General features: G+C 56.0%; 226 protein-coding genes, 4 tRNA genes and 1 riboswitch (2 of these 231 cut by a window edge). Of the genes, 98 read left to right on the top strand and 132 right to left on the bottom strand.

Going from position 1 to position 227,998, the window contains the following annotated elements; translation table 11 throughout:
• The 10 genes from MWU61_RS03145 to MWU61_RS03100 all read right to left on the bottom strand — a co-directional run.
• A protein-coding gene (locus tag MWU61_RS03145; RefSeq protein WP_247126749.1) for an ABC transporter permease crosses the window boundary here: on the bottom strand, positions 1–492 show its 5' portion. 375 nt of this gene lie to the left of the window's left edge; 492 of the gene's 867 nt are visible here — the first part of the coding sequence; it begins with the start codon at positions 490–492; its stop codon lies off the left edge, out of view.
• Between the two features lie 3 nt (positions 493–495).
• The gene (locus MWU61_RS03140; RefSeq protein WP_247126747.1) at positions 496–1,590 is read right to left on the bottom strand and encodes an ABC transporter ATP-binding protein; all 1,095 of its coding nucleotides are present in this window, start codon (positions 1,588–1,590) and stop codon (positions 496–498) included.
• A gap of 64 nt (positions 1,591–1,654) precedes the next feature.
• Entirely contained in the window at positions 1,655–2,716 is a 1,062-nt protein-coding gene (locus tag MWU61_RS03135; RefSeq protein WP_247126745.1) for an extracellular solute-binding protein, read from the bottom strand.
• 79 nt (positions 2,717–2,795) lie between these two features.
• Positions 2,796–3,941 carry an iron-containing alcohol dehydrogenase gene (locus MWU61_RS03130; protein WP_247126743.1) on the bottom strand — a complete coding sequence of 382 codons (1,146 nt, stop codon included), beginning with the start codon at positions 3,939–3,941 and terminating at the stop codon, positions 2,796–2,798.
• A 3-nt stretch (positions 3,942–3,944) separates the two neighbouring features.
• Positions 3,945–5,312 (bottom strand): aldehyde dehydrogenase family protein, encoded by a 1,368-nt coding sequence (locus MWU61_RS03125; RefSeq protein ID WP_247126741.1) that lies wholly within the window; start codon positions 5,310–5,312, stop codon positions 3,945–3,947.
• Position 5,313: 1 nt separating this feature from the next.
• Complete coding sequence (locus tag MWU61_RS03120) at positions 5,314–6,678, bottom strand: glutamine synthetase family protein (protein WP_247126739.1); 1,365 nt, start codon at positions 6,676–6,678, stop codon at positions 5,314–5,316.
• Positions 6,679–6,749: 71 nt separating this feature from the next.
• Positions 6,750–7,787, bottom strand: coding sequence for a TRAP transporter substrate-binding protein (locus tag MWU61_RS03115; protein WP_247126737.1), 1,038 nt, complete (start codon positions 7,785–7,787; stop codon positions 6,750–6,752).
• Positions 7,788–7,833: 46 nt separating this feature from the next.
• The gene (locus tag MWU61_RS03110) at positions 7,834–9,159 is read right to left on the bottom strand and encodes a TRAP transporter large permease subunit (protein WP_247126735.1); all 1,326 of its coding nucleotides are present in this window, start codon (positions 9,157–9,159) and stop codon (positions 7,834–7,836) included.
• A complete protein-coding gene (locus tag MWU61_RS03105) occupies positions 9,159–9,728 on the bottom strand; it encodes a TRAP transporter small permease subunit (protein WP_247126733.1) in 570 nt (189 codons plus the stop codon). Before MWU61_RS03105 ends, MWU61_RS03110 begins: the two co-directional genes overlap by 1 nt.
• Positions 9,716–10,471 (bottom strand): N-formylglutamate amidohydrolase, encoded by a 756-nt coding sequence (locus tag MWU61_RS03100; protein ID WP_247126731.1) that lies wholly within the window; start codon positions 10,469–10,471, stop codon positions 9,716–9,718. The genes MWU61_RS03105 and MWU61_RS03100 overlap by 13 nt, the downstream gene beginning before the upstream one ends.
• Before the next feature lie 114 nt (positions 10,472–10,585).
• On the opposite strand from MWU61_RS03100, the gene MWU61_RS03095 reads away from it, so the two are divergent.
• Complete coding sequence (locus MWU61_RS03095) at positions 10,586–11,458, top strand: MurR/RpiR family transcriptional regulator (protein ID WP_247126729.1); 873 nt, start codon at positions 10,586–10,588, stop codon at positions 11,456–11,458.
• A gap of 61 nt (positions 11,459–11,519) precedes the next feature.
• On the opposite strand, the gene gcvP is transcribed toward MWU61_RS03095, so the two are convergent.
• The 5 genes from gcvP to MWU61_RS03070 all read right to left on the bottom strand — a co-directional run bounded on the left by gcvP (position 11,520) and on the right by MWU61_RS03070 (position 18,311).
• The gene (gene gcvP / locus MWU61_RS03090) at positions 11,520–14,363 is read right to left on the bottom strand and encodes an aminomethyl-transferring glycine dehydrogenase (RefSeq protein WP_247126727.1); all 2,844 of its coding nucleotides are present in this window, start codon (positions 14,361–14,363) and stop codon (positions 11,520–11,522) included.
• Between the two features lie 15 nt (positions 14,364–14,378).
• Complete coding sequence (gene gcvH, locus MWU61_RS03085) at positions 14,379–14,738, bottom strand: glycine cleavage system protein GcvH (RefSeq protein ID WP_247126725.1); 360 nt, start codon at positions 14,736–14,738, stop codon at positions 14,379–14,381.
• Between the two features lie 18 nt (positions 14,739–14,756).
• Positions 14,757–15,878: a glycine cleavage system aminomethyltransferase GcvT gene (gene gcvT / locus MWU61_RS03080; RefSeq protein WP_247126723.1), complete on the bottom strand. Its 1,122-nt coding sequence runs from the start codon at positions 15,876–15,878 to the stop codon at positions 14,757–14,759.
• A gap of 161 nt (positions 15,879–16,039) precedes the next feature.
• A riboswitch (glycine riboswitch) is annotated at positions 16,040–16,125 on the bottom strand.
• 412 nt (positions 16,126–16,537) lie between these two features.
• A tRNA-Thr gene (locus tag MWU61_RS03075) sits at positions 16,538–16,613 on the bottom strand.
• 27 nt (positions 16,614–16,640) lie between these two features.
• On the bottom strand, positions 16,641–18,311 hold the full coding sequence (locus MWU61_RS03070; RefSeq protein WP_247126721.1) for an iron ABC transporter permease: 1,671 nt from the start codon (positions 18,309–18,311) through the stop codon (positions 16,641–16,643).
• A gap of 82 nt (positions 18,312–18,393) precedes the next feature.
• Between MWU61_RS03070 and MWU61_RS03065 the strand changes: the two genes are divergently transcribed.
• Complete coding sequence (locus tag MWU61_RS03065) at positions 18,394–19,269, top strand: hypothetical protein (protein ID WP_247126719.1); 876 nt, start codon at positions 18,394–18,396, stop codon at positions 19,267–19,269.
• Between the two features lie 11 nt (positions 19,270–19,280).
• On the opposite strand, the gene MWU61_RS03060 is transcribed toward MWU61_RS03065, so the two are convergent.
• Positions 19,281–19,538 carry a DUF2312 domain-containing protein gene (locus MWU61_RS03060; RefSeq protein WP_183529531.1) on the bottom strand — a complete coding sequence of 86 codons (258 nt, stop codon included), beginning with the start codon at positions 19,536–19,538 and terminating at the stop codon, positions 19,281–19,283.
• A 129-nt stretch (positions 19,539–19,667) separates the two neighbouring features.
• On the opposite strand from MWU61_RS03060, the gene MWU61_RS03055 reads away from it, so the two are divergent.
• Together MWU61_RS03055 and MWU61_RS03050 are read left to right on the top strand one after the other, a co-directional pair.
• Positions 19,668–19,883 carry a hypothetical protein gene (locus tag MWU61_RS03055; RefSeq protein ID WP_247126717.1) on the top strand — a complete coding sequence of 72 codons (216 nt, stop codon included), beginning with the start codon at positions 19,668–19,670 and terminating at the stop codon, positions 19,881–19,883.
• Between the two features lie 59 nt (positions 19,884–19,942).
• Positions 19,943–20,374, top strand: coding sequence for a TIGR01244 family sulfur transferase (locus MWU61_RS03050; RefSeq protein ID WP_247126715.1), 432 nt, complete (start codon positions 19,943–19,945; stop codon positions 20,372–20,374).
• A gap of 1 nt (position 20,375) precedes the next feature.
• Here MWU61_RS03050 and MWU61_RS03045 read toward each other — a convergent pair whose 3' ends face one another.
• The 5 genes from MWU61_RS03045 to MWU61_RS03025 all read right to left on the bottom strand — a co-directional run bounded on the left by MWU61_RS03045 (position 20,376) and on the right by MWU61_RS03025 (position 26,576).
• Complete coding sequence (locus MWU61_RS03045; protein WP_247126713.1) at positions 20,376–21,557, bottom strand: FliM/FliN family flagellar motor C-terminal domain-containing protein; 1,182 nt, start codon at positions 21,555–21,557, stop codon at positions 20,376–20,378.
• Between the two features lie 81 nt (positions 21,558–21,638).
• The gene (locus tag MWU61_RS03040; RefSeq protein WP_247126711.1) at positions 21,639–24,341 is read right to left on the bottom strand and encodes a sensor histidine kinase; all 2,703 of its coding nucleotides are present in this window, start codon (positions 24,339–24,341) and stop codon (positions 21,639–21,641) included.
• Between the two features lie 14 nt (positions 24,342–24,355).
• Complete coding sequence (locus MWU61_RS03035) at positions 24,356–24,658, bottom strand: hypothetical protein (protein WP_247126709.1); 303 nt, start codon at positions 24,656–24,658, stop codon at positions 24,356–24,358.
• Complete coding sequence (locus MWU61_RS03030; RefSeq protein ID WP_247126707.1) at positions 24,659–25,033, bottom strand: response regulator; 375 nt, start codon at positions 25,031–25,033, stop codon at positions 24,659–24,661. It lies immediately after the preceding gene.
• Between the two features lie 214 nt (positions 25,034–25,247).
• A complete protein-coding gene (locus tag MWU61_RS03025; RefSeq protein WP_247126705.1) occupies positions 25,248–26,576 on the bottom strand; it encodes an XRE family transcriptional regulator in 1,329 nt (442 codons plus the stop codon).
• A 201-nt stretch (positions 26,577–26,777) separates the two neighbouring features.
• Here MWU61_RS03025 and MWU61_RS03020 point away from each other — a divergent pair, with 201 nt between their 5' ends.
• The 9 genes from MWU61_RS03020 (at position 26,778) to aat (ending at position 35,059) form a co-directional block, all read left to right on the top strand.
• Positions 26,778–28,127 (top strand): substrate-binding protein, encoded by a 1,350-nt coding sequence (locus tag MWU61_RS03020; protein WP_247126704.1) that lies wholly within the window; start codon positions 26,778–26,780, stop codon positions 28,125–28,127.
• A gap of 122 nt (positions 28,128–28,249) precedes the next feature.
• Positions 28,250–29,281, top strand: a complete 1,032-nt coding sequence (locus tag MWU61_RS03015) for a branched-chain amino acid ABC transporter permease (RefSeq protein ID WP_247126702.1) — start codon at positions 28,250–28,252, stop codon at positions 29,279–29,281.
• Between the two features lie 2 nt (positions 29,282–29,283).
• A complete protein-coding gene (locus tag MWU61_RS03010) occupies positions 29,284–30,489 on the top strand; it encodes a branched-chain amino acid ABC transporter permease (protein WP_247126700.1) in 1,206 nt (401 codons plus the stop codon).
• 11 nt (positions 30,490–30,500) lie between these two features.
• Positions 30,501–31,259: an ABC transporter ATP-binding protein gene (locus MWU61_RS03005; protein ID WP_247127206.1), complete on the top strand. Its 759-nt coding sequence runs from the start codon at positions 30,501–30,503 to the stop codon at positions 31,257–31,259.
• 11 nt (positions 31,260–31,270) lie between these two features.
• On the top strand, positions 31,271–32,020 hold the full coding sequence (locus MWU61_RS03000; RefSeq protein ID WP_247126698.1) for an ABC transporter ATP-binding protein: 750 nt from the start codon (positions 31,271–31,273) through the stop codon (positions 32,018–32,020).
• A gap of 100 nt (positions 32,021–32,120) precedes the next feature.
• Positions 32,121–32,405: a hypothetical protein gene (locus MWU61_RS02995; protein ID WP_247126696.1), complete on the top strand. Its 285-nt coding sequence runs from the start codon at positions 32,121–32,123 to the stop codon at positions 32,403–32,405.
• Positions 32,406–32,540: 135 nt separating this feature from the next.
• The gene (gene accB, locus MWU61_RS02990) at positions 32,541–33,044 is read left to right on the top strand and encodes an acetyl-CoA carboxylase biotin carboxyl carrier protein (RefSeq protein ID WP_247126694.1); all 504 of its coding nucleotides are present in this window, start codon (positions 32,541–32,543) and stop codon (positions 33,042–33,044) included.
• Positions 33,045–33,054: 10 nt separating this feature from the next.
• Entirely contained in the window at positions 33,055–34,401 is a 1,347-nt protein-coding gene (gene accC, locus MWU61_RS02985; protein ID WP_247126692.1) for an acetyl-CoA carboxylase biotin carboxylase subunit, read from the top strand.
• Between the two features lie 4 nt (positions 34,402–34,405).
• A complete protein-coding gene (gene aat, locus MWU61_RS02980) occupies positions 34,406–35,059 on the top strand; it encodes a leucyl/phenylalanyl-tRNA--protein transferase (protein WP_281501908.1) in 654 nt (217 codons plus the stop codon).
• Here the strand turns inward: aat and MWU61_RS02975 are convergent.
• The 6 genes from MWU61_RS02975 to MWU61_RS02950 form a co-directional block, all read right to left on the bottom strand.
• On the bottom strand, positions 35,023–35,382 hold the full coding sequence (locus MWU61_RS02975; RefSeq protein ID WP_247126690.1) for a DUF2155 domain-containing protein: 360 nt from the start codon (positions 35,380–35,382) through the stop codon (positions 35,023–35,025). The two genes, aat and MWU61_RS02975, sit on opposite strands and share 37 nt — an antisense overlap.
• Positions 35,379–35,831 carry an outer membrane lipid asymmetry maintenance protein MlaD gene (mlaD, locus tag MWU61_RS02970; RefSeq protein WP_247126688.1) on the bottom strand — a complete coding sequence of 151 codons (453 nt, stop codon included), beginning with the start codon at positions 35,829–35,831 and terminating at the stop codon, positions 35,379–35,381. Before mlaD ends, MWU61_RS02975 begins: the two co-directional genes overlap by 4 nt.
• A 23-nt stretch (positions 35,832–35,854) precedes the next feature.
• Positions 35,855–36,238: an NADH:ubiquinone oxidoreductase subunit NDUFA12 gene (locus MWU61_RS02965; protein WP_247126686.1), complete on the bottom strand. Its 384-nt coding sequence runs from the start codon at positions 36,236–36,238 to the stop codon at positions 35,855–35,857.
• A 105-nt stretch (positions 36,239–36,343) separates the two neighbouring features.
• Positions 36,344–36,715 (bottom strand): RidA family protein, encoded by a 372-nt coding sequence (locus MWU61_RS02960; protein WP_247126684.1) that lies wholly within the window; start codon positions 36,713–36,715, stop codon positions 36,344–36,346.
• A gap of 3 nt (positions 36,716–36,718) precedes the next feature.
• On the bottom strand, positions 36,719–37,990 hold the full coding sequence (clpX, locus tag MWU61_RS02955) for an ATP-dependent Clp protease ATP-binding subunit ClpX (protein ID WP_247126682.1): 1,272 nt from the start codon (positions 37,988–37,990) through the stop codon (positions 36,719–36,721).
• 146 nt (positions 37,991–38,136) lie between these two features.
• Positions 38,137–38,766: an ATP-dependent Clp protease proteolytic subunit gene (locus tag MWU61_RS02950; RefSeq protein ID WP_247126680.1), complete on the bottom strand. Its 630-nt coding sequence runs from the start codon at positions 38,764–38,766 to the stop codon at positions 38,137–38,139.
• 152 nt (positions 38,767–38,918) lie between these two features.
• On the opposite strand from MWU61_RS02950, the gene MWU61_RS02945 reads away from it, so the two are divergent.
• From MWU61_RS02945 to MWU61_RS02910, 8 genes are all read left to right on the top strand, one after another.
• Positions 38,919–39,239, top strand: a complete 321-nt coding sequence (locus MWU61_RS02945) for a metalloregulator ArsR/SmtB family transcription factor (RefSeq protein ID WP_247126678.1) — start codon at positions 38,919–38,921, stop codon at positions 39,237–39,239.
• Positions 39,236–39,682, top strand: coding sequence for an SRPBCC domain-containing protein (locus tag MWU61_RS02940; RefSeq protein WP_247126676.1), 447 nt, complete (start codon positions 39,236–39,238; stop codon positions 39,680–39,682). The genes MWU61_RS02945 and MWU61_RS02940 overlap by 4 nt, the downstream gene beginning before the upstream one ends.
• A gap of 30 nt (positions 39,683–39,712) precedes the next feature.
• Positions 39,713–40,891 carry an FAD-binding domain-containing protein gene (locus MWU61_RS02935; RefSeq protein WP_247126674.1) on the top strand — a complete coding sequence of 393 codons (1,179 nt, stop codon included), beginning with the start codon at positions 39,713–39,715 and terminating at the stop codon, positions 40,889–40,891.
• A gap of 72 nt (positions 40,892–40,963) precedes the next feature.
• On the top strand, positions 40,964–41,428 hold the full coding sequence (locus MWU61_RS02930) for a (2Fe-2S)-binding protein (protein WP_247126672.1): 465 nt from the start codon (positions 40,964–40,966) through the stop codon (positions 41,426–41,428).
• 3 nt (positions 41,429–41,431) lie between these two features.
• Positions 41,432–43,666, top strand: coding sequence for a molybdopterin cofactor-binding domain-containing protein (locus tag MWU61_RS02925; RefSeq protein WP_247126670.1), 2,235 nt, complete (start codon positions 41,432–41,434; stop codon positions 43,664–43,666).
• 541 nt (positions 43,667–44,207) lie between these two features.
• The gene (locus tag MWU61_RS02920; protein ID WP_247126668.1) at positions 44,208–50,696 is read left to right on the top strand and encodes a Hint domain-containing protein; all 6,489 of its coding nucleotides are present in this window, start codon (positions 44,208–44,210) and stop codon (positions 50,694–50,696) included.
• Positions 50,697–50,941: 245 nt separating this feature from the next.
• Positions 50,942–51,517 carry a hypothetical protein gene (locus MWU61_RS02915; protein ID WP_247126666.1) on the top strand — a complete coding sequence of 192 codons (576 nt, stop codon included), beginning with the start codon at positions 50,942–50,944 and terminating at the stop codon, positions 51,515–51,517.
• A gap of 107 nt (positions 51,518–51,624) precedes the next feature.
• Positions 51,625–52,710 carry a LysM peptidoglycan-binding domain-containing protein gene (locus MWU61_RS02910; RefSeq protein WP_247126664.1) on the top strand — a complete coding sequence of 362 codons (1,086 nt, stop codon included), beginning with the start codon at positions 51,625–51,627 and terminating at the stop codon, positions 52,708–52,710.
• An 87-nt stretch (positions 52,711–52,797) separates the two neighbouring features.
• Here MWU61_RS02910 and MWU61_RS02905 read toward each other — a convergent pair whose 3' ends face one another.
• Both MWU61_RS02905 and MWU61_RS02900 read right to left on the bottom strand, forming a co-directional pair.
• A complete protein-coding gene (locus tag MWU61_RS02905) occupies positions 52,798–53,484 on the bottom strand; it encodes a D-lyxose/D-mannose family sugar isomerase (protein ID WP_247126663.1) in 687 nt (228 codons plus the stop codon).
• Between the two features lie 298 nt (positions 53,485–53,782).
• On the bottom strand, positions 53,783–54,559 hold the full coding sequence (locus MWU61_RS02900; protein ID WP_247126661.1) for a gamma-glutamyl-gamma-aminobutyrate hydrolase family protein: 777 nt from the start codon (positions 54,557–54,559) through the stop codon (positions 53,783–53,785).
• A gap of 118 nt (positions 54,560–54,677) precedes the next feature.
• Here MWU61_RS02900 and MWU61_RS02895 point away from each other — a divergent pair, with 118 nt between their 5' ends.
• Positions 54,678–55,883: a cytochrome P450 gene (locus MWU61_RS02895; RefSeq protein ID WP_247126659.1), complete on the top strand. Its 1,206-nt coding sequence runs from the start codon at positions 54,678–54,680 to the stop codon at positions 55,881–55,883.
• On the opposite strand, the gene MWU61_RS02890 is transcribed toward MWU61_RS02895, so the two are convergent.
• The 3 genes from MWU61_RS02890 to MWU61_RS02880 form a co-directional block, all read right to left on the bottom strand.
• Positions 55,880–56,308 carry a heme-binding protein gene (locus tag MWU61_RS02890; RefSeq protein WP_247126657.1) on the bottom strand — a complete coding sequence of 143 codons (429 nt, stop codon included), beginning with the start codon at positions 56,306–56,308 and terminating at the stop codon, positions 55,880–55,882. The two genes, MWU61_RS02895 and MWU61_RS02890, sit on opposite strands and share 4 nt — an antisense overlap.
• 25 nt (positions 56,309–56,333) lie before the next feature.
• The gene (locus tag MWU61_RS02885) at positions 56,334–58,466 is read right to left on the bottom strand and encodes a malate synthase G (RefSeq protein ID WP_247126655.1); all 2,133 of its coding nucleotides are present in this window, start codon (positions 58,464–58,466) and stop codon (positions 56,334–56,336) included.
• A 108-nt stretch (positions 58,467–58,574) separates the two neighbouring features.
• Complete coding sequence (locus MWU61_RS02880) at positions 58,575–58,715, bottom strand: DUF2256 domain-containing protein (RefSeq protein WP_247126653.1); 141 nt, start codon at positions 58,713–58,715, stop codon at positions 58,575–58,577.
• 77 nt (positions 58,716–58,792) lie between these two features.
• Between MWU61_RS02880 and pepN the strand changes: the two genes are divergently transcribed.
• The gene (gene pepN, locus MWU61_RS02875) at positions 58,793–61,348 is read left to right on the top strand and encodes an aminopeptidase N (protein WP_247126651.1); all 2,556 of its coding nucleotides are present in this window, start codon (positions 58,793–58,795) and stop codon (positions 61,346–61,348) included.
• 59 nt (positions 61,349–61,407) lie between these two features.
• On the top strand, positions 61,408–62,271 hold the full coding sequence (locus MWU61_RS02870; protein WP_247126650.1) for a lysophospholipid acyltransferase family protein: 864 nt from the start codon (positions 61,408–61,410) through the stop codon (positions 62,269–62,271).
• 68 nt (positions 62,272–62,339) lie between these two features.
• On the opposite strand, the gene MWU61_RS02865 is transcribed toward MWU61_RS02870, so the two are convergent.
• Both MWU61_RS02865 and MWU61_RS02860 read right to left on the bottom strand, forming a co-directional pair.
• Positions 62,340–63,107, bottom strand: coding sequence for a transglycosylase SLT domain-containing protein (locus MWU61_RS02865; RefSeq protein ID WP_247126648.1), 768 nt, complete (start codon positions 63,105–63,107; stop codon positions 62,340–62,342).
• Positions 63,108–63,333: 226 nt separating this feature from the next.
• Positions 63,334–63,882: a hypothetical protein gene (locus MWU61_RS02860; RefSeq protein WP_247126647.1), complete on the bottom strand. Its 549-nt coding sequence runs from the start codon at positions 63,880–63,882 to the stop codon at positions 63,334–63,336.
• A gap of 250 nt (positions 63,883–64,132) precedes the next feature.
• Here MWU61_RS02860 and gatB point away from each other — a divergent pair, with 250 nt between their 5' ends.
• The 4 genes from gatB (at position 64,133) to MWU61_RS02840 (ending at position 68,054) form a co-directional block, all read left to right on the top strand.
• On the top strand, positions 64,133–65,644 hold the full coding sequence (gene gatB / locus MWU61_RS02855) for an Asp-tRNA(Asn)/Glu-tRNA(Gln) amidotransferase subunit GatB (protein WP_247126645.1): 1,512 nt from the start codon (positions 64,133–64,135) through the stop codon (positions 65,642–65,644).
• A gap of 69 nt (positions 65,645–65,713) precedes the next feature.
• A complete protein-coding gene (locus MWU61_RS02850; protein WP_247126643.1) occupies positions 65,714–66,523 on the top strand; it encodes a hypothetical protein in 810 nt (269 codons plus the stop codon).
• A complete protein-coding gene (locus MWU61_RS02845) occupies positions 66,520–67,566 on the top strand; it encodes a hypothetical protein (RefSeq protein WP_247126641.1) in 1,047 nt (348 codons plus the stop codon). The genes MWU61_RS02850 and MWU61_RS02845 overlap by 4 nt, the downstream gene beginning before the upstream one ends.
• 62 nt (positions 67,567–67,628) lie before the next feature.
• A complete protein-coding gene (locus tag MWU61_RS02840) occupies positions 67,629–68,054 on the top strand; it encodes a DUF4177 domain-containing protein (RefSeq protein ID WP_247126639.1) in 426 nt (141 codons plus the stop codon).
• Here MWU61_RS02840 and MWU61_RS02835 read toward each other — a convergent pair whose 3' ends face one another.
• Entirely contained in the window at positions 68,055–68,309 is a 255-nt protein-coding gene (locus MWU61_RS02835; RefSeq protein WP_247126637.1) for a BolA family protein, read from the bottom strand.
• A 78-nt stretch (positions 68,310–68,387) separates the two neighbouring features.
• Between MWU61_RS02835 and MWU61_RS02830 the strand changes: the two genes are divergently transcribed.
• Positions 68,388–69,029, top strand: coding sequence for a J domain-containing protein (locus tag MWU61_RS02830; RefSeq protein WP_247126635.1), 642 nt, complete (start codon positions 68,388–68,390; stop codon positions 69,027–69,029).
• Positions 69,030–69,083: 54 nt separating this feature from the next.
• Here the strand turns inward: MWU61_RS02830 and MWU61_RS02825 are convergent, their stop codons facing one another.
• On the bottom strand, positions 69,084–69,572 hold the full coding sequence (locus MWU61_RS02825) for a hypothetical protein (RefSeq protein ID WP_247126634.1): 489 nt from the start codon (positions 69,570–69,572) through the stop codon (positions 69,084–69,086).
• A 209-nt stretch (positions 69,573–69,781) separates the two neighbouring features.
• On the opposite strand from MWU61_RS02825, the gene cobS reads away from it, so the two are divergent.
• The 6 genes from cobS to MWU61_RS02795 all read left to right on the top strand — a co-directional run bounded on the left by cobS (position 69,782) and on the right by MWU61_RS02795 (position 76,037).
• Positions 69,782–70,768, top strand: a complete 987-nt coding sequence (gene cobS / locus MWU61_RS02820) for a cobaltochelatase subunit CobS (RefSeq protein WP_247126632.1) — start codon at positions 69,782–69,784, stop codon at positions 70,766–70,768.
• 156 nt (positions 70,769–70,924) lie between these two features.
• Complete coding sequence (locus tag MWU61_RS02815; RefSeq protein ID WP_247126631.1) at positions 70,925–71,287, top strand: hypothetical protein; 363 nt, start codon at positions 70,925–70,927, stop codon at positions 71,285–71,287.
• A gap of 140 nt (positions 71,288–71,427) precedes the next feature.
• Positions 71,428–71,790: a hypothetical protein gene (locus MWU61_RS02810; protein ID WP_247126629.1), complete on the top strand. Its 363-nt coding sequence runs from the start codon at positions 71,428–71,430 to the stop codon at positions 71,788–71,790.
• An 84-nt stretch (positions 71,791–71,874) separates the two neighbouring features.
• Complete coding sequence (cobT, locus tag MWU61_RS02805; RefSeq protein WP_247126627.1) at positions 71,875–73,755, top strand: cobaltochelatase subunit CobT; 1,881 nt, start codon at positions 71,875–71,877, stop codon at positions 73,753–73,755.
• Positions 73,756–73,835: 80 nt separating this feature from the next.
• A complete protein-coding gene (locus tag MWU61_RS02800; protein WP_247126625.1) occupies positions 73,836–75,638 on the top strand; it encodes an aminopeptidase P family protein in 1,803 nt (600 codons plus the stop codon).
• A gap of 57 nt (positions 75,639–75,695) precedes the next feature.
• A complete protein-coding gene (locus tag MWU61_RS02795) occupies positions 75,696–76,037 on the top strand; it encodes a DUF427 domain-containing protein (RefSeq protein ID WP_247126623.1) in 342 nt (113 codons plus the stop codon).
• Between the two features lie 99 nt (positions 76,038–76,136).
• Here the strand turns inward: MWU61_RS02795 and MWU61_RS02790 are convergent, their stop codons facing one another.
• The 16 genes from MWU61_RS02790 to ftsW all read right to left on the bottom strand — a co-directional run bounded on the left by MWU61_RS02790 (position 76,137) and on the right by ftsW (position 93,884).
• Positions 76,137–77,771 carry a chloride channel protein gene (locus MWU61_RS02790; RefSeq protein WP_247127204.1) on the bottom strand — a complete coding sequence of 545 codons (1,635 nt, stop codon included), beginning with the start codon at positions 77,769–77,771 and terminating at the stop codon, positions 76,137–76,139.
• Positions 77,772–77,902: 131 nt separating this feature from the next.
• Positions 77,903–79,564 carry a DNA repair protein RecN gene (gene recN / locus MWU61_RS02785; protein WP_247126622.1) on the bottom strand — a complete coding sequence of 554 codons (1,662 nt, stop codon included), beginning with the start codon at positions 79,562–79,564 and terminating at the stop codon, positions 77,903–77,905.
• Positions 79,565–79,588: 24 nt separating this feature from the next.
• Positions 79,589–80,443, bottom strand: coding sequence for an outer membrane protein assembly factor BamD (locus MWU61_RS02780; RefSeq protein WP_247126620.1), 855 nt, complete (start codon positions 80,441–80,443; stop codon positions 79,589–79,591).
• 193 nt (positions 80,444–80,636) lie between these two features.
• Positions 80,637–81,557 (bottom strand): UDP-3-O-acyl-N-acetylglucosamine deacetylase, encoded by a 921-nt coding sequence (gene lpxC, locus MWU61_RS02775; RefSeq protein ID WP_247126618.1) that lies wholly within the window; start codon positions 81,555–81,557, stop codon positions 80,637–80,639.
• A gap of 232 nt (positions 81,558–81,789) precedes the next feature.
• Positions 81,790–83,385 carry a cell division protein FtsZ gene (gene ftsZ / locus MWU61_RS02770; protein WP_247126617.1) on the bottom strand — a complete coding sequence of 532 codons (1,596 nt, stop codon included), beginning with the start codon at positions 83,383–83,385 and terminating at the stop codon, positions 81,790–81,792.
• 352 nt (positions 83,386–83,737) lie between these two features.
• The gene (gene ftsA, locus MWU61_RS02765; protein WP_247126615.1) at positions 83,738–85,069 is read right to left on the bottom strand and encodes a cell division protein FtsA; all 1,332 of its coding nucleotides are present in this window, start codon (positions 85,067–85,069) and stop codon (positions 83,738–83,740) included.
• A gap of 6 nt (positions 85,070–85,075) precedes the next feature.
• A complete protein-coding gene (locus tag MWU61_RS02760) occupies positions 85,076–85,984 on the bottom strand; it encodes a cell division protein FtsQ/DivIB (protein WP_247126613.1) in 909 nt (302 codons plus the stop codon).
• Positions 85,972–86,898, bottom strand: a complete 927-nt coding sequence (locus MWU61_RS02755; RefSeq protein WP_247126612.1) for a D-alanine--D-alanine ligase — start codon at positions 86,896–86,898, stop codon at positions 85,972–85,974. Before MWU61_RS02755 ends, MWU61_RS02760 begins: the two co-directional genes overlap by 13 nt.
• A 69-nt stretch (positions 86,899–86,967) precedes the next feature.
• A complete protein-coding gene (murB, locus tag MWU61_RS02750) occupies positions 86,968–87,897 on the bottom strand; it encodes a UDP-N-acetylmuramate dehydrogenase (RefSeq protein ID WP_247126610.1) in 930 nt (309 codons plus the stop codon).
• 2 nt (positions 87,898–87,899) lie between these two features.
• Positions 87,900–88,196, bottom strand: a complete 297-nt coding sequence (locus tag MWU61_RS02745; protein WP_247126609.1) for a UDP-N-acetylmuramate--alanine ligase — start codon at positions 88,194–88,196, stop codon at positions 87,900–87,902.
• Between the two features lie 6 nt (positions 88,197–88,202).
• Complete coding sequence (locus MWU61_RS02740; protein ID WP_247126607.1) at positions 88,203–88,454, bottom strand: DUF2484 family protein; 252 nt, start codon at positions 88,452–88,454, stop codon at positions 88,203–88,205.
• Positions 88,451–88,705, bottom strand: coding sequence for a DUF2484 family protein (locus MWU61_RS02735; protein ID WP_247126605.1), 255 nt, complete (start codon positions 88,703–88,705; stop codon positions 88,451–88,453). The genes MWU61_RS02740 and MWU61_RS02735 overlap by 4 nt, the downstream gene beginning before the upstream one ends.
• Positions 88,702–90,192 carry a hypothetical protein gene (locus tag MWU61_RS02730; RefSeq protein ID WP_247126603.1) on the bottom strand — a complete coding sequence of 497 codons (1,491 nt, stop codon included), beginning with the start codon at positions 90,190–90,192 and terminating at the stop codon, positions 88,702–88,704. Before MWU61_RS02730 ends, MWU61_RS02735 begins: the two co-directional genes overlap by 4 nt.
• Before the next feature lie 7 nt (positions 90,193–90,199).
• Complete coding sequence (gene murC / locus MWU61_RS02725) at positions 90,200–91,597, bottom strand: UDP-N-acetylmuramate--L-alanine ligase (RefSeq protein ID WP_247127203.1); 1,398 nt, start codon at positions 91,595–91,597, stop codon at positions 90,200–90,202.
• Between the two features lie 23 nt (positions 91,598–91,620).
• The gene (locus MWU61_RS02720) at positions 91,621–92,718 is read right to left on the bottom strand and encodes a UDP-N-acetylglucosamine--N-acetylmuramyl-(pentapeptide) pyrophosphoryl-undecaprenol N-acetylglucosamine transferase (RefSeq protein ID WP_247126601.1); all 1,098 of its coding nucleotides are present in this window, start codon (positions 92,716–92,718) and stop codon (positions 91,621–91,623) included.
• The gene (gene ftsW, locus MWU61_RS02715) at positions 92,718–93,884 is read right to left on the bottom strand and encodes a putative lipid II flippase FtsW (RefSeq protein WP_247126600.1); all 1,167 of its coding nucleotides are present in this window, start codon (positions 93,882–93,884) and stop codon (positions 92,718–92,720) included. The genes MWU61_RS02720 and ftsW overlap by 1 nt, the downstream gene beginning before the upstream one ends.
• Before the next feature lie 192 nt (positions 93,885–94,076).
• On the opposite strand from ftsW, the gene MWU61_RS02710 reads away from it, so the two are divergent.
• Together MWU61_RS02710 and MWU61_RS02705 are read left to right on the top strand one after the other, a co-directional pair.
• The gene (locus MWU61_RS02710; RefSeq protein ID WP_247126598.1) at positions 94,077–95,261 is read left to right on the top strand and encodes an NAD(P)/FAD-dependent oxidoreductase; all 1,185 of its coding nucleotides are present in this window, start codon (positions 94,077–94,079) and stop codon (positions 95,259–95,261) included.
• Positions 95,258–95,920, top strand: a complete 663-nt coding sequence (locus tag MWU61_RS02705) for a hypothetical protein (RefSeq protein ID WP_247126596.1) — start codon at positions 95,258–95,260, stop codon at positions 95,918–95,920. The genes MWU61_RS02710 and MWU61_RS02705 overlap by 4 nt, the downstream gene beginning before the upstream one ends.
• On the opposite strand, the gene murD is transcribed toward MWU61_RS02705, so the two are convergent.
• From murD to MWU61_RS02660, 9 genes are all read right to left on the bottom strand, one after another.
• Entirely contained in the window at positions 95,917–97,317 is a 1,401-nt protein-coding gene (gene murD, locus MWU61_RS02700) for a UDP-N-acetylmuramoyl-L-alanine--D-glutamate ligase (protein ID WP_247127202.1), read from the bottom strand. The genes MWU61_RS02705 and murD overlap by 4 nt on opposite strands.
• A 95-nt stretch (positions 97,318–97,412) precedes the next feature.
• Positions 97,413–98,495: a phospho-N-acetylmuramoyl-pentapeptide-transferase gene (gene mraY / locus MWU61_RS02695; RefSeq protein WP_247126594.1), complete on the bottom strand. Its 1,083-nt coding sequence runs from the start codon at positions 98,493–98,495 to the stop codon at positions 97,413–97,415.
• A complete protein-coding gene (murF, locus tag MWU61_RS02690; RefSeq protein ID WP_247126592.1) occupies positions 98,496–99,947 on the bottom strand; it encodes a UDP-N-acetylmuramoyl-tripeptide--D-alanyl-D-alanine ligase in 1,452 nt (483 codons plus the stop codon).
• Entirely contained in the window at positions 99,944–101,452 is a 1,509-nt protein-coding gene (locus tag MWU61_RS02685) for a UDP-N-acetylmuramoyl-L-alanyl-D-glutamate--2,6-diaminopimelate ligase (protein WP_247126590.1), read from the bottom strand. Before MWU61_RS02685 ends, murF begins: the two co-directional genes overlap by 4 nt.
• A gap of 15 nt (positions 101,453–101,467) precedes the next feature.
• Complete coding sequence (locus tag MWU61_RS02680; RefSeq protein WP_247126588.1) at positions 101,468–103,252, bottom strand: penicillin-binding protein 2; 1,785 nt, start codon at positions 103,250–103,252, stop codon at positions 101,468–101,470.
• The gene (locus tag MWU61_RS02675; RefSeq protein ID WP_247126586.1) at positions 103,249–103,611 is read right to left on the bottom strand and encodes a cell division protein FtsL; all 363 of its coding nucleotides are present in this window, start codon (positions 103,609–103,611) and stop codon (positions 103,249–103,251) included. The genes MWU61_RS02680 and MWU61_RS02675 overlap by 4 nt, the downstream gene beginning before the upstream one ends.
• Entirely contained in the window at positions 103,611–104,594 is a 984-nt protein-coding gene (rsmH, locus tag MWU61_RS02670) for a 16S rRNA (cytosine(1402)-N(4))-methyltransferase RsmH (RefSeq protein ID WP_247126585.1), read from the bottom strand. The genes MWU61_RS02675 and rsmH overlap by 1 nt, the downstream gene beginning before the upstream one ends.
• A 5-nt stretch (positions 104,595–104,599) precedes the next feature.
• Positions 104,600–105,094 (bottom strand): cell division/cell wall cluster transcriptional repressor MraZ, encoded by a 495-nt coding sequence (locus tag MWU61_RS02665; RefSeq protein WP_247126583.1) that lies wholly within the window; start codon positions 105,092–105,094, stop codon positions 104,600–104,602.
• Positions 105,095–105,751: 657 nt separating this feature from the next.
• Positions 105,752–106,837, bottom strand: coding sequence for an Mrp/NBP35 family ATP-binding protein (locus MWU61_RS02660; protein WP_247126581.1), 1,086 nt, complete (start codon positions 106,835–106,837; stop codon positions 105,752–105,754).
• A 252-nt stretch (positions 106,838–107,089) separates the two neighbouring features.
• On the opposite strand from MWU61_RS02660, the gene MWU61_RS02655 reads away from it, so the two are divergent.
• Positions 107,090–107,302, top strand: coding sequence for a DUF1127 domain-containing protein (locus MWU61_RS02655; RefSeq protein WP_247126579.1), 213 nt, complete (start codon positions 107,090–107,092; stop codon positions 107,300–107,302).
• A 329-nt stretch (positions 107,303–107,631) separates the two neighbouring features.
• On the opposite strand, the gene MWU61_RS02650 is transcribed toward MWU61_RS02655, so the two are convergent.
• Positions 107,632–108,984, bottom strand: coding sequence for a PAS domain-containing methyl-accepting chemotaxis protein (locus MWU61_RS02650; protein WP_247126577.1), 1,353 nt, complete (start codon positions 108,982–108,984; stop codon positions 107,632–107,634).
• A 125-nt stretch (positions 108,985–109,109) separates the two neighbouring features.
• On the opposite strand from MWU61_RS02650, the gene MWU61_RS02645 reads away from it, so the two are divergent.
• Positions 109,110–109,709 carry a LysE family translocator gene (locus tag MWU61_RS02645; protein ID WP_247126575.1) on the top strand — a complete coding sequence of 200 codons (600 nt, stop codon included), beginning with the start codon at positions 109,110–109,112 and terminating at the stop codon, positions 109,707–109,709.
• Here the strand turns inward: MWU61_RS02645 and MWU61_RS02640 are convergent.
• The gene (locus MWU61_RS02640; protein ID WP_247126573.1) at positions 109,706–112,099 is read right to left on the bottom strand and encodes a UvrD-helicase domain-containing protein; all 2,394 of its coding nucleotides are present in this window, start codon (positions 112,097–112,099) and stop codon (positions 109,706–109,708) included. The two genes, MWU61_RS02645 and MWU61_RS02640, sit on opposite strands and share 4 nt — an antisense overlap.
• Before the next feature lie 154 nt (positions 112,100–112,253).
• Between MWU61_RS02640 and MWU61_RS02635 the strand changes: the two genes are divergently transcribed.
• Positions 112,254–113,381: an alpha-hydroxy acid oxidase gene (locus MWU61_RS02635; RefSeq protein WP_247126572.1), complete on the top strand. Its 1,128-nt coding sequence runs from the start codon at positions 112,254–112,256 to the stop codon at positions 113,379–113,381.
• Between the two features lie 3 nt (positions 113,382–113,384).
• Here the strand turns inward: MWU61_RS02635 and MWU61_RS02630 are convergent, their stop codons facing one another.
• Positions 113,385–114,278, bottom strand: a complete 894-nt coding sequence (locus MWU61_RS02630) for an NAD(P)-dependent oxidoreductase (RefSeq protein WP_247126570.1) — start codon at positions 114,276–114,278, stop codon at positions 113,385–113,387.
• Positions 114,279–114,377: 99 nt separating this feature from the next.
• On the opposite strand from MWU61_RS02630, the gene MWU61_RS02625 reads away from it, so the two are divergent.
• Positions 114,378–115,127, top strand: a complete 750-nt coding sequence (locus MWU61_RS02625) for an SDR family oxidoreductase (protein ID WP_247126567.1) — start codon at positions 114,378–114,380, stop codon at positions 115,125–115,127.
• A gap of 43 nt (positions 115,128–115,170) precedes the next feature.
• Here MWU61_RS02625 and MWU61_RS02620 read toward each other — a convergent pair whose 3' ends face one another.
• Positions 115,171–116,226 carry a hypothetical protein gene (locus MWU61_RS02620; protein ID WP_247126566.1) on the bottom strand — a complete coding sequence of 352 codons (1,056 nt, stop codon included), beginning with the start codon at positions 116,224–116,226 and terminating at the stop codon, positions 115,171–115,173.
• 112 nt (positions 116,227–116,338) lie between these two features.
• Between MWU61_RS02620 and MWU61_RS02615 the strand changes: the two genes are divergently transcribed.
• The 5 genes from MWU61_RS02615 (at position 116,339) to MWU61_RS02595 (ending at position 122,191) form a co-directional block, all read left to right on the top strand.
• A complete protein-coding gene (locus MWU61_RS02615) occupies positions 116,339–117,355 on the top strand; it encodes an AraC family transcriptional regulator (protein WP_247126564.1) in 1,017 nt (338 codons plus the stop codon).
• 77 nt (positions 117,356–117,432) lie between these two features.
• Complete coding sequence (locus MWU61_RS02610) at positions 117,433–120,876, top strand: pyruvate carboxylase (RefSeq protein WP_247126562.1); 3,444 nt, start codon at positions 117,433–117,435, stop codon at positions 120,874–120,876.
• Between the two features lie 158 nt (positions 120,877–121,034).
• Positions 121,035–121,421: an MAPEG family protein gene (locus MWU61_RS02605; RefSeq protein ID WP_247126560.1), complete on the top strand. Its 387-nt coding sequence runs from the start codon at positions 121,035–121,037 to the stop codon at positions 121,419–121,421.
• Entirely contained in the window at positions 121,418–121,813 is a 396-nt protein-coding gene (locus MWU61_RS02600) for a VOC family protein (protein ID WP_247126558.1), read from the top strand. Before MWU61_RS02605 ends, MWU61_RS02600 begins: the two co-directional genes overlap by 4 nt.
• Positions 121,814–122,116: 303 nt before the next feature.
• A tRNA-Gly gene (locus MWU61_RS02595) sits at positions 122,117–122,191 on the top strand.
• Positions 122,192–122,271: 80 nt separating this feature from the next.
• Here the strand turns inward: MWU61_RS02595 and MWU61_RS02590 are convergent.
• Positions 122,272–122,973: an alpha/beta hydrolase gene (locus MWU61_RS02590; RefSeq protein ID WP_247126556.1), complete on the bottom strand. Its 702-nt coding sequence runs from the start codon at positions 122,971–122,973 to the stop codon at positions 122,272–122,274.
• Positions 122,974–123,141: 168 nt separating this feature from the next.
• On the opposite strand from MWU61_RS02590, the gene hisB reads away from it, so the two are divergent.
• The 3 genes from hisB (at position 123,142) to MWU61_RS02575 (ending at position 124,978) form a co-directional block, all read left to right on the top strand.
• Entirely contained in the window at positions 123,142–123,729 is a 588-nt protein-coding gene (gene hisB / locus MWU61_RS02585) for an imidazoleglycerol-phosphate dehydratase HisB (protein ID WP_247126555.1), read from the top strand.
• The gene (hisH, locus tag MWU61_RS02580) at positions 123,726–124,364 is read left to right on the top strand and encodes an imidazole glycerol phosphate synthase subunit HisH (RefSeq protein WP_247126553.1); all 639 of its coding nucleotides are present in this window, start codon (positions 123,726–123,728) and stop codon (positions 124,362–124,364) included. Before hisB ends, hisH begins: the two co-directional genes overlap by 4 nt.
• 89 nt (positions 124,365–124,453) lie before the next feature.
• Positions 124,454–124,978, top strand: a complete 525-nt coding sequence (locus tag MWU61_RS02575; RefSeq protein WP_247126551.1) for a transglycosylase SLT domain-containing protein — start codon at positions 124,454–124,456, stop codon at positions 124,976–124,978.
• A gap of 3 nt (positions 124,979–124,981) precedes the next feature.
• Here the strand turns inward: MWU61_RS02575 and MWU61_RS02570 are convergent, their stop codons facing one another.
• Complete coding sequence (locus MWU61_RS02570) at positions 124,982–125,377, bottom strand: DUF2147 domain-containing protein (RefSeq protein ID WP_247126549.1); 396 nt, start codon at positions 125,375–125,377, stop codon at positions 124,982–124,984.
• Positions 125,378–125,512: 135 nt separating this feature from the next.
• Between MWU61_RS02570 and hisA the strand changes: the two genes are divergently transcribed.
• A complete protein-coding gene (gene hisA, locus MWU61_RS02565) occupies positions 125,513–126,232 on the top strand; it encodes a 1-(5-phosphoribosyl)-5-[(5-phosphoribosylamino)methylideneamino]imidazole-4-carboxamide isomerase (protein WP_247126547.1) in 720 nt (239 codons plus the stop codon).
• Between the two features lie 63 nt (positions 126,233–126,295).
• Here the strand turns inward: hisA and MWU61_RS02560 are convergent, their stop codons facing one another.
• Entirely contained in the window at positions 126,296–126,742 is a 447-nt protein-coding gene (locus MWU61_RS02560) for a DUF302 domain-containing protein (protein ID WP_247126545.1), read from the bottom strand.
• 78 nt (positions 126,743–126,820) lie between these two features.
• Between MWU61_RS02560 and hisF the strand changes: the two genes are divergently transcribed.
• Both hisF and MWU61_RS02550 read left to right on the top strand, forming a co-directional pair.
• Positions 126,821–127,582 (top strand): imidazole glycerol phosphate synthase subunit HisF, encoded by a 762-nt coding sequence (hisF, locus tag MWU61_RS02555; protein ID WP_247126543.1) that lies wholly within the window; start codon positions 126,821–126,823, stop codon positions 127,580–127,582.
• The gene (locus MWU61_RS02550; protein WP_247126541.1) at positions 127,579–127,884 is read left to right on the top strand and encodes a phosphoribosyl-ATP diphosphatase; all 306 of its coding nucleotides are present in this window, start codon (positions 127,579–127,581) and stop codon (positions 127,882–127,884) included. The genes hisF and MWU61_RS02550 overlap by 4 nt, the downstream gene beginning before the upstream one ends.
• Before the next feature lie 48 nt (positions 127,885–127,932).
• Here the strand turns inward: MWU61_RS02550 and MWU61_RS02545 are convergent, their stop codons facing one another.
• From MWU61_RS02545 to rlmB, 3 genes are all read right to left on the bottom strand, one after another.
• Positions 127,933–128,400 carry a CoA-binding protein gene (locus MWU61_RS02545; RefSeq protein WP_247126539.1) on the bottom strand — a complete coding sequence of 156 codons (468 nt, stop codon included), beginning with the start codon at positions 128,398–128,400 and terminating at the stop codon, positions 127,933–127,935.
• 188 nt (positions 128,401–128,588) lie between these two features.
• Positions 128,589–128,900, bottom strand: coding sequence for a hypothetical protein (locus MWU61_RS02540; RefSeq protein WP_247126537.1), 312 nt, complete (start codon positions 128,898–128,900; stop codon positions 128,589–128,591).
• 17 nt (positions 128,901–128,917) lie between these two features.
• Positions 128,918–129,700, bottom strand: a complete 783-nt coding sequence (gene rlmB, locus MWU61_RS02535; RefSeq protein WP_247126536.1) for a 23S rRNA (guanosine(2251)-2'-O)-methyltransferase RlmB — start codon at positions 129,698–129,700, stop codon at positions 128,918–128,920.
• A gap of 123 nt (positions 129,701–129,823) precedes the next feature.
• On the opposite strand from rlmB, the gene MWU61_RS02530 reads away from it, so the two are divergent.
• The 3 genes from MWU61_RS02530 (at position 129,824) to MWU61_RS02520 (ending at position 131,954) form a co-directional block, all read left to right on the top strand.
• Positions 129,824–129,907, top strand: a tRNA-Tyr gene (locus tag MWU61_RS02530).
• A 188-nt stretch (positions 129,908–130,095) separates the two neighbouring features.
• Entirely contained in the window at positions 130,096–131,013 is a 918-nt protein-coding gene (locus tag MWU61_RS02525; RefSeq protein ID WP_247126534.1) for an MBL fold metallo-hydrolase, read from the top strand.
• Positions 131,010–131,954: an MBL fold metallo-hydrolase gene (locus tag MWU61_RS02520; RefSeq protein WP_247126532.1), complete on the top strand. Its 945-nt coding sequence runs from the start codon at positions 131,010–131,012 to the stop codon at positions 131,952–131,954. The genes MWU61_RS02525 and MWU61_RS02520 overlap by 4 nt, the downstream gene beginning before the upstream one ends.
• Positions 131,955–131,961: 7 nt before the next feature.
• Here MWU61_RS02520 and MWU61_RS02515 read toward each other — a convergent pair whose 3' ends face one another.
• The 14 genes from MWU61_RS02515 to MWU61_RS02450 all read right to left on the bottom strand — a co-directional run bounded on the left by MWU61_RS02515 (position 131,962) and on the right by MWU61_RS02450 (position 144,648).
• A complete protein-coding gene (locus tag MWU61_RS02515; protein WP_247126530.1) occupies positions 131,962–133,023 on the bottom strand; it encodes a YeeE/YedE family protein in 1,062 nt (353 codons plus the stop codon).
• A 49-nt stretch (positions 133,024–133,072) separates the two neighbouring features.
• Positions 133,073–134,293, bottom strand: a complete 1,221-nt coding sequence (gene hemA, locus MWU61_RS02510; protein ID WP_247126528.1) for a 5-aminolevulinate synthase — start codon at positions 134,291–134,293, stop codon at positions 133,073–133,075.
• Between the two features lie 7 nt (positions 134,294–134,300).
• Complete coding sequence (locus MWU61_RS02505; RefSeq protein WP_247126526.1) at positions 134,301–134,732, bottom strand: DUF302 domain-containing protein; 432 nt, start codon at positions 134,730–134,732, stop codon at positions 134,301–134,303.
• 78 nt (positions 134,733–134,810) lie between these two features.
• Positions 134,811–136,073, bottom strand: coding sequence for an NAD(P)/FAD-dependent oxidoreductase (locus MWU61_RS02500; protein WP_247126524.1), 1,263 nt, complete (start codon positions 136,071–136,073; stop codon positions 134,811–134,813).
• A 28-nt stretch (positions 136,074–136,101) separates the two neighbouring features.
• Positions 136,102–136,797, bottom strand: coding sequence for a c-type cytochrome (locus tag MWU61_RS02495; protein WP_247126523.1), 696 nt, complete (start codon positions 136,795–136,797; stop codon positions 136,102–136,104).
• Entirely contained in the window at positions 136,794–138,014 is a 1,221-nt protein-coding gene (locus MWU61_RS02490; RefSeq protein ID WP_247126521.1) for a c-type cytochrome, read from the bottom strand. The genes MWU61_RS02495 and MWU61_RS02490 overlap by 4 nt, the downstream gene beginning before the upstream one ends.
• Positions 137,998–139,269 (bottom strand): sulfite dehydrogenase, encoded by a 1,272-nt coding sequence (gene soxC / locus MWU61_RS02485; protein WP_247126519.1) that lies wholly within the window; start codon positions 139,267–139,269, stop codon positions 137,998–138,000. The genes MWU61_RS02490 and soxC overlap by 17 nt, the downstream gene beginning before the upstream one ends.
• Positions 139,270–139,285: 16 nt before the next feature.
• On the bottom strand, positions 139,286–140,989 hold the full coding sequence (gene soxB / locus MWU61_RS02480; protein ID WP_247126517.1) for a thiosulfohydrolase SoxB: 1,704 nt from the start codon (positions 140,987–140,989) through the stop codon (positions 139,286–139,288).
• Positions 140,990–141,090: 101 nt separating this feature from the next.
• Positions 141,091–141,930 carry a sulfur oxidation c-type cytochrome SoxA gene (gene soxA, locus MWU61_RS02475; RefSeq protein ID WP_247126515.1) on the bottom strand — a complete coding sequence of 280 codons (840 nt, stop codon included), beginning with the start codon at positions 141,928–141,930 and terminating at the stop codon, positions 141,091–141,093.
• Between the two features lie 31 nt (positions 141,931–141,961).
• The gene (gene soxZ, locus MWU61_RS02470; protein WP_247126514.1) at positions 141,962–142,291 is read right to left on the bottom strand and encodes a thiosulfate oxidation carrier complex protein SoxZ; all 330 of its coding nucleotides are present in this window, start codon (positions 142,289–142,291) and stop codon (positions 141,962–141,964) included.
• A gap of 15 nt (positions 142,292–142,306) precedes the next feature.
• Positions 142,307–142,723, bottom strand: a complete 417-nt coding sequence (gene soxY, locus MWU61_RS02465; RefSeq protein WP_247126512.1) for a thiosulfate oxidation carrier protein SoxY — start codon at positions 142,721–142,723, stop codon at positions 142,307–142,309.
• Positions 142,724–142,750: 27 nt separating this feature from the next.
• A complete protein-coding gene (soxX, locus tag MWU61_RS02460) occupies positions 142,751–143,224 on the bottom strand; it encodes a sulfur oxidation c-type cytochrome SoxX (protein ID WP_247126510.1) in 474 nt (157 codons plus the stop codon).
• A gap of 107 nt (positions 143,225–143,331) precedes the next feature.
• A complete protein-coding gene (locus tag MWU61_RS02455) occupies positions 143,332–143,901 on the bottom strand; it encodes a thioredoxin family protein (protein ID WP_247126508.1) in 570 nt (189 codons plus the stop codon).
• Between the two features lie 9 nt (positions 143,902–143,910).
• On the bottom strand, positions 143,911–144,648 hold the full coding sequence (locus tag MWU61_RS02450; protein WP_247126506.1) for a cytochrome c biogenesis protein CcdA: 738 nt from the start codon (positions 144,646–144,648) through the stop codon (positions 143,911–143,913).
• A 44-nt stretch (positions 144,649–144,692) separates the two neighbouring features.
• Between MWU61_RS02450 and MWU61_RS02445 the strand changes: the two genes are divergently transcribed.
• The 3 genes from MWU61_RS02445 to MWU61_RS02435 all read left to right on the top strand — a co-directional run bounded on the left by MWU61_RS02445 (position 144,693) and on the right by MWU61_RS02435 (position 146,644).
• Positions 144,693–145,082: a hypothetical protein gene (locus MWU61_RS02445; protein WP_247126505.1), complete on the top strand. Its 390-nt coding sequence runs from the start codon at positions 144,693–144,695 to the stop codon at positions 145,080–145,082.
• A gap of 119 nt (positions 145,083–145,201) precedes the next feature.
• Positions 145,202–145,537, top strand: coding sequence for a metalloregulator ArsR/SmtB family transcription factor (locus MWU61_RS02440; protein WP_247126503.1), 336 nt, complete (start codon positions 145,202–145,204; stop codon positions 145,535–145,537).
• A 54-nt stretch (positions 145,538–145,591) separates the two neighbouring features.
• Positions 145,592–146,644, top strand: coding sequence for a YeeE/YedE family protein (locus MWU61_RS02435; protein ID WP_247126501.1), 1,053 nt, complete (start codon positions 145,592–145,594; stop codon positions 146,642–146,644).
• 54 nt (positions 146,645–146,698) lie between these two features.
• Here MWU61_RS02435 and MWU61_RS02430 read toward each other — a convergent pair.
• A tRNA-His gene (locus MWU61_RS02430) sits at positions 146,699–146,775 on the bottom strand.
• A gap of 105 nt (positions 146,776–146,880) precedes the next feature.
• Between MWU61_RS02430 and MWU61_RS02425 the strand changes: the two genes are divergently transcribed.
• Positions 146,881–147,072: a DUF6324 family protein gene (locus MWU61_RS02425; protein ID WP_247126499.1), complete on the top strand. Its 192-nt coding sequence runs from the start codon at positions 146,881–146,883 to the stop codon at positions 147,070–147,072.
• 4 nt (positions 147,073–147,076) lie between these two features.
• Here MWU61_RS02425 and MWU61_RS02420 read toward each other — a convergent pair whose 3' ends face one another.
• Entirely contained in the window at positions 147,077–147,547 is a 471-nt protein-coding gene (locus MWU61_RS02420) for an MmcB family DNA repair protein (RefSeq protein WP_247126497.1), read from the bottom strand.
• Positions 147,548–147,674: 127 nt separating this feature from the next.
• Here MWU61_RS02420 and MWU61_RS02415 point away from each other — a divergent pair, with 127 nt between their 5' ends.
• The 4 genes from MWU61_RS02415 (at position 147,675) to MWU61_RS02400 (ending at position 150,470) form a co-directional block, all read left to right on the top strand.
• On the top strand, positions 147,675–148,625 hold the full coding sequence (locus MWU61_RS02415; protein ID WP_247126495.1) for a LysR family transcriptional regulator: 951 nt from the start codon (positions 147,675–147,677) through the stop codon (positions 148,623–148,625).
• A gap of 132 nt (positions 148,626–148,757) precedes the next feature.
• A complete protein-coding gene (locus MWU61_RS02410; RefSeq protein ID WP_247126493.1) occupies positions 148,758–149,594 on the top strand; it encodes a DUF481 domain-containing protein in 837 nt (278 codons plus the stop codon).
• 157 nt (positions 149,595–149,751) lie between these two features.
• Positions 149,752–150,063 (top strand): metalloregulator ArsR/SmtB family transcription factor, encoded by a 312-nt coding sequence (locus MWU61_RS02405; RefSeq protein ID WP_247126491.1) that lies wholly within the window; start codon positions 149,752–149,754, stop codon positions 150,061–150,063.
• Positions 150,060–150,470: an SRPBCC domain-containing protein gene (locus MWU61_RS02400; protein ID WP_247126490.1), complete on the top strand. Its 411-nt coding sequence runs from the start codon at positions 150,060–150,062 to the stop codon at positions 150,468–150,470. Before MWU61_RS02405 ends, MWU61_RS02400 begins: the two co-directional genes overlap by 4 nt.
• Before the next feature lie 277 nt (positions 150,471–150,747).
• On the opposite strand, the gene MWU61_RS02395 is transcribed toward MWU61_RS02400, so the two are convergent.
• Positions 150,748–151,071 carry a hypothetical protein gene (locus MWU61_RS02395; RefSeq protein ID WP_247126488.1) on the bottom strand — a complete coding sequence of 108 codons (324 nt, stop codon included), beginning with the start codon at positions 151,069–151,071 and terminating at the stop codon, positions 150,748–150,750.
• A 140-nt stretch (positions 151,072–151,211) separates the two neighbouring features.
• On the opposite strand from MWU61_RS02395, the gene MWU61_RS02390 reads away from it, so the two are divergent.
• Positions 151,212–151,718 carry an aggregation factor core gene (locus MWU61_RS02390; protein WP_247126485.1) on the top strand — a complete coding sequence of 169 codons (507 nt, stop codon included), beginning with the start codon at positions 151,212–151,214 and terminating at the stop codon, positions 151,716–151,718.
• A gap of 2 nt (positions 151,719–151,720) precedes the next feature.
• Here MWU61_RS02390 and nusB read toward each other — a convergent pair whose 3' ends face one another.
• From nusB to xseA, 4 genes are all read right to left on the bottom strand, one after another.
• Positions 151,721–152,188, bottom strand: coding sequence for a transcription antitermination factor NusB (gene nusB, locus MWU61_RS02385; protein ID WP_247126483.1), 468 nt, complete (start codon positions 152,186–152,188; stop codon positions 151,721–151,723).
• Positions 152,185–152,718: a 6,7-dimethyl-8-ribityllumazine synthase gene (locus tag MWU61_RS02380; RefSeq protein WP_247126481.1), complete on the bottom strand. Its 534-nt coding sequence runs from the start codon at positions 152,716–152,718 to the stop codon at positions 152,185–152,187. The genes nusB and MWU61_RS02380 overlap by 4 nt, the downstream gene beginning before the upstream one ends.
• Positions 152,718–153,848, bottom strand: coding sequence for a 3,4-dihydroxy-2-butanone-4-phosphate synthase (gene ribB / locus MWU61_RS02375; RefSeq protein WP_247126479.1), 1,131 nt, complete (start codon positions 153,846–153,848; stop codon positions 152,718–152,720). Before ribB ends, MWU61_RS02380 begins: the two co-directional genes overlap by 1 nt.
• Before the next feature lie 77 nt (positions 153,849–153,925).
• Entirely contained in the window at positions 153,926–155,446 is a 1,521-nt protein-coding gene (gene xseA, locus MWU61_RS02370; RefSeq protein ID WP_247126477.1) for an exodeoxyribonuclease VII large subunit, read from the bottom strand.
• A gap of 71 nt (positions 155,447–155,517) precedes the next feature.
• Here xseA and purD point away from each other — a divergent pair, with 71 nt between their 5' ends.
• A complete protein-coding gene (gene purD / locus MWU61_RS02365; protein ID WP_247126475.1) occupies positions 155,518–156,771 on the top strand; it encodes a phosphoribosylamine--glycine ligase in 1,254 nt (417 codons plus the stop codon).
• Between the two features lie 149 nt (positions 156,772–156,920).
• Here the strand turns inward: purD and MWU61_RS02360 are convergent, their stop codons facing one another.
• From MWU61_RS02360 to MWU61_RS02340, 5 genes are all read right to left on the bottom strand, one after another.
• Complete coding sequence (locus MWU61_RS02360; RefSeq protein ID WP_247126473.1) at positions 156,921–157,427, bottom strand: CarD family transcriptional regulator; 507 nt, start codon at positions 157,425–157,427, stop codon at positions 156,921–156,923.
• Between the two features lie 188 nt (positions 157,428–157,615).
• Positions 157,616–157,951, bottom strand: coding sequence for a ferredoxin FdxA (gene fdxA, locus MWU61_RS02355; RefSeq protein ID WP_216036352.1), 336 nt, complete (start codon positions 157,949–157,951; stop codon positions 157,616–157,618).
• Between the two features lie 49 nt (positions 157,952–158,000).
• Positions 158,001–158,396: an RNA-binding S4 domain-containing protein gene (locus MWU61_RS02350; RefSeq protein WP_247126472.1), complete on the bottom strand. Its 396-nt coding sequence runs from the start codon at positions 158,394–158,396 to the stop codon at positions 158,001–158,003.
• A complete protein-coding gene (locus MWU61_RS02345; protein ID WP_247126471.1) occupies positions 158,393–161,107 on the bottom strand; it encodes a helicase-related protein in 2,715 nt (904 codons plus the stop codon). Before MWU61_RS02345 ends, MWU61_RS02350 begins: the two co-directional genes overlap by 4 nt.
• Positions 161,108–161,134: 27 nt before the next feature.
• The gene (locus tag MWU61_RS02340) at positions 161,135–161,695 is read right to left on the bottom strand and encodes a tetratricopeptide repeat protein (protein WP_247126469.1); all 561 of its coding nucleotides are present in this window, start codon (positions 161,693–161,695) and stop codon (positions 161,135–161,137) included.
• A 66-nt stretch (positions 161,696–161,761) separates the two neighbouring features.
• Here MWU61_RS02340 and MWU61_RS02335 point away from each other — a divergent pair, with 66 nt between their 5' ends.
• The 5 genes from MWU61_RS02335 to MWU61_RS02315 all read left to right on the top strand — a co-directional run bounded on the left by MWU61_RS02335 (position 161,762) and on the right by MWU61_RS02315 (position 167,527).
• On the top strand, positions 161,762–162,049 hold the full coding sequence (locus tag MWU61_RS02335) for an SCP2 sterol-binding domain-containing protein (RefSeq protein ID WP_247126467.1): 288 nt from the start codon (positions 161,762–161,764) through the stop codon (positions 162,047–162,049).
• Positions 162,050–162,052: 3 nt separating this feature from the next.
• On the top strand, positions 162,053–162,988 hold the full coding sequence (locus tag MWU61_RS02330) for an alpha/beta hydrolase (protein ID WP_247126465.1): 936 nt from the start codon (positions 162,053–162,055) through the stop codon (positions 162,986–162,988).
• A gap of 31 nt (positions 162,989–163,019) precedes the next feature.
• Positions 163,020–164,027 (top strand): ligase-associated DNA damage response exonuclease, encoded by a 1,008-nt coding sequence (locus MWU61_RS02325; protein WP_247126463.1) that lies wholly within the window; start codon positions 163,020–163,022, stop codon positions 164,025–164,027.
• Positions 164,024–165,613, top strand: coding sequence for an ATP-dependent DNA ligase (locus tag MWU61_RS02320; RefSeq protein ID WP_247126461.1), 1,590 nt, complete (start codon positions 164,024–164,026; stop codon positions 165,611–165,613). The genes MWU61_RS02325 and MWU61_RS02320 overlap by 4 nt, the downstream gene beginning before the upstream one ends.
• A gap of 93 nt (positions 165,614–165,706) precedes the next feature.
• Positions 165,707–167,527, top strand: a complete 1,821-nt coding sequence (locus MWU61_RS02315) for a M3 family oligoendopeptidase (RefSeq protein ID WP_247126458.1) — start codon at positions 165,707–165,709, stop codon at positions 167,525–167,527.
• Positions 167,528–167,581: 54 nt separating this feature from the next.
• Here the strand turns inward: MWU61_RS02315 and MWU61_RS02310 are convergent, their stop codons facing one another.
• The 3 genes from MWU61_RS02310 to MWU61_RS02300 form a co-directional block, all read right to left on the bottom strand.
• Positions 167,582–168,547, bottom strand: coding sequence for a Gfo/Idh/MocA family oxidoreductase (locus MWU61_RS02310; protein WP_247126457.1), 966 nt, complete (start codon positions 168,545–168,547; stop codon positions 167,582–167,584).
• A gap of 99 nt (positions 168,548–168,646) precedes the next feature.
• Complete coding sequence (gene rpoH / locus MWU61_RS02305) at positions 168,647–169,543, bottom strand: RNA polymerase sigma factor RpoH (protein ID WP_247126455.1); 897 nt, start codon at positions 169,541–169,543, stop codon at positions 168,647–168,649.
• Positions 169,544–169,722: 179 nt separating this feature from the next.
• Positions 169,723–170,754 carry an RluA family pseudouridine synthase gene (locus tag MWU61_RS02300; RefSeq protein ID WP_247126452.1) on the bottom strand — a complete coding sequence of 344 codons (1,032 nt, stop codon included), beginning with the start codon at positions 170,752–170,754 and terminating at the stop codon, positions 169,723–169,725.
• On the opposite strand from MWU61_RS02300, the gene MWU61_RS02295 reads away from it, so the two are divergent.
• Complete coding sequence (locus tag MWU61_RS02295) at positions 170,753–171,049, top strand: DUF6476 family protein (RefSeq protein ID WP_247126450.1); 297 nt, start codon at positions 170,753–170,755, stop codon at positions 171,047–171,049. The two genes, MWU61_RS02300 and MWU61_RS02295, sit on opposite strands and share 2 nt — an antisense overlap.
• Positions 171,050–171,093: 44 nt before the next feature.
• Here MWU61_RS02295 and MWU61_RS02290 read toward each other — a convergent pair whose 3' ends face one another.
• The 3 genes from MWU61_RS02290 to MWU61_RS02280 are packed head-to-tail and all read right to left on the bottom strand — an operon-like array spanning position 171,094 to position 174,124.
• On the bottom strand, positions 171,094–172,107 hold the full coding sequence (locus MWU61_RS02290; RefSeq protein ID WP_247126449.1) for an ABC transporter substrate-binding protein: 1,014 nt from the start codon (positions 172,105–172,107) through the stop codon (positions 171,094–171,096).
• Positions 172,077–173,462: a sensor histidine kinase gene (locus tag MWU61_RS02285; RefSeq protein ID WP_247126446.1), complete on the bottom strand. Its 1,386-nt coding sequence runs from the start codon at positions 173,460–173,462 to the stop codon at positions 172,077–172,079. The genes MWU61_RS02290 and MWU61_RS02285 overlap by 31 nt, the downstream gene beginning before the upstream one ends.
• On the bottom strand, positions 173,459–174,124 hold the full coding sequence (locus tag MWU61_RS02280) for a response regulator transcription factor (protein ID WP_247126444.1): 666 nt from the start codon (positions 174,122–174,124) through the stop codon (positions 173,459–173,461). Before MWU61_RS02280 ends, MWU61_RS02285 begins: the two co-directional genes overlap by 4 nt.
• 155 nt (positions 174,125–174,279) lie before the next feature.
• On the opposite strand from MWU61_RS02280, the gene MWU61_RS02275 reads away from it, so the two are divergent.
• From MWU61_RS02275 to MWU61_RS02255, 5 genes are read left to right on the top strand one after another with little or no spacing between them, the layout of a single operon-like run.
• Positions 174,280–175,245, top strand: a complete 966-nt coding sequence (locus tag MWU61_RS02275; RefSeq protein WP_247126442.1) for a tripartite tricarboxylate transporter substrate-binding protein — start codon at positions 174,280–174,282, stop codon at positions 175,243–175,245.
• Entirely contained in the window at positions 175,245–175,733 is a 489-nt protein-coding gene (locus MWU61_RS02270; RefSeq protein WP_247126440.1) for a tripartite tricarboxylate transporter TctB family protein, read from the top strand. The genes MWU61_RS02275 and MWU61_RS02270 overlap by 1 nt, the downstream gene beginning before the upstream one ends.
• Positions 175,734–175,737: 4 nt before the next feature.
• Positions 175,738–177,243 carry a tripartite tricarboxylate transporter permease gene (locus MWU61_RS02265; RefSeq protein ID WP_247126439.1) on the top strand — a complete coding sequence of 502 codons (1,506 nt, stop codon included), beginning with the start codon at positions 175,738–175,740 and terminating at the stop codon, positions 177,241–177,243.
• On the top strand, positions 177,236–178,567 hold the full coding sequence (locus MWU61_RS02260) for an acyclic terpene utilization AtuA family protein (protein ID WP_247126436.1): 1,332 nt from the start codon (positions 177,236–177,238) through the stop codon (positions 178,565–178,567). The genes MWU61_RS02265 and MWU61_RS02260 overlap by 8 nt, the downstream gene beginning before the upstream one ends.
• Positions 178,564–178,866, top strand: a complete 303-nt coding sequence (locus MWU61_RS02255) for a DUF4387 family protein (protein ID WP_247126434.1) — start codon at positions 178,564–178,566, stop codon at positions 178,864–178,866. The genes MWU61_RS02260 and MWU61_RS02255 overlap by 4 nt, the downstream gene beginning before the upstream one ends.
• A 40-nt stretch (positions 178,867–178,906) precedes the next feature.
• Here MWU61_RS02255 and MWU61_RS02250 read toward each other — a convergent pair whose 3' ends face one another.
• The 9 genes from MWU61_RS02250 to MWU61_RS02210 form a co-directional block, all read right to left on the bottom strand.
• Complete coding sequence (locus MWU61_RS02250) at positions 178,907–179,341, bottom strand: DUF6691 family protein (protein ID WP_247126431.1); 435 nt, start codon at positions 179,339–179,341, stop codon at positions 178,907–178,909.
• A 3-nt stretch (positions 179,342–179,344) separates the two neighbouring features.
• Positions 179,345–179,782 carry a YeeE/YedE family protein gene (locus tag MWU61_RS02245; RefSeq protein WP_247126429.1) on the bottom strand — a complete coding sequence of 146 codons (438 nt, stop codon included), beginning with the start codon at positions 179,780–179,782 and terminating at the stop codon, positions 179,345–179,347.
• Positions 179,783–179,874: 92 nt separating this feature from the next.
• Positions 179,875–180,069: a DUF2892 domain-containing protein gene (locus MWU61_RS02240; protein WP_247126427.1), complete on the bottom strand. Its 195-nt coding sequence runs from the start codon at positions 180,067–180,069 to the stop codon at positions 179,875–179,877.
• A 99-nt stretch (positions 180,070–180,168) separates the two neighbouring features.
• Positions 180,169–181,005: a metal ABC transporter permease gene (locus tag MWU61_RS02235; protein ID WP_281501956.1), complete on the bottom strand. Its 837-nt coding sequence runs from the start codon at positions 181,003–181,005 to the stop codon at positions 180,169–180,171.
• Entirely contained in the window at positions 181,002–181,865 is an 864-nt protein-coding gene (locus tag MWU61_RS02230) for a metal ABC transporter permease (RefSeq protein WP_247126423.1), read from the bottom strand. The genes MWU61_RS02235 and MWU61_RS02230 overlap by 4 nt, the downstream gene beginning before the upstream one ends.
• Positions 181,862–182,728 (bottom strand): manganese/iron ABC transporter ATP-binding protein, encoded by an 867-nt coding sequence (locus MWU61_RS02225; RefSeq protein WP_281501881.1) that lies wholly within the window; start codon positions 182,726–182,728, stop codon positions 181,862–181,864. Before MWU61_RS02225 ends, MWU61_RS02230 begins: the two co-directional genes overlap by 4 nt.
• Positions 182,712–183,596, bottom strand: a complete 885-nt coding sequence (locus tag MWU61_RS02220; RefSeq protein ID WP_247127200.1) for a metal ABC transporter substrate-binding protein — start codon at positions 183,594–183,596, stop codon at positions 182,712–182,714. The genes MWU61_RS02225 and MWU61_RS02220 overlap by 17 nt, the downstream gene beginning before the upstream one ends.
• A 99-nt stretch (positions 183,597–183,695) precedes the next feature.
• Positions 183,696–184,766 carry a sn-glycerol-3-phosphate ABC transporter ATP-binding protein UgpC gene (gene ugpC / locus MWU61_RS02215; RefSeq protein ID WP_247126422.1) on the bottom strand — a complete coding sequence of 357 codons (1,071 nt, stop codon included), beginning with the start codon at positions 184,764–184,766 and terminating at the stop codon, positions 183,696–183,698.
• Positions 184,760–185,785, bottom strand: coding sequence for a substrate-binding domain-containing protein (locus MWU61_RS02210; protein WP_247126420.1), 1,026 nt, complete (start codon positions 185,783–185,785; stop codon positions 184,760–184,762). The genes ugpC and MWU61_RS02210 overlap by 7 nt, the downstream gene beginning before the upstream one ends.
• Before the next feature lie 143 nt (positions 185,786–185,928).
• Here MWU61_RS02210 and MWU61_RS02205 point away from each other — a divergent pair, with 143 nt between their 5' ends.
• From MWU61_RS02205 to malG, 4 genes are all read left to right on the top strand, one after another.
• Positions 185,929–187,551, top strand: coding sequence for an alpha-glucosidase (locus tag MWU61_RS02205; RefSeq protein ID WP_247126419.1), 1,623 nt, complete (start codon positions 185,929–185,931; stop codon positions 187,549–187,551).
• Positions 187,552–187,569: 18 nt separating this feature from the next.
• Positions 187,570–188,727, top strand: a complete 1,158-nt coding sequence (gene malE, locus MWU61_RS02200; protein ID WP_247126418.1) for a maltose/maltodextrin ABC transporter substrate-binding protein MalE — start codon at positions 187,570–187,572, stop codon at positions 188,725–188,727.
• Between the two features lie 49 nt (positions 188,728–188,776).
• A complete protein-coding gene (gene malF / locus MWU61_RS02195) occupies positions 188,777–190,303 on the top strand; it encodes a maltose ABC transporter permease MalF (RefSeq protein ID WP_247126416.1) in 1,527 nt (508 codons plus the stop codon).
• Between the two features lie 90 nt (positions 190,304–190,393).
• Positions 190,394–191,284, top strand: coding sequence for a maltose ABC transporter permease MalG (gene malG, locus MWU61_RS02190; RefSeq protein WP_247126414.1), 891 nt, complete (start codon positions 190,394–190,396; stop codon positions 191,282–191,284).
• On the opposite strand, the gene MWU61_RS02185 is transcribed toward malG, so the two are convergent.
• The 5 genes from MWU61_RS02185 to MWU61_RS02165 form a co-directional block, all read right to left on the bottom strand.
• The gene (locus MWU61_RS02185; RefSeq protein ID WP_247126411.1) at positions 191,252–191,716 is read right to left on the bottom strand and encodes an SRPBCC family protein; all 465 of its coding nucleotides are present in this window, start codon (positions 191,714–191,716) and stop codon (positions 191,252–191,254) included. The genes malG and MWU61_RS02185 overlap by 33 nt on opposite strands.
• A 15-nt stretch (positions 191,717–191,731) precedes the next feature.
• Entirely contained in the window at positions 191,732–192,538 is an 807-nt protein-coding gene (locus tag MWU61_RS02180; protein WP_247126409.1) for a substrate-binding domain-containing protein, read from the bottom strand.
• Complete coding sequence (locus tag MWU61_RS02175; protein ID WP_247126407.1) at positions 192,535–193,251, bottom strand: ATP-binding cassette domain-containing protein; 717 nt, start codon at positions 193,249–193,251, stop codon at positions 192,535–192,537. The genes MWU61_RS02180 and MWU61_RS02175 overlap by 4 nt, the downstream gene beginning before the upstream one ends.
• On the bottom strand, positions 193,245–193,949 hold the full coding sequence (locus tag MWU61_RS02170; protein ID WP_247126405.1) for an ABC transporter permease: 705 nt from the start codon (positions 193,947–193,949) through the stop codon (positions 193,245–193,247). The genes MWU61_RS02175 and MWU61_RS02170 overlap by 7 nt, the downstream gene beginning before the upstream one ends.
• Before the next feature lie 133 nt (positions 193,950–194,082).
• Positions 194,083–194,598: a hypothetical protein gene (locus MWU61_RS02165; RefSeq protein ID WP_247126404.1), complete on the bottom strand. Its 516-nt coding sequence runs from the start codon at positions 194,596–194,598 to the stop codon at positions 194,083–194,085.
• A gap of 99 nt (positions 194,599–194,697) precedes the next feature.
• On the opposite strand from MWU61_RS02165, the gene MWU61_RS02160 reads away from it, so the two are divergent.
• Positions 194,698–195,699, top strand: coding sequence for a hypothetical protein (locus MWU61_RS02160; RefSeq protein ID WP_247126402.1), 1,002 nt, complete (start codon positions 194,698–194,700; stop codon positions 195,697–195,699).
• Between the two features lie 210 nt (positions 195,700–195,909).
• Positions 195,910–196,413 (top strand): DUF2239 family protein, encoded by a 504-nt coding sequence (locus MWU61_RS02155; protein WP_247126400.1) that lies wholly within the window; start codon positions 195,910–195,912, stop codon positions 196,411–196,413.
• Here the strand turns inward: MWU61_RS02155 and MWU61_RS02150 are convergent.
• Positions 196,387–196,806, bottom strand: a complete 420-nt coding sequence (locus MWU61_RS02150) for a VOC family protein (protein WP_247126398.1) — start codon at positions 196,804–196,806, stop codon at positions 196,387–196,389. The two genes, MWU61_RS02155 and MWU61_RS02150, sit on opposite strands and share 27 nt — an antisense overlap.
• Before the next feature lie 85 nt (positions 196,807–196,891).
• Between MWU61_RS02150 and MWU61_RS02145 the strand changes: the two genes are divergently transcribed.
• The gene (locus MWU61_RS02145; RefSeq protein ID WP_247126396.1) at positions 196,892–198,184 is read left to right on the top strand and encodes an O-acetylhomoserine aminocarboxypropyltransferase/cysteine synthase family protein; all 1,293 of its coding nucleotides are present in this window, start codon (positions 196,892–196,894) and stop codon (positions 198,182–198,184) included.
• Between the two features lie 33 nt (positions 198,185–198,217).
• Here MWU61_RS02145 and MWU61_RS02140 read toward each other — a convergent pair whose 3' ends face one another.
• Positions 198,218–198,913 (bottom strand): SIMPL domain-containing protein, encoded by a 696-nt coding sequence (locus MWU61_RS02140; RefSeq protein WP_247126394.1) that lies wholly within the window; start codon positions 198,911–198,913, stop codon positions 198,218–198,220.
• A gap of 169 nt (positions 198,914–199,082) precedes the next feature.
• On the opposite strand from MWU61_RS02140, the gene MWU61_RS02135 reads away from it, so the two are divergent.
• Positions 199,083–202,148, top strand: coding sequence for a hypothetical protein (locus MWU61_RS02135; protein WP_247126393.1), 3,066 nt, complete (start codon positions 199,083–199,085; stop codon positions 202,146–202,148).
• Between the two features lie 191 nt (positions 202,149–202,339).
• Positions 202,340–204,235 (top strand): monovalent cation:proton antiporter-2 (CPA2) family protein, encoded by a 1,896-nt coding sequence (locus MWU61_RS02130; RefSeq protein ID WP_247126391.1) that lies wholly within the window; start codon positions 202,340–202,342, stop codon positions 204,233–204,235.
• 3 nt (positions 204,236–204,238) lie between these two features.
• Here the strand turns inward: MWU61_RS02130 and cobT (MWU61_RS02125) are convergent, their stop codons facing one another.
• Positions 204,239–205,255, bottom strand: coding sequence for a nicotinate-nucleotide--dimethylbenzimidazole phosphoribosyltransferase (gene cobT / locus MWU61_RS02125; RefSeq protein ID WP_247126389.1), 1,017 nt, complete (start codon positions 205,253–205,255; stop codon positions 204,239–204,241).
• Positions 205,256–205,332: 77 nt separating this feature from the next.
• Here cobT (MWU61_RS02125) and MWU61_RS02120 point away from each other — a divergent pair, with 77 nt between their 5' ends.
• Positions 205,333–206,100: an adenosylcobinamide-GDP ribazoletransferase gene (locus MWU61_RS02120; RefSeq protein ID WP_247126387.1), complete on the top strand. Its 768-nt coding sequence runs from the start codon at positions 205,333–205,335 to the stop codon at positions 206,098–206,100.
• Here the strand turns inward: MWU61_RS02120 and MWU61_RS02115 are convergent.
• Both MWU61_RS02115 and MWU61_RS02110 read right to left on the bottom strand, forming a co-directional pair.
• Positions 206,097–206,789: a VCBS repeat-containing protein gene (locus MWU61_RS02115; RefSeq protein ID WP_247126385.1), complete on the bottom strand. Its 693-nt coding sequence runs from the start codon at positions 206,787–206,789 to the stop codon at positions 206,097–206,099. The genes MWU61_RS02120 and MWU61_RS02115 overlap by 4 nt on opposite strands.
• Positions 206,790–207,113: a 2Fe-2S iron-sulfur cluster-binding protein gene (locus tag MWU61_RS02110; RefSeq protein ID WP_247126383.1), complete on the bottom strand. Its 324-nt coding sequence runs from the start codon at positions 207,111–207,113 to the stop codon at positions 206,790–206,792. It lies immediately after the preceding gene.
• A 191-nt stretch (positions 207,114–207,304) separates the two neighbouring features.
• Between MWU61_RS02110 and MWU61_RS02105 the strand changes: the two genes are divergently transcribed.
• Positions 207,305–207,841: a peptidoglycan-binding domain-containing protein gene (locus MWU61_RS02105; protein WP_247126381.1), complete on the top strand. Its 537-nt coding sequence runs from the start codon at positions 207,305–207,307 to the stop codon at positions 207,839–207,841.
• A 53-nt stretch (positions 207,842–207,894) separates the two neighbouring features.
• Here the strand turns inward: MWU61_RS02105 and MWU61_RS02100 are convergent, their stop codons facing one another.
• On the bottom strand, positions 207,895–209,331 hold the full coding sequence (locus tag MWU61_RS02100; protein ID WP_247127199.1) for a Do family serine endopeptidase: 1,437 nt from the start codon (positions 209,329–209,331) through the stop codon (positions 207,895–207,897).
• A gap of 377 nt (positions 209,332–209,708) precedes the next feature.
• On the opposite strand from MWU61_RS02100, the gene MWU61_RS02095 reads away from it, so the two are divergent.
• On the top strand, positions 209,709–209,954 hold the full coding sequence (locus MWU61_RS02095) for a peptidase (RefSeq protein ID WP_247126378.1): 246 nt from the start codon (positions 209,709–209,711) through the stop codon (positions 209,952–209,954).
• Here MWU61_RS02095 and MWU61_RS02090 read toward each other — a convergent pair.
• The 5 genes from MWU61_RS02090 to gor all read right to left on the bottom strand — a co-directional run bounded on the left by MWU61_RS02090 (position 209,951) and on the right by gor (position 214,622).
• A complete protein-coding gene (locus MWU61_RS02090) occupies positions 209,951–210,679 on the bottom strand; it encodes a class I SAM-dependent methyltransferase (RefSeq protein WP_247126376.1) in 729 nt (242 codons plus the stop codon). The two genes, MWU61_RS02095 and MWU61_RS02090, sit on opposite strands and share 4 nt — an antisense overlap.
• Positions 210,680–210,694: 15 nt before the next feature.
• A complete protein-coding gene (locus MWU61_RS02085; RefSeq protein ID WP_247126374.1) occupies positions 210,695–211,054 on the bottom strand; it encodes a DUF2200 domain-containing protein in 360 nt (119 codons plus the stop codon).
• Between the two features lie 107 nt (positions 211,055–211,161).
• Entirely contained in the window at positions 211,162–212,040 is an 879-nt protein-coding gene (locus tag MWU61_RS02080) for a protease modulator HflC (protein ID WP_247126372.1), read from the bottom strand.
• Entirely contained in the window at positions 212,040–213,194 is a 1,155-nt protein-coding gene (hflK, locus tag MWU61_RS02075; RefSeq protein WP_247126370.1) for an FtsH protease activity modulator HflK, read from the bottom strand. The genes MWU61_RS02080 and hflK overlap by 1 nt, the downstream gene beginning before the upstream one ends.
• Positions 213,195–213,263: 69 nt before the next feature.
• On the bottom strand, positions 213,264–214,622 hold the full coding sequence (gor, locus tag MWU61_RS02070; protein ID WP_247126368.1) for a glutathione-disulfide reductase: 1,359 nt from the start codon (positions 214,620–214,622) through the stop codon (positions 213,264–213,266).
• A 159-nt stretch (positions 214,623–214,781) separates the two neighbouring features.
• Here gor and MWU61_RS02065 point away from each other — a divergent pair, with 159 nt between their 5' ends.
• Entirely contained in the window at positions 214,782–216,389 is a 1,608-nt protein-coding gene (locus MWU61_RS02065) for an AMP-binding protein (protein WP_247126366.1), read from the top strand.
• A complete protein-coding gene (locus MWU61_RS02060; RefSeq protein WP_247126365.1) occupies positions 216,386–217,153 on the top strand; it encodes an enoyl-CoA hydratase-related protein in 768 nt (255 codons plus the stop codon). Before MWU61_RS02065 ends, MWU61_RS02060 begins: the two co-directional genes overlap by 4 nt.
• On the opposite strand, the gene rpiA is transcribed toward MWU61_RS02060, so the two are convergent.
• The gene (gene rpiA / locus MWU61_RS02055) at positions 217,150–217,938 is read right to left on the bottom strand and encodes a ribose-5-phosphate isomerase RpiA (protein ID WP_247126363.1); all 789 of its coding nucleotides are present in this window, start codon (positions 217,936–217,938) and stop codon (positions 217,150–217,152) included. The genes MWU61_RS02060 and rpiA overlap by 4 nt on opposite strands.
• 115 nt (positions 217,939–218,053) lie before the next feature.
• Between rpiA and MWU61_RS02050 the strand changes: the two genes are divergently transcribed.
• From MWU61_RS02050 to MWU61_RS02035, 4 genes are all read left to right on the top strand, one after another.
• Positions 218,054–218,569, top strand: a complete 516-nt coding sequence (locus MWU61_RS02050; protein ID WP_247126361.1) for a DUF4329 domain-containing protein — start codon at positions 218,054–218,056, stop codon at positions 218,567–218,569.
• 58 nt (positions 218,570–218,627) lie between these two features.
• A complete protein-coding gene (locus MWU61_RS02045) occupies positions 218,628–219,302 on the top strand; it encodes a glutathione S-transferase N-terminal domain-containing protein (protein ID WP_247126360.1) in 675 nt (224 codons plus the stop codon).
• Positions 219,302–220,675, top strand: a complete 1,374-nt coding sequence (locus MWU61_RS02040) for an L-serine ammonia-lyase (RefSeq protein ID WP_247126357.1) — start codon at positions 219,302–219,304, stop codon at positions 220,673–220,675. Before MWU61_RS02045 ends, MWU61_RS02040 begins: the two co-directional genes overlap by 1 nt.
• 138 nt (positions 220,676–220,813) lie before the next feature.
• A complete protein-coding gene (locus MWU61_RS02035) occupies positions 220,814–221,728 on the top strand; it encodes a DMT family transporter (RefSeq protein ID WP_247126355.1) in 915 nt (304 codons plus the stop codon).
• Here the strand turns inward: MWU61_RS02035 and MWU61_RS02030 are convergent.
• Positions 221,667–222,329, bottom strand: a complete 663-nt coding sequence (locus MWU61_RS02030) for a thiamine diphosphokinase (RefSeq protein WP_247126353.1) — start codon at positions 222,327–222,329, stop codon at positions 221,667–221,669. The two genes, MWU61_RS02035 and MWU61_RS02030, sit on opposite strands and share 62 nt — an antisense overlap.
• A 140-nt stretch (positions 222,330–222,469) precedes the next feature.
• Between MWU61_RS02030 and MWU61_RS02025 the strand changes: the two genes are divergently transcribed.
• The gene (locus tag MWU61_RS02025; protein WP_247126352.1) at positions 222,470–224,602 is read left to right on the top strand and encodes a hypothetical protein; all 2,133 of its coding nucleotides are present in this window, start codon (positions 222,470–222,472) and stop codon (positions 224,600–224,602) included.
• Between the two features lie 102 nt (positions 224,603–224,704).
• Positions 224,705–225,202, top strand: a complete 498-nt coding sequence (locus tag MWU61_RS02020) for a GNAT family N-acetyltransferase (protein WP_247126350.1) — start codon at positions 224,705–224,707, stop codon at positions 225,200–225,202.
• Here the strand turns inward: MWU61_RS02020 and MWU61_RS02015 are convergent.
• A complete protein-coding gene (locus MWU61_RS02015; RefSeq protein WP_247126348.1) occupies positions 225,168–225,398 on the bottom strand; it encodes a DUF2842 domain-containing protein in 231 nt (76 codons plus the stop codon). The two genes, MWU61_RS02020 and MWU61_RS02015, sit on opposite strands and share 35 nt — an antisense overlap.
• 11 nt (positions 225,399–225,409) lie before the next feature.
• The gene (locus tag MWU61_RS02010; RefSeq protein WP_247126346.1) at positions 225,410–226,702 is read right to left on the bottom strand and encodes an adenylosuccinate synthase; all 1,293 of its coding nucleotides are present in this window, start codon (positions 226,700–226,702) and stop codon (positions 225,410–225,412) included.
• A gap of 130 nt (positions 226,703–226,832) precedes the next feature.
• Between MWU61_RS02010 and MWU61_RS02005 the strand changes: the two genes are divergently transcribed.
• Both MWU61_RS02005 and secG read left to right on the top strand, forming a co-directional pair.
• Entirely contained in the window at positions 226,833–227,228 is a 396-nt protein-coding gene (locus MWU61_RS02005; RefSeq protein ID WP_247126344.1) for a DUF6524 family protein, read from the top strand.
• A gap of 711 nt (positions 227,229–227,939) precedes the next feature.
• Positions 227,940–227,998, top strand: the 5' portion of a protein-coding gene (gene secG, locus MWU61_RS02000; protein WP_247126342.1) for a preprotein translocase subunit SecG. The gene runs 304 nt beyond the window's last position; only the first 59 of its 363 coding nucleotides appear in the window; it begins with the start codon at positions 227,940–227,942; the stop codon falls past the right edge of the window.

Raw genomic sequence — 227,998 nt, 5'->3', positions numbered from 1 at the left:
GATCGATGTATAGACCAGCCCCACCATGATCGCCGCATCATTATACAACATCTCGACCGGTCCATCGACGATGCCCAGCGATTGCAACAGGTTCGAAAAGACTCCGGTTTCGCGCAGCAGGATCATCCAGCCAAATGTACGGACAAGCTCGGACACCCAAAAAGGGATCATACACATCAGAAAGAGCGTGGTCTTGGTGCGGCCACGGGTTAGCTTTGCGATGTAATAAGAAATCGGAAAACCAAGGATCAGCGTCAGTGCCGTCGCAAGGATCGACATGATCGCCGTCCGCGCAAAGGTGCGCCAATAAAGCGGTTCGTTAAAGAACGCAGCATAATTGGCAAAACCGGTTTCATATTCGCGTGGTCCGACTTTTTCGCTGATCGAGACGATGAACAGCCCCACATGCGGCAGGATAATCAGCACGACCAACCACAGCAGGATCGGCGCAAGCAGCAGGTAAAACCCAAGGCGGGATGTGTCAGACGTCATCGCCTACGTCCCCGTCACGGCGTAGCAGCGGGCCTGGCGCGGATTCCATTTGGTGAACACGCTATCGCCGCGTTGCAGGCGGGCGAAATCTCCGGTTTGGGGGAGTGCGACCTTGAGCATACCGCCTGCCCCGTCCTTGACGGTGACACTGGAATTCGCACCGTTGAACAACACCGATTCCACCGTACCCTGCGAAACGTTCACCCCGTCACTTTGTGTCGTCAATTCAATCACTTCAGGGCGTAGAAACACCTGTACACCCTGCCCCACGGTCAATCCGTTTGCGGGCGCATCGATCTTCATGTCCGTCCCGCCTTGCGACACGACGTGCAATTGCGATCCATCCGCTCCCGTGACCTTTGCGTCGATCTTGTTGGCCTCACCAACAAAGCCCGCGACGAACGCCGTATCGGGCGCGTGATAGACGTCGTGCGGCGAGCCGATCTGTTCGAATTTCCCGTTGTTCATCACGGCGATATTGTCGCTCATCACCAACGCTTCGGATTGGTCGTGAGTGATGTAGACGAAGGTGGTGTTGAACGCGGCTTGCAACGATTTCAACTCAACCTTCATATGTTCACGTAGCTTAAGATCAAGCGCGCCAAGCGGTTCATCTAGCAGCAGAACATCGGGTTCCAGCACCATGCAGCGCGCAATCGCGACCCGTTGTTTCTGACCACCTGAAATCTGATCGATCCGCCGCTCAGCCACGCCGGGCAGACCGACACGGGCGAGCACCTCTTCAACGCGGGTTTTGATTTCGGATTTACCGAAACCGCGTTGGCGCAGACCAAAGCCCACGTTGTCGCCAATATTCATCGTTGGAAAGAGCGCCAGATGCTGAAACACCATCGACACGGGCCGTTTGTTAGGTGGCACTCCGATCATCGATTTGCCTTTGATCCGCAAATCACCACTAGTAGGCGATTGAAAACCCGCGATCATCCGCAGCAAGGTCGTCTTGCCACACCCAGACGGGCCAAGGATGGAAAAGAATGATCCTTGCGGCACGTCAAAACTGACGTGATCCACAGCGCGGAAAGCGTCAAAGTCTTTGGTCAGGTCGCGGCAGACAAGATCGGGATGGGGATCGGACAATGGGCACCCTCGCAGTGTAAAAAGAGGGCGCAGCGATGCGCCCTCTGTGTTTCATTTCAAACGCTTAGTTCGCGGCGTTAATCCGGTCGAGCGTCGCACCTTCCAGTGTTTCCAGACCCGCAGGTACAGGTGGATACCATTTGATGTTGTCGATTGCGGCCTGATCAAAGCTGCCTTGATAGCGTGCCTTCAGATCAGCGCTGACGTTTGCGTCACCATCAACGGCGGCGGTGAAGTTACCGGCCGTATTCGTGATCATTGCAGCGATTTCGGGCTGCATCACAAAGTTGATCCAGTCGTAAGCCGCGTCATCCGCACGACCCCGCGCAGGCAGAACAAACGTGTCGATCCAGCCCAATGCACCGGCTTCTGGGGCCACGAATGTGATATCGGGATTGTCCGCGTTCAGCTGCCAGCCGCCTGTGTCCCACGCCATCGACGCAACCACTTCCCCAGAGCGCAGCAGGTTCTTGATCTCGTCGCCGCCATCCCAGTAGGTTTTGACGTTGGCCTTACATTCGGTCAGTTTTGCTTCGACCTGATCAAGAATACCCTGATAGGCATCGGTGTCGCCGTAGGCGGCAAACGGATCGAGCCCCATCGAATAAGCAAAGCCGATCAATGTCGGACGCTTCAGGCGGTAGGATACTTTACCAGCAACCGACGCATCACACAGGTCTGCATAATCGGTCACATCGCCTGCCATCGCGGTATTCACGACAAGGCCGCTGGTGCCCCAAACATGTGGCAGGCCGTAGACTTCACCGTCGAATGTCGTGTTTGACGCAGTCGCCGATAGCATCGACGGGATGAACTGATCCGCCGTAACTTTGGACATATCAATCGGCTTGTAGATGCCGAATTCTTCTTGTGCGCTGGTGATCCGGTCTTGGCTTGGTTGCGCCAGATCGAAACCGCCGCCGTTTGTGGCCCGCAGTTTCGCAATCATTTCTTCATTGTTGGATGTTGTAACCTCAACCGTGTGACCGGTTTCGGCCTCGAACATGGCAATCACTTCTTCGGGGGCGTAGCCGCCCCATGTGAGCAACCGCAGCGTATCGGCCTGTGCGCCTTGTGCGGCCAGCGCCGTGACGACAGCGATGGTGGAAACGAATGAAATTTTCATGGTTCTTCTCCCTGTTAATATGGTGTCGCGTTGTCTTTATGCTTGATTTGTAACGGTTTTTTGTCGTGACGTCTGAAATCTACAAACAGGCCTGCAAAAGGGCGCGTGTGTTCTCCTCGGTCATCTCGACGGGGTTGCCCCCGGTGCTCGGGTCGCTAAGTGCGCCTGCAACAATCCGATCGATATCGGGATCGGTCACGCCAAGCGCGGTCAGCGTCTTTGGAGTCCCGAGCGATGCGTTCAGTTCGTCCACATAGGCGCAGAACCCGTCAAACCCGCCTGCAATCCCGAGATAATCGGCGGCTTGCGTCATCACGCCCGTGATTGCGGGACGGTTGAATTGCAGGACCGCAGGCATGCAAACCGCATTCGTCGTGCCATGGTGCGTGTGATACATCGCGCCAATCGGATGCGACAACGCATGGATGGCACCCAGCCCTTTTTGAAACGCTGTGGCTCCCATCGCGGCGGCGGACATCATATGCGCCCGCGCTTCGATATCTGTGCCGTGGGCATAAGCGCGTGGCAGGTAGTCTTTGACCAGACGCATACCCTCTAACGCCATACCCTGCGACATCGGGTGGTAATGCGGCGAACAGAACGCCTCTACGCAATGGGCAAAGGCATCAAGGCCTGTGCCCGCCGTGATAAACTGCGGCATCCCCACCGTGAGTTCAGGATCGCAGATCACGACGCTTGGCAAGAACTTGGGGTGGAAGATGATCTTTTTCTCTTGGGTTTCCGAATTGGTAATGACCGACGCGCGGCCCACCTCGGACCCTGTCCCTGCGGTGGTTGGCACCGCCACGATGGGCGCAATCGCGTCCGCATCCGCGCGGGTCCACCAATCGCCGATATCCTCGAAATCCCACAAAGGCCGCGTTTGCCCTGCAAGAAACGCCACGAGTTTCCCCAGATCAAGCCCCGACCCACCACCAAAGGCCACAACCCCGTCGTGCCCGCCGTCGTTATAGGCTTTCACACCTGCGGCCGCGTTTTTCTCGTTCGGGTTCGGGTCCACATCCGCGAAGATCGCACGACCCAGCCCAGCCTCCGCCAGCAGATCAAGCGTGCGCGTCGTGATCTCCATATCGGCAAGCCCGCGATCCGTGATCAGCAGCGGTTTGGTGATACCCGCCGCACGGCAGGCGTCAGCGATTTCCGAAATGCGCCCAGCGCCGAAACGAATGGCGGTCGGGTAGGACCAGTTAGCAATCAACGTCATGTCTCAGGCTTTCTTTAGATGATAGGATTTTGGCCGTGTCAGATTGTGGTAGCCAATGATCGACAGGCCACCGCCGCGCCCTGTGTCTTTGCACCCGGTCCAGCATAGGCCCGGATCAAGGTAATCAGCACGGTTCATAAAAACCGTACCCGTCTCGATCTGATCTGCAATGGTTTCAGCGCGGATGGCATCGTTTGTCCAGATAGACGCTGTCAGGCCAAAGTTGCTGTCGTTCATCAGGCGGATCGCCTCTGCGTCGTCTTTGACGGGCATGATGCCGACCACGGGACCAAAGCTTTCGTCGCGCATCACGCGCATATCATGGGTCACATTCGTCAGGATTTGCGGGGTCAGATAGGCACCGCCATCGTCTTCCGCGAATTTCTCGATGTGGGCTGTCGCACCGTCGGCTACCGCCTCAGCAGTTTGCGCGCGCACCTCGTCGGCAAAGCGTTTGTGCGCCATCGGCCCAAGCGTCGTTTCAGGGTCCAATGGATTGCCCAGCTTATAGCCATTCACAATCGCCACAGCCTTTTCCACGAAGCTGTCAAAGTGTTGTTCGGCCACATAAATCCGTTCGATCCCGCAGCAGCATTGGCCTGCATTGAACATTGCCCCATCGATCAACGTGTCGACCGCCGCATCAATATCCGCGTCGTCACAGACATAACCGGGGTCTTTACCGCCCAGCTCTAGCCCGATGCCCGTGAACGAGCCCGCCGCCGCCTGTTCCATCGCTTGTCCGCCACCGACAGAGCCTGTGAAATTGACAAAGCCGAATGATTTGGCAGCGATTAGATCGGACGTGGTTTGGTGGTCGAGAAAGACGTTTTGAAACACGTCTTCCGGAATGCCCGCTGCATGAAACGCCTGCGCCATACGTTCACCAACCAGCGGCGTTTGACTTGCGTGTTTCAGCATCACCGCATTGCCTGCGATCAGCGCAGGGGCGACGGTGTTGATCGCCGTCATGTAGGGGTAATTCCACGGGGCCACGACAAGCACGACACCGTGCGGGACACGTTTGATCACGCGGCGAAAAGCGGCGCTGTCTTCGATTTCGATATCAGCGAGCGCCTCTTGCGCGATCTCGGCCATGTAGCTGGCACGCTCATTAAACCCGCCAAATTCGCCGCCGTAGCGCACAGGCCGGCCCATCTGATGCGCGAGTTCCGGCACGATTTCGTCGTTCATCGCACCCACATTTGCTACACCGGCTTGCACCAGTGCTATCCGTTCGGCCAATGGGCGTGCGGCCCAGTCCGATTGCGCGGATTTAGCGCGTGCGACTGCGGCGGGAGCCTCATCAGTCGAAAGGGTCGGCCGTTCCGCATAAACGGAGCCATCAATCGGGGAAATACAACGGATCATCTTAAGCCCTTTCAAAGCCGCGTGCGATTTCCCAATCGGTCACAACGCGGTCAAATTCTTCTTGTTCCCATTCCGCGCAGCGCGTGTAGTGGTCGACCACATCGTCGCCCATCGCAGCGCGTAGCATTGCCGACCCGCGCAAGGTTTCCGTCGCGGCCCGCAGTGTTTGCGGAATGTCCTGTGCCTTGGCGTCTTCATAGACGTCGCCACGCGTGGGTGCGGAAAGCTCAATCTTGTCCTCGATGCCCTTGATACCAGCGGCCAGCATTGCGGCCTGTGCCAGATAGGGGTTCAAATCCGATCCACCGATCCGGCATTCTGCCCTGATCCCTTTGGTGCCGTCACCACACAGGCGGAACCCTGCGGTGCGGTTATCCACTGACCAAACCGTTTTTGTGGGGGCAAAAGTGCCTTTGGCAAAGCGTTTGTAGCTGTTGATATAGGGGGCCAGAAAGAACGTGTAATCAGGGGCATAGGCGATCAGACCGGCCATATAATGCTGCATCACTTGCGACATACCAAGATCGGCGTCCGCATCGTAGAAAACCGGTTCCCCATCTTTCCACAGCGATTGATGAACGTGCGACGATGATCCAACCTTGGTGTGATCCCATTTCGGCAGGAATGTCGCCGCATGGCCCTGTTGCCATGCGATTTCCTTGATCGCGTTCTTCGCAATGGTGTGGTGGTCAGCGCAATCCAGCGCGTCTGCGTAGCGGATGTTCAACTCTTCCTGACCGGTCTCCGCCTCGCCTTTGGAATTCTCAATTGGCAGGCCCGCCGCATACAGATGGTTACGGATCGGGCGCATCACGCTTTCTTCTTTGGTGGTCTGAAGGATGTGGTAATCTTCGTTATAGCCACTGATCGGTGTCAGATCGCGAAAGCCGCCCTTGCGGATGTCGTCGAACGATTTCTCGAACAGGAAAAATTCCAACTCGGTCGCCATCATCGCGTCAAAGCCCAGCTCTTTCAGGCGGGCGATTTGAGTCTTGAGGATCTGGCGCGGTGCATGGGGCACCGGTGCGTGTGTATGGTGATCAAGGATATCGCAAAGCACCATCGCGGTGCCTTCCAGCCATGGCACGCTGCGCAACGTGGTCAGGTCCGGGGCCATAACGTAATCGCCGTACCCTTTTTCCCAACTGCTTGCGGCATAGCCATCGGGTGTGGCCATCTCAAGGTCGGTTGCCAGCAAATAGTTGCAGCAATGGGTTTCCTTGAACGATGTCTCAACGAAATTAACCGCATGGAACCGTTTACCAAGCAGCCTGCCCTGCATGTCGGGAAAACAGACAAGGACAGTATCAATTGCACCGTCCTTGACCGCCACCTTCAGCGCCTCAAACGTAAGATTTCCAGCCATGATGTATGTCCTTGTCGAAGTGGGAACCACCCCGCAAATCATGCGGGGTGGTCAGTTTACGATGCGGTGGCTTACTCGAAATTGTAAGGGGCACCGGCCTGATTGATGACGCTGTTATATTCTTTGAAGATGTTGACGATCTTCTGGTGAACTTCACCTTCTTCCGCCACTTCTTCCCAGAATTCTTTCGCTGCGTTCTCGACTTCCGCCCATTCGCCTGCAGGGACGGAGCGCAGTTGCAGCTTATCGCCATTGGCGCGCAGTGCGGCCTCGCCACCCCAATACCATTGGTTGCGGTAGGTGTGTCCGGCCTCGGTCGCGGCCATGACGATGGACTTAAGGTGGTCAGGCAGATCCGCCCAGCGTTCTTCGTTCACGAACCACGACCCAATCCATGCGCCTGAAATATTGTTCGTCAGGAAATAGTCGGTCACGTCGGCCCAGCCGACGGTGTAATCCTCGGTGATGCCCGACCACGCCATACCGTCCAGCTCGCCCGTTTGCACGGCAACCTCTGCGTCCTCGTATGGGATGTTCACTGGGACCACACCGAATTTCGACAGGAACCGACCCGCCGTCGGGAAGGTATACAGTTTCAACCCTTCAAGATCGGCAACGCTGGTGATTTCTTTGGTGGTGTTAAAGTTACAAGGGTCTTGCCCTGCCGCTGACAGCCATTTGACGCCGACCTTGGCGTATTCCTCTTCCCAGATTTCCTTAAGACCGTATTGGTTAAACAATACCGGCACATCGAGAATATGTTTCGTCGCAAACGGGAAATAGCCACCAAACTGCTGCAGCGGTGTGGGTGAGGCCATGCTGTCATCGTCAGAATGCACACCATCAATCGTGCCGCGCTGCAACGCTTGGAACAACTCGCCCGTGGGCACAATCTGATCGGCGTAGAACAGCTCGACTTCCAGCTCGCCGTTTGCCGCAGTGTTGATGTAATCAATCACAGGCTTGGTCACATGTTCACCAAGCGCGGACCCCGCATAGGTCTGGAACCGCCATTTGATCGCTTCTTGTGCGCGGGCAATCGATGGTGCCGCCAACGTTGCGGCACCGGCGAGGCCCGCATTGCGAATAAAATTACGTCTTGTCGTCATAATAGTCTCCTTGTTGGGTTAGGCTCCATTGGCGGAGTTCTTGATCTTAATTTCCGTAAACATAATTGGGCAGCCACAGGGCCAGTTGCGGGAACACCATCACGAGGATCAGTGCACCAACCATCACCATCACGAACGGCCCGATGGACCGGTAGATGTCCTGAATGCTGATCTCTGGCGGGGCCATCGCCCGCATCAGGAACAGGTTGTAGCCAAACGGCGGCGTCATATAGGCTATCTGGCAGGTGATCGTGTACAAAATGCCGTACCAGATCAGATCAAAGCCCAATTCGCCTACCAGCGGCACGTAAAGCGGGGCGACGATGACCAGCATCGCCGTGTCATCAAGGAACGTGCCCATCACGATGAAGGACAACTGCATCAAGATCAGGATCACCCAAGGGTTCAGGCCAAGCCGTTCTGTGAACAGGCTCTCGATTGCTTTAACAGCGCCCAGCCCGTCAAACACCGCGCCGAACGCCAATGCCGCAAGGATGATCCACATGAACATGCAGGTGATGCCCAACGTATTGCGCACCGACTTCTCGAACACCTCGCGGGTCATGCGCCCCTTGAGCACCGCCGCCAAGAACGCGGCAATCGCACCAATCGCAGAGCTTTCCACCAAAGATGTCCACCCGTTCACAAACGGCACCATCATCACCGCAAAAATGACCAACGGCAGCAATCCGGCCAACAGCAGACGGTATTTCTCAGCCTGCGGAATGTCGCGCTCTGCGGCAGGTAAGGCAGGCCCGAGTTCAGGGTTCTTCCAACAACGTACCACGATATAGATGATGAAAAGTGCCGCCATCATCAGGCCCGGCACCACACCCGCCAGCCACAATTGCCCCACCGGTTGGCGCGCAATCATTGCGTACAACACCAGAACCACAGACGGCGGCACGAGAATACCCAATGACGATCCGGCCTGAATAACACCCGTCACCATGCGTTTGTCGTAGCCACGTTTCAGCAGTTCAGGCAGCGCAATCGTCGCCCCAATCGCCATGCCAGCCACGCTAAGCCCGTTCATCGCGGAAATCAGCACCATCAGGCCAATCGTGCCAATCGCAAGCCCGCCACGTAGGCCGCCCATCCAGACATGGAACATCTTATAAAGATCATCGGCGATCTTGGATTCGCTCAACACGTAACCCATGAAGATGAACATCGGCAGCGTCAGCAGCGGATACCACTTCATCAGTTTCATCGCGGCAGCAAACCCGATGTCGTAGCCGCCCTTGTCGCCCCACAGCAGCAAAGCCGCGACCACAGCGACAAACCCAATAGCGCCAAACACCCGCTGACCGGTAAGCAACATCAGCATCATCGTCGAAAACATAAGGGTCGCGATCATCTCGTAAGGCATCAGATGTCGGCCCCTTTAAGACGCAGGATATCTTTGAAAAATTCGGAAATGCATTGCAGCAGCATCAGCACAAAGCCCACGATCATCACCACTTTGATCGGCCACATGTAGGGGCGCCAGGCAGAGGACGACCGTTCCAGCGTGCCGATCTCTTCGGTGCCGATCACGACGCCTGCAAGGAACGAAAACGGCGTGTCTTTCCAGTAGCCAAGCGAATAGGCCGTGGAACTCACCGCGCCATAGATCAGCACACATAGGTAAAAGATCAAAAACAGGACTGTGATCGCATCGAACCACGCTTTGCGCTTCATCGACCAATCGCCATACAGCAGGTCCATCCGCACGTTCGAGCCAAGCTGCAAGGAATACGGCCCACCAAGGATATAATACCCCACCATCACAAACTGGGCCAACTCAAGCGTCCAAAGCGTTGGCAGAAAGAATGTTTTGCTGATCGACGACCACAGCAGAATCCCCATGAGCACAAAAATCCCGTACATCGCGACACGGCCGATCCGGTAGTTCACAGCGTCGACGCCGCGAATGTATCCGCGCATCAACCCTTGCATGCGGCGGCCTCCACAGCGTCGATGGCTTTGCTGAGCCAGCGTGTCAGCGTCGCAGCCATCGCGGATTGTGATTGTGCATCTGCAATCAGATCGTTGCGCACCTCGATCATGACATTCAGATGGCCGTGCTTGATGGCGTGTTCTTTCAGCGTGTGCGTGACCCCGTCTTCGGGACCGTAAGGCGCGTTCCGGCGCACATCAAACGTGTCGGCAGCATCCAAAATCGCATCTGCCAAGCGGCTGTCACTGTCATGCAGCACCCCGATTTCGACGTCCCGCGCCTGTCCGTTGTAGACGGGGGTGAAGCTGTGAATAGTCACGATAACCGGACCCGTCCGCTGTGCAATCTCATGCGCAAGCGTGTCTTTGAACGGCGTGTAAAACTGCGCCACACGGGCGTCTTTTTCCGACTGCGTCAGGCCAACATTGCCGGGCACATCAAACGCTTCGCTTCGGATTGGCATCGCGTCTGCGGCCTCCGGCGGGCGATTACAATCGTAGACAAGGCGCGACACCTTCGAGGCAACAAGCACCGCATCAAGGTTTTGCGCCATCGCCTTTGCCACAGCCATAGCACCGGGATCCCACGCGACGTGGCTTCGCTTTGCGGCAGGGGCAATCCCGAGGTCGTTGAACGCTTCGGGAATAAACGGGCTGGCATGTTCGCAGACTAGAACCACGGCAGAGCTTCCCGTGTCGCGTACGACCTCAACACAACCTGAATCGTCTGTCCGTAAATTCATCGCAACCCCCAGTGATAAAGTGCTTGCCATACCCCCGCGATGTCAACACAATTGTGAAATATTTATCACACATCAGTTTGCGCTGTTATTTTTGTGAACAAAATGGGGGCAACGATGACCGAGGCTGCACAAACAATATCCGATCGCATCCACGAAATGCTTGATCAGCTCACGCGCGCAGAGCGGCAATTGGCCCTGTCCGTCCTCGAAAATTATCCGGCATCTAGTCTCGGGCCGCTTACCGCATTGGCCAAGAACGCCGACGTGTCTGTGCCTACAGTCGCACGTATGGTGCAAAAACTCGGATACAAAGGCTATCCAGAATTCCAGTCGGGCTTACGCGACGAATTAAAGGCACGCGTACAAACCCCCATCGCCAAACACGACACGTGGGCAGAGGCGGCACCATCCGAGCATATCCTGAACAGGTTCACCGACGCTGTGATCGACAATATCCGTCTGACACTTGGTCAAATTGATCCCGATGCATTCGATCACGCCTGTGAACTGCTCGCAGACAAGGACCGACATCTTTATATCGTTGGGGGCCGCATTACCCACACTTTGGCTGAATATCTGTTTTTGCATATGCAGGTCATCAGGGCGAACCTGACGCATGTGCAATCCACCTCAAACACATGGCCGCACTATTTGCTGAACGCAAAGAAGGGCGATGTATTTGTGATCTTTGACGTACGCAGATACGAAAACAACACGTTGAAACTGGCCGAAATGGCGCATGAACGTGGCGCATTGATCATCTTGATGACCGACCAGTGGCTATCGCCCGTGCACCCGCTTGCCACGGTCTGTCTGAGCAACCGGATTATCGTGCCGTCCGCATGGGACAGCGCGACGACCACGATGCTGTTGATTGAGACGATGATTTCGTCTGTGCAAACCTTAAACTGGACCGAAACAAAGGCCCGCATCGAAGGGCTTGAGGATATGTTCGACCAGACAAAACTGTTCCGGAAATTCACCTAGCTCCGCGTCGAAGACCGCGACAATCGCACAACTGTCGCGGCCAACAATTCAAACGCTGAACCTATTCAGCCGCGTCCAGATAGTCGTCCATTGGCGAGCAAGTACAGGCAAGGTTGCGATCCCCCCAGACGTTGTCGACACGGTTGACCGGCGGCCAGTATTTGTCGATCCGGAACGCACCAGGCGGGAAACACCCCGCTTCGCGTGAATAAGGCCTGTCCCAGTCTGTGATCAGGTCTTCCATCGTGTGCGGCGCGTTCTTCAAAGGATTATTCTCCGGATCAGCATTGCCGTCCTCGATATCCTTGATCTCTGCGCGGATGGCGAGCATCGCATCGCAAAAACGGTCGAGTTCGGCCTTTGTCTCGGATTCGGTGGGTTCGATCATCAAGGTGCCCGCAACAGGCCAGCTCATTGTGGGGGCGTGGAAACCACAATCGATCAACCGCTTGGCGATGTCGTCCACTGTCACATGTGCGCTGTCCGCAAAAGGACGTGTGTCGATGATACATTCATGTGCGACGCGACCTGAAGGGCCCTTATATAGCACCTCGAATGCCCCCTCGAGCCGTTTGGCAATGTAGTTGGCGTTGAGGATCGCCACGCGCGTCGCTTGCGTCAGCCCGTCGCCGCCCATCATCAAACAATAGGCCCACGAAATCGGCAACAGCGACGGCGACCCGAAAGCCGCAGCAGATACTGCACCCTCGCCCGTTGTCGGATCGCCAGGCAGATGCGGGATCAGATGGGATTTAACTCCGATGGGCCCCATGCCCGGACCACCGCCGCCATGCGGAATGCAGAACGTTTTGTGCAGGTTCAGGTGGCTGACGTCCCCGCCCAGATCACCGGGGCGGGACAGACCCACCATCGCGTTCATGTTGGCCCCGTCAATGTAGACCTGACCGCCGTGGTCATGCACAATTTGGCATACCTCGATCACAGTTTCCTCGAACACGCCGTGGGTTGACGGATAGGTGATCATACAGCCCGCAAGGTTATCAGCATGTTGTTCGGCCTTCGCGCGGAAATCATCGACATCAATATCACCGTTGTCGGCGGATTTGATCGGCACAACTTTCCAACCAACCATTTGGGCGGACGCAGGGTTAGTGCCATGCGCGGACATCGGGATCAGGCAAATGTTACGGTGCCCCTGCCCGTTTGCTTGGTGATAACGGGCCATCGACAATAGTCCCGCATATTCGCCCTGTGCACCCGAATTGGGCTGCATCGAAATCGCGTCATAGCCTGTCACGTCACACAGCTTCGCCGACAGATCGTCGATCATTTCCATATAACCGGCCGCCTGATCGCGTGGGACATAAGGGTGCAGCAACGAAAATTCATCCCAAGACACCGGCATCATTTCAGCGGCGGAATTAAGCTTCATCGTGCAAGACCCCAACGGGATCATCGCACGGTCAAGTGCCAGATCACGATCCGCCAGCCGCCGCATATAGCGCATCATCTCGGTCTCGGCGCGGTTCATGTGGAACACCGGATGCGTCAGGTAATCAGACGTACGGATCAGCTTTTCAGGGACGTGGTAATGCGGCGTGTAATCCTTGTCCGCGCGGTCAATCCCGAAGGCGCGCCAGACGGCCTCAATCGTCGCGGGACGCGTGCGTTCATCCAACGTGATCCCCACCTGCGTTGTGCCAACAGCACGCAGGTTAATCCCTTCATCAACTGCCGATTTCATAACAGCCGCTTGCAGTGGTCCAACCTCAACGGTGATCGTGTCAAAGAACGTGGCTGGGCGCACATCAAATCCCGCTCCCTTGATCCCCTCTGCCAGTCGCGCCGTTTTGCGGTGAATACGCTGCGCAATCGCCTTAAGCCCCTCTGGCCCGTGGAACACCGCATAGAAGCCCGCCATCACGGCAAGCAACGCTTGGGCGGTACAGACATTCGACGTCGCCTTTTCGCGCCGGATATGTTGTTCGCGCGTTTGCAACGACAGCCGGTATGCGCGGTTGCCGTGACTGTCGATGGACACACCCACAAGCCGCCCGGGCATAGAGCGCGCGTAGTTCTGCTTGGTAGCCATATAGGCAGCGTGCGGGCCGCCATAGCCCACAGGCACACCAAAACGTTGCGTGCTACCTACGGCAATATCCGCCCCCATCGCACCCGGTTCCTTCAGCAACGTTAGCGACAACGGGTCAGCCGCGATGATACCAATCGCTTTTGAAGCATGCAGTTTGGCGATTTCAGGCGTGAAATCACGAATGTGTCCGTAGGTGCCCGGATATTGGAAAATCGCGCCAAAGACGGCGTCAGCGTCCATATCGTCAGGCTTTCCGATAGTGATCTCGATACCCAGCGGCGCCGCACGGGTTTTCATTACCGAAATGTTCTGCGGATGGCAGTTTTCGTCGATAAAAAAGCCCTCCACCTTTGTTTTCGCGATACGCTGCGCCATTGTCATCGCTTCAGCGCAGGCCGTGGCTTCGTCCAGCAAGGATGCGTTCGCAATTTCCAGACCGGTCAAATCGGACACCATTGTCTGGAAATTCAAAAGAGCCTCAAGACGTCCCTGCGAAATCTCAGGCTGGTAAGGCGTGTAAGCCGTGTACCATGCCGGATTTTCAAAGATGTTGCGCTGAATAGCGGGTGGCGTCACCGTGCCGTGATACCCCTGCCCGATCAGTGACGTCAGCACCTTATTCTTGGACGCCGTGATCTTCATGTGATGCAGCAATTCGCGCTCTGACATCGGTTTCCCGAATTCAAGCGGCGCATCCTGACGGATCTTGGCTGGCAACGTGTCGTCGATCAGCGCTTCCAGATCCTTCGCCCCGAGGACATCCAGCATGTCGGCCATTTCCGAAGGCGTTGGCCCAATGTGGCGGCGGTTGGCAAAATCATATGGCAAGTAGTCGGTCGGGGTGAAGGTCATGTCAGGCTCCGTAGGTTAGGCGATCAAGGCGTTGTACGCAGCTTCATCCATGTATTCGTCCATCTGGGACGCATCAGACGGTTTGATTTTGAAAAACCAGCCCGCGCCGATTGCATCCTCGTTCGCAAGGGCGGGATTGTCCGCAAGCGCACTGTTCACTTCGACGATTTCACCATCAATCGGAGCCATAATATCGGACGCGGCTTTGACGCTTTCGATCACGACAATTTCTTCGTCTTTGGTCACGGTTGTCCCGACATCAGGCAGTTCAACAAAGACAATATCACCCAGTTGGGTCGTGGCGTGTTCGGTGATGCCAACGACAACAATATCGCCTTCAGGGCGCAGCCATTCGTGTTCTTCAGTGAATTTCATGTATCTTCTCCGGTTCGTTTAGCGTTTGAAATTTGCAGGTGTGAAAGGAAGTGCGGCGACCGTCAGTGGCAATCTTTTGCCGCGCAGTTCGCCATAGACGGTTGTTCCTAGGTCAGCCTGTGCGACCGGCAGGTAGCCCATCGCCACAGGTCCACTGACAGTCGGACCAAAACCACCGGATGTGATCGCCCCAATCGGCGTCTCGTCCTCAATATGTGCAAACAGCGGCACGCCCTCGCGCATCGGTGCGCGTCCTTCGGGCAGCAACCCCACCCGTTTGCGGTCCGCCCCGTCAGCCAGCTGGGCCAAGATGACGTCAGCGCCTGGAAACCCACCAGCGCGATCACCGCCACTGCGACGCACCTTTTGGATGGCCCAGTTCAGTGCCGCTTCAGTCGGGGTCGTGTCCGTATTTATATCGTGCCCGTAAAGGCAAAGCCCGCCTTCCAATCGTAGACTATCTCGCGCACCAAGCCCAATCGGAGCCACGTCGTCATGCGCTAGTAGCGTTTGCGCCAATGTCGCGGCCTGTGCGGCGGGAACTGAAATCTCGTACCCGTCTTCACCGGTATAACCCGACCGCGACACCCAACAATCCCCACCTGCCAGCGACGCCGTGATCACATCCATGAAACGCATATCCGCGACCTTTGGATCAAGGGCTGCCAACACTGTTTCAGCGGCAGGCCCCTGCAATGCAATTAACGCACGATCCGTAACTTCGGTGACGCTGACATCGTCTAGCTTGGACTTGAGGTAAGCAATATCATCCCGTTTGCAGCCTGCATTCACGACCATGAAGATTTGATCACCCCGATTGGCAAGCATCAGGTCATCCATAATCCCGCCCGTGTCATTCGTTAGAAATCCGTAACGTTGACGATCCGGGGCTAACCCAAGAACATCGACAGGTATCAACGTCTCTAAGGCCGTCGCGGCGGCAGCATAATCCGCCCCCTTAATGATCACCTGCCCCATATGACTGACGTCAAACAATCCAGCTTTGGTGCGGGTGTGCAGATGTTCTTGCATGACGCCCATCGGGTATTGAACAGGCATCGCATAGCCCGCAAACGGCACCATCTTGGCGCCAAGCGTTTCGTGAAACTGATGTAGCGGGGTTTGCAATAGATCAGACATCGTAAGCCTCTTATCAATAACGGCCATCTCGATATGCTGATATCGCACGGCACCACTCTGGCACGAAAGCACTGCTTTCGCCTGTGATGCCCCCTCTGTCCGTGTGCCTGAGATTGCTATCCCTTCGGCGGGCACATTGCGTGCCACTCTCCAGAGTATTCGTCTCAACGTCGGTCCGTTTGCCTGAGAGTTTCCGGGGCGGTTGCTCCTTCGGCACCAACTTTGCTGGTTCTCCCGACGTCAAGTGCGGGCACTTTCACGTTTTCCGTGACAACAGGCAAGAGGTTATTTTGGTGATTTTGAGCCGAGGTGGTAAGTCTCGTTTTCACGAACGACAGACTGACACACCAAACACGAAATCGAATTGGGAAATGAACGGCCAACCCGCAGCACCAAACTTTTATTGCATAAGATTGCCCCCGTGGCTATCGCATGCCAAGCCAGATGAAAGCTTTCAGGAAATGCTATTCCGTTTTCACTATTTTCATAGACATTGGCGCTGAAGACATCACTTTCCCGACTCGGGATACCCCCAATGGCACCCCCAAACTGGGGGTATCGCATCAAACGCCGCTGGACGGCATCGGACAAACGATATCGACAAAACCTTTGTATGTAAGGCCTAACCGGATGTCATTGGATAAAACTGGATGATGAAATGGTGCCCCCACACGGACTCGAACCGCGGACCTACTGATTACAAATCAGTTGCTCTACCAGCTGAGCTATAGGGGCACTGCGGCTGCTTTTAGAAAAGGATTCTCACCTCCGCAACCCCTCTTTTTGCGCTTTCGCAAGAAAAATGACTGCAAGCAATCCGACGCAGGTAATCATCAGTGCTGCGGGTGCGGCTTCACTGATATTTTCGAGCGATGCCTTCGCATGGACGCGGGTCGCCAAAGTGTCGTAACTAAAGGGTCTTAAAAGCAAAGTAGCCGGTAATTCCTTCACCGCGTCCACGAAAACCAACAGCAAAGCTGACCCGACAGAGGCCCGCATCAAGGGCAAATAAATACGTTTCAAAACGCCGCCTGATGACTGTCCAAGCGACCGTGCAGCCATCGGAAGGCTTGGTGACACCCGACCGAACGCTGCGTCAGCTGTCCCCTGCGCGATCGCGAAGAATCGCACAACGTAAGCAATGACCAAAACGCCGGCTGTTCCCGTCACCAACAGCCCCGGATCTCGCCCCGTCAACGCCAGCACCGCGTCCGCGAAACGGTTATCCAGTGCCGCCAGTGGCACCAAGATGCCCAACCCCAGCACAGCCCCCGGTGCCGCGTAGCCAATCGCCGTCACTGGCATCAGCAACCGTGGCAGTTTTCGCCGCGACAGACGGACCCCGTACACCATGAACAGACCGCCCAAGACTGTCAGGATCGCGGCCAAGCCTGCGACGGTGACAGTATGCAGCAACGCCTTGCGCAATCCCGGCGCTACCCATTGTCCCGCATCCAACGCATGAGACGTCAAAACGGACACAGGCAACACGAAACCGATCAAGATCGGCAACAGACACACCGAAAACGCGAACGCCCCCTGCCCGCCTGAAAGCTGTGTTAACGACACTGGCCTCTGACCACGGGCCGAGGCGAAGAATTTGCTACGGCGGCGGCTTAGCTTTTCAAGCGTCACAAGAAAAACGATCATCCCCAGCACACAGGTCGCCAGTTGCGCCGCTCCGCCAAGGTTCCCGCCCTGCAGCCAAACCGTAAAAATCCCAGTCGTCAGGGTTTGCACGGCAAAATAATCCACAGTGCCGAAATCATTGACGGTCTCCATCATGACAACAGCTACGCCAGCGGCAATCGCCGGGCGCGCAAGCGGCAGGCCTACGCGGAAAAACCGCCCCAAAGGACCAACGCCCAGGGCGCGGGCAACTTCAAACCCTGCCCCCGATTGTTCGCGGAATGCGGCGCGCGCCAGCAAGTAGACATAAGGATAGAGCGATGCTGACAAAACAATGACCGCGGACGATCGCGTGCGGATCGCAGGAAAGGCGTAGTCCGCCGCGTTTTCCCACCCCATCAAGTCACGCAACGCAGATTGGACGGGCCCCGCGTACTCCAAGAAATCGACCAAGGCGTAGGCACCAACATAGGCCGGAACGGCCAAGGGCATCAGCAACGCCCATTGCAACCACGACCGACCCGGAAAGCGGTACATCGCCACGACCCACGCGGTGATTGTACCGACCACGGCAGTCAACGCACCAACGCTAAGCATCAAGATGACTGTATTGCGCAGATATCGCGGGAATGTCGTCGATATCAGATGCGGCCAGATGTTATCGGTCGGCGTCAAAGCAAACCAGACAACGGCTGCAATCGGCAAAACAACCAAGACGGCGATGATAAGGGCACCCATCGACCAGCGATCGATCCCACGACGATTTGCCTTCAGCGGCAATAACTGACGGATTTGCTCAGACATAAAAAGCCGATAGCTGAAAGCAGTTTAACTGTCCAGAAATTGGACTATGATAAACGGACGCAATACCAAAGGCCCGGATCACATGGAAATCGTATATCACATCGGTGCAAACTGCACGGACGAGGATCGTCTGCTTAAATCGTTGCTACGCAACGTCGATGTCCTGTCCCAAGATGGGGTCAAGGTGCCGGGTCCAAGCAAATACAGACGGCTTATCCGCGAAACAATCCAAGGGTTGGATGGGGCGACGCCCGCGCCAGAAACGCGGTCCATCATGCTCGATGCGATCCTTGATGATGAACCGACAGAGCGGCTAGTTCTGTCAAATTCGAACTTTATCTGCATCCCCAATCGGGTGTTCGATAAGGGCGTGTTCTATGCTTTGGTGGAACCGAAGGTGCGCGGATTGCTTCAGCTGTTTCCGGGGGATGATATTGAACTGTGCATCGCCCTGCGCAATCCGGCGACATTCATTCCGGAAAACTTTTCGAAATCGAAGTTTGACGACCTCGGGACCTTCATGCGGGGGATGCAGCCGATCGACGTCCGGTGGTCAGATGTGATCAAACGCATCCAATACGTCGCGCCGCGTTGTAGGCTATCGGTTTGGTGCAACGAAGATACGCCGCTGATCTGGGGCCGCTTGATGCGCGAAATTGCAGGCGTTCCAGATAGCGTACCATTGATCGGAACTTACGATCTGCTGGCGACGATTATGGAAAAAGAAGGCATGCAGCGGATGAAGGGGTATCTGAAAAACAATCCGCCCCCCACGCCGCAGCATGAGCTCAAGATCATTCTCGCGTTTTTGGACAAATATGCGCTGGATGACGCGCTAGACGAAGATATCGACCTGCCGGAATTTACCCACGCATTGGTTGACCAATTGTCTGACCAATATGATGCGGACGTCGATTTCATTCGGTCCATGCAGGGCGTGAACTTCATCACGCCCTAACAAATGACGGATTACATGCCCAATGCGGCCATGTACATTTCCATGACGGCTTCTTCTTCGGCCAGATCGTTTGCGTCCCGTTTGCGGATCGCGATTAGCTTGCGGATCACCTTGGTGTCGTACCCACGGCCCTTTGCTTCGGCCATGATTTCTTTTTGGCCGTCAGCGATGTCTTTCTTTTCGGCCTCAAGGCGTTCGTAACGTTCAATGAACTGGCGCAACTCTTGGCCGGCAACGGTGCTGGCGGTATCGGAAATAACGTCGCTCATGATGGTCTCCTCTGGGCGTCACAAATAAGGCGTATCGCCCTTCCCTAGCGACCCGCGCCCGGCATCGCAACCCTTGCAAGCGCAGGCCGCGAGCGTTAGGGCTGCCCCGGTCAAACAAAGGGGAATACGATGGAATGGTTGGTATGGATCGGCGCTGCGATCTCGATGATTGGGCTGGTCGGAATCGTCTATAGCATCGTCGCCGTAAACGCGGCCCGCAAAGCGGGCTTGGACGATGACGCGCTGCGGCTCAAACTCACCAGCATCCTGCCGATCAATATAGGGTCCCTGCTGTTTTCGATCTTAGGCCTAATGATGGTCGTCATGGGCGTGTTGCTGGGGTAACGCACGATTGGACCCTCTTGCGACTAGACCTTCGCAGTCAGGCCTTCTAAAAGACGCGCATGGATATTCGTCAGATCACACCGACCTACGCTGTCAGCCCGCAAATCGCGCCTGACGATTGTGCAGCCATCGCGGACGCCGGATTTAAGGCAATCATTTGCAACCGGCCCGACATGGAAATCACACCAGATTGTCAGGCAGCAGCCATTGAGTCCGCGGCAAAGGCCGCAGGTCTCGGGTTCACAGTTCTACCGCTGACCCATCAAACCATGAACGCAGAAAATGTGGCTGCACATCGCGCTGCGATTGATGCGGCCGGCGGGCCTGTTCTGGCTTATTGCGCGTCCGGCACACGGTCGTCCATTGCTTGGTCACTGGGCCAAGCGGGTGATATGGCCAGCGACGACATTATCGAAGCCACTGGTAAAGCAGGCTACGATCTACGCGGATTGCACCCGCAGCTGGAAATGATCGCGGCGCAAAAGTCCTGATTTAGTCGTCAGTCGGGGTTTCTAACCCTTCGTCTTCCCAACTCAAATTCGCGGGCGCGACAGGGTCTGCTTCCAGATCCTCGTCATCCCAAGATAACGGTGCAGCGGCGACCGCTATGCTGTCTGCTTCCGGCATATCCATCGGGGCAGCCATCGGCATATCTAGCCCCCCATCATCGTCATTCGTTGTGCTATCAATATCCATCTTGTTGGCCGCGCCATCGATATCAAATGCGGCACCCGTCTCTGGGAGGCCCGCCAAGCTTGGCATTTCGCTTTTGCCTAACTGGTCCATATCGGACAGCGCGACCTGTGGCGGGACTTCGATCCGAACGGCCCGCATCCCCGCAGATTGACCTAATCTGGCCGTCGCTACCTTGCGGCCATCGCGCGCCAGGATCTTAACCGATGACACGGTGCATCCCGTTAGCGGCAGGACCTGACCGACAACCAAATTTTCGGCCTGATGAAGTGGCAATTTGAAACGATGCAGTTCCGCATCCAATCGGGCGGGTGACCCGTCGACAACCTTTCGGAAACGTTCATCCCAATCGCCCGTGACCTCAGGTGTCAGGACCTTTCCCACGGTTTCTGCGCGGCAGGGCAAAGCCAACGCAAGTTCCGCCGTGCGGTCACCAACACCTAGATCGAGCGACAAACGGATCAGCCGGTATTTCCCGTCATCAAGGATCAACCCCGCCGCCCGCGTCGAATTGATCTTGTCGCCCGCATCGAAACCCAATCCCCACCCGTCAAGCGGTGTGCGTTCAGCCGTATCCTGCAGATGAAGAAGAAACGCCTCGATCAGCGGCTGCGCCATCTGCGCATCGGTTCCGGTCGGCGGTCGATCTTCGGGGACATCCGGCAAAACCATCCCCACTGTCTGCACCTCCAGAAGGGCGGTTCGCATATTCAGATCGAGGGCGGCCAGACCGGTCACCGCGCCGCCCGCGGTCATGCCGATCAACATAAGTTCCGGTTCTAACGCTGCAAGCAGTTGATCTAGCGACAAGACTTCTTCGCGCAGGGAACTGACACTGACCACAAAGTCGTGTGTTTTGTCCGCCGCCCGCGTAATCGCCAACCGGATCGCGCGCGACGACGTAATAGGCACATCTTCTGGTGCCGGGGGTGGCGGCGACGCCATACGGCGCAGAACATCATGTGCAACCTGTCTTGTCATAAACCCCAAACCAGACTCGTCGAATCGTCCGCCCGCAGAATGCGAGCCAACGTCATATCATTAAAAATACACCGAAAATTCTTACTGAGACGCTAACAGATCAGCGCCTTTTGCACTTGCATCATGCTTGGGCAACGTCACGCGGAAAGCAGCCCCCTTCTGCCCCGGCAAATAACTGATTTCACCGCCAAGCCGACCAAGGATTTCGCGACAAATCGCAAGACCTAGCCCCGCGCCGCCCGCTTTGCCTTCGTCTTCTATCCTTGCGAATTTTTCAAAAATCATCGTTTGATTTTCGGTGCTGATCCCATCACCATTATCAATAAAATCAATGACATCCCGTCCATCAACGACCCGCACCTTGATACTAAGAATTGGACTTTCAACGGTGCAATACTTCTGCGCATTTGCGATCACATTCACAAACACCTGCACCAGCCGATCCAGATCAGTGGTCAGGGTCACTTCTTCGCGGCTGCGGTTCCGCAAAATCTGCAAACCGCGTTCTTGTACGCCAGACGCCCCGATGGCCCGATCCAGCAAATCAGACAACTGCCCGGTATGAATGTGCAGCGTCACCTGCCCGTTTTCCAACACCGACAAGTCCAGCAGATCATCCAGCAAACGCGTGAGCCGTAAGGCTTCATCGTGGATAATGCCCGCATATTTCCCGTGGTCTTCAGGCGACATATCCATATCGCGTAAGATTTCCGAGAACGATCTGATGGACGTCATCGGCGTGCGTAACTCGTGCGAAATCTGACTAAGGAACGCATCCTTTTGGATCGAAATCGCCGTCAGTTTTGTGTTTGCATCGCGCAAAGCACGCGCCGTTCGTTCTTGTTCGGCCGACTTCGCCTCAAGCTCGTTTGAATACTCAAGGATTTGCGCGGCTTCATCGGCCACAGCAATCAAGTCTTCGACCGAAATCGCAGCCCCTTCCGTTAATTGACCGACCATCGCATGGGCCGTTGCCGCGCCGACAGACCCAGCCAGTTCGCGTTCAAGGCGCACGACAAAATCTGGCGTGACGTCAGGCAAATACCCTTCTTTCCCCTGCTCTTCCGCCGATTTTTGGAACAATCGTTGCGCTTCTGCCCCTCCCAAAATGCGTTGCGCCATGATCAACAGATCATCGGCACGCGCACCGCTATTTGTCCAAGACGTTGTCCCCGCCGACATCTCGAACACGTTGACAAATTGCGCACCCTGCAAGCGTTCCAACGGCGTTGGGAAACTGAAGACGGACCCGATAAAGAAGGCCAATGCGTTCAGAACGAGCGACCACATCAAGCCGTGAACAAGGTCATCCATGCCTTCAAGACCAAACAACGCATGGGGGCGCAGCCACCACATCCCCATTGGCCCGTTCGCAAGAACAGTCTCGGAAATAAAGGCGTCCGCGCCAAAACTGGGAATATACAAGGTCCACAGCCAAACGACGAAACCAGTCACGAGGCCGAGTACAGCCCCAACGCGCGTCGCACCGCGCCAAAAGATGGCCCCTAGCAGCGCTGGCAACACCTGAACCGCACCACTGAACGACACCAAACCAATCGCTGCCAGCGCCGCCCCGCCTGCAGAGACGCGGAAGTAAAGATAACCTAGCGCCAAGATACTCGCGATGGATAACCTGCGCGCCAAAACGTTGACGTTGCGAATATCGCCAGAGACGAGCGCGCCTTGCGGTCGACTGCTGAGCCATAATGGAACGATAATATGGTTCGACACCATCGTGGCCAAAGCAATAGTAGAGACGATCACCATCGACGTGGCCGACGAAAAACCGCCCAAGAACGCCAGCATCGCCAGCCCGTTTTCTCCCTGCGATAGCGGCAATGTCAGCACGAACAGATCGGGGTTCGCCCCTTCCGGCATCAATCGCAGGCCTACGACTGCGATGGGCAGGACAAACAGCGACATCAGCATCAGGTAAATCGGGAAAGCCCAACTGGCCATGTGCAGGTTCCGCTCGTCCGGATGTTCGACAACCAACACCTGGAACATGCGCGGCAAACAAATGAACGCGGCCGCAGACAGGAAAATAATCGCGACCCAACGACCTCCTTGCGGTTCAAACTGGGCAATTTTTGATGCGTCAATCTGGTCCAGCACCGCAGCGGGCCCACCCGCGAGCCCCCAGATCACAAAGACCCCGACGGCGACCAAGGCCACTAGTTTCACGACAGCCTCAACGGCAATCGCAATCACGATCCCGCTGTGCCGTTCGTTCGCATCCAGACTGCGCGTCCCAAATAGGACCGTGAAAATGGCCAGCCCAACAGCAACCCACAGCGCTGTCGTATTCAAATCGGCCTGTTCCCAAATCCCACCACTTACCGGCACAAATGCGGAAAACGATTGGGTCACGGACTTAAGTTGCAGCGCAATGTAAGGCGTTGCGGCCACCACGGCCATGACGGTTACAATCGCGCCCAACCAACCGGATTTCCCGAACCGGCTCGAAATCAAATCCGCGATCGACGTGATCCGCTGCGTGCGCCCAATCCGGACGAGACGACGCAAAATCCACCACCATCCGATCATGACCAGCGTGGGGCCAAGGTAGATTGTGACGTATTCCAACCCCGATCGGGCCGCATAGCCAACCGCCCCGTAAAAGGTCCAAGCCGTGCAATAAATCGACAACGATAGCGTGTATACGAACGGACCGCGAAGCCATGATGCTAAGGTCGTGCGCGCCCGCCGTTCCGCCCAAAATGCAACCAAAAACAAGAACGCGACGTAGGCAAGCGACACAAAGACAAGCAGGTTAAACGACATACGTCACCGCCCCTTCATGTGAGTGCGTCGTCACTTTTGTCCGGTGATCCTTCCGGCGATAGGCTGCGTGTAATCACCGCCGCGACAATAATCAGGATCACCCACACTGCAAAAATATAGAGCCCAACAGAAGACGTGGCAGGGATCAATCCAGACATAATCGGCAAAATCCACGCCAGAAACCCGACAAACGGCAGCATCCGGATCACATCCCGCAATCGCCGCTGCCGATAAGACGCACGTGCCAGATAAAGCGGCATCTTGGCGGCCGATATGGTCGGTGTAACGGGTCTTAGGGGTTTCGGATCGTCCTGCATCTAGGCCGTTTCATCCATCAACTTGCGGACATAATCCTTCACGTCCTGATTAGAAAATGGCTTTGTCATGAAGTGGTTAGCACCCAGTCTTAATGCAAGTTCGCGATCTTTGACTTGCCCACGTGCCGTCAACATCATGACCGGTAGATTTTCAAAATCAGGCTCCGCGCGAATATCACGCAAGATATCAAAACCGCTGCGACCAGGCAACATGACATCAAGAATAATCAGATCAGGCGGCGTCGCGCGGACCTTATCCATCGCGGTTTCGCCGTCTTCATGTGTATGAACAGTCCACCCGTCACGCGACAGAATAAAGCTGATCGCTTCGATGATATTTGGTTCGTCCTCGATCAGCAGGACCCGTCTACCCATGATGTTGCTCCCCCCGAATGACGCCATGGTAATTTTCTTGCGCAGAGTATTGCGGCAATGCGCGGCCCTGTCAAAGCCCGAAACGCCAAAAACACTGACCAGCTGATCGCGCTACGCCGCGACGAACAACCTCAAGATGTTTCGCACACGAAACAACTTATGTAAAATCGGGATTTCCAAAACCTTAACAAAACGAAGCGCTTATCGCGCACAATTAAGATTTCACCTCAATTGCGGAAGGTTCACGGCGCGCCGCACATCCCGAACGTGGGCAAACCCTGCAAGACACGCCGGCCTTGATCGGTTCCTGCAAACCAGGGGCCGGATCAGAGACAACCAACATTGTCGTCTCAAGCACGGGCGCCGCGCTGAAATCAGCATGCGTTTTAGGCACAGCAATCGCGTAACACATAAACCGCGCCCCAGCCTGCCCCGGCAAAACGACCTCTGATTTGATGGGGCGCATGGGCTGCGTCAGTGCGGCGTACAGTGGCCATAACGGACACCCTGCCGTGAACCGAGACGGCGCAAATCCGGGAACTGTTTTCAGATAAGTCAACGCGCCGGTTTGATCTGCGATAGCCAACCCCATCGGCGGAAGGCCTACATCAGCAGGCAACCCGCCAAGCCTGCGCAACACGGCGGGCAAGTCTGCGTCAAACTGTGCGGCAAGGGTCGACGGATCACCATGTGCGGCGACTGCGGCAGGCACGAAGGTGGCGCGCGGCATAAGACGCACGTCTTTGCTGAAGCGTACCAAATATTGCAGTAAAACCTCGCGGCCTTCCCGTGACAATGCGGGCGCATCATAGTCGCGCAGCAAAGTTTCAGGCGCTGCGTTTGGATGCGCCTCTACCCAATCTAACAATTTGTTTTCGCGCAATAAAAAGGCTTCAACTTCTTCGAACCCCGTCAGGTGTTCGCGCGACGATGCAGCTTCTGTCGGGGGTTCAAGGTAGGCGACCAAGGCTTCGCTTTCGACCGCCAACCGCCGGCTATCGTCGTGGATGTTAACGTGAAACCTGCGCTGCCAATCGGCATCAATATTATCGTCGTTGGCCAAGATACCCGCAGTCGCGCGGATCGACGTCACAGCCGTAATCACGTTGTGCAACGCGCCCGCCAATGCAGGGTCATGGGTCATACGGTCACGCAGAACGCGCACTTCGGCCTCTAACGTATCAACCCGTGCCTCTTGCGCAGCAATCAACCCCGCCCACCCCGGAAAGCGGGTCGCAAGATCTTCTGCACGGTCCGTTTCAATTGGTTGCGACGTCCGCGCAGCGGCAGCCCGCATACCATTCAAAACAGCGGGTTCTGCCCCCTCGGACAAACTGGCCGGATCAGCGTTCAAGGCGCGTGCGAGCGACTGTAGCAATTTCCCGCCGATTCTGCGTTTGTTGTGCTCGATCAAATTCAGATAGCTAGCGGAAATGCCCGCGGCGTCGGCCACATCAGCCTGACGCATTCCTTGATCCAAGCGGCGTTCGCGAATGCGAGACCCTGTCATTGCGTGGGCTGCCAACCGATTTCTCCAATACATATCAGACGCTTTCTGCGCCCGTTCGATAATCAATTTACAAGATTTACAGAATTGGAGTCCAGTACTTTACAAAAAAATGACCCTTGCACAAAGCACTGTTGGTAACGCGGGGTCACGCCGCCAAGATGGCATCAGCATGTAAAATGCGAGCTGTGTTCGGTAGGAGGCTGGATATAGCGAAATCAAAATGGGAGGATTTTAATGTCCAATTCTAACTTCTCACGTCGTGGCGTGTTAAAGACAGGCGCCATCGCTAGTGCCGGTCTTGCTGTTCCGACGTATCTCCGTGCTGATGGCCACACTGGCTACACAAACGCACCGGGTGACGGCGGTTCCGTGAAAATCGGTTTCAACGTTCCACAAACAGGCCCTTACGCTGAAGAAGGTCTTGACGAACTGCGCGCGCAGGAACTGGCTGTTGAGCACCTCAACGGTATCGGCGACGGCGGCATGCTGAACACATTCTCTGAGAAGAACCTCGACGGTACAGGTATCCTGGGCCGCAAAGTCGAGTTCGTCACAGGTGATACGCAAACGAAATCTGACGTGGCACGTGCATCTGCACAGTCCATGATCCAGAAAGACGAATGCATCATGATCAACGGCGGCTCATCTTCTGGTGTTGCCATCGCGGTTCAAGGTCTGTGCCAAGAAGCTGGCGTGATCTTCATGGCTGGTCTGACGCACTCTAACGACACAACTGGTAAAGATAAGAAAGCCAACGGCTTCCGTCACTTCTTTAACGGTTACATGTCTGGTGCGGCTCTGGGTCCGGTTCTGGAAGCAGAATACGGTAACGAGCGTAACGCTTACCACCTGACAGCTGACTACACATGGGGCTGGACACAGCAGGAATCCATCCAAGGTGCGACAGAAGCGCTGGGTTGGAACACAACCCAGAACGTTCTGACACCAGTTGGTGCGGGTGACTTCTCATCCTACATCGCGCCTGTTCTGAACTCCGGTGCTGATACGCTGATCCTGAACCACTACGGTGGGGACATGGTGAACTCTTTGACACAGGCTGTTCAGTTCGGTCTCAAAGACAAGCAGGTCAACGGTAAAGACTTCACGATCATCGTGCCGCTCTACTCTGAACTGATGGCCGCTGGTGCGGGTTCCAACATCCAAGGCGTGTTCGGTTCTATGAACTGGAACTGGCAGCTGCAGGATGAAGGCACAAAAGCTTTCGTTAAATCCTTTGGCGAAAAGTACGGCTTCCCACCATCCGGTGCGGCGCACACATGCTACGTTCAGACGTTGCTGTATGCGGATGCTGTTACACGTGCTGGCACGTTCAACCCTTGTGGCGTTGCAGAAGCTCTCGAAGACTTCGACTTCGACGGCATGGGCAACGGTCCAACATCTTACCGTGGCGCCGACCACCAGTGCTTCAAAGACGTGCTGGTCATGAAAGGCACGGACAACCCAACCAACCAGTTCGATACACTGGAAATCGTGGAAGTTACGCCACGTGCACAGGTTGAGTACGCACCAGATCACCCAATGTTCGCCGGTGGCGACCTGGGTGCATGTAACCCTGGCGCATAAGCTAACCAAATCCGAGATCGGCACACCGTGCCGGTCTCACCCACCCCGGGGGAGCGGGGCGTAAACGGCCATCATCACGATGCGCCGTATCAGTAGAGAACTGGTAAAAAGAGGCGGGGTCGATGGACGATATTATCCTTCAAATTCTCAACGGTTTGGACAAAGGCTCTGCTTATGCATTGATTGCCTTGGGTCTGACGTTGATCTTCGGGACACTAGGTGTGGTGAACTTCGCCCACGGTGCCCTTTTCCTGATCGGTGCATTCTGCTCGGTCACAGTGTCACGTCTACTCTCGATTAGCTTTGAGAAGATTGACGAGACCCAAACAGATTTCTTGGGCAATCCGCTGAAGGTCGAAACACCTTATGTGGTGGAATGGTTCGGACCTGAAATGGGCATGAGCCTGATCGACTGGGCTGTGCCTATCGCAATTATCTTCGCAATCCCTGTGATGATCCTTGTCGGTTTCGCCATGGAACGCGGCTTGATCAAGCACTTCTATCACCGCCCACACGCGGACCAAATCCTCGTGACTTTTGGTTTGGCCATTGTGATCGGTGAGATCGTCAAGGCAAACTTCGGCGCAAACCCAATCCCAACCCCAGCGCCTTCTGCATTTGCAGGTGCGATGGACTTTGGTGTGCTCATGGGATTTGAACCAAACGCGATCATCTATCCGATCTGGCGCTTGGTCTACTTCCTCTTCTCTATGGTCATCATTGCTGCTGTGTTTGCTTTCTTGCAGTTCACGACATTCGGCATGGTCGTGCGTGCAGGTATGGCAGACCGCGAAACAGTTGGCCTGCTTGGCATCGACATCGACAAACGCTTTACCTTTATGTTTGGTCTTGCGGCTGCGGTCGCCGGTCTGGCCGGTGTGATGTACACACCAATCCTGTCGCCGAACTATAACATCGGTATGGACTTCTTGGTCCTGTCCTTCGTCGTGGTTGTTGTTGGCGGTATGGGGTCATTGCCGGGCGCTGTTCTGGCGGGCTTCTTGCTGGGTATTTTGCAGTCCTTTGCTTCGATGAACGAAGTCAAAGCGATCCTGCCGGGTATCGACCAAATCATCATCTATCTTGTTGCAATCATCATCTTGCTGACCCGCCCACGTGGCCTGATGGGACGCAAGGGCGTGATGGAGGAATAATCATGCTTGGTATGAACGGAAAAGACACCGCTCTCTTCATCGTGGTCTGCCTGATGGTTTTGGCAGCCCCGATCCTACTCAACCCTTTCCCAACGGACAGTGCCTTTGCGCAGTTCAACGCGGGCTACCCTGCCCTGTTGCAGCGGTTCGTGATCTTCGGGATTTTGGTCATCGGGTTTAACATCCTGTTCGGCCTGACAGGTTACCTGTCCTTCGGTCACGCCGCTTTTCTGGGTGTGGGTTCGTTCGCAGCCGTTTGGATGTTCAAACTGCTGTCCTACAATATCGTCCCTGCAATCATCCTGTCGGTAATCGTCGCTGGCCTGTTCGCGGTCGTCATCGGCTACGTGTCCTTGCGTCGGTCCGGTATCTACTTTTCGATCCTGACACTGGCCTTTGCACAGATGATGTATTCCATCGCCTACTCCGACTTGGTCGGTAAGGTTCTGGGGACGCCAATCACCAACGGTGAGACTGGCCTGCAGGTCTACAACGACGATCCACAGATCCTGCAAGGGGCGGATGCACCAATCACACCGCACCTGTTCGGACTTGAGATGAACGGGTCTGTCACATGGGATGTGGGCGGCTGGAGCTTTGTTTTCCAGAACGGTTACTACCTTGCTGGCCTCTTCATGATCGCGTCCTTCTACCTTGCGATCCGCATCTTCCGGTCGCCGTTTGGCCTGATGCTGCGGTCCATCAAGTCCAACCAGCAGCGCCTGAACTACACTGGCATTTCAACGCGTCCTTACATGCTGACGGCCTTTGTCATCTCTGGGATGTATGCGGGTCTGGCTGGTGGTCTGCTGGCTGCGATGGATCCACTGACAGGTGCGGAACGGATGTTCTGGACTGCGTCTGGTGAGATCGTGATCATGTCCATCCTTGGTGGTGTTGGCACGCTGATCGGCCCAATCTTGGGCGCTGGTGTGATCAAATACATGGAAAACATCGTATCCACGATCAACGACACTGTGGTGCACGGCTGGTTCGCTTTTATGCCGGAAGGTCTTGAGAACTTCTTCGTGGCGGTCATCCACCCGTTCATCGGTAAGGGCTGGCACCTGACACTGGGCCTTGTGTTCATGGCAGTTGTGATCTTCCTGCCAGGTGGTCTGGTCGAACTTGGTCAACGCATTGGCGCAAAGTTCAGCCGCAAGAAAACAACTGACGCCTCTGATGGCGCCACGACACCAGCTGAATAAGGAGCAATATGATGGGTATCCTTGAAGTAAAAGGCGTCAACAAACGCTTCGGCGGTTTGCAAGCGCTTGGTGACGTGAACCTCAGCGTCGCTGAGAACACAGTCCACGCGATTATCGGCCCAAACGGGGCCGGTAAATCCACTCTGCTGAACGTGCTTGTTGGAAAACTGATCCCTGATAGCGGGTCGGTGATGTTCGACGGTCAATCTGTGCTGGGGCGTCAGCCCTACGAGATCAACCAGATGGGCATTAGCCGCGTGTTCCAAACACCTGAAATCTTTGCCGATCTCACCGTGTTTGAAAACGTGATGATCCCGTGCTTTGCCAAACGTGACGGGGCCTTCCGGCTTCACGCGATCGGCAGCACACGCCACGAGACTGACATCCACGAGACCGCGGAAGCGATCTTGGAAGACGTCAACATGCTGGAAAAGCGTCACATGGTGGCATCCAGCCTGTCACGTGGTGACAAACGTCGCTTGGAAATGGCGATGTGTCTGGTGCAGGAACCGCGCCTGTTGCTGTTGGACGAACCGACTGCGGGTATGGCCCGTGCCGATACGAACAACACGATTGATCTGCTCAAAGAGATCAAAGAAAAGCGCGACATCACCATGGCGATCATCGAGCACGACATGCACGTTGTGTTCAGCCTTGCAGAACGGATCACTGTTCTGGCGCAAGGTACGCCGCTGGTGGAAGAAACACCTGAAAACATCAAAGGCCACCCGAAAGTGCGTGAAGCGTACCTCGGCGAAGCACAGGTGTAAGGAACAATCCAATGAACCAACCATTCAACAAAAACGCCAACAACGCGGCAACCCATCCTGCATTCCTCAGCGTGTGGGAGATCGAAGCGTACTACGGCGAAAGCTACATCGTTCAGAACGTCAGCTTTAATATCCACGAAGGCGAAATTCTAGCCCTGCTCGGTCGGAACGGTGCGGGTAAAACATCAACACTGCGCACCATTGCGCGTCTTGATGACCCCGCATTGAAGCACGGTGAAATCTGGCTGGACCACCAACCGCTTCACGACATGAAAGCCCATCAAGCCTCTGCCGCAGGCATCGCGCTTGTGCCAGAAGACCGGCGCATCATTGCGGGCCTGACGGTTGAAGAAAACCTGCAGCTCGCCCAAATCGCCCCGCCAATCGGTTGGTCGCTTGAGCGAATCTATGAACTCTTCCCGCGCCTTGGCGAACGTAAGAAACAAGAAGGTGTGACACTGTCCGGTGGCGAACAACAGATGCTTGCCATCGCTCGCGCCCTTGCACGCGATATTAAGGTTCTTCTGTTGGACGAACCTTACGAAGGTCTGGCCCCGGTCATCGTGCAAGAAATCGCAAAGACACTGAACATTATCCGCGATCAAGGCATTACAACCGTGATTGTTGAGCAAAACGCGGTTGCTGCGTTGAAGCTGGCGGATCGGGCGGTGATTCTTGATACGGGCACCGTGGTCTATGACGGCTCTGCTCAGGAAGTTCTGGAAGACGAAGCACTGCGTGCGCAGTACTTGGCGATCTGATTTTATTGCGGACAATTTTATCCGATTGTCCGCAATTCATACTTTGCTAAGGAAATTGACGGAAACTAGACCAATATGGTGTCAATCATTGAGGTCAGAAATGGAAGTTTCCTTAGCGCCACGCGCCGCACCGCAATTTCAGAACGACGTAGTAACACATCAAGCCGCGCCTGCTGTCGACGAAGAAACCAGTAGAACAACAGCGAAAACACCTGACGAAACCCTCACCGTCAGTGATCCACGGTCAAAAATCGATAAGGCCCCGCTTCTAGGTCTGTCAGAAATCGAAAAACCTGCCCTGACCGAAGAACAGACTTTGAAGCCTTATGGCGTGATAATGCTACCAATTCGTGAAGATGACGAAGCCACGACACGGAAGCTTTGACCTGTCAATTCCGACGCTCCGTCACTTTCCCTGATGCTCTGGCTTTCCACTGCGTCACCGTTCCCCTATAAGCGTCCCGATTGATACCGCGCAAAAGCGGATCTGAGGAACTTTGGGCAACGGGCCGAGGACGACATGAGCAAAAAAACCTCTCACGACAGCGACGTCAGCTTTATCCAAGCATTGGCAGAATTGCTGCGCGAAAATGATTTGACCGAATTGCGTGTCAAACGCGATTACGCCGAAAACGACAGCCTTGATGTACGTGTCGGCCGCTATGCGCAGCCAGCACCACAACAGGTCGTGGCCGCAGCCCCAGCACCCGTTGCTGCTGCACCGGCGGCAGCCCCTGCCGCAGCACCAGCTGCCGCACCCGCAGGCGGCAGCGAAGATCCAGCAAGCCATCCGGGCGCTGTAACATCGCCAATGGTCGGCACAATCTACATGGCACCAGAACCCGGTGCTGCACCTTTCGCGGCCGTGGGCAAAACAATCGCTGAAGGTGAAACATTGTTGATCATCGAAGCGATGAAAACAATGAACCACATCCCTGCCCCCAAATCCGGCACGATCAAACGGATCCTGGTCGAAGACGGCGCACCTGTCGAATTCGGCGCACCACTTGTGATTATCGAATAAGGGGCAGCCAATGTTCGACAAAATCCTCATTGCCAACCGCGGCGAAATCGCCTTGCGGGTGGTGCGTGCGTGCCGTGAAATGGGCGTGAAATCTGTCGCGGTCCATTCGACAGCCGATTCCGACGCGATGCATGTCCGCATGGCCGACGAAGCGATCTGCATCGGGCCGCCATCAAGCGCGCAATCCTACCTTTCGTTTCCGGCCCTGATCTCGGCGTGCGAGATCACAGGCGCACAGGCGATCCACCCGGGCTACGGCTTCTTGTCGGAAAACGCTGCATTTGTGCAGGCTGTCCAAGACCATGACATCACGTTCATTGGCCCGACAGCCGAACACATCCGCGTCATGGGCGACAAAATCTCTGCGATTGAAACCATGAAAGAACTGGGCGTGCCATGCGTTCCTGGCTCTGGCGGTGGTGTTGATACGCTGGAAGCTGCACAACGCATTGGCGCTGAAATCGGCTATCCGGTCATCATCAAGGCCACTGCAGGTGGCGGTGGTCGCGGCATGAAAGTCGCCGAAACCGCGAAAGACATGGAACAGGCGTTCTATTCTGCGCGGGCCGAAGGCAAAGCCGCATTTGGCAACGACGAAGTCTACATCGAGAAATACCTGACAACACCGCGCCACATCGAAATCCAAGTGTTCGGTGACGGTAAAGGCAACGCGGTCCACCTCGGCGAACGCGATTGTTCCCTACAGCGGCGCCACCAAAAGGTCTTCGAAGAAGCCCCCGGCCCCTGCATCACGCCAGAACTGCGAGAACGCATCGGTAAGGTCTGCGCGGACGCGGTTGCGAAAATTAACTACATCGGTGCCGGGACAATCGAATTCCTGTTCGAGAACGATGAATTCTACTTCATCGAAATGAATACGCGTTTGCAGGTGGAACACCCTGTTACCGAAGCGATTTTTGGCGTCGATCTTGTGCGCGAACAGCTGCGCGTGGCTTCTGGCCTGCCCATGTCGTTCACGCAGGACGACCTGAAAATCAACGGTCATTCGATCGAGGTCCGGATCAACGCAGAAAAGCTACCGAACTTTTCGCCCTGCCCCGGTACGATCACACAATACCACGCACCGGGTGGTTTGGGCGTTCGGATGGATTCGGCGCTTTACGACGGCTACCGCATCCCGCCCTACTACGACAGTTTGATCGGCAAATTGATCGTACACGGCCGCGACCGCCCAGAAGCGTTGGCGCGTTTGGCCCGTGCCTTGGGCGAATTGATCGTGGACGGGGTCGATACGACGATTCCACTGTTCCACGCGCTTTTGGCGGAAGAAGCGGTGCAAACCGGCGATTACACCATCCATTGGCTCGAGGAATGGTTAGACGCCAACCTCGCTTAAACCATTGAGTAATCAAGACGAAATCGAATTGACGCCAGACCTGTTGCTGCAAGGCTACCGGGCTGGCGTTTTTCCGATGTCAGAAACACGCGACAGCGAAGACGTGTTCTGGGTCGATCCCCGCTTTCGCGGCATTCTACCCCTCGACGGTTTTCACATCTCTCGGTCTTTGCGCAAACGACTGCTGCGCGGCGACTACAGGGTGAGCTTTAACACCTGTTTTGCGGACGTTGTGCGCGGTTGTGCGAACCGCGATGAGACGTGGATAAACGCTACGATTTTTGATCTCTACAAGGCCCTGCACGACCAAGGCGACGCGGCCAGCTGCGAGGTTTGGCAGAACGATACGCTTGTGGGCGGTGTCTACGGCGTCACAATCGGCAGTGCCTTCTTCGGCGAAAGCATGTTCAGCACGGCCACCGACGCATCCAAGGTGGCACTGGCCTACCTGACAGACAAGTTGCGGACAGATGGGTTCACACTGTTTGACACGCAGTTCATCACCGACCATTTGGCCAGTTTAGGCGGTGTTGAAATTCCCAGATCGGCCTATCACGCCTTGTTGCGTGATGCCTTGCAACAGACCGCCGAATTTACACCAAGCCGGCAAATAGCCTCAGCTCAGGACCTGATACAGCGCAACACCCAGACGTCGTAACGCGGGTGCTCCATCGCGTTCAGCGCAGGCGCAGAGGCGATCAGCCAGCCTTGAAATGCCGGATCAGCGTTATCCCGATAAGCCACTGTAATGTTTGCAAAAGCATCACCCGACGGGTTAGCGCGCGGATAGCGGCATTCTTCGAGCGTGAGTTTAAGATGCCCGATATCACGGGTTTCGCCGTTCGTCATTTCAACGTCGGTCACGGTGCCGTTCAGCTTATCCAGCACCCGCAATTCACCGCCAACGGCGGTTGCTGCCTGCTGGGCAACAGCGCCAAAAGGCAGCATCGCAAGCGCAGTACTAAGAATCAAAGCCTTCATTGCGTATCCCCGTCCCCGGTCACAAATTTCAACAACAAGGAAATCAAACTGATCGCGCCCTGCGTATCTTCGATTTCTTCGCCCGGTACAAAGTTATCCAGCGACCCGCCCGGTACAATCTCTACGAAACTACCGCCTAAAACGCCTTCAGATGCGATGGCCACAGCGCTGTCATTCGGAATTGCGACGCCGTCTGCGAAGGACAGCACAACGTCAGCGCGGAATGTATCAGGGTTCAGCGTCAGCGCACCGATCTGGCCGATCTTCACGCCAGCAAGGCGGATATCGGTTCCCGTCGTGATCCCTTCGGCGGACCTGAAACTCGCCGTCAAATCATACCCTTGGGACGATTTGCCTAGGCCAGCGGCCTGAGCTGCGTAAAATCCAAACCCAAGGGCCACAGCCAAAACAACGGCCCCAACAAGCGTCTCTGTCCGGTTCTCACGCATGATCAAACCACCACGGGGCCCGTTTATTCGGGGCTCCACGCCTCGTAATCGCTACGGGATTTTGGTGTAGCCGCACGCAAAGATCCAGCTGGTGCATAGGCATTCACGGTACCCGTCAGGTTAACCTGATGCGGCTGTTCCCATGATTTGTGGACCAGCGGTTTGTCGGTGGGTGGTTCGTCCCATGTCCGGTGCAACCAGCCATGCCAATCGGGATCGATGCGGGACGCTTCAATGTCACCGTTGTAGATCACCCAACGACGGCTATCGTCTGCATTACGGTAAAAGATGTTCCCTTGACCGTCTTCGCCGACTTTTTCACCGTTCCGCCAAGTCCAGAACTGCGTGCCGAAGGATTGACCTTCCCACCATGTGAAAATGCGTTTGATTGTGTAGCCGATGCCCATTGCGCGTCTCCAATTCGTCCCCGCTGTCATGCCCCAATTGATGTCAAACGTCTAGTCCGACAGATGTGGTCAGGCGGGTGTAAGCCCAAAATCTTTGGCGAAAGTTTACGCGTCTGGCGCCAGCGCGGTCACTTCGATCTCAATTTTGTATTTCGGATCAATCAACACGCAGCTAATCATCGTCGCAGCCGGAGGATTCTCGCCAAAGGTGGCACGCAACAGCGGCCAGCATGGTTTAAAATCGTCAGCATTCGGCAGGATATAACGCACACGCACGACATCGGCCATCTCGGCCCCTGCATCCGCTAGCGCGGTTTTGATCACCTCAAGCGCGCCGTGGCACTGGGCGACGACGTCGTCGGGGACATCCGTGCCGGGATAAACGCACCCCGACACATGCACAAAGCCACCTGCGACAACAGCACGGCAATATCCGATCTTATCCTCGAAAATACCGCCTGATGTCATACGCTTCATCCGTTAGCTCGCTGTTGCGGGCTCTTTTTCCGATGATTTTGCATCGTCGTGGATCATCAATGGGGATGCGTCTGGACCAACCGCCTCTTCGTTCACGACAACTTCGGTCACTGTGTCCATGCCCGGCAGGTCAAACATCGTATCAAGCAAGATGTCTTCCATGATAGACCGCAAACCACGTGCACCTGTTTTGCGTTCGATTGCACGTTTCGCAATCGCCTGCAGGGCGTCATCGGTGAATGTCAGCTTTGTGTTCTCAAGTTCGAACAGACGCTGGTATTGCTTCACAAGCGCGTTTTTCGGCTTGGTCAGAATGATGATCAGCGCATCTTCGTCCAGATCGGTCAGCGTCGCGATCACAGGCAAACGACCAACGAATTCAGGGATCAAACCGAATTTCAACAGATCTTCTGGTTCGAGATCGGTAAACACCTCGCCCACACCACGTTCGTCGACGTCTTTCACTTCCGCCCCAAAGCCCATAGAAGAGCCTTTACCGCGCTGTGAAATAATCTTGTCGAGACCTGCAAACGCACCGCCACAGATGAACAGGATGTTCGTCGTGTCCACTTGCAAGAATTCCTGCTGTGGGTGCTTCCGGCCACCCTGCGGCGGAACAGAGGCTACAGTGCCTTCCATGATCTTCAGCAGCGCCTGCTGAACACCTTCGCCCGATACGTCACGGGTGATGGATGGGTTGTCAGATTTCCGTGTGATTTTATCAACTTCGTCGATGTAGACGATGCCGCGCTGCGCGCGTTCAACGTTGTATTCGGACGCCTGCAACAGCTTGAGAATGATGTTTTCGACATCTTCACCGACATAACCGGCTTCCGTCAGCGTTGTCGCATCGGCCATTGTGAAGGGCACGTCCAGAATACGGGCAAGGGTTTGCGCAAGCAGTGTCTTACCACAACCGGTCGGGCCGATCAGCATGATGTTAGATTTCGCTAACTCAATGTCGGATTTATCCGCGTGGTTCAGGCGCTTGTAGTGGTTGTGTACGGCCACAGACAGCACGCGTTTCGCATGCATCTGACCAATGACATAATCATCCAGAACGCCACAAATCTCGGTCGGTGTTGGCACACCTTCACCGGCTTTCAGACCAGCGGATTTGGTTTCTTCGCGAATGATGTCCATGCATAGTTCGACACATTCGTCGCAAATGAAAACGGTTGGACCCGCGATCAGTTTGCGCACTTCATGTTGGCTCTTGCCGCAAAAGCTACAATAGAGGGTGTTTTTGCTGTCGCTGTTGGACGAATTCGCCATTATCTTCCCCTTGGCCGGACGGCCATACTGCTGCCGTGAACTGCTTACCGACCCAAGTCTAGGGCAGCACGCACCGGTCCACAATGTCAAAATGTCTACCGCACGGTGGTGTTAACAGGGTGTTAACACCACCGTGCGGAAGTTGATTATGCGTCTGCGTCGTCGTCTTTCGCGCGGTTTGTCACGATTTCGTCGATCAGGCCCCAATCTTTCGCTTCTTCAGGCGACATAAAGTTGTCGCGCTCAAGTGCGGCTTCGACTTTTTTCAAAGTCTGGCCTGTGTGCGTCACGTAGATCTGGTTCAAACGATCTTTCAGCTTCTGGGTCTCTTGGGCGTGGATCATAATATCCGTTGCCTGACCTTGGTAACCACCAGATGGCTGGTGGACCATGACGCGGCTGTTCGGCAGTGAGAAACGCATGCCTTTTTCACCAGCTGTCAAAAGCAATGACCCCATGGATGCCGCCTGCCCGATAACCAGCGTGGACACCTTCGGTTTGATGTATTGCATCGTGTCGTAGATCGACAAACCGGATGTCACAACGCCGCCTGGGCTGTTGATATACATAGAGATTTCTTTTTTCGGGTTCTCGGCTTCAAGGTGCAACAGCTGCGCCACAACAAGCTGGGACATGCCGTCATGGACAGGCCCATTCAGGAAAATGATCCGCTCTTTCAGAAGGCGCGAAAAAATATCGTAGGCGCGTTCACCACGGGCTGTCTGTTCGACGACCATAGGCACGAGGTTCATGTATGTTTCGACTGGATCTTGCATCGGCTGTGCCTCACTCCGGGATGGCCTTTGACCATCATTACTTCAAATGTCCTGACAGAGTCTTAGTGTCGCCTGACAGGGGCTTCAAGGGCGGCTGTTTCATCTTGGCGATTTGGATTGACAAGTGCGTTAGCCGTGACTTACGGTAAGCTATGACTTACGAAATGACAATAGCCGCTTTGGCCGACCCGACCCGCCGCGCGATTCTTGCGTGTTTGCGCGATGGCCCCCTTGCCGTCGGGGCATTGGCCGAAGGTTTGCCTGTCAGTCGTCCAGCGGTCAGTCAGCACCTGAAGGTATTGTCAGACGCTGGCCTGCTAAAGGTCTCGCAACACGGAACCAAGCGCCTATATACCATCGACCCGCGTGGCGCGGATGACTTGCGCCGATATCTTGACAGCATGTGGGATGACGCGCTTGACGCATTCGCAAAAGCAGCGCGCGACAAAGCCGCGCAAAAGGATAAATCATGATCCCAATTCACAAAACGACGCATGTCCCGCTTTCGCCAGCCGAAGCGTTTGATCTATTCATGGCGAACCTCGATACGTGGTGGCCTAAAGACCGGCACGCGTCAGACCCAACCGCCAAATTGATCGTGGAACCCCGCAAAAATGGGCGCATCATCGAAATTTGCGCGGATGGTACACAAATCCATTGGGGCACAATCATCGGATGGGACGCCGACCGCTACATGGCCTTCACATGGCACCCTGACGGTGATGAAGACGCGGCGACGATCGTGGCAGTGTCCTTCAAACAAACGGCGGATGGCTGCCAGCTTGATCTGACGCACGGCGGCTTCGACGTTTTGGGTGATATCGCCGATGCCGTCAGCACGTCCTATCTGATCGGATGGGACTTAACGCTCGGGTCCTATTGTTTTGCGGCGTCAAAGCTGCGGGTCATTGCTTGATTTCACACTGCATCGCGATAGCTGTCGGTGATGATTGACCCGACATATACCGCTGCCCTCGCCCGCCTGAACGCATTCACGCCGCATGCGGGCTTCGACTACGCGACCAAACGCAACTACGACCGCCCCGACCATCCTCATGTGTCGCAACTGTCGCCCTACTTGCGCCATTGCATCATCACTGAAAACGAAGTGTTGCAGGCCACGCTTGCCCGACATTCCCCCAAAGCGGCTGATAAATTCATCGCAGAGGTATTCTGGCGGACCTACTGGAAAGGCTGGCTGGAAATGCGCCCTTCCGTTTGGACATCATACAAGACCGATCTGCAAGCCGCGCAAAACCGTATCCAAACCGAATCCGGACTGCGCGCCGATTGGGAAGCCGCCTGCAAGGGCGAAACCGGCATTGATTGCTTCGACCATTGGGCAAAAGAACTGGTCGAAACGGGTTACCTGCACAATCACGCCCGCATGTGGTTTGCGTCGATCTGGATTTTCACGCTGCGACTGCCGTGGACCTTAGGGGCGGATTTCTTTCTGCGGCACCTGCTCGACGGTGATCCGGCATCAAACACGTTATCTTGGCGTTGGGTCGGGGGGCTGCAAACCCTTGGGAAAACCTACCTCACACGGCCTGATAACATCGCAAAATATACGGACGGGCGGTTCCAGCCCAAAGGATTAGCAACCGAAGCGATCCCTTTGGATGGCACGCCACCACCGCCACCGACTGACATTCCAACCAGCGATTCAATCGACCCAACCGCGCGCACCGGTTTGTTGGTGACAGAAGAAGACCTATCGCTTCATTATGTATTCTCGGCCTGCAATCCGGTCGCCACGATCACCCTCAACGCCACCCAACACCGCAGCCCAAACCACGTCAGCCCAAAAGTCACAGATTTTGCAGGTGCGGCCATCACGGCCGCAACGACGCGCTTCAGCGATCAGAATGGTCCCGTATCAGACGACACAGACATCACCGCATGGGCGCAAGCCAATCAAATCACGCAGATCGTGGCAGCCTATGCACCCGTCGGACCCGCAGCCGATCAGTTGGCCGCGCTGAAACCTCAACTCGCAGTAGCCGATATCACGCTCTGCCAAGTCGTCAGACCCTACGATTCAGCGGCTTGGCCCTATGCCACCAAAGGCTTCTTCAAATTCAAAGACGCGATCCCCAAACTGCTTCCCCAACGTCACCCCTGATATGATATACTTGTAAACACCACATAACGCTTATCTAAAACCGAACGACACCAATCACTCTAAGGGGCCGACATGCCAACAACGCTGAAAATCAACGAAACGTCCTACGATATTGATTTGCCAGACAATGTGCCCCTTCTTTGGGTCCTGCGGGACGAAGTCGGTCTTCCGGGCACAAAATTCGGATGTGGTGTTGCAGCGTGTGGGGCCTGCACGGTCCATATCGACGGCGAAGCGGTGCGGTCTTGTCAGGTCGCACTCGCAGACGTGTGGGGTGATGTGACAACCATCGAAGGCCTTGGAACACCCGACAACATGGCGATCATCCAGCAGGCATGGGTCGACAACCAAGTCGCACAATGCGGCTACTGCCAGTCGGGTCAAATCATGCAAGCCGCTGATCTTTTGGCGAATAATCCCGAACCAACGGACCAAGACATCGACGATGTGATGCAGGGCAACCTATGCCGCTGCGGCACCTACCCGCGCATCCGCGCTGCCATCCATGACGCCGCCACAAAAATGAAGGAGGCTTGATCCATGGCCAGCATCGGTAAAATCGCCCGCCGTACATTTCTGATCGGGTCCGCCGCTTTGGTGGGTGGTGTCGCTTTCGGGGTCTATCAAGTCAAAAAAGAAGCGCCTAATCCGCTGCAAACCGCGAGCGGTGAAAGCACCCTGAACCCTTACATCCTGATCAACGCAGATGGCGTCACGATCATCACGCCGCGTGCCGAAATGGGCCAAGGCATCCAGACCACAATGGCGGCACTTGTTGCCGAAGAAATGGATCTGGATTGGAACGACATCAACGTGATGCACGGCCCGCCCGCAAAGGCCTACTACAACGGCGCGCTTCTGGGTCTCGCCCTGCCCTACCACCACTACACCGATTCCGAATTCATGACCGGTATGCGCGAAACCGTGGGCGAGGTCGGCAAGCTGTTGAACCTGCAGGTTACAGGCGGGTCCACATCTACACGTGACGCTTACACCAAAATGCGCGAAGCAGGTGCTACGGCACGCGAAACGCTCAAGCTTGCAGCCGCAGATCGGCTTGGCGTCGATGCTAGCACACTGAAGACGGAAAATGGACATGTGATCACCGCTGGCGGCGAAAAGATGTCCTATATTGATCTAGCAGCAGAAGCCGCCGCCATTGATCCGCCGAAGGTGGACCTGCGCGCAAAATCCGCATGGACCAAACTCGGCAAGGCCATGCCCCGCACCGACATGGTCGGAAAATCAACGGGTACCGCAACCTACGCCACTGATGTGGCGCTCGACGGTGCAAAGTTCGCGACCGTGCGGATCAACCCTGCCCGCGCCGGCATGGTGTCGTTTGACGCAACCGAGGCCGAAGCGATGGACGGAGTCGACCGCGTGATTGACCTAGGCGACGGCATCGCCGTTGTGGCGTCCAACACGTGGCTGGCGATGCAGGCGGCCGAAATGGTTGATATCACTTGGGAACCATCCACCTATCCAGAAACAACAGACGGCCTGATGGACGCGATCACCGCATCCCTTTCGTCCAAACCGAACAGCGTCACACGCGATGACGGCGATGTGGAAGCAGCGGTCGAAGGCACGGAAATCACGGCAAACTACCACGTGCCGTGGCTTGCACATGCGACGATGGAACCAATGACGTCCTCTGCGCTTTACACAGGTGACGCCATGACCATCTGGGCGGGAAATCAAGCGCCGGTGATCATCCAACAAAAGACTGCGGAAGCTGTCGGTCTGACCCCTGAACAAGTCACCGTGCAGACGACCTATATGGGCGGCGGTTTTGGCCGTCGTACTGAATTTGACGCAGCAGTGCATGCAGCACGTGTCGCGAAAGAATTCGAAGGCACGCCAATCAAACTGACATGGTCGCGTGAAGAAGACATGCGCCACGATTTCTACCGTCCAGCCGCAGCGGCGTCATTCCGGGGTGTGGTCAAAGACGGCGAACCGGTATTGCTACATGGTAAAGTCGCAGCGCCGTCAGTCACGCATCAATCATCACTCCGCATCGCAGGACAAATACCACCCGGCCCTGACCGTGGGCACATCGAAGGATCGGCAGACCAACCCTACGCCATCCCGAATTTCCGCCTGTCGGGCCACCTGACAGATCTTTCTGTGCCGATCGGGTTCTGGCGCTCTGTCGGGAATTCCTTCAACGGGTTCTTCTTTGATACGTTCATCGACGAAATGGCCGTGGCCGCAGGCGCAGACCCCGTGCAATTCCGTCTAAACATGGCAGCCAAGGAACATGCTGCCTCTGCGAAAGTCATTGAAACGGTTGCAGAAATGGCGGGTTGGACCGGACAGACCCCCGACGGCGTTGGACGCGGTATCGGGTTTACCTATTCGTTCGGCACACCTACTGCGGAAATCGTCGAAGTCGTCGACGAAGACGGCGCAATCCGGATCAATAAATGCTGGATAGCATGCGACGTTGGCACAGCGCTTGATCCCAGCATCATCGAAGCGCAGATGATCTCGGGTGCGATCTACGGCATGTCGGCGGCGGCACAGGGTGAAATCACCTTCACCGACGGTGCAGTGGATCAGTGGAACTTCCCTGACTATGACGCCTTGCGGATGCACAACACGCCTAAATTCGAGGTCTCGATTTTGGAAAGCGGACACAGCATCGGCGGGGTCGGCGAACCGGGAACACCACCATCAATGCCAGCCTTGGGGAACGCGCTGTTTGATCTGACTGGCACGCGTGCCACAGAATTGCCGCTAATTAAGACGTTCGACTTGACTCTATGACCAAGAATTCAAATTCGCGTAATGATTGCAACGAATTGCCCTTGATCGTGATTCAAGGGCAAAAACGTCTATTTTGCCTGTCCAAAAGGATAGTCTGACACAATTAAGTCTAAAACTTTCTCATTTGCGCCACGGTTCACACTCAGTGTCGCCTTCTCTCACCTTTAGTCCATCATCAAAGAAGTCGGAATCCGCGCGGTTGTTTTGCGGTTCCGGCATTCAGGCATGTGCCTGTGTTGAGGCTGGAGTGAGTTACGATGTTACAGAGTGTCTATAGTGGTTTAGGCGGTTCCTTTTGGGGGAAGACCGGATGTTCGGTTGGTCCACACAATAACGCCGGCAAGGCTGTCAATTTTGACGGCCCCAAAACGTATGCGCAGCAGGCTCCACAGAAATTCTCGAAAAAGCTTCGTGCTGTTCCCAGCCTTTCCAACGTCATTGATTTTGTCAGTGCGCACCGCAACTCACTTAAAGGAGCGTTCTAGAGCCTCAGTTCAAACCAACTTTCGTAAATCCTGAACTGATATCTAGAGAATAAATTATGGCAAACATTGTAATCCCTACCACGTCGACCACCCAAACCCTTACAGGGGACAACGGGCTTTCGACCGTCGCTACCTTCACAGCAAATTCGCTTGAAGCACCTTTCTGGAGCCGGACCGGCGTTGGCCTGCGTGGCAGCAACTATGCGCCATCAAACGACCCAGCACTCGAAGTCGACTTTTCGAACACTGTCGAAGACGTCCAGTTTACACTGTTTGACGTTGACCAAGCCACAGGCAGCTGGGACGATCAAATCCGCGTCGAAGCTTACGATCCGGACGGCAACCCGATTCCGATCACTTACACGACCACTGGCACGGGCCATGTTGTGGAAAGCAATGGTCTCGACGGCAACCTCCAGATTGAAGCCAGCAACAACGACGGCGACAACCAGTCTTCCATCATCGTGAACATTGCAGGCCCTGTTGGGTCTTTCAAAATTTTCTACGAAGACGGTACAACTGACACCAACGACGCAGGTGTGATCAACCTTGAATCGATGTCCTTCTCTGATGTGACGCCGCCAGACGGCACTGTCACCGGTACTGCGGGCGACGACATCATCGATGGGACCTACTTGGGTGACCCGAACGGCGACATCGTCGATAACAACGACGCCATCTTGGCGGGTGATGTGGCTGACGATGACCTGATCTACGGTTTCGGCGGCAACGATTCCATTTCTGCAGGCGCTGGCGACGACGAAGCATACGGTGGCACCGGCGACGATACGATTGACGGTGGCGCAGGAAACGACTTCTTGGTCGGCGACCAATCCACGCTTGCGGGCGGTCAGGACACCATTACCGGTGGTGCTGGCAACGACACAATCTACGGCGACAGCGCAGGCGACACAAACGCTTCGGCTGGCACGTCGACTTTCAGCTGGTCCACATTGGGTGTGGCCGACGGCGCTGACGTCAGCGGCGGCCTGACAGGGACCACAGCAAACGGTGACGTTGCTGTCACCATGAGCGTCGCAGAGGGGACGAACTTTACGTCCGCTGCGATGGAAACAACTGACACGCTGTATAACTATGACGGTCAGAGCGACACATCTTCCATCGCCATCACTGGCGGTAGCTCTGGTACGTCATCAGGCGCTGCAGTCGTCACACTTGATTTCGAAGGCAATGATCCGGGCTACCACGACGAAGTCAGCAACGTCACATTCGGTATCTTCGATCTGGACCGCTTCGCCGGACAGTTTACCGACGAAGTTACCATTCGCGCCTATGACGCGGACGGCAACCTTGTTCCGGTCACCCTTTCGACAGTCGGCAACGGCAACACAACGATCAACACAACGTCCAACCCAGACGGTACAGCGCAAGCGGTCGCAGACAACGCGGCAGGCAACACCGAAACCAACCTGGATGCGGGCTTTGTTCAAGTCAGCGTGGCAGGTCCGGTGTCCAAAATCGTCATCGAATACGCAAACACAGACCCTGCTTACGGCGCGCATGCGATCCGGATCGGCGATCTGGAAGTCACAAGCATTCCAGTCGAAGACGGTATCGGTGAAAACGACAGCCTCGACGGCGGCATCGGTGACGACGTCATCTTCGGTCAAGGCGGCGACGACATCATCGCTGGTGGCACTGGCAACGATGACCTGACAGGTGGTGTTGGCGACGATACCTTCATCGTTGAAAACAACTTTGGGTCCGACACAATCGACGGCAGCGAAGATGCAGGCAACGGCGACGTTGACGTGTTGGATGCCTCTACGGTGACCTCGGACGTGACGCTTGATCTGTCTGCCGTAAATACGGCTGACGCCGAAAACGGCACGCTGACATCTGGCGCGGATGTGACCACATTCGACAACATCGAAACTGTTATTCTTGGCAGCGGCGACGATACAATTGTTGGTTCTTCCGGCAATGACACCATCATCACAGGCGCTGGCGCAGACACCGTCACCATGGGTGCAGGCGACGACATCGTAAACCTCGGTGACGCGACCGCTGACATCACCGGCGGCGTTCCTGATGGCGACGACGATGTTGTGGTACTCGAAGACGGCTTCGGCGATGACATTGTCTCAAACTTTGACGCACCTACACCAGCAGGCGGCGGGCTGTTTACAGGTATCGACACGCTGGACGTGACAAACCTGTACGACCGCCCTGCAGGCGATCCGACACGTGAACCGGTGAACACCAACGATGTGGTTGTGACCGACGACGGGTCTGGCAATGCTGTACTGACTTTCCCGAATGGCGAAAGCCTGACGTTGATTGGCATCCCGGCTGCGGATGCAGACGATCCGTTCTACCTGAACGCCATCGGCATCCCACTGCCGGACGGCACAGTCTCAGGGTCAAACAACGGTGATCTGATCGATGGATCCTACCTTGGCGATCCAGACGGCGACATCGTCGACAACAACGATGCGATTCTGACAGGTGACGCAGCAAACGACGACTTGATCGAAGCGAACGGCGGCAATGACACTGTCTTTGCAGCAGACGGCGACGACGAAGTTTACGGCGGCACTGGCGACGATACCATTGATGGTGGCGTTGGCAACGATACGCTGTTTGGTGAAGATGGCTCAGACATCTTTACCATCGCGAATGCCGACGGCACGGATACGATCACTGGCGGCGAAGACGTTGGTGGCGCAGACGTCGACACTGTCGACTTCTCTGGTGTGTCCGGCTCGGACGGTGTGACAGTCACATATGATGGCGATGAATCTGCGGACTACGCTGTTGGCGCAACTGGTTCTGACGGGACGTTCGACGAAATCGAAGGCGTCATCGGGACCGACAACACAGACGTCATCGACGCAACGCTCGATACGGCTGGCTTTATCGCGGACACAGGCGCAGGCGATGACACGATCATCGGCGGCGCAGGTGACGACGACATCACAGCTGGCACTGGCGACGACCAAATCGTCATCACTGACGGGTTCGGCAATGACACCATCGATGGTGGCGCAGATGCTGGCAACGGTGATGTAGACGTCCTTGACGGGTCAAGCCTGACCGAAGACCTGACCGTTGACATGACCGCGCCGGAAGCAGGCACGATCTCGAACGGCACAGACACTACATCCTTTAGCGAGATCGAAGAAATCGTTCTTGGCTCTGGCGACGATAGCGTCATCGGCTCTGCTGGTGACGACGTTGTGGACCTTGGCCAAGGGACCGACACGATCAACGCAGGCGCAGGCGACGACCAGATCAATCTGGGCGAAGACAGCCCGGGCAATCCGGATCAGGACCCCGACGTTGTGGTTCTCGAAGACGGCTTCGGCAACGACATCGTCACAAACTTCGACGCCCCAACCGACAATCTGGACGGTACATTCACAGGCGTCGATACGCTCGACGTCACGAACCTGTTCGACGCGCCATCCGGCGACCCTGCCCGCAACCCGGTCAACACAAACGACGTTGTGGTCAGCGATGACGGGTCCGGCAATGCAGTCCTTACGTTCCCGAACGGTGAGACGATCACCCTCGACGGCATTTCCCCTGCCGACGCGGACAATCCGTTCTACCTGAACGCTATCGGTATTCCGATGCCAGAAGACGGTATCGTCACTGGCACGCAGGGCGACGACCTGATCGACGGCAGCTACAACGGCGACCTCGAAGGCGATTTCGTCGATAGCGGCGATGCGCTGGTCGCGGGCGAAGCACCAAACGACGACATTATCGTCGCCCAAGGCGGGGACGATAGCGTTCTTGCTGGTGCAGGTGCGGACGATATTTATGGCGGCGATGGATCGGACACAATCGATGCAGGCGCAGGCGACGATACCGTTTATGGCGATACACCCGACGGTGCGTGGCACTACGAATATTTCGATCTCGACCCGACAGGCAATCCAACGAGCCTCGCGGATGCAGGCTTTGTTGCGGGCTCACCTGATTATGACGGGACACCCACATCCGTTGGCTACACCGACAGCCTGAACCCTGCTGATATCGACAGCGCAGATGACTTCGCGATCAAATATTCATCCACGTTGATCATTGACACCGCGGGCGACTACACGTTCCGGACCGGGTCTGATGACGGATCGAAGATGTTCATTGATGGCGTTGAAGTTGTCAACAATGACGGCCTACACGCTCTTACATACGTCGACGGAACTCCGGTGACATTGACGGATGGTGAACACACAATCGATATCATCTACTTCGAAAACGATGGTGGAAATTCGCTAGAGGCGTTTATCTCAGGTCCCGATACAGGCGGCGTGCAAACGTCCCTGACCGGATATGACGGTCTGCGCGCGGCAACAGGTGATGATGTCATCATCGGCGGCACGGGCGACGATACGCTGTTCGGCGGCGCTGGCGACGATACGGTCATAGTGTCCGAGGCGGACAACACAGACACGATCACTGGTGGCGAAGACGCAGACGGTGCGGATATCGATACCGTGACCTTCGACAGCGTCGGCACAACAGACGGCGTCGATGTCAGCTTTACCGGCGATGAAGCGGCGGATTACCAAGTCGGCACAACTGGGTCTGACGGGTCGTTCACGGAAATCGAACGTGTTGTTGGGACTGACAACGACGACACGATCGACCTGACCAACGATACATCCGGCATCACAGTCGAAAGCGGCACAGGCGACGATACAATCACCAGCGGCGCTGGCGATGACGTCATCGATGCAAGCACTGGCGATGATACCGTTGCATTGAACGACAACTTCGGGAACGACGATATCGTTGGCGGCGAAGAAGTCGGCAATGGCGATACAGATGTTCTGGATGCGACTGGCGTCACAGTTGATACAACGCTTGATCTGACAGCGCCCGAAACCGGAACCCTGACAGACGGAACCGATACCGCGACGCTCGCGGAAATCGAACAGTTCTTCTTGGGCTCTGGCGACGACACGGCAACCGGTTCAACTGGCGACGACTTTGTCGATCTTGGTGCCGGTGACGATACAATCAACGCGGGTGCTGGTGACGATGCAATTGCCGGTGGCACTGGCAATGACGAAATCGTTCTGACCAATGGCTTCGGTGACGACACGATCACAGGCGGCGAAGACGCAGGTGACGGCGATGTGGATGTCCTGAATGCATCCGACATCACAGTCGATACGATCCTGAACCTGACATCCCCAGAAACGGGGACTTTGACGGACGGGGCCGACACCGCATCTTTGGCCGAGATTGAACAGTTCTTCTTGGGCTCCGGTGACGATTCCGCGACTGGCTCTGCTGGCGACGACATCATCGATCTGGGTGCAGGCGACGACAGCATCAACGCAGGCGCAGGTGACGACAACATCACGGCTGGCACTGGCACCGATACGATTGCGATCACAGACGGGTTCGGCAACGACACCATCGACGCAGGCGAAGACGTCGGTAACGGCGATGTGGACGTTCTGGATGGTTCAAGCCTGACCGACGACGTCACAGTCACATTGACTGGCGACGAAGTTGGCACCGTGACAGACGGCGTCGATACGCTTGATTTCACTGGCGTTGAAGAAATCGTCACAGGCGCTGGCGACGACACAGTCGTTGGCGGTACAGGCGACGATTCAGTCTCAACTGGCGCGGGCGCTGACGTGATCAGCACAGGCGAAGGTGCAGACACGATCAACGCTGGCGAAGGCGATGACATCATCACCTTCTCTGAAGGCGACAGCATCGCGGGCGGTGACGGCAACGACACATTCACGCTCGAAGACTTGGGTGAGCCGACAAATGGCGTCATCACGATCACAGGCGGCGACGGTGACGAAGCCCCAGTTGATCCCGTGGCGCAAACAGGCGGCGATATCCTCAAATTGGGTGATCTCGCTGACCTGACAACGCTGGTTCAAACGTCCGACGGCATCAACGCCAGCGGCAATGAAACGTTCTCGGGTTCCGTTGAACTGGACGATGGCACGACGCTGAACTTCTCTGGCATCGAACAGGTCATCTGCTTCACGCCAGGCACAAACATCGCGACGCCACACGGGTCCCGCCCGATCGAAACGCTGCGCGTTGGCGATCTGGTTGTGACACGCGACCACGGCATGCAGCCGATCCGCTGGATCCAGCAACGGACTGTGCCTGCGACGGACAAATTTGCACCAGTGCGTCTGCGTCCGGGGGTCGTGACGGGTCTGGAACGTGATCTACTTGTGTCACCACAGCACCGGATGTTGTTCCAAGGCTACCGTGCAGAACTGTTGTTCGGCGAAAGCGAAGTCTTGATGCCAGCGACGCACCTGATCGACGACAAGATGGTCACGCGTGAAGAAGGCGGGTTTGTCACATACATCCACATGATGTTTGACGAACACGAAGTCGTCTACGCGGAAGGTGCAGCATCTGAAAGCTTCCACCCCGGTGAAATTGGCCTGACAGGTGTGGCAGACAAAGCCCGCGAAGAATTGTTCGCGCTGTTCCCTGCCCTGCGCAGCGATCCAAAAGGGTACGGTCGGACAGCTCGCCGGACCCTTAAGCAACACGAATCTCAGATGCTACGGACCAAATAACGGTTCATCAGCGCTGAAAGAAAAGACCGCCCTTCTGCTCGGGGGCGGTCTTTTTGTGTTTTTCAGGGAAAACCTTAACGTGGTCACTAGCGCCGCCAATAATGCATTCATTAACGCACAAGTAGCAGTCAAAGCGCCTATGGTTTCAGCAAATTCATCAATGAAACATACGCACACCGCCTTCTTGCCACATTCCACCCTTAGACAAATTTTTACAGTTATTTGGTTAGAAAGTGAGTTGTTAAATGTTCGAGATCAGCACGAGGCTGACGCTTCCGATTGGCGCCCTGATTTTCGCGGCCTTGGTTCCTAGCCTTGCCATTGCGCAAACCTCTCCCTCTTCTGCCGACGCAGTATTGCCCTCAGCGGCAGACGCGACAGTGCAGGCATCATCCACACGCGCATCATTCGATGCCGACACGGACGAAACACCAACGGAAGCCGCAATCGCATGGGCTGCCGTTGCTGAACGCCGTGTGAAAGAAGACGTCTTTGCATTTATCGCGGCTTACCCGGGCACGCCTGAAGCCAAAGATGCCAAAGCCTTGATGATCGACCTGCTCTGGACCGAAATTGCACAAGCGGATGCCGTGCCTGCAGTCGTTGAAGAACCCGTCGCGCCAGATACCGATATTGTCGAAGTCGCAGCGCCCGTTACCAACGAAATCGAACTGGTTTCGGCTGATGGGCTCGTCTCTGTGATTGGTGAAATCGTGTCATTCGACGACGACCTGATCAGCATCAAGACGTCATACGGAACCGTCGGCATCCCGAACGATGACATCAGTTGCGTTGGTGCGGCCTGCCCTGCAGGGCTCTAAGCCACCCCATTCGTCCTTCCCAAACCTGACCCACGCGCATCTGCGCGACCCGACCCCAATCGGAACATTCCCCCTGTTCCATACAAAACCAACACGGAGCCCCCCAAATGAAACTTCATGCCCCACAAACCGCCTGCGCCCTTGCCCTTTGCCTGACAGCGGTCGGATCCACGGCCTTTGCTGATGACATCGCATGCGGCACGCCCTACGCAATCCAATCCGGCGATTCACTGTCTGCCATCGCAAACAATGCATATGGCCCAGGCGGTGATTTCCAGATCATCTACAGCGCCAACGCAGCTGCGATCGGTCCAAACCCGGGCGTCATCCGCGTGGGTACGACGCTGAACATCCCGTGCTTGGATGACGAAGTCGTTGCATCGACAGCAGACACTGCCGCGATCACACAGATCGAAACGACTGAAAGCCTGCCTGCGCCAACCAATGACATGATCCGCGTCGTGGCCGGTTCAAACTGGGCACCATTCGTCCACGAAGACCAAGCCCAAGGCGGCATGCTGACCGAAATCGTCAACGTGGCGCTGGACACAGCCGAAGGCAATCCAGAATACCGCATCGACTTTATCAACGACTGGGGCGCGCACCTCACGCCACTGATTTCTGATCACCGCTACGATTTCTCGCTGGCATGGTTCCAACCGAACTGTGACATCGTCGAACGCCTTGGCGACGGCAGCAAATTCCGCTGCAACAACCTGATGTGGTCCGAGACATTGTTCGAACAAATCCTCGGCTATTACACCGTTGTGGGCACGGCAGTGCCAGAAACGCACGCAGACCTGATGGGCAAAACAATCTGTCGTCCAGCTGGCTATTCCATGTTCATGCTGGAAGAGCACGAGCTGGTCGAACCAAACGTCACAATCGTCCGCGCCGATACACCACAAGCCTGCTTCACTGGCTTGGCAGACGGGACATACGACGTTGTGGCGCTCGCAACCGAAGCATCTGACGGCGTGATCGCATCAGAGGGTCTGTCAGAGGTCGTGACATACAACGAACCACTGAGCCAAGTTCTGACGCTGCACGCGGTGATCTCGAACACAAACCCGAACGCAGAGGCATACCTCAAGACGCTGGACGACAGCCTGATCGAGATGAAAACATCCGGTGCATGGTTTGAAATCGTACGTCGCCACCTCAGCGAAGCACGCGCCGCGAACCAGTCATAACCGCAGCCAGAGCTAGAAACAAAAAACCACCCTGTTTTGCGACAGGGTGGTTTGCTTTGTCAAATGACGGGTTGCGCCAAAAGGCGTTTATGACAACCACGTCTTATAATCGCTGACCAACAAATGCGTTGGTTCAACATCTTCTTCGATATCCGCAAAACGACCAATCGGTTCGCGGAAGATATTGTCGGTCTCATCATCGTTCACGGTGCTGACCTCGCCGATCAACACATCACCGCCCTCGCCCCAAAACGCGTGCCAGTCGCCGGGCATCAGGGTGACACTTTCGCCGGGTGCAAATTTGATCTTTTCGCCTGCTGAAAATTCGCGACGGATCCCGTCACACATCACAACACCACCGGCGTTTTCGTCAAAATTGCCGTCCGCGTCAGAACCGAACAATTCGATCACCATCGTAGCCCCGCCACGGTTGATAATGTCTTCGGCCTTGAGGACATGCGTGTGCATCGGTGACAGCTGATCCTGTTTCGAAATCAGCAGCTTTTCCGCATAGCACATGCCGCCACCGCGTTTCAGGTCTTCCTGACGGCCATTGCGCAAGGTGAACAGGAACAGGCCCATCTCATCGTAGCGTCCTGCGCCATAATCGGTGATATCCCACCCGCAACGCGCTGAAATCACATTGGCAGCGCGATCTGCGTTCGCTTTGAATTCAGATGGTGTCCAATAGGCCCATGGCGGCAAGGTAAACCCGTGGCTACGGATCATGTCATCGGCTTGCGCCATAATATCATTGATAGTCGAACGTTTCATAGCGGCCTCAAAATAGGAAAGCGTCGCTTACTATTTGGCTGGCGTAACACGTTACGGCAAGTCTCATTTTTGGTAAAAAGGCCTGTACCAGTTGGCGGTGTTGGGACCGCCAACCGGTACAGCCCCGTTCAAAGTTCCGCCGCTTGCGCGGCGGAAATTACTGAACAGGTTACTCACACCCAGAACAAAAAACTCACTACGAAACTACTTGGGACGGGAGTGATGCAGTCATTTGATCACCGCCCCCTCGCAGCAACTAGGGGGAAAAAAAATACATTTGCATCCACGAAAATCAACCCTAAGCTGATTTTAGCGACAATTCCGATTGCCCCGCAACCCAAGCGCGACATGCATCGCCAAAAGCCGCAAAAAGCGGCCTTGAAACCGGATCTGACGCCGCTTGCCATTCCGGATGCCATTGAACCGAATAGGTAAATCCGGGTGCATCTTTGACAAAGATCGCCTCAGGCGTGCCATCTGGCGCATAGCCATCAACCACAATACGTGGCCCGGGTTCCTTGATTCCCTGCCCGTGCAGCGAATTTGTCATCACCTTCTGTGCACCAATGATTCGTTCAAAGGGTCCGCCCGCGCTAAATGTGATCTCGTGGCGCATCGCGAACTTTTCTTCCAGCGTGCCATCCGGTGGCATCCGGTGGTTGTCACGGCCGGGCAGATCGCGAATTTCAGGATACAGCGATCCGCCAAACGCCACATTCACTTCTTGAAAGCCGCGGCAGATACCAATGATCGGTTGCCCCGCCGCCACGCATGCACGGATCAGCGGCAATACCAAACGGTCGCGATTGCGGTCAAACGTACCATGGGCTGGCGTTTCGACTTCGCCGTACTCCTCTGGATGCACATTCGGCCGCCCGCCCGTGAAAACGAAACCGGCGCAGGTTTCGCGAAGTTCCCGCAGATCGAACAAATTCGGGTTCGCCGGCACGATCAACGGGATCCCCCCCGACGCTTCGACGACGGCTTGCAAGTTTAGCTCGCCTGCTGCTTGAACATGATAATCGTCATTGATGGTATGGGCATTGGCGATAACGCCGATCACAGGCCGAGACATTGCGGTCTATCCAATCTTTACTTTGCAATCGTGATTATAGCCCAGCAACTGTGCTTGGGAACCCTCACTAGGCACACAGCAGCATTGACACCAATGCACAGGCCGTAATGATAGCGATATGCGCTATTCGCTGAATTCTTCGTCATTTCTGGCTGATCCGACATCGCAACTCACACACATGCGGGACGATGCGCCACTTGTACGCGCAAAGATACCTTTGTTAGGTGAAGTTTGGGTAACGACCAATGATCAAACCGCCCGCAACGTTCTAAAGAAGACCGACCTATTTGTCCGGAACCCTAAACCGATCACCGGACGCGGTCTTGATGCGTCGGTTTGGTGGTTACCGAAGTTTATGAAACCCTTGCTGCGCAACATGCTTGGCGCGGACGGGGCGGATCACAAACGGTTGCGCGGCTTGGTCGATCAGGCCTTTGCGCGTCACCAGATCGCCGATATGGAACCTGAACTGACGGACATAGCGGATGGCCTGCTTGCAGGTTTAGACACGCAGGGGCCCGTCGATATCCTGTCCAGTTACGCCCGTCCGCTTCCATTGATGGCGATTTGCATTTTGCTGGGTATTGATCCGGCAGACCGCGCCCGTATCGCGCATTGGATTGCGCCCATATCGGGGCCCGTCAACGGCATGACCCTGCTGCTCGCCCTGCCAAGCCTACGTCGCTTGATGCAGTACTTCCGCGACGCATTCGCAGCGCAACGCATATCGCCCCGCCCCGGACTAATATCCGAACTGGTTGCCGCAGAGGCCGCAGGCGACAGACTGGACGACGACGAATTGCTGGCGATGGTGTTCACACTGTTCGTGGCGGGTCACGAAACGACCGTCCACCTGATCACCATGACCATTCTCAGCATACTTACACGGCCAGACGCACGGGCAGCCGTCCGCGATACCCCCGACGCCCTGCCCCTGCTAATCGAAGAAGTCATGCGCCACGATTCACCAGTGATGCTGACGAAGCCGCATTTCGTCGCCCGCAACGTCGCTTTTGAAGGGGTCCAATTGCGCAAAGGCAACACCGTCATGCCGCTCCTGATCGCAGCCAACCGTGATCCTGACCGTTTTGATGACGCCGATACGTTTCAGCCACGTCGCCAACCCAATGCTCACATCGGTTTTGGGCACGGACCACATGTCTGTTTGGGGATGCAGTTGGCACGGGCGGAAGCGCGGATCGCAATCACACAGCTATTCACTCGCTTTCCGGAAACCGTCTTGGCTGTGCCGGATAGTTCCCCATCCTATACAACAAGGACGGGGATACATGGTTTAACGGACTTGCGCGTCCTATTGCGTTAGCCTTCGCCTTTCAGGCCAGCTGCCGCAATTCCGGCCATCGCCGCTTCAAGATCGTTGTCGCTTGTGTCGCCTGTAACACCCACAGCGCCGATCACAGCACCATCGTCACCGCGCACAATCACGCCGCCCGGCACAGGCACAACCGCGCCACCAAAGGCACCATTCACAGCGTTCATGAAATACGCCTGCTGTTCGGCGCGTGCCATCTGGGCAGAGCCCGTCATCCCCAGCATCACGCAGCCGTAGGCCTTGCCGTGGGCAATCGCAAAACGACCCGGTGCAGCGCCATCTTCACGCTCAAATGCTTTGACGTGACCGCCCGCATCCAACACGACAACAGACAGCGACTTCAGACCCATTTCACGGCCCTTCGCGATGGTTTGCGCAATGATCACGCGTGCGTTTTCAATCGAAATCTCAGCCATTTGCAGGCTCCTTTAGATGAGTGTGTTAGGCTTGCGCTTTAAATTCTTGGCGGCGGCGGTGCAGGACTGGTTCCGTATAGCCAGACGGCTGCACACGGCCTTGGAACACCAGATCACAGGCCGCTTGGAAGGCCACCGTGTCAAAGTTCGGGGCCATCGGAATGTAGCTCGGGTCGTTCGCGTTCTGACGATCAACGACTTCGGCCATTTTCTGCATACCCGCCATCACCTGTTCTTGGCTTACCACATCATGGTGCAGCCAGTTTGCCAGCGCCTGCGATGAAATCCGGCAGGTCGCGCGGTCTTCCATCAGGCCCACATCGTTGATGTCAGGCACCTTGGAACAACCAACACCGGCATCGACCCAGCGCACAACATAGCCAAGGATCCCTTGCGCGTTGTTCTCAATCTCGCGGGTGATTTCGTCCTCGGACCAGCTCGCACCGCGTGCCACAGGAATTGTCAGCAGATCATCAAGCGTGCCACGGGCACCGCCTGCTTTGATCTCGTTCTGGCGATCAAGCACACCGATTTTGTGGTAATGCGTGGCGTGCAGCGTCGCAGCCGTTGGTGACGGCACCCACGCACAGTTCGCACCTGACATCGGGTGGCCGACCTTGGCTTCCAGCATCTCGGCCATACGATCAGGCATCGCCCACATCCCCTTACCGATCTGCGCCTTTCCCTGCAGGCCACAGGCCAGACCGATATCAACGTTGCGGTCTTCATAGGCGTTGATCCAAGCAGACGATTTCATCTCGCCCTTCGGCACCATTGGCCCCGCTTCCATAGAAGTATGGATTTCATCGCCGGTCCGGTCCAAGAAACCAGTGTTGATGAACGCGACCCGCGATTTCGCAGCGCGGATACATTCCTTCAAGTTGGCGGACGTCCGGCGTTCTTCGTCCATGATCCCCAGTTTCACAGTGTTCGCAGGCAGCGACAGCGCATTTTCAACAGCTGTGAAAATCTCGTCAGCGAAAGCCACTTCTTCGGGGCCATGCATCTTCGGCTTCACGACATAAACAGAACCGGTAATCGTGTTCCCGCCCTGACGGCGCAGATCGTGAATCGCGATCATCGTCGTGATCATCGCATCCATCAGCCCTTCACCAGCTTCATTGCCGTCGCGGTCCAGAATAGCGGGGTTCGTCATCAGATGACCCACGTTGCGGATCAGCATCAATGCGCGACCCTTGTAGCGGATTTCCTGACCCTTCTTACCCGTGAAACCAATGTCGTCATTCAGGACACGTTCAAACGTCTCGCCGCCTTTTGTCACAGTCTCGGACAAGGTGCCCTGCATAAGACCCAGCCAGTTAGCATAAGCGACAACTTTGTCCTCACCATCCACAGCGGCAACTGAATCTTCGCAGTCCATAATCACCGACAACGCGCTTTCCAGCATGATGTCCGCAATACCCGCTTTGTCGGTTTTACCGATGTTGGATTCCGGATCAATGATCACACCAATCAACAGACCGTTGGCGCGCAGAAATACATCCGTCAGACCGTTGTCGTCAGCATTGCCGCCCACAAACTGGTTCGGGTCTTTCAGCGCAGGCACAAGGTTGCCGTTGTCCACAGACAGCCCGTCGATATCCGCCCAAGACCCTTCGGCCAGCGGTGCCACATCGTCCAGATGCTTACGACCCCATGCAATCGCTTTCGCGCCATGTTCAGCGTCATAGCCACCTTTCGGTGCGGTGCTGCCCAGCGCGTCAGTGCCGTAAAGCGCATCGTACAAGCTGCCCCACCGCGCATTCGCAGCGTTCAGCGCAAACCGCGCATTCATGATCGGCACAACCAACTGCGGACCAGGCACGGCTGCGATTTCAGGATCAACGTTCGTGGTTTCGATTTCAAAGTCCGGCCCTTCCGGCACCAGATAACCAATGTCCGTCAGAAACGCTTTGTACGCGACCGGATCATGGTCCTGACCGCGGTTCGCGACGTGCCAACCATCGATTTGTTCCTGAATTTCGGCCCGTTTTTCCAGTAAAGCGCGGTTCTTCGGGCCCATCTCATGAATCAGGCCCGACAATCCGGCCCAGAACGTATGCGGGGCAATGCCTGTATCTGGCAACGCTTTTTGTTCAATAAAATCAGCAAGGACAGGGTCAACTTGCAATTCATCACGTGTCACATAAACAGTCATAATCGGGCCTTTCAGTACAAATTGAGTATCCGCAGCACGGCTTTCATCACCATTAGAACAAAAGTTTCCTATAGGCAACAAATCTGGTAAAATCTTTTGACCAATCCTTCATTTGGCCCGCCGACACCGGTCAGAACAGTAGCGGACCTCGTCCCAAACCGTTGCCCATTTCTTGCGCCATGTGAACGGTTTCTCGCACACGATACATATTTTCTGGGGTAAATCAGATTTCTTGCGCATCTTTGCCAATGGTCTGCCTTTCGCTTGCAGTTCGGGGGCGGGTTCCCAATAGTTAGATCAACCCTGCGTATCATAAAGGCTGCCCCATGAAAGATTCCGCGCCGTCCGTCATCTATCTGGAAGACTATACACCGCCCGCCTATCTGATCGACGATGTTCACCTGACCTTCCATCTCCACCCAACCCAGACCCGCGTGATCAGCCGTATCGCGTTCCAACCTAATCCGGATGCGACCGACAAGACCTTCTATCTACACGGCACAGAGTTGAACTTGGTCTCCGCCAAAATAGACGGCACGCCTGTCGATCCCACGCTTACTGACGACGGCCTGACCTGCGACGCCCCCGACGCCCCGTTCATCTGGGAAGCAGAGGTCACGATATCGCCGGAAACCAACACCGCGCTTGAAGGGCTCTATATGTCCGGCGGCATGTACTGCACCCAATGCGAAGCCGAAGGGTTTCGCAAAATCACCTACTACCCCGACCGCCCCGACGTGATGGCCGTCTTCACCGTGCGGATCGAAGGCGACTATCCTGTCCTACTGTCCAACGGCAATCCGCAGGCGTCCGGCGACGGCTGGGCCGAATGGCACGATCCGTGGCCTAAACCTGCGTACCTTTTCGCACTGGTCGCAGGCAATCTGGTGGCGCATCCGGGGTCCTTTACAACAATGTCAGGCCGCAAAGTCGCATTGAACATCTACGTGCGCCCGGGGGCTGATGAAGACAAATGCGCTTTCGGGATGGGTGCACTGCAACGGTCGATGAAATGGGACGAAGATGTTTACGGCCGTGAATACGACTTGGACATTTTCAACATCGTGGCCGTCGATGACTTCAATATGGGGGCAATGGAAAACAAGGGATTGAACATTTTCAACTCCAGCTGCGTTCTCGCATCGCCCACCACATCCACAGATGCAGACTTTGAACGGATCGAAGCGATCATCGCCCACGAATACTTTCACAACTGGACAGGCAACCGGATCACCTGCCGCGACTGGTTCCAGCTTTGCCTAAAAGAAGGTCTGACCGTCTACCGCGACCAACAGTTCACCGCCGACATGCGATCCGCCCCCGTCAAACGGATTGACGACGCGATCACACTGCGCGCAGCACAGTTTCGCGAAGATGCAGGACCACTGGCGCACCCGCCCCGCCCGTCTAGCTTTTCCGAGATCAACAACTTCTACACAGCGACCGTCTACGAAAAAGGGGCAGAGATCATCGGCATGCTGCATACCCTCGCGGGTGACACGGGCTACAAAGCAGCGCTTGACCTGTATTTCGACCGCCACGACGGCGACGCGGCCACCATCGAAGATTTCCGCGCTTGTTTCGAACAGGCGATGGATACGGACCTTACGCAGTTCACACGCTGGTGGACCGATCCCGGCACGCCCCATGTCACCGTCACCGAAGAATGGAACGACGGCACCCTGACCTTACACCTGTCGCAATCCATTGACGCGCTTGGTCGCATCGATTGGCCCGCCCGCGTTATCCCATTGCGCTACGCGTTGATCGGCCAAGACGGGGCTGAAATGCAGGCTGAACAACTACTGATCCTCGACGATACGGTCAAAACTGTTGTCATCGCGGGGCTTCCTGCCCGACCGATCCTATCGATCAATCGTGGCTTCACAGCCCCCATCACACTGTCACAAACGCAATCGGACGCGGATCGGGCGCTTTTACTTGCGCATGACAGTGATCCCTTCAACCGCTGGGACGCGGGCCGGAAACTGGTGTCCGACGTTCTATGCCGGATGGTGATGCACGAAACAGCACCAGATACGCGCTACCTTGATGCAATGCGCGTGGCCGTGCGGGACAACGATCTTGATCCAGCCTACCGCGCGTTCCTTTTGTCATTCCCAAGCCAAGCCGAAACAGCCCAAGCGCTGCATATGCAGGGGGTCATACCTGATCCGGATGCAATCCATCTGGCCCACCAAACACTCAGGCAGGCTTTAGCAGAACATCTACAGGACCACCTTGCCGCGCTCTATGCGGCGATGACTGTTGATGGAGACTACAGCCCTGATGCTGGACCAGCGGGCAAACGCGATTTGGGGAACGCGGTCTTGGGTCTTATTTCGCGGCTTGATGGCGGCAAACAAGCGGCCCAGCAATTCGCAACCGCAGACAACATGACGCAACAAATCAGCGCGCTGTCGGCATTGCTGTGGAACGGGCACGAAACAACGCAGCTGGCAGCATTTGCAGACCAATGGTCCGACGACCGTCTGGTCATGGACAAATGGTTCGGCCTCCAAGTGGCGCTGAGCGCACCGGAAGACACAGTCGCGACGGTCAAAGCCTTGGCCGCCCACCCCGACTTCAACGAAAAGAACCCAAACCGGTTCCGTGCAGTCTTTGGCGCCTTTGCGCGGCACGCCGCCGGTTTCCATCGCGCGGACGGCAGCGGTTATGCGCTGCTTGCGGATTGGCTGATCAAACTAGACGCGATCAATCCGCAAACAACCGCGCGGGTGGTCACGGCCTTTGATAGCTTCAAACGTTATGATGCGGGGCGTCAGGACAAAATGAAGGCGGCGCTCAACCGGATCGCAGCGACACCAAACCTGTCCGGCGACACACGCGAAATGGTGGCACGTATCCTCGATACGGCGTAGATCGCCCATCTCCGTGATCTGTCATTTGCCTGTTACGGTTGCACCACATGGTGCATCCCATGAGACATCGCATTGATCCCCTGATCCACGAACGCGCCCCTTGGCTGGGGCGCAACACCGCACTGACGCAAATCGCACAACAGTCGCTTGATCATCTACTTGGGTACGGCGAAACCGTCGCCTTGGCCGAAAAGCTGGAAAACGCATCTGCGGCTGACGTGATGCACACAATGGGAAAGATGCTGTCCCAACACGTGACAGCAACGGGTCTGGGTCATATCCCCGCAGATGGTCCCGCATTGATCGTGGCAAACCACCCGACGGGCATCGCGGACGGCATCATACTGCACCACCTGATTGCGCAAAGACGACCGGACACCTATTTCTTCGCGAACAAAGACATTCTGCGTGTTCTACCGCAAATGGACGACATGATCTGCCCCGTTGAATGGCGGCTCGAAAAACGCAGCCGCACATCTGCGCGCGAAACGATGCAATACGTCCGCAAAGCAACGGATGCGGGCAGGCTCGGCGTGATCTTCCCGTCAGGGCGGCTGGCCAAACGGCGCGGCCTGCGCCTATGGGAACGTCCATGGATGGCGTCAGCAGCAATGCTCGCACGCAAATTCGACCTGCCCGTCGTGCCCGTGAACATCCGCGCCCGCAATTCAGCGCTGTTCTACCTCTTCGACCGCATCCACCCGACACTGCGCGACATCACGTTGTTCCACGAGACATTGAACAAGCACAAACAGCCGTTCCAAGTCACGGTCGGTCCGCACATCCAAGGCCGCACGCTACCGAAATCAGCCGACGACGGCATCGCCGTGCTGCGGGATGCCACGTTGTTACTCGGCGAAAAGCCGACGCCAGAAATTGATATGATGGCCGTGACCCGACCGCTTTTGTCGCGTCTAGGCTAAGCGTCGGAGCCTCCGGCGGGGATATTTAAGACCAAAAGAAGCACGCACAACGCCAAGCGCGGCAGGTCTTACCCGTTCGCAGGCGCTGTCATAGTGGACACGGTCACGTCCCAATTACCCGCGGGACGTGCCTGTGGACGGATGTTGACCTGCGGCTTGCAGTAACTTTGGCGGTTAGTCCAAGCGGCCATTTCCGAAATCTTGCTGCGGTTCGACATCGGGCCCCAATCCGCAGCAATGCCGCGCCAACGGCTATCGCGCACAGCAATCGCGTTATCGCGAGCGACCGTCACGTTCATGATACGGGCCGCGCAGGACAGGTTATCCTCGGGGTCCTTCAACGCCTCGCCCGTGCGGGCGAAGCAGCCATAGCGGCGTGCCGTATCCGGATAGATTTGCAGCAGACCAAACCACAGGTTTCCGCCACCCACGGCACGCGGATTATACGTGCTTTCGTGCTTCGCCAAAGCCGACATGACACCCACCCAAAACGCACGGCGCTGTTCGGGTCCGTTTTCGACGTAAGCAGGACACCACGTGTTGATATCGCGCGGAACAAGTGATTCGAGCCCATCACCATGCCCGCTGATCGCCGTCATCGCAGCACGGGTCCACAGATCGGACCCTTCTTTATGGGTCCACCGCGTGTTCGGCAAAAAGCTGGATCGCGCGACAGGGCGCACGCCGGGTTCACCCGTTTCCACTATGGCCGGATACCGGATCATGTGGGCAGGACGGGCCTGCACACGAAACCCTGCAAGGCGATCTGCAACGGCCTCGGCCTGCAAAGTCGCAGCATCATCGCGTGAGAAGGGTCTGACAGGTGTGTCGGCCATGGCAGCGGCCCCCACACAAATCGCCAAAATCCCCCCCAGAAGTGTCTTGGCATTCATCATGGCGCAAAATTTGCCTTGTGCACGTGTATGAATGCAAGAGGAATTTCAGATGCAGGCTGCGCTTTGCCCAAAACGGAGCGACACCTCGACGACGGCCATGCGGACGAAGGGTGAATTCGCTGTAGTTGCGCCTATGTCCGCATTAGCGCGAGGGAAAGGCCTAGGATTATTGTGACAAACGGACCGCGGCACCCTGTGTTTCGAGGATTTCCCACGTTTTGTAGGCCGCGATGAAAACTTGGAACTGCGTGCCAACGCCTCGCCATGCTTGAATAGCGTTATGCGTTAGCCCTTGCCCCCTATCTTCGTTTGAGACACCGTCAAAATGACGTACCCAAGGTAGGGCGAGGTCATGGCTTTGTCGCGGAGACATCCCCTTCAATCCAACGATACAGCCGCTCTTGCCTCCAACTTCTCCTAGTTGAACCACAACCTCGGTTTCCGGTTCAATGAGAATAACGGCCCGAATTTCCTCAATGTCTCTTTCCGGATCTTCGAATACAGCTTCGACATAGCCCGCCTGTCGAAACATCGACTCTCGAAGATCCCATGCAAAGCTGTTTGAAGTTCTCAGGCATATATCGACGGCTTTGCGCGCCTCACTCATATTCTCTTCGGCAGCATCAAAATAGCTGATTAGCTCTTCGTCGACAGCAGGTGCGCAAGCTGAGAGCATTAGCGAACACATAATACATTTCGCTTTATTTCGATCCATTTGCCGCTACTTTCGCTTCAGTATTCCTGAAATGAGACATGACATGATAGTGGGAAGTTGTGTCAAGGCGGCTCGGTGCTTTGGGCCGCTCAGAACCCTGTAAGCCGACCTTGGTTCAATGCGCAGCATCAAGCAGAATGGGCTCCCACCCGCCATTCATCTCACCAACAAAACACCCAAATCCCCGCATCCTCTTGTCCCTGCCTGCCCCCTGTCTTAGAACGCAGCAACACCCTGACGGAGAGACCCCATGTTGGACCTGACATACGACACCCCTGCCCCCAAAGTTATCGCTGGTGCGAAGCATGATTGGGAGCTTGTGATCGGCCTTGAAGTCCACGCGCAGGTAGCGACGAAAGCGAAACTGTTTTCCGGCGCATCCACACTTTTCGGCGCAGAGCCGAACAGCAACGTGGCCTTCGTGGACGCAGGCATGCCCGGCATGTTGCCCGTCATCAACGAAGAATGCGTCGCACAAGCTGTGCGCACGGGGTTGGGTCTGAAAGCCGAGATCAATTTGTTCTCTGCCTTCGACCGGAAGAACTACTTCTACCCTGATCTCCCGCAGGGCTACCAGATTTCCCAGCTTTACCACCCGATTGTCGGCGAAGGTGAAGTCTTGGTCGAACTCGGTGACGGCACAGCCCGTAACGTGCGCGTCGAACGCATCCACCTTGAACAAGACGCTGGTAAATCTGTGCACGACATGGACCCGAACATGTCCTTCGTGGACCTGAACCGGACCGGCGTGGCGCTGATGGAAATCGTGTCCCGCCCCGACATCCGTGGGCCGGAAGAAGCGGCTGCTTATGTGTCTAAACTGCGCCAGATCCTGCGCTACCTTGGCACCTGCGACGGCAACATGCAAAACGGCAACCTGCGAGCTGACGTGAACGTGTCGATCTGCCGTCCGGGCCAGTACGAGAAATACATGGAAACGCAGGACTTTAGCCACCTCGGCACTCGCTGCGAAATCAAGAACATGAACTCCATGCGGTTTATCCAAGCCGCCATTGACGTCGAAGCCCGCCGTCAGATCGCCCTCGTCGAGGACGGCAAAGAGGTTGTGCAGGAAACACGTCTCTACGATCCTGACAAGAACGAAACACGGTCCATGCGGTCAAAGGAAGAAGCACACGATTACCGCTACTTCCCCGATCCGGACCTGCTGCCGCTCGAGATCGAACAGGATTGGGTTGATGATCTGGCGTCTAAATTGCCAGAACTGCCAGACGCCAAGAAATCCCGTTTCATGACTGACTTCGGCCTGTCTGACTACGACGCCTCCGTGCTGACCGCCGACGTGACCAACGCGGCGTTCTTTGAAGCCGTGGCAGAAGGCCGCGACGGCAAACTGGCAGCGAACTGGGTGATCAACGAACTCTTTGGTCGCCTGAAGAAAGACGACAAAGACGTCACCGAAAGCCCGATTTCAGCGGCACGTTTGGGCCAGATTGTCGGCCTGATCAAATCCGACAAGATCAGCGGCAAGATCGCCAAAGACGTGTTCGAAATCGCCTACACCTCCGACCGCGACCCCGAAGAAATCGTCGCGACCGAAGGCATGGAACAAGTCACAGACACAGGCGCTATCGAAGCAGCCGTGGACGAGATCATCGCCGCCAACCCCGCGCAGGTCGAAAAAGCCAAAGTGAACCCGAAGCTGGTCGGCTTCTTCGTCGGCCAAGTCATGAAGGCGACGGGCGGCAAAGCAAACCCTGCGGCGGTGAACAAATTAGTGAGCGAAAAGTTGGGGTTGTAGCTTCGCGCTATAATTGCATTTCTCCTTCTCAGAGCCTAACGTTAACTGGTACTTACCGAGTTAGGCGACATGGACAACCGTACGAGAGCATTAAACCAAGCAGTCTCAATCGACGGTTGGATAAGCAAGTTTGACGACAACGGCACTGCGACCGTGCACGCTGATATTGTTTTTCGAAAAGGCACGTTTGGCGAAAATTCCGATGACAAAGTGCGCTTTAAGGTTGCGCTCAAGCGTGCCGAGATTGTTTTGCGGGTTCCCCATCTTGAACCTGTAAAAGTAATCAAACGAACGATCGCGCGAACGGTGACATCCCCGACTGGCATAATAACGTCAAAAGACGTTCAAAAGCATGCCGGTAAAGTTGGGGTTAGTGGAATATTCGGACAAAATCCCAGCATAGATATCGCAGCGTCTGGCAACATAGAAAAGTCAAAGGAAACGACGACTGAATCCAAGGTCGCGTTGAAACGCTTTCTCGAGCAGCACTTCGTGACAGACGACGATCATGCTGGGTGGGAACTCAAAATTCATCCAGATGTGGATGACAGGTACCTTTCTGGAAGTCCTTGGGATGCGGTTGAGGCGCCGCGATTAAACCTTAAACACCAAACTGGTGAAGCGCCTGACGCGACAAACGTCGTAATAGAAATTCGGTGCGCACGCGAAGATATCGAAATCCTCGACCTCGAAGACAAAGATCCCGCAGCTCAAGCATTATTCCGGAAAAAGAACAACAGAAATGCAAACCTAGCGGCGGCCGAACAGTTGATTAAGGCCGAATTGTTCAAAGCAGGTTTTCTCGATGTGCCGGACCTCGACGAAAAACATAGCCGCATTCTCATCGCAGATAAGATCATTTTGGTGGACGAGGCGTGAGCGATTGGCAAACCAAACTGCTTGCCATTCTACACGCCGATACTGATGATCTAGGCGAGCTTGCCAAGATTGCCGGTACTGATCCGCGCACATTCTACCGAGGCGCGAATTTCCGCGATGCGGATCTTACCAAACAGAACCTCCTCAATTACGATCTTTCCGATAGCCAAATCGAACGTGCAGAAATTACCGACGGCGTGAGGGCGATATTGGATCTCAAGCAAGAACTGTCCAGATCGCATTCACCCCCCGCCGAAATAGCGAGGCTTAAGGTGGAACTAGCGTTTGCATTGACCGACGAAGGCAGAAGAACCGACAACGCCGCCCTATTTCACGAATCCATCGTGCTCGGCGAAGCCGCGATGTCAAACTATACGGCCCATGAGGCTCCGCATCCTCGATCCGTCATCATGGGCCTAACCAGCGATAACTATGAGGAACTTGCTTGGCGTGCACCGAAAAAAGCACGTTCGGTTCTATTTGATAAAGCTATTGAAGTACAGCGGCAGTCAGTCGATCTCATCAGGACCGAACTGTTTCAACCGACGTGGGCCAAAATGCAACTGCGCTTGGCGAAAAAATTGCTCAATGCAGCGACAACAGCATATACGCGTTCCAGTACTTTGATGACCGAAACTATAGGTGTCTGCCTTGAGGCTCTGACGATATATACGCCGATTGAATTTCCAAGAGAAAGAGCTGACACGCAGCATGTTATGGCACAGGCATTGCTGGGTCTGGGCGAGCGCAGAAAAAGTTCGAGCGGACGACAACAATTGATAGAAGCAACCGTCGCGTGTAACAACGCGCTTTCTACTCTTGATCGCACAACGTCCCCATTTGAATGGGCAGGCGTCATGCAAACACGAGCCGAGGCATCACATACACTCTCGCAACGAACTTTGGGCAAAGATGCCGACCACCACAGGCAGATGGCCTTAGATTCGATTGATGACGCTCTGAAGATTTTTGCACGAGAACGGGAATTAATGCAACGCACTCAAGCCACGAAATTGCGTGACGTTATCCTCGCCCACACATAGCCGCCTCTTGGCCAATCATCTTTGCGCTGCTATAGACCCCGCAGTCTATCAAGGGTCGCAGAATGACGTATGAATATGCAGTGGTGCCTGCACCGAAAAAAGGCCTCAAGGCCCGTGGTGTGAAATCCACCGAAGATCGTTTTGCCTATGCCCTGCAAACCATCATGAACGAATACGGGGCCGAAGGGTGGGAATATGTCCGCACCGATACGCTCCCGTCCGAAGAACGGTCTGGCCTGACGGGCCGCACAACCGTTTTCCAGAACATGATGGTATTCCGCAAGCCGCTGGCCGCCGCAGCACCCGATGCGGAGCCTAAACCTGCCGCGTTACTCGCGCCGCCGGAACCCACTCCGCCGACATCACCAGCCGCGCCAGACGTCGCACCTGCGCCGCCTGCGGTGCCAACCCCAGCGCCGGATCACATGATGAAGGTTGACGGGGCCGCCGACCAAGGCCGGACAGAGCCGCCCTTGAAATCCGACTGATCAGCGGAACGAAATCGCCAATGCATGCAGCCTGTTGATGATGTCAGGCCCCAGCGCCGCGTGCACTGCGCGGTGCCGTGCGATGCGCGTTTTGTCTGCCAAATCAGGCGCATCCAGCACGATCTTCCAGTGGCTTTCACCGGACCCATCATCGCCTGCGTGACCCGCATGCAGATGGCTTTCGTTGATCACCTCGAACGACGCCGGATTCAGCTTCGTTTTGATCGCGTCAATTATTTCGACTTCAAGCCCCATTATTTTGCACCTAACCTCTTCTATCCTGCACCCAAAGGTTTATTGTCTGCACCTCGATGAGACAAGGAGTCGCGTGACATGAAGAAAGATGATCCGTTTGGTTTTGATATGTCCGTCTCCAGCGCGAAGAAGAAAAATCCGCGCGGCCGACGGGGGATGTCAGGGGCATCAGAGACATCGCAACGCGTTTGCGAACATGAAGGCTGCCAAGAGCAGGCCAAATTCCGTGCGCCAAAGTCACCCGACACAATGGATGACTATTTCTGGTTCTGCCAAGAACACGTGCGGGAATACAATCTAAAGTGGAACTTCTTTGACGGCACGTCCGAGGCTGAATTGATGGCCCAGCAGGCCAAAGACAAAGTTTGGGAACGGCCAACAAAGCCGTTCAAACGGTCCGAAGAAGAACGGGCTTGGGCACGACTGGGGGTTGATGATCCGCATCAGGTGCTGGGCCAGAACGCAACCCAGAACCCGGGGCGTAACGCGAAACTGGGCAGCACACGCCGCCTACCGCCAACCGAACGCCGTGCGATCGAAATTCTGGAAGCCAAGGACACCCAGTCCAAGCCACAGATTCGCAAGCAATACAAAGCGTTGATCAAGGTTCTTCATCCCGACATGAATGGCGGGGACCGGAGCCAAGAAGAACAATTGTCCGAAGTCGTTTGGGCATGGGATCAGATCAAGGCCAGCAAACATTTCCGCGAGAAAGACTAAGACGGAAAAGACCAAGACATCGGGCCGCATTCAGCGGCCCTTTTTCTTGGGCGGTTACGCTGAAAACTGACCCGACCGGAAGATGCTGTCGCGCTCTTGCCGCCATTGCCCCAACAACCCATGCGCGCACATCAACATGCCTAGCCAGATCAGGCCAAGACTTGGGTAGGCAACGATCAACATGATCAACTGGAACGGGCCGAACATGGTCCCGTAAAACGGCAAAATCAAAGTGCCGGCAATCACCGATCCAATACCGCTGGTGATAAATGCGCCGATCAGCGCCGACGCCCAACCTCTCGCACCTTCGTGGCCGAACCAGCGTTCATAACAGGCCCAAAGCCCGCTCGCGCCCCCAATGCAGCCTGCAAGTAATGTCCAATAGGTAATCGCAGTTGATATCCGGCTTTCGGATGATGTCTCAGACAGGTGCATGACCGCAACGCAAGAAAGCGTAGCCCCCAAAATAGAGGTGCCGATCATCGCAAAAATAAAACTTCGTTCGCCGCGACTAATTTGCGACAAAATTGATTGTACAGCCAATCGAATAACTCCAAGGCAATTGGTGTTCTCAAACTGTACAAATGTGACCTTAAGTTGGCGAAGGTACTGAAAAATCCGACCAGTCTGCATTTTCCGTTGGGGCCAGTACAATTCATGGTCTCAAATGCGCCACCCTTCCCCTTGCGAACCCCTGCATTATGTTGCATCCCGACAGGACAGAGACGCGCGATTTTGGAAGGCAAGATATTATGGCCGACGGCACAATGGAAACACCAGTAAAACCAACCGAAGAGATTTCTGTTCGCGAGGTGTTTGGCATCGATTCCGACATGAAGGTCAAAGGTTTTGCCGAAAAAACTGACCGCGTGCCTGAAATCGACAGCACATATAAATTTGACCCTGATACGACATTGGCGATCCTCGCAGGCTTTGGCTACAACCGCCGCGTAATGATCCAAGGGTACCACGGGACTGGTAAATCAACGCACATCGAACAAGTCGCGGCCCGTCTGAACTGGCCGTCTGTACGTGTCAACCTTGATAGCCACATTTCGCGGATCGACCTGATCGGTAAAGACGCGATCAAACTGCGCGACGGTGTGCAGGTAACAGAATTCCACGAAGGCATCCTGCCATGGGCGCTGCGCAACCCTGTTGCGATCGTATTTGATGAATACGATGCGGGTCGTGCGGACGTGATGTTTGTGATCCAGCGCGTGCTGGAAACCGATGGTAAACTGACGCTGATGGATCAGAACAAGATCATCACGCCGCACCCGTCCTTCCGCCTCTTCGCAACTGCCAACACTGTCGGTCTGGGTGATACAACTGGTCTTTACCACGGCACGCAGCAGATCAACCAAGCGCAAATGGACCGTTGGTCCCTTGTCGCGACGCTCAACTACCTCAGCCACGACGCGGAAGCAGCAATCGTGTTGTCAAAGTCACCGCACTTTAACACTGCAGACGGTCGCAAGCAAATTTCACAGATGGTGACAGTCGCGGACCTGACACGAACAGCGTTCATGAACGGCGATCTGTCGACAGTGATGTCACCTCGGACTGTTCTGGCTTGGGCCGAAAACACACGCATCTTCCAAGACGTTGGCTACGCATTCCGCCTGTCCTTCTTGAACAAATGCGACGAACTCGAACGCCAAACAGTCGCCGAATTCTACCAGCGCTGCTTCGACGAAGAACTGCCAGAATCAGCGGCCAGCATGTCGTTGGGTTAAACCGCTGGCATTATCGAAATTCTCAAAGGCGGGGCTATGTGTCCCGCCTTTTGCGTTTCCCCACCTTTTCCGATGACACGTCCATTCCATAAAATTGTCCATTTTTCCGACTAAGACCGTTTGCAAATTAACAAACGATCTAACGAGGCACAGAAAATGAAGATGATTATTGGCGCTGAACTGCCCGACGGTTACACACCCGGCCACAACGACTTGGCCGCTACGTCTGCCAGCTTGATGGCCCATGCCCTTTTGCCATTGTTTATCGACAACATGCCGGAAGACGCGGCAAAAGCGAATGTCGAAGGCATTGTCATGGAACTGGCTTACCTCTTTGACGATGGTGAGATTGAAATGGGTGGCAAGACATACCGCCCGCGTTTGTCCTTCGTTGATGAAGCTGGCCAAACCCTCGCCGGTGCAGCAGAATTGAACACGATGCACGACCTCGCATCAGAGCCGTTCAACCTTGCTCCGGAAGCGCAGATCAGCTTCGAAGAACCGGAATACGACGAATAACGGCACAGCCATAAGGGGTACCGCCCCCCTTTTGCGCACCTATCCTTTGGTAAAAGTTTATTTTCTGATCAGTTGACTGGCGCAAAAAGCCGGTCAATGCTGCATCTATGGGCGGTTTGAAAAGATTAGCATGCCTCGTGATGGTGACAGCAACCCCGCTTGCGGCTTTCAACGGAACGGCAGATCAGCAGCTTCATTTCTTTGCAAGCTGCGCAGGCCGATTGTCGGCGACCATGGAACACCAGTGGAACCACGACACAGCCTCTGCTGATCAAACCAAGTCCTACCGCACTGAAATGATTGATCTTGTCACAGCCGTGATGCCCGCAGATCGGGGCCGCGACGTGCTACTGATGCGGGTCGAAGCCAAACATGCCCAAGCCCGCCTGCTGCGCCGGACCGTGATCAACCGCGATCCGGTCGACGCTGATTGGGCATTATCGCGGGCCGAAGCGATGCTGCGCGAATGCACCAGCGTGCTGATGTCGGCCTCCGCAGACTAAGCGATATTTTACAAGACGCTGCCATGGCATCCGCGTCACAAATCCTATATTCAAAAGACAACTCTTATCCGGATGTCTTGTGCCATGACCAAACAAAACGACAACCCAGCTGATCCGTTCAAAAAAGCGCTGGCTGAAGCGACGAAAGTCATGGCCAATGACGCCGAACTTGCGGTCACCTATTCCGTTGATCCTGCAGGACAAACGGCGGAAACGATCCGTCTACCGCAGGTCTCGCGGCGTATGACCCGCGACGAAGTTTTGCTGGCACGCGGCACGGCAGACGCATTCGCGCTGCGTCACAAATTCCACGACCCGAAAACCGCGGCGCGTTACATGCCGCAGGGCCAAATGGCCCGCGATCTTTACGACGCCATGGAAACCGCACGGATCGAAGCTGTCGGTGCGCAGCACATGCCCGGCACCGCAGGCAACATCGACGCCAAAATCGGCAATGAAGCGATGCGCAAAGGCTATGACCAAGTCAAAGACACAGCCTCTGCGCCCCTATCCGTCGCGGCAGGCTACCTGATCCGGCATCTCGCCACGGGTCGTGACCTGCCTGAAGGCGCGGACAACGTCATGAACCAATGGCGCGGATTTATCGAAGAACAAGCGGGCGGGACGCTCGAAAACCTGACCGATATGCTTGAGGATCAAAAAGCCTTCGCAAAATTCGCACGTCAGATGATTGCCGATCTCGGCTACGCCGATCAATTGGGCGACGACCCCGATCAGATCGACGACAACCAAGAAGACGAAGCCGAAGAAGGCGCAGACGACAACCAAGACGAACCTGACAGCACAGGCGACGACGAAAGCGAAGGCGACGAAGCTGAAGCATCGCCAGAGCAGACGCAGGAAGACCAACAAGACGCGTCGCAAGCCGAAGTGTCGATGGACGACCAAGCCGACGCCGAAATGGGCGAAGAAACCGAAATGCCCGACGGCGAAGCGCCGCTTGAACCGCCTGCCCCGCAGCCGGTGTCCGCCGCCGACCCCGAATACCGCGTCTATTCGGACGCCGACGACGAAGAAATTCGGGCCGAAGATCTGGCAGAACCGATCGAGCTGGAACGTCTGCGCGCATACCTCGACCAGCAGCTTGAACCGCTGAAAGGTGCCGTGTCGCGTCTTGCCAACAAACTGCAACGCCGTCTGCAAGCCCAGCAAAACCGGTCATGGGAATTCGACCTTGAGGAAGGCACGCTTGATGCAGGCCGTCTTGCCCGAGTTGTCGCCAATCCAACAACACCGCTGTCGTTCAAACAGGAAAAAGACACCGAATTCCGCGATACCTGCGTGACACTGCTGCTGGATAACTCAGGCTCCATGCGCGGCCGCCCGATTTCCATCGCCGCGATCTGTGCCGACGTGATGGCGCGGACGCTGGAACGCTGCCAAGTGAAAGTTGAAATTCTTGGTTTCACAACAAAGGCTTGGAAAGGTGGGCTTGCCCGCGAAAAATGGCTGAACGACGGACGCCCTGCCACGCCCGGACGCCTGAACGACCTGCGCCACATCATCTACAAACAAGCTGACGCGCCTTGGCGGCGTGCGCGGCCGAACCTTGGTCTGATGATGAAAGAAGGGCTGTTGAAGGAAAACATCGACGGTGAAGCGCTGGAATGGGCGCACCGCCGGATGCTGGCGCGTCATGAACAGCGCAAGATTTTGATGGTGATTTCAGATGGTGCGCCGGTGGATGACAGCACCTTGTCTGTGAACCCTGCCAACTATCTGGAAAAACACCTACGTGACGTGATTGCGATGGTCGAAAAGCAAAAAGCGGTCGAATTGATCGCCGTCGGCATCGGCCACGACGTGACACGTTACTACGAACGCGCGGTCACAATCACCGATGTGGAACAATTGGCGGGTGCTATGACGGAACAGCTCGCCAGTCTGTTCGACACTGACCCGCGTAAACGCGCCCGTGTCATGGGGATGCGCAAAGCGGGGTAGTCGTTCTTTGCGAAAGAAATTGGGGGCCAGCCCCCAAACCCCCGAGATATTTCAGACCAAAAGAAGATAAGGACCGCCCCATGTTTCAGACTTTTGAAGCATCATCGACGCCGGAACAGGGGCTCGCACGGCTTGCGGCGTTACGGGCAGCCTTGCCCGCGTTTGGTGTTGACGGGGTTTTGGTGCCGCGCGCCGATGCGCACCAAGGCGAATATGTGGCCCCGCGTGACGCACGTCTGGAATGGTTGACCGGTTTTACTGGGTCTGCGGGTTTCTGTGCCGTTTTGCCTGATGTGGCGGGTGTTTTCATTGATGGCCGGTATCGTTTGCAAGTCCAGGATCAGGTGGCCGATGTTTTCACACCAGTCCACTGGCCGGAAATCCAATTAGCCAACTGGTTGAAGGACAACCTGTCTGGATCTGCCGTGATTGGGTTTGATCCGTGGTTGCACACGATGACTGAAATCGCGGCACTACGGGACGCATTGGACGGCACGGACATCACACCGCGACCAATTGCAAATCCGGTGGATCAAATCTGGGCGGACCAACCTGCCCCACCGATGGCCCCGTTCACCGCCCATCCCGATAATTTTGCTGGCGAAAGTCACGCCGCGAAACGGGCGCGTGTAGCCCAAACGCTAAAGGCAGACGCCTGCATCCTGACCTTGCCGGACAGTATCGCGTGGCTTTTGAACATCCGTGGCACTGACATCGAACGCAACCCTGTGCCACACGCATTTGCGGTCCTACGGTCCGACGGAACCGTCGACCTGTTTGCCCGCAGCGGCAAAGCAGATGGCATCAAAGATCACCTCGGATCTGATGTGATTTTGCACGTTTGGGACGATTTCGGAAAGGTCATCGCGGCGCTTGACGGTGCCGTGCAGATTGACCCCAAGTCCTGCCCGTACGCCGTCAAACAACTGCTTGGCGATGCGCCGCTCGTCGAACAGCCCGATCCATGCGCGCTGCCCAAGGCACGCAAAAACGCCGTTGAAATCCAAGGGTCACGAGATGCCCATCTGCGTGACGGCGCTGCGATGGTCCGTTTTCTGGCGTGGCTGGATCGCGAATCTCCTGCGGGCGGATTGACAGAAATTGACGTCGTCAAAGCGCTCGAAGGTTTTCGTCGCGACACCAACGCGCTGCGCGATATTTCGTTTGAAACCATTTCCGGGGCTGGTCCGAACGGAGCCATCGTTCATTATCGGGTCAGCGACAAAACCAACCGTGCGGTGAAACCATCAGAGCTTTTGCTCGTCGATTCAGGTGGCCAGTACCAAGACGGCACCACCGATATCACGCGCACGATGATCGTTGGCACACCTGCGCAAGATCACATCGATTGCTACACCCGCGTTCTGCGCGGCATGGTGGCGGTTTCAATGGCCCGTTTTCCAAAAGGTGTCGCAGGATCGCATCTGGATGCGCTTGCCCGCACGCCGCTTTGGCAGGCCGGCTTGGATTACGACCACGGCACCGGCCACGGTGTTGGAAGCTACCTGAGCGTCCACGAAGGCCCGCAAGGCATATCGCGGCGTAGCACGATCCCGCTTGAGCCGGGCATGATCGTATCAAATGAACCCGGATATTACCGCGAAGGTGCTTTTGGTATCCGGATCGAAAACCTTATTGTCGTGCAAGACGCGCCCCAAATCGCGGGCGGCGATGATCGCGCGATGTTGTCATTTGAAACACTGACCTATGCGCCGTTTGATCGCCGCTTGATTGATACAGGCGCGCTCACACCCGACGAACGTCGCTGGATTGATCGCTACCATGCTGATACGTTGCGGCTTCTGGCAGATCGGATCGACGGACCGGCCCTTGATTGGTTAAAAGCGGCCTGCGCCCCACTTGCTGCAGACCGCCCCGCATAATGCAATTGTAGCAGTGCCCGACGAGGCCCTGCCGACTATTTTGAAAGGACTATTCACATGGCTCATCAAATGACCATTTCACCAGCCGAGGGGACGTGGGTCGTCCGCGTCGCAGGTGCTGTTCTTGGCGAAACCACATCTGCGCTTATGCTGACCGAAGGCGATTACGATCCCGTCATCTATTTTCCGCGCGACAGCATTGCGATGGCGTTCCTCGAGCCATCAGACACCACAACTGTCTGCCCGCATAAAGGCACGGCCACGTATTTCGCGATTGAAGCGAAAAGCGGCACGCTTGCCGACGCGGTCTGGACCTACGAAAACCCGCTCGATGGCGCGAAACAGATCGCGGGCTATCTGGCTTTTCAGGGCGACAAGGTCACCATTGAACAGGTCTAAGGTCTGATATCGCGGCGTGGATTTGGGATTTTGCAGATCCCAGGCCTTCGGCGAGGATATAGAGAACGTCAAAGAAGCAGGGTGCCGCGCGAGAATGTCTTAGGAATGTTCTTCCGCCGCCGTCGCCGATAGTGCTTTGTTCATCGCTTTCAGCGCATCAACTTGGAACAGCGCCCCCCACAATTCGGGCGGCGCGTCTTCGTCTGCAATTGTCACGACCGGAATGAAGACCTGATTGCCTGCTTCGAATATTGGCATGGCTTGTTCCAAGGTCGCATTCCCGTCGATATAGACGCCCTCGCGGATCAGTGCCCAGCAACTTTCGGTGTCTGCACTGCCTTGGCTGTCAGCTTTGCGCATGACATTGGCGACCATGAAGGTGGCGAGCAGATAGGCTTGCGGCCCCGCTGCCAGATGCACGTTGCGCCGTTCCAGCTGTGTCAGGAAGAAAGACCGATCCACCAGTTTGGACGAAATAGCTGTCGACATGGACACAGCCACCATCACGGCCAGACCTGTTTGCCAGTCACCTGTTAATTCAAACACAATCAATGACGTCGAGATCGGCGCACCCAACACAGCGGCCGCCACGGCCCCCATCCCTGCCAGCGCGTACAGCGATCCTTCACCGGACACGTTCGGGAAAATGCTTGTCGCGACGATCCCGAAAGCCAACCCCGCCAAAGACCCCACCATCAGCGCCGGCGAAAACACCCCGCCGCCCATGCGTCCGCCCATCGTGATCGCAACGGCGACGACCTTTACGACCGCGATCATCACCGCCATCCCAAAGGTCAGATTGCCCGAAAGCGCCTGTGTCGTCGTCTCGTACCCAACCCCGATAATTTGTGGGAATTCGACGGCCAGCAGGCCCAATAACACGCCTGCGATTGCAGGACGCAAATAGCCGGGCAGTTTCGTTTGGGTCTGGAAATGGTTCGCCAAATCCTCTGTCCAGAAAATCGCACGCATCAGCACAACTGCAATCCCGCCGCACATGAGGCCCAGCAACAAGAACGCTGGCAATTCAACATAGAAGTTCAGCGCGTTTTGGGCAGGCAGCACAAATTCTGTCACATCCCCAAAAGCCAATCGGTTGATGACTGTCCCCGCCACAGACGCAATCACGATTGGCGCAAAGGCGTGAACCGCAAAGTGACGCAGCACGATTTCCAGCGCGAATAACGCCCCCGCGATCGGCGTGTTAAAGCTGGCGGAAACAGCCGCCGCCACCGCACATCCTAACAAATCACGGCCTGTGATCCCGTCGGCGCGAATGAACCGGCACACCACGGTCGAAATCACCGCAGCCATGTGGACCACAGGACCTTCACGCCCCGTGGATCCGCCCGACGACAAGGTCACCATACTGGCCAAGGCGGACGCAATCCCGCGCCGGACCTGCACCCGACCTTCGTTCAGCGCCGCCCCTTCGATCACGTCAGCGACCGACCGTGATCTACCGTCATCTGTGAAGAAATGCAGGATCAGGCCAACCAACAACCCGCCAAACGCGGGGATCAATATGATGTGAATCCAGTGCAACCGCGTGGCCAAGGAATGCAGCCGACTGACGTCTTCCGCCTGATACAAAAACGATTGGAGCCAATCGACGCCAAGCCGAAACCCGAGCGCTGCAAAACCTGCCCCAATCCCAACGAACAGCGCGATGAACCAGAACTGAACCTGCGACGGTCCTTCACGTTTGATCGTGACGAGACCGCTCTGGGCCATGCCGCACCATTTGGTCCAACTTTCGGACAGAAACTGGGAAACAGGCGACGACATGGTCGGGTCTTTCAAAGCCAAAGTTCAGCGTTACCAAAACCCTACGGGATCACGTGGCGCGGTCCAAGGGGTGGCTGCTAGCTGCTTGGTGCCATCAGGGCTTCGGCAGCGGCGCGTGCTGCATCGGTCACAGTATCGCCCGATAACATGCGTGCAATTTCATCAATACGCGCGTCATCAAGCAAAGGCACAACCGTAGATGTTGTTTCTTTCTTGGTCTGCCGTTTTTCGACACGCCAATGGTGCTGACCAAGAGCTGCGACCTGCGGGGAATGTGTCACCACAAGCACCTGACCACCGCCTGCCAGTTCGGACAGACGACGCCCGACAGCATCGGCAGTCGCCCCACCAACACCACGGTCGATTTCATCAAAGATCATCGTCAGACCGCCTTTGCCCGCTTGGGTCAGACAGACCTTTAAAGCCAGCAAGAAGCGGGACAATTCCCCGCCCGATGCGATCTTGTTCAATGGACCAGCAGGTGCGCCGGGGTTCGTCGCAACCGTAAAGGCCACGTTGTCGCGGCCTTCTGGACCCGCGTCCGTCGGTGTGACCATCGTCGCAAAAACGGCGCGTTCCATCTTAAGCGGCGCCAATTCGGCAGCCATCGCTTTATCCAGCGCCTTTGCGGCCTTGGTGCGTTTTGCGGTCAAACGATCCGCCGCCGCATCGTAAGCCGCCTGCGCGGTCATCACATCAGCCTCGCACGTCGCAAGGTCTTTTGCACCGCCATCCAGCACAGCCAACCGTGCGCGTAGATCCTCAGCAAACGGACCAAGGTCATCCGCTAAAACATTGTGCTTACGGGCCAAACCGCGAATGGCAAACAACCGTTCCTCGGCTTCTTCCAACTCGGCGGGGTTAAACGTCAGGGCATCCAAACAGGATGCAACGCCTTGCTGGGCCTGATCCAGCGCCAGAACCGCCCGTTCAATCGCAGCCAACGGATCATCCAGACGCCCGTCAGCCTTGTCAGCGGCACCAATCAACCAGCGGTTCGCGTCGTTCACCATGCCTTCCGCGCCGGACAGTCCCAATGCATCGCCAGCCTTCGCGATATCGGCCCTGATCTTTTCAGCAGCTTGCATCAGGCGGCGCTGGGTATCTAACGTGGCCTCTTCCCCCGCTTGCGGATCAAGAGCGTCCAATTCAGCCACAGCGTGACGCAGATACTCTTCTTCGGCCTTTGCTTCGGCGATGCGGGCGTGTGTCGCGCTTAGGCGTTTTTGCGCCTCAGCCAGCGCTTTCCACGCGGCGCGAGCCTTCGTGATGTCTGCATCAAGGTCTGCGTATTCGTCCAGCATCAACCGATGACCGCGCGGGTTCAACAGCCCGCGATCATCATGCTGTCCATGCAGTTCCACCAGCGTTTCGGACAGATTGCGCAACACCTCACCACTGACACGACGGTCATTAATCCACGCGGTTTTGCGGCCGTCGCGTGTGTTGATCCGGCGCAGAATAACCTCGCCGTCTTCAACTTCGATCCCTGCTTCAGCCAGAACATCGCGTCCGGTGTGGCCCATTGGCAGATCGAAAACGGCGGTCACTTCACCCTGATCCGCGCCAGCACGCACAAGTTCAGCACGACCACGCCACCCCAACACAAAGCCCAATGAATCCAGCAGGATAGACTTACCAGCACCGGTTTCGCCCGTCAGCACATTCAAACCGGGCTGGAACACGAGTTCCAACCGGTCGATGATCAACATGTCGCGTATGTCTAAGCCGCGCAGCATCCTAAACGCGCCTTCCGTGAAAGATCAGAGCCATTCGCCAAGCAGCACTTGGCGGTAGATTGACGACAACCAATTGTCACCCACCGACCGCGCCTCTAGGCCCTGCCCCGTCAGCAATGCGAAACTGTCCTGATACCATTCAGTTGATTGGTAATTGTGACCCAAGATCGCACCAGCCGTCTGGGCTTCGGCAGTCAGGCCAAGCGACAAATACGATTCAACCAAGCGATGCAACGCTTCGGGTGTGTGCGGTGTGGTCTGGAAGTCCTCAACCACGATACGGAACCGGTTCACAGCTGCGGCGTAATTGTTGCGTTTCAGATAGTAACGCCCAATTTCCATTTCCTTCGCGGCCAAATGGCTGAACGCGAGATCGAATTTCGGGATGGCCGCAGACGCATATTCCGTCCCCGGATATTGTTCGATCACAACGCGCAAAGCTTGCAACGCCTGAAAGGTCAGCCCTTGATCGCGGCCAATGTCGTCGATTTGATCGTAGTAAGACAACGCGAGAAGATAATGCGCGTAAGCCGCATCTTCTTCGACAGGATAAAAATCAATGTAGCGTTGGGCGCTGGCGCGGCTGTTCGGGTAATCTTGGTTCTTATGGAACGCAAACGCCTGCATGATCAGCGCACGCTGGGCGAACCCAGAATACGGATACAGGCGTTCGATTTCACCAAAAATATTGGCCGCTTCGTCCGCTTTGCCCTTTTCCAGCTCCAGCTCGCCCATCGCAAAAATCTGCTGCGCAGTCAGGTTTTCAAGCTCAACCGGCGTTTCTTGATCCAACAAGCCGCAGCTTGCCAAAAGTCCAAGCGCCAGTACAGGGCCCAAGCGGCGGGCTTTGCGCCCATTTGGTTTGGAAATGCCTGACATAGATGTCCTCGTGCAACGCAACTTCTGCTCAAAGGGGTTTTGCCCCATTTCCGAAGAGGTCTAACAGAAAAATTTGGGGTGCAAAATGCCTTTTACAGACCCTGCGGTCACTTCCGCGCATCCATCGCGTGAGGATACGCAAGAACATGGGGGCCAGCCCCCATACCCCCGAGATATTTAAGACCAAAAGAAGTTAAGCGACAGCGTCCAGATCGGCATGTGACACACCAACACCGGGCAAACGCGCAGCGATTGTGTGGTCAACATTGACCCAGCGCCATGCCTTCGGCTGCGCAAAAAGCGCGCGCAGCAACTTGTTCGTCAAAGCGTGCCCTGCCTTGTGGCCGGTGTAGCGGCCCAAGATCGGCGCGCCGGCTGTGTAAAGATCACCCAAAGCGTCCAGCATTTTGTGACGCACGGCTTCATCAGCGTGGCGCAGGCCACCCGGAGAAAGCACTTGATCGCCGTCAACGACGACCGCATTTTCCATGGTGCCGCCAAGCGCCAACCCATTGGCCCGCATCGTGTCCACATCCGATGCGCGGCAGAACGTCCGGCTATCGCAAAGTTCGCGCACAAAAGCACCGTTTGCCATGTTCAGCGTTTTGCGCTGCGTCCCGATGGCCGCATCCGGAAAGGCAATATCGAACGCAATCTGAAGTGACGTCGCAGGAGACAGCGTCGCAAAGGCGTCGCCTTCTTCAACCGTGACTGTATCCAGAATCTCAATCGCGCGCATTGGCGCATCAAAATGAACAACCCCCGCATCCACGAAACCACGGACAAACATCGCGGCCGACCCGTCCATGATCGGCACTTCAGGGCCATTCAGTTCGATAAAGGCGTTGTGGATACCACAGCCGGCCAATGCTGCCATCACATGTTCAATTGTCGAAATCGTCGTACCATGCGTATTACGCAGACGCGTGTTCAACGGCGACACTTCCACCATGTCCCAACGCGCAGGCAAACGTCCTGCTTCACCCAAGATATCCATCCGGCGAAACGTGATTCCGCTTCCGGCCAATGCGGGGCGGACAACCATCTTGGCGGTCTGTCCTGCATGCAGGCCAACCCCTTCAAAGGTCACAGATGATTTCAACGTTGCTTGCACAGGGCCTCAGCGGATTAGACATGTTTCGTTAACCTGCAAAGTAGGGTGACAAGGCCCGCATCTCAATTCACCAATTGCGACGGACTGAAACATGATCACGCCGCATTGCAGCACAAGGACAGAAACGCCAACAAAGCACTGATTTAAAACGAAAAAGACCACCCGAGGGTGGCCTTCGTTCGTGATCGTGACGGGGCGTCAAGACGCCCACATCACAGAATATGTCGTATTCTTAGTTCGCCTGACGACGCAGGAACGCTGGAATCTCGATGCGTTCTTGGTCTGGATCAACGTCTGCTTCGTCGTGAATTGCAGTCACTTCTGGCGCACGACGGGCAGATTGTTGCGGCTCAGCAGCGGCACCTGTCATGCGGTTGATCAGTGAATTGATACCGAAGCCACGCTTCTCTTCACCAGCATCTGCGGAAGCGGCTGTTGGCACAGGACCCGCTGCTGCAGGGCGTTCAACTTGACCTGTTGGGGCACGGCCAACTGCGGCTTGCAGACGCGCCATTGCTTCCGGTGTTGGTGTACCCGCTGCAGCACGTGGTGCTACGAATTCTTCAGGTGCTTCCAATGTCGGCTCTGGTGCAGGCTGGTACGCAGGCGGTGGCAGATCGTCAGCCACTGCTTCGCGACGTGGCGCGAATGTTGGGGCTGCTTCAGCTGCTGGCTGTTCGAACATTGTGCGCTGCTCTGGCTGTGGGGCAGGTTCTGCTGCAACGGCCGCGACTGGTGCAGCAGCAACTGGCGCTGGTGCAGCAACAGGTGCTGGCGCACGTGCCGCTTCTTCAACAGCAGGTGCTTGTGTCAAAGGCTGGGACATAGACCGGCGCGGCACAGGTGTTTCCATGTGACGTGCAATCGCGTCAATGCCAGTGGCCACAACGGACACGCGCATTTTGCCTTCCATCGCTGTGTCCAGAGTGGAACCAACAATGATGTTTGCTTCTGGATCGACCTTTTCGCGGATTTTGTTCGCGGCTTCGTCCAGTTCGAACAATGTCAGGTCGTAAGAACCAGTGATGTTGATCAGAACACCTTTTGCACCTTCGAGTGAAATCTCGTCGAGCAGCGGGTTCGCGATCGCCTTTTCAGCAGCTTCAACAGCGCGGTTTTCACCCTCTGCTTCGCCTGTACCCATCATCGCTTTGCCCATTTCGTCCATTACGGCGCGAACGTCAGCAAAATCGAGGTTGATCAAGCCCGGACGGACCATCAGGTCAGTCACACCCTTCACACCTTGGTACAACACATCATCCGCAAGCGAAAACGCTTCGGTGAAAGTTGTGTTTTCATTCGCGAGGCGGAACAGGTTTTGGTTTGGAATGATGATCAGCGTGTCGACAACCTTCTGAAGGGCTTCGATGCCTTCATCCGCTTGTTTCATGCGCTTGCCGCCTTCGAACTGGAACGGCTTCGTCACAACACCAACAGTCAGAACACCCATTTCGCGGGCAGCCTGTGCAATAATCGGAGCAGCACCAGTACCTGTACCACCGCCCATACCGGCAGTGATGAAGCACATGTGCGCGCCAGCAAGGTGATCAACGATCTGTTCGATGCTTTCTTCAGCGGCAGCAGCACCAACAGTCGCGCGTGCACCAGCACCCAGACCTTCAGTCACTTTGATGCCCATCTGAATTTTCGCTTCAGAGCGGGATTGCTGCAATGCCTGCGCGTCAGTGTTGGCCACGACAAATTCGACACCATCAAGCTCTTGCTCGATCATGTTGTTCACGGCGTTGCCGCCTGCCCCACCCACACCAAACACGGTGATACGTGGTTTAAGTTCGTCCTGTCCGGGAATCGAAAGATTCAATGTCATGGTTCCTGTCCGCCTGTTTTTTTGGGCCCGTCCCACCGGGCAGTCGTCGCATAATTACGCCGATCCTAAACCCAGAGCGCCATGACGTCACCTAAAAAACGTGAAATAGCCACAAAATATAGGTAAATCTACTTTGGTTTCGGCGAGATCGCGCCGAAAATCCCAGATATTGAAAAATCAGCGCGCCACACCCCAACATGTAGGCGCACGACAACAGTGCCCGCACAAGCGGAACACCACATCTAGACCCTATCAGACTCGGTGTAGCGCCATATGTAGCGCCAACACCTAGGCAATGCATACATTAACACCTGTAGGATTCACCGAATCCGACGCAATGCAGCAAATCAACCTACCAGTTGTCTTTGAACCACTTCACCGCGCGCCGGAACGACCGGGACGGATAGCGATCCGCTGGAATTTCAAAGTCCCACCATTCGTCTTGCGGGTTCGCCGCGAACAATGTCATGCCCACTGCAGCCGCAAATGCCGGACCCGTCGCTGCCTGCGGAAGACCCTGCACACGCAATGGCCGACCAAGACGCACTTGGCTCCCCAAAATCTTCGATGCGAGACCATCAAGCCCCGGAATCTGGCTCGCCCCGCCGGTCAACACGATCTTCTGTGACGGTAGGTGTTCAAACCCTGCGGCATCCAAACGGACATGTACTTCTTCCAGAATTTCTTCGACACGCGGGCGCATGATCCCGATCAACTCGGCGCGGCTTACAGTCCGACGGTCATGTTCCCAATCGCCAGTATTCCCACCGATCTCGATCATCTCACGATCATCCATGCCAGTCGCCATCACGCCACCGTAGAATGTCTTGATCCGCTCAGCCGTCGCCAATGGCACCTGAAGGCCCATCGAAATATCAGACGTGATATGATTGCCGCCCATCCGGACCGCATCCGTATAAATCATGTGCTTGCGCATAAAGACGGAAATGCCAGTGGCCCCGCCCCCCATGTCAATACACGCCGCACCCAGCTCTTGTTCGTCCTCAACCAGCGACGACATACCGGACACGTAAGCAGATGACGCAAGACCAGCCAGTTCCAGATCGCAGCGTTTGATACAGAAGAAAATGTTCTGCACAGCCACCGCGTCCACAGTCAGCATATGCATATCAGTCGTCAGGGTATTCCCGACAAGCCCACGCGGATCAGCCATGCCAGACCGGTGATCCAACGCAAAATTCACAGGTTGAGCATGCAGCACTTCGCGGTCATCGCCGTAATCCGGCACATCACAAGACGCCATGACCTGCGCGATGTCCTGCTCGGTGACCATGCCGCCCTCAAGATCAAGCGCTCCATCAAGGCCATATGACCGCGGACGCGCACCGGACAGACAGGCGATCACGTGATCCACACGGACCTGCGCCATCTTTTGCGCTGCATTCACCGCCGTGCGGATCGCACGTTCGGTTTCCTGCATCGCGTCAACTTCACCAAAACGGACACCGCGCGACCGTGTCGTCGCAGCCCCGATCACACGGAAGGACGACTGCCCCGCCATTGATCCGATACCATCCGCTTCAAGCGGTTTGGCTTCGTCAAAGCGCAACACAAGGCATGCAATCTTGGACGTCCCCACGTCCAAAATGGCAACCACACCCCGTTGCATCGCCGCCTTGCGCATATTCCGCATGGCCCGTTGGCTTTCGTATAAATCCCGCATCTGCCCTTAGTTCCCCGTATCGCTTACTCTGCGGTAAGCATTTGCTGCCTCGGCTGTCATTCTTAGGACAGCTCTTTTTGGATTGCGCATATCGACCACCGCGACGTCCCGGTCGAGCATGTCTTGCGCTTCGTTCAATACAATCATCCGGTCCAGCGCCGTGATCGGGTTTTCGTCAGGCAACAGCAGGCGTTGCCCCCGATCCAACACCAGATCCCAGCGCCGTTCGCCCATCCGCACAAGACCGCGCACACGTTCGCGGATCGGTCCAGCGGTCTGGAATAGCGTCAGCGCTTCGTCGATGTTTTCAAATGCACCATCGCCCGCGATCAATGGCAGATCACGGCGTTCAGCGCGTTCTTCGATAATGCCCGCGATAATTCCATCGGCATCAATCAGACGCAGCGTATTGCGGTCCCGCCAAACAGCGACAGGCACACGCGGCGTGACATCAACATCCAACAAACCGTTTTCACCGACACGCACACGGGCCGACTTAATCGCATAAAGCTGCTCAACCGTTTCGCGCAGCTCTTCCATGTCCAGATCAAACGAGGACACCGGAAATTCGACAGGCAAAATGCCTTCGATATCAGCGGTCGTCTGCGGATCAGCACCGATCACGTTGAAATCAGTCATAACAAATTCGGGACGTTGCTGCAGGCTTGCCTTCACCTGAGCATATTTTTCGGCAACCATCGCGCGGTTATTGTCGTTCGACACCCACAGCGTCGCGATAATCGCGATCAACGCCAAAGGCGTCCCCACACGCACCGCCGTCCGCACACCTGGCGTCAACATCCAGCGCTGATAGCGGTAGTGCCATTTCGACGGGGCCGGATCACGTGGCGCGCGTAACTTCGGCTGCGCTGCTGCTTTACGTTCGAGCGGGTGCTTGAAGATCAACGATCGCATGACGCATCCTCCACCAGCCAGCGGCACAGATCAGGGAAAGAAATCCCCATCTTGTCAGCTTGCTCAGGGGCCAGCGACGTCGGGGTCATACCGGGCTGCGTGTTGGTTTCGAGCAGGATCAACCCGTCCAAACCGCGGCTTTCATCCCACCGGAAATCCGTGCGGGACAAGCCACGACAACCAAGCACCTGATGGGCACGCAGGGCGTAGGCCATACAGGCATCGAAAATCTCTTGCGGGATCTCTGCGGGGATCACATGGCGTGACCCGCCGTCTGCATATTTGGCGTGATAGTCGTACCAACCGTCCGTAATAATGTCTGTCACGGTCAAAGCGCGATCACCCATCACGGCAGTCGTCAATTCGCGACCCGGCGCATATGTTTCCACCATCACCTGATCCGGCATATCGCGGGCAAGCTGCGGGGGACCATTCGGGTTTTCGCCGACAATATAAATACCGACAGACGACCCTTCGTTGAAAGGCTTCACCACGTAAGGCGGCTCCATCACGTGAGCGGCTTCAACGTCTTCGCGGCTGGCGATCACGGACTTCATGAAAGGCAAATCGTTGGCGGCGTAAACTTCTTTGGTGCGCTGCTTGTCCATCGTCAACGCGGACGCAAAAACACCAGAATGCGTGTAAGGAATGCGAAGCCATTCCAGCATCCCTTGAATACAGCCATCTTCGCCCCAACGGCCATGCAATGCGTTAAAGACAGCGTCGGGTGCAATATCTTGCAGCTGAACAGCCAAAGCCGCACTCGGGTTTTCGCCCGCGTCCACTTCGATCACGTCACATCCTGATACCCGCAAAGCTGCTGCACATTCACGACCGGTTGAGAGCGACACGTCACGCTCCGCCGATGGTCCGCCCATCAAAACAACAACTTTCGGGTTTGCCCTGCTCGACATACCCACCGCCTCTTTCGTGGGACTTTGCGCCCCATCGTTTATAGTTGGTCCGTTTTCGGACCTGATTATCTACGCGCCTGACGATGCCTTTTCGCCGACCCGTTTGATTTCCCATTGTAACGTGATGCCAGAGTCTGCGTAAACCCTTTTCCGCACCTCTTCGCCCAATTCTTCAAGGTCAGCCGCCGTGGCACCTCCCGCATTGGTCAAAAAGTTGGAATGCATCGTGTTCATCACAGCGCCGCCAACGGTCGCACCGCGCATTCCTGCGTCGTCAATCACCTTCCACGCCTTCAATTCGTGGCTGTCATCCGCCTGCCCCGTGGATGAAAACCCAGCCGGATTGCGGAATGTGGACCCGGCGGTGCGATCCTTTGTCGGTTGGGTCTCATCCCGCTTTGCCAGCTGATCCGTCATCCGCTGTTCCAACGTCGCCGCATCCCCCTTCGGCGGGGTCAGCGTCGCACTGACAATCACTGCGCCCTCGGGCAGCGTGCTTTGCCGATACTGCAAATCCAGTTCGGCCGCCTGCAAAACGCCACGCGATCCATCGCGATAAATCACATCCACATGGTCCAACACGTCGGCCATATAAGTGCCGTAACACCCGGCGTTCATCCGCACAGCGCCCCCAATCGTCCCCGGAATCGTGCGCAGGAACGTCAAATCAAGGCCCTCAGCGGCAGCTTTGCGCGCCACATGCGCATCCAATGCAGCGGCACCCGCAACAACCTGATCACCAATCTCGATCCCGTTAAATCCGCGCCCCATGCGGATCACGACGCCACGAATACCACCATCGCGGACAATCAGGTTCGACCCCACGCCCATCGTAAACACAGGCACGCTCGGGTCCAACGCGGCAAGAAAATCCGCCAAATCATCCACATCCGCAGGCTGAAACAGCACATCAGCAGGCCCGCCAACACGCATCCACGTCAGGCTATCCAACGCACGATCCATGGTCAGGGTCCCGCGCACCTCAGGCAGATCAAACATGGTTATTTTCCTTGAAACTTCTTCACGCGCCGCCGCTCTATCATCCATCCAAGCAGAGCGCCAACCGCACAGCCAATCGTGGCGGGCAAAAACACCAACAACGCAGCACCAATGGCTTTGATCGGATCAACGCCCATCAATCTGGTCGATGCCTGCACCGAAATCGCAAGACAGGCCGCGAGAATGGCAAACAACGTCATCGTGTAACCGACCTTGCCCGCCTTCATCCATGCAGCAGCCGCAAAAAACGGGATCAACCCCGCTGCGGTCATCAAAAGAAGAACAAGGACGTTGGCCATAAAAACTTAATCTTTCGCAAACTGGGTCCGGACCCAGCGACCCAGATACAGCACGGGCCACCGCAATACAGACATGCCAGCGGCCAAAAACACAAGCGCCAACCACGGGCCGTTTTCAATCGTGACCCAGCCCAAAAGCGGCACACCAAGGGCAATCAACAGATAGGCGCGACGCCAATGATTATCCTTGGACGGCATCATCCCCAACACATTCGCAACAACCAACCAGAGCAAGGCACAGACAACAGATAACGTCATTTCGGAACCTCCGGATTTTCGCCGCGCAGGCGACGATAGATGTAAATAAGCGGGTTTCGAAACATCGAAACAAACCCGAACAAACCAATCAGAGCAACCCACCAGCCATAATCATACCCCAGCCAGACAATGATCAACGGGGCAGCGATGAGTAACACGATACCCGGAAAGTACTGATTTTTCATCGGTAAAAAGGCCACAACAGCGGAAGCAATGACCCAAAGACAAGCGATGATGGCGGAAAGGGTCATGGCGCTACCAACTTGATGACGTCATCTATGAACATTCGGAATTGCGGGCTTAACAACCACGCCACGCCGGCACTTATTGTCGCGGCTTTCTTTGTAACATCCGCCGCCTCGTCAACGACCATTTTAGCGGCCTTGTAGCTTCGCGTCACCGAACCGATGATCCAGTATTGCGCCGCTTGACGTGCGAAATCGTCGACAGTCGGATCAAGCAAGGTAAACGCCGCCTCGCTCAAAGCCGTTGCAAAGGCACTATCCGCCGACGCGCTGACTTCTCTTGCGGCTTCGGCAATTGACGGAGCAGCCTGTTCATCAACGTCCCGCTTCTTCGCATAGTGATACGCTTTGACATCCGGATTGAACGCTATGAGATCGAGCTGAACATCGATTAAGACTTCACGAAAATCGGCTATGTCAGCATCTTTCTCGATAGACGGACATTCTCCATTCTCGATCTTTACATCAAGACGTTTGCAAACACGCGTGACTGTTTTCAACAGTTCAACCGGCCGACTTCGATAACGGCTCAGCGCACTGTTGAGAATCTCGATTTCCCTATTCAAAGGAAAACTGTTCGTCCCGAATGACCCGCCGTCGAAAATGCGCGTCGCATCTTCTATCTGATTTAGAACAACGCTTAATTGACTGTCTGCAATTTGGTCCGTCGGGCGCAGTTGCAGGGTTTCGTTTTCGTAGACAACATTAGCAGCGATTGGCGTAGCTGTGACAATCGCGCGAATATCATCCGCCTGATACGCGGCCAACACCGTCTCAAACCGTGCATTCACCGCACCCGGATGATCTAGCCAGTCCGTTTCCCTCACTTCACTCAAGACTGAACTAAGCAACTCGACGTAAATGTCTTTGCCAACCAACAAACGTTCATACCAAGCGATCCAAAAAGACCAATCGATCTGTTGATCGGCAGCCAAAGCAGATTTCACGTCACTCCATTCTACTTCCGCATACCCATTTAGCTCAAACGCTTCCCCATCAAGTTCTCTGTTTTGGATAGACAACTCGATAGCCTGCTTGATTGATTTCCAAACTGATGGATCAAACTGAGAAGTTCCGGCTTGGGCGACAAGTGAAATGCCAGAATCTATCGTTGAATTTGCGATAACGCTGCTGCAACAGACCTCCATCAAGCGCGCTTGTCCTTCAAAGAACGCCGGCGAAATAATGTTCTCTCCGCTCTCCACTTCATCCAGAGAGGCTTCAAGAAAAGCCGAATAGTCATATTGATTAAAACTTTTGCCTTTAGACGAAGAAGCAACAACCGAGAGAAGAACCGAGGCCAAAGTCGGCAAAATCTTGAATTTTGAAGCAGGACGGCTCTGAATTGAGAGCATGTCCCTGAGAATCAAGGGAGTCTCCGAGACGAGTACGAACAAGGCAACATTACGAAAGTATAAAAATCTTTGGGCACTATTTAATGTTTCAAAATAGGACTCAAAAGTCTCGCCATCTACAATGTCGTCTACCCGCACGCCCTATTTACCCTTTCAACCGCGCAGGCAGCCCGTTCGCCCAAGCCGAAATCGTACCCGCCCCGAGGCAGACAACCATATCACCCGGACGTGCTTGTTCCTTCACCAGCCGCATCAGGTCGTCTTCGCTTTCCACAGCCCGCGCGTGGCGGTGCCCGTGCGCGATCAGCCCGTGCACCAGATCGTCGCGGCCTGCCCCTTCGATGGGTTCTTCGCCCGCCGCAAAAATATCAGCGATCCCAACCACATCCGCATCATTAAAACAGGCGCAGAACTCCGCGAAATGGTGGTGCAGACGCGTGTAACGGTGTGGTTGGTGCACCGCGATCACGCGGCCTTCGGTCGCTTGGCGGGCGGCTTTCAGCACCGCAGCAATCTCGACCGGATGGTGGCCGTAGTCGTCGATGATCGTGACACCATCCACTTCGCCAACTTTCGTAAAGCGGCGGTTCACGCCACCAAAGCCCTTGAGCGCCGCCTTGATCGCCTCCGCCGTCATGCCTAAATGCCGCGCCACCGCGACAGCGGACAACGCGTTCGACACGTTATGATCCCCCGGCATCGGCAATTCGCAGCCTTCGATCACGATATCCTCGGCCTGCAGCGCAATATCGAAATGCGCCACGCCCGCCTTATAGGTCAGGTTCATCGCCCGGACGTCAGCTTGGGCGTTAAACCCGAACGTCGTCACACGGCGGTCGCGGATTTTGCCCACCAGCGATTGCACTTCAGGGTGATCGGTGCAGCACACCGCCAGCCCGTAAAACGGAATATTCGACGTGAAATCAATAAAACCCTGACGCAGGTTCTCGATCGTACCCCAATGTTCCATATGTTCGGGGTCGATGTTGGTCACAATAGCAATCGTCGCAGGCAGACGGTTAAACGTGCCGTCGCTCTCGTCCGCCTCAACCACCATCCATTCGCCTTGGCCCATACGCGCGTTGGAATCGTAGGCGTGGATGATGCCGCCGTTGATGACAGTCGGATCAATCCCGCCCTCATCCAGCAAAGCCGCAACCATCGTCGTCGTCGTCGTCTTCCCGTGCGTCCCAGCAACCGCGATATTCGATTTCAGCCGCATCAGCTCAGCCAACATTTCCGCACGCCGCACAACAGGCAGACCTTTGGCACGGGCTGTATCCAGTTCAGGGTTCCCCGGCTTAATCGCGCTTGAAATCACAATGACCTCTGCGCCTTCAAGGTTCTCGGCCTTCTGCCCTACAAAAATTGTGGCCCCAAGTTTGGCCAGACGATCCGTAATCTTCGTGGCCTTCAGGTCAGACCCCTGCACGGTATATCCGTGTTCAATCAACACTTCGGCGATACCCGACATCCCAATGCCACCAATCCCCACAAAGTGGATCGGACCAATATCAAGAGGCAGTTTTGTGGCAGATTTCATCATCGCACGGGTCTTTCTATTCGTTAAGCTTGCGGGCCGTTTGCCAGCGTTTCAACCAAAGTTTCAAGGCGGTTTGTCGCGTCAGGTACAGCGCAAGCCAATGCGGCGCGCGACATCTGCAATGCGGCGTCCGTGTCACCCAAGATTTTGGCAATCTCGGCGGACAGCGCGTCGACTTCAAACACGCCCTCTTTCATCATCACAGCAGCGCCCGCATTGACCAGCTCGCGCGCATTCGCTTCCTGTTCATTGCGGATCGCGACAGCCAGCGGCACCCAAATCGCAGGGCGGCCAACGATGCTGACATCCGCCACGGTAGAGGCGCCAGAGCGTGCAATCACCAACTGCGCATCAGCCAGCCGTTCCGGCACATCCGTGAAAAACGTCTGCACATCGGCTTTGATACCTTCGGCCGCGTAGAAATCCGTCACCCGTTCAAGGTCTTCTTCGCGGGCCTGCTGGGACACGCGAATATTGCGGCGCATTTCCATCGGTAAGTTCGCAATCGCAGGCGGCACAACGTCCGACAGGATGCGCGCACCTTGCGATCCGCCCATGACCACAATCGACATCGGGTAATCACCGGGGGGAATATAAGGTGCGCCCGCACGATCCAAAATCGCGGACCGCACAGGGTTGCCCGTATGAATACCCTCAACACCGTCAGGCAATTCAGTCGGCCACGTCCCGCAAGCAATCTGATCAACACGTTTCGCAAACAACTGGTTCACACGACCCAGAACACCGTTTTGTTCATGGATCATCCGCGGAATGCGCAGCACCCACGCAGCGGTCATCGCAGGGATCGCAGGATACCCGCCAAAGCCCACAACCACGACCGGGCGATCCTTGATCATCCGACCAATTGCTGAGAACGCGCCGCCAAGAATACGAAACGGCACCGCCAATTTCGCTGCAATCCCACCACGGGCAAAGGTCGCAGACCCTACGACCGATACTTCAACCGCGTCCGGAAAACCGCCGGTGTAGCGGGCACCGCGTGCGTCGGTCGACAGACGGACCCGCCAACCTTTCGCCAGCATCGCTTCGGCCAACGCTTGAGCCGGGAACATATGTCCGCCCGTGCCACCCGCCGCGATAATCAATAAAGGTGCAGGCATTATCCAAGCCTCCGTCCAAGCACATCGGCCAATTCACCCTGCGGACGCGACCGCGTAAACGCCAACAACATGCCAACCGCTATCCCGCCAGCGATCAACGATGACCCACCGTAGGATACAAACGGCAACGTCATGCCCTTCGCAGGCAACAACCGGACAGCAACGCCCATGTTGATCATCGCCTGCACGCCAAATGCACAGGCCAAACCGGTCCCAGCCAAACGAATAAACGGATCACGTTCTTTCATCAGACGGGTCAGCGACCGGACCACAATCGTGGCATAAAGCGCAATGATCGCGATGACGCAGACAAGGCCATATTCCTCGGCGGCAACGGCAATAATGAAGTCGGTATGCGCATCCGGCAGCGACCATTTCACTTGGCCTTCACCAACACCCACGCCGAAAAACCCACCCTCGCGGATCGCGTTTGTCGCGTAGCCAAGCTGCGTTGTCGGGTCGACATCTGGCGACAAAAACCCGTCAATCCGACGGGCAAAGTGTTCTGAATTAGCGTAAGAAAACGTGCCCACAAGCACAACAACACCGGCCAAAACTAGCAACAGCATCATCGGGGCACCGCCCACGAAATACATCACGCCCCATGAAAACAAGACCAAACAGGCTTGGCCGAAATCCGGCTGCAACGCCAAGAACGTACAAATGACAACGGTCAGCGCAAAGGAATACGACTTACCCGGCGGGCCACCAACAGCCTGTCCAGCGGCCAACATCCAAGCGGCCACAACAACAAACCCCGGCTTCAAAAATTCGGACGGTTGAACTGACGCAAACCCCAGCGAATACCAACGTACAGCGCCTTTGCCAAAATCTGTGCCCAGTACAGGCAGCAAAGCCAGCGCCACAAACGCGCAGGCAAATCCAATAACGGCCCAACGACGCACCAGCTGCGGCGGCATCATCGACACGCCGACCATCACCATCATCGCCACACCGCCGAAAACGGCCTGACGCGTCACGTAATGAAACGGCTCTAGCCCGTTTTTCGCAGCCAATGGCGGCGAAGACGCAAGACCCAGCATGAGACCAATCCCGAACAGGATCAGAATGCAGGACATCGTCCATCGATCAATCGTACGCCACCAACGTGGAAGAATAGGGTCACCGGTACGTACCGGGACCGTGCCATAGACCATTTCCGTCATGGATCACCGCTCTCACTGCCTCTTTGCCCGCTTTTGCGGATCTATATTCTGCGACCTTAGCGCGAAAAAACGCGTCTTACCACTAAAAATAACGACTTTTACTGGTGCGGCACCCGCTTTCATCTTCTGCTATAGCGCAACTTTGCGGCCTGCCTCTTGCACTAGTTCAAATTTCAGGCCACCCACACGTCCATGCATATCCAAACTCTCATCCTTGGCGCAGGTGCCGCAGGTATGATGGCCGCCGCTCATGCGGGTCCGGGCGTCGTGATCATCGACCATGCCAAAGCACCGGGCGAAAAGATCCGCATTTCCGGCGGTGGACGCTGCAATTTCACCAACATGGGCACGACACACGCGCAATTCCTCAGTCAGAACCCCCATTTCGCCAAATCCGCGCTCAAACGTTACACGCAGTGGGATTTCATCAATCTGGTGTCGGACTACGGCATCGCGTGGCATGAAAAAACGCTCGGTCAATTATTCTGCGACGAAACTGCAAAAGACATCGTCGCCATGCTGCGGTCCGAAATGGACAAAGCGGATGCGCAGCTTTGGCTGAACACCGGGATCAGCAACATCGCCCACGATGGCACGCACTTCGCGGCGACCCTGACACGCGACGGGCGCGACACGCAGATCACCGCGACCAATCTGGTCGTCGCCACGGGCGGCAAGTCGATCCCTAAAATGGGCGCAACCGGCCTCGCCTATCAAATCGCTGATCACTTCGGGCTTGATGTAATCACCCCGCGCCCCGGCCTCGTGCCGCTGACCTTCAGCGACGACAAATTCAAACCGCTCGCCGGTGTCGCCACCCCTGCCCGCGTCACGGCAAACGGCACCAGCTTTGACGAAGCGCTGCTCTTTACCCACCGCGGCCTATCCGGCCCCGCGATCCTGCAAGCGTCCAGCTATTGGCACGAAGGTGATCCAATCACCGTCAACGTCATCCCCGCCGCCGATCTCTTCGACAAGCTGCGCGGGGCACGGGAAACGTCTGGTAAGAAGGCTCTGACAAACATCCTGTCGATGCACTTGCCCGCCCGCTTGATTGATTTCCTCAAGGACGACATGAACCTGACCGGCAACATCGCGGATCAAAGCGACGCACGACTGCAAGCCATCTGTGACGCACTATCGGCTTGGCCGCTCCTGCCATCGGGTTCAGAAGGCTACCGCACAGCCGAAGTCACGCTCGGCGGCGTCAACACCGACGGCCTATCGTCCAAAACCATGGAAGCCAAATCCATCCCCGGCCTGTATTTCATCGGCGAAGCGGTCGACGTCACAGGCTGGCTCGGCGGCTACAACTTCCAATGGGCATGGTCATCGGGTTGGGCAGCGGGGCAAGCAATCAGAAGCACGCCGACATGACGCAGTCTGACAACCATCTCAGGGCGCTAAGCTACTTGTCGCGCCTTAGCGGATTACTTCGCCTGTCGAATACGCTGCGCTTCGGTCAAAATGCGCCCGGACCTGCGGTACGCTTAGATATCCCGCCCAAAATGCTACAGCTTAGATACCACGCAGCGGCCAACGACGGTCTGCGCCTGCCCCACTGGCGCACCGGGCAAATCAAAGACGGTGATTGGGACATCGCGCAACGCCCGTTCGTGCGATCCGTCAAATTCAAAGCCTGCAAAAAACACTTCATAGGCGGGCAGTCTTGGGAAGATACCAATATCATCGACTATGGGGTGAAACGTATCGCGGACCAACGTAAATACGATGATTGCTTTACCCGCGCAGACCTCGTCGCACGCTATGCCAGACTTGACGACCTGTGGGAAAAAACCAAACGCAACGGCGCATTGCCCGATGCGCTTAATAAGACCGCGCGGCTGCATGATTGTATCGTCGTCCATATGGATCGCGACGGGAAGCTGATCTTCGGAAACCAAGGCTTCCACAGGCTTTCGATCGCAAAACTGGCCAAAGTGAAGACAATCACCGTGCTGCTTGGGGTGACGCACAAACAGGCGGTACAGTCAGGCGCGGCCGCAGACACCATTGCAACCTACCGGTCAAATTAGCCCAACGCAGCTTGGACTTGTGCCGCGAAATCATCGCCGCGCTGCTCGAAATTATCGTATTGATCAAACGACGCAGCAGCAGGCGCAAGCAGGACCACTTCGCCGTCCTCTGCATCAGCAACAGCCGCGGCGACAGCCGCTTCCATCGTTGTGCAAATCGCCGCCTCTACACCAGGCAAATCACGGGCAAACGCGTCCGCTTCGCGACCAATGACGTATGCCTTCACGACGTGATCCAACGCGCTGTGTAACGCCTCAAGCCCGCCTTCTTTCTGCAATCCACCGCAGATCCAACGCACCTTCGGAAACGCAGCCAAGGCTTTGGCCGCACTATCCACATTCGTGGCCTTACTGTCGTTCACATACGTCACCCCGCCGGACGTCGCGATTACCTGTGATCGGTGCGGCAGCCCCGGATACGTCCGCATCGCGGCCTCGATCCCTTTCGGACCCAGCCCGATCGACCGACACGCAGCATAAGCCGCGCAGGCGTTCTGATGGTTATGCGCACCGGGCAATCCGGCAATTCCGCGCAGATCAATAGACCCGACTTGGCGGCCCTTGCGGTATTCTGACAGGAACCCCTTCTTCGCAAAGACAGTCCAGCCACCCTGATCAAGCTTACGGCCAGACGACACCCTGATCACCCGATCATCAGCAAGGCTATCGACCAACTGATTGGCCAGATAGCGTCCTTCGTCCTCATCGACGCCAATCACGGCGCGGTCCGGACCACCTTCGGCAAACAGGCGCCGTTTGGCAGCGAAATACCCACCGGGACCTGCGTGACGATCCAGATGGTCGGGGCTGAGGTTCGTCAGGATTGCAATGTCAGGCGTCAGCGCACGAGCCAGATCAGTCTGATAAGACGACAGTTCCAGCACCACGATGTCCCCGTCCAACGGCGGATCAATGTCCAGCACCCCACGGCCAATATTACCGGCCAATTGGGCCGCACGCCCGTTTTCGGTCAGGATATGATGCACCAACGCAGAGGTCGTGGATTTCCCGTTTGATCCCGTAATCGCAATGACGCGCGGTGCAGTGTCGAAACTGGCCCAATCGGACGTCGCAAAGGACCGGAAGAACAGGCCGATGTCATTGTCCACGGGTACGCCCGCATCCCATGCAGCAGCAATCACCGGATGTGGTTTTGGGTAAAGGTGGGCAATTCCGGGGCTGACGATCAACGCCGCAATGCCGTCGAACGCCCCCGCTTTGGTCAAATCCAAGACGTCGAAACCTTCGTCGGTCGCGGCTTCACGTGCAGGTTGCCCGTCGTCCCAAACGACCGGAACCGCCCCGCCTTCGCGCAATGCCAATGCGGCTGCTTTGCCAGACCGGCCAAGGCCCAAAACAGCGACCTTCTGACCGCGATACCCCTGCACTGGAATCATATGACGCCCTTCAACTTTGTCCAAAACCATGCGGCACGACACGACATCGCAGTGCACGGGTTGTGCACGCATTGTGCACCCAAATCACAAGCAGTTTAGCGGACTTTCAGCGTCGCCAAACCGATCATCGCGAGGATTAACGAAATAATCCAGAACCGGATCACAATCGTCGATTCTGCCCATCCCTTTTTCTCGTAATGGTGGTGGATCGGGGCCATCAAGAACACGCGTTTCCCAGTGGCTTTGAAGTACAGCACTTGGATGATCACAGACAGCGCCTCGACCACAAACAGGCCGCCGACAATTGCCAAAACGATCTCGTGTTTCGTGGCCACAGCAATGGCGCCCAAAGCGCCGCCAAGCGCCAGCGATCCGGTGTCACCCATGAACACCGCAGCGGGTGGCGCGTTGTACCAAAGAAAGCCCAAACCACCGCCGATCAGTCCAGCGCAGAAGATCAGAATTTCTCCTGAATCGGGCACATAGTGCAGACCAAGGCTTTCCGAGAAATCGACCCGACCAACAAAATATGCAATAATTCCAAAGGTTCCCGCCGCGATCATAACCGGCATAATCGCCAAACCGTCCAACCCGTCAGTCAAATTAACCGCGTTCGCAGCGCCCACAATCACGATGACTGCGAACGGGACAAACAGGAACGACATGTTGAACAAAAGGTCTTTGAAAATCGGCACGGCAAGCTGGTTCGACAGTTCAGCCGGATGGAAATACGCAGCCCAAAGACCAGCAATTGCGGCAATCAGGAAGCCAAGACCAAGACGCACACGCCCCGACACACCAGCGGTGTTTTGCTTGGATACTTTCGCATAATCGTCCGCAAACCCGATGGCCGCGTAGGACAATGTGACAAACAAAACCATCCAGACATAGGGGTTATCCAACCGCGCCCAAAGCAGCGTTGACGTGGTTAACGCGCCCACAATCAGCAAACCGCCCATGGTTGGCGTTCCAGCTTTCACAAAATGCCCTTCAGGACCATCTTCGCGGATCGGCTGACCCTTGCCCTGACGCTTGCGCAGCACGTTGATCAATGGCAGGCCAAAGATGAAACCAAATGTCAGCGCAGTCAGAAACGCGCCACCGGCTCGGAAGGTGATGTATCTGAAAAGGTTGAAAAAATCACCGCCGTCAGACAGGGCCGTCAGCCAATATAACATTTACACTCGTCCTTCTTGGTCGGTTTTTGATTGCGCAGCATCGCGATGCCCCAGTTTACGGATCGCGTCAACGACAAGGCTGACTTTGCTGCCTTTTGACCCTTTCACAAGGATCACATCCCCCGCGTCCACCAGCGTGTTGGCAATCGCAGCCACATCCGCAGCGGTTTCGCGCCATTCGCCGCGTTGCTCTTCGGGCAATGCGTCCCAAAGATGTTTCATCCGCGGCCCAACACAATGCACCACGTCCAAAGTTTGGAGGTGCTCGTTTTCGCTCAAATCGCGGTGATTAGCCGTCTCATCAGGCCCAAGTTCCAGCATATCACCCAGCACAGCAATGCGCCGTCCCTTGATAATACGTCCCACATTATCAATGGGTTGTGTCGCGGCCAGCACTTCTAGTGAGGCTGTCATGGACGTTGGGTTGGCGTTAAAGGCGTCGTCGATCAGGTCAATCGTACCATGTTCGATACCGCTGTCGATCGTCACAACTTCTCGGGTGCCGCGCCCTTCGACGGGTGACCATCCCGCGATGGAAAGTGCGGCTTGCATCGGGTCAGCACCAAGCGCTTTGACCGCCGCCAAAACCCCAACCGCATTCATCGCAAAATGACGCCCGGGGACAGAGAGCTTGAAAAGATAATCTTCCCCTGCGCCATGTGCTTGAATCACCGTTGCATCAGGTGTGACCCGTACATCGTTGATTTTCCAATCACTTTGCGGTCCATGGCCGAACCAGACGCCAGTATTCTGGCCCAAATGATCCCGCAGCACATGCGCTGTTTCGATATCGCCGTTCAAAATTGCGATGCCACCGGACTTCAGCCCATCCATGATCGACGCCTTCTCAACGGCAATCCCTGACAGGTCTTCAAACGCTTCCAAATGTGCCGCCGCCACGGTCGTGATCATCGCCACATGCGGCTTAGCCATCTTGGACAGCGGCGCGATTTCGCCCGGATTGCTCATCCCGATCTCGATGATCGCGTAATCCGTGTCGGCAGGCATCCGCGCGAGCGTCAACGGCACGCCCCAATGGTTGTTGTAAGACGCGACAGAGGCGTGGGTCTTGCCCTGTGCCTCCAACACGGTCCGCATCATTTCTTTGGTGGACGTTTTGCCGACGGATCCGGTGATCCCAATCACACGGGCATTCGTGCGGGTGCGTGCTGCGGACCCAAGCTGTTCCAACGCGACCAAAACGTCGGACACAATCAGTAAAGGCGCGTCGTCTGCAACGCCTTCAGGGCGATGCGTCACAAGTGCTGCTGCCGCCCCTTTGTCCAACGCCATCGCAACAAAGTCATGCCCGTCGCGGACGTCCTTCAGGGCAACAAACAAGTCGCCTTCTTGGATCGTGCGGGTGTCGATTGAAACGCCGTTGGCCACCCAGTCAGATGTGGTCTTGCCACCCGTGGCCGCGGCTGCATCCGCAGAGGTCCAAAGCGTCATATCTTGCCCTCCAAGGCCGCGACAGCGACGCTGGCTTGTTCCACATCGTCAAACGGCAAAACGGTATCGCCGACAGTTTGGCCACTTTCGTGGCCCTTGCCCGCGATCAACAACGCATCACCGGGTGCCAGCGAATCTACGCCGCGCAAAATCGCTTCTGCCCTGTCACCGATTTCAGTCACCGACGGCGTTCCAACGCCGTTCAATGCGCCAGCCATGACGGCGGCACGAATGCTCGCGGGGTCTTCGGAACGTGGGTTATCGTCTGTTACGATCACCACATCTGCATGCTGGGCCGCAGCCGCTCCCATCAATGGGCGTTTCGATGTGTCACGATCGCCACCAGCGCCCACGATCACCACAATGCGGCCCATCACATGCGGGCGCATTGCTTTCAGCGCGGTCGCGACTGCGTCCGGCGTATGGGCATAATCGACGAAGACGGCAGCGCCGTTATCACGGGTCGCCGCAAGCTCCATCCGGCCACGCACGGTTGTCAGTTCTTGCAGCGCGTCGATCACATCGTTGGGTTCAGACCCCGATGCGATGCACAGCCCTGCCGCCAGCAAAACGTTTTCGGCTTGGAACCCGCCAATCAGATCAAGGCGGGTCTGGTAGCGAGTGCCCTGCCATTTGAACAACACATCTTGGCCAACAGAATCAAAGCGTTGTCCGGTCAATTGTAATTGCGCGTCAGGGTGACGGCCAACGCCGATGACTTCTTGGCCGCGCGACGTGCACAGGCTCGCGACTTCGTCGCCTTTGGGGTCATCAAGGTTCACGACTGCAACGCCATCTTCGGACAAAACGCGGGTGAACAGACCCATTTTGGCTTCAAAGTAAGCTTCAAATGTTTCGTGGTAATCTAGGTGATCTTGCGTGAAGTTCGTAAACCCCGCCGCCGACAGCATCACCCCATCAAGGCGGCGCTGATCAAGACCGTGCGATGATGCTTCCATCGCTGTGTGCGTGATGCCATTGCGGGCCGCGTCGGCCATGACGCGGTGCAGTGTAATGGGCTCAGGCGTTGTGTGGCTGAGCGGATAGGTCCACGATCCTTCGACGCCGGTCGTGCCAAGATTCACTGCCGAACAGCCCATGATTTCCCAGATCTGACGACAGAAGGTCGAGACGGATGTTTTTCCGTTTGTTCCGGTCACCGCCACGACGTTCGCAGGATGCGGGCCAAACCAGAGCGACGCGGTCTGGGCCAATGTCTGACGTGGGTCTTGGGCGACGATCAGTGCGGCATCAGATTGCGTCAGAACCTCTGCCGCCAGCGCGGCACCGTCCTGATCCGTTAAAATGGCCGCTGCACCGTCAGCCAGCGCTTTTCCGATAAAGGACGCGCCATGCACTTTCGCACCCGGTAATGCCGCAAACAACATGCCCGGCATAACCGCCCGACTATCAACCGTGAGGCCTGTAATATCTGCTTCACGGCCAGCCGCGGCACGCAGCCCCAAGCTTGCAAGCGACGCCGCCTGATGTTGTTGACTGCCCATGTCCGACCCTCAGTATTAGTTTGAGGTCAGTGTTACACCAACGGGCTGGAGGGTTTCAATCTCTGGTCTGAGGCCAAGCAGCGGTGCAACACGGCGGATCATCTCTGCGGCGACAGGTACAGCGGTCCAACCGGCAGTCCGGCGTGGCTTATCGCCCGAATTTTCAGACGGTTCATCCAGCGTCACAATCAGAACATAGCGCGGGTTGTCAGCAGGGAACACGCTGGCGAAGGTCGAAATCACCTTATCGTCGTAGTAACCACCGCCATTTTCGCGCGGCTTGTCCGCTGTTCCTGTCTTGCCGCCCACTTCGTAGCCCAAAACTTCGCCAAAGGACGCTGTTCCGCGTTCAACCACAGCCCGCAACATATCGCGGGATGCACGAGACACACGTTCACTGACGATACGTTCACCGTTTTGCGGATGATGTTGACGCAGCAATGTCGGTTCAACCTTCGTACCGCCGTTCAAAAGCGATGCGTATCCTGCCGCCAAATGCAGCGGAGACGTCGAAATACCGTGCCCGTAAGAGATTGTCATCGTTGAGATTTCAGACCAGTTACGCGGTAGTAATGGCGCACCTGACGGCGCTTCGATCATTTCAACTGGTGTGGCCTCTAAGAAGCCGAGTTCACCCAGAAAATCGCGTTGACGGGTGCCACCTAATTGCAATGCAATGCGAGCGGTGCCGATGTTGGACGACTTCACGATGACGTCCGTTGCGGACAATTGCGCCCCGTAGTCGTGGAAATCGCGAATGCGGAAACGACCCCACGTTAGCGGACCTTTAGTATCGATCATCGTGTTCGCGTTGATCAAACCAAGTTCCATGGCCTGTGCTACCGCGAAGATTTTGAAAGTCGAGCCGAGTTCATACACCCCCTGCACCGCACGGTTAAACAATGGGCTGTCTGATTGATCGCCCGTCAACAAAACCTGCGGGCGGTTATTAGGGTCGAAGTCCGGCAAAGACGCCATCGCGATGATTTCGCCTGTGTACACGTCCATCAATACGGATGCCGCACCTTTGGCGTTCATCAACGTCATACCGCCGTGCAACACTTCCTCGGTCGTGGCCTGCACGGTCAAGTCGAGCGACAGTTCCAGCGGCGCACCTTCGCTTGCCGGATCACGCAGGAAATTGTCGAACTGACGTTCAACGCCTGCCACACCGATAACTTCGGCGCTAGCCACCCCTTCACGCCCGTAGGACGCACCACCGAGGATGTGTGCAGCAACCGGACCGTTTGGATAGAGCCGCATTTCACGCGGGCCAAACAACAACCCCGGAGAGCCGATATCGTGGACCTGCTGCATCTGCTCAGGGCTTAACTGTCTGCGGACCCACAGAAATTTGCGCGAACCCGTAAAATCTTCGAGCAGTTCTTTTTCGTCCATTTCTGGGAAAATGGCGGCCAGCTGCGTCGCTGCGTTAGCAGGATCAACCATGTCTTGCGGGTGGGCATAAAGGCTGAATGTCTCAAGGTTCGTGGCCATGATCCGCCCGTTGCGGTCCACAATATCAGACCGCTGGCCAATGATGGGATTACCGTTGGCAACCGCACGCGGTTCTTCCGCGACGGTGCCCGCAAGCGTGCCCATGCGCAGACCAATCGTCATAAACGCCACAAAGAATGCAGCCCCAAGAACAAGCAAACGCCCTTCGGCCCGCATTCGTGCCTGATCAGCCATTTCTTCATGACGCAGGCGGATGTTCTCTTTTTCAATCGCTTTCGTGTCTTCGCCCTGATCACGGGCTTTGAGGATACGGGCAAGCGGGCGCAGGGGCGTGCGGATCATAGCGGATCCTCGTCGGTTGGTTCTGGAACGTAGTTGTTGACGTCAATCGGATCAGTGATCGGCAGGATTTCCGGCAATGGATAGATGATGTGGTCAACCTGACCGAATGCATCCGGCATCAATGGTAGAAGGCCAAGACGTTCATAATTCAGTTCTGCCAAATCACGCAGGCGATCCGGACGGTTCAGGTAAGCCCATTCCGCACGCAACATGCCGATACGTTCATGCGCCGCACCGATTTCGCGGTGCAACTTGCGGACCTCGGAAATCGCGTCACGGGTTTTGTAGTTCTCTTGATATGACCAAAACCCCAGCGCCATCACCATAATGGCCCCCACAAACAACATGAGCCCCCGCATCACCGTTTTCCCTTTTTCTTCTTCATTGGCATCCCCAAGTCCGCTGGATCAATGTCCGCCGCCGGAACGTCTGTTCTGGTGGCCACGCGCAGTTTCGCGGAACGTGATCTTGGGTTTTCAGCTAATTCTTGTTCATCCGGCCCGATAGCCTTGCGCTTTGTCACCTTGAAGGCCGCAGCGATTTCTTCAGTCGCGGGCGCATAGCGGTTGGCATTGGCCATCCCACCACCACGGGCCTGCAAGAACCGTTTGACCATGCGATCTTCGACCGAATGGAACGTCACAACAGCCAGTTGCCCACCGGGTTTGAGCGCACGTTCAGCGGCCATAAGGCCCTCTGCTAACTCACCATATTCGTTGTTCACCGCAATCCGTAGCGCTTGGAACGTCCGCGTCGCGGGATGCGATTGACCGGGCTTTGAACGTGGCAAACAGCCCTCGACAATCTTGGCGAGCTCTAGCGTTGTTTCTAACGGACGCGCCGCAACGATGGCTTTGGCAATGCGACGCGATGCGCGTTCTTCGCCATACAGGAAGATAATGCTGGCGATTTCTTCTTCATCATAGGTGTTGCAGATGTCCGCGGCCGACAAGCCGTCCTGCGACATACGCATATCCAAAGGACCGTCGCGCATGAATGAAAAGCCACGTTCGGCCAAATCCAACTGCATCGACGATACACCCAGATCCAACACGATACCGTCCAGATCAGACGCGTATTCGTCGAGCCGTGAAAACACGCCCTCAACCAGTTCAATGCGGTCGCCAAAATCTTTGGTCCACGGTTCGGCCAATTCAAACGCCAATGGATCGCGATCCACCCCGATCACTTTATCCGCGCCGGCGGCCAGCAATTCACGTGTGTACCCCCCCGCCCCGAACGTGCCATCCAGCCAAACGCCAGAGACAGGTGCGACCGCTTGGATAAGCGGCCGGATCAGGACAGGAATGTGAGGGTCGTTTTGGTCTGCGGCAGCTGACATATTCTTTATCCGTCCAACAGGCTGAGCGGATCAAAGTCGTCGCCCTGCCCTTCAAGCCAATCGGCCATGTTATCGCCGACTTCCTCGGTATAGGTTTCGGCTTTCCAAATCTCGAAGTGATCACCAAGGCCGCTGAAATACAGCTCACCATCTTTCAGGCCCAGCTTTTGGCGCTGCTTGATGGGCATGACAGTGCGACCATCCTTATCAACGTCCAGCTTGATGGATTGACCGATAAACAGCCGGGACAGGCGTTTTTTCGCGTCAGACCCACGGGGCAATGCGTTGATTTGATCGACGACCTTGTTGAACTCTTCGACCGTATAGCCGTGCAGTTCATTTTTCAGGTGATCGCCATAAAGAAGATACATGCGGGGAGATAGGCCAGTGGTCCATTCGGGATCGCCAGCCTCAAGCACACGACGAAAATCAGCAGGGATCGACATGCGTCCCTTACTGTCCACCTTTTGGGTGTGTTCGCCTGTAAAACTCAAGACCACTGTCCCTTGGTCCTCTCTGATGTGCCCAAATCGGCGTTAGATGTGAAAATGGCGAACTGAGCTGCTGCCACTGCTCAATTCGCCACCTTCTGCCCTTATCGGGCTCGTCCAGCTGCGCGCGCCACCTGGGGGGATGTCTGCTCGCTCACGCGCCGGATCTCTTCGTTCGGTAATGACGAGGCCTGTATGAAACCTGCTTTTGCCGGTGGGGTTCTTTTTCGCCCCTTGTTGTCATGTTCTCGTCGTTGCCGTGCTTATGTTGTGACCTATGTTCGCCCACCGATCAACACCTTTTTGGGATTTCATGGAACCATATGATGTTTTTCGAACACCCCAAAAACAACATATAGTATGCGCCGTTTCGAGGTAGGTAACATTCTTGTCAGTTAATAAAGGATAAATTCGGGATCAGAGTTATCCACAGCAGCATATATTGTGGTGCACAAAATTCCCAATTTTTTTGAATTTCTTTGCTTTTTGGACATTTAAAAGCGCCGAGTGCCTCGGATCGCGTGTTGTATTCGATGCGAATCTTATCGAATCCCAAACTTGCCCACTAAGATTCCATAATTTCCCAAACGCCCCATGAATTCCCAGAATCAAAAAAACCCCCGCCTGACGCGAGGGTTTTCTATTTCGATTACTTTGGCGGTCCGGTTACGCCATGCCACCGTCAATGAAACGCCGCGCCAATTGACGGTACGCTTCGGCCATCGGGCTGTCCCCCGCCGCAATTGGTGTTCCTGCGTCGCCCGCCAGCCGCGTGTCCAAATCAATCGGCAACGCGCCAAGCATCGGCACGCCGATCTTCTCGGCCTCAGCTGTTACGCCACCGTGACCAAAGATATGGCTTTCGTGACCGCAATTCGGACAATGGAACGTCGACATGTTCTCGATCAGGCCGAGGACAGGCGTGTTGAGCGACTTGAACATATCAAGTGCCTTACGCGCATCCAGCAGCGCCACATCTTGCGGCGTGCTGACGACAACAGCGCCAGTCAGTTCCGTCTTTTGGCACAATGTTAGCTGCACATCGCCGGTCCCAGGCGGCAGGTCGACGATGAGAACGTCAAGCTCGCCCCATTCCACCTGCCCTAGCATCTGCTGCAAGGCGCCCATCAACATAGGACCGCGCCAAACGACAGCCTTGTCAGGATCTACCATCAGCCCAATCGACATCATCGTCACGCCATGCGCTTTGAGTGGTATAATAGTCTTGCCGTCTGGCGAACCGGGGCGCTGATTGACGCCCATCATGCGCGGCTGGCTCGGACCATATATATCAGCGTCCAACAAACCGACGCGACGCCCCTCTTTGGCAAGCGCCACGGCAAGGTTCGAAGAAACGGTCGATTTCCCCACACCGCCCTTGCCAGACCCGATCGCAAGGATGCGGTCAACACCGGTTACCTTCGCAGGACCAGCCTGCGGTGTTGGGTGACGTCCGACCTTCAGTGCTGGTGGTTCACCCTTTGGTGCCGCCGCAGGGGTCGCAGGCCCGTGCGCCGTCAAGACAACAGACACGCTTTCAACGCCTGCCAGATTTGACACGACCGCCTGCGCGGCAGTTCGGACGCCGCCCATGCGGCTTGCTTCTTCTGGAGTCGGCGCTTCGATCACGAAACGGACGGTACTACCTTCTATTGTCAACGCCCGTACCATGTCGCGCGCAACGATAGATTCGCCGCCCGGCAACGTAACTGCGCCCAATGCGCCTAAAACTTGGTCACGTGTGACTGACATCGCTCTGCCTCTTTCTGAAATTGCACAATCTAGAAGCCTGTTTCACAGATTTGAGGCAATTCGCAAGACAACGCGGGCCCCGTAAGGCAATTTGTGACAGGTTCAAGACAATAGGTCAGTATTGCTCATGCATTTTCTGCATAGCAGCAATGCCGATTTGAATATTGTGCAGATGCAGCAAAATCCCACATAACAGTCACAACAGAAAGAACGGCACCTCCCGCCGAACGACGCAAACGAAAGACGAAGACGATGGCATTTATCACTGAGAACCGCACAGCGACAGTAACACTTGCAGACCGCGCAACAGCGCTTTTCGCGAACATCAGCGAAGCATACGCGCAGCGCAAGTTGTACAAAACAACATACAACGAACTTCAGTCCCTCACAAACCGTGAACTGGCTGACCTCGGCATCCACCGTTCCATGATCAAGCGGATCGCACTGGACGCAGCGCAGAAATAATCGCATTCGGATCACTTCTCTCCTCCCAGAATGAATGATCCGATATCCCCGGTCTACTTCCTCCCAGATATGACCGGGACACTTGAAGGACCGACGACATCCACCTCCTCCCGGATGTCGTCGGACACCTCAAAAAACAGATTTTCGGCGATGTCACCTCCTCCCGACTAGCCGAGATAGAGCGGTCCAGCCCACCTCCTCCCGGGTTAAGCTGCTCTCGTCGCCTACACCACACCTCCTCCCGTGGTCGTGGGCACAAATAAGAGAACCGCAGCGCCCACCTCCTCCCGGGCACTGCGGTTTTTTTACGTCCTGTCGGCAGGTCAAACCTAAGCCGTTCGGCGAAACACCATTTCCGTATCTTGATTGTGAGATTGGTCATTGGCCTGTGACGCCTGAAAGAAGCTCACCAATTCCCGTAGTTTTGAAGCCCCCTGCGCAAGCTTTGCCGCACTGTGCGCACTCTTATCCGCCAACGCTGCGTTCTTTTGGGTCGTGTTATCAATTTGCGACGTGGCTGCGTTCACCGCAGCCAACCCCTCTGACTGCTCTAATGCAGCTTGTGAAATCTCTTTGATGTTTGTCACAACCTGATCCAGTTCATTTCCGATCAGCCCCAAAGATGCGCCTGTTTGATCAACCAGATCAGAGCCAGACGCGACATTTGCATTGCTGCGTACGATCAGTTCCGAAATATCGCGTGCCGCTTCTGCCGTGCGTTGTGCCAAAGCGCGAATCTCGTTGGCGACAACGGCGAACCCCTTGCCAGCATCGCCGGCCCGCGCAGCTTCGATCCCCGCGTTCAGCGCCAGTAGATTCGTTTGGAAAGAAATGGAATCGATGACTTCAATGATTTTCCCGATTTCACCTGACCCGTCTTTGATTTCCTGCATTGCGGCAATCGCATCAGACACGACGCGCGTTCCTGTGCCGGAATTGCCAGCAGCTTCTTGGGCGAATGACGTCGCCTGTTGTGCATTCAATGCGGTTTGCTGCACAGCACTTGATATTTCTTCAAGCGTTGCGGCGGTTTCTTCCAAGGTGGCCGCTTGCGCTTCACCGCGGTGCGCCAAATCTTGTGCATTGCGCGCAATCTCGTTTGATTCCGTTTCCAACCCGCGGGACACGCTGTTGATGGAACTGACCAGCTGTTCCAACCGGTCCATCGTCGCGTTGAATTGCGCATTAATCGGCGCGAACAGCGGCAATGTCGCAGCTGGTAACCGCACGGACAGATCCCCGTCTGACAAAGACTGCAACCCATTGGACAAATCTGTTGTCGCCTGCCGCTGCGCTGTCACATCTGTTGCGACCTTAACAATGCGGACAACCTGACCGTTTTCATCAAAGACAGGATTATAGTACGCCTTAATCCAGACGGCCTGATTGGATTTTGTTAGCCGCCGAAATTCGCCTTCGTGAACGTCACCTGCGCGCAAAGTGGCCCAGAAATCCCTGTACTCAGCGTTTTGCGCGAATGACGGTTCCACAAACATGCTGTGCGGCTTCCCGATGACGTCCGTCTGATCATAGCCCATGAGATTGCAGAAGTTCGCGTTGGCTTCGATAATTGTCCCATCCGTTTCGAACCAGATCACGGCCATGACCCGATCAACGGCCACACGCAAACCTTCGGGCCAGGATTTCTGTGCTTCCGTCGCCGCCGATCTAAATCGCAACATCATGTCCGTCCTATTCTGATCATAAGCTGGCAGAATGGGGCTTCACTGTTGAGATATCCTTAACTTGAAACATCGCGCCACTTAGCGGCTCGCCATTGCCTTGCATGTCGGCATAAGGTGTCAAGATGACCCAAGAAATTCTAATCGCCCTGATGACATTTTCCTTCGTCAGCTCCATTACCCCCGGTCCAAATAATCTTATGTTGATGGCATCTGGTGCGAATTTCGGACTGCGCCGCACAATCCCGCATATGTTGGGAATTTCTTTGGGCCACGCATTTATGGTCACGATGGTCGGCGTCATTCTGCTGCAGGTTTTTGTCACCTATCCGGTCTTAAACACTATTCTGAAGGTGCTAAGCGTTGGTTACATGGTCTGGCTGGCATGGAAGATTGCAAATGCGGTGCCGCCCGAGGCGAAATCGGTCACCGGATCACCCTTTACGTTTATGCAGGCCGCCGCCTTTCAATGGGTGAACCCGAAAGCGTGGTTCATGGCGATTACAGCCATCACCAACTACGCCCCGCAAGAAAACGGTGTCTGGGTTGGCGCCCTGACTGTCGCCGCAGTCTTTGCCGCAACGAACCTGCCGTCCGTATCCGTCTGGGCGTGGCTTGGCGTGCAAGTCAGGCGCTTGTTGCGGACGCCGCGCCGGTTGCGCAGCTTCAACATCACGATGGCCGTACTATTACTATTGTCGCTCTACCCTGTCTTGACCCACTAGAACGGCACATCGTCCGCTTGGGCCGCATTCACGACAAAGCGCGCCACAACGTGTTTGGAACCGGCTTTGTCAAATTCGATCTCAAGCTTGTCGCCCTCAATCCCCATGACTTCGCCGTACCCAAATTTCTGATGGAATACGCGATCGCCGGTTGTGAATGCGCTGACGGCGTCCAGATCAATCGTCATGTTTTTGGCTGCAGCGGGCTGGGCCACACCGCGTTGTTGGCTGCGCGTCTGCAGCCTGCGCCAACCGGGTGAGTTATAAACGTCCGCGTTCGCGGCCTTGTCATGCAGATCCGACCCCATTGCGGCTTGGGTCGCGGGCGATGCGCTCGCGGCCATGCCAGCCGCCCCAAATCCGCCGCCGTACAGACCCGGTGGGGTTAGAACGTCGACGTGGTCCTCTGGCAATTCGTCAATGAATCGCGACGGCAGCGCCGACTGCCACTGGCCATAGACACGCCGGTTTGCGGCAAATGAAATCGTACAAATCTGTTCAGCGCGGGTGATGCCGACGTAGGCCAAACGGCGTTCTTCCTCGAGCCCTTTGACCCCGCTTTCGTCCATTGACCTTTGCGACGGGAACAACCCGTCTTCCCAACCGGGCAAGAACACTGCCGGAAATTCGAGCCCTTTGGCGGCGTGCAACGTCATGATGCTGACTTTCTCGCCCTGCTCTTCGGTCTCGTTATCCATGATCAGGCTGACGTGTTCGAGAAACCCTTGCAGATTCTCGAAATTCTCAAGCGCTTTGACAAGTTCCTTAAGGTTTTCCAACCGACCCGGTGCTTCCGGCGTTTTGTCGTTTTGCCAGAAGCCGGTGTAGCCGGATTCATCAAGGATCATCTCGGCCAATTCAACATGTGTGTCGGCCTCGGCCATCACTTGGGCATGCCAACGGTCCAAGCCATCGACCAAGATCGTCAGTTCTTTCAGTCCCTTACCGCCAAGCCGTTTTTCTTGTACGCAAATACGTGCGCCTTCCACCAGTGACACGCCACTTTCACGTGCGGCCATTTGGATCGTCTGCACAGCTTTGTCACCAAGACCTCGCTTGGGGGTATTTACGATGCGTTCAAACGCCAGATCATCGTCTTGAGACACGGCGAGCCGGAAATAGCCCATGGCATCGCGGATCTCGAGCCGTTCGTAGAAGCGCGGGCCGCCGATGACGCGGTACGGCAGGCCAATCGTCAAAAAGCGGTCTTCGAACGCACGCATCTGATGCGACGCACGGACCAAAATCGCCATATTGTCGGGGCTTATTTTATCCAGACCACGTGTGCCGCGCTGCATCGCCTCGATTTCTTCGCCGATCCAGCGCGCTTCTTCTTCGCCGTCCCAATGGCCGATCAGGCGCACCTTTTCGCCGTCTTCTTCGGCGGTCCACAATTCCTTGCCCAAACGCCCCTTGTTGCCCGCAATTACGCCGGACGCAGCCGCCAAAATATGCGGCGTGGATCGGTAGTTTTGTTCCAACCGGACCACCACAGCGCCGGGGAAATCTTTTTCAAACCGTAGGATGTTGCCAACTTCGGCACCGCGCCAGCCGTAGATCGACTGATCGTCATCACCGACGCAACAGATATTTTTATGTTTGCTCGCCAACAACCGCAGCCACAGATATTGGGCCACGTTGGTATCTTGATATTCGTCCACCAAAATATAGCGGAACCAACGTTGATATTGATCTAGGATGTCTTGGTTCTGCTGAAAGATCACAACCATATGCAGCAGAATATCGCCAAAATCGACGGCGTTCAGGTCCTTAAGACGTTGCTGGTAGGCGGCATAAAGCGCCACCCCTTTGTGATCAAAGGCACCGCCATCAGCGGTAGGAATATTGTCTGGCGTCAGCGCCTTGTTTTTCCAGTTGTCGATGATCCCCGACAACATACGCGGCGGCCAGCGTTTTTCGTCAATGCCATCGGCGCGGATCAATTGTTTGAGCAGACGCAGCTGATCGTCGGTGTCCAGAATGGTAAAGTTCGACTTCAGCCCAACCAGTTCAGCGTGACGCCGCAGCAGTTTGGCACAGACCGAATGGAAGGTGCCGAGCCACGGCATGCCTTCCACGGCCTCGCCCATCATCTGACCCACACGGTTCTTCATTTCGCGGGCGGCTTTGTTCGTAAATGTGACCGCCAAAATCTCGTGCGGACGCGCAGTCCCCGTCGCCAGCAAATGCCCAATCCGCGTGGTCAACGCTTTCGTCTTACCGGTGCCCGCACCAGCCAACATCAGCACAGGACCATCCAACACCTCAACCGCTTCGCGTTGGGCGGGGTTCAACCCGTCCAGATACGGCGCACCGCGACTGGCCATCGCGCGCTGGGACAAAGGAACGGACGCTGCCTCGAAGGCATCTTCATCGGAAAAATTGCTCATGCTGCATGTTACCGCGAATCCGTACACGTTAAAACCCTAATGTTCGCGGTCTGTTCTGCGGGTTTTACATCTTCGCGACCTTCCGCTTTCATCCGTCCAAAACAACGCACCTGAATGCTTGCCCCAAACGCGCCTTCCCCCATACGGTACCGCCATGAGCCACGATCGTTTTCCCGCCATTTCCGACCTAAAAGCCCGCGCCCAGCGCCGTATTCCACATTTCGTTTGGGAATATCTGGACAGTGGCACAGGGACAGAGGCCACGTTGAAGCGTAACCGGAAAAAGCTGGACGACGTCCTGTTTCAACCTTCGATCCTGCACGGCGTGTTTACACCAGACCTTTCGACGACGTTTCTTAACCGAGAATATCCACTGCCGTTCGGAATCGCCCCCGTGGGTATGTCGGGCCTGATTTGGCCAGGCGCGGAACAGATGTTGGCACGTACCGCCGCGAAAGAAGCGATCCCCTACACGATTTCAACAGTCGCAACCCAAACGCCAGAGGACGTCGCAGATCATCACGGTGGTCAAGGCTGGTTCCAGATTTACCCCCCACGTGACGCGGGTATTCGTGCAGATATGCTGAAACGTGCGAAAGATGCCGGATTTCATACGCTTGTGATGACAGTCGACGTGCCCGTCGCGTCACGCCGCGAACGGCAAACACGCGGTGGATTGCAACAACCGCCGCACCTGACGCCGCGCTTGGCGCTGCAGGCGGCGCTTTGTCCAGCATGGCTGGACGGCATTCGCAAAACCGGCATGCCCCGCATGAAACTGATGGACAGTTACGCCGAACAAACGACAACGCTGCCCTCAAACCAGCACGTTGGATATCTGCTGCGCACGTCTCCTGATTGGGACTATGTCGATATGTTGCGGGCTGAATGGGATGGACCGCTGATTATCAAAGGGGTGTTGGACGCAAAGGATGTCACAGCGCCCACGTCGAAAGGGGTCGATGCGATCTGGATTAGTAACCACGCGGGTCGTCAATTTGATGCGGCCCCCGCGACGATCGAAGTGCTGCCAGCGATCCGCGCGGCGACCAATCTGCCAATTATTTTCGACAGCGGCGTGCAAAGCGGTCTCGATATCATGCGTGCGCTCGCACTGGGTGCGGATTTTGTTATGCTGGGCCGAGCGTTCCATTACGGCCTAGGTGCTATGGGCGAACCGGGGGCCGCCCATGTTGTTGATATTTTGCGGCAAGATATGATCGCCAACATGGGCCAGATCGGCGCGCACCGTCTCGCCGAACTGCCCGACCGTGTGATCTAGGCGTTAGTTGCGCTTCGCCCCATTTCGTTTGGCGACGTAATCCACCAGATGCGGGACGTAGTTTTCTGGGCCATCGCCCCCATCGGCGTGCGCCATGGCAAGGCTGTTCTTGATCGCATTCCCAACGGGGTTCGCAAGGTTAACGCTATCCGCCATGGCCTCAAGATACCGCATGTCTTTCAACGCATTGGTAATCGTAAACTTGTGAGCCTCCGCGTTACCCTCGACTGCGTATCCCATGAACGTCTGATAAAACCCGCAGTCCATCCGGCTACCGCGGATCACGCTATCAAACTGTTCCGTGGTGATCCCGACCTTTTCGGACAGTGCCAGCGCTTCGGAATACATCGCCGCATAGCCCATCGCGAGCATGTTGTTGAGCAGCTTCATCTTATGCCCAGCGCCGACGTCGCCCATATGCACAATCGTACCAGCCCACGCATCAAGCACCGGTTTGATCCGCGCAAATGTGTCTTCAGACGCCCCAACCATTGTCGCAAGTTCCCCTGCTTCGGCCTGCACGGGTGTGCCGCCCAATGGCGCGTCGGCCATAAAGCATCCTTTTTCACCCAATATCTCTCCCAGTTTCGCAGTAGACGTTGGATCAGACGTCGAACAATCCACAATGACACTGCCCTCTGCCAAAGTCGGCAAAAGCGATGTGACGATGGCTTCGACCTGCGGCGATCCCGGTGCGCAGATGTGGATGATTGATGCGGCGGCCGCGAGATCGGCGAGACTGCTGGCCTCCTGCGCGCCCTGCCCGACCAGATCGTCCACTGGCCCTCTGTTCCGGTGCGCGATCACGTGCACTTCGAACCCAGTGCCCAAGATGTTCTTGGCCATCCCATGCCCCATCAGGCCTACGCCTACGAATCCAACAACGTCCTGTGCCATTTAGTCATTTCCTCCAACCCATTTGAGATGACTGTGCCCCTGCTGGTTCTATCCCGCAACCTGTTCTAGGGTTTGCACAACATTTGAGGAGGATCACCCATGCCAGACTTCGCGACCTACCCCAGCTTGCGCAACAAACCTGTTCTAGTCACAGGCGGGGCCAGCGGGATCGGCGCCATGACCGTCGCCGCATTTGCCGAACAAGGTGCCAAGGTCGCATTCCTTGATCGTGATGCAGACGCCAGTGCAAAAGTCGCCGCAGAAACAGGGGCCGCCTACGCCCTATGCGATTTGCGCGACGTCGCCGCCACGCAGGCTGCAATTGCAGAACTGGCATCGCAAGTGGGTGATTTCCTTGTGCTTGCCAATAACGCCGCCCGCGATGATCGGCATGATTGGAAAGACGTCAGTCCTGAATACTGGGACGAACGTATGGATACGAACCTGCGCCATATGTTTTTCACGATGCAAGCTGTCGCGCCTGGCATGATTTCGGCGGGTGGCGGGTCAATCATCAACCTTGGTTCAAACAGCTGGTGGGAAGCCGTCGGGAACTTCCCCGCCTACGCCACAGCGAAAGCCGCCGTGCATGGCCTGACCCGCACCATGGCCCGCGATTTGGGACGTGATCGTATTCGTGTGAATACCGTCGTTCCCGGATGGATCATGACAGAGCGTCAAAAAGAGCTGTGGACGACGCCCGAAGCGCTTGAAAATCATAAGCAATCGCAATGCCTGCCCGACCTCATTGATCCGGTTTATGTCGCCCGTATGGTTCTGTTTTTGGCATCGGATGACGCGGCGATGTGCACTGCAAGCAACTATATGGTGGAAGCCGGTTCTATATAGTTGGATGCGGGCAGCGGTTTGATCTGCTGCCCGCTACGTTTACCTAAGCATCTTCGGCAAAAACATCTGCCAAAAACTGCCCCGCTGCGTCTAGAACCTCGCCATGGATCACATCGCGGTGGCGCAGCCCCCAATCGGAACAGATATTATCGTCGCCCATTAGTGCTGTTGCCGCTTTCCCGATGATCCCGCAGGTTGGCAGAAAACTGAAATGGGCCGCCTCGGGTATCCAGACATGCGCGGCGTCCGGCAGTTTTGTACCAAGATGGGATGCATCCACCGCAAACGGGATCGTATCTGCCGTCCCCAAGCCAATCGTCATGACGGGTAAATCCATTGCGGCCAGACCGTCAGCTGTCATGGCTTGTGTCAGTGCTGGATCAATGGCGAGAACCGCGTCGATCCTTGGGTCAGTCCAATCCGCTTCGTAAAGCGTGGCATCGATCGCATCAAAATCGACACTCGCTGCATTCATCCAGTCGCAATCAGGCTTTTCCATGGGCTGTGCGCAATATCGGATAAAGGCGTCTTTCGACAATGCAGCCCCACCCAATGACAATGCCGCCGCACCACCCAAGGAAAAACCGACAGCAGCAACCCGATCCATATCCGCGGACAAGTCTCCTAAAGCACCCGTCTCTAACGCATCCAATGCCGCCGTCAGATCACGCGTTCGTTGCCAGAGCATGGGCGTTTGATGCGGGTCACTGTCGCGTGACATGGTGCCTTGATGGTTCGTCGACACAACGATGGTCCCTTGTGCGGCCATGGCCGATGCGAACCATCCTGTTTGGACTGCTTTGCCGCCCGACCCATGTGAAAAGATCGCGACGGGATGCTCGCCTGACAGTGCTGGTGCGTCTAGCTGCGCTTCAAACCCATCGAACAAGGCGTTTTCTGCGAAGGTTTCGGGCGCCGCAGTGATGTCCGTCGGATACCAAACGTGCACCTCGATTGGTGCATCGCGATGCGGCGCCGTGATCGATTGGACGGTATACCCCTGTGCCACCACTTCATTTTGTGTATCGCTGGCCAAAACCATTGCCGCACCAGCTACCGTCGCTGCGGTGCAAATCCCAAGTGTCATCATGTGTCTCATGTCTGCGTCCTTTCCTGTGACATTGATCCAGCAATTGCCTACACCTTGGAAAAATACGTCCTGAAACCGTATTCAGGTCGTCCGCAAACCGATTTCAGGACTAAATCGTCTGATGATTAACCTTCCCCTACCCGTTGTTGTGAGCCTGATCCTTTGCTTTGTCCTTGTGCGGGGCTGGCTGACTGGTGTGGCACGACCTTTGTTAATCCTGCTGGCGCTTTGTGCGGCACAGGCGATGATTGCGACCCTGAACGATATCGTCACCAATCCGTTTCTGGTTAACCTGCAAGTCGCCAACGCGAGCCTGATCGCGGCCATGGCTTGGGTTGCCTATGTGACAACAACTCAGCGTGCTTTCACGTGGAAATGGGATGCACTTCATTTGGTAGCTGGACCCGCAATCATACTTGTGATCGCGAACATGCTGCCAGTGGCTTTGGATAGCATTCTGGCGCTTTGGTTCGCGGGACACGGAATCGCGATATTGAGGTCGATATCCAAAGGACCGGACGCCTTACCGAATGTCCCGCTTGAAAGCACCGAAACGGCCCGCAAGTTATGGATGGGCACGGCGCTGACGTTGCTGGCGACTGCGGCCATTGATGTGTTCATTTTCGGGGCTGTGATCGCGGGCTTCGGTGACTTGGTGCCATTCATTGTCAACATCATCTCTGCGGTCGTCTTATTGTGTCTCGGTCTGATCGGCTTGGCGCAACCGGTCACGCATACGGTCGAACACGCCCCGCCGCCCACAACACCAAAACCAGCCGATGAAGAAGCGACCGCACTTTTCGCTCGTGCGACGGCGTTGCTTGAATCCGAAAAGCTGTATCTTGATCCGGACCTCAATCTGACCCGCCTCGCGCACCGCCTGCACGTACCAGTGAAAAAACTGTCGGCCGCCATCAACCAAAGCACTGGCGAAAACGTGTCGCGTCTCATCAATGGCTACCGCATCCAAACGGTCTGCGCGGATATTTCCAACGAAAACGTGCCAATCACGCAAGCCATGTTTGCTGCGGGATTTTCAACGAAGTCGAATTTCAACACTGAATTTCGCCGCGTGACTGGGCAATCCCCGCGCGAATGGCTGCAAAACCGCAAAAATAGCGCCGCAATGCAGCGTTAGCGCAAACTACGCAGTTATACGAACTTTACAAAGGCCGTTTTGTAACTAATGGTGCCGCAACTGCGAAAGGGACGACCATGACTGACTTCAAAAAAATTCTCATTGCGAACCGCGGCGAAATCGCGATCCGCATCATGCGCGCGGCGAACGAAATGGGAAAGAAGACGGTCGCGGTTTACGCCGAAGAAGACAAATTGGGCCTGCACCGGTTCAAGGCGGACGAGGCATATCGGATCGGTGAGGGCCTTGGTCCCGTCGCCGCCTACCTGAGCATCGAAGAAATCATCCGCGTCGCAAAGATGTCGGGCGCCGATGCAATCCACCCGGGTTATGGCCTTCTGTCCGAGAACCCTGAATTTGTAGACGCCTGCGAAGCCAACGGCATCACCTTTATCGGCCCAAAGGCCGCGACAATGCGGATGTTGGGCGACAAAGCCTCTGCACGTAACGTGGCCGTTGATGCAGGCGTTCCGGTAATTCCGGCGACGGATGTGCTGGGCGACGATATGGACGCGATCAAAAAGGAAGCTGCAGAAGTTGGCTATCCTTTGATGCTGAAAGCCTCATGGGGTGGCGGCGGTCGCGGTATGCGCGCCATCAACTCTGAAGAAGAGCTTGAAGAAAAGATTCTTGAAGGGCGTCGCGAAGCCGAAGCTGCATTCGGGAACGGCGCTGGTTTCCTAGAGAAGATGATTGTGCGTGCCCGTCACGTAGAGGTCCAAATTCTCGGCGACAGCCACGGCCAAATTTACCACCTGTGGGAACGCGATTGTTCGGTTCAGCGCCGGAACCAAAAGGTCGTCGAACGCGCCCCTGCCCCGTATCTGTCCGGCACCCAGCGCGAACAAATCTGTAATCTTGGCAAGAAAATCTGTCAGCACGTGAACTACGAATGTGCCGGTACGGTCGAATTCCTGATGGATATGGACAGCGGCGAATTCTACTTCATCGAAGTAAACCCGCGCGTTCAGGTGGAACACACCGTGACCGAAGAAGTGACAGGCATCGACATCGTCCGCGCCCAAATCCTGATCGCAGAAGGCAAATCTTTGGTCGAAGCGACTGGTTGCGCGTCCCAGTACGACGTTCAACTCGATGGCCACGCGCTGCAATGCCGCGTGACAACCGAAGATCCGCAAAACAACTTCATTCCCGATTACGGTCGCATCCAGATGTATCGTTCGGCAACTGGTCCGGGCATCCGTCTTGACGGCGGCACCGCATATTCAGGCGCCGTCATCACGCGTTACTACGACTCTTTGCTGACCAAAGTGACCGCCCGCGCGCCCACACCGGAAATGGCAATCGCCCGCATGGACCGTGCGCTGCGCGAATTCCGTATTCGCGGCGTGTCGACCAACATTGCGTTTGTGGAAAACCTGCTGAAGCATCCGACTTTCTTGTCCAATGAATACCACACCAAATTCATCGACGAGACGCCAAGCCTGATGGATTTCAAAAAGCGTCGCGATCGGGCCACGAAAATCCTGACCTATGTTGCTGACATCACGGTCAACGGACATCCTGAAACGGCTGGCCGTCCGCGGCCCGCTGCCGATGTGAAACCACCTAAACCACCGGTAAAACCATCGCTTGAAGTCGTGCCCGGCACACGCAACATTCTGGACGATTTCGGTCCGGAAGCTGTGGCCAACTGGATGCGCGATCAGAACCAATTGCTGATCACCGACACCACAATGCGTGACGGTCACCAGTCCTTGCTGGCCACACGCATGCGGTCGATCGACATGATCAACGCGGCCCCTGCTTACGCGCAAAAAATGAACCAGCTGTTCTCTGTTGAATGCTGGGGCGGTGCGACGTTCGACGTGGCGTACCGGTTCTTGCAGGAATGCCCATGGCAGCGTCTGCGCGACATCCGTGCGGTGATGCCAAACATCATGACGCAAATGCTTTTGCGGGCGTCCAACGGGGTCGGCTACACTAACTACCCTGACAACGTCGTGCAAGAATTCGTGCGCCAAGCCGCAGACAGCGGCGTCGACGTGTTCCGCGTGTTCGACAGCCTGAACTGGGTTGAAAACATGCGCGTCGCGATGGATGCGGTTGGCAAGTCCGGCAAAGTGATCGAAGGTACGATCTGCTACACCGGCGATATGCTGGACCCTGCACGGGCCAAATATGACCTGAAATACTACATCGGCATGGCCAAAGAACTGGAAGCCGCAGGCGCACACGTGCTTGGTCTGAAAGATATGGCTGGCCTGCTGAAACCAGCCGCTGGTCGTGCGCTTGTCAAAGCGTTGAAAGACGAGGTCGGTCTGCCGATCCACTTCCACACACACGACACATCCGGTGCCGCCATCGCAACCGTTCTGGCGGTGTCCGAGGCGGGCGTGGATGTTGTGGATGCGGCGATGGACAGTTTTTCTGGCAACACATCGCAGCCGACACTTGGTTCTATTGTCGAGGCGCTGAAAGGCACCGACCGTGACACCGGGCTTGATGTGAAAGCGATCCGCGAGATTTCAAACTATTTTGAACAGGTCCGCGAACATTACAAAGCCTTCGAATCCGGTCTGCAAGCACCCGCATCCGAAGTCTACCTGCACGAAATGCCGGGTGGTCAGTTCACCAACCTCAAATCGCAAGCACGGTCCTTGGGTCTGGAAGAACGCTGGCATGAGGTCGCACAGACCTATGCGGACGTAAACCAAATGTTCGGCGATATCGTCAAAGTGACACCGTCTTCCAAAGTTGTGGGTGACATGGCCTTGATGATGGTGAGCCAAAACCTGACACGCGCGGATGTTGAAGACCCGAAAACCGACGTCGTCTTCCCTGACTCTGTTGTGGACATGATGAAGGGCTCGCTTGGCCAACCACCGGGCGGCTGGCCAAAGGGAATTCAGAAGAAGGTGCTGAAGGGCGAAAAGCCGTCAACAGACCGTCCCGGCCAGCACCTGCCCCCAGTCGATCTGGATGCTACCCGCAAGGAACTCAGTGATCTGCTGGATGGACGTGTCATCGACGACGAAGACCTCAACGGCTACCTGATGTACCCGAAAGTCTTCCTTGATTACATGGGCCGCCACCGGACGTATGGCCCTGTGCGCACATTGCCGACCAAGACCTTCTTCTACGGCATGGAACCGGGCGAAGAAATCGCGGCGGAAATTGACCCCGGCAAGACGCTGGAAATCCGCATGCAGGCCGTGTCCGACATGAACGAAGACGGCGAAGTTAAGGTGTTCTTCGAACTCAACGGTCAGCCACGGACAATTCGCGTGATGAACCGTCTCGCCGCGTCTGAAAAAGTGCAGCGTCCAAAAGCCGAAGCAGGCAACGCAGATCACATCGGCGCACCAATGCCGGGTGTTGTGGCGACCGTTGCTGTTTCCGCAGGTCAAAAAGTCAAAGAAGGCGATCTGCTGCTGACCATCGAAGCGATGAAAATGGAAACCGGTATCCACGCAGACCGCGACGCGACGATCAAAACTGTTCACGTAGCGGCTGGTGGCCAGATCGACGCCAAAGACCTGCTCGTCGAGCTTGAATAAATCTAATCGGCAGCGGGGCATGGTCCTCGCTGCCTTTCTTTTGGCCGCAAATATCCTGGGAGTTTGAGGGCAAAGCCCTCACATTTTTCATCAGAAAAATACCTAGCCGCGCATGATCCGGCCCTATAGCCTGCGATGACATATCACAGGACATAGACATGCTTCCCATCACATCGCTCTACGTGGGTCTTCTGACCCTCATCTTTCTGGCGCTATCGTACCGCGTTATCTTTTTCCGGCGTGCCAATCGCGTCTCGCTTGGCGATGCGGACAGCAAAGATCTGCGCCAACGGGTGCGCGGTCAGGCGAACTTTACCGAATATACACCGATTGGCCTGATCATTCTGGCCTGCGTCGAACTGCAAGGTGCTCCCGGTTTGGCAGTTCATATCCTTGGTCTGATGCTGTTTGCGGGCCGGTTGCTGCACGCCATGGCGTTCTGGGTGCACCCGATGAATTTCTCTTACCGGACATACGGCATGATTCTGACCACATTGATGCAGGCCGTTGGCGCTGTCGGTCTGATTCTGCATAGCCTGCTATGACGAAACATCTTTCCATGCTCGCGATCCTCGTGCCCGACTACGACGCGGGGATCGCATTCTTTGTTGGCACGCTTGGCTTTGACCTGCTGCAAGATGACAGGATTGATGAAACAAAGCGCTGGGTCCGCGTCGGCCACCCGGACAACCAAACCAATTTCCTGCTGGCACGCGCTGTGGGCGATCAGCGCGATTACATCGGCAAACAAGGCGGCGACCGTGTTTGGCTGTTTCTTGAAACGGATGATTTCGCAAATGATCACGCGGCGATGGTGGCAAAAGGCGTCCATTTCGAAGAAACGCCGCGTGTTGAACCCTACGGGACCGTTGCCGTCTTCCAAGATCCGTTCGGCAATCGCTGGGATCTCATCGAATTTGCGCAAGCTGCGGATTAATTTCGAAAAAATGAATCTTGGGTCGAAATTTCTTGGCCCAAGATTCGCAAAATGACTAACTGCTTCAAGCACCTTCGGCCAACGATTCACGCAACTACGGTATCATCGCACCACAGGGCGATCGATCTTGCTGCCATGACGTGTAAAATTTGCGCCGCTCCTCATGATCCAGCAAAAACCTGCGGCCCTAAATGCCCTATAAATAAGGCCTTCCGGCCCAAAATTAGAAAAATGTGAAATCAGTGTAATTTTGGTCTTGCGGCCATCCGCAACACCCCTTAAATCCCCCCTTACCAACAGGAAGCGGGCGTAGCTCAGGGGTAGAGCATAACCTTGCCAAGGTTAGGGTCGGGCGTTCGAATCGCCTCGCCCGCTCCAAGTTGGATACTCACCTACCCAGTGAGTGTCACGGCAGGGTCGCCTTCAGGCGGCCCTTCGTCGTTTCTGGACCAATATTTTCAAGCACTTAACGCGAATGGTTGTGACTGCCGCCCAGGCAGTCCGATGGACCGATGCCGGATCAAAGCAGCCAACCGGTCCGGTGCATCTAAAGGTACCGCGTGACCGCAGTTCGCCCAAACTTCGACTTTTGCGCGTGGCAGACGCCGCTTCACTGTTTGCAGAAAACGTGCGGTGGGCGTTGTGTCATCCGCATCCCCGATGACAAAGGTGATCCGGTCTTGAAGGTCGACCAAACGTGGATCGCCCCAGAAAGATTGCGCCGCTGATTTGTACTGCCGCAACCGTTTGATCTGTGCCCTGCTTTCAAGCAACCCGTGCACTTGGGCCATTGCGTGCTGTAGAAGCGCAGCTTCGCCTTTGATCGCACCATGTTGGACGTAAAGACCTTTGATCCACTGACGTACGAACGCTTTGCGTAATGGAACCATCCCGCGACTGTAATCAAACGGCGGGGCCGTCAGGATCAACTGATCGTCATCGCCCGCTAACGCAACAGCCAAGGCGCACCCGATGGAATTGCCGACACGCACCGTCGGTCGCAGTCCCGTGTCGCGCAGATCTTCGACAGCATCGCTATAGTCTTGATCCAGAAACGGAATATCTGGCGCGTGGCACCGACCGACGCCATTCTCAAGCCGCGCAACGACCTGCGCAAAATGACGGTGGTCCCCGATCAGACCGTGGTAAAAGTGGATCATGACGCAATCCTTTGTATCTGGAATGCCGTCACCCTATGACAGCCGACGCATCCGCCAAAGTCGGGTATTCCTGCCTTCTCGCCACATCTGTCCATATTCGTCACGCACCATCTTGGCCCCTGCCCGCCGCACGCCTATAAGCGGCCTGCAACGCCTACGGAGGTTCCCATGCGGACTGCAACGATCACGCGCAAAACGGCTGAAACCGACATCACCGTTACCCTAAACCTTGATGGCACAGGGATTTATGACAACCAGACGGGTGTGGGTTTCTTTGACCACATGCTGGACCAGCTGTCGCGCCATGCGTTGATTGATATGACAGTACGGGCATCGGGTGACCTGCACATCGACGACCACCACACGGTCGAGGACGTGGGCATCGCCATTGGCCAAGCCTTGACCGAAGCGATGGGCGATAAAAAGGGCATCGTGCGCTACGGGTCGTGTCACCTTGCGATGGACGACGCGCAAGTCCGCTGTGCGCTTGATCTGTCCGCACGCCCCTATCTGATCTGCAACCTTGATCTGCCATTCGGCAAGATCGGAACGTTCGACACGGAACTGGTTCGCGAGTTTTTCCAAGCGCTGTCGACACACGGCGGCATCACGCTGCACATCGACAAGCTGCACGGGTTTAACGCCCACCACATCGTCGAAGCCGCGTTTAAGTCCGTAGCGCGCGCGTTGCGCGATGCGCTGGAAACCGATCCACGTAAAGCAGACGCTATTCCGTCGACTAAGGGTGCTCTATGACCACTGTTCTGATCGATTACGACAGCGGCAATTTGCATTCGGCGCAAAAGGCGTTTGAACGAATGGCTGCGGAGGTTGGCAGTGGCGCAATTCACGTCACCGCCGACCCTGACATCGTGGCCAAGGCCGACCGGATCGTGTTGCCAGGCGACGGTGCATTCCCGCATTGCCGCGCTGAATTGCTGGCACGCACGGGACTTGGCGATGCAATCACAGAGGCCGTGACCGCGCGCGCCGTCCCCTTCATGGGTATTTGCGTCGGCATGCAGATGCTCGCGACAACAGGTCACGAATATGAACCAACCGCTGGTTTTGGCTGGATTGCAGGCGATATTCGCAAAATAACACCATCCGACCCTTCCTTGAAGATTCCGCATATGGGCTGGAACGATCTGGTGATCGACAATCCGCATCCGGTTCTTGAGGGCATTGAAACAGGCGAGCACGCGTATTTCGTCCATTCCTATGCGATGACGGTCACCAATCCGGCTGAACGTCTGGCGCATGTTGATTACGCAGGCGACATCACTGCTATTGTCGGACGAGACAATATCATCGGGATGCAGTTCCATCCCGAGAAGAGCCAAGACACTGGCCTGCGAATGATTGGCAACTTCCTGTCGTGGAAGCCGTAAACGGCGACGGTTTGCTCGTCGGGAAACCCTGACTACCGTTATGAGCCAAGTTGCGTTAGCTTTCTGGAAACAACCCTAGAAAGCTACTCATGTTTCAGCGTTTGATGTGTCTCGCCCTTGCCTGCTCTGTCGCCAGTTGCGGTTTCATTCCCGTAAGATCGCCAGAGGTCGCAGCGCAATCGCAAGGCACACGCGACGACATTGGACTTTACCCTGGTGAAACCCGCGAAATGCGGACCTTGGTGCAGAAATATGCGGCCTGCCACGGCATTCCCGAAAGTCTGCTGCACCGCGTGATCCAACGCGAAAGCGATTATCGTGCGGGTGCACGCAACGGTCCTTACTGGGGTTTGATGCAGATTTTGCCGCAGACTGCCCGCACGATGGGGCATCGCGGCACGCCAGACAGCCTGCTGAATGCGGAAACGAATTTGCTTTATGCGGGACGATATCTGCGTGGGGCTTGGTTGCTTTCAAATGGCGACGAAGCAACGGCTGTCAGTTGGTATGCGCGCGGATATTATTACGCAGCGCGGGATCGCGACCTACTTGTCGAAACTGGCCTGCGTCCCGGTGGGGAACGAAGCTGCACCGCTGAGGCGCAACTTCTGTAGGATTTAGCGTACACGCGTCCACGTCTGTGAACGGCTTGTCAGCGCTGTGCAAACACCAACACAACCGCGAACAACCATTGAATTGTTACCGTTCATGGTCATGTCGGATTTGTACGTTTTGTCTGTATCAGGCGCCCAGATCGTGCCGCCGGTATAAGATCCGCCACCCTGCGGTGACATGCCCTGAATGATCGTCCGGCCAACAATGGACGTGTTGTCGTTGCCAACCACTTGCGTGATTTCACCGCACACGTTTGCCCCACACGGTCCAAGGCGTACGTGGATGTAACCACCGGTTTCGCCCGGCTGGGATTTCCATTCGCCATAGACGGCTTCTTGCGCCACAGCAGTGGTCGCCATCGACATCGCAGCAACCGCCGCCAATACCAAAGTCTTCATTTTCTCTTCCTCCCGTAAGTGATGTCGCAGATTGGGCGCGAGCACGGTCGCAAAGCAACAATGACGTTGGGTCGGGCACGCATTGCATTCCACGCCCCCGACTGTAGAAAGCGGCCAAGCAACCGGAGTAGTGCCATGATCCTTTATCCCGCAATTGATCTTAAAGACGGTAACGCTGTGCGGCTTGTGCACGGCGATATGGATCAAACAACCGTCTTCAACGACGATCCGGCCGCACAGGCGCGCAGCTTTGTTGAAGCGGGTTGCGAATGGCTGCACCTTGTTGACCTGAACGGTGCGTTTGCAGGGGAACCGGTAAACGCCGCACCAGTTGAGGCGATCCTAAAGGCCTGCAAGGTCCCGACACAATTGGGTGGCGGTATCCGCGACATGGCCACGATCGAACGTTGGCTGGACCGCGGTTTGACCCGCGTGATTCTTGGCACGGTCGCTGTCGAAAACCCGGATTTGGTGCGCGAAGCTGCAAAGGCGTTCCCGAACCAAGTAGCTGTCGGCCTTGATGCACGTAACGGCCGTGTCGCCACACGCGGCTGGGCTGAAGAAACCGACGTCATGGTTACCGATCTGGCCAAATCCTTTGAGGACGCAGGGATTGCCGCGATCATCTACACTGACATTCTGCGTGATGGTGCGATGAAGGGCCCAAATATTGATGCGACTGCCGCGCTCGCCCGTGCCGTCGATATCCCGGTGATCGCGTCTGGCGGTGTGTCGTCGCTTGCAGACCTCAAAGCGCTCAAAGAAACAAACGTGATTTCCGGCGCAATTTCGGGCCGTGCGCTTTATGATGGGGCCATCGATCTGGCCGAAGCAATGGCCCTGATCACTGCATAACAAAACAAGGGGCAGCGGTTACGCCGCCCCTTTTTCCGAAAATCCGCAAAGAAGCCGTTGGGCCTACTCCGCGATGGCCTTGCCGGTCAGCATTGCCAATGCACCCGTCATGCGCTGAGCAAATTCAGCGTCCAACGGCACATCCAACCCGTCAAACAATGTCTCGACGCTTTCGTAAGCGACAACCGTCCCATTGTCGCCCGCGTACACCAGCACGCGCAGCGGTAATTGCAGACCCGCGTGAATGTCAGCCTGCATCGCAGGCGTGCCGAGCCGTGGATTGCCAAAAATCAACAGCTCCGCATCTGTAAGCTCCATCTCGACCGATGCCGCCCCTGCGCCGTGGTTGACACGCGCAAATACAGTCGCACCCGCGCCTTCAACAGCAGCCTGAAGCGCGTCCATCGTGGCAGATACGGATTTAGGCGAATTTTGAGTGATCGTCTCGGCCATCAATGGGGCTCCAATCAGGGAAAGTGCCGTCGTCATGGCAGTCAGTATACGTTTCATCGTTTTCTCCTCATAAGGGAGCCCAACACATGACACAGCACCTTTCCAAGCGATACGATTCCCCCTAAACCTCACGGCATGTTGAAAACACGCATCATCCCCTGCCTGGACGTCGCCGAAGGGCGTGTCGTGAAAGGCGTGAACTTTGTGGACCTTATCGACGCGGGCGATCCCGTTGATGCGGCCATCGCCTATAACGCAGCCGGCGCCGACGAACTTTGCTTCCTCGACATTATGGCCACCGAAGAAAATCGGGGCACGATGTTCGATCTGGCAACGCGGACCGCCGAACAATGTTTCATGCCGTTGACGATTGGCGGCGGGGTACGAACACATCACGATGTGCGCAACCTTCTACTCGCAGGGGCCGACAAGGTTAGTTTCAATTCAGCAGCGGTGGCCAATCCAGACGTGGTGGCAGAAGCCGCGATGCGTTTCGGCAGCCAATGTATCGTTGTGGCGATTGACGCAAAGACCGTGGAACCGGGCCGCTGGGAAATCTTCACCCACGGGGGGCGCCGTGCCACCGGCATCGACGCCGTGGAATTCGCACGCACAGTTGTGGAAAAAGGCGCAGGTGAGATCCTTCTGACTTCCATGGACCGCGACGGCACGAAATCGGGCTTCAACCTGCCACTGACCCGCGCCGTCAGCGACGCAGTCAACGTGCCTGTCATTGCATCAGGCGGTGTTGGCACGCTGGATCACCTTGTTGAAGGCGTCACCGAAGGCGGCGCATCCGCCGTACTCGCGGCGTCCATCTTCCACTTCGGCACCTACTCCATAGCAGAGGCGAAGACCCACATGGAAAACGCCGGCATCCCGATGAGAACCGCATGAGCATTCACGACCTCGCCGCCACAATCGCCGCCCGCAAAGGCGCAGATCCGGACAGCAGCTGGACCGCAAAACTGCTCGCCAAGGGTCCGGAAAAGTGCGCGGAAAAGTTCGGTGAAGAATCGATCGAAGCGATCATCGAAGCCATCAAAGGCGACAAAGCGAAACTGACCTCGGAAGCCGCTGATGCGATTTACCACTTGCTGGTGATGTGCGCCGCGCGTGACGTCACACTCGCCGATATCGAAGCCGAACTCGCATCGCGGACCACACAGTCCGGCATCGCCGAAAAGGCGTCTCGCTAACTTCTTTTGGTCAAAAATATCTCGGGGATCACAAGGGGCAGCGCCCCTTCATAATTTCGAAGAAATTATTCCGGTGTTGAACCCACCCATCCGCAATTCGCCCATCAGCCGCTGATATTCAATCTTCGGACAACGGTTCTGGACAACATCAACACCGCGCGCCTCTGCCACGGCTGCGGCACCGGCGTGTTCCACACCAATCTGCATCCAGATCGTCTGTAAATCAGGCCACCGCGCCAGTGCCTCGTTAACAATGCCCGGCACCGCGTCCGATCTGCGGAAAATATCGACCATATCAACGGCGTCAGGGATGCTTTGTAAATCGGGGTACACTTTTTCCCCAAAAAGCGTTTGTCCTGCGATCCCAGGGTTTACCGGAATAATCCGATAACCTTTCAGCTGCAGGTACCTCGCCACAAAATAGCTTGGCCGGACTTCTTTGGCAGACACCCCGACAATTGCGATTGTTTTGGCACGGCGCAGGATCCTGCGCAGAAAGTCATCTGAATACGTCATGGTTCACCCTAGACCGCGGTCCCGAAAGAAAAAAGCGCCCAGGGAAAACCCGGGCGCAAGGTATGGAACGAGGGACAGTAAGACAGACAGGCAGGTTCCGATGCCGTGTCTTATTACGAATTTGGGGTTAGTATTCGCATATCCAAGAGTTGATCAGCAAAACGTGAACACGTTCTTAACGCGCATGATCAGTCAAAGATGTCTTCGACAACGTCCCAAACCTCTGACCATATCTTGCGGCCAAGGCTTTTGGATTTCCGGCGCTTACCGGGTTTCACGCGATGTTTGGCGTTCTCATAATCGCGAACCTTTTGCGGCTTTGGGCGATGAGATACCGCTTTTGGGCGCACAGGCTCCGCTGCCTTTTGCGGGAGAATCTTAAGCGCATGTAGCGGCGCACCACATGTGCTGCAGCTAAGTTCGTGCCGCTCTGATCCGCGTAACACCAAAGCCGCTTTCGTTCCGCAATAGCAACATGTCCCAACCTTGGTGATCGTCATCCAGCAGCCCTTTTTGCTTACCCTTTAGAAGCATATAGGGCGACAGCCGCCGCATTTGAGACGTTGAGCGACCCAAATCCGCCCGCATAGTCAATTTTCACCAAAGAATCGCAGGTCTCCAGCGTTTTTTCGCGCAAACCCGGTCCTTCGGCGCCCATCACGAGCGCAATGGCGCGGTCGCGCTTACCTTCGACAGCCTGTTCGATTGTCTGTTCAGCGGTCCCATCAAGGCCCAGCACCAGATACCCCATGTCTTTCAGTGCAATCATCGTGTCGGCCAGATTGCGGACCCGCACGTAGGGTTGCCGTTCCAACGCACCACTGGCGGTTTTTGCCAAAGCACCTGTTTCGGGGGCAGCATGGCGGTTCATCGCAACCACGGCCCGTGCGCCAAACACTTCAGCAGACCGCAGAATCGCCCCGACGTTATGCGGGTCGGTTACACGGTCGAGCAGAACAATGCGCGGTGGACCTGAATCATCCGCACCACCCAGCGCGATGTCTTCGATTTTGCCCCAATCCAGCGGTTTCACTTCCAAAGCAGCCCCTTGGTGGACTGACTGCGGATCAAGCGGTGCCGCAAATTTACGTGGATCAGAGATTTCAGGCTCAATGCCCGCCTTCCCGATCGCATCAGCTAGTTTGTCCATCGCATTGCGCGTCACAACAAGCCGCAGCTTCACACGTTTGGGATTTTCAAGCGCGTCACGCACCGCATGGATGCCAAACAACCAGACTGTTTCATTCGCAGCCACCCGTTTTGCTTGTTCTTTTGCAACAACCCACTTTGGCTTTTTCATCTGTTTTCCTGACGCTTTGAGACCCCGCTGCCTACCGCGTTCGAAACAAACTGTGAAGGGGGGCAAAAGAGTGGCTTTTTGCGGTTGACGGGGTGATGTGGCATCGGTAATCAGCCGCCTAGTGGGCGACAGGCCGCAAGGTGTGGCAGGGGACTGTAACTCCCTCGAGGCGACTCACGCCTGGTTCGATTCCAGGGTCGCCCACCATTCACGCACAGTGATTGCATCTAAAGATGCCCTTAAGAAAAGACCGTTCGCGGCGCTTTTCAATAACTTAAGGGTACCTTTAGATGCGCGTGCGCCCGCCCCCATTAAACACCCGAAGCTTCATTTGACTTTCAGCACCGCGTTCTGCACATTAATATTCACAAAACAGAATATTTGAGGATGTTTCGATGATCCGCAGACGTGCCCTGCTTCAATCAGTTGCCGCCGCAAGCGTGACACTTGCGACGCCACGCATGACGTGGGCACAGTCCGCTGTCGTTGCAGGCGATACCAAGCTGCACACGCTGAGCGACGGGCATCTTGTTTTGCCGCGTTCGTTTGTCTTGGGCGACATGCCTGCGCCCAGCGCGAATGAAATTCTGACGCGTAACGGATTGGTCGGTGAAACCGTATCCCCCGACTGCAACGTCACATTACTGCGCACGGCTGATCGGACAGTGCTGTTCGATGTCGGGTCAGGTGCTGATTTCATGCCGAGTGCTGGTAAGCTCAGCGACGCCTTGGACCAGCTAGGCGTCGATCCATTTGATATCACGGACGTCGTGTTTACCCATGCGCATCCAGATCATCTGTGGGGCCTGCTGGATGACTTTGGCGATCTCTGGTTCCCTGAAGCCGCCTATCACATCGGGCAAACCGAATGGGATTATTGGACCAATCCGAACACCGTTTCGACGATCCGGTCAGATCGGCAGGCCTTCGCAGTCGGCGCTGCCAACCGGTTGGCTGAGATTGCAGATCGCATAACGTTCTTTGCGGATGGCGCGGAAGTACTGCCGGGTGTGACCGCACGCGCAACACCGGGCCACACGCCCGGACATATGGCGTTCGCGATTCAGGTCGGGACAGAAACGATCATGATTGTGGGCGATGCAATTGGCAATCACCACATCGGTTTTGAACAGCCAACGTGGCATTCGAATTCGGATCAGGATCCCACCTTAGGGGCAAAAACCCGTGCAGGTTTGTTGGATCAGTTGACCCAAGACCAGATGCGGTTCGTTGGGTTCCACCTGCCCGGCGGTGGGCTTGGCCGCGCCGAGAAACGCGATAGCAGATACATCTTCGTCGGAGAAGAAACATGAAACCTACCGTTTTGATCGCGGCCTGCACCGCTACAACAGCTATCGCCAATGAAGACATTGCCGATCAATATCCGGGATCGTTGCTTTACAGTGCACCCGTCGAATTCATTCCCGGCGTATTCAGCGCCATCGGGGCCACAGCCCCGCCGACATATGAAAACGCGGGCCACAATAACAACCTCAGCTTTATCGTCACAGGCGAAGGCGTGGTTGTGATCAACGGCGGTGGATCATTTGGATTGGGTGAGGCGCTGCATGCCGAGATCAAAGCGCGGACAGATGAACCTGTTGTTCTTGTCATCAACGAAAACGGCCAAGGCCATGCGATGCTCGGCAATTCCTATTGGGCAACCCAAGACGTTCCGATCATTGCCCATGTCGATGCCGCAGCCGAATTTGCGGATCGCGGTGGCCAGATCATCGCAAATGCCGAACGGATGAACCGCGACCGACATGCTGGCACCGTGTTGCAAGGCCCAACCGAAACCTTCGAGGACGACTATATCGTTGAACTCGGCGATTACCGAATCGAAGCACGTTACTTAGGTCCATCCCATAGCGCGGGCGACGTGGTTGTTTGGCTGCCGAACCAAGATCTTGTGATTGCAGGCGACATGGCGTTTCACGAACGTATGCTGCCGGTTTTTGAAGATACCTATACCCTTGATTGGCTCGAAACGTGGGATACAGAATTCGAAGCTTTGAACGCAACTTATGTTATTCCGGGCCACGGGCATCCGACGAATATGGATCAAGTCCGTCTGTATACGAAGGGCTATCTAGAATATTTGCGCGGCAAAGTCGGCGAACATCTTGATAACGGCGGCGGGCTTGCGGACGCATATTACGTAGATCAGTCGCCCTATTTGCACCTTGATACGTTCGAAGAACTGGCCACAAAGAATGCAGGCCGTGTCTACGAACAAATGGAATTCGAATAGAACACGACTACGCTGTTCGCATGATGGGCCTGCAGGTGATGATCCGGTGCGTCACCATCGCACCGATCCACATTGATCCAACGGCGACCCAAGCGGTCACGGCAAAGATTGCGCCGCCCGACAGCCCTGCGCCGACCGCACATCCCCCCGCCAACATGCTGCCGAAACCCATCAGTGCGGCACCAATCAAGTAGTTCTCAAGCGGATTGTCAGCGCCGAAGCGTTGGATCTTCGCCTCGCCTTTCCACAGCGCCATAGCCCCAGCGCCCACGAATACGCCCGGTACAAGTCCGACACCAAACCCAAGCGGCAATTGCGGGTTGCTGACCAAGCCCATCAACGTATCCGTGGCAGGCCCTGTGAAAGTCACCGACGTCACAGCCACAACGTCGAAGGACGTCATCGCGACCAGATAGGTGACCAGCCAGCCCAAAGATACGGCTAACCCAACCCCGATGCCCGCGATGATTTGGGTCGACGGAACCTTGCGAGACGCCGCAAAAAGAAGCGCGATCAACAAGGCGGCACCTGCGATTAAAGCCGCGATGCCAGATGTCAGCCCAAGCTGCGCCAGTAAGTCACGATCAGTGCCGCCGGACACCATCCACAAACCGCTCAGCGCCTCGCGCGCAGGTGACAGGACCCCACGCAGTGACGCCTGCGCAACCAACGTCAGCACCAGTCCGGTGATCAGGGCGCGCAGATTCCCAGTAGCCGACAAGACCAACAGGCGGCTTGCACAACCGCGTGCTAGAACCATTCCGACACCAAACATCAAACCGCCGATAATCGCGCCGGACAGACTACCGGGATTCGCGATTTGGCGGCTGTCAGAGACGTCTAACCAGCCCAGAACGATCATGGTCTGAACGGTGGCAACCGCCATCGTGAAGGCGGCCAACCAGATCGACAAGCGTGGGCCAAATTGGCCCTCTGCGACCTCGACGGTTGAGGCCCGCAAACAAAACTTGGAATGCTGCGCCGCGGCCCCAAACAAGATGCCAACCAGTGCGCCAAAGCAAACCAGCACAACGCCATCGCCATAGTTTTCAAGTGCACTTTCTAACATATCATTGACCTAATCGGTCAGGCACCACCCTGCATTGACTTACGTCAATCTACTGGGCGGCCATTGGAATGCGGGCCAATTCGCATTGATGCCACAAATCTTCCAACGCGCCGATCAATGCATCAATGTCGTCGGCCGAATGCACTGGCGACGGCGTAATCCGCAACCGTTCGGTGCCTTTGGGCACCGTCGGGTAGTTGATCGGCTGGATGTAGATACCGTGCTCTGCCATCAAAATGTCGGACAGGTATTTGCACTTCACCGGATCACCGACCATCACGGGGATGATATGGCTCGGGTTGTCGATATGCGGGATGCCAGCGGCATCTAGCCTTGCACGGACTTCAGCCACTTTGGACTGATGGATGTCACGCTCTGTCTGGCTCGACTTCAGATGTTTGATAGACGCGGCAGCGCCTGCCGCCACGGCAGGAGGCAACGCCGTCGTAAAGATAAAGCCGCTCGCAAAGGACCGCACGAAATCGCACAACGCCGCACTGGCCGCGATGTAGCCACCGACAACGCCATACGCCTTACCAAGCGTGCCTTCGATCACGTCGATCCGGTGCATCAATTCTTCGCGTTCCGCGATGCCGCCGCCGCGCGGGCCATAAAGACCAACGGCGTGAACTTCGTCGATATAGGTCAGCGCATTGTATTTTTCGGCAAGATCACAAATCGCCTCAATCGGCGCGATATCCCCGTCCATCGAATAGACGCTTTCAAAGGCAATCAGTTTCGGACGATCAAGCGGTTGTGCGGCCAGCAATTCTTCGAGGTGGTCCAGATCGTTATGCCGCCAAATCTGCCGATCAGCTTTGGAATGACGGATGCCTTCAATCATTGACGCATGGTTCAGCGCATCCGACAGCACCAGACAATCGGGAATTTTCGCGGCCAAAGTACCAAGAGCAGCCCAGTTCGACACATAGCCCGACGTGAACAACAACGCCGCCTCTTTGCCATGTAAGTCCGCCAATTCATGTTCCAAAACAACGTGATGGTGGGTCGTGCCTGATATGTTGCGCGTCCCACCTGCCCCTGCCCCGACCGTGTCCAACGCGTCATGCATCGCCGCGATAACGTCTGGATGCTGGCCCATGCCAAGGTAATCATTCGAGCACCAGATCGTCACCTCGCGGGTTTTGTCCCCGCGATTGGTGGCTTTCGGAAAATCGCCGCGATGCCGTTCGAGATCAGCAAACACACGGTAATTTCCGTCGTCCTTTAGATCAGTCAGCGTTTGGTCAAAAAAAGCAGAGTAGTTCATGTCGTTCCTATTCGCCCAAAGCGTCCTGCACGATGTCATCCAAGAAGGATTGGACCATTTGCATTTCGCCCTCTGGATAGTTGCGGTAGCCGATACTGACGTCTCCGGCTTGGTCGGCCACGAAGATACCATAAGGGCAATGCGCGATATTCATGGGATTGATTTCCATCACTTCGCGCGACAGCTTTGCCGAGCAAAAAACAAAAATGTCGGCAGCGGCGAACAGGTCGACGTCGCTACCAAGGTCGGGCCCGGTCCGCGCCAACATCTCGCCCGTGCGGCTGACGTAATCAATCACGAGGCCCTGATCGAGGATAGCACTTTCGACAGCAAAGGTCGCATCTTCAAAGGTGCCGTCAAACGCGTAAATCGTGGAATCTTCTGCCATGGCGTTGGTGGCCATCGCAGCAAGTAGCGCAGTCATATAAGCAGTTTTCATAATCGTTCCTCCTTGTGACTTTACGATAGGTCGCGTCGGGCTGTGGGGCCTTGATACAGGTCAAGACCCCAGCAGACCTTACCCAAACATGTCGGACGTGATGCCGTCATACCAACCCACGGATTCACGGTACGTCGCAGCCCGCACTTCGGACGTTTCGCCCGTTGCACTGATAAACCCGTCGACCTTGGCGATCTTTTCGTCAGTGGCTTCGTAGGTTGCGCCAACTTTCACACCGTCGTCTGTGTCGATCAATGACCAGCACGTGTTCGCAAAACGCGCAGGGAACACGGTGGATCCGGTCAAGGCACCACGCACCGCGTTGGCGCAGACCTTTGCTTGTGAATTTGCAGAGAAGCCCGATTTCGGCATGTCGCCCTGCGCACATGCATCACCAAGAACATGGATATTTTCGTCCATCTTTGATGACATGTCGGCCGCGTTGACAGGCGCCCAGTTCCCTTCGGTGATGCCAGCCATTTCGGCAATGTGGCCAGCTTTCATGGCTGGAATCACGTTACAGGCGTCAACCTTGGTCACTTCGCCATCAATATCGACGGTCATCGCGTTGGCATCGACAGTCACGTTGTCGCCGCCAAAATCGGGGCCAACGCGTTCGATCATACCGTCGTAATGTTTCGCCCACCCTTCTTCAAACAGACCCTGCTTCGAGAATTTCTCTTTTGGATCAACGATCAGGATTTTCGCGGTCGGGTTTGTATTCTTCAGCAAATGCGCAACCATCGACACCCGTTCGTATGGACCAGGTGGGCAACGATACGGGTTCGGCGGGGCGACCATTGCGAATGTACCGCCTTCGGGCATCGCCATGATTTGCGCTTTCAGCAGCTCAGTCTGCGACCCTGCCTTATACGCGTGCGGCATCGCGTTTTGTGATGAGAGATCCCAACCAGCGACCGACCCTTCGATGAAATCAATGCCGGGTGATAGGATCAAACGGTCGTATGGCACAGCACCGCCACCAGCCAACGCAACTGTTTTTGCATCACGGTCCACGCCAGTCGCCCAGTCGTGCACAACGTTAATGCCGTAGTCCGCCGCCAAGCCGCCATAGCTATGGCCAAGCGAATTCATCTCGCGGAAACCGCCAAGGTAAAGGTTGGAAAAGAAGCATGTGTAGTACTGGCGTGATGGTTCAATCAGCGTGACATCAATCGCGCCGTCGCTGTCTTTAGCGATGTAACGTGCAGCAGTCGCCCCACCAGCGCCCCCGCCCACAATTACAACGCGCGGACGCCCTTGTGCTAATACCATCGGTGCAGAAAGCGCCGTTACAGCAGCAGATGCAGCCGCCATAAATGTTCTTCTATTCAATGACATGTTGTCATCCTCCCTAATTGGCATCGATTTATTCGACGTCCTTAAAATACGCAGCAAGGGCCGCGATTTCCTCATTGGACAGACGTCCCGCCATCATCTGCATGACGGGATGGGCACGCACACCATCTTTGTATGCATGCATCGCTGTCACAAAATCCTCGGTTGGCCATTGGGTAATTGCGGGGATACCGTCGCCCGCACCGCTCGTCTGGTGGCACGACGTGCATTCGCCCGACAGGTATTCGCCATAACCCGGATCACCCACGATGGCCAAGATTTCAGGGGCGACCGAATGGTCAACGGCTTGTGCCGTTGGGGCAGATTCAGGAATGTCCTGCGGGTTATCAGAAAACGCTCGAAGATACGCGATCAGATCAGCCCGGTCTTGCGGGTCCGGCATGCCACGAAAGCTCATCCTTGTTTGGGTCACCAACGCCCGTGGGTTTTCAATGAACGCATCCAGCGTTTCATAGTCCCACGTGAGCCCCCCATCAGCCGCCCGACGAAACCCGTTGGAATACCGGAACCCTTCGGACGCACCCGCAGGCCTATCAAAGATGTGGTTCAGATGTGGGCCAATCCGGTCAACCGCCCCTTCCCCAATCTTATGACAACCTGCGCATTTGGCATAGATTTCTTCACCGCGCACCGCATCCCCGTTCAGCTGTGCGCTGGCAGACGATGCGGCCCAAAGACCTATGGTAACGCAGACAGTCCTGATCATTCGGTGCCAAAGCTCTTGAGATATGCGATGAGCGCCGTGATATCGTCTTCGTTACGCACACCACGGAACGACATTTTGGTGCCCGCCATGGTGCCTTTGGGATCAGCGAGAAATGCCGCGAGCATCTCTTCGGTCCAAACGTCGCCTGCGTCGCGCGCATCGTTAAATGTGCCGGAATACCGGAACCCTTCGACGCTACCGATAGTGCGGTTCACGATCCCGTTCAATTGTGGGCCACTGCGATTGACAGCGCCTTCGCCGACTTGGTGGCAAGATTTACACTGACGGAACGCGCCTTCGCCAGCTTCAACCAAAGCCGGATCAACGGCCGCGACTGCGACCTCTTCTACAGCTGCTTCTTCGGCGACTGGTTCTTCAACGACGACCTCTGCTTCAACAGCAGGTTCTGCAGCTTCAGCTGTTTCTTCTTCATCATCCGGTGTCACATCAAGGACGCTGGCGTGCATCGTGATCTCGACACTGTCTTTGCAGTTCTCCATGCAAACGTCAGCCGATACGAACAACGGCAGTTCGACCTCCGGACGGTCATCCATAAAGAAATTGTCCGTGTTCGGCATTTCGACGTCGAGGAAGTTTTCGTTCGTCAGAGTGAAGTCATCTTCGACCAGATCATTGACGTAGAGCAGATAGGCGGTGATCGCGTAGATCTCATCCGGTTCAAGCGACTGCGCCTCACCGAATGGCATCGCTCTGTTCACATAGTCATAAACCGTGGAAAGATATGGCCAGTAGGACCCGATTGTCTTGACTGGATCGTCGTCAGACAATGTATCACGACCACCCGCAAGCACGGGCCAACGGCCAACGGCCTCACCAAAATCACCATGGCAAGCGGCGCATTTTTCAACGAAGACTTCTTCGCCGGTCCACACATCACCGCTACCTGCAGGCAAGCCCTGACCGTCAGGGCGTACGTCGATATCCCAAGCGGCGATTTCTTCAGCAAGCGCATCGCGACCAAGACCAAAACCGCCTTCGGGGATTTCTGCGGCGGCCATCACGACCATCGGTGCGTCTTGCGCCATCGGCTCTTCCGCCGTGGTCGCCGTGTCTTGCGCATGCGCAGGCTGCACAAGCGTACCGCGCACAGGCGCTGGCATATCAACGATAAACTGGTCGGCCAAAACATAAGCCATCGTCAACATAGAGGCGGCACCCGCCCCTGCAGGCGCGAAAATCTTAAGAAATTTCGACATTTTCAGCCACCCCTTGTTCGTTCACAGACCATGTTTGGATGCTGTTGTTATGATAGATTGAGTTTTCGCCGCGGATCGCACGCAATGCATCTTTGGTCGGCTGAACGTAACCCGTGCTGTCGTGCGCACGGCTTTGTAGCAGCATCGGTTTTCCGTCCCATTCGAAATCGAAGTAGAAACGGTGAATCGACTTATCCATGCTTGGCCCTGACATCCGCGCCATGTGCCATGTGATACCGCCATCGAGTGTGACATCCACGCGCGGGATCGTGCCGCGACCGGACCAAGCCACACCCGTCAGCACCATACGTCCCGGACCATGTGTGATCGGTTTTTGCGGGCTTGGGCTGGTGATCACGGACTTTGCGTCCATTTCCCACGTAAACCTCCGCGCCTGACCGTTCGCCAGCAGGTCGGTGTATTTCGATGTTTCCTCGCGGTGATGCCACGGCTGGTCACCCACTTCGATGCGACGCAGCCACTTGATCCACATGTTGCCTTCCCAACCGGGAACAACCAGTCGGACTGGATACCCCTGCTCCGGACGCAACGCTTCACCGTTCATCTTGAACGCGACAAGACAGTCGTCCATCGCTTTTTCCATTGGGATCGAACGGGTCATACCAGATGCATCCGCGCCTTCCGGAAGCAACCATTTGCCGGATGTCTTCACACCAGCTTCTTCCAGCAACAGACGCAGCGGGATGCCCGTATACATCACGTTGTGGATCATGCCGTGGGTGAACTGACAGCCATTCAGCTGTGATCCCGCCCATTCCATGCCGGAATTCGCCGCACATTCAAGGAAATAAACGTGGTTTTCACGCGGGAACCGCATCAGGTCGTCCATGGTGAAGACGAGCGAGCGATCCACCAAGCCGTTGATCATCAAACGATAATCTTGCGGCGCGATTTCCGCCACACCGCCGTGGTGCCGTTCAAAACAGACACCATTCGGCGTGATAATCCCGTCGAGTTCATGCAGCGGTGTGAAGTTGATTGAACTGATCGGATCAGCGGTCAACCATGGCACGTCTTGCCGGCGCACGTGTGCCTCAAACTTTGACGGCATCCCATATGGGGCCTCATCCACGCCTGCACCAAGGTACTGCGACCACGGTTGTTTTTCAGTAATCAGCGGATCGCCAGCAGCGCGCACACCTGTCGCACCGCCGACCAACGCGGCCCCGCTGGCCGCTGCACCGCGCAGAAAATTCCGGCGAGACGGTTTCAGACCTTTGTAAATATTACTCATGGTTCGTCCTCTTATCTTACGCGCCAACAACCTGAACGGAGGTGTTTGGTGTGACTGAAACAGTGCCCTGATTGCGGATATGGTTTTCAACCACGTCCCAAATCGGTGGTCCTTCTGTGCCTTCGTTGACCGATGCCCAACCTGCGACGACATAGGTCTTGGACGGGTCGATCTTTTCGCCGGTTTTGAGCAACGTCATTTCGGTGATGCGTTCGCCAATCGGTTTGGTGATATCGATCCGGTAGCCCATGCCACCCAAGCGGACCATGTCACCACCCTGTTGGTAATAGGGGTCCGGATTGAACAGGTTGTCAGCGACATCTTCCACGATCTCGTGGATGAACTGGCCCGTCATTTCGGTGCGATAGGCGTTTGGATACGTCATCGATGTCACGTTCCAAAGGTCTTCGCGGGTAATATCCTGCCCCGGCATAATCGACGGCCCCCAACGCACGCCCGGTGACATGGCGATGTCGGCCTCGCGTTCCTCTAGCAACGCATCGCAGATCAGGTCGTCCCATGATCCGTTAAAATTACCGCGCCGGAATAAAGTCGTATCATCTGCGGTCTTTCCGATTACTTCGGCCAATTCCGCCGCAAAAGGTGCGCGCTGTTCGTCAATGAGCGCAGCGACGTCTTTGTCGGGCTCAATCACGTCCGCAAAAATCGGGATCAGTTTGTGCCGGAAGCCCATCATTTTGCCGTCGCGCACATCAAGATCAACCCGGCTGATAAATTTACCGTTGGACCCTGAGGCCACAACAATCGTGTCACCGATCAGTACAGGTTCGGGCAGCGCGTCGTGGGTGTGACCGGCAAGGATCACATCAATCCCCTTCACCCGTTCCGCCATCTTTTTATCGACGTCGAAACCATTGTGAGACAGACAAACAACGCATTCAGCGCCCATGCCATGGACTTCATCCACCATTTCCTGCATGCGCTGATCACGGATGCCAAATGAATACTCTGGGAACATCCAGCCCGGGTTCGCAATTGGCATGTATGGGAAGGCCTGACCGATAACGGCGATCTTCACCCCACCGCGCTCAAAGAACTTGTAAGGCGCGAAATCTTCGGCTGGTTCATCCCATTCGGCGTCAAAAATATTCTGACCGAGTGCCGCGAACGGGAGATCATTCACGATATCACGCACCCGATCAGACCCGAGCGTGAATTCCCAATGGAATGTCATAGCATCGGGCTTCAAAGCATTCATCACATTCACGACGTCTTGGCCCTGCGTATGATAGCACCCGTAAGACCCGTGCCACGTATCGCCACCATCCAGCAGCAAGGCATCTGGACGATCCGCGCGGATTTTGTTGATCACCGTGGCACAGCGATCAAGACCACCCATCTTGCCATAAGCCTGCCCCAGCGCGGAAAAGTCATTATATGTCAGCGCATAAGCAGAGGCCGATCCATCGTCGATGCCATACGCCTTACGGAAATCAGCGCCAGTGATGTGTGGCACGGCACCTTTGTTCGACCCAACCCCCAGATTGATCTCGGGCTCGCGGAACCAGATCGGTTTCAACTGCGCGTGGATGTCGGTGATATGTATCAAGGACACATTGCCGTAGGTATCAAAGTCCAACAATTGGTCTTGCGACAACGCCTGCTGGGCAGCCAATCGGCCCCAATTCCCGAACCCAGAGGCGCCGTAGATTGCGGACGCGGCCATCGAGGCTTGCAGAAAATCACGGCGTGAAATCATTAGCTTTGCTTTCGTTCGAAATATTCACATGCATAAACGTGAATGTTTTATCCTAAAAAAAGACCCGCACTCAGAAAACTGAGCACGGGCTTGTGAGGTTCTTAGTTACGGACAGACGGTCCTTCGACCGACAGACCGTTCCCGCGGGATGCGAGATACAATTCAAGAGCTACAAATTCGTCAGACCCGACGGCATATGTTTCCGCACGCGTGTCACGCACACAGCCACGGAACCGCGAATGCACGCCGTTCAATTTCGCGTTTTTCAGGCGGTATGTCGGGAACCCGTTGATCTGGCCTTGGCTCAGGTGATCGGCACGAATGTAGTTGCCGTAGTTATCTTCGTGGCAACTGGCACAAGACAGATCAAGCTGACCGGTGCGTTCGTAATACAGTTCTTCACCGCGCAGATAAGTCGCCTCCACTGGACCGTCGATCGCAACATTGATCGGCAAACCACGCGAAACAGACGCCATCAAAGCTTCCATGTTCAGCATGTCAGTCTTGTCGTAGGCCCATTCTTCGGCGCCCATTTGTTCAGTTCGGCAACCGTTGATCTGCATCGCCATCGTCCGCACTTCTTCGGCTTCGTCGTTCCATTTTGGATAAACGGCCCGCGCACCAGCAAGCGATTCAGGGTTTTCATGACAGCTTGCGCAGGACTTTTCTTCAGATCCTTCGATTGTGTTAAACGCATCAATCGCGTCATCCACAAAGATCATCCCCGGATTTTCAAAGTCGTCCATTTGGAACGCTTGGGTTTCGTCAGACCGGAACACCCAGCCAGACAGAACCTCGCTGAGGCCATCGATATGCGCGGGCGCGTCTGCCCGCACTGTGATTTCAATCTCGCCATTCACGACAAGATTTGCCTCTTCATCGGCCTGCGCCGCTCCGGCGGCCAAAGTGACCAGTGCCGTTGTTTTTAGGAACTTGTTCATACGCTAGGCCCTCCCTGACCGCACGACTGCATTACGATACTGCGATGTCTTTGCTTTCGGTGTAGACGTCGCCATCGTCGTCGTACCATGTGAACACGAAGGTGCCTGTCTCTGGCACAACCGACTGGAATTCGAAGAACGGATTCGTCGAAATCGCAGGTTCAAGCGTTACATCCACAACGCTTTCACCATTAAATTCACAGGTGAAGCGGTTGATGATGGACCGTGGGATCGTGTTGCCATCGTCGTCTTTGCGCTGACCGGATTCCATTTTGTGGCTGATCAGCGTCTTGATGGTGATGACTTCACCGGCTGATGCTTCGCGTGGAACGCGGACGCGGGGTTTTACATTATCTGCCATGTCTTGTTCCTTCCCTTAGCCGCCGCAGCCGCCGATGGTCACTTTTACTTCTTGGCTGGCGCGCACGAATGTCCCGTCAGGCATCTTCGCAATCGCGATCACATCTTGTGTGCCAGCAAGGCGGATCCGAGTGGAACCAGACTGGGCTGCAGCCAATGGACCAAAACGCATTTCCGCGACACCAGGCGTCGGGTTGCCAGCAGCAAGGATCAGAATCGCCTCAGCGTCCGGTGCGTCAACTTCGATAGGAACAGTGTTCCCGTTTTCGGCAATCTCGGGGGCGATCAGTGTGATGCCCTCGCTGCCCATTTCAGCGCCACCGGTAAAGGCTGCAATCGCCTCATCCACGGCAGCAGATGCTTGCATCGGGATCATCGCTGCAACAGCGGTCCCCAAACCCAGCATCAGCGTGTCTCTACGCGTCAGTTTCATTGTTTTTCCTCGCAAATTTGGCTCTGATCACTCGGTAAGAGTTTGCAGATACGCCACAACATCTTCGATTTCTTGGGCGGTCAGCAGCGGTGAAAGTTCACCTTCGGCTGCTTTGCCTGTGTAGGCGTCACCTGGGCGGTTAAAGCCACTGGTTTTGTAGAAGGCTGGCATGACCGTGCCTTCGAACGTCATCTTCGCGTTGGCCACCAGACCGCGCAGCTCTGCGGCGGTCCACCGATCCCCTGCCCCGTCCAGCATTGGACCAACTTCACCGTGGAATGGCTGGTCCATCAGGTCGGTGACGGCATGGCAAGCAATGCAATTGCCCTTGCCCCGCGCAATCATAATTTCGCGACCCGCTGCGGGGTCTCCCGCTGTCCCGCTTAGCGATGCGGTGACATCACCGTATTCGCCGTAAACGACATCATCTGGGGCTACATTTTCAGCAATGGCCGACGTGGCAAGCACGACGCTTAAGCCGATACAAACGATCTGCTTCATGGTCCCTCCCTGGATCACAAAATCTTGATGTATACCGTAGACCACCGAAAAGGATTCTCGCAACAACAAAATCAATTATTTGAATGTTTTGATTTGTAACCCTTATTTTATTGGGCCGCAGAGCGTTCTTCGATCATCCGTGCGTGATATCTTTGAAAGGCTTCATCGCCAAAATACCCTTCGTCCCGCACCCAAGTGAGCATATCCAACGTGGTTCCACGGCCAAATGCACCCGGCATTGTCGCGACCGCTGCCGCGTTTCCTTGCACCCCTTCTGGAACCTCAGGCGGAAAGAACATCACCATCGGCGTGAACATGGCATTCCACCGCCGCGCGAGGTCCTTTTCGGACATCGCCACCCCGTCGAAATCCACAACTTCGCGGTCGCCGTACAGGTTCAATTGGACCACAAAAAACGCGTCTTCGATGGTGGCCGTAACCTCTGGATCTGGGAAAACCTCTTCGTGCATTTTGGTGCAATAGATGCATCCGCGCTGTTCAATCATGACCATCAAACGCTTGCCTTCGGCGTTCGCCTCTTCCAGATCTTCGCGCAGATCAAGGAAGGTTTCGCGCATCCAATCCGTCTTGTGCAATCCATCGTCGCCCAAGGTGACCGCCAGCGCGGGTAACGCTGAAACCGCAAAGGCAAAGCTTAGAATGTGACGTAAAAACATAGTGTTCCCCTATCCAAAGTTCGTAAATGCCGGAAAGACGTTGATCATCCATTGGGCAATGTAGTTGACCGAATTGGTGGCAATCAGGATCGCGAACAGGATCAACATCGCGCCCATCACTTTTTCCACGTGGACCATGTATTTGCGGTTACGCTGCACCCAGCCCAAAAACGGTCGCGCAAACAATGCCGCAATGATAAACGGCGCCGTCATCGCGAGACCGTAAACAAACAGCAGCAGCCCACCACGCCAAACATCGCCCATACCGCTTGCGACCATCAAAATCGCGGCCAATGCCGGACCAACGCAAGGGGTCCAGCCAAAACCAAACGCGAGCCCCATCAGGTATGCACCGATGATGGTCGTCGGCTCTGCCGTACTTTCGATCTTGGCCTCGCGGTAAAGCAACGGGATGCGGACGACGCCGAGAAAGTGCAATCCAAACACGAAAAGCAAACCCGCGGCGACATAGGTCAATGCATCGCGCCAAGCCCCAAACACCTGCCCCAGTGCGGTTGCCCCCATCCCCAGCAGCACGAAAATCGTCGTCACACCCAGCGCAAAGAAGATGGCAGAGATGATCAAACGACGTTGGGCACCTGCAGGAATGTCAGTGTCATCGCGCAGTTCGTTCATCGACAAACCAGCCATGTAGCACAGGTAAAACGGCACCATCGGCAACACGCAGGGCGTAAAGAACGATAGCAGGCCCGCCATTGCAGCGCCCAAGAATGTTACATCTAGCATTAAGTGTCCTTGTCGAACGGCGTCATTCATATTAAGATTATTGAATGTATAAGCGTTTGGCTATCCTCTTTCGCGCCTTGATTGTGGCAACCTGTGTTGGCAGCCCACACATCACCCGCGCCGACGTCGTCCTGATGATGGCTGAAGAACCCGGTTGTATCTGGTGTGCGCGCTGGAATGACGAAGTCGGCCACATCTATCCCAAGACGGGCGAAGGACGCGCCGCCCCGTTGCGGCGCGTTGATATCTCGCAACCTTTGCCGGACGACATCGCACTTGCGCGGCGCGTGAACTTCACACCGACATTTATCTTGCTCGACGACGGCTCAGAACTAGGGCGTCTTGAAGGATACCCTGGGGATGATTTCTTTTGGGGGCTGCTGGGGCAACTGATGGATCAACACGGGGTCGCCTATGACAAACCCGAAGGATAACAACAGCAAAGGCACAGTCGGGACGGCCTTAGACGGCTTGATCCGGCGGAAGGCTTGATCGGATGGGGAATTTCTATAGGAAGTTTCAATCGCAATCGGCAAGGCAGACTGATCCCAATATGACCCTCCCCGTGTTTCATCCAGACATGGATCCAGAAGAACTGGATCGGATGATGGATAATGCCACCACTGCGACGAATTACCTGAAGGCCATCAGCCACGAAGGCCGATTGATGATTCTGTGCCACCTCGCCACAGGCGAGAAATCGGTCACAGAACTGGAAGAGTTGCTATCTGCCCGACAGGCAGCCGTGTCACAACAGCTTGGGCGTTTACGCCTCGAAGGACTGGTGACGCCGCGCCGCGAAGGCAAGACGATTTATTATAGCCTATCAGACGAACGATCCCGCAGGGTTCTCGGACTGGTGTACGAGCTGTTTTGCAACAAAGACTAACTGTGTCCGCCAATGGGAGCTGGCGGCGCATTTAGATGATCAGGGAGGAAACCGATGCTCGACGCATGGGGGGATGCAAATATGGCCGCAGTTGTCGGCCTGTTTGGTGGTGTTTTGCTAGGGCTCGCTGCCCGTTTGGGCCGCTTTTGTACGCTTGGGGCCATCGAAGACGTGCTGTACGGCGGCAACGATTCGCGCCTGCGCATCTGGATTGCAGCAATCGGTTTCGCAATTATCGGCAGTTTTGGATTGATGGCTGCAGGCGTCTTCGATCCAACGGCATCTTTTTACGTCGGGCAGACGTGGTCCCCCGTCGCAAGCATCGCAGGCGGGCTATTGTTCGGTTACGGCATGGCGCTTGCGGGCAACTGTGGTTTTACCGCCCTCGCCCGCCTTGGTGGCGGTGATCTGCGGTCGTTTGTGATTGTTGTCGTCATGGGGCTTGCTGCGTTTGCGACATTATCGGGACCACTGGCATGGATACGCGTGTACCTTTTCCCAGCACCTGAAACCGCAGCCGCGCCAAATGGCATTGCCCATTTTATCGGGGCGGCAACAGGCATTTCGATCCCTCTGATCGGCATCATCATTGGCGTGGCTGCCGTGGCTTTTGCCCTTTCAAATCGGACCTTTCGTACAGATCGCATGAACACCTTCTGGAGCGTCGTTATCGCGCTTGCGGTCGTGTCCGCTTGGGCCGGCATGAGCTTTATCAACCGTACCGGTTTTGACGATCTGGCAATTGTTTCGCATACCTTTTCCGTGCCGATCGGTGAAACGATGCTTTATGGAATGACTGCATCGGGCCAAAGCCTGTCGTTTGGTATCGGGTCCGTCGTAGGTGTCTGGGTTGGCGCGTTCATCGGTAGCCTGATGAAGGGCCATTTCCGGTGGGAAGCCTGTGAAGATCCCCGCGAATTGCGCCGTCAAATATTTGGCGCAACGATGATGGGTGTGGGTGCCGTCGTGGCCATCGGGTGCAGCATCGGGCAAGGCCTATCCGCCTTTTCGATCCTGTCATTCAGTGCGCCGGTTACCTTTGCCGCTATTTTTGCAGGGGCCGCATTGGGCCTACGTCAACTTATCGTTGGTTTTTCCGCAGCCTAATGCATCCGCGTCACGTCTACACATGCCGCATAAACATTGCCAAAAATGGGGTAATGGTACCACCTCCTGGTCTCGAACCAGGGACCTCTTGATCCACAATCAAGCGCTCTAACCTACTGAGCTAAGGCGGCACTGGGGGGGATTTAACGTGGGTCTACGGCGATTGCAAGGGGTCCAGTCTTGCCAAATTGCATCAAGGCAGGCTACGTCACACACACGCAAATGGAGGGACCCCCATGGGTATCAATGACGAGAGCAATATCGAAGCAAATCTGCAAATCGGACCAACCGATCAAGGGATGGTGCGCCTGTTCATTGAAGGCTCTGGTATCGAAATTCCAATGGATTTTGACCCATCCGAGGCTGACGATATTGCCGAAGAAATCAAAGCCGCAGCCATGGCTGCGCGTGCGATCGGCAAAAAATAATGTTCTAGCCGCGCATAGCACCCGGTAACGCAAGCCCCGGATCACGCGCGGCTTGCGCCCGCACGGCGGCATGTCGTGCAAATTTCTGGATCATGACTTTTCGACGGGCCGGTGCCAGCTTGGTTTCCGGACTCATCCGGATGATTTCGGCGTCATACCCATCTGCGATGATGAGCCCAGTGTCGTCTGGCAACAGCTCTGTTGGGAAATCGGTATCGACGGCCCAAAAGAATCGATCACACCAAGGCAAATACCCTTCCCATTTGTGGTCGGATTGAAAATCGGCGCGGGATGATTTGCATTCGATAATCCAAATTTCGCCTTTCGGGCCAAGCGCCATAACGTCAACACGCAGACCGCTTGTCGGCACTAGTTCTTCGACGCTTACAAAATCATGGCTCCGCAGATGGCGGCTGACCCCACGGGCTAGCAATTGACCGGGCATCAGCGGTGTTTGGGATGCTTCATCATACATGCCCCGAACATGAACAATAGGTGAACAAAAATCAAGACTGAGTTGACGAATGCCCGTTTTGACGAACTCACATGCCAATTTCAAATATCATTTGCGCCAATCATGAAGAACACTCATGGTCGCGATCATGGATATTACGCTGCTCAAAACCTTTCTCGAAGTTGCTGCAACTGGTTCGTTCGTGTCGGCGTCGGACCGACTATTTGTCACCCAATCTGCAGTGTCTTTGCGTGTTCAACGTCTTGAAGATTCGCTTGGCAAACCGCTGTTCACGCGATCCAAAGCCGGTGCAGAACTGACGCCAGCGGGGCGAGAATTCGAACGTTACGCTTTGTCGATGATACGCGTTTGGGAAGAAGCGCGCCAGCAAGTCGCAATACCCGAAGGGTTCACGCGCAGCATTTCCATCGGGGCACAGTATTCGCTTTGGCCGCGGCTGGGGTTTCGGTGGATCGATCAAATGCAAACGGCGATGCCGGATCTCAACATCAGGGCGGAACTTGGGATGCCAGACCGGCTCACGCGGTTCCTGATCGAAGGGATCACGCAGATCGGCCTGCTCTATACACCGCAACTTAGACCCGGATTATCCGCCGACAGGGTGCTTGAAGAAGAACTCGTTCTCGTCGCGTCGTGGAAAGGTGCGACATGTGACGGGTTGGCCGGGCGTTATGTGTTCGTCGATTGGGGCCCAGAATTTATCGGGGCCCACGCTATCGCATTGCCTGATCTAACGAATCCGGGGCTTACTTTTTCGCTGGGGGCGATGGTTGCGGAATACGTTATCAACCGCCAAGCCGCAGCTTATCTACCGGCGCGCTACGTCAAAAAGTATCTCGACAGCGGCGATTTGCATCTTGTCGCCGATGCCCCTCGCTTCCCCTACCCTGTCTGGGCGGTCTGGCGTACAGACATGGATAAAGACGTCCGCGACATGGCGCTTTCCAAGCTGAACTTGGTTTCGTCACATGCCGAAGCTGACGGTGACGCTGTTCTTAGTCAGCTTGCTGTACTTAACGGTGATGAAACAGCAGAGATTCTAGGGGAAAAAAACGATGTGGACGACATCCGCTCATAGATGAGCAAAAGTTGGCTTAACCACAATTATTTTGAATTTCCCTAATGTTTGGTATTGCAATATGCCACCCATAGCAGAAATGCACCCGTACCTAAGACAGGACGGTTCATTCTATTGGGAAAGGATAACCCCATGAAAACGAATATTTTTATCTTAGCCGCTGCCGCTGCTTTGACTGCAAACGCCGGTTTCGCACAGACATCTGCGTTCAATAACCAAGACCGTACATCAGACGCCGTAGAAGACCTGCAAGAACAGATCAATGACGACGCAGAACGCGACACATTTACATTCGGGACCGAAGGCCGTGAAGTCGGCGCATACGGGTCCTTGTCCCTGCGCGGCACTTCCACATCCGAAGATGGCGACACGTCATCCGATCTGGGTATTGGCTTGCGTTACGGTACATTTGACGGCGTAAACGGCATCGACGCAACAGCAAGCTTCGTCTACGGCGAAGACAACGGCACAGAAACAGAAAACCAATTGCTGGCAGGTATTGATTACCGCCGCAACTTTGGCGACGCATTCTTTGGCTTCGCAAAAGCCGACCTTGCGTTTGACCGTTTGGCAGACACAACGGGTGAAACATCACAGGACATCTTCGTTGGTGCCGGTGTTGGTTACCGCATCCTGAACGACAACATTTCCCAGTGGTCTGTTCAAGCGGGTCCAGGTTACCGGATCGCAGATGTCGTTGGTGAAGAGCGCGTTGAAGAAGCAGCTGCTGCCGTTTCTTCCAACTATTTCCGCAGCTTGACTGACACAAGCTACGTCACAAACGACACAGATGTGATCTATTCTGAGTTCTCAACAACACTGTCCAACGAATTGGCATTGAACGTTGCGATCACAGATCAAATGGTGCTGCGTACAAGCCTCGCAACAGCGTTTGACGATGCAACAGACGAAGAATTTGGCGACGCGAAAAACACGTTCGGTGTTTCTGTCGTCTACAACTTCAACTAATCCATCGTGACCAAAGGCAGGATCTTTGGACGATTGATCCGGCCCGAATAGGCGGTAGCTGCAAAGCTGCCGCCTTTTGCGTTTTTAAATCGCCACTTGACACGATACCTTTTGGTATCATATTAATTGTGACACCAAAAGGTATCGGATAACACCAATGTCACAACTCGCTTTTCGCGCCCTCGCTGACCCGACACGTCGTGCCATCGTGATGCATTTACGTGGCGGCGACATGACGATCGCACAGCTGTCTGAAAACTTCGACATGACGCGTGCTGCCGTCAAAAAACATCTGACCATCCTCGCAGAGGCCGGTCTGATTTCGACCCGACCAGAAGGCCGCGAGCGTTACAATACGTTTGAACCCAGTGGTCTGGGACCGATCCGCGACTGGATCAGCGACTTTGACGCCTTCTGGGACGACCGTCTCGATAGTTTGAAGACTGCCATTGAAAAGGACACACCATGACAACCTTACAAAAGACCATCTATCTCAAGGCCGACAAAGAAAAAGTTTGGGAATACCTGACCGATCCTGAAAAACTGGCGATTTGGTTCCATAAACCCGCAAAGCCCTTGGCCGCGGGTGACTATGAAATGTTTGGTGTCAAAAGCGGGGATCGGTTGATGTGGGGCGACGTGCTTATCTCTGAACCCTTTGATAGGCTGCGCTATACATTTACAATCGGGCCAATGGGCGACGTGACTAGCACTGTTACATGGATCCTAACGGATGTTCCGGGCGGCACGCGCCTTGCCCTGCTGCATGAAGGCCTACCAGAAAGCGAAGACGCGTTTGGCCTGACCTTGGCCCTTGATAAAGGCTGGGACGATCACCTTGCGCGTTTGCGTGAAGATGCACATCAGGCTGGTTAACGCCGTCAATACACACGGAACTCAGCCGTCGGTTCGGCTGTTTTCTTGCCGCTCATGTCGGTTGCCCCTTGTCGCAACGCCCCCTGCCCCCTATCTGATGCGGTGGCGAGCTTCTGCTCTTCTCGTGATCAGGCGGTTACATTCCAGTGGCCTTAAGCAAATCCGAGGGAGCTGGCTCTGTCTGAGCCCTGGTTCAGTTATCTGGCGCCCACCTGTATATACAGGTCCTCGGGAATAAACCCCCTACGGTTGCTGCGGTTCTCGCCACCTTTGGACGTCAATTCGTAGACGATGCCGTACCCAGCATAAACATGACCCCCAAAATACCGCCACCGATCAGGACAGCGTCGCACGCGATTTTGACGTCGTAGCCGTAGGCATCGGGCGGTGTTCCCGACCTTTGCGCATTGTTACAAAACCCAAATCGTCCTGATTGCCCCGTTGGTAAAGCAAGCGGCGGACCGCCGACCATACTGGCCCCCTGCCCTGCGTCGCGAATAATTGGCCGCACTGGTGGATCCGATAAGTTGGGCAATGGTCCATCGGCACTGACGGACGTCGCGCACAACAGCATCAGAAACGTCATGACTGCATTTTGCATGGGTTCTCCTCATCTCAAAAGCGTTGCGACTGATCTAGCAAACGAAAATGAGGGTAAGGTTAATGCGAGCTACAGCAGATGTTGATAAACGCCGCCGCGGCGCTAGGTCGCTCAAAGAGCCGAAAACAAAGGATAGCCCAATGCGTTTGCCGATCATCGCCCTTTCACTCTTTGCGACCTCCGCCACAGCGCAGGGCCTGACAGTCCAGTTCCAAGATGGCGCACCGAAGGACAGCATCACATTGCTGAATGCTGGCTGCGCGATAACAAACGCGACCGTGACACTCGATTTAAACGGGTCCAATGGCGGCCTCATTTTCGATACAAGCGCACAAGGCGCTGGCGTCGAAGTCTTTCAACCCGTTGAAATTTTGACCGAAAACGTCACTGCAAGTGCCGTGACAGACGGCGATACAACGCTGGATATTTCAGTGGGCATGCTGCCAAAGGATGCGATGATCCGCCTCACAGCCGATCTTGACGACACCATTGTCGGCGGCCGTCAGATCACAGTGACAGGGTCGGAAATCGCAGGTGCGACGGTTGCGGTCGCAGTGGACGATCACGTGACACAAGGCGTGTTTGGTGAGGATGGTTTAGCCTACATCGACATGACAGACGCACCGACAGGCTGTCTGCCAAGCTGATTCTAGAACGCGTCCGGCTGGGCCTCGCGGGCCATGTGGTCCAGCACCGCATTCACGAACTTGGATTCTTTGCTATCCGGCGCAAACGCTTCGGCGACGCCAACGAATTCAACGATCACGACCTTGGGCGGCGTGTCTTTCAGGCTGAGTTCAGCACCTGCGGCACGGAACAAAGCACGCAATGTCGGGTCGATCCGGCCAATCGGCCATTTTGCAACCAAGGCGCGGTCGGTCATCTGGTCGATAGCCGCTTGATTATCAACGGCATATTCCATCAGCGCATGGAACGTATCCACATCACCTTCTTGCATTTCAACGTCGTCAAATACCTCGCCAAAGCGATGGTCTTTGAATTCGATCATCACCTGATCAACGGTCTGACCAGACGATTCCATCTGAAACAACGCCTGCACTGCGTAAAGCCGTGCCGCTGATTTCATCTTGCGCCGTTGATTGTTCGAAATGGTCATGCCGTCGTTTTGCCTTGCTGCGCGAGAAGAATGTCGCTGGTGAACCCGATACCCTTATCAGGACGGCCCCACTTACGGCTGAGTGCGATCAGGTGCAAGGCCGCAGCGGCCGCGCCGCCACCTTTGTTTTGATCAGCGGGGTCCGCACGCACCTGCGCTTGTTCGTAGTTCTCAACAGTAAGGATACCATTACCGATGCAAACGCCTTGCAAGCCAAGCAGCTGGATCGCCCGCGAACTGTCATTGCAGACAGTATCGTAATGCGTCGTCTCACCCCGGATCACGCAGCCAAGAGCAACGTAACCGTCAAAATTGCTCATCCGTTCGGCAATGCTAATCGCTGTCGGAATTTCCAAAGCACCGGGAACGTTCACGATGTCCCACGTACCGCCAGCTTTTTCGATCTCGGCCTTCGCGCCCGCGATCTGATGGTCGGACAGGTCCTTGTAATAAGGTGATGCGACGATCAGAACTTTCACCGGCTTATCGAATTCCGGCAGCGGCATGATGTAGTGAGACGGTCCAGCCATTATCCAAGCTCCGAAATTTTGCGCGTACCAACGATTTCAAGGCCGTAGGCCTCGAGCCCGACGATCTTTGGCGTCGGCGAATTGGTCAGCAGTTCAATTTTGTTCAGGTTCAAAGAACTCAGGATTTGCGCCCCAAGCCCGTATTGCCGCAAGGTTTTCGGCGACACATCATCTGCGACTTCCAACTTCATTTCCGTATCGCGCAGTAGCACGACAACACCACGCCCTTCGTCGGCCACAGCTTGCATAGCGTGACCAAATTCAGCGGCGCGGCCTTTCGGTCCGGTGCCGATCACGTCCAGCATCGGGTCCATCGCGTGCATCCGCACCAGTACAGGCGCGTCACCAGTGATGTCACCCTTGGTCAGCACAATGTGTTCATCGCCATGGGCCTGATCGGAATAGACTTTCATATCCCAATCACCACCAAATTCAGAGGTGATCACCTCTTCCGACTGCACCTTCACAAGGTTGTCGTGGCGACGGCGATACGCAATCAAATCGGAAATTGTCCCGATCTTCAGCCCGTGCAATTGCGCGAAAGACACCAGATCCGGAAGACGCGCCATTTCGCCGTCGTCCTTCATGATCTCGCAAATCACACCAGACGGGTTCAGACCAGCAAGGCGGGAAATATCAACGGCTGCCTCGGTATGGCCAGCACGCACCAGCACACCACCATCGCGGGCCCGCAGCGGAAACACATGGCCCGGTGTCGCAATGTCAGCCGCACCTTTGCCAGCATCAATCGCCACAGCGACAGTACGTGCGCGATCGGCAGCAGAGATACCTGTCGTTACGCCCTCGCGTGCTTCAATCGACACGGTAAATGCGGTTTCATGACGAGACGAATTCTGTGCTGCCATCAACGGCAAATCCAGCGCGTCCAAACGTTCGGACGTCAGTGTCAAACAAATCAAACCACGTCCGTGGGTCGCCATGAAATTCACCGCATCCGGCGTCGCCATTTGCGCAGGAATCACCAGATCGCCTTCGTTTTCACGATCTTCATGATCCACCAGCACAAACATCCGGCCATTGCGGGCGTCGTCGATGATTTCTTCGATGGGTGAAATCGCTTCAGACCAGTCTTTTTCGACCTGACCCGGTTCTTCAAAATTCAACGTCATAAGTGTTCCCGCTTTGCTTGCCCGTCAAATAGCCCAGCCCCCCATGTTTGGAAAGGGCGCAGGTCTGTCACATCACGTCAGAACAACGACCCTTGTGGATCGCCGTTCAACGTCACGCGGCCATCGGCAAATTCGACCTCCAAATCACGCGCAGCTTTCGCCGCTTTGGTGTCCGTCACAACCTGCCCGTCCCCGCGCACAACAGCGTAGCCACGTTTTAACGTTTCTTTATACCCCAAGGTTTCGCGCAGACGGTCCAACGCGTCCAATCTAGCTTGTCTTTCAGACTGTTGGCGGCTCGCACGATCCGACAGACGACCAATGAGGTTGGTCAATTGTTCGCCTTTGCGGGTCACGTCACCTTGTACCAGACGAGGTTGAAGCCCGCGTGCGACCTGCCCGAAAGATTGGGCTTTATCGTTCAGTTTGCGTTGCAATGCAGGCGTTAACCGCCCGCCAAGATCATCCAAGCGTCGCCGTTCTGCCGCGATTCCACGCGCCAACGTCGCAGGACGCAAAGCGCCGCCAGCGTTCGACAAGGCGACTCGTTTCTTCGCCGCCGCTGCATTCAAAGCACCGGGCAGACGTTCGCCCAAGTAATCCAAGCGCTGCCGTGGCCCTTCGACCAAGGTTTCGACCTTCGGCAATGCCCGCCCCAGATCGCGCACCCGTTGTTGGCGCTGGGTGACGCCAGTCGAAAGCGCACGGCTCAAACGTGCGCCCTGTTGATCAACCCAAGCCAGCAGATCAAGCCGCACGGGCACCGCCAATTCAGCAGCCGCCGTTGGCGTCGGTGCCCGCATATCGGACACGAAATCAATCAAAGTGGTATCCGTTTCGTGACCCACGGCCGAAATCAACGGAATGTCAGACGCGGCAGCGGCACGCGCCACAACTTCTTCGTTGAACCCCCACAGGTCCTCGATTGATCCGCCACCACGGGCGACAATCAGCAAATCAGGTCGGGGCAGCGCCCCACCCGGTGTCATGGCATTAAAACCGTCGATAGCGCGCGCCACCTCGGTTGCACTTTTCTGACCTTGGACCGCGACAGGCCAAACCAACACCTTACGCGGAAACCGATCCCGCAAACGGTGGAGAATATCGCGAATAACCGCGCCAGATGGGGATGTTACAACGCCGATGACCTCTGGCAGATACGGCAGTTCCTTCTTACGCTCCGGTGCGAATAAACCTTCCGCGGCCAACGCCGCCTTGCGCTTTTCCAACATCGCCATCAATGCACCGGCACCCGCAGGTGCGATATCTTCGATCACCATTTGATACTTCGACTGACCGGGGAACGTGGTCAATTTACCGGTCGCAATGACCTCCATCCCCTCTTCGGGTTGTTGGGCCAAGGCGACTGCACGGCCTTTCCAAATGATACCGGCCAGCACCGCCTTATCGTCCTTCAGATCCAGATACAGATGGCCAGACCTTGGCCGCGACACACGTCCGACTTCGCCCCGCACCCGCACATGCGAAAACCCGCCTTCGATGGTTTTCTTCACCGCACCCGAAATCTCGGACACCGAAAATTCCGGGGCATTGTTGCCCGCTTCGTTCTCGGGGCCTTCGTCGTCGAATAAGTCCATGTGATCTGCCCTTGCTGCATGCTCGCGCGGACTTTAGAACGCCTGACAACAAAGGCCAACGGGGACACGCGATGAATATATTGATTTTGGGCAGCGGCGGGCGCGAACATGCGCTGGCATGGGCAATCCAACAGAACCCGAAATGCGACCGGCTGATCGTCGCCCCCGGAAATGCGGGCATTGCGCAGATGTGCGAATGCGCCAGCGTGGACATCATGGACGGCGATGCTGTGGCAGCCTTTGCCGCTGAAAACGCTGTGGATTTTGTGATCGTCGGACCCGAAGCACCACTCGCCGTCGGCGTCGCAGACCGCCTACGTGACGCGGGTCTGCTGGTCTTCGGTCCATCGCAAGAGGCCGCGAAGCTTGAAGCATCCAAGGCCTTTACCAAAGAAATCTGCGATGCGGCCAACGCTCCAACCGCTGGCTACGCGCATTTCACCGACGGCGACGCAGCACTGGCCTACGTGCGCGGCCAAGGCGCACCCATTGTTGTCAAAGCTGACGGCTTGGCTGCTGGTAAAGGCGTCACCGTTGCGATGACCCTGCCCGAAGCGGAAGCCGCAATCATCGACATGTTTGACGGCAACGACGGCGCGGAAGTCGTGATCGAAGAATTCATGGACGGCGAAGAAGCATCTTTCTTTGTGCTTTGCGATGGCACATCCATTCTGCCTGTCGGCACGGCGCAAGACCACAAACGCGTGGGCGACGGCGACACGGGCCCAAACACTGGCGGCATGGGGGCCTACTCCCCCGCCCCCGTGATGACTGATGCCGTAACGCAAAAGGCGCTCGACGAGATCATCAAGCCAACAATGGATGAAATGGCGAAACGCGGCACGCCTTTTGAAGGTGTTTTGTTCGTCGGCCTCATGATCAAAGACGGCCAGCCGCGCCTTGTGGAATACAACGTGCGTTTTGGCGATCCGGAATGCCAGTGCCTGATGATGCGTTTGGGCGGTCAGGTTCTTGACCTGCTACAGGCCTGCGCCGAACATCGCCTCGCCGACATCAACGCGACATGGGCGGACGACCACGCGATGACCATTGTCATGGCGGCGAACGGCTATCCGGGCGCTTATGAAAAAGGCAGCGTGATCAAAGGGCTCGACGCCCTTCCCGAAGACAGCGGACATATGACCTTCCACGCTGGTACCACTGAAAAAGACGGACAGATCACCGCTACGGGAGGACGTGTCTTGGCGGTCACCGCACGCGCGGATACGCTCAAAGACGCTCACGCAATGGCCTACAAAATGACCAAAGACATCGACTGGCCCGGCGGTTTTTACCGCACCGATATCGGTTGGCGCGCGCTTTAACTTCTTTGGCCTTAAATATCTCGGGGGGTCGCCTTTCAATTTGCGCCATTTGTCTGATCGACAATGGCGACGGGCTGGCCCCCAATCCGACCCAACAAAAAAGGGCGACACACGCGTGTCGCCCTTTTCCATTTCAAATAATCGCAAAATTATGCAGCGCGACCGACCAAAACAGATGTCACTTCTTCGACCGCTGCCGTTTCGTCACTGCCTGCAACAACCGCAATCTCGCGTGTCAAACGCTCCAATGCCGCTTCATACAACTGACGTTCTGAATAGCTTTGCTCGCGCTGGTCATCTTGACGGTGCAAATCGCGAACAACTTCCGCAATCGCGATCAAATCGCCAGAGTTGATCTTTTGCTCGTACTCCTGCGCGCGGCGGGACCACATGGCTTTCTTGACCTTCGCCTTACCACGTAGTGTTTTCATCGCATGGGACACGACATCCGGCGTAGCAAGCGACCGCATACCAACGTCGATCGCCTTGTTCGTCGGCACCCGCAGCTTCATCTTGTCTTTTTCAAAGACGATGACAAACATCTCAAGGTCAAAGCCCGCGACCTCTTCTTTTTCGACGGCAATAATTTTGCCGACACCGTGGGCGGGGTACACAACAAATTCGTTCGGGCTAAAGTCTAACTTCTTCTTGCTCATGATAGTCCTTTCATGGCGGTTATTGTGACACGCGACGACAAAAAACCGGCGGAACCAAAAGGTACCGTCGGATGCATGGCGTCTTCGGAATGTGTCAAATCGTAGCGTTCATTGCAGATGAGTATATCACAAAAAACGCCCCGATAAAAGCGGGGCGTTGGGAAAGGTCAAATGGGGGTAAATGTGGCTTAGCCGCCTTCACCCGGGGCTTCGGAAAACAATTCCATCTTGCCTTCTTTGCCGTCCATTTCTTCCGCATTCGGAAGCTGGTCTTTCTTGGTGATGATGACCGGCCACATTTCGGAATACTTGCGGTTGAATTCAACCCACTTTTCCATGTCAGGCTCTGTGTCCGGACGGATCGCGTCAGCCGGGCATTCCGGTTCGCATACGCCACAGTCGATGCATTCGTCTGGGTGGATCACCAGCATGTTTTCGCCTTCGTAGAAACAATCTACGGGGCATACTTCCACACAGTCCGTGTACTTGCAGGCGATACAATTGTCGTTGACGATATAGGTCATAGCAGGGTCATCCGTTTATCTCTTGCCCCACCTAGGACAGAGTGTGCGGTCAATCAAGGTCCAAAGGACCATTCCCGCCCCGATGCGTCATCAAGTTCCGGCGATCACGTTTCGTCGGTCTACCTTTCCCATCAAAGCTGGGGTTTTTGGAATGGATGTTCCGCACCGGTTCGGGCGATAGATCTTCGTACAGCGCTTGCGCTTCTGGTGCGGGTCCGCGCCGTGTGCCGCACGCAACGATGCGGATTACCTTCGTGTCGGTTTCTTTCACAAATGTCAGTGTGTTACCGGGTCCCACGGATCGTGCGGGTTTGCTGACGGGGGTGCCATCCACGCGGACTTTACCCGCGGTAATGATCCCCGCCGCAAGCGAGCGCGATTTGAAAAACCGCGCCTGCCAAAGCCATTTATCAAGCCGGATCGTATCGCGGGCTTGGTCCGTCACTTGTTCTTAAGAGCTGCCAATGCCGCGAAAGGATTGTCAGGGTCAATCGCCTTTTCTTTACGCGGTTTTGCCTGAAAACTTTGCGGTTTATTGCTGTCGCGACCGCCGGATTTGCCCTTTGGCTTACCCTTACCGCGCGGCTTGTTGTCACCGCGTGGTTTATCACTACGCCCTTGCGGACGGCCGCCCTGGCGGTTGGTATTCGCACGACCGCCCCATGTGAAGGTATAGAACACCTCCATCTCGGGCGCTTCTTCTGTCGTTTCTTCGGACACTGCCGGTGCTTCTGACGCGTCGTCTGTCGCAGCTGGTGCTTCTGGCGCAGGTTTCACGGCTTTCACCTTGGCCCGCTCGCCCTTGTCGGCCTTGTAGCCAAGACCAGTCATCAGATCCGCGAATTGATCCAACGTCATGCCCGTGATCGACAGCATATCTGCGGTGCCTTCAAAACCACCACGGCTATCTTGGTCGCGCAGCATATCTGCAAGGCGTTCCAACATATCGATGCGAATCGCCCGTTCGCCTGCCGCGCGATAACCTGCCATGGCATAGTAACCGGGTGCCGCGCCTTTTTCAGACGGGACTGTCACCAAACCCGGAGGTGGGGCTTCTGGAAATTCAGCAAGATCTTTCGCCAGCGACCACAGCACCAACCGCAAACGCGTCGGCGCAGGTTTCAACAGCAACGGCATAAAGATCGTGAACTGACCGAAACGGATACCGTGTTTGCGCAATGCGCCACGTGCGTCTTGGTCAAGGTCTTTGACCTCCGCGGCAACTTCACCGCGTGGGACAATCCCGAATCCTTCGGCCAGACGGAATGCAAAACCTTTGGCGATGCCTTCCAGTGTGTCGTCGTTTTTCAAACCAAGCAGCGGTTCGAACGCGGCAGCAACCTTGCGGTCAATAAAATGCTGCAGGCGGCGTTCCACCTTCGCAGCAACGTCAGCCCCGGCCTCATCGTCAACAAAAACAGCAACACCAGGCTTCAGGATATCGGATCCAGCCACCAGTTTACCCACCGCTTGGTCGCCCCACATCAGGCCGCCCTGTTCGGTGAAATCAATTTCAGTATCGGGGGCGTTGTAGAATTTATCAGCACGCAGATGGAAATGCGGGGCCAATGCCGCCACACTTGTCTGACGCAGCGTTTTCGCCTCGTCGGGGCTGCCAGCTTTATCCATGCGGAACCGGAATCCTTCCAGCTTCCCCACAAATTCGCCTTCAACTGTTACTTCACCGTTCTCATTAACCTCGGCCACAAGGCTCTCCTTCTGCTTCAACCGCCGCAGCAAAATGCTGGTGCGCCGGTCGACAAATCTTTGGGTCAGCGCACCATGCAGTGCGTCTGATAAGCGATCTTCTACAGCGCGCGTAAGCTCACGCCAATGTGTTTCGTCACGAACCCACCCTTTGCGTTGGGCAACATAGGTCCACGTTCGGATGAACGCGAGGCGCTTAGACAATGTGTCTATGTCACCATCATGACGGTCAATCCGCGCAACCTGCAACGCCAGCCAGCTTTCGTCAACATGTCCTAGCTGATGCAAGTCGCTGTAAATACGGGTTAAAAGTGACGCATGTTCCCCGCGACTGATACCGCGGAAATCTGGAATGCGGCAAACGTCCCACAAAAGCCGCACAGACGGGCCATCTTTTGCCCGTGCCGCAATCAGCGGATCGTCGCCCAGCGCCTTTAGTGCAGCAAGGTCGTCGCTTTCGCGTACGCGGGTCAGCCATTGGTCGTCAGTCCGCATTTCTAACGTCTGTGTCAGGCGTTTGATCGACCCGAATTGCAGGTCGCTATTGCGCCATTGCAGTTTTTTCACCGGCTGGAATTGGTGATCCATGATCGCCTGCGCGACGCCATCATCCAAGGCGGGCGCCTCACCAGTCACCCCAAAAGTGCCGTTCGCAGTATGCCGCCCAGCGCGCCCCGCGATCTGCGCGAGCTCCTCCGGAAACAGATACCGCATCCGCTGCCCGTCGAATTTGGAAATCGCCGAGAACGCAACGTGATTGATATCAAGGTTCAGCCCCATCCCAATCGCATCCGTCGCGACCAGATAATCAACGTCGCCATTCTGATACATCTCGACTTGGGCGTTACGCGTCCGCGGGCTGAGCGCGCCCATGACCACGGCAGCGCCCCCCTTCGTACGGCGCAGCAGTTCGGCAATCGCATATACATTTTCAACCGAAAACCCGACAATCGCAGCCCTGCCCGGCATACGACTTAGCTTTTTCGAACCTGAGTAGGTCAGCTGGGACATCCGTTCACGGTACATAAACTGCGCTTGCGGGACTATTGCCGCAATTGCGGACCGCATCGTTTCAGCGCCTAAGAATAGCGTCTCGCGCAAACCCCGCGCGTGCAAAAGACGGTCGGTAAAGATGTGACCGCGTTCTGCATCGCCACACAATTGAATTTCGTCGATGGCAAGGAAATCACATCCCATGCCTTCGGGCATCGCCTCAACTGTGCAAACCCAATATTGCGTGCGCGGCGGCACGATCCGTTCTTCGCCCGTCACCAAGGCAACGACGCTTGGCCCTTTCACGGCAACAATCCGGTCGTACACTTCGCGGGCAAGTAGGCGCAAAGGCAGGCCAATCACACCCGTCCTGTGCGACAACATCCGTTCAATCGCGTAATGCGTTTTGCCGGTGTTCGTCGGGCCAAGAACGGCCGTAATCCGGGAATTTTGCATGATAATAGTCCCCGGCGGGGCCAGCGATCAGATCGCTTGGCCCTCAATTTCTAAGGCAAGGCGTGCAAGCGCGTCGGTCGCGTCAGGTTCCAACGGATAAATCTCGAGAACAGCTTCATACGCCGCAATCGCGTCATCGCGGCGCCCCAGTTCTTCCATCAGGATACCCACACCAAACATCGCACGAAAATGACGTGGGTTTAAAACAAGCGTCTGACGTAAATCATCCAACGCAGGCCCCATCAGTCCGGCACGAAAATAAGCCGTCGCACGGTGATGATATCCTTCGGCAAAATCGGGCGCATGGTCGACCAAGGCTGTAAGATGCTCAATCGCGGCCTGATCATCGCCCTCTTCCAACGCATCGCCACCACGGCGCAGCAATAGATCCATCGCGGCCGACCCGCTTTTTTCGAATCGCGCGATCACGCGGTCGGCGATCCGCGCATGATTGCCCTCATCCGCCTCGCTTAGCTCTTGAAAAAGCCCGTCTAAAGCGGTCTCTTGCGCGAAACTTTGGGTCGTTAACGTTAACGTCACTGCAAATGCCGTAACGGTACGTTTGATGAGATGTGTCAGCGTAGCCATAGTTGTAATGTAACGTGTCAGGCGGCTTTCGCCAGAGGGCATATATGATTCAAAAAGGATAAACCGATGAGCGACGTAGTGAACGAGGCCGTAGCCCAGTTGAACGCAAAAATGGACGGTGGATTTGACGGCGGCACAGCCAAGTTCGTCATCGAAGACGAAGGGTCCATCATCATCGATGGCGACGGCGCACGTGCAGCCGACGACGATGCAGATGTGACGCTGTCAGCGACGGCCGAAACATTCAAGGAAATCCTTGATGGCGAACAAAACCCGACAGCCGCTTTCATGACAGGCAAACTGTCAGTCGACGGCGACATGGGTCTTGCCATGAAATTGGCAGGCGTCCTTTAAACCATGGATATTGCACCGTTTCATGACGATGTCGCTTATGGTCCTGACGGCGGGGCGGCCCATTGGGTCACCACTGTCGACGGGCTGAAAATTCGTGTGGGTCATTGGACCGGCGCGGACGTCAAAGGAACGGTGCTTATTTTTCCGGGCCGCACGGAATACGTTGAAAAATACGGTGATGCGGCCCGCGAATTTCTTGATGCCAACTATGCGACTGTTTCAATCGACTGGCGCGGTCAGGGATTGGCCGACCGGATGGTTGGCGATCGGCGCATGGGGCACGTGGGGAAATTTGCCGACTATCAAAAAGATGTGTCCGCTGTGATGGCACACGTCAAAGAACTTGGCCTGCCTGAACCCTATTACCTGATCGGCCATTCCATGGGCGGATGCATTGGGTTGCGGGCCTTAATGGAAGGTCTGCCCGTCAAGGCCGCCGCATTTTCCGCGCCAATGTGGGGCATTGGCCTTTCGCCAGTAGTCCGTCCAGGCGCATGGGCCGTGTCGGCGGTTGCAGGCGCATTTGGTAAAGACAATGTTTTCGCACCGGGTCAGCCCCCTGTGTCTTATGTGCTGCGCGAAGATTTCGACATCAACACGCTGACCAAAGACCGCGACATGTGGGATCGTCTTGTCGAACAACTTACCAAATACCCCGATCTGGCCTTGGGTGGCCCGTCGATCAGATGGTTAGGGGAATCGCTGCGTGAAATGCTGCGGTTATCGAACCGCCCGTCTCCCTCCACACCAACTGTCACCTTCTTGGGCACGAATGAAGATATTGTAGACCCTCAGCGCATCAAAGATCGCATGGCAAAATGGCCAAACGGCACCTTGCACATGATCGACAAAGGCGAACACGAGGTCATGTTGGAAATCCCAGCATCGCGCCGGTTTGTCTACGACACGATGATCGCCCACTTTAACGCGCATCCCTAGGCAAACGCACGAATAGCTCTATCCTTTGGGTATGGCAGACGTTCTTACCTTCACAGACCGCGGCATCTACTGTCCGGCGGGCGATTTTTATATCGATCCTTGGCAGCCCGTCGATCGGGCCCTGATCACGCACGGACATTCCGATCATGCGCGTTGGGGCATGGACCATTACCTTGCAACCACCGCCGCCGCCCCCGTCATGCGCCACCGTCTGGGTGATGTGTCGCTCGACACGATCAACTACGCAGAGACGCGCCAAATCGGGGGGGCGACCGTTTCCTTTCATCCAGCCGGCCACGTGCCAGGGTCTGCGCAGATCAAGGTCACCGTGAAAGGCGAAACATGGGTCGCGTCTGGGGACTACAAAACCGTGGCCGACGGCCTGTCAGAACCGTTTGAACCGGTTCGCTGCCACGCGTTTATCACCGAATGCACGTTCGGATTGCCGATCTTCAAATGGACACCCGAAGACATCCTGACGACCCAGATCAACGATTGGTGGGCCGCAATCAAAGCCGCAGGTAAAACATCCGTTCTTGGTGCCTATGCCCTTGGCAAAGCCCAACGATTGCTGACCACGGTGAACGCCGACATCGGTCCGATCCTGACTCATGGGGCGATTGAAAACACCAACGAGATTTTGCGTGGTCAGGGCATCGCTTTGCCCGACACGATCCGCGTCACCGCCGAAACAAACGTCAGGGACTACGCGGGCGCCTTGGTGCTTGCGACGCCATCCGCGATGGCAGGGTCATGGATGAAGAAGTTTGGCCCGACCTCGACCGCCTTCGCCAGCGGCTGGATGGCGCTACGCGGTGTGCGGCGCAGGCGCGGGGCGGATCGTGGGTTTGTCGTGTCTGACCATGCCGACTGGGATGGGCTGAACGCGGCAATCAAAGCGACGGGTGCCGAAAAAATCTTTGCAACCCACGGCTACACGGACGCCTTCCACAAATGGTTGCGCGAAGAAGGCTATGACGCTCACGTCGTGTCCACAGAATACAACGGCGAAGACGCAACAGAGGCGGACGACGTATGAAGGACTTCGCCCAGCTTTTCGCCCGCATCGACGAATCCACCAAAACAACCGCCAAAGTCACAGCACTCGCAGACTATTTCACGACCGCCCCTGACGACGACAAACTTTGGACGATCGCACTGTTTTCCGGCCGTCGCCCGAAACGGACCATCACAGCCGGAAAACTCCGCACATGGGCGGCAGAGGTCGCAGGCCTGCCCGATTGGCTATTCGAAGAAAGCTACAACATCGTCGGCGATCTGGCCGAAACGATTTCACTTGTTCTGCCACCACCGGAACAGACGGCGGATCAGTCCCTGACCCACTGGATTGAAACGATAAAACAACTTGGCACACTGGACGACGACGCTCGCAAAACAGGCATCATCGACGCGTGGAACACCCTGCCCGACATGCAGAGGTTCTTGTTTACAAAACTTCTGACTGGCGGGTTTCGTGTCGGTGTCAGTACCAAACTGATGACCCGCGCCTTAGCCAAAGCGACCGACCAAGACGAGGCTGCTTTAACCCACAAATTGATGGGCAACTGGACGCCTGAAACCACAACATTTCATGCCCTGATCGAAGCGGATGATCCCACAGCGGATCGATCGCGCCCCTACCCGTTCTACCTCGCTTACGGATTGGACACGCTCGACGACCTTGGCGAACCAACGGATTGGAACGCGGAACGCAAATGGGACGGTATTCGCGGCCAGTTCATATTGCGCGGCGGCGAACACCACCTCTGGTCACGCGGCGAAGACCTGATGACAGATCGCTTCCCCGAATTCGCCCAATTGAAGGATTATCTGCCGGACGGCACCGTCATTGATGGCGAAGTATTGGCTTTCGCCAACGATGCCCCGCTGTCGTTCAACGCGCTGCAAAAGCGGATTGGGCGCAAAACCGTTCCTAAAAAGCTGCTGACCGAAGCCCCCGTTATCTTGATGGCCTACGACCTGCTGGAACAAGACGGAACCGATATCCGCGATCACCCCTTGTCTGACCGACGCGCCGCATTGTCCGCTATCATCGACGCGTCGCCCGACACTGCACCGATCAAACTATCGCAAAGCGTTGCCTTTCAAACATGGGACGATTTGGCAGCAGAGCGCGATAAATCCCGCGACCTGAACGCTGAAGGGCTGATGCTGAAAAACAAGCACAGCCCGTATTTGGCGGGGCGCAAACGCGGTGACTGGTGGAAATGGAAGGTCGATCCGCTAACAATCGACGCCGTCATGATTTACGCGCAAGCAGGTCACGGCAGGCGCGCCAACCTGTTCACCGATTACACCTTTGCGGTCTGGAACGGCAACGAACTGACACCTTTCACCAAAGCGTACTCAGGCCTGACCGACAAAGAGTTTCGCGAAATTACCGCATGGGTGCGCAAAAATACGCTGCAGAAATTCGGACCGGTCCGCCAAGTGCCGCCCGAACACGTGTTCGAGATCGCGTTCGAAGGTATCCAAGCGTCCCCGCGTCACAAATCCGGCGTCGCTTTGCGTTTCCCCCGCATGCTGCGCTGGCGACACGATAAACCGGTATCCGAGGCGAACACCCTCGATGATTTGAAACAGATGCTCGCGCTATACGGATGAACCGGCGCATTTGTTCGCACAAAAACCAGCGAGCCTTTTAACACAGGCCGCGATTGCCTATGTACGACTGGAAAGTTCAGAAGAGGTTCCAAGATGCGTAGTCATCCCCAAGTCCATGATGCAAATCCCGCTGGTGGGCACAATCAATTTGGCGATTTGCCAGAATGGGATCTGACCGATTTGTACCCCAGCCCCGATGGTCCGGAAATTACAAAGGACATGGATTGGCTGGACACAGCCTGTGCCGATTTCGCCAGCGACTACGAAGGCAAGCTCGAAACGCTCGACGCGGCTGGTCTGCTGAACGCAGTGCAACGCTACGAAGAAATCGACGTCATCGCGGGTCGCATCATGTCCTACGCGGGCTTGCGGTACTACCAGATCACAACCGACAGTGACCGCGCGAAGTTTATGGCGGATATGCAGGACAAAATTACTGCTTTCACAACGCCGCTGGTTTTTTACGGTCTGGAATTCAATCGGCTTGAAGATGACCATCTTGCGGGCCTGTTGGACGCCAATGCGGATCTAGCCCGTTACAAACCGGTGTTCGACCGCATGCGAGCGATGAAACCACATCAACTTTCTGACGAGCTTGAAAAATTCCTGCACGACCAATCCACTGTCGGCTCTGCCGCATGGAACCGCCTTTTCGATGAAACAATGGCTGGTCTGGAATTCGAAGTGAACGGCGAAACGCTAAACCTCGAAGCAACGCTCAACCTGCTGACCGAACAGGACCGCAGCAAACGCGAAGCCGCAACGCACGCGCTTGCCGACGTCTTCCAAGAAAACATCAAGATCTTCGCACGCGTACACAACACGCTCGCCAAGGAAAAAGAGATCGAAGACCGCTGGCGCAAAATGCCGTCTCCACAAGCCGGTCGGCACCTGTCTAACCACGTCGAAGCCGAAGTTGTCGAAGCGCTACGCGACGCCGTGGTTGCAGCCTACCCGCGTCTGTCGCACCGTTACTATGCGTTGAAAGCCAGATGGTTAGGGCTGGACCGGATGGAAACATGGGACCGCAACGCGCCCCTCCCCATGGAAAGCGAACGCCTGATCGGCTGGGATGAAGCGCAGCAAACCGTGATGGACGCCTATGCCGACTTTGCGCCAGAAATGGCCGATCTCGCGAAACCTTTCTTTACCGACGGCTGGATCGACGCGCCCGTAAAACCGGGCAAAGCACCGGGCGCATTTGCGCATCCGACAGTCACGACGGTGCACCCATACGTCATGCTGAACTACTTGGGCAAACCACGCGACGTGATGACGCTCGCCCACGAATTGGGCCACGGTGTGCATCAGGTATTGGCGGCCGAACAAGGCGAACTGCTGTCGTCCACGCCACTGACGCTCGCTGAAACGGCGTCTGTGTTCGGCGAAATGCTGACTTTCCGCAAGCTGTTGGAAGGCGCGAAGACGAAAGAAGAACGCAAGGTTCTGCTCGCGGGCAAAGTCGAGGACATGATCAACACGGTCGTGCGGCAAATCGCGTTCTATGATTTTGAATGCAAACTGCACGCGGCACGCGCGCAGGGCGAACTGACGCCGGACGACATCAACGCGCTTTGGATGTCCGTACAGGCCGAATCCCTTGGCGAAGTCTTCGATTTCACACCGGGATACGAAACCTTCTGGGCCTACATCCCGCACTTCGTGCATTCGCCGTTTTACGTCTACGCCTATGCATTCGGGGACGGTTTGGTGAACGCGCTTTATGCGGTCTACGAAGAAGGCGACCCCGACTTTAAAGACAAATACTTCGATATGCTCAAAGCGGGCGGTTCAAAACACCACAAAGAACTGCTCGCCCCATTCGGGCTTGATGCCTCTAACCCGAAATTCTGGGACAAAGGTCTGTCGATGATCGAAGGCTTCATCGACGAACTCGAAGCGATGGAAGACTAAACAAAACGGGCGGCATGGTTTACATGCCGCCCCTTTTCATTCCGCCAAAGCAATTTACTTCGCTGCGGCGTAAATCATATCCAACATCTGTTGCGTCCCACGGCTCCACTCCAGCGGCACGGGATATTCCGCATCCCCTTCTGCGGCAGCGCTGAAATTCTCAACTTGCCGCACGTAATGGTTTTCCGCAGGCCAGCGTTCAACATGACGCGGCGCGTCCTTCCGATCCAAAATCAGCTCAGCGACATCCGCCTTGTTCGCATTAAACGGACAAGTCAGGCGCAACACGCCGGTGGTCCCGTGGAACGTCATCTGCTGATAATTCATCATCCGCATTGATACGACAGCTGAAAAACTACAGCTTTCGAAATCCGCGGCAACTTGGGCAAACACGTCAACGCCATGCTCATAACGCAGGTTCGCAAGCGTGATGCTCTGCGGTTCCTGCCCCGATACAAGCCGCGCGGCACCGATAGGATAGACGCCGATATCCGGCAACGCACCGCCCCCCTTGGCCGGATCGTGACGTATATTGTCCAGATCGCCCGCGTTATTATAGCTGAACGTGCCGTCGATATGGACTAGATCACCAATCGCGCCAGATTGGACCAATTCCCGCGCACGGCCGAACTGGGCATGATGCGGGATCATGAATGCCTCGGCCGCAATCAATCCGGCCTTGTCCCGCGCCGCGATCAGATCGTCGAAATCGGACTCTTTCAACGCAATCGGCTTTTCGCACAAGACATGCTTGCCCGCCTCCAGCGCCTTGATCGTCCAAGGAACGTGCAAATGGTTCGGCAAAGGAATGTAGATGGCATCAATCTTTGGATCGGCAAGCATGGCATCATAGTCTGTGTAAACGGCGATATCCGGCGCATAAGTCTGAAAACCTTTGGCTTTCTCGACCGACGATGTTGCCAGCGCCGCAAAATTCGCACCCTTCGCCGCGTGGATTGCAGGCGCCATGTTATCGCGTGCAAAGCTTGATGCGCCCAAGACGCCCCATTGAATTGTCATGTGGTTTCTCCCATTTCGGGCAACGTAGCGGGTCCCTGAAACAAACAAAAGCCGCCGCAGTTTCCCGCGACAGCCTGTTTTTCAAGTTCCCAGCTGCTGTTAAGCTGTTTCCAGCATCCCACGTTCGCGGGCCAGCTTGTGCATTTCAGACTGCAGCTTTTCAAACGCGCGGACTTCAATCTGGCGAATCCGTTCGCGCGACACATCGTACTTCCCGCTCAGATCTTCGAGCGTGATCGTCTCCTCGGCCAAACGGCGCTGCATCAGAATGTCCTTTTCACGGTCATTCAACACACCCATCGCTTCAGCCATGATTTCACGACGGGCGTCCAGTTCGTCATGCTCTTCGTAATCCGACGCAGTGTTCGCGCTTTCATCCTCAAGCCAGTCCTGCCACTGCATTGTCCCTTCGCCTTCTGACCCGACAGTGGCGTTCAACGACGCATCACCACCCGACATCCGACGGTTCATGGACACAACTTCAGTTTCAGTCACACCAAGATCGTTCGCGATGCGTGCCACGTTTTCAGGACGCAAATCGCCCTCTTCCAACGCACCAATCCGGTTTTTCGCCTTACGCAGGTTAAAGAACAATTTCTTCTGCGCTGATGTCGTCCCAAGCTTCACAAGGGACCAAGACCGCAGGATATATTCCTGAATAGACGCACGAATCCACCACATCGCATAGGTCGCCAAGCGGAACCCTTTTTCAGGATCAAACCGCTTCACAGCCTGCATAAGACCAACATTCGCTTCGGAAATAACTTCGGCCTGCGGCAGGCCGTAGCCGCGATAACCCATCGCAATTTTTGCAGCCAAACGCAGGTGAGACGTCACCATCTGGTGCGCCGCATCCGTATCTTCGTGGTCAACCCAACGTTTCGCGAGCATATATTCCTGCTCCGGCTCCAACATCGGGAACTTGCGGATTTCTTGCATATAACGGTTCAGCCCCTGTTCCGGGGACGGTGCTGGTAAATTTGCGTAGCTACTCATGTTTTATACTCCCTACCCTAAAATGGGCGGCCCTATGTTTATGGGCTTAACATGGATATGGGGCCAGTATTGGACCTATTCAAGTGGCCCTACCCCAAATTCGTATCCAATATATGAACACGCCGCGCCGATTGGTGAAGTGGTATTACTGTGCGATCACGCACATGGGACTGTATGTTTCAGCCCTGACCGCCAAGCGCGCGCAGAAGTACGGCCATATCGTCAGGCATCGGCGCTTCAAATTCGATCTCGTCACCGGTGACCGGATGGACGAAACCCAATGTCGCCGCGTGCAACGCTTGCCTGCGGAAACCAGCCACAGCATCAACTCCCGCTTGCCCCACAGCCTTAGGCGACAATTTGCGCCGCCCACCGTAAACCGGATCGCCGATCAGCGAATGTCCACAATGGGCCATGTGAACACGAATTTGGTGGGTGCGCCCCGTCTCCAACCAGCATTCCAGCAACGCGGCAACCGGCGGCGTACCCAACGATTGCACGATCCGCGCTCGCGTCACCGCATGACGGCCCGTTTCAAACGACACGGCCTGACGTTGACGGTCTGTCTTATGACGACCCAAAAACGTCTGAACCCGCAGGATGTTTGACGCCTCGAACGACGCGCCCTTGATCCCACGCAGGCGTGGATCATTCGACGACGGCTCACCATAGCACAGCGCCAGATACCGTCGTTCGACCGAATGGTCCGCAAATTGCTTGGCCAAACTATGGTGCGCGCGATCAGATTTTGCAGCAACCAGCAGACCAGTCGTTTCTTTATCAATCCGGTGCACGATCCCGGGGCGTTTCATACCGCCCACACCGCTCAGCGTTTCGCCACAATGGTGGATCAGCGCATTGACAAGCGTCCCACCGGGCGTGCCCGGCGCTGGATGTACCACCATACCGCTGGGCTTGTTCACCACAATCAGATCATCGTCCTCATACACGACATCCAGCGGGATATCCTCGGCCCCGATATGGCTTTCTTCCGCGACCTCAACTGCAATCGCGATCTCGGCATCCTCAGCCACCCGAAAACGCGGGTCCGTGACCACGATGCCATCGACCTTCACCGATCCATCCGCGATCAGCTTTGCAAGACGCGACCGCGACAGCGATGCTTCCTCTGGCACATCACGGGCCAACGCCTTATCAAGACGCGGCGGCGGATTGTCCGCGATGGAGAAGTTTACAATGGTCGCAGACATGGATGACGTTCCTGATACGCTTCCGCCACATCTGACCTACCTGAAACGGCTGGTCACGGTGCTGACGGTTGTGATGATTGCGGGCTTCATACTCATGATCACGATGCTTGTCATCCGCTTGAATCGCGACCCTTTGCCTTTACCTGACCGGATTGCCCTGCCCGAAGGCACCAGCGCCTATTCGTTCACCCAAGGTCAGGACTGGTTTGGCGTTGTGACCACAGACAATCAAATCCTCGTCTATGACCGCGCGAGCAACAGGCTGATCCAAACGATTGATGTCGGCGTCCCCTAGTTTCTTTGACGCCCTCCAAATCCCCGTCGGAGGCTCCCGCACTGTCAGTCCTGCACAACAGCAGCCGTCCATTCGTTCAGAAACTGCTGCCGCATCAGCGGGTCCACAAACACCAATAACCCGGGGTCCAATCGTATCGGACGCAAATGCGGCCCCGCCGCCAAAGCGGCTTCATTGATACGTGGCAAACCCGTTTCATCTTCAATCAACCGCTGACCTTCCTCGGACAACAGAAAATCCAAGAACGATGCGCCCAGATCCGACCGCGTGGCCGTGCGCGGGATCAAGGCGGTTCGCAACAAAACATGCGTGAAATCCAGTGCTTCGATGATGATGGCGTCGCCTTCCGTCAGTCGCTGAGACGCGTAAGATCCCAAGACATTGTAAGCAATCGCAAGTTCGCCGGATTGAACGCCCGCAATCATATCGCCAGTGGTGGTGTATAACTTAGGATCAAGACCACCAATCACTTCGGCCAGCCGCCAACTCGAATCCGATTGACGCGCATCTTGGGTGGCGAACAAATACCCCGCACCGGATCGCGCTGGATCGTAGGTTCCAATCCGGCCTGTGAAGGTCGCAGGGTCATCGCGCAAAACATCAATCAAATCTGCGCGTGTGCGTGGCGGGTTCGCACCAAATGCAGTCGCCGATGCGATAATGACGACAGGTTCTTGCGCGAATGCAAATAGCTGATCGCGCCACCGCGCCCACCTCGGCAGACCAATCGTTTCATCCGATCCATGCGCCGTTGCAAAGCCATCGTTCGCAAGCTTCAGCTGCAAATCCATTGCAGACGAAATCACCAGATCAAACGGCGCTTCTCCCTGAACCGCAGCGTAGACTTGCTGACTGTTGGCAACCGTATAGCGCAGCGTCACGTCCGGATTCGTGGATTGGAATGCTGCGATCAAAGGTGCGAATGCTTCGGTGTCTGTCGTCGACAAGATCGACAGTTCAACGGCTCCGCCTTCAAAAACGGTTTCTTCTTCGATTTCATACGCGTCGCACAGCGACGCCAGTACGCTTAAGCCAGCGGCAGTAACAAAATGGCGCATGTGCCACCTCCCGATCTCTCTGTTATCTCAAAACTTCCGCCGATGGCACGGGCCACGTCGCGCACAATGGTCAGCCCAAGACCGGAGCCAATGACATCGCCCACATTTTCACCACGTCGAAATCGGCCAGCCAATTGCGCCGTATTCCCCGCACCGATCCCACGACCACGATCGAGCACCTTCAGCATCGCCATGCGATCCTTCACGCTCAGTTCTACGTCGACTTCACTATCGGCAAAGGAATATTTGACTGCATTATCAATCAGGTTGCGCAGCGCGCTTTCGATCAATAGCCGGTCGAATTGCAGCTCGATCACATCGTCAGGTACACAGGTCCCCAACGCGATGTCGCGCATATCAGCCGTCGGTGAAAAGCTATCAACAACATCCAAGACCAAAGGACCAAGCGCCACCTGTTCGTCCGCACGCTGATCCGTGCGATAAACGACGGTCGCGTGATCCAACAACTGCCCTGCAGAGCGTGCACTGTCATCTACCGCCCTGATTACATTGCGCAATGTCGCCCGCAGCGCATCGTCATCGGTCTGCCGCATCGCAATTTCGGCCTGGACGCGAACCGTCGCAAGCGGCGTCCGCACGTGATGGGCCGCTTCAGTGATAAAGGTTTCCGTGCGCGTCAATGCGCCCCGAAGCCGTGCGATAAACCCGTTCAACGCGTGCATCAGCGGGGCCAATTCCGTCGGCACCGCGCGTTCCACAGGACGTAAATCTTGCGGGCCGCGTCGTCCCATCGCTTCCGCCAATCGGTTCAGCGGCGTCAGGACTGACCGCGCAGTAAAAATTGACAAGATCGCTGCAAAGGCAAAAAACCCAAGGCCAAGGGCAGCTGCCCGATTAGCCATCTGCCGCGAAATCGCTTCTTGGGCTGTCCGCGTTTGCGCCACCAACACGGTCACCACTTGTGATGTGCCGTCGACAAGAACCGATCTTGAAACTGCACCGGTCCGCACCGTAACTCCCTGATACACTTGCGAAGTAAACGTTGGGGTAAGCCCGCTTAACGACGTGTTCGGCAATGGCAAATCCGCGTAACCGGTGACCGTCTCTTCGCCAACCAAAATGCGATAAAATACGCGATCCTGCCCCGTTGCCCCCAACATCGAAAAGGCCGCGTAAGGAATTTCGACAGTAATACCGTCTTCGCCACCACGTAATTCTTCTGCAATCGCAACCGTCGCGGCACCCAAAATCGCATCCTGAGTTGTTTCCACAGCGGCGTCTGCAACCGTACGGACAGACAGGTATAGCAACCCCGCCAGCACAGCGGCCACAACAAGCAGAATCAGAACTAGCCTTTGGCGAATCGATCCTGCCGGACTGAACAGGTTTTTCATGATTCCGTCAGCCGATATCCAACACCGCGCACCGTCTCGATCTTGGCGCGTGACCCTTCCAATTTCTTGCGCAGACGACCGACGTAAACTTCAATCGCGTTGTCGGTCACGGCCTCTGCCGCAGACAGCAATCGGTCGCATAATTGGGCCTTGGAATAGATACGATCCGGTGCTGCGACCAACACCTCGAACAACCTCAATTCACGGTTCCGCAGTTCACGTGTTTCACCCGCAAACGTGACGGTTGCCGCGAGCGGATTGAACGTCAAATCAGCATAGCTCAACGCCGTTTGCGCAGCACCACCACGACGCCGGACAACCGCACGAACTCTGGCCTCTAACTCCGCAAAATCAAATGGTTTTGTGACGTAATCATCCGCACCTGTATCCAGCAATGCAACACGATCCGCGACCGCCGAACGTGCGGTCATGACGATCACTGGCGTGTCCCGTTTTGCGCGCCTTTGGGACGCCAGAAAATCGCGCCCATCCCCGTCCGGCAACATAATATCAAGCAAGATCAAATCATAACGCGCAGCCGCCAAATGATCCTCTGCATCCGACAGCGAAACAGCCCAGTCAACGGCGTGCCCATCCAGCGACAATCGCGTCTGCACCGACTGCCCCAAATCATGGTTATCCTCGACCAAAAGAAATCGCACTGAATCGCCTCTTTTTTATAAACTGCACATTTCCTGAGCACCTGTCAGGTTGCTGTCAGGTTGGGACCAAAACCTAAGGGCACGCAAGGGGGGAGCTTGGCGTGACAAAACGACAATGACCTCCCACGCAATGTGAATACTGGGAGGAAAATCACATGAAAAAGACGCTTCTTGGCGCAATCGCCACCAGCGCACTCTTCGCCTTTTCGGGCACTGCGTCCTATGCCGCAGAATGCATCGCACCTGCGAACCCGGGCGGTGGCTGGGATTTCACATGCCGCCAGATCGGCAAAATCTTGTATGATATCGACGCAGTAGACAGCCCTGTTCAGGTCACCAACATGCCCGGCGCTGGCGGTGGTTTGGCGTATAACCACGTTGTCACCGAACGTGCTGACGATGCAGACCTGATCATCGCAGCTTCATCCGCAACAACAACGCGTCTGGCCCAGAATGCCTACGCAGGCATGACAGCCGATCAGGTTCGTTTTGTGGGGGCCATCGGTGCTGATCCGGGCATCATCGCCGTTGCCGCTGACAGCGAATACCAAAGCCTGAACGATCTGGTCGACGCGATCTTGGCAGAGCCGGGTTCCGTGGCCTTCGCTGGCGGGTCTGCGGTTGGTGGCTTCGATCACCTCAAGCCATTGATGGTCCTGAAAGAAGCAGGCTTCACAGACATCGGTTCCGTTAAATACATCGGTGTTGACGGTGGTGCAGACGCGATCACGCAGACAGTCGGCGGTTTCACCCAAGCGATGACAGGCGACATGTCCGAAGTCGTGTCTTTCCTCGAAAACGGTGACATCCGCGTGATTGCCGTTCTCACAGACGAACGCGTTCCGGGCTTCGACGACATCCCAACGGCAACCGAACAGGGTTACCCTGTTGTGGCCGTAAACTGGCGTGGTCTGTACGTGCCAAAAGACATCAGCGACGCGCAGTTTGATGAATGGGCAGGCAAGCTTCAGCAGGTTGCAGACAGCCCAGAGTGGGCGCAAGCAATGGCTGATAACGGTCTGGCACCATTCACTAAAGTCGGCGGTGACTTCCAGTCATACGTTGACGGCCTCGTCTCAGACATCGCGAGCATGAGCGCTGAACTGGGGGTTACTCAGTAATGGCATCAGACCGTATTTTCGGTCTGGTTACCCTGATCACGGCAGCCGCGTATATCGCGGCTGCCACTCAGATCCAGACGAATATGTTTTCGGGTGAATTCTTGCCCAAGCTCTTTCCCCTCATGATCGGGGGCGTCGCTGCGCTGTCGTCTTTGGTCGTAATCTTCAAACCCGACCCCGACCCTGATTGGCCCGCATCCCGCACATGGGGTGGGCTGTTCATCGCCGTTCTCGTGTTGGCCGTCTATGCCGTGATGATCACGCCGCTTGGCTTTGTTCTGCCAACCGCGCTCACCGCCGCAATCCTAAGCTATCAAATTGCGCCGCACGCTGGCAAAGCCGCGTTGACCGGGCTTGGATTAGCCATCGGCCTGTTCGTGATCTTCAAATACATTCTCATGCTGGGCAACATCGTGGCCTATCGCGTGCCAACCCCAGCCAAGCTGTGGGACGCCATCAGCATTCTCATTCCATTCGTGGGGCACTAATCCGATGGATATCCTCTCTAATTTGGCGCTCGGCTTTTCGGTCGCCCTGTCGCCTTACACCCTCATGCTGGCCGTCATCGGTTGCTTTTTTGGAACAATCATCGGGGCACTGCCGGGGCTTGGCCCATCAAACGGCGTGGCGATCCTGATCCCAATTTCCTTTGCACTCGGGCTTGATGCGACGTCCGCGTTAGTTCTGATGACAGCCGTCTACTACGGCGCCATGTACGGCGGCAGGATTTCCTCGATCTTGCTCAACATTCCGGGTGATGAACCTGCGTTGATGACCACGCTCGACGGCTACCCGATGGCCAAACGTGGACAAGCGGGTGACGCGCTGGTGCTATCTGGCGTTGCATCCTTTGTCGGGGCGTTGTTCGCTACCATCGGGCTAATCTTGCTAGCACCCGTGCTGGCACGCGTGGCCTTCTTGTTCGGCCCGGCTGAGTATTTCGCGCTGTATCTTCTGGCCTTCTGCACGCTGGGCGGCATGGCCTCTAACAACCAAGCCAAATCTGCGATTGCGGCCTGTATTGGTCTTGGTATCGCAATGATTGGGGTGGATTCATCCTCTGGTCTGCCACGCCTGACAGGCGGCAACCTGCACCTATATGATGGTGTGGATTTCCTTGTGGCCATCGTTGGCCTGTTCGCGATCGCGGAACTCTTCTTCTTCATCGAAAGCCACGGCAAAGGGTCGTCCATCGGCGTGGTTCTCGATAAGGTGACAATCCCTTGGAAATACATCCGCGAGACCTTCCCAACGATGCTGCGTGCATCCGGTGTTGGCTTCATCGCGGGTGTCTTGCCAGGGGCTGGCGCATCACTTGGGTCGTTCCTTGCCTATATGACAGAGAAATCCATCGCCGGTGAAAAAGGCGGTTTCGGGACAGGCGTCCCCCGCGGGATTGCTGCACCCGAAGCCGGAAACAACTCTGCGGCTGGTGGCGCACTCGTGCCGATGCTGACGCTGGGCGTACCCGGATCGGGAACAACAGCAGTTCTGTTGGCACTTTTGATGACGCTCAACATCACACCGGGGCCAACATTGTTCCGCGACAACCCGGACGTTGTCTGGGGGCTGATCGCTTCTTTGTTGATCGCGAACGTCGTGCTTTTGATCATGAATGTGCCGATGGTGAAGATTTTCGTCAAAATCCTCACGGTGCCTGCGTGGATTCTGCTGCCAGGTGTCACGATGATTTCCTTCACTGGGATCTATTCACTGACCGGCAGCTACTTCGACTTGCTGATGCTTGTGGGCTTCGGGATGCTCGGCTACGTTTTGCGCAAGCTTGACGTGCCAACAGTGCCTGTGATCCTTGGCATCTTGCTCGGCGGGAATATGGAAGACGCCTTGCGCCGCGCCATGACCCTCTCCGACGGAGACCCGACGTATCTCTTCTCAAGCCCGATTGCGATTGGGTTCTGGGTCTTTGCCATTGCTGGCTTCATCGCGCCGATGTTCCTGCGCAATATCCTTCGCAAACCACAGGCAATCAGTGACTAAAATTTTGATCCCATCAGGCGCATTGGGCCTTGGCTATGATGCCGAGGCCCTTTCGCGCGGCGTTGCCCTCAAACCGGACCTGATCGCTATCGACGGCGGGTCCACCGACTCAGGGCCATCATATCTTGGACGCGGGGTGTCGAAATACGCCCGCGAATCCACAAAAACGGAATGGGCGGGGCTGATGCGTGCCGCCCATGCCGCCGGTTGCCCTTTGGTGATCGGCACGGCAGGCACATGCGGGACCGACAGTATGGTCGATTGGCTGCTGGATATTACGCGTGAGGTGTTGGCCGAAGATAACCGCACCGCCAAGATCGCGACGATCCGGTCGAGCCAAGACCCATTGGAGATCGCCAAGACAACGCTAACTCCACTGTCAGGCGCGCCGGACATTTCCGAAGCCGTGATCACGTCCTGCGAAAACATCGTGGCCCTCGCCGGAGCCGAACAAATCGCTGCGGCCCTCGCAACCGGTGCTGACATCATCATCGCAGGTCGGACCACTGACACTGCCATTATCGCGGCCCTTCCCCTGACCAACGGGGACAATGCGGGGGCTGCGTGGCATGGTGCCAAGATCGGGGAATGTGGTGCGCTTTGTGCAACCAACCCGCAATCCGGCGTCATCATGATCGACTTTGACGCGGATGGTTTCACCATCACGCCGCTCGCTGACGGGGCACATGCGACGCCCCACACAGTATCGGCACACATGCTATACGAAAACTCAGATCCCTTCATTCTGTATGAACCGGGTGGGCATTTGGATGTGACTTCAGCGACTTATACGGCGTTGGACGACACATCCGTGCGCGTCACCGGATCAGTCTGGCACCCATCGGACGACTACACCGTCAAGATCGAAGGTGCGCGGATCGCGGGCTATCAGACCATTAGCATCGTCACGATCCGCGACGCCCACTATGTGCGAAATGTACAAGCGTGGTGCGATGATATCATCGCCAAACACGCCGCCAAAGTCCGCGACCGCATGACCGGGGAAGCCTTCACTTGCGAACTCCGCATCATCGGTCAGGACAGTACCCTCGGCAAACTCGAAACACGCGAAACCACCCTGACCGAGGTCGGTGTCATGGCCATCGTCACCGCAGAAACCCAAGCAACCGCTAACACGATTGCCAAGTTGCTGAACCCCTACCTGCTGCACCATCCGCTGACCAAGGACGAAGAAGTGCCGACGTTTGCCTTCCCCTTCTCGCCCGCCGAAATCGACCGCGGCGCGGCCTACGCGTTTTGTTTGCACCACACAATGACGCTTGATGATCCGATGCAGGCATTCCGTTTGGAGCTCCACGCATGAACACCGTCGCAGACATCGTCACCAAGGTGCGCAGCAAAAACGCGGGGCCGTTCTGGCTGACGGTCGACGTCTTTTGCGGAACGCCGCAGGCCTACCAGCAGATCGTACAAAGCCTATCGACAGACCGCGTCGCCGCTGCATTTCAAGTGGATGTGGATACAATAAAGCGGTTCGACATCGACACGCTGAATGTCGTGAAATTCAGCCTACCGCGGCCCGTCATTCAGGGCGACATCACGGATCGGGATATGCACGGGGCGGGCTGGGCGCCGCTCGTGGCGGAACTGTCTCTCAACTAAAGAAAGGGGGCGTTGAAAACATCAACGCCCCCTTTTGAAATCAAGCAGTGGCTGCTTTTCCGGCTATCATATTTTGCAACGCTTTTGCTGCAAAAATCCCGGCCAACATTGCGCCAACAAAGACCAACACTTCGGTTCGGCCTGTGCCAATCGCGGGCAAAGCACCACCGGGACAGAAACCGGCAATCCCCCAACCAACACCAAACAGCGCCGACCCGCCAAGCAATTTCACGTCCAGATCACGGCGCGTCGGTAGGTGGAATTTGGTATCCACCATCGGGGCCGTGTTTTTTAAAACGTACCGATACCCAAAGAACGTCACGATCAGGGCACCGCCCATCACAAAGGCAAGGCTTGGATCCCAGATACCTGCAAAGTCGAAGAAATTCGTGACCTTAGCCGGGTTCGCCATGCCAGAAATCGAAATGCCGATCCCGAAGATCAAACCGATGATATAGCTTCCAATCAAACGCATCTCTTATCCTCCGATCACGTGACGGATCACAAACACGGTGATCGCAGTGGTGACCATAAACGTACCCGTGGCAACAATGGACCGTGGCGAAAGCCGCGCCATACCGCAGACACCGTGACCAGATGTACAGCCACCACCAAATGTGACGCCCATCCCGACGATAAAGCCGCCAACAACCAACATCGGCATCCCGACAGGCACTTCGACAGCGGGCATCTGGCCCGTCATCGCAAGAACCGCAATTGGGCCTGTGATCATGCCCAGCAAAACGGCGGCTCTCCATGACCAATCAGACCAGCCCGTCGGGCTGATCACACCTGCGAGGATCCCAGTGGCCCCCATAATTCGTCCCATGAAGCCCATCAGCATCACAGCAGCAGCACCAATCAGCAGTCCGCCCGCGAGCGACTGAAGCGGTGTAAACGTCGTCTCAATAAGCATTGACGCACCTTTTCCTTTGTTCCTTGCAGATATGTACAGGCCACGGCTGGTTTCAACAGTGATAAAGTCACCAAAGCCGTGGCATTACATCATCAGCAGTCGGAACAGGTCTTGAACCCGACGATTTTATAAAGCGGGCAGAAATTCATAAAGGCTGTGGCGACGAAGATCAGGCCGATATAGCCCCAAACCCCGATGACGCCAAAAGCAGCGGCAGCGACCAATGCGGCCCCGCCAATCAAACGGATCATACGGTCGGCTTTGCCAAGGTTACGTGTCATTTGCATGGGAAATCTCCTGTGTTGCGTTCGCCCAATCATGGCAAATCCCAACCAGAATGACGGTGACTATGTCACCAAGGCCAAACACGCATCCGTGATCCTACCCTACCCTGCGCTGCGCGATGTTTTGTAAGTCACGCGCAAACGGTAAACAAAGGCCGCCACGAACAAAGCCGTCAGGACCAACACAATCGTCGCGGCTGGCGCGCTATCAAGGAAAAAACTCGCGTAGGTCCCCGCCAACATCGAAAACAGGCACACCATCACAGATACGACCAGCATGTGACCAAAACTGCGGACAACCAAAAACGCAATCGCGCCCGGTGTGATCAGTAGGGCAACGGCAAGGATCAGCCCCGTCGCCGATAGGGTCGCCACAATGGACAGCGACAGCGCGACCAACAATCCATAATGCAGCAGGTTCACCGACAGACCGCTTGCTTTGGCTTGAACCGGGTCAAACGCATGCAGTTCTAAGTCCCGCCATTTCAGCAGCAAAAAAGCACAAACGCCGAGGGCAATGGTGCCAGCGGTCCACAAATCCTCTGGCCCGATCCCCAGCATATTCCCGAACAGAATATGATCCAAATGTTCGTTGGTCGTGATCGACGTATATAAAATGATGCCCAAGCCAAACATGCCCGAAAACACAACACCTATCACGGTGTCCTGTTTCACGCGACTGTTCTCAGCCAGATATCCGGTCAGCAAAGCGCAAGACATGCCCGCCGCAAACGCCCCAACAATCAACGGAATCCCCGTCATCCACGCCAGTACGACGCCCGGTAACACGGCGTGGCTTACCGCGTCGCCCATCAAGGCCCAGCCCTTCATCACCAGAAAACACGACAGCAAAGCAGTCGGCGGCGCAATCAACAACGTGATCCAGAACGCATTGTGCATAAAGGGAAACTGGAAAGGCAGTAGCCAATAGTCCATCAGACAGCCCCCCCTTTCAACGCAGCCGCGGCTTTGCGTCGTCCGGCAAGCATCCCGTGTTTCGGCGCATAGACGAAAGCCAAAAGAAAGATCAGCGTTTGTAGGCAAACGATGACACCACCCGTGGCCCCATCAAGAAAGAAACTGATGTATGCGCCGACGAAACTGGTGATCGTGCCAATCGCGACCGACACCATGATCAGACGCGGGAAACGATCGCACAGCAGATAGGCCGTCGCCCCCGGCGTGACGACCATCGCGATGACAAGGAACGCGCCAACGGTCATCATTGCAGCCACGATTGCGGCGGACAGCAATACAAAAAACATCGCCTTCAACAGATCAGGCCGCAACCCAATCGTGCGCGCATGATTTTCGTCAAAGAACGCGACCATCAGATCTTTCCATTTCAGCAGTAACACTGCCAAGCAGACGAAACCGATCACAGCCAGTTGCATCGTATCCCCCGGCGTGATCGCCAGAATATTACCCATGATGATCGTCTGAATATTCACGGCTACCGGATTGAGCGAAATCATGAACAAGCCCAAACCAAAGAACGACGTGAAAATAATCCCGATGATCACATCAATCTTAAGGCCCGACCGGCCCGACAAAAACAGCATCGCAACGGCGGCTAGCCCGCCGGAAATAAATGCGCCAAGCGCGAACGGTAAGCCCAGCATGTAAGCCCCCGCAACGCCGGGAACGACGGAATGGCTTAACGCATCGCCGATCAATGACCAGCCTTTCAACATCAAATACGCAGACAAAAATGCGCAAACGCCGCCCACAAGCGCAGATACCCACATCGCGTTGAACATGTAGGAATAGCTAAAAGGCAGCAGCAGCGCGTCGATCATGGCCTTTCATCCTCGGAAGGGCGTTCGCCATACTGCACGAAAGGACGTTCATCATCGGTGATGATGCTGACCTCGCGGGTATCATCATCGTCATGCAGATCGGCGCCGCCGATAGTGAACCGCCGCAACACGCCGCCAAACGCCGTTTCCAAATTATCGTGGGTGAAAACATCTTCGGTCAGGCCATGGGCCAGCACCGTGCCTTTGACCAAAACGGTGCGATCACAAAACTGCGGAACAGACCCAAGGTTATGGGTTGAAACAAGCATCACCCGCCCCTCATCCCGCAATTCACGCAGCAAGGCGACGATCTGATCCTCGGTTTTAACGTCCACACCGGTAAAGGGTTCATCCAGCAGAATAACCTGCCCGTCTTGGGTCAACGATCGGGCCAAAAACACGCGTTTGCGCTGACCGCCGGACAATTCACCGATCTGTCGGTGGCGATAATCCAACATATTCACGCGCCGCAACGCATCCTCGACCGCTGCGCGGTCCTTTGCGCGTGGCCGCCGCATGAACCCCATATGGCCATAACGGCCCATCATCACGACGTCTTCGACCAGCACAGGAAAGGCCCAATCGACTTCTTCAGATTGCGGGACATAAGCGATCAGGTTTTCACGCAGCGCTTGCTTCACCGATTTGCCAAGCAGCCTAATCTCGCCCTTCGCGGCGGGCACGAAACCCATAATCGCCTTGAATAACGTAGACTTACCCGCCCCGTTCACCCCGACCAAAGCGGTAATCGTCCCACGCGGAATTTCGAAACTCGCGTCATGAAGCGCTGTGTGCCCGTTGCGATATGTTACCGTTACGTCTTGCGCGAAAATCCCATCAGCGGTGTCAGTCTTCATCAGCATTGAGGCCAGCCACGATTGTTTCAGATGTTACACGCAGCAGATCAAGGTAGGTCGGCACCGGCCCGCCCTCTGCGCTCAAACTATCAACATAAAGCACGCCGCCAAAAGTCGACCCCGTCTCGCGCGCGACTTGTTCCGCAGGCGATGTATTCACCGTGCTTTCGCAGAAAACGACCGGAATATCATTGTCACGGACGCCATCAATGACGCCGCGCACTTGTTGCGGCGTGCCAATCGCATCGGCGTTCATCGGCCACAAATACAATTCCTTCATCCCGAAATCGCGGGCCAGATAGCTAAACGCACCCTCGCAGGTCACAAGCCAACGATCTTCCTCGGGAATTTGCGCAATCTGTTCGCGCAAAGGCGCAATCGTGTCCTGCAAAGCTGTGCGATATGTGTCCGCATTCTCGGCATAGACGTCCGCATTTTCCGGATCGTATTCAGCCAAAGCCGCTTCGATATTGTCGATGTAGATCAGCGCATTATCCAACCCCATCCACGCATGCGGGTTGGCTTTGCCTTCATAGGCACCTTCTACAATCGAAATCGGATCAATCCCGTCCGTTAACGTCACAGACGGTTTTTCGCCCAAATTCGCCAAGAACTGTTCGAACCATAACTCTAGGTTCAGCCCGTTCCAAAGGATCAGATCAGCGTCAATCGCACGAACCAAATCTTGCGGTGTCGGCTCGTAACCGTGGATTTCAGCCCCGGGTTTGGTGATTGAAACGACGTCCGCCGCGTCCCCCGCCACGTTCTGCACCATGTCGGCCAAAACGGTGAAAGTCGTCACCACCTTCAGGCGATCCGCATGGGCCCCGGCTGCCAGCAGCGTCGCCAAACACGTGGTCGTCAATAGTCGCATTGTCACGATGTATCGCCTCAATCCAAGTAAACTCAGAATTGAGATAGCGTTAATGAGAAGCATTCGCAACTAGCTTCGCATCACATCGGCGTAGAAGCCCTATCGCGCGATGCGTTCAGATGTCGTCGTATCGAAAAAGCACATCGCACCAGATGCAATCTGTAGCCCTCGCGGCGACAAATCCGCCTCGTCCAATCGTCCGGGCAAACGCGCGGTGCCCTGCACGCCGTTGATCATAAAATTAAGATAGCATTCCGCGCCGGTATTTTCGATCAAGGTCGGCGTCACCGTTAAATCCGGTGTACTTGTCGCGATTTGAAAATGCTCAGGCCGGATGCCAAGGATCACCTTTTCCGGCAGATCGGTTGTGTCAGCGCCTAAGACCGTATCACCCACCTGCACCCCTGCCGCATTTACTGTCGCAGGGACCAAGTTCATTGGCGGTGAGCCCATGAAATCCGCAACAAAGGTATTTGCAGGCGTGTCATAAATCTCTTGCGGTGTCCCAATTTGCTGAACAAACCCGTCCTTTAGAACGACAATGCGCGTCGCCAGTGTCATGGCCTCGATCTGATCATGCGTCACATACACAATGCTCGCATTTGTGGTTTTGTGCAGCCGCTTGATCTCTGCCCGCATCTCAACGCGCAGCTTCGCGTCCAAATTGGACAGCGGTTCGTCGAACAAAAACAGCTTCGGATCGCGCACCAACGCACGTCCCATCGCGACCCGCTGTCGTTGACCACCAGACAGCTGTGACGGCAAACGATCCAGCAAATGATCAATCTGCAAAAGCGTCGCGACCTCATTGATCCGCGCATCCATCGTGGCCTTCGCCACCTTCCGAATACGCATCCCAAAGCCGATATTCTCGCCAACCGTCATCGTTGGATAAAGCGCGTATGATTGGAAAACCATCGCGATATCACGGTCTTTGGGCGGCACTTCCGTCACGTTGCGCCCGCCAATCAGCAGATCGCCGCCTGTGATTTCCTCAAGCCCCGCTATGCAATTCAGTAGGGTCGATTTCCCACAGCCGGATGGGCCAACCAGAACAAGAAATTCCCGTTCGGCCATCGTCACATCAATGTCGTGCAGGACTTCGACAGCGCCATAAGCTTTTTTCAGACCTTGGATCGCAAGCGCGGCAGGTGTGGTGGCATCTAACATGATTTCTCCTTCGGCGCAGGCCCCGTAGAGCCGCGCACAATCAGTTCAGCTTTCACCAGAACTTGGCATTCTTTTAAGGGTTTACCTTGCAAATGGTCCGTAAGGATATCTGCCAACGGACCACATGCATCGCGCAAGGGCGCGCGCGTTACTGTTAAGGCAGGGTCAAAATTAATCGCGCGGGTCAATGGCAACGCGTCATCGTGCGCCATGACCGACACATCCTCTGGCACACGCAGTCCGCGATCGCGGATTGCCCGAATGACACCATCTGCAACAACGGTCGACGCACACATGAACGCGGTCGGCGGCGCAGCCCCGTTCAGCATGTTCAACGCAGCCATATAGCCATGCGTTTCAAGAACAGCGCCGTTTTCAACAACGACATCCAGACCACGCGATGTCATCGCTTCTTCGAACCCGGCAAGACGTTCCACCGCAAAGGCGTGATGCAACCCACCGTTGATAAGCGCAATTGTGCGGTGCCCCAACGCTTCTAACATATTCACGCCATCGGCCGACACCGCCCTATTGTCGATGTCATAAAATGGATACTGGGGATCGAAACGATCCTGCCCGTGCAAAACAAACGGAATGCCCATTTTAAGCAGGAAATCGACACGCGGATCGTTCGGCGCAGATGCGTTAAGAATGAAGCCATCCAAGATATCGCGCTCAAGCATTTTCTCGTATGGCTTCACAGGATCGCCGCCCTGATCAACCGCAAGCACCAAGTCCACATCATGCGCAGAAAGCGCGGCTGTCAGTCCCGTCAGGATTTCGAAAAACGTCTGGTCAGCACTCATATCCGGTTTGATCTTCACGATCATTCCGACCATGCCGGATCGCCCTGTCACGAGCCGCTGCGCCACTCTGTTCGGCTTGTAACCCAGTCGCGCAGCCGTTTCTTGAACCTTAGTCCGCGTCTTGACGTTGACCTCTGGAAATCCGTTCAGGGCACGACTGACCGTCGCGACGGACAACCCCAACTCAGCACTGATTTCCTTTAGCGTCGCCACAATGGACACCTCAAAGCGATTAAAATGACTCCACCAAAATACCGATATATTTCCATTTGTATAGCCATAACGCCAATTTAAAACGTTTTGAATTTCTGAAACCACCTGATACGGTCTCGTCGAATCAAAAAGGGATGACGACGATGCGAGAATGGTGGCGTGATGCGGTGGTGTATCAAATTTACCCCCGCTCCTTTCAGGACGACAACGGTGACGGCGTTGGCGATCTAGCAGGCATTACCCGCAGGCTGCCCCACATCGCGACACTAGGCGCGGACGCCGTCTGGCTGTCCCCGATCTTCATGTCGCCACAAAAAGACATGGGGTATGACATCTCTGATTACACGGCGATTGACCCACTGTTTGGCACGCTCGAAGAATTCGATCACTTGATCGAAACCGCGCATAAACTTGGGCTGAAAGTCATCACCGATCAGGTTCTGTCACATACGTCAAATCTGCATGAATGGTTCCGTGAATCCCGGATCTCGCGCGACAATGCCAAGGCAGATTGGTATGTTTGGGCAGATCCCCTTCCCGATGGGTCCCCGCCGACAAATTGGCATAGCCATTTCGGCGGGCCCGCGTGGGAATTCGATCCGCAGCGCGGTCAGTACTACCTGCACAACTTTCTGATCGAGCAACCGGATCTTAACTTTCACAACCCCGACGTGATCGACGCCATTCTGGAAACCTGTAAATTCTGGCTTGATCGCGGTTTGGACGGCTTCCGATTGGACACGGTCAATTACTATTTCCACGATCAGGATTTGCGTAGCAATCCCGCAGCACAGGCCGCCCCACAGGTCATGGCGACCGACCTGTACGGCATGCAAGACAATATCTACAACAAAACGCGGCCAGAAAACCTTGATTTTCTGCGCAAACTTCGCGCGCTGACCGATCAATACGACGATATCATGATGGTTGGTGAAGTCGGCGAAGGCGGCAATCGTGCGACCCGCATTATGGGCGAATACACCGCCGGATCGGGCCTACTGCATATGGCGTACAGCTTCGCGATGCTCAGCGACACATTCACAGCCGACCACCTGCGATCCTGCGTCGAAGGTTTTCAACAAGGCGCGCCAGACGGCCATCCCTATTGGTCGTTCAGCAATCACGACGTGTTTCGCCATGTCACCCGCTGGGCGGATCACGCCGTCGACACCGACACTTTCGCCCGCCTCACAGCCGCAATGCTGATGTCGTTCGAAGGTACAATCGGGATCTACCAAGGTGAAGAACTGGGATTGACCGAAACCGAACTGGTTTACGAAGAACTGACAGATCCGCCCGCGCTGCGTTATTGGCCGGGGATCAAAGGCCGCGATGGCTGCCGGACGCCAATGGTTTGGGAAAAAGACGCACCAAACGCAGGATTTTCCACTGGAAAACCGTGGCTACCCGTCAAACCGTCGCAAGCCGCAAAAGCCGTCGATCAACAAGGGCCAGATAGCATCTTGGCGTTCTACAAAGACGTCATCGCCTTCCGCAAAACGTCCGACGCGCTGCGCCACGGCAAGACGCAGTTCCAGCAGCTACCCGAACCGATCCTCGCATTCACGCGGTCAACCGACACGCAAAACATGACATGCGTGTTCAACCTGTCGACTGATCGGCAGACCATCGCGGTGCCAGCGGGTGCCACGATGATCGGACCAAACAATGCGACGTACGATGGCAGCAACCTGTCCCTGCCGGGCAATGGTTTTGCATTCCTGACGCACGACGGCGACCTGCCGCTCACAATTTCTAACACCTAATCTCTGGGAGGAGAGACCATGAAAAAGACCCTATCAATCACGGCACTTTTGCTTGCAACAGCAGCACCGACCTATGCATTTGAAGACGGCAAAATCGTCATATGGACAGGCGCAAACCGCGACCGCGACGCGCTTATAGAAGCAACCGCAGGCTTCACCGAAGACCTCGGCATCGAAGTTGTCGTTGAAGTTGTCGATCCAGACCTGCCCCAGAAATACCAGCAAGCCGCCGCAACCGGCGATGGCCCGGACATCGTTCTATGGGCGCACGACCGTTTCGGCGAATGGGCAAACGGCGGGCTAATCAGCCCCGTGCAACCATCCGCCAGTTGGTCCGAAGACATCCTGCCAGCGGCCATGGGCGCTATGCAATTTGACGGCAAAACATGGGGTTACCCATTGGCAGTCGAGGCTGTGACCTTGATCTACAACACCGACCTGATCGAAACACCGCCTGCGTCCTTTGAAGAAATCAAAGACCTCGAACTGGACGGCGCAAAGATCCTTTGGGATTATAACAACACGTACTTCACGATGCCGATGCTGATGGCTGGCGGCGGTTATGCGTTCCAGAAAGTCGACGGCAGCTATGACGGGTCAGCGACAGGCGTAAACACCGACGGCGCTGTTGCGGGTGCGGAAGTGCTCAAGTCGCTCTTCGACGACGGCGTCATGCCACAAGGCGTGGACTACGGCGTAATGGACGGCGCGATGAACAACGGCGAAGTGGCAATGGTCCTGAACGGTCCGTGGTCATGGGCAGGGTTTGAGGCATCAGGCCTGAACTTCGCAGTGGCACCGATCCCGACCGTCAATGGCGAAGTATCCCCACCTTTCCTCGGCGTACAGGCATTGGGCATCAACGCGGCGTCCCCAAATGCGGATCTCGCGGTTGAACTGATCGAAAACTATCTTGCCACTGACGAAGGTCTGGCAACGTGGAACGCGAAAAACGGTCTGGGCGCATTGGCTGACGCATCCGCCGCCGAAGCACAGAACAACCCGCTTGTGTCTGGTATGCTCAGCGTTGCAGCAAACGGCGTGCCGATGCCATCCAATCCGGAAATGGGCGCATTCTGGGCAGCCATGGCACCTGCTTTGACGAACATCACGACAGGTGCGGCGTCTCCAGCTGACGCGCTGAACGACGCAGCATCCCGCATCTTGGGCGAATAAGACAAACGGGGCGGCGTTCGCGCCGCCCCCGCTTTGGGAGGAGCAATAGATGAACACCATGACCGAAACACATCCCTCGGCTTCAACGCGCGATTGGCCGCGCCTTGCGGTCGTCGTGTGCGCGTCGCTGGTGTTGCTCTATGGGTCTTTCTACCTTTACCAGATCGGGCAACCTCTGTTCGGGGCGATCCTTTTGGCGCTGGCGACAGGCTTTGCGATCATCTTCGGGGCAACGCGGTTCTATGGCAGCAGGTTCATCTTTCCGGGCATTGCCGCCGTCCTGATTTTCATCGCATTCCCCGTGATTTACACGATCTACATCGGCTTCACGAACTACTCGTCTTTCAACCTTCTGACATACGAACGCACCATCGAAGTCCTGACATCGCGCGGCAGCATCGACACGTCCACAGAACAACCCTTCGCTGTCTCACCCGACGGCGATAGCTACCGAATTTGGCTACCGGACAGCGGATTGCTATCCGATCCGGTCACGCTGCAAGACACGCAAACCGCAAACCTCGTCCAAGCAGAAGCACCGCAAACCCTGCTTGAACGGCGCGACGCGATCAAACTGCGGGCGGGCCTACAGGTCCTGTCGTTGATCACACCAGACGGCAGCACCATTGAAAACGCGGGCCTGCGCACCTTTGCCACCGTCACACCCGACTATGTACAAACAGGCCCCGACACGCTGACCAGAAGCGACGGGTCTATTTTGACGGCAGACCACGAAACGGGTTTCTTCGTGGACCAGAATGGCGACCAAGTCCCACCGGGTTGGCGCGTCAACATCGGCACAGACAACTTCGAACGGATCGCAACCTCCGAAGGTATCCGCGAACCGATGGTGTCGATTTTCATCTGGACCTTCGTCTTTGCTATCCTATCGGTCGTTCTCACCTTTGCGATTGGGCTGACGCTGGCCGTGATCCTGCAATGGGAACACCTGCGTTTCAAAGCCATCTACCGCGTCCTGCTGATTCTGCCCTACGCGGTGCCGGCCTTCATCTCGATCCTCGTGTTCAAAGGACTGTTCAACCAGAACAACGGCGAAATTAACCTGATCCTCAACGGCCTATTCGGGATCGAACCACGGTGGTTCACGGACGGCAATCTGGCGCGGGCGATGCTGGTCATCGTCAACACTTGGCTCGGCTACCCCTACATGATGCTGCTCGCGATGGGTTTCCTGCAATCTGTCCCAGAAGATCACAAAAAAGCAGCGGCGCTCGAAGGTGCATCAGCGTTGCGGGTCTTCTTCACGATCACGTTGCCGCAGATCATTCCACCCTTTTTGCCACTGCTGATCGCGTCATTCGCGTTTAACTTCAACAACATGGTGCTGGTGTTTTTGTTGACACGCGGCCTGCCCGACATTCCTGGCACGATCATTCCGGCGGGCGAAACCGACATCCTTGCGTCCTTCACCTACCGGTTGGCGTTCGACAATGCAGGCCAACAATTTGGTCTTGCGGGGGCAATCACACTGCTGATCTTCCTCGTCGTCGCAGCGATTTCCTACGCCAATTTCGTCGCAATGCGCAAAGCGGCCGCGAAAAGAGCGGGCCGATGACATACACCTATACCACCCCGCGAACCTGCGGGATGGCGGGTGGGGCGTCGTGCTTGCACGCGCGTCACCCCGCCAAACCGGAGCCACAGCATGATTGTTGAACACCCCCGCCAGCGCCGCATCAAAAAAATCCTCGCGCATGGTTTCATGCTGTGTTTTCTGGCGCTGATCCTGTTCCCCTTCGTGATGGTCCTGTCGATTTCGTTCCGCGAAGGCAACTTCGCGGTAGGCTCCATCATCCCGCAAAATCCGACCCTCGAACACTGGGTGCTGGCCTTCGGGTTTGACTATACGCGCGCAGACGGCACAGTCATTTCACCGCCCTACCCCGTCCTTTTGTGGATGTGGAATTCAATCAAAATCGGCCTGATCGCGGGCTTCGGCGTTCTGATGATCGCTACCATTTCTGCCTATGCCTTCAGCCGCATTCGGATCAAAGGCAAAGCGGCCATGCTCGACGGGTTGTTCCTGATCCAGATGTTTCCGACAACGCTTGCGCTTGTCGCGATCTACGCAATCTTCGACGCACTAGGCGAGGTAAGCCCCCTGCTCGGCCTGAACAGCCATCTGTCATTGGTGCTGATCTACATGTCCGGCGTGACCCTGCATATCTGGACGATCAAAGGCTATTTCGACAGCATCGACACAGCCCTCGACAAAGCGGCGATGATCGACGGCGCCACCCCTTGGCAAACCTTCCGTTTCATCTTTTTACCGCTTGCCGTGCCCATCATGTCTGTTGTTTTCGTCTTGGCCTTCATCGGCTTCATCAACGACTACCCCATCGCGTCCGTGCTGATCCGGTCAGAATCGCAGATGACCCTCGCTGTAGGCTCACGACTTTACCTCAACGAATTTCAGTACCTCTGGGGCGACTTCGCGGCTGCTGCAATTCTGTCAGGCCTGCCCATCACAGTGGTTTTCCTGATCGCGCAGAAATACCTCGTTTCAGGTCTCAGCGACGGCGCGGTCAAGGGCTGAAGCAGCCAGCAACCGCACTCTGACAGGATGCCGCTGGCGGTACATAAACCGCCCATAAGCTGCATAAATGGGCGTCATCCATCCGGCATCAATCTCTACACGGTCGGTCAGGACCGATCCCATCGCTGTCTCTGTGACAGTCAACGTATGGTTCCACGACTTCACCGCACCACCATATTCGTGGCTTTCAAAACGGTGCGCTTCGGGATCAAAGACGACCAATTCCATGTGGTAAGGCTGCGGCGGCAGCTTCCCAAACAGGCGGAACGTCACATCGATCTTTTGGCCTTCAAACATAGGCTCCGTCGGTAAACCGTCGAACGACACAAGCCGCTTCGTCGCTTCAACAAATGCGTCAAAATCGGTCGCCACATCCCAAACAGCTTGCGGCGGATGATCGTAATGATGTGTCAGCGTGATAGTTTTGGGCATAAGCGCACTCCAACGTTACGGTGCTTTCGCGTTAAACGTGAATAACTGCTGACCGTCTACTCGATATCCATTGATCAGCTGCGCCGCCTCTTCACCCGTCAACCAGTTCTCAAGTTCAGCGATGGCAGCCGCCGGAATATGATCAAATTTGCTGGGGCGGATCGGCAGGAAGCTGTATTGATTGAACAACGCCGGATCCCCTTCGAACAACAAAGCAAGATCGCCCTTGTTGCCAAATTTGATCCAACTGCCGCGATCCGACAATGTATAAGCGTTCAGGCCGGATGCCGTATTCAGTGCCGCCCCCATGCCAGCGCCTACTTCCTGATACCAATCGCCAAAATCAGCCACGGATAACCCTGTCTCAGCCCATAACTCCTGCTCTGCCTTATGAGTCCCGCTGTCGTCCCCCCGACTGACAAACGGCGCTTGCGTCTGTGCAATCGCGGCCAGGGCGGTCGTCGCGGTGGCCGCATCTGACGCAACCGCAGGATCGGCGTTCGGGCCAATCACCACGAAATCATTATACATGATTTCCCGCCGATGCGTCGCATGTCCGTCGGCCACAAATGCTTCTTCAGCAGCCTTCGCATGGACCAAAACGGCGTCAACATCGCCCGCCTGCCCCAACCGCAAAGCCTGCCCCGTCCCCACAACCAAAAGCAGCACTTCAATATCAAGCGCATCGTAGATCGCCGGCAGCAGAACATCTGCCAGACCAGAGTTTTCAAACGACGTTGTCACGGCCAATTTCACCACCTCGGCCTGCGCCGCAGGGGCCATCAATGCAATAAATGCAGCCGTCAAAGCTTTGCGGATCATGTCAGTATTTCTCCGTTTAAGAATGCAGTTAATTCAGGTGTTTGCGGCGACGACATCATTGCGTCACGTCTGCCCATTTCCACGACGCGCCCGCCAACCAGCAACATAACATCTGTCGCCAACCGCCGGACTTGACCCATGTCATGCGTGACCAAAAAGATCGTCGTGCCCGCGGCATGGGTCGCCTGTAACAACGTCTCGATCTCGCGCGTCGCAGGGCCGTCCAGATTAGCGCAGGGTTCATCCAAGAACAAAACATCCGGATCGCGGATCAACGCACGCCCCAACGCCAGTTTCTGCCGCTCCCCACCAGACAACCGCGTCGCCTGCGTTTGCAAAGATGCAGTCAGGCCGATGCGGTCGGCCCATTCCACAACCAACCTGTCACGCGCAGCCTGTTCAGCGCCAATAAGCCGCAACGGATAGGCAAGGTTTTCGGCCACACTGCGCCGTAACATGATCGGTTGTTGAAACACATAAGCTTGGCGCGCGCGCGCTGCGGCCTGATCAATCGCCCAATCCGCCGATCCCGCACTGATCCGTTCGACCCCATGCATGATCCGCAGCAGCGTCGTCTTACCAGCACCGTTCGGCCCGATAATCGCAGTGAAACCACCACGCGGCAGCGACAGATCAACCGGTCCCAGCAAACGTTTCCCACGCCGCCGGACCTCTGCACCCTGAAGGGTTAAAGGAAACATCTCGGCTACCATCGACGATCCCTTTCCGTGCCAGACAGCCAATGGATTGCGATATTTACGGCCAGTGCCAATCCGATCAGAACAAAGCCCAACCCAAGCGCCAAAGCAAAATCACCCTTCCCCGTCTCAAGCGCAATCGCCGTCGTCAAAACCCGCGTCGCATGATCAATATTGCCACCGACAATCATGATCGCGCCCACTTCGCCGATCGCACGACCAAAACCAGCCAGCGCGGCGGTCAGCAAATTACGACGACCGTCCCAAAGCAAAGTCCGAACCCGCTGCGCCTTTGTCGCGTTCATCGAAATCAGCAAATCATGATATTCGGCCCACAGATCGCGCATCGACTGATGGGTAATGGATGCGATCAATGGCGTGATAATGATCACCTGCGCGATGATCATGGCAGACGGCGTGAACAGTAACCCAAACACACCAAACGGGCCGGATCGGGACAGCAAAATGTAAACCACCAACCCCACAACAACGGGTGGCAATCCCATCAGCGCGTTGATCACCGAAATCAGCAAACGCCGATAGCGGAACCGTTGCACAGCCAGAAACGCACCAAAGGGCATCGCGATCAGACATGCAATTGCAACGGCCGTCAGGCTAACACGCAGGGACAGGAAGCTGATTTCAAGCAGCTCCGTGTCCAACCCCACGATCAACCAGAACGCGGATGCGATGCCCGACCAAATATCAACCATGTGGCCGTTTCACGTGATTTGGTCGCATCCTACGCATCGCTTTTTGATTTCCCGCTCTTTCGGTCATCCAACTGTCTAACAGGCGCAGGCGCGTGCAAAAGCCAAGATGCGGCACAAGAAGGCACATTTACGCTTAGGGGATCAAAATTTCGGACCGGTCAAACTGGGCAAAGTCGGTCGTGCCGTCGTCAAACACGATCTCGATATAGACACTTTCAACGGAATCGAGCGGCAAAGTTGCGTAAATTGGGAAATTGATCACATCGGTCAGGCCATTGGGTTGGGCCGTGTCATCATGGCACGGCTCCATCGCGACAACCGTGTCCGCAGGCGCGCCGTTCACCCCATAACGAATGTCCCATAGGCCACAGCGCCACGCCAAGAGATGCGAAAAGTAGAGCAAATCCTGCCCTTCGTATGCACGCACAGCGACCCAATTCGCTTTGGTCATGCCCAAAATCGGTTTGACTTCTACGGCCGTGGTGAATTGGCCTGTTGGGACTTGTGGCTCGGGTTCACGCAAGGCTGCATCATCGCCCGACCCGTCTTCCAGAACTGGCGGCAAAAGGCTGGTGGCTACGTCAGCTGGCGCATTGGGCTCAATCCCGATGGCAAGCCCGATCACATAAGGCAAAACAAGTCCAAACATCACACTACCTCATTCGTTCTTTACCGCCTAATCATCAGGCTGTCCCACATCTGCGTTCTAGGCTAAGAAGATCGAAAGACGCAGAAGTGTAGGTTTATTATGGCGCAGTCACAGGCATCAGGCCAGCCATTCAATGTCATGATCGTCGGGCAATCCGGGCGGTTAGAATATGAAGCGCTGCTATTTGTGGCCTCGCTGCGCGCGATGACGCCCGATTTCGCGGGTAAGATGATCGTCGTCGAACCGCAACCGGGCGGCAAATGGGACCACGACCCACGGATCAGCGACGATGTACGTGCGCGTTTGATCGAACTAGGCGCCGAAGTCCGGCCCTTTGAAAGCCACCATTTCGGGCAATCCTATCCCTACGGCAACAAAATCGAAGGCCTGCAAGCCATGCCTGCGGGCGAACCGTTTGTGTTCTTCGACACGGACACGTTGGTCACAGGCGATCTGATGCAGATCCCGTTCGATTTTGATCGTCCCGCCGCGTCGATGAAGCGCGAAGGCACATGGCCGCAAGAAGAGTTGTATTGGGACGGATACACCGCGATCTGGAAATCGCTTTACGACAAATTCGGGCTCGATTTCGAAAGCAGTCTCGATCTGTCGCAACCGGACGAATACTGGCAGCGGTACATGTATTTCAACGCAGGCTGGTTCTTCGGGGCGGATGCAAAAGCCTTCGGCGACAGGTTCCTCGAATATGCGCTCGCGGTGCGCGACGATGCGCCAAAACAATTAGAAGTCCAGTCGCTGGATCCATGGCTGGACCAGGTCGTATTGCCCTTGGTGATTCATTCCTTCGGCGGCGGGCGACCGGGTCCAGAATTGAACGGCCTCGATGGCGATGCGACCTGCCACTACCGCCTGTTGCCGCTGTTCTATGCACGCGAAAGCGATCACGCGGTTGAAGTGATGGAAGCCGTTGCCGCCCCTAACAAGATCAAGAAGCTGCTCAAGCAATACGAGCCCTATAAACGGATGGTCTTCCAAAAACGGGGCCACAAAGTACGAGCCATGTTTGACCGCAACAACCTGCCCCGCAAAGAACAGCAAATCCGCAACAAGATTAAGTCTGCCGGGTTCTGGGTCCGATAGTTTGACCTGAAGGCGCGGCTGCGCCGCAATCTATATTTAGCTTTAGACGGGCGCCGCGATGCGGTCCGCAGTCGTGTGTTGCGCGCGCTGCAATGCTGCATGGGGGCCAGCCCCCAAAACCCCGAGATATTTATGACCAAAAGAATTAAACCCGGATTATATTGACTCAATTAAATCCGGATAATAAAAGGCATTTCAGGGAGACTTGAAATGACCACTTATACTGCATTCGACCATCATGCCGTTGTTGCCAACGGCGATATGGCTGCGATGATTGCCGCACAGCGCGAAGCCATGCCGCGCGGTGTAAACCTATTGATTTATGATGATTTGACTGGACAGGTGCGCGACGTTGATTTGCGCGACGCCCCGCCCCCATCACGTGGCCGTCCCAAGCTAGGCGTCAAGGCCCGCGAAATCACCCTTTTGCCACGCCATTGGGACTGGCTTGCTGGTCAGAAAGGCGGTGCATCTGCCGTCCTGCGCCGCTTGGTCGACGCCGAAATACAACGATCAGCAGGCAGCCGATCCGATCATACGCGACAGACAACAACCTATGCATTCATCTCATCAATCGGCGGCGATCTGCCGGACTTTGAAGAAGCGTCGCGGTGCTTGTTTGCTAACGACTGGATGGGGTTCGCCACAAAGATCGCTGCGTGGCCAAAAGACGTCCGTGATTACGCATTAATGCTCGCCCGTGAACAGACCTGACCTGTCAGCAAAGCCTTTGATTTCAATCGGATTACCTGACGGGTCCCGAAAGAACATCGTCCATTGTTCCCCCGGTTCACCCTTAAAGCGAACCGAGGGAGCAATGATGAAATCAGTCTGCCGGTCTTCCAATCGCCCCGCCAATGCCGTCCATTCATCCAACGGCAAGACGATACCGAAATGCGGCATCGGCACCAGATGATCGCCGACCTTACCCGTATCTGCGTTTGCGAAGGGTTCGCCCAGATGCAGTGACAATTGGTGACCGAAGAAATCGAAATCGACCCATGTGTCTGTTGACCGCCCTTCGACCGCCCCCAAAGCGCCAGAATAGAATTCTCGGGCCTCATCTAAATCCAGAACATGGAACGCCAAGTGAAATGGATGAGGCATAATTTGGTCCTTCTTTGCTGGGTGCCGTTGCGAAATCGTACATTTCACGATTAGGTGAACACAACATGATTTAGGGGAGAAAACCATGACCGACGGCCCAACCTACGGCTTTGACACACTACAAATTCACGCAGGCGCACGCCCTGATCCGGCAACCGGTGCCCGCCAAGTCCCGATCTATCAAACAACCGCCTACGTGTTTCGCGACGCAGACCACGCAGCCGCATTGTTTAACCTGCAAGAAGTTGGCTACATCTATTCCCGCCTGACCAACCCGACTGTCGCCGCACTACAAGAACGTATCGCGACCCTAGAAGGCGGTGTTGGCGGCGTTTGCTGTTCATCCGGTCACGCGGCCCAGTTGATGGCGCTGTTCCCGATCATGGGGCCGGGGCTGAACATCGTCGCATCGTCCCGCCTATACGGTGGCACGATCACCCAGTTCAGCCAAACCATCAAACGTTTCGGTTGGTCCGCGACATTCGTCGATATGGATGATCCAAAGGCGGTCGCTGCTGCCATTGACGACAACACGCGCGCGATCTTCTGCGAAGCAATTGCCAACCCCGGCGGTCATATCACTGACCTGCGTGCGATTGCGGACGTGGCCGACGATGCAGGCATTCCGCTGATCGTCGATAACACCACAGCGACACCATACCTGTGCCGCCCGATCGAACATGGTGCAACGCTGGTCGTGCATTCAACGACGAAGTACCTGACAGGCAACGGCACTGTGACCGGCGGCTGCGTTGTCGATTCTGGTAAATTCGACTGGGCCGCAAACGACAAATTCCCGTCGCTCAGCCAACCAGAGCCAGCTTATCATGGCTTGAAATTCTCGGAAACCTTCGGCCCGCTGGCGTTCACCTTCCATGGCATTGCCATTGGTCTGCGTGATCTTGGCATGACGATGAACCCGCAAGCGGCCCATTATACGCTGATGGGGATCGAAACGCTTTCCCTGCGGATGGAGCGTCACGTCGAAAACGCGATGAAGGTCGCGACGTGGCTCGAAAACGATCCGCGCGTGGACTACGTGACCTATGCCGGTCTGAAATCATCGCCATATCAGCATCTTGTCGAAAAGATCTGCCCACGTGGTGCCGGTGCATTGTTCACCGTTGCCGTTAAAGGCGGCTACGACGCCTGCATCAAGCTGGTCGATTCGCTCGAAATCTTCAGCCACGTCGCCAACTTGGGCGATGCGCGGTCTTTGATTATCCACTCCGCGTCGACCACACACCGCCAGCTAACGGCTGAACAGCAAGAAGCAGCTGGTGCTGGGCCGGGTATCGTTCGTTTGTCTATCGGCATCGAAGACGCAAACGATATCATCGCCGATCTGGATCAGGCACTGGCCAAAGCCACTGCCTAACCCAATTGCCAGTCCCGTGTCGCGCGGGGCTGGCTATTCGATGGCTGTCACGACCGTGATTTGGGCCGTGACATCCAATGTACCAGCCGCAATCGGTACGCTCCGCGCTTCGGCCATTGCCATGACTTGGCCACGCTCAAACCCGCCACCGCCAGACGCTTCAGAGATCGAAATGATCGCTCCCGGCTTCACGTTCGCCGCGTCGGCATATAGCGCCGTTTTAGAAATCGCATCGGCAACCGCGGCAATTCGCGCTTGTTCGAGCAACGGCGCTTTATCTTCAACATCGAACTGTAAGCCACTGATCTGATTGGCACCTTCAGACACCAACCGATCCAGAATGCCCCCAGCTCGATCCAGGTCGCGCACGATGACCGTGACGTTGGATTGCGCGGTAAAACCGATCACTTTTGGCGGTTCGTCGTATTCGCGATTGTTGCTGTACCGCTCTGACAACCGCAGACTACTGGTCTGTATATCAGCGGGCGGCAGACCTTCGTCGGACATCACAGCCAGGACTTGGGACAAATCATCGCTCATTTCGCGAACCGCTTCACTGGCCTGATCCGCGTGCGCGACGACACCAATCATGATCCGCAAAATATCCGGTTTTGCAGTCACTGTTCCATGGCCCACCACCGTGATCTGGGGGCGTTCTTGGGCCGTCGCATGCCCCGAAAATCCAACAACCAGCAGCATCGCCGCCACAACATACATCAATTCACGCATGGAAAATCCTCTCCAAATTAGGGTTTCATTCACCCCTTGGACGTATTTGATACCGCATTCCTTGGCGCGGCTAGGCCTCGCACTTGGATTTGGCGGAATTTCGCGATAGATAGCGCGGGCGGAATAATTCCCCTTCTCGCGTATGTTGTGAACCTGTTAAGACTTTCATATGACGCCAAATTTCGCGCTTTCACTCTCCTTCGAAGGAATTCGCCTGCTGCACCGCGTAGCGGACGGCTGGGCGCTGGCCGGAGAGGTGTCATTAGAAGCGCCTGATCTTGCAAGCGAAATGAAGGCTTTGCGCGACACCGCTTTGGGTCTTGAAACGGACGGCTTACGCACCAAACTGCTGCTGCCGAACGACCAAATCAAATACATCGAAATCGATACGACCCGCACTTCGGTTGATGACATTCACCGCGCGATTGATCAGGAAACACCGATCCCGCTGAATGAACTCGTGATCGATTTTGAACGGACTGGTGGCCGCACCCAGATTGCCGCCGTCGCACGCCAAACCCTTGAAGAAGCGGAAGCTTTCGCAAAGGAACACGGTTTCGAACCGATGACTTTTGTCGCTGTGGCAGAGCCGCTGACATTCAGCACCGAAGTCTTCTTTGGACCGACGAAGCATTGCGTCAGCGTAGTCGGGCCTGACGTGGAAATCACCCGCGACGATAGTCCCGCTGTGTTGACAAATGTCGGCACGCTGCCCGGTTTTATGAAAACGCCAAGCGCGGCAATTCCCGAGGCCGCGCCGTCCGAAGACCCCGAACCTGCGCAAGCAGAACTGCCGATCGAAGAGCCGGACACGCCGGATGCGAACGAAGACGACGTCGCAGCCTCCACAACAGACGAACCGTCCGATCAAACGGATCTGAAATCCGAAACAACCGAATCTGACGCTGTTGAAGCCGAAGCAGAACCCGTGTTCAGCCGCGACCGGAAAGACCCACCAAAGACTGATTTGCCGTCGCCCGCGCACGAAGACGACGTCCCAACGCCAGAAACAATGGACGACGAAACGAAAACAACGCCCGACACAGAAACCGCGGACGCTGAAACCGAAGAACCCGTTTTCGCCAGCCGCAGCAGGGCCGTCGAAATAACCGGCGCGCGCCGCGTACCGGACCCGACGCCAGAACCGCCAGCCTTGGCCGAACCGGACGCTGAGCCCAGCGAACAATCGCGCCCAGCGACGTCACCCAATCCTGATAAAAGCCCCATCGCGTTCTTTGCCCGCAGCGGGACTAAGAATAAAACCGATGACGTTTCAACCTCGGAACCAGATGCGCCAGCGATACCCAAACCGCTGAAGGCCGCGGATGAAACAGCCGCAACACCCGTTCCAGTAGTGGCACCCATCGCGGCTCGCCCTGCGAGCAATGCGGTTGTGACCGAACCGAAAGAACCGCGTTCAAACCCAATTGCTCCGCTTCTCGCGATGATCAAACGTCCACTAGCAGCGCCCCCCAGCAAGGCCGACTTGGCATTAGGCGGGACCAAAGGCAAAAAGGCCGGTGCTGCTGCGGTGGGCGGCAAGCCCAAGCACCTCGGCCTGATCATGACGGCCGCACTTTTGGCGTTCATGGTGATTGCGGCCATGTGGGCCAGCAGCCGAATGGAAAACGGGATCGCGGGCCTCTTCAAGACGCCAACAGTTGCGGACGTGGACGAAACACCGCCTGTCGTCGTTGGGGCCCCCGCGATTGTTGATGTCGCGGCCGTAACACCGACGGAAGACGCGCCCGCAACGCCGGAACCCGCCGCCCAGCCTGTTTTCACGACACCACCGGGAACTGTGCTCAGCCCATCAGAGGCCGCACGCATTTACGCCGCGACAGGCGTCTGGCAACGCGCCCCACGGCTCCCTGATGAAGCACAGGCAGGCACCCTAGACGGTCTCGTTAACATTGCGACACTGCCTGCCATCACGCCAAATACGCAGCCTGCAGGCCCCGACCGCGCGGTCGCGGCACCGGACCGCACAATTCTCGCGCCGATCAATCCGACCGCGCCGGACCGCAATGTCCAACGCGACGAAAACGGATTTATCCTCGCGGCTGCGAACGGTACGATCCTTCCAACAGGCGTCTGGATTTACGGTCGCAAACCCGCGATTACGCCACCGCTTCGGCCCACGCCGGAAGTCACACCAGCCGCCGCCGTTGTACCTGCCGACGACGGTACGACTGAAACAGATGTTGCAGATGCGGACACAGCCGATACTGAAACCGCAGAGCCTGTTCCGGAGACAGACGAGGCTGCCCAGCCTGAAGACGAGGCTGCCCAGCCTGAAGCCGATACTGACGTCGCAGAGCTAGCGGATGATCAAACAACGACCCCAGAGATCGAAACAGCCAGCGTTGATCCCGAAATTTCTGCGCCCGAAGCCGACGAAACCGAAAACACCACATCACCCGAAATTGACGACACCTCTGACGGCACGGTCGTCATCGCAGGTCGCCCTGCCCTGACACCGCCGCTACGTCCGGGGTCGGCGCCACCAGACGCCACGCGCGAAGACGGCGATTTGCTTGGCAACGATCCTGCACTTGCATCGTTCCGCCCGTCATTGCGTCCTGATGGCTTGGTCCCGCCACCATTGCCTGAACCGTTTGCTGATCCGGCTCTCGCAGGTCTGCGCCCGTCCGTGCGCCCGGCCGATCTCGCGCCCCCTGTGGTCGAAGAAGATCCCGTCGTCGCAGAAGAAACAGCGCCAGACGTCGTACCAGAAAACCCCGATATCAGTTCAATCGTTGCGTCCATCGCAGCGGCCGCCCCGCCAAGCCAAATCGTCAACCCGACCCGCAACGCCATCGTCGCGTCACCGCGCCCAGATTCGCGGCCACGTAATTTCAGCAGCGTCGTCGCATCCGCCCAAACGCTGGCCGCACGTCAGCAACAACGCAATGCCGCCGCCGCAACCGCAGCAGCGGCCGTCCCTGCAGCACCCGTCGCCACCGCACCCGCCCGCGCGTCTGGCCCAACAACAGCCACCGTCGCGCAAGCCGCGACCGTGTCGAACGCGATCCGGTTGCGCGACATGAACCTGATCGGCGTCTACGGACGTCCGGGCAATCGGCGGGCTTTGATCCGTTTGGGAAGCGGGCGCTACGTCAAAGTTGAAGTCGGCAGCATCCTTGACGGCGGTCGCGTCACGGCAATCGGCGATAGCGCGCTGAACTTCGTTAAACGCGGGCAAACCTACGCGTTGCAGATGCCTTCGGGCTAAACCTGCAACCGCGCTGCGTCCGATCGGGCAAACGATAGAAAATCCCAGCAATCATCAACGCCATGTTCATTGGGGACTGGCATAAACGGACCGATCCCGTTAGCTCTCGAAATACATCTGATCATCTTTTCAACACGCCCGCTTGGCCCATCCCACGCCAATCGTCCGGCCAAAATCCGTAAAGCAAAGCTATGGAAAGTTTCCTGTTTCAAGCCACGATTTACCTCGGCGCAGCCGTGATTGCGGTGCCCTTTGCGGCACGCATGGGGCTTGGGTCGGTATTAGGATATCTGGCTGCAGGCATCTTTATCGGGCCCATCACCGGTCTTGTCGGCACAGAAACCCAAGACCTTCAGCATTTTGCCGAATTCGGCGTGGTCATGATGCTGTTTCTGATCGGCCTCGAACTGGAACCGCGGGTTCTGTGGAACATGCGTGACCGGCTCATTGGCCTTGGCGGATTGCAGATCACAGTGACTACAACGCTGATCATGGGCGGCGCGATGGCGATGGGTTATGCATGGAACGTCGCGTTCGCAATCGGGATGATATTCGCCTTAAGTTCGACAGCTATCGTTTTGCAAACATTGTCTGAAAAAGGATTGATGCAAACCAACGGCGGACGCTCGACATTCTCGGTTTTGCTCACCCAAGACATCGCTGTCATCCCGATGCTCGCCATCTTGCCGCTTTTGGCGATCACGGCGACTGCAACAATTGCACCAGACGGATCGCTGGTCCGCACCGCCGATCATGATGACGCCCATCACGCGATGAGCCTCGTTGACGGCCTACCCGGTTGGGGCGTCACGCTTGTCACTCTCGGGGCTGTCGCGGCGGTCATCCTGACGGGGATCTTCCTAACGCGCCCTGTGTTTCGGTACATCCATCATGCGCGTCTGCGCGAAATGTACACGGCTCTTGCACTGCTCATGGTCGTATCAATCGCCGTGCTGATGTCCCTTGTCGGCCTATCCCCTGCGCTTGGCACATTTCTGGCGGGCGTCGTCTTAGCAAACTCCGAATTCCGCCATGAACTGGAAAGCGATCTTGAACCGTTCAAAGGCCTGTTGCTCGGTCTGTTCTTTATCACGGTCGGCGCGGGCATCGACTTTGGTCTGTTTTTCCGCGAACCGGTCTTCATCCTGTCCCTGACCGTCGGGGTCATGCTGATCAAAGGAATCGTGCTTTACGGCCTTTCCGTCCTGTTCAAAATCAAGGGTAAAGACCGCTGGTTATTCGCACTGGGCCTCGCGCAAGCAGGCGAATTTGGCTTCATCCTGATCTCGTTCTCGGGCCAACAAGGCGTGCTCAGCCCCGGTTTATCAAGCCAACTTTTGCTCATCGTCGCTCTTTCGATGCTGATTACACCGCTACTGTTTATCATCTACGAAATCGCCAGCCGACGGATCACCGACGGGCATGATATGGCCGATGATGACGTCGACGAACAAGGCACCGTAATCATCGCGGGCATCGGTCGTTTTGGCCAGATCGTGAACCGGCTGGTGCAATCCGCAGGCTTTTCGACCGTCGTCATCGACAACGACCTAAGCACCGTCCAGATGATGCGCACCTTTGGGTTCAAGGGATATTTTGGCGATCCGACACGTCCCGACCTGCTGAAGGCCGCCGGTTTGGACGACGCGCGCGTTCTTGTCGTAGCCATCGATGACAAGAAAATGGCCAACACGCTGGTGACATACGCCCGCAAAACGCGGCCCGACCTGCATATCATCGCCCGCGCACGGGACCGCGTGCATGCCTACGAACTGAATGCAGCAGGTGCCAACGACATCGTGCGCGAACTCTTCGATTCGTCGCTGCGTGCGGGGCGTTATGCGCTTGAAAATCTGGGGCTGTCGGAATTCGAAGCCAACGAGGCAGAGACGTTCTTCTACGAACATGACCGCGCTGCAATTCGCGAACTGTCTGAGTTCTGGAAACCGGGCGTGGCGCTGCGCGACAATGCTGAATACGTCGCGCGCGCGAAAGAACTGAACAACGATCTGGAAACCGCGCTCGCCGAAAAACAGCAGTCCGGCGAAGAAACCCGCGACGCCAAGAAGCGCCGCGGTGGTCGTTAGGTCTCAGGCCTCGCCCGCCGCAACGCCCGCTTCTGCAAAGGTCGCCATGCCCGAATGACAGGCAATCGCCCCCTTCAGAACACCAATGGCAAGGGCCGCACCCGACCCTTCACCTAACCGCAGACCAAGCTGTAGCAGCGGTTCTTTTCCGATACCGTCCAACATCTTACGGTGCGCATCTTCCGCACTCAGGTGACCCGCTACCGCATGGTCCAGCGCCCCCGGCACCGACTTTTCCAACGTCGCAGCCGCCGCCGTACAAATGAAACCATCCAAGATCACGGGAATACGGTGCGCACGCGCCGCCGCAATCGCACCCGCCATCGCAGCCAATTCGCGACCGCCCAAACAGCGCAACGCCTCAAGTGGATCAGACACATCATGCAAAGCCAAGCCGCGTGCAACGACATCGGTCTTACGCACAAGACCTGCATCATCAACACCTGTCCCGCGCCCCGTCCATTCAGCCGCATCGCCGCCCATGATCGCGGCACCAATGGCCGCAGCTGATGTCGTGTTCCCAATGCCCATCTCGCCCGTGACAAGCAGATCAGCATCCGGATCAACCGCATCCCACCCCGTGCGCAACGCTGCGATGACTTCGTCTTCTGTCATCGCAGGTGCCACCGTAAAATCGGCCGTCGGATTATCCAGATCAACCGCATGCACGTCCATCTTCGCCCCAAACGCCTGAGACAACTGGTTGATCGCAGCACCGCCATGTTCAAAGTTCGCAACCATCTGCACGGTCACTTCCGGCGGGAACGCCGACACGCCCTGCGCACAAACGCCGTGGTTGCCGGCAAAGACAATGACTTGCGGCTTTTCAAGCGACGGCGTGTCTGTGCCGCGCCATCCCGCATACCAAATCGCAAGATCTTCGAGCCGCCCCAATGCACCTGGCGGCTTGGTCAACTGACCGTTGCGGTCCTGTGCCGCCGCCGTTGCAGCGGGGTCCGCATCAGGAGCTGTCGCCAAAACAGCGCGAAATTCAGCAAGGGTAGAAAAAGAAGCGGACATGAGGACCTCGTTGCAACATCGTTTGCATCTGTCTAACGATCACGGGGCAGATGGAAAGATCGTAAAAGGGACATACCGTGGCAAATCGCGACATGAGCCTCATTCACTGGCATGACGTCCCGGCAGCAGCAGGGCTTTTGACGCGCGTACGTGTGCAGGTGAACACCGATCTCGCGATCCAGCGCGGGCCACTGGCAGCATGGGCTTATCCCATTGTCGGATTGAAGATCGCGATCGCCATGGTGGTCTTGGGCCTTTGCGCTGGTTGGGTCGGAATTGCGCCCCCAATCGCGGCGGGCCTTATGCTCGCGCTCAGCGTCATTCTGACTGGTGCGATGCACGAAGACGGTCTGGCCGACAGCGCCGACGGCCTGTGGGGCGGTTGGGACAAAGCCAAACGGCTCGAAATCATGAAGGACAGCCGCAATGGCGCCTACGGTGTTCTGGCCCTCGTGTTGTCTGTGATCATCCGCTGGGCCGCACTTACAGCAATCGTGCAAACCGACCACTGGATTGCGGCATTGATCGCTGTGGCCATGCTCAGTCGTGCGGCGATGGTCGCGTTGATGACCGGCCTGCCCAACGCGCGCGACACCGGCCTAAGCCAATCCGTCGGATGCCCTAAACCTGTCACGGCGTGGCTGGCCATTGGCGTCGCTACGTTGGGCGCGTTCTTCGCTTTGGGGCTCACAGCAGGCTCTTTACTGATAGTCGCCGGCATCACGGCCAGCCTATGGGCCGGTATCGCGCACCGCAAAATCGGCGGTCAAACCGGTGATATCTTAGGGGCAACTCAGCAACTGACCGAAATCGCTTTGCTGATCACATTGTCCGCTATCCTTTAGCAGCCCATCGCAGCGGCAAAACTGTCGCGACCGGCATGCGGCCCGATATCCGTTGCCGTCAATTCACCGTCAAAACGCACCGCCAAAAGCCGCGTCCAATTGCCCGTCGCCACGATCATTTCGGGGCCATCACCACAGTCACGGATACCGCCCGCGATATCAGCCTCACCGATCCGGTGGTTAGTCATGTCAGCGGCTGCGGCGACTTCGGTGAAATCACCATTATCATACCGCCAAACACGTAACGTCTTGGCCAAATGGGGACGGTCGACAAAGGCAACTTCGACCAATCCGTCACCGTCCAGATCAGCAGCCCCGACAGGGGAATACCAACGGTTCGACCGACCGATATGCGGGGTCGCGGCAACCAATTCACCCGCACCGTTATAGATAGAAATCCGCGCGCCTTCGGTCATCTTCGTCTCGACGACCATCACTTCATGCGTGCCGTCCAGATCAATATCAATAAGGCGTGGCGCGACATCTTCAAAAACATGCGTTTCCGGCAACCGCAGCGTCACCTCCGCCCCGTCAACAGTCATGACCAATGCACCGAATTCAATCGCATCGCCCAGAATGCCATGGGCATAGCGGGTGGTCGGTTCAGTGTAGCGGGCGGCAGTCACGTCGGCGTTTGCGGCCCCTGCAAGGGCCGCAAGACATGCTGCAGTGGTCAGACGACCCAGCATTTAGATCTGCTTTTCTGGCATCTGCACACGCAGGCCGTCCAAAGCATCCGTCACCTTGATTTGGCAAGTCAGACGCGATGTTTCTGCGTTCGGCTCATACGCGAAATCAAGCATGTCTTCTTCCATCGCGTCCTTTGCAGGCACCTTTTCGACCCAAGCAGGGTCAACATAAACGTGGCAAGTTGAACAAGCACATGCACCGCCACAATCGGCCTCAATCCCTGGAATGCCGTTATCACGGGCACCTTCCATCACGGTCAGACCGTTTGCCACGTCAACGACATGCTCTTTGCCGCCGTGCTCAACATAAGTAATTTTCGCCATTCGTTCCTCAACAAGTCTAGTGCGTTGCGTTATATCTAGGTCAGCTTGCCCCATAGGACCAGTCACAAAAACCCCAACACATGTGGGGGTGACGCGACACACCTAGCCAAGTTTTGCGCGGTCCGCAGATTGGCCATTTTGGATTGGGTCAACTCCGGCTACTATCCCCCAAACAACGCGCAGAGCAGCCGATGACTTTACGACCCATTCTGACCGCGCCACTTTTATGCGCTGCATTGGCATGCACACCTGTGCCGCCACCATCGGAACCCGTGCCAGCGCTGCCACCCGTGCAGAACCTGATCACGGACGGTGAAATCGAAACGACCGTGTCAGGGCAGTGCTTTGCCCGCACAGCTCCGCCGACGCGCACGCGCATTATCGAAGAACAGGTGCTCGTGACACCGGGCATCAGGGGCGACGACGGGACGTTCACATCGCCGCCAATCTTCCGCAATCAAACGCGCCCAGTCACCGAACCCATTGGCGAAGGCACGCGGTTCGAAACATTATGCCCGCCGGAATACACGCCCGAACGGGTCGCCACACTGCAACGCGCGCTTAAAGCACGGCTCGCCTACAACGGCCCGATCACCAGTGTGCTGGATGCTGGGACACGGGCAGCAATACAGGCATTTCAGGCCCCCCAAGGTTTCGATAGCCCCCTGATCCAACGCGGGATCGCGGAAACGCTGGGCATCGTATCGCTGGACCGCGCATCCCTGTAACGCAAAAAGGCGACCCGTTTCTGGGCCGCCTTCTCAATTAGTTTGTTGTCTGCTTACTCTGCTAGCGACAATGCGACGAACCGTGGATCACCACCGCGACGCACGAGCAGCAGCAGGGACTTGCGACCCGCCTCACGTGCTTCGGTGATACGGTCTTCGAAATCACCTACGCTTGTGACCTTCTGCTGGCCAGCTTCGGTGATCAGATCACCTTCTACCAGACCCTTGGATGCTGCTTCGCTATCCGCGTCGATGCCAGTAATCACAAGACCTGTGTCAGCTGTAATTGAATACTGCTCTGTCAGGTCCGGCGTGATCTCTGACAATGTCAGGCCAAGCAGGCTTTTCTCTTCAGGTGCTTCCGGCTCTTGAACATCTTCGTCTTCAGGGAAAGCAACCGCTTCGGATGTCTCGCGACGGCCCAGAACAACAGTCAGGTCTTCGGTGTCGCCATTACGCAAAACGGTGACCGGCACCTCTTTACCAACAGGCGAATTACCAACGATACGAACCAGTTCGCGTGTGTTTTCGATTTCGATCGTATCAAACACAGTGATCACATCACCCGCCAGCATTCCGGCATCTTCCGCAGGACCAGCAGGCACATCAGTCACCAACGCGCCGCGTGCATCTGTCAGACCTTCGATGGCATCAACCATGTCCGGAGTGACGTCTTGGATGCGAACACCCAACCAACCGCGACGGGTTTCGCCGAATTCCTTCAGCTGATCCACAACATTGGTCACAACGTCAGACGACATCGCGAAACCAATCCCGATAGACCCACCGTTTGGTGACAGGATCGCAGTGTTCACACCAATCACGTCGCCGTCCATGTTGAACAACGGCCCACCAGAATTCCCACGGTTAATCGCGGCGTCCGTCTGGATGTAGTCATCATAGGTCCCCTGCAAGGCACGGTTACGGGCGGAGACAATCCCTGCAGAGACAGAGAAACCCTGCCCCAGCGGGTTACCCATCGCCATGACCCAATCGCCAACGCGGGACCCAACAGCATTGCTGTCGCCGAATTCGACGAACTGCAGATCGGTCTCATATTCGACCTTAAGAACCGCAATATCGGTGTTCGGATCAGTCCCGACCAATTCAGCCTTCAACAGTTCAGTTGGCTGACCTTCGCCCGGAAAGAATTCGATTTCGATCTCGTCGGCGCCTTCGATCACGTGGTTGTTCGTGACGATGTAGCCGTCAGCAGAAATCACGAAACCGGACCCAAGCGCGGATGACCGGCGGGCCTGATCACGTTCGTTGTCGTTTTCCAGATCGTTGAAGAAATCCTCGAACGGGGACCCTTCAGGCACGATACCTTGTGGACCAGTGCGGCCTGCAACGACGGTGGACGTGGTGATGTTCACCACGGATGGGCTGACCTGTTCGGCCAAATCGGCAAAGGTTGCGGGGCGTTCTTGGGCAAACGCGGGGCTGGCCTGTGCAAGGGCAACGGCCCCAGCAAGGGCCAGCGCTGTCATTAGACCTTTCACCATATTGCGGGCCGCAGAATATTCCTGCGAAAGTGCAATTGCTTTTGATGTCACGAGTCTCTCCCTCTCAAGCATGACGTCAGAAACGACCTACACGGAATGCAGGTTATTCCTTTTCACTAACACTCTATGTAGGGCGGCAAATACACAACACAATTTATCCTCCTTTATCATCACGCGGCTGTGATTTGCGATCCGCTTTTCGTGAACTGGAAACGATCCCGCCACGCGCCTTTGATTTTCCACGATTTTGAAGAATCGATGTGCGTGAACGCCAAAAAAGCGTCGCAACGGCGGCGGTTTTTCGCTAAAACATGCGCAGCAGATCGCCGGGTCCACGGCGCTGTTCATCTGAAAGTTTCTCTATGACACTGATGTCGTTTGCTGCCTACGAGCAGCCGATGAAATGGGTGGCGTTTGTCCTTGGGTTTTGCAGCACGATCTGCGTCGTCCAAGGCTGGCACCTAGGGGCCATGTTGTTTAGCCTGCCCTTCTGTCTAATCTGGATCTATTGCGGTTGGCTGCGCACCGAACCGCAGCTCAAATGGATCAACGTGATGTTTGCGGTGCTCTACGTCTACGGGATCGGACGGTATTTGCTGCTGGCCTAATCCTTACGCCAGACCGACACATGACTGGGGCTTGTCGCAGTAAACGGCGATTTGTCCCAGTCAGCCCAACGGTCCACCAATCGCATCCCAGCCATCCGCGCCATCAGATCAAGCTCTGCGGGCCACGCGTAGCGGAATGGCACTGTGTTTTTGACGTAAGTCTCCGCTTCCAGCCGAACATGGTGGGAGGCATAATTCTGCGTGACCACATCAAATTCGTCGATCCCCCAATGGGTATCCGACCGATTAAAAGCGCGCATGGTTTCACCAAACGGGATTTTCTGGATCGGTGGTACAAGTGTTTCGATCACGAAATGACCGCCCGTTGTCAGATGGGCGGCAGCATTCGCAAAACAAGCGACCTGCGCGTCCTGCGTCGTCAGGTTGTCGATGGTATTATACACAAGGAAAACAAGGGAAAACGCACCGTCCACACGGGTTGTCGTCATATCCCCGACGACCGCTGGAATGTCCGCGCCTTCCGGCTTTTGCTGCAGTTGATCTACCATGGCGGCCGACAGTTCAATCCCCTGCACGCGCACACCCGCATGGTGCAACGGGACCGCGATCCGGCCCGTGCCAATCGCAAATTCAAGAGCCGTGCCATCAAAAGCCAGATCACGCAAAACCGACGCGACCAGCCTTTCAGCGGCAGAGCTTCCATCCCCGTGAATACGGTCATAGTTTTCCGCAATGGCTTGATCAAAAACGCCGTCGTCGTGCATCAATCTCGTCCTTCTTCAGCGCAGGATTTTCCCCATTGCGCGACCTTTGGCCAATTCATCCACCAACTTGTCCAGATAACGGACCTGCTGGATCAGCGGATCGTCAATATCTTCAACACGATACCCACAAATGACGCCTGTAATTAGGCTGGCGTTCGGGTTCAAATCGGCATGATCAAACACGGTCTCAAACGTCGCATCTTCATTAATCAGGCCTTGGATCTGATCGTCATCATACCCCGTCAGCCAAGTAATGACCGCGTGTAATTCATCCAGCGTCCGGCCTTTCTTTTCAACCTTTTGCAGGTACATCGGATAGACCTTCGCAAACGACATCTTTGCAAACGTCTCGCGCGTCGATTTCGTGCCGGCCATTCTCATCCCCTTCGTTTTCAATCGACCATATGCCATCCGGGCAAGGCTACAAACGAAAAATGGCCGGCGTTTCCGCCAGCCATTCATCAATCTCATTTGCGCAAAACTTAGTTTGCAGCAGCGCCCTGATCAGACTTCAGGTAGTTAAAGAATTCGTTGTCAGGCGACAAAACCATCGACGAATTACCAGACTTCAAGGCCCGTGTATAGGCTGTCATAGACCGATAGAATTCAAAGAATTCCGGGTCAGATCCGAACGCTTCGGCGAAAATCGCGTTGCGTTCTGCATCTGCTTCACCGCGAGTGATTTCGGACTGACGCGTCGCATCGGATACTAGTTCGACCACAGTACGATCTGCACCCGCACGAACCCGCTGCGCGGCCTCGTTACCGCGGGCGATTTCGTCCGCCGCTTCGCGTTCACGTTCGGCTTTCATCCGCTCGTAAGTCGCGTTCAGGTTTTCAGACGGCAAATCAGTCCGCTTCAAACGCACGTCAACCACCTGCAAACCCAGCGCATTCGCTTCGGCAATCGCAGAATTCCGGATACGCAGCATCAGCGCCGCACGATCCACAGACAGAATGTCGTTGGATGAAACGGAACCAAGAACCTCACGTGTTTCGGCACGCAGAATGGAATCAAGACGACGCGCAGCGGCTTCTTCACCACCACCACCAACAGCCTGACGGAAGCGTTCCACATCCGCGATACGGTAACGCGCAAAGGCGTCAACGATCAAACGACGATCATCAGACGGCGTAACCTCAAGCGGATCAAGATCACGGCTAAGGATACGGTCATCGTAACGCACGACTTCTTGGATCAATGGCAGTTTGAAGCTGAGACCAGGCTCTTCTTCAACACGCACGATCTGACCAAACTGCAGGACCAGCGCCTTCTGACGTTCATCAACGATGAACACAGACGACAAAAGACCAACGACAACAACCGCAACGGCTGGCAAAAGAAATGCTGACTTATTCATCAGTTGGACCCTCCATCAGTGGTTCGGCGCAATTCGTTCAACGGCAGATATGGCACAACACCGCTGCTGCCGCCTGCCCCATCGTCGAGCAGAATAATATCAACGCCACCAAGGACTTCTTCCATGGTTTCCAGATAAAGACGTTTGCGTGTCACCTCTGGGGCCTTTTCATATTCAGCCAAAACCGCGGTAAAGCGTGACGCCTCACCCTGCGCTTCGTTCACAACCTGTGACCGGTACGCTTCGGATTGTTCGATCAACTGGGCCGCTTCACCACGGGCACCCGCAACCACTTGGTTTGCATAAGCATCCGCGACGTTCTGCAAACGGTCACGTTCCTGTTCCGCATCCTGAACAGCGCGGAAAGCCGCGATAACAGGTTCAGGCGGATCAGCCTTGTCAAAGTTGACACGGACGATGTTCACACCGGATTCGTAGCTGTCCAATGTCGACTGGATCAAATCGCGCAAACGATCCGCAATCGCACCACGGTCGCGGTTCAAAATTGGCGCCAGTTCAGACTGCGAAATAATCTCGCGCATCGCGGATTCCGCAACAGCGGCAATCGTCTGTGGCGGATCAGCAAGGTTGAACAGATACTGCTGCGGATCGGTGATGTTCCAAACAACCTGGAAATCGATATCCACGATGTTTTCATCACCCGTCAGCATCAGACCCGCATCCATACCGGACCGGCTTGTGCCGATGTCGATGTTCCGCTCGGTCGTCACGGCAAGGATTTCTTTCGTCACAAGCGGCCAAGGGGCAAAATTCAGACCCGGACCACCGGTCGATGAATAGCGGCCCAACATCAGCTCTACCGACTGTTCCTCGGGCTTGACTGTGTAGAACGATGACGCCAGCCAAAGACCAACAGCGGCCAAAGCGCCTAGACCAATCATCCCGCGTGAAATCTGCGGGCCACCGCCGCCACCGCCACCAGCGCCGTTGTTGCGACCGCCGTTGCCACCGCCGCCCATCAGCACGCGCAATTGTTCGCGGCCTTTGTTCATCAGCTCGTCAATTTCCGGGATTTGCGGCCCGTCATTGTTGCCGGGACGCCGCCCGCCATTGTTGCTGCCGCGATTATCGCCACCATTGTTGGAACCGTTATTTCCACCGCCGCCCCAAGGGCCACCGTTATTCCCTGCCATCGTGCTTCCTATGCTGCTGCCCGCGTCTTCCGGGCTGTCATATCATATGTGTAGGCAAAACCCGCAAAATCAAGTCGATCTGACGGGTTCCTTCATTGTCACAAGTTCTTCGGCCATTGTGGGGTGAACTGCAACCGTCGCGTCGAAATCTTCTTTAGTTGCACCCATTTTCACGGCGATTCCGGCCATTTGGATCATTTCACCTGCGCCATCTGCGACAATATGCACGCCCAGCACCTTACGGGTCTCTTTCGACACGACCAGTTTCATCAACACGCGATCGGGACGACCGGCGAAGGAATGGTTCATCGGTTTGAACGTCGTAGCGTAAACTTCGATCGGTTCTTGGGCTGCAGCTTCTTCTTCGGTCAGACCAACTGTGCCGAACTCCGGCTGGGTAAAGACCGCAGAAGGCACCAAATCGTGGTCCACCTTCGTCGGGTTGCCTTTGAACACGGTCTCGACGAACGCCATGCCTTCGCGGATCGCAACGGGGGTCAGCTGGATACGGTTCGTCACATCACCAATCGCGTAGATCGACGGCACACCCGTGGCACTGTAGTCATCGACAACGACTTCGCCGCTTTTGCCCAGCGCAACACCTGCATCCTCAAGACCAAGCCCGTCGGTATTCGGACGGCGGCCCGTTGCATACATGACCTTATCGAACGTCTCTTCTGATCCGTCCTTGAACGTCACACAGAACGTGTCAGCCACCTTATCGATCTTCGCAACATCGGTGTTCAAACGCAGATCAACGCCCTTCTCGACCATGCCTTCGGCAATCACTTTACGAGCTTCATCATCAAAACCGCGCAAAATCTGATCGCCACGATAGGCCTGTGTCACCTCAACACCCAACCCGTTCAGGATGCCTGCAAATTCCGACGCGATGTACCCACCACCGACAATCAGAATCTTGTTCGGCAGTTCTTCCAACAAGAAGATATCATTCGACGTGATCGCGTATTGTGACCCTTCAAAATCAGGGACAACTGGATGCCCACCGGTGGCCACCAAAATTGTCTTAGCCGTCACTTCATGGCCGTCACGCAGAACAACCGTATGCGCATCTTTCACAACAGCGCGGCTGTCATAAACGGTCACATCGTTATTCTTCAACAGATTGCGATAGATGCCTTCGAGCCGCTCAAGTTCGTCGTGCATCTTCGCGCGAAAGTTTTTCCATTCAAACGTCGGATGGGTCGGGACATCCCAACCATATGATTTCGCATCAATAAAGCTTTCAGAAAACTGCGACCCGAACACCATCAGCTTTTTAGGAACACAGCCGCGAATAACGCATGTGCCGCCCATTCGGAATTCTTCGGCCAACGCGACCTTAAACCCGTTCTGCGATGCAACGCGACCAGCACGCACGCCGCCCGATCCACCACCGATGACAAACAAGTCAAAATCAAAAGCCATCATGTATTCCTTCGCCGCATTTCTGTTTCAGCGTCAAACTATGTCCGCATGGGCCAGACTACAACGGTGCGCGACTGTAACCTTTGTCACGAAGACGTACGTGGTTGCTTGACTCTTAAATTGAACAGTCGTTCATTTACGAAATCGGGGGAGGATACCATGTTACGAAAAGCGGACAGCATTGCAGCGCTGCGCGACAATTTCGCGTGGGACATTCCCGACCGCTATAACATCGGCGTCGACGTTTGCGACCGGATCGCGGACCAAACACCCGACGCCCCCGCCATCATCGACGTGGCCACCGACATGTCCCACATCACCTACAGCTTCGGCGATCTGCGGGCGATGTCGAACCGCTTTGCCAATGTCCTGTCGGGCATGGTCGATATCGGTGACCGCGTCGCGGTGCTTTTGCCCCAATCAATCGATACGGCCGTCGCACACATCGGGGCGCTGAAAGCGGGCTGCATTTCGATCCCGCTGTTCACGCTTTTTGGTCCTGACGCGCTGCTCCACCGCCTGCGGGATTCAGGGACTAAGGTTGTCGTGACCAATCAAGAAGGCTTGGCAAAGATCGAATCCATCCGGTCAGAGCTTCCCGCGCTGGTGCACGTGTTGTGCACGGGTTGTGCACGTGAATCACACCTCGATTTTCACGGTCTCTGCGCTGATCAACCCGACACATTCACGCCCGTTGATACCGCTGCAGACGACCCCGCATTTATCATCTACACCTCCGGTACGACGGGAAATCCAAAAGGCGCGCTTCATGCGCATCGCGTGCTACTCGGCCATCTGCCCGGCGTCGAAATGAGCCATGATTTCTTTCCCCAAGCGGGCGACAAAATCTGGACGCCAGCCGATTGGGCGTGGATCGGCGGGTTGCTTGATGTGCTTATGCCCGCACTGCATCACGGGGTGCCTGTCGTGGCGCATCGCTTTGCGAAATTCGATGCAGAACAAGCAGTTACACTGATGAAAACCCACAATATCCGCAACACGTTCCTGCCACCAACGGCGCTGAAAATGTTGAAAGCCGCAGGCATTTCGGATGTCCCGATGCGGTCCGTCGCGTCTGGCGGTGAAACGCTCGGGGCCGCGCTGATCGACTGGGGCCGCGACACATTCCGGGTGACAATCAACGAATTCTACGGGCAAACCGAATGCAACATGATCGTGTCATCTTGCGGCGCGATCACCCCCGCCGAACCCGGCGTGATGGGTTTTGCTGTGCCCGGCCATGACGTTGCTATCATTGACGAAAAAGGCAACCCAACCACCGACGAAGGCGCGATTGCAGTACGCAGTCCCAATCCGGTTATGTTCTTGAATTACTGGAATAATCCCGACGCCACAGCCGCAAAATACCACGGTGATTATCTGCTCACAGGCGACCGCGGCCAGCAAATGCCATCGGGCCGGATCAAGTTCATCGGGCGCGACGACGACGTGATCAGTTCAGCCGGATATCGCATCGGTCCCGCCGAAATCGAAGACTGCCTAATCACCCACCCCGCCATCCGGCTTGCCGGTGTCATCGGCACACCGGATACCGTGCGGGGCAGCATCGTGACCGCATTTCTTGTTTTGAATGAAGATGTTACTCCCAACGATAGGCTGACCCAAGACATCACAACTTACGTCAAATCGCGTCTTGCTGCTTACGAAGCACCGCGCAAAATCCACTACATCACCGACATGCCCATGACGACAACAGGCAAAATCATCCGCGCGAAACTACGCGATATGGCAAAGGAATTGACATGACCGACACCATACTTTTCGACGTCCAAGACGATATCGCGATCATCACGCTCAACCGCCCCGAACAGCGCAATGCGATCAACCCCGACGCCTGTACCGCACTGCGCGAAGCCGTAGATCGCCTTGAAAACACACCGGAATTACGGGTCGGCATCTTGCGCGGCGCAGGTCCGGTTTTTTGCGCAGGCATGGATTTGAAAGCGTTTCAGGCGGGGCAAGCAAACGACATATTGCTGGGCGAACACGGCTTTGCGGGATTTGTGAAACGGAGACGCAGCAAGCCAATCATTGCGGAAGTCCAAGGCGCCGCGCTTGCTGGTGGTTTTGAATTGATGCTGGCTTGCGACCTGATCATTGCCGCCGACGATGCCGTCTTCGGATTGCCCGAACCTACGCTTGGCATTGTGGCTGGCGCCGGTGGTGCCGTCCGGTTGGGCGCCCACCTACCGCCAGCCATCGCCAACGAGATTTTGCTGACTGGTCAGGTATTTAGCGCTGGAAAAGCCGTGGACTGGGGTTTGATCAACCGTGCGGTTTCGACATTTGACTTATCAGATACGACGCTTGCGCTTGCCAAAACCATCGCAAAAAATGCGCCCATCGCAATTGCAGAAACCCTAAGGCTGACCGCGCTGCGCGGGCGCGCCGATGACGCCATGTGGGACGCGAACGACCAAGCGATCAAACAGATCAGCGCAACACAGGACGCGCACGAAGGCATCGCTGCATTCTTGGAAAAGCGTCAACCAAAATGGTCGGGGCGTTAGTCGGCAATATCCGCAAAGATGTTGTCTTTTTCGACAAAATCAAAACGGGTTTCTTCGACTGATCCTTCGTGAATATCCGTCACTTCGACACGCCCATCGCCATACCCCACGACAATGGCGTCGCAGATATCAAGGAATAGACCATTCTCGACCACGCCCGGTATCTGATTGATAATCATACTCAATTGGCGGGCATCACCGATACGGTTCAGGTGCAGGTCAAGAATGTGGTTGCCTTCGTCGGTATGAAACGGCGCGTCGCCGTTCATGCGCAGGCTGGTCGTCCGGCCCAACACATCTAACCCGATCAAAGTTTCCTCGATCAGCGCCTTTGTCGTTTGCCAACCAAACGGGATGACCTCAACCGGCAATGGAAATGCACCAAGCGTTTCGACCCTTTTGGACGCATCTGCGATGACAACCATGCGTTCGGACGCAGTCGCGACGATTTTTTCCTGCAACAGCGCGCCACCGCCGCCTTTGATCAAGTTCAGCTTGCCGTCATATTCATCAGCACCATCTATCGTCAAATCCAGCGTCTGCGCTTCATCAAGCGAGATGACATCGATACCAACGTCGCGGGCCAGTTGGGCGGTGCGACTGGATGTCGGAATGCCCTTGATTGTAAGCCCTTCATCGCGGACTCGTTCCCCCAAGCATTGCACCAACCATGCAGCGGTTGATCCAGTTCCAAGACCGACTTTCATGCCGCTTTGCACAAACTGAGCCGCCCGCTTTGCAGCCACAAATTTTGCTTTGTCGATGGGGGACAGGTCAGACGACATGGTGGCAGCTCCGCTCAATTCGATTTTCAAAATGTATAGGCCGCATCGTGTCATGAAGAAACGGAAAAATGCAGGGCATGTTGCGACCAGTGCCGCGACCCATTAGCGTTTTGACATGAAACAGTTCCTGATCCCATTGGCCATCATCGCCAGCCCAGCCGCCGCACAAGACAACGCTGAAGTCGCATTGGCCAAAGCAACCCTTGAAGCGCTTCAGGGCCCATCTTTTGCGGCCAATCGCGAATATTGCGGCTACATCGTGATCGACGCTGACGGCGAGCTGGCAGCAACCCCTGCCGTCCAAGGTGCAATCGGCCACTGCGAAGCAGATGAGCCACCTGAAGACAGTGTACCAATCGCGTCTTACCATACGCATGGCGCGTTCGATTATGACACGCCAGCCGAATTTCCATCTGTTGGCGATCTGGAAGCGGATGAAGCCGAAGGCGTCGATGGCTACATTTCCACCCCGGGCGGGCGGCTTTGGTATGTGGATGGCGTTGATCAAATCGCAAGCCAACTATGCGGCGTCGGATGCCTGTCCCAGCACCCCGACTTTGAGGCTGGTCTCGATGGTGAATTGCAAATCAGCTACACCATAGATGAACTGCGCGCACTTGAGGCCGAATAAGCCGCTATTGCGTCGTTTTCGGCGCGTCGGTCTAAGATGCGGGGACTAAGTTCACACCATGACTGACGATCTGGTTCTTCATTATGCGCCCGACAACGCATCGCTTTGCGTGCGGCTTTTGCTTGCCGAAATGGAGATGCCCCACCGACTTGTGCTGGTTGATCGCGCGGCCAAAGAACAGCGTTCTGCCGCCTACCTCGCGATGAACCCCAACGGTTTGATCCCCACGCTGGAAACGCCTGACGGTCCGCTGTTTGAAACTGCGGCAATCCTTCTGTGGCTGGCTGACCAGCGCCCCGGCACCGTTTTTCCCGCGCCGGATACAGGCCCGCGTGGTATCGCCCTGACGCGCCTGTTTTGGATGTCGAATACCGTACATCCAGCCCTGCGTATGCTGTTTTATCCAGACGTTTACATGGCAAGCGATCCTGAAGGGCTACGCCGGCAAACCCGCCCGCGCTTGGCGTCATATTTCGCCCAGCTAGACACCTATTGGGACAGCGTCGCCTGTCCCGCTTTGGCCTGCTATCTGGCACCTATGCTGCGGTGGTGCGCGCTTTACGGCGGTGACACGACATGGTTCGATTTGTCAAAATGGCCGACCCTGCACAACTTTGCTGTTGCTTACGAAAACCGCCCGCATGTCAGCGAAGTTTGCCAAGCAGAGGGTTTAGGACAAACGCCTTTTTCCAAACCCAGCCCTGCCCGCCCCCCAGAAGGAAGCGCTACCTGATGTTTCTGTCCGTATTCGATATGTTCAAGGTAGGACTAGGTCCTTCATCGTCCCACACCATTGGCCCGATGGTCGCTGCCGCCCGTTTTTTGGATCATCTACGGTCGCAACCTTTTGCCATCGCTGGCGTTAAAGCATCCCTGCACGGCTCACTTGCGTTTACGGGCATCGGGCATGCGACGGATCGTGCCGTCATCTTGGGGCTGGCGGGGTTTCGGGCGGATGATTACGACAAGGCCAAAGCAGACGCAGCTTTTGATGATATTCTGACGTCAAAACAACTGACACCAAGCGACTTACCAGCGTTGCAGTTCGACCCAACCACAGACCTGTTGTTCGATTATGGCACCCCCCTGCCTGGGCACGCTAATGGGATGAAATTGCACGGCACAGACAGCCAAGGCGATGTCATCATTAGCCAGACCTATTATTCCATCGGCGGCGGTTTTGTCCTGACCGATAGGGAATTAGCGGACGGAAAGGACACCGATACCGGCGCACCAGTCCCCTTTCCATTCCATACGGCGGCGGAAATGCTAACGATGGCCGACACGTCCGGCAAATCAATCGCCGATATGAAGCGCGCCAATGAACTGAGCCGGATGGCGCATGCAGATTTAGATCGCGGATTAACCCGCATTTGGGAAGTGATGGCAGCCTGCATAGATCGGGGTTTGGCCACCGACGGGACCCTACCCGGTGGCCTGAATGTCAAACGTCGCGCCAAGGGCATTCATGATGCCCTGCAAGCGGAACGCGGCATGAACCTATCCGCCCCGCATACCATCAATGATTGGATGTCGACCTACGCGATGGCGGTGAATGAGGAAAACGCGGATGGGGGGCAGGTCGTCACGGCCCCCACCAATGGGGCCGCAGGCGTGGTGCCCGCGACGATCCGCTACTACCTAGATCATGTGCCCGGTGCCACGATCACGCGAGTACCTGACTTTTTGCTCACGGCGGCGGCCATCGGCGGATTGATCAAATTCAACGCGTCGATTTCAGGTGCTGAATGCGGATGCCAAGCCGAAGTAGGCTCTGCCGCCGCCATGGCAGCTGCGGGTCTTTGTGCGGCGCTGGGTGGGTCACCCGCGCAAATCGAAAATGCAGCTGAAATCGCGCTGGAACATCATCTTGGCATGACCTGCGACCCCGTCAAAGGATTGGTGCAAGTTCCCTGCATCGAACGCAACGGGTTGGGCGCGATCAAAGCGGTGTCTGCGGCTTCGCTGGCATTGCGCGGCGACGGCACACACCTTGTCCCGCTTGATGCGGCAATCGAAACCATGCGGCAAACAGGCGTGGATATGTCGGAAAAATACAAAGAAACCGCGCTTGGCGGTCTAGCCGTAAACGTCCCCAACTGCTGAACAATCGTCAAAGGCGCGTTCACCATTCAAGCGCATCGCTGGTTTCTTTGACGACTTCCCCCCCTGCCGGAGGCTCCCGCCTCCGCACCATACGCAACGCGCATTGTACCCACCGCGCATTCAAACTAGCGTTCTCTTATGTCCCAAGACCGCCCCTTTCTCGGCATCCTTCTTATGCTCGGTTTCTGCGTGCTCGCACCGCTTGGCGACGCCATGGCAAAGGTGCTGGGCGGCACGGTTGCACTGATGGGTTTGATCTGCGTCCGGTTCGGCGTCCAGGCGATCTTGTTGACCCCGCTCGTTCTATTGCGCGGTCAATCTTTGCGGCCGCCTGCAGGCACGTTTCCCAAAATTCTATTGCGGACGTGTTTGCACATCGCCGGGGTCGCGCTGATGTTTTCGAGCCTGCGGTACTTGCCGCTTGCAGACGCCCTTGCAATCGCCTTTGTCATGCCGTTCATCATGTTGATATTGGGTCACTTTGTCCTGCACGAAGTTGTCGGCCCCCATCGCATTTGGGCTTGCGCCATTGGCTTCGTCGGTACGCTATTCGTGATCCAACCCAACTTTGCCGCCGTCGGGTGGCCCGCGCTTTTGCCGCTTGGTGTCGCAGTTGTCTTTGCCTTGTTTATGCTGGTGACACGACAAATTGCAAAGTCAATCGACGCAGTTCATCTCCAAGCGATCAGCGGGCTGCAAGCCTTGGTAATCCTGATCCCCTTACTGATTGCGTTTCCGAATGTGCCTGGTTTTGATCTTTCGTGGCCTGCACAAACTGATGTGATCCTACTGCTGATCCTCGGTGTGCTTGGCACTATCGCCCACCTGATGATGACAGGCAGCTTGCGCTATGCGCCCGCATCGACGCTGGCCCCGATGCAGTATCTTGAGATTCCTTTTGGGACCGCCATTGGATGGCTGATATTCAAAGACCTGCCGAACGGCTTGGCCGCACTTGGGATCTGCATCACGATCTCGGCCGGACTTTACATCATTCTGCGCGAACAACGGCTATCGCAGCTTGAAGCATCTCAATCGGAAGCGTCACAATAGCCGCGCCTGTCACGCGGACTGTTACGATTGGCGCTTTGGTTTTGTTCGACGAACTGACACGGCCGACCGGACTAAGCGCCATGTCGTCCATGTCCCACACCAGTCCGTTTGTTGTCGCGCGCACATCCGTCATCGGTAGGATCGCGAACGGTGTGCCTTCGGGTAGTTCAATGTCCCACTGCGTTGACGGCGACAGAAAACAGCATTCGGTGTCTGACAGCAAAATCAAGCGCTTCCCGCTTGATCGCGCAAGTGCGTTGAACGACGCAAACGAATGATCCAACCGCCCCCCTAAGAATCCCGCACCGATCAGGACGGGAGCAGATACACAACTTAAAGCCTTCTCAAGGTCGGTCGTGTCTTGCTCAGGGAGATGATGTAATTGTGGCGCGAAAACCCTCCGCGCCGCTGCGGAAAGACTGTCGAAATCGCCGATAACCGCCTTTGGGATGATCCCCGCGCGGCGCAAATGATCCGCGCCGCTGTCTGCTGCAACAAAGGTTTGGGTCAGTGTTTGCAGTATGTTAAGATGTTCTGGCCCAAGCTCCGCACCACCGATCAAAGCAATCGGTTCGGCGGCGTCAACAATCAGCTCTGTCATGGGGGTTTTGCCTTATTTGGGAAACTTGCCATATTTCAGACACGAAATAATACTGGAATAACCGCGGTGTTGTTCCGGATTGGGAACCAATTGGTGGTAAACAGACTGTCAAAGCGAATGGCAGAAAGCGAGCAATAATCATGGCTGGATCAACAAAGATTCTTACCGTCTCATATGGGACCTTCTCGTGTACCTTGGAAGGGTTCGACGATTCATTTCATTCCATGAAGGCAATTGCGGAATATTTCCGCGATCTTGCGCAGGATGATCGGTACTTCGGTGCGGAACCCCCTGCCCCGGATGCTGAAATGCTGGCGAAGATCGCCGAACGCGAGATTTCGCGCCGCGTCGAAGCAAAAATGGACGGCAAAGGCATTCGCCTGCGCGCCGAAATCGACGATGATACGACCACGCAACAAACGGTTACGATGCCGCCAAAAGCAGAAGCGCCTGTAAACGCAGAATCACCATCCGCATTGATGCCTGCCGCATCTTTGGTTGCAGCACCCGCCGTTGAAATCGATGAAGTCGCACCAGAAGCGGCGAACGATACATTCAAACAGGACGCGCCAGCACACCCAGATGCGGAAAGCGTCGCGGCAAAGCTGCAGCGCATCCGTGCCGTCGTTGGCAAACCAGCCGCCCCCGTCGAAGAATCGTATGAGGACGGTGCAGGCGCAGAGGAACCACTACTTGGCGATGCGGAAGCCGACGTCGTGAAAATCACTGCAGAAGACATCATTGCAGATGAGCATGACGCAGAGGCTGAGGCGAAGGCACAGGCAGAAGCGCAAGCTGCTGCAGAAGCCGCTGAAGCTGAGGCCGCTGAAGCCGAAGCGAAAGCGCAGCAAGAAGCGCAAGCTGCTGAAGCTGAGGCCAAAGCACAGGAAGAAGCGCAAGCTGCTGCAGAGGCCGCTGAAGCTGAAGCAAAAGCTCAGAAAGAAGCACAAGCTGCTGCGGAAGCTGAAGCAAAAGCTCAGGAAGAAGCACAGGCTGCTGCCGAAGCGAAAGCACGGGAAGAAGCGCAAGCTGCTGCCGAAGCCGCCGAAGCCGAAGCAAAAGCACTGGAAGAAGCGCAGTCCGACTTGTCATCTGACCTGAATGACATCGACGTGCCAAATGCCGAACAAGCTGAAACACAAAAAGCGCCTGTACGTGCACGGATCGTCCGCCTGCGGAAGGACAAGCCTGCAGAGGTTGTCGCGGAACCAGTCGTCGAAGAAGCAGAAGACGACGCAGACGTCGCGCAACGTGTTGCAGCGGCATTGAAAGTCGATACACCTGAAGTTGTCGCTGACGAAGTTGAAGCCGTTATCGAAGACGCGCCAGAAGCAGAACCAACAGCTGACGTTGCCGAAATCGAAGAAGTTGTTGCGGATGAAACATCCAAGCAAGACGAAATCCGCGCCGCGGTAGCAGCAGCGATCCCGTCGGGCAGCCTTTCTGCTGACGAAGAAGATGACCTGCAGCGCGAATTGGCCGCGGTTGCTGAAGATGTTGTATCAATCGAAGACGAAGCACCGGAAGTTGCGGAAATTGTTATCGAAGACACAGCAGCAGAAGCACCTGAAATGCCGGAAGTTGTTGAAACGCCTGCACGTGCTGGGCGCGGTGTGCTGCCAGAGCCTGACACGGCGGTTTCTCGTATCCTGAACCAGACTGACGCGGCACTGAATGAACCAACAGGCAGCCGTCGCCGCAATGCGATTGCGCAGCTGAAAGCGGCAGTCGCAGCGACTGAAGCAGCACGTCAATTGGGCGATCAGTCCCGCGTCGACGCTGAAAAGCAGGAAGCGTTCCGCGATGATCTGGATCAGGTTGTGCGTCCACGCCGCCCAGCGTCCCCTGAAGATCAGGCGCTTCGCACAGAGCGCCCACGTGCAGCCCCGCTGAAATTGGTGGCGTCCCAGCGTGTCGACGAAGACGACGCCATTGAAGAAGACGTGCAGCCACGCCGCGTTGCGACACAGCCAGTAGATGCCAAAGACACAGGCGGTTTCGCAGAATTCGCAGCCCAAATGGGTGCGTCCGACCTGCCAGACCTTCTGGAAGCCGCGGCGGCCTACACATCCTTCGTGGAAGGTGTCGAAGACTTCTCGCGTCCGCAGATTATGAAAAAGGTCCAGCTGACAACAGACGAAGAATTCAGCCGTGAAGACGGTCTGCGGTCCTTCGGCACGTTGCTGCGCCAAGGCCGGATCAGCAAAGTCCGCAACGGTCGTTTCCAAGTGTCTGAACAGACACGGTTCCGCCCTGACGCGCGGTCTGCATAAACGATCGATAAACTAACGAAACGGGCGGGGATTTCCCCGCCCGTTTGCGTTTGTGGCCTTCAAAAGTTAGCTATTCGTGACGATCGCCAAGAAAGTGAAAAGATGATCAGGCCTCTGCAACCTTACGACGCAATTCGTGCCGTATTCGTTTTCCACGACGCAATAATCAACGGCGCAGCTGATGCCTATAACTTGGATCAACGCCGTGCGTGGGCTGGCCCTGTGCCGGATACCGAAGGGTGGCAGAATCGCTTTCATGGCGTCAGCGGATTTGTCGCGGAACATGGCGACCAGATGCTAGGCTTCATGACCATTGATAACTCTGGATATATCGACCTCGCCTTTGTCCATTCCGATCACATCAGGACCGGGGTCGGATCGCAGCTATATGCAGCCGTTGAAGGATGGGCCGTCGAACGTCGCATTACGGAATTGACCAGCGACGCTAGCATCAAGGCCGAACCATTCTTCACGCGCCAAGGCTGGGTCATAAACGCAAAACAGGATGTCACCAAAAACGGCGTCACCCTGTCCAATTTCCGTATGTCGAAAGACCTTGCGCCGCTTATGCGTCCGGATCAGCCTGCCCGATCCCTTTGAAGATTGCCTTCAATGGAAATGCCCAAAGCACGCCTAGCCCGATGTAGACGCCGACTTCAACCAACACTGAAGGCCGGTTGAGCGGATCAGGATACAGCCAATTCATGATGGTCACCGCCATAACAATGTACAATGGTATCCCAAAAATCAGCACGAACAATGCCCAGCGTTTGCGGGCCTTATAGCTAAGCGCCATCAGTCACACCTTTAGTCGGCGAACGGGTCGGTTACCAAGATAGTATCGTCGCGTTCTGGTGATGTGGAAAGTAGCGCGACCGGACAGTCGATCAACTCTTCCACGCGGCGCACGTATTTGATGGCAGCGGCTGGCAGATCTGCCCAGCTGCGCGCGCCTTCAGTGGTTTCGGACCAACCCGGCATCTCTTCGTAGATTGGTACACAACGCGCTTGTTGATCGGCGGCTGTTGGCAAATAGTCCAAACGTTCGCCGTCCAATTCGTAGCCGGTGCAAATTTTCAGCGTCTCAAAACCGTCCAAAACATCAAGCTTTGTCAACGCGATACCGGTCACACCTGATGTGATGCATGTCTGGCGCACCAGTGTCACATCGAACCAACCACAGCGACGTTTGCGCCCTGTTGTCGTCCCGAATTCGTGACCGCGTTCGCCCAGCATTTGGCCGTCAGCATCATCAAGTTCAGTCGGGAATGGTCCTTCACCGACGCGTGTTGTGTAGGCTTTCACGATGCCCAGAACGAAATCAATCGCGTCTGGCCCCATGCCTGTGCCCGCAGCCGCTTGGCCCGCGATCACGTTAGAAGACGTCACAAACGGATATGTCCCGAAGTCGATATCCAGCAACGCCCCTTGCGCCCCTTCGAACAAAATCCGTTTACCGGCTTTGCGCTTTTCGTTCAGCACTTTCCAAACGGGTGCCGCATAGGCCAACACGGCTGGCGCGATTTCACGCAAATCAGCCAGCAACGCATCGCGGTCGATTGGCTCAAGACCAAGACCATTGCGCAGCGCATTATGGTGTACCAAGGCGCGATCAACACGCAATTCCAGCGTCGCATCGTCGGCCAGATCAGCGACGCGGATCACGCGGCGGCCAACTTTATCTTCGTAGCAAGGACCAATACCGCGACCAGTGGTGCCGATTTTCGCGACCGAATTCTGGCCTTCGCGCGCCCGGTCAAGTTCACCGTGGAACGGCAGGATCAGCGGTGTATTCTCAGCAACCATCAGGTTTTCAGGCGTGATATCAACGCCCTGTGCGCGGATCGTTTCGATTTCTTTGACCAGATGCCATGGATCAAGAACAACGCCGTTGCCGATCACCGACAGCTTACCGCCCCGCACCACACCAGATGGCAGCGCATGCAGTTTGTAGACCTCTTCGCCGACGACCAATGTGTGGCCTGCGTTATGACCGCCCTGAAAGCGCGCAACCACATCGGCACGTTCGGACAACCAGTCTACGATCTTGCCTTTGCCTTCATCGCCCCACTGAGCGCCCACGACGACTACGTTTGCCATGATATCTGTCCTTTTGGAATCCCGTGCCCCCTATAGCCATGCGATCCGCCCTGTGAAACACCAAAGTTCTAGACAGGCGCGGATGGGTCTGGTCAAAGTCCCCCAAACACCAAGTTAAGAGGCGAGTTTCATGGGATTTCTTTTACGCTGGGCCTTTGCCTTTTTGCTATTGGCCGCGACATATAACCCGACAGAATGGAACGTTGTGCGCTGGGGCATGGCCAATTACGCCACGCAAATCCCGCTGACGATCCTTGCCTGTCTGGTCTTGTTGGTCGGATACATCATCTATTTGCGGGCTACATTACGGTCGATCGGCCTGTTCGGGATGCTGCTGATTCTGGCGGTGGCGGGCACATTGATCTGGGTGTTGTTTGATTTCGGGTGGATTAGTCTGGCCAATCCGACCTTCAACACATGGCTGGGTCTTGTAGTACTGTCGCTGGTTTTGGCGATCGGCCTGTCATGGTCAATTGTGCGGCGCAAACTGTCGGGGCAAGCGGACGTGGACGATGTGGATGGGTAAGTCGGAGTATCTGGTTTTGAGCTGAATGGCACAATTAACGTACCAGAACCTGTCCAGCACAGAGGGTACTTGACCCTGCCCTCTGAACTGCAATGTTATGCGCAATTTAATGACATGAATATGCTGAGAATGAATTGTGCTTAATGGCGCGAAAACAGCCAAGATCGAAGCGCGGCTAGAAGCCTTAGAGGCAGAGAGCGCAGCTTATCGCGCAGTGTTGCTCTGCATTTCGACGTCACTTTCGGTAGAGGATCGCGAGGTCTTGGCTATGGCAGTTTCTGCCGTAAAAAACAGTTGGGACCTAAGCAACGATATACCGGAAGGCCACAAGTCAGCTTTGACGCGCGTGACTGAAATGATAACTGAAGGGGTCGATTTGGCTGACAAGCACGGCCTAGACTAGCTATCTGCTGTACGTAGCTGTCTATAGAAACCTCTCTAATTCTGTCCGTGGCAAAATAAGAGATAGGACGAGCTTCTGATCCTACCCGCGCGATTTCTGAGCAGACGCTTCCCATGGACCAGACTTCTGTCCGAAGCTCGGCATCTGTCAAATTGGACGCAAATCCACAATCATTTCCAAACTTTAGTCCAAACCTTTTTACGCCAAATCCCAAACCACGCGCCCTTTCCGCATTCCACCCTTGCGACAAACCCGACAAACCCCTAAATAACCCCAAACACACTCTGATCGCAGGCACTATACCCCCTATGGAAAACGTCATCCTCGTTATTCACCTGATTTTGGCGTTGTCCTTGATTGGCGCTGT

Origin of the sequence: Loktanella sp. F6476L, from assembly GCF_023015725.1 — a bacterium.
Taxonomy (GTDB): domain Bacteria; phylum Pseudomonadota; class Alphaproteobacteria; order Rhodobacterales; family Rhodobacteraceae; genus Yoonia.
This window is presented reverse-complemented; position numbering and strand designations above follow the sequence as displayed.

Excerpts from the sequence above, each read along its gene's own strand:
- accC (WP_247126692.1), top strand. The coding sequence starts at position 33,055 with ATGTTCGACAAAATCCTCATTGCCAACCGCGGCGAAATCGCCTTGCGG.
- MWU61_RS03015 (WP_247126702.1), top strand. The coding sequence starts at position 28,250 with ATGGACGATATTATCCTTCAAATTCTCAACGGTTTGGACAAAGGCTCT.
- MWU61_RS02175 (WP_247126407.1), bottom strand. The coding sequence starts at position 193,251 with ATGGTAGCCGAGATGTTTCCTTTAACCCTTCAGGGTGCAGAGGTCCGG.
- MWU61_RS02295 (WP_247126450.1), top strand. The coding sequence starts at position 170,753 with ATGGATGACGTTCCTGATACGCTTCCGCCACATCTGACCTACCTGAAA.
- MWU61_RS02080 (WP_247126372.1), bottom strand. The coding sequence starts at position 212,040 with ATGAATAAGTCAGCATTTCTTTTGCCAGCCGTTGCGGTTGTTGTCGTT.
- MWU61_RS03095 (WP_247126729.1), top strand. The coding sequence starts at position 10,586 with ATGACCGAGGCTGCACAAACAATATCCGATCGCATCCACGAAATGCTT.
- MWU61_RS02045 (WP_247126360.1), top strand. The coding sequence starts at position 218,628 with ATGACTGACGATCTGGTTCTTCATTATGCGCCCGACAACGCATCGCTT.
- MWU61_RS02155 (WP_247126400.1), top strand. The coding sequence starts at position 195,910 with ATGACCACTTATACTGCATTCGACCATCATGCCGTTGTTGCCAACGGC.
- MWU61_RS02760 (WP_247126613.1), bottom strand. The coding sequence starts at position 85,984 with ATGCGATCGTTGATCTTCAAGCACCCGCTCGAACGTAAAGCAGCAGCG.
- clpX (WP_247126682.1), bottom strand. The coding sequence starts at position 37,990 with ATGGCGAATTCGTCCAACAGCGACAGCAAAAACACCCTCTATTGTAGC.
- MWU61_RS02560 (WP_247126545.1), bottom strand. The coding sequence starts at position 126,742 with ATGAAACGTATACTGACTGCCATGACGACGGCACTTTCCCTGATTGGA.
- MWU61_RS02735 (WP_247126605.1), bottom strand. The coding sequence starts at position 88,705 with ATGACCCTTTCCGCCATCATCGCTTGTCTTTGGGTCATTGCTTCCGCT.
- MWU61_RS02610 (WP_247126562.1), top strand. The coding sequence starts at position 117,433 with ATGACTGACTTCAAAAAAATTCTCATTGCGAACCGCGGCGAAATCGCG.
- MWU61_RS02830 (WP_247126635.1), top strand. The coding sequence starts at position 68,388 with ATGAAGAAAGATGATCCGTTTGGTTTTGATATGTCCGTCTCCAGCGCG.
- MWU61_RS02105 (WP_247126381.1), top strand. The coding sequence starts at position 207,305 with ATGACTTTACGACCCATTCTGACCGCGCCACTTTTATGCGCTGCATTG.
- MWU61_RS02495 (WP_247126523.1), bottom strand. The coding sequence starts at position 136,797 with ATGATCAGGACTGTCTGCGTTACCATAGGTCTTTGGGCCGCATCGTCT.
- MWU61_RS02850 (WP_247126643.1), top strand. The coding sequence starts at position 65,714 with ATGGACAACCGTACGAGAGCATTAAACCAAGCAGTCTCAATCGACGGT.
- MWU61_RS02250 (WP_247126431.1), bottom strand. The coding sequence starts at position 179,341 with ATGCGTTTGATTGGAAGCTATATCATCGGTTTGATCTTCGGGATCGGC.
- soxY (WP_247126512.1), bottom strand. The coding sequence starts at position 142,723 with ATGAAACTGACGCGTAGAGACACGCTGATGCTGGGTTTGGGGACCGCT.
- xseA (WP_247126477.1), bottom strand. The coding sequence starts at position 155,446 with ATGGACTTATTCGACGACGAAGGCCCCGAGAACGAAGCGGGCAACAAT.
- nusB (WP_247126483.1), bottom strand. The coding sequence starts at position 152,188 with ATGACCATTTCGAACAATCAACGGCGCAAGATGAAATCAGCGGCACGG.
- hisF (WP_247126543.1), top strand. The coding sequence starts at position 126,821 with ATGTTGAAAACACGCATCATCCCCTGCCTGGACGTCGCCGAAGGGCGT.
- cobT (WP_247126627.1), top strand. The coding sequence starts at position 71,875 with ATGACCAAACAAAACGACAACCCAGCTGATCCGTTCAAAAAAGCGCTG.
- MWU61_RS02635 (WP_247126572.1), top strand. The coding sequence starts at position 112,254 with ATGAGCCACGATCGTTTTCCCGCCATTTCCGACCTAAAAGCCCGCGCC.
- MWU61_RS02975 (WP_247126690.1), bottom strand. The coding sequence starts at position 35,382 with ATGAAGGCTTTGATTCTTAGTACTGCGCTTGCGATGCTGCCTTTTGGC.
- MWU61_RS02740 (WP_247126607.1), bottom strand. The coding sequence starts at position 88,454 with ATGACGTTATCTGTTGTCTGTGCCTTGCTCTGGTTGGTTGTTGCGAAT.
- MWU61_RS02275 (WP_247126442.1), top strand. The coding sequence starts at position 174,280 with ATGAAAAAGACGCTTCTTGGCGCAATCGCCACCAGCGCACTCTTCGCC.
- MWU61_RS02940 (WP_247126676.1), top strand. The coding sequence starts at position 39,236 with ATGATCCCAATTCACAAAACGACGCATGTCCCGCTTTCGCCAGCCGAA.
- recN (WP_247126622.1), bottom strand. The coding sequence starts at position 79,564 with ATGCTGCGCGGCTTAGACATACGCGACATGTTGATCATCGACCGGTTG.
- MWU61_RS03050 (WP_247126715.1), top strand. The coding sequence starts at position 19,943 with ATGGATATTCGTCAGATCACACCGACCTACGCTGTCAGCCCGCAAATC.
- MWU61_RS02440 (WP_247126503.1), top strand. The coding sequence starts at position 145,202 with ATGACCCTCCCCGTGTTTCATCCAGACATGGATCCAGAAGAACTGGAT.
- MWU61_RS02600 (WP_247126558.1), top strand. The coding sequence starts at position 121,418 with ATGACGAAACATCTTTCCATGCTCGCGATCCTCGTGCCCGACTACGAC.
- MWU61_RS02335 (WP_247126467.1), top strand. The coding sequence starts at position 161,762 with ATGAGCGACGTAGTGAACGAGGCCGTAGCCCAGTTGAACGCAAAAATG.
- gcvT (WP_247126723.1), bottom strand. The coding sequence starts at position 15,878 with ATGTCTGATCTATTGCAAACCCCGCTACATCAGTTTCACGAAACGCTT.
- MWU61_RS02780 (WP_247126620.1), bottom strand. The coding sequence starts at position 80,443 with ATGTCAGGCATTTCCAAACCAAATGGGCGCAAAGCCCGCCGCTTGGGC.
- MWU61_RS02135 (WP_247126393.1), top strand. The coding sequence starts at position 199,083 with ATGACGCCAAATTTCGCGCTTTCACTCTCCTTCGAAGGAATTCGCCTG.
- MWU61_RS02130 (WP_247126391.1), top strand. The coding sequence starts at position 202,340 with ATGGAAAGTTTCCTGTTTCAAGCCACGATTTACCTCGGCGCAGCCGTG.
- cobT (WP_247126389.1), bottom strand. The coding sequence starts at position 205,255 with ATGTCCGCTTCTTTTTCTACCCTTGCTGAATTTCGCGCTGTTTTGGCG.
- MWU61_RS02870 (WP_247126650.1), top strand. The coding sequence starts at position 61,408 with ATGAGACATCGCATTGATCCCCTGATCCACGAACGCGCCCCTTGGCTG.
- MWU61_RS02865 (WP_247126648.1), bottom strand. The coding sequence starts at position 63,107 with ATGGCCGACACACCTGTCAGACCCTTCTCACGCGATGATGCTGCGACT.
- MWU61_RS03120 (WP_247126739.1), bottom strand. The coding sequence starts at position 6,678 with ATGGCTGGAAATCTTACGTTTGAGGCGCTGAAGGTGGCGGTCAAGGAC.
- murB (WP_247126610.1), bottom strand. The coding sequence starts at position 87,897 with ATGTTTGATCTGCCTGAGGTGCGCGGGACCCTGACCATGGATCGTGCG.
- MWU61_RS02265 (WP_247126439.1), top strand. The coding sequence starts at position 175,738 with ATGGATATCCTCTCTAATTTGGCGCTCGGCTTTTCGGTCGCCCTGTCG.
- MWU61_RS02145 (WP_247126396.1), top strand. The coding sequence starts at position 196,892 with ATGACCGACGGCCCAACCTACGGCTTTGACACACTACAAATTCACGCA.
- ftsZ (WP_247126617.1), bottom strand. The coding sequence starts at position 83,385 with ATGACATTGAATCTTTCGATTCCCGGACAGGACGAACTTAAACCACGT.
- soxX (WP_247126510.1), bottom strand. The coding sequence starts at position 143,224 with ATGAAGCAGATCGTTTGTATCGGCTTAAGCGTCGTGCTTGCCACGTCG.
- MWU61_RS03055 (WP_247126717.1), top strand. The coding sequence starts at position 19,668 with ATGGAATGGTTGGTATGGATCGGCGCTGCGATCTCGATGATTGGGCTG.
- MWU61_RS02795 (WP_247126623.1), top strand. The coding sequence starts at position 75,696 with ATGGCTCATCAAATGACCATTTCACCAGCCGAGGGGACGTGGGTCGTC.
- MWU61_RS03065 (WP_247126719.1), top strand. The coding sequence starts at position 18,394 with ATGGAAATCGTATATCACATCGGTGCAAACTGCACGGACGAGGATCGT.
- murD (WP_247127202.1), bottom strand. The coding sequence starts at position 97,317 with ATGATTCCAGTGCAGGGGTATCGCGGTCAGAAGGTCGCTGTTTTGGGC.
- MWU61_RS03000 (WP_247126698.1), top strand. The coding sequence starts at position 31,271 with ATGAACCAACCATTCAACAAAAACGCCAACAACGCGGCAACCCATCCT.
- MWU61_RS02240 (WP_247126427.1), bottom strand. The coding sequence starts at position 180,069 with ATGCAAATGACACGTAACCTTGGCAAAGCCGACCGTATGATCCGTTTG.
- MWU61_RS02630 (WP_247126570.1), bottom strand. The coding sequence starts at position 114,278 with ATGGCACAGGACGTTGTTGGATTCGTAGGCGTAGGCCTGATGGGGCAT.
- malE (WP_247126418.1), top strand. The coding sequence starts at position 187,570 with ATGAAAAAGACCCTATCAATCACGGCACTTTTGCTTGCAACAGCAGCA.
- MWU61_RS02160 (WP_247126402.1), top strand. The coding sequence starts at position 194,698 with ATGGCGCAGTCACAGGCATCAGGCCAGCCATTCAATGTCATGATCGTC.
- MWU61_RS03070 (WP_247126721.1), bottom strand. The coding sequence starts at position 18,311 with ATGTCTGAGCAAATCCGTCAGTTATTGCCGCTGAAGGCAAATCGTCGT.
- MWU61_RS03030 (WP_247126707.1), bottom strand. The coding sequence starts at position 25,033 with ATGGGTAGACGGGTCCTGCTGATCGAGGACGAACCAAATATCATCGAA.
- hflK (WP_247126370.1), bottom strand. The coding sequence starts at position 213,194 with ATGGCAGGGAATAACGGTGGCCCTTGGGGCGGCGGTGGAAATAACGGT.
- gcvP (WP_247126727.1), bottom strand. The coding sequence starts at position 14,363 with ATGACCTTCACCCCGACCGACTACTTGCCATATGATTTTGCCAACCGC.
- MWU61_RS02320 (WP_247126461.1), top strand. The coding sequence starts at position 164,024 with ATGAAGGACTTCGCCCAGCTTTTCGCCCGCATCGACGAATCCACCAAA.
- MWU61_RS02680 (WP_247126588.1), bottom strand. The coding sequence starts at position 103,252 with ATGATCCGCACGCCCCTGCGCCCGCTTGCCCGTATCCTCAAAGCCCGT.
- MWU61_RS03020 (WP_247126704.1), top strand. The coding sequence starts at position 26,778 with ATGTCCAATTCTAACTTCTCACGTCGTGGCGTGTTAAAGACAGGCGCC.
- mraY (WP_247126594.1), bottom strand. The coding sequence starts at position 98,495 with ATGTTATATTGGCTGACGGCCCTGTCTGACGGCGGTGATTTTTTCAAC.
- MWU61_RS02745 (WP_247126609.1), bottom strand. The coding sequence starts at position 88,196 with ATGGCCAACGTCCTTGTTCTTCTTTTGATGACCGCAGCGGGGTTGATC.
- fdxA (WP_216036352.1), bottom strand. The coding sequence starts at position 157,951 with ATGACCTATATCGTCAACGACAATTGTATCGCCTGCAAGTACACGGAC.
- MWU61_RS02710 (WP_247126598.1), top strand. The coding sequence starts at position 94,077 with ATGCATATCCAAACTCTCATCCTTGGCGCAGGTGCCGCAGGTATGATG.
- MWU61_RS02325 (WP_247126463.1), top strand. The coding sequence starts at position 163,020 with ATGGCAGACGTTCTTACCTTCACAGACCGCGGCATCTACTGTCCGGCG.
- MWU61_RS02645 (WP_247126575.1), top strand. The coding sequence starts at position 109,110 with ATGACCCAAGAAATTCTAATCGCCCTGATGACATTTTCCTTCGTCAGC.
- MWU61_RS02810 (WP_247126629.1), top strand. The coding sequence starts at position 71,428 with ATGGTGACAGCAACCCCGCTTGCGGCTTTCAACGGAACGGCAGATCAG.
- MWU61_RS02140 (WP_247126394.1), bottom strand. The coding sequence starts at position 198,913 with ATGCGTGAATTGATGTATGTTGTGGCGGCGATGCTGCTGGTTGTTGGA.
- MWU61_RS02395 (WP_247126488.1), bottom strand. The coding sequence starts at position 151,071 with ATGCAAAATGCAGTCATGACGTTTCTGATGCTGTTGTGCGCGACGTCC.
- MWU61_RS02655 (WP_247126579.1), top strand. The coding sequence starts at position 107,090 with ATGGCATTTATCACTGAGAACCGCACAGCGACAGTAACACTTGCAGAC.
- mlaD (WP_247126688.1), bottom strand. The coding sequence starts at position 35,831 with ATGCGTGAGAACCGGACAGAGACGCTTGTTGGGGCCGTTGTTTTGGCT.
- MWU61_RS03110 (WP_247126735.1), bottom strand. The coding sequence starts at position 9,159 with ATGCCTTACGAGATGATCGCGACCCTTATGTTTTCGACGATGATGCTG.
- MWU61_RS02065 (WP_247126366.1), top strand. The coding sequence starts at position 214,782 with ATGTTACGAAAAGCGGACAGCATTGCAGCGCTGCGCGACAATTTCGCG.
- MWU61_RS02290 (WP_247126449.1), bottom strand. The coding sequence starts at position 172,107 with ATGCGCCATTTTGTTACTGCCGCTGGCTTAAGCGTACTGGCGTCGCTG.
- MWU61_RS03040 (WP_247126711.1), bottom strand. The coding sequence starts at position 24,341 with ATGTCGTTTAACCTGCTTGTCTTTGTGTCGCTTGCCTACGTCGCGTTC.
- MWU61_RS02020 (WP_247126350.1), top strand. The coding sequence starts at position 224,705 with ATGATCAGGCCTCTGCAACCTTACGACGCAATTCGTGCCGTATTCGTT.
- MWU61_RS02225 (WP_281501881.1), bottom strand. The coding sequence starts at position 182,728 with ATGCTGATGAAGACTGACACCGCTGATGGGATTTTCGCGCAAGACGTA.
- MWU61_RS02590 (WP_247126556.1), bottom strand. The coding sequence starts at position 122,973 with ATGATCCACTTTTACCACGGTCTGATCGGGGACCACCGTCATTTTGCG.
- MWU61_RS02935 (WP_247126674.1), top strand. The coding sequence starts at position 39,713 with ATGATTGACCCGACATATACCGCTGCCCTCGCCCGCCTGAACGCATTC.
- MWU61_RS02390 (WP_247126485.1), top strand. The coding sequence starts at position 151,212 with ATGCGTTTGCCGATCATCGCCCTTTCACTCTTTGCGACCTCCGCCACA.
- MWU61_RS02410 (WP_247126493.1), top strand. The coding sequence starts at position 148,758 with ATGAAAACGAATATTTTTATCTTAGCCGCTGCCGCTGCTTTGACTGCA.
- MWU61_RS02170 (WP_247126405.1), bottom strand. The coding sequence starts at position 193,949 with ATGGTTGATATTTGGTCGGGCATCGCATCCGCGTTCTGGTTGATCGTG.
- MWU61_RS02965 (WP_247126686.1), bottom strand. The coding sequence starts at position 36,238 with ATGGGCATCGGCTACACAATCAAACGCATTTTCACATGGTGGGAAGGT.
- MWU61_RS02010 (WP_247126346.1), bottom strand. The coding sequence starts at position 226,702 with ATGGCAAACGTAGTCGTCGTGGGCGCTCAGTGGGGCGATGAAGGCAAA.
- MWU61_RS02360 (WP_247126473.1), bottom strand. The coding sequence starts at position 157,427 with ATGAGCAAGAAGAAGTTAGACTTTAGCCCGAACGAATTTGTTGTGTAC.
- malG (WP_247126414.1), top strand. The coding sequence starts at position 190,394 with ATGATTGTTGAACACCCCCGCCAGCGCCGCATCAAAAAAATCCTCGCG.
- ftsW (WP_247126600.1), bottom strand. The coding sequence starts at position 93,884 with ATGACGGAAATGGTCTATGGCACGGTCCCGGTACGTACCGGTGACCCT.
- MWU61_RS02705 (WP_247126596.1), top strand. The coding sequence starts at position 95,258 with ATGACGCAGTCTGACAACCATCTCAGGGCGCTAAGCTACTTGTCGCGC.
- rpiA (WP_247126363.1), bottom strand. The coding sequence starts at position 217,938 with ATGTCGTCTGACCTGTCCCCCATCGACAAAGCAAAATTTGTGGCTGCA.
- MWU61_RS02100 (WP_247127199.1), bottom strand. The coding sequence starts at position 209,331 with ATGACAGCGCTGGCCCTTGCTGGGGCCGTTGCCCTTGCACAGGCCAGC.
- MWU61_RS02405 (WP_247126491.1), top strand. The coding sequence starts at position 149,752 with ATGTCACAACTCGCTTTTCGCGCCCTCGCTGACCCGACACGTCGTGCC.
- purD (WP_247126475.1), top strand. The coding sequence starts at position 155,518 with ATGAATATATTGATTTTGGGCAGCGGCGGGCGCGAACATGCGCTGGCA.
- soxZ (WP_247126514.1), bottom strand. The coding sequence starts at position 142,291 with ATGGCAGATAATGTAAAACCCCGCGTCCGCGTTCCACGCGAAGCATCA.
- MWU61_RS02090 (WP_247126376.1), bottom strand. The coding sequence starts at position 210,679 with ATGCACGACGACGGCGTTTTTGATCAAGCCATTGCGGAAAACTATGAC.
- MWU61_RS02445 (WP_247126505.1), top strand. The coding sequence starts at position 144,693 with ATGTATAAGCGTTTGGCTATCCTCTTTCGCGCCTTGATTGTGGCAACC.
- MWU61_RS03135 (WP_247126745.1), bottom strand. The coding sequence starts at position 2,716 with ATGAAAATTTCATTCGTTTCCACCATCGCTGTCGTCACGGCGCTGGCC.
- MWU61_RS02085 (WP_247126374.1), bottom strand. The coding sequence starts at position 211,054 with ATGGCCGGCACGAAATCGACGCGCGAGACGTTTGCAAAGATGTCGTTT.
- MWU61_RS02890 (WP_247126657.1), bottom strand. The coding sequence starts at position 56,308 with ATGGCTGAGATTTCGATTGAAAACGCACGCGTGATCATTGCGCAAACC.
- MWU61_RS02960 (WP_247126684.1), bottom strand. The coding sequence starts at position 36,715 with ATGAAGCGTATGACATCAGGCGGTATTTTCGAGGATAAGATCGGATAT.
- hisA (WP_247126547.1), top strand. The coding sequence starts at position 125,513 with ATGATCCTTTATCCCGCAATTGATCTTAAAGACGGTAACGCTGTGCGG.
- MWU61_RS02050 (WP_247126361.1), top strand. The coding sequence starts at position 218,054 with ATGAAACAGTTCCTGATCCCATTGGCCATCATCGCCAGCCCAGCCGCC.
- ugpC (WP_247126422.1), bottom strand. The coding sequence starts at position 184,766 with ATGTTAGATGCCACCACACCTGCCGCGCTTGCGATCCAAGGTCTGAAA.
- MWU61_RS02345 (WP_247126471.1), bottom strand. The coding sequence starts at position 161,107 with ATGCAAAATTCCCGGATTACGGCCGTTCTTGGCCCGACGAACACCGGC.
- MWU61_RS02930 (WP_247126672.1), top strand. The coding sequence starts at position 40,964 with ATGCCAACAACGCTGAAAATCAACGAAACGTCCTACGATATTGATTTG.
- MWU61_RS02420 (WP_247126497.1), bottom strand. The coding sequence starts at position 147,547 with ATGTATGATGAAGCATCCCAAACACCGCTGATGCCCGGTCAATTGCTA.
- MWU61_RS02945 (WP_247126678.1), top strand. The coding sequence starts at position 38,919 with ATGACTTACGAAATGACAATAGCCGCTTTGGCCGACCCGACCCGCCGC.
- MWU61_RS02245 (WP_247126429.1), bottom strand. The coding sequence starts at position 179,782 with ATGCTTATTGAGACGACGTTTACACCGCTTCAGTCGCTCGCGGGCGGA.
- MWU61_RS02660 (WP_247126581.1), bottom strand. The coding sequence starts at position 106,837 with ATGTCAGTCACACGTGACCAAGTTTTAGGCGCATTGGGCGCAGTTACG.
- rlmB (WP_247126536.1), bottom strand. The coding sequence starts at position 129,700 with ATGAAAAAGCCAAAGTGGGTTGTTGCAAAAGAACAAGCAAAACGGGTG.
- MWU61_RS02450 (WP_247126506.1), bottom strand. The coding sequence starts at position 144,648 with ATGCTAGATGTAACATTCTTGGGCGCTGCAATGGCGGGCCTGCTATCG.
- MWU61_RS02220 (WP_247127200.1), bottom strand. The coding sequence starts at position 183,596 with ATGCGACTATTGACGACCACGTGTTTGGCGACGCTGCTGGCAGCCGGG.
- MWU61_RS02895 (WP_247126659.1), top strand. The coding sequence starts at position 54,678 with ATGCGCTATTCGCTGAATTCTTCGTCATTTCTGGCTGATCCGACATCG.
- MWU61_RS02790 (WP_247127204.1), bottom strand. The coding sequence starts at position 77,771 with ATGGCCCAGAGCGGTCTCGTCACGATCAAACGTGAAGGACCGTCGCAG.
- MWU61_RS02570 (WP_247126549.1), bottom strand. The coding sequence starts at position 125,377 with ATGAAGACTTTGGTATTGGCGGCGGTTGCTGCGATGTCGATGGCGACC.
- MWU61_RS02340 (WP_247126469.1), bottom strand. The coding sequence starts at position 161,695 with ATGGCTACGCTGACACATCTCATCAAACGTACCGTTACGGCATTTGCA.
- MWU61_RS02110 (WP_247126383.1), bottom strand. The coding sequence starts at position 207,113 with ATGGCGAAAATTACTTATGTTGAGCACGGCGGCAAAGAGCATGTCGTT.
- MWU61_RS02315 (WP_247126458.1), top strand. The coding sequence starts at position 165,707 with ATGCGTAGTCATCCCCAAGTCCATGATGCAAATCCCGCTGGTGGGCAC.
- MWU61_RS02525 (WP_247126534.1), top strand. The coding sequence starts at position 130,096 with ATGATCCGCAGACGTGCCCTGCTTCAATCAGTTGCCGCCGCAAGCGTG.
- MWU61_RS02150 (WP_247126398.1), bottom strand. The coding sequence starts at position 196,806 with ATGCCTCATCCATTTCACTTGGCGTTCCATGTTCTGGATTTAGATGAG.
- MWU61_RS02605 (WP_247126560.1), top strand. The coding sequence starts at position 121,035 with ATGCTTCCCATCACATCGCTCTACGTGGGTCTTCTGACCCTCATCTTT.
- MWU61_RS02380 (WP_247126481.1), bottom strand. The coding sequence starts at position 152,718 with ATGGCTGGACCGTCTCACTACATCATGCCGCTGCCGGAATTCGATAAG.
- MWU61_RS02720 (WP_247126601.1), bottom strand. The coding sequence starts at position 92,718 with ATGCCTGCACCTTTATTGATTATCGCGGCGGGTGGCACGGGCGGACAT.
- MWU61_RS02575 (WP_247126551.1), top strand. The coding sequence starts at position 124,454 with ATGTTTCAGCGTTTGATGTGTCTCGCCCTTGCCTGCTCTGTCGCCAGT.
- MWU61_RS02455 (WP_247126508.1), bottom strand. The coding sequence starts at position 143,901 with ATGTTTTTACGTCACATTCTAAGCTTTGCCTTTGCGGTTTCAGCGTTA.
- MWU61_RS02005 (WP_247126344.1), top strand. The coding sequence starts at position 226,833 with ATGGGATTTCTTTTACGCTGGGCCTTTGCCTTTTTGCTATTGGCCGCG.
- MWU61_RS03035 (WP_247126709.1), bottom strand. The coding sequence starts at position 24,658 with ATGCAGGACGATCCGAAACCCCTAAGACCCGTTACACCGACCATATCG.
- MWU61_RS02625 (WP_247126567.1), top strand. The coding sequence starts at position 114,378 with ATGCCAGACTTCGCGACCTACCCCAGCTTGCGCAACAAACCTGTTCTA.
- MWU61_RS02505 (WP_247126526.1), bottom strand. The coding sequence starts at position 134,732 with ATGAAAACTGCTTATATGACTGCGCTACTTGCTGCGATGGCCACCAAC.
- ribB (WP_247126479.1), bottom strand. The coding sequence starts at position 153,848 with ATGACGTTGAATTTTGAAGAACCGGGTCAGGTCGAAAAAGACTGGTCT.
- MWU61_RS02800 (WP_247126625.1), top strand. The coding sequence starts at position 73,836 with ATGTTTCAGACTTTTGAAGCATCATCGACGCCGGAACAGGGGCTCGCA.
- soxB (WP_247126517.1), bottom strand. The coding sequence starts at position 140,989 with ATGATTTCACGCCGTGATTTTCTGCAAGCCTCGATGGCCGCGTCCGCA.
- MWU61_RS02330 (WP_247126465.1), top strand. The coding sequence starts at position 162,053 with ATGGATATTGCACCGTTTCATGACGATGTCGCTTATGGTCCTGACGGC.
- hisH (WP_247126553.1), top strand. The coding sequence starts at position 123,726 with ATGACCACTGTTCTGATCGATTACGACAGCGGCAATTTGCATTCGGCG.
- MWU61_RS03005 (WP_247127206.1), top strand. The coding sequence starts at position 30,501 with ATGGGTATCCTTGAAGTAAAAGGCGTCAACAAACGCTTCGGCGGTTTG.
- MWU61_RS02310 (WP_247126457.1), bottom strand. The coding sequence starts at position 168,547 with ATGACAATTCAATGGGGCGTCTTGGGCGCATCAAGCTTTGCACGCGAT.
- MWU61_RS02905 (WP_247126663.1), bottom strand. The coding sequence starts at position 53,484 with ATGAAACGTTCGACTATCAATGATATTATGGCGCAAGCCGATGACATG.
- MWU61_RS02835 (WP_247126637.1), bottom strand. The coding sequence starts at position 68,309 with ATGGGGCTTGAAGTCGAAATAATTGACGCGATCAAAACGAAGCTGAAT.
- MWU61_RS02400 (WP_247126490.1), top strand. The coding sequence starts at position 150,060 with ATGACAACCTTACAAAAGACCATCTATCTCAAGGCCGACAAAGAAAAA.
- MWU61_RS02515 (WP_247126530.1), bottom strand. The coding sequence starts at position 133,023 with ATGTTAGAAAGTGCACTTGAAAACTATGGCGATGGCGTTGTGCTGGTT.
- MWU61_RS02060 (WP_247126365.1), top strand. The coding sequence starts at position 216,386 with ATGACCGACACCATACTTTTCGACGTCCAAGACGATATCGCGATCATC.
- MWU61_RS02425 (WP_247126499.1), top strand. The coding sequence starts at position 146,881 with ATGGGTATCAATGACGAGAGCAATATCGAAGCAAATCTGCAAATCGGA.
- ftsA (WP_247126615.1), bottom strand. The coding sequence starts at position 85,069 with ATGCGGGATTTATACGAAAGCCAACGGGCCATGCGGAATATGCGCAAG.
- MWU61_RS02545 (WP_247126539.1), bottom strand. The coding sequence starts at position 128,400 with ATGACGTATTCAGATGACTTTCTGCGCAGGATCCTGCGCCGTGCCAAA.
- MWU61_RS02885 (WP_247126655.1), bottom strand. The coding sequence starts at position 58,466 with ATGACTGTTTATGTGACACGTGATGAATTGCAAGTTGACCCTGTCCTT.
- MWU61_RS03010 (WP_247126700.1), top strand. The coding sequence starts at position 29,284 with ATGCTTGGTATGAACGGAAAAGACACCGCTCTCTTCATCGTGGTCTGC.
- pepN (WP_247126651.1), top strand. The coding sequence starts at position 58,793 with ATGAAAGATTCCGCGCCGTCCGTCATCTATCTGGAAGACTATACACCG.
- MWU61_RS03130 (WP_247126743.1), bottom strand. The coding sequence starts at position 3,941 with ATGACGTTGATTGCTAACTGGTCCTACCCGACCGCCATTCGTTTCGGC.
- MWU61_RS02015 (WP_247126348.1), bottom strand. The coding sequence starts at position 225,398 with ATGGCGCTTAGCTATAAGGCCCGCAAACGCTGGGCATTGTTCGTGCTG.
- MWU61_RS03115 (WP_247126737.1), bottom strand. The coding sequence starts at position 7,787 with ATGACGACAAGACGTAATTTTATTCGCAATGCGGGCCTCGCCGGTGCC.
- MWU61_RS03125 (WP_247126741.1), bottom strand. The coding sequence starts at position 5,312 with ATGATCCGTTGTATTTCCCCGATTGATGGCTCCGTTTATGCGGAACGG.
- MWU61_RS02255 (WP_247126434.1), top strand. The coding sequence starts at position 178,564 with ATGAACACCGTCGCAGACATCGTCACCAAGGTGCGCAGCAAAAACGCG.
- MWU61_RS02030 (WP_247126353.1), bottom strand. The coding sequence starts at position 222,329 with ATGACAGAGCTGATTGTTGACGCCGCCGAACCGATTGCTTTGATCGGT.
- accB (WP_247126694.1), top strand. The coding sequence starts at position 32,541 with ATGAGCAAAAAAACCTCTCACGACAGCGACGTCAGCTTTATCCAAGCA.
- MWU61_RS02500 (WP_247126524.1), bottom strand. The coding sequence starts at position 136,073 with ATGTCATTGAATAGAAGAACATTTATGGCGGCTGCATCTGCTGCTGTA.
- MWU61_RS02620 (WP_247126566.1), bottom strand. The coding sequence starts at position 116,226 with ATGAGACACATGATGACACTTGGGATTTGCACCGCAGCGACGGTAGCT.
- MWU61_RS02640 (WP_247126573.1), bottom strand. The coding sequence starts at position 112,099 with ATGAGCAATTTTTCCGATGAAGATGCCTTCGAGGCAGCGTCCGTTCCT.
- MWU61_RS02540 (WP_247126537.1), bottom strand. The coding sequence starts at position 128,900 with ATGACGATCACCAAGGTTGGGACATGTTGCTATTGCGGAACGAAAGCG.
- MWU61_RS02035 (WP_247126355.1), top strand. The coding sequence starts at position 220,814 with ATGTCCCAAGACCGCCCCTTTCTCGGCATCCTTCTTATGCTCGGTTTC.
- MWU61_RS02270 (WP_247126440.1), top strand. The coding sequence starts at position 175,245 with ATGGCATCAGACCGTATTTTCGGTCTGGTTACCCTGATCACGGCAGCC.
- rsmH (WP_247126585.1), bottom strand. The coding sequence starts at position 104,594 with ATGTCAGCTGCCGCAGACCAAAACGACCCTCACATTCCTGTCCTGATC.
- soxA (WP_247126515.1), bottom strand. The coding sequence starts at position 141,930 with ATGAACAAGTTCCTAAAAACAACGGCACTGGTCACTTTGGCCGCCGGA.
- MWU61_RS03100 (WP_247126731.1), bottom strand. The coding sequence starts at position 10,471 with ATGAATTTACGGACAGACGATTCAGGTTGTGTTGAGGTCGTACGCGAC.
- MWU61_RS02300 (WP_247126452.1), bottom strand. The coding sequence starts at position 170,754 with ATGTCTGCGACCATTGTAAACTTCTCCATCGCGGACAATCCGCCGCCG.
- gor (WP_247126368.1), bottom strand. The coding sequence starts at position 214,622 with ATGGCTTTTGATTTTGACTTGTTTGTCATCGGTGGTGGATCGGGCGGC.
- MWU61_RS02860 (WP_247126647.1), bottom strand. The coding sequence starts at position 63,882 with ATGGATCGAAATAAAGCGAAATGTATTATGTGTTCGCTAATGCTCTCA.
- MWU61_RS03045 (WP_247126713.1), bottom strand. The coding sequence starts at position 21,557 with ATGACAAGACAGGTTGCACATGATGTTCTGCGCCGTATGGCGTCGCCG.
- cobS (WP_247126632.1), top strand. The coding sequence starts at position 69,782 with ATGGCCGACGGCACAATGGAAACACCAGTAAAACCAACCGAAGAGATT.
- malF (WP_247126416.1), top strand. The coding sequence starts at position 188,777 with ATGAACACCATGACCGAAACACATCCCTCGGCTTCAACGCGCGATTGG.
- MWU61_RS02950 (WP_247126680.1), bottom strand. The coding sequence starts at position 38,766 with ATGCAAGATCCAGTCGAAACATACATGAACCTCGTGCCTATGGTCGTC.
- MWU61_RS02040 (WP_247126357.1), top strand. The coding sequence starts at position 219,302 with ATGTTTCTGTCCGTATTCGATATGTTCAAGGTAGGACTAGGTCCTTCA.
- MWU61_RS02490 (WP_247126521.1), bottom strand. The coding sequence starts at position 138,014 with ATGTCGAAATTTCTTAAGATTTTCGCGCCTGCAGGGGCGGGTGCCGCC.
- rpoH (WP_247126455.1), bottom strand. The coding sequence starts at position 169,543 with ATGAGTAGCTACGCAAATTTACCAGCACCGTCCCCGGAACAGGGGCTG.
- MWU61_RS02685 (WP_247126590.1), bottom strand. The coding sequence starts at position 101,452 with ATGGGCAGTCAACAACATCAGGCGGCGTCGCTTGCAAGCTTGGGGCTG.
- MWU61_RS02095 (WP_247126378.1), top strand. The coding sequence starts at position 209,709 with ATGACACTGATGTCGTTTGCTGCCTACGAGCAGCCGATGAAATGGGTG.
- MWU61_RS02915 (WP_247126666.1), top strand. The coding sequence starts at position 50,942 with ATGTTCGAGATCAGCACGAGGCTGACGCTTCCGATTGGCGCCCTGATT.
- MWU61_RS02025 (WP_247126352.1), top strand. The coding sequence starts at position 222,470 with ATGGCTGGATCAACAAAGATTCTTACCGTCTCATATGGGACCTTCTCG.
- MWU61_RS02900 (WP_247126661.1), bottom strand. The coding sequence starts at position 54,559 with ATGTCTCGGCCTGTGATCGGCGTTATCGCCAATGCCCATACCATCAAT.
- MWU61_RS02675 (WP_247126586.1), bottom strand. The coding sequence starts at position 103,611 with ATGCGGGGGCTCATGTTGTTTGTGGGGGCCATTATGGTGATGGCGCTG.
- hisB (WP_247126555.1), top strand. The coding sequence starts at position 123,142 with ATGCGGACTGCAACGATCACGCGCAAAACGGCTGAAACCGACATCACC.
- MWU61_RS02840 (WP_247126639.1), top strand. The coding sequence starts at position 67,629 with ATGACGTATGAATATGCAGTGGTGCCTGCACCGAAAAAAGGCCTCAAG.
- MWU61_RS02910 (WP_247126664.1), top strand. The coding sequence starts at position 51,625 with ATGAAACTTCATGCCCCACAAACCGCCTGCGCCCTTGCCCTTTGCCTG.
- soxC (WP_247126519.1), bottom strand. The coding sequence starts at position 139,269 with ATGAGTAATATTTACAAAGGTCTGAAACCGTCTCGCCGGAATTTTCTG.
- MWU61_RS02115 (WP_247126385.1), bottom strand. The coding sequence starts at position 206,789 with ATGCTGGGTCGTCTGACCACTGCAGCATGTCTTGCGGCCCTTGCAGGG.
- MWU61_RS02435 (WP_247126501.1), top strand. The coding sequence starts at position 145,592 with ATGCTCGACGCATGGGGGGATGCAAATATGGCCGCAGTTGTCGGCCTG.
- MWU61_RS02920 (WP_247126668.1), top strand. The coding sequence starts at position 44,208 with ATGGCAAACATTGTAATCCCTACCACGTCGACCACCCAAACCCTTACA.
- MWU61_RS02415 (WP_247126495.1), top strand. The coding sequence starts at position 147,675 with ATGGATATTACGCTGCTCAAAACCTTTCTCGAAGTTGCTGCAACTGGT.
- murF (WP_247126592.1), bottom strand. The coding sequence starts at position 99,947 with ATGACGCTTTGGACCTCTGCGGATGCAGCCGCGGCCACGGGTGGCAAG.
- MWU61_RS03060 (WP_183529531.1), bottom strand. The coding sequence starts at position 19,538 with ATGAGCGACGTTATTTCCGATACCGCCAGCACCGTTGCCGGCCAAGAG.
- murC (WP_247127203.1), bottom strand. The coding sequence starts at position 91,597 with ATGAAATCTGCCACAAAACTGCCTCTTGATATTGGTCCGATCCACTTT.
- MWU61_RS02755 (WP_247126612.1), bottom strand. The coding sequence starts at position 86,898 with ATGTCGAGCAGGGCAAACCCGAAAGTTGTTGTTTTGATGGGCGGACCA.
- MWU61_RS02520 (WP_247126532.1), top strand. The coding sequence starts at position 131,010 with ATGAAACCTACCGTTTTGATCGCGGCCTGCACCGCTACAACAGCTATC.
- MWU61_RS02180 (WP_247126409.1), bottom strand. The coding sequence starts at position 192,538 with ATGATCCGCAAAGCTTTGACGGCTGCATTTATTGCATTGATGGCCCCT.
- MWU61_RS02925 (WP_247126670.1), top strand. The coding sequence starts at position 41,432 with ATGGCCAGCATCGGTAAAATCGCCCGCCGTACATTTCTGATCGGGTCC.
- MWU61_RS02285 (WP_247126446.1), bottom strand. The coding sequence starts at position 173,462 with ATGAAAAACCTGTTCAGTCCGGCAGGATCGATTCGCCAAAGGCTAGTT.
- MWU61_RS02995 (WP_247126696.1), top strand. The coding sequence starts at position 32,121 with ATGGAAGTTTCCTTAGCGCCACGCGCCGCACCGCAATTTCAGAACGAC.
- MWU61_RS03025 (WP_247126705.1), bottom strand. The coding sequence starts at position 26,576 with ATGTATTGGAGAAATCGGTTGGCAGCCCACGCAATGACAGGGTCTCGC.
- MWU61_RS02615 (WP_247126564.1), top strand. The coding sequence starts at position 116,339 with ATGATTAACCTTCCCCTACCCGTTGTTGTGAGCCTGATCCTTTGCTTT.
- gatB (WP_247126645.1), top strand. The coding sequence starts at position 64,133 with ATGTTGGACCTGACATACGACACCCCTGCCCCCAAAGTTATCGCTGGT.
- MWU61_RS02650 (WP_247126577.1), bottom strand. The coding sequence starts at position 108,984 with ATGTTGCGATTTAGATCGGCGGCGACGGAAGCACAGAAATCCTGGCCC.
- MWU61_RS02550 (WP_247126541.1), top strand. The coding sequence starts at position 127,579 with ATGAGCATTCACGACCTCGCCGCCACAATCGCCGCCCGCAAAGGCGCA.
- gcvH (WP_247126725.1), bottom strand. The coding sequence starts at position 14,738 with ATGAAATTCACTGAAGAACACGAATGGCTGCGCCCTGAAGGCGATATT.
- MWU61_RS02815 (WP_247126631.1), top strand. The coding sequence starts at position 70,925 with ATGAAGATGATTATTGGCGCTGAACTGCCCGACGGTTACACACCCGGC.
- MWU61_RS02230 (WP_247126423.1), bottom strand. The coding sequence starts at position 181,865 with ATGATCGACGCGCTGCTGCTGCCTTTTAGCTATTCCTACATGTTCAAC.
- MWU61_RS02165 (WP_247126404.1), bottom strand. The coding sequence starts at position 194,598 with ATGTTTGGACTTGTTTTGCCTTATGTGATCGGGCTTGCCATCGGGATT.
- hemA (WP_247126528.1), bottom strand. The coding sequence starts at position 134,293 with ATGAACTACTCTGCTTTTTTTGACCAAACGCTGACTGATCTAAAGGAC.
- MWU61_RS02185 (WP_247126411.1), bottom strand. The coding sequence starts at position 191,716 with ATGCCCAAAACTATCACGCTGACACATCATTACGATCATCCGCCGCAA.
- MWU61_RS03105 (WP_247126733.1), bottom strand. The coding sequence starts at position 9,728 with ATGCAAGGGTTGATGCGCGGATACATTCGCGGCGTCGACGCTGTGAAC.
- MWU61_RS02205 (WP_247126419.1), top strand. The coding sequence starts at position 185,929 with ATGCGAGAATGGTGGCGTGATGCGGTGGTGTATCAAATTTACCCCCGC.